The sequence below is a fragment of the Actinomycetospora endophytica genome, from assembly GCF_021026375.1.
GTDB lineage: Bacteria > Actinomycetota > Actinomycetes > Mycobacteriales > Pseudonocardiaceae > Actinomycetospora > Actinomycetospora endophytica.
In genome coordinates, this window is sequence record NZ_JAJNDB010000001.1 from 339026 (window position 1) to 564213 (window position 225188).

Sequence of the window (225188 nt, forward strand, 5' to 3'; positions counted from 1 at the left end):
ACAGCGGGACTGGCTGCTGAGCGAGGACCCGGACCTCGACCACCTCCGGGGGCGCCCGGAGTTCAAGGACTTCGAGGCGACCACGTTCGGCTCGATCGGAGCAGCGGTCGAGCGCGGGCCTGACATCCACATGTGGGAGCAGAGCACGTATGTGGCCCGCTTTATCAGCTCTGCAGCCAATCAGATGGCGGGGCTTTGGAGGGGGCGCCAGGGCCTCACCTCCTTCTCAGGCGACGACTTGAAGACATGGATCGATGAGGAGATGGCGGGCTGGCGTCTCGCCGAGCAACTCGCACAGGACGGACGCGACTCCCGAACGCGCCAAGAAGTGGGCGCGGAAATCCGACGCACGGGCCGACTGCCCGAAATGGATAACCCCTTGGTTGCGCACCCTGACTTCACCGACCGCTTCTTGGACCGCCAACTCACCAGCATGAAGGGAAACGGTGAGTCCAACCTCCTGGCAGTCCGTCGCATCAAGCCCGGAGCCGCTATCAGCGTCGGCGAACGCATCAGTGCCGCGATCAACGAGGCGGACGGTCGACTCGAGCAGCTGATGACGATTCTGCGCGCCAACGATGGGGATACGGAAGAAGTGTGCTGTTTGCTGGCACGTCGATCAGTGATGGAGGAGGAAGAGCGCCACCTTCGGGGCCAGGTTGCCAGGTGGAGCGCCGAACCGTCATCATCGGCGACGTTGGAAAGTGTCGGTCGGTGGGCCAAAATTAGCAAAGATCGGTGGCTCGCCTTAGCGGAATGGTTTGACGATGACTTGCTCGGGCACGGTTCACTGACTGACAGGCAGGCGTGTTTCGCCGAGTCACTTCCGCCCAAGACGAGGGCTGATCTCCTCGTCCAACATAACCGCGTGCCTGGCAAATCCCTGATCTGGCCTGGCCCGCGAACCAAGAACGAAGGCCTTCTCAAACGACTCCGTCAACGTGCTGGGGATTGACTTCGGTGAGGCAACCCAACATAGCAACGCGCACCACAACCACGCGTCGCGGCAATGGGTCGACCGATCGGGGATCGGTCCACAGGCGTGAACAGCCCATAGCCGGACACGCTGGCCGCCGTGGGACCTCCATGAATGCTGGAGTCACTCCCCCGGCGGCTCCGCGGTCTCCTCAGCGTCCGTCGACTCCGAACGAGGCGCCCGCAGACGGACGACGCCGCTCTCGAGGTCGAGCCCCACGACGCGACCACGCTGGCCGTTCTCGTCGCCCTCCTCGGAACCCTCGATCTTGGGACCGCGGAAGATGCCACCGAACGCCGTCATGCCTCCAGGCTAGCCGCGGCATCGGAACCTTCGCCGCTACGGGAAACCCTCAGGACATCGACGCCCTCTCATCACCCGTCCACCTCCGGCAGGGAGGATGGCCAGGTGTCGACGGTCGTCCGCTCGCGAGAACGAGGCGCGTGGTTCCAACGCCTGTGCCACTGGCTGTTCGGTCTGCTGCCTGACCGGCTCGCCGCGGTGACGCCACCGACCCTGATCGGCTTCCTGCTGATCAGCGGGGTCAGTTTCTCGCTCGACCTGGCGCTGCTGACCGTGCTGAAGAGCGGGCTGCAGGTCCCGCTGGGCGTCGCCGTCACGCTCGCCTATGCCGGTGCCCTCACGGTGAACTTCCTGCTGAACCGGCAGCTGACCTTCCGGCCACGCCGGCCGCTCGGCGAGCAGGTCGCGCTGCACGTCGCCGTCGTCGTGCTCAACTACCTCGCGATCGTGCTCGGCGTGACCGTCGGGTTCGCTGCATGGGGTGTTCCGTACCCCGTGGCGCGGGTGGTCGCGGGCGTGCTCGAGGTCGGCTTCGTCTACGCCGCCCAGCGGTGGGTCGTCTTCGCCCACCGCGATCGCGGCGGCGCGGCAACCGACTGACCCGGCCCCGGTAGATCGGGCCGCATCGCGGCCGGCAGCGGCAGCCGCAGCCCCGGCGGGATGTGACCGTGCCCGGCGGCCATCCGCGCGCCGAGCAGCGCCGCCGTCACCGCGCCGAGGGCCGCCAGGAGCAGCGCGGCGACGAGCACCACGACGCCGATCACGGTTGCCGCCTCGGGCGGCGGCGGGAACACGATCACGACCGGACTGAGCATCGCCGCGGCAGCCACGAGGGCGGACAGCAGAGCGTCGGTCCAGATGACCGCCCGCAGACCGGCGTCGTAGCGGAATGCGGGGACGGTGGGTTCGGTCTTCACCGCCCCAGCACACTCCCGCCGGGGAAACGCGTCGATGACCTCGCAGGTCATGACGCCGGATCACATGATGGCGCCGACGTCCGCGGTGATCTCGGGCAGGACGACCCCGTCCTCCATCGCATTCGCCCCCGGCATCTCGACGAGGAAGATCGCCAGACTCTCCTTCGCGTCACCGGTGATCCCGCTCCACGCGTCGGCGATCCCGTGCAACAGCCGGGCCCGGACCTCGGGAGAGCGACCCTCGCGGATGAGCCCGACCATGCGCGGGCTCGTCACGGCCTCGCCGGCCACGAAGATGCTCTCCTCCGCGGTCTCGGTGAACGAGCAGTGCACGTACGCGGTGGGGGCACCGGTGACCTCGGCGTGCACCGTCGTCACGGCCGCGGCGATCTCGGCCTTGTGCTGCAGCGTCTTCCCGCCGCGCGGCGCGGTGAACTGGTAGAAGGGCACGGTCTGCCTCCGAAGAGTGGTCGGACTCGATTCGAGTCCGACCGTAGGACAGCCGTCGGCAACCGCACAACCACGTAGGACTCGAAAAGTGTCCTACTATCAGCGGCATGAAGCACGACGAGCTGGGAGACGTCTACTGCTCGGTCGCCCGCACCTGGTCGGTGATCGGCGAGCGCTGGACGATGATGATCCTGCGCGAGTGCTTCCGCGGCGAACGCCGTTACGACCACTTCCGCGCCAAGCTCGGCCTGGGCAGCAACGTGCTCAACGACCGGCTGCGGCTGCTCACCGAGGCCGGAGTCCTCGAGCGGGTGCCTTACCAGGACAACCCACCCCGCCACGAGTACCGCCTCACCACCAAGGGCGCCGATCTCTACCCGGTGCTCGTCGCCCTCATGAACTGGGGCGACACCTACCAGAACGACGTCCCGCCGGTACGGCTCCTCCACCGCGAGTGCGGCCACGCGGCCGAGCCGCGGATGACGTGCTCGCACTGTGACCAGCCGGTCGCGTGGCGTGCCATGACCGCCGAGCTCCAGCCCGAGGCGTGGTGACCCGGGGGGACAGGTTGCGACGACGGGAGGCTCGCCCCGCGGACAGGCCCGCGCGATAATCGACGCCGGAGTGCGGCCCGTGGGGAGGCCGGCCCGAGCCGGCGGACGGTGGTGGCGGACGTGCACGTGGAGCCCCTGGCCCAGCGGGTCGTCGACCTCATCGAGGGAGCCACCTTCACCCATCTCGACTCGACGTCGGTACTCGGCATGATCGCCCTGCTTCTCGCCGGGGCGGGCCTGGTGACGCTGACGAACTTCCCGCTCGACTCCCGCGATCGGCTGTCGCTGCTCGTCGCCGAGCCGTTCCCGCGGGTCGAGGCGTCGGTCGGGGTCGTGCTGGCCCTGGACGGGGTGACGGATTCCCTGGCGGACCGACTGCGCCGCCACGCCCAGCATCCGGCGGTCGACGGCCTGGTCGTCGCCACGACCGACCCCGACACGCTCTTCCTGCCCCGTGATTTCGACGGGGTGCCGGTGCGGACCGCGCTCCTGCTGGACCTCCCCGCCGCCGACTCCGCGAGTTGAGACGACGGCCCTCGTCGGACCCGAGTCCGACCTCAGCCGTCGCGGACCACGCCGAGGGTCGGCGCCGGCGCCCACGACGGCGCCTCGACGACGTCCGCGGAGTGCACCAACCGCGGACCGACCGGCTCCGCCGGGGCGCCGTCGTCGATGAACTCGAGGGCCTCGATCAGGGAGCGCAGCACCGCGCTCCGAGGGATGGCGCGGGAGATCCACACCTCGCGGGTGCCGGCGTCGGCGACCCACGCCGTCCGACCGTCGAGTGACTGCCAGTAGACGCTGACGCCGGCCTCGGCCAGCAACGGCAGGGCGGCCAGCGGATCCGGGCTGGAGGGTGACGTTGCGGTCATGTCCAGGCATCCGCAGCGGTCACGCGCCCGGATCGAAAGTTCGTACGACTGGCACACCGGGCCCCGCAGGAGGCGCAGCCCACTGGTCGATCAGGCTCAGGGCACCCCGCCGTCGAGGCGCAGGATCGCACCGGTGCAGAACGACGCGTCGCGCGAGGCGAGGTAGCGCACGGCGCCGACGACCTCCTCCGGCTCACCGCAGCGGCCCAGCGCGAGGGTGCGCTCGAACCGGTCGAACGTGTCCGGGCTCCAGGCGGCCGAGATGTCGGTGCGGAACGGCCCGGCCTGCACCGCGTTGACCCGCACCGTCGGTCCGTAGGCGCGCGCGAGCCCCTCGGTGAGCGCGTTGAGCCCGGCCTTGGCGGCGGCGTAGGGCAGCTCCTCCGGCCCTGGACGGATCGCCGCGATCGAGCTGATGTTGACGATCGCCCCGCCGCCGTCGGCGACCATCCGGCTGCCGACCGCGGCCGAGAGCCGGAACGGGCCCTTGAGATTGACCCCGACGACCTTGTCGAACAGCTCCTCCGACACCGCGTCCAACGACGGGTAGAGCGGCGAGAGCCCGGCGTTGTTGACCAGCACGTCGACCCGCCCGAACTCCGCGTAGGCCGCCTCGACCAGCGCGTCGCAGTCGGCCCACCGGGAGACGTTGGCCGCGACCGGCACCGCGCGGACGTCGTGCTCGGCCTCGATCTCGGTGGCCAGCGCGGTACAGGCGTCGAGCTTCCGGCTGGCGATCACGACGTGGTCGCCGTCCGCCGCGAACGCCCGGACCATCTCCCGCCCCATGCCGCGACTGCCGCCTGTCACGACGACGACCCGGCCACCGCCTCGTCCTGCCGCGTCCTCGGACATCTACCGCCTCCGTCGTCGTCGGCCGCCGGCATCCGGACGGCGGTGCGATCTCCTCCGAGCCCACCACCGCCGCTCCGACGGCGCCTCAGCCCTGCGCCGTCGGGCGCACCACGATCTCCCCGACGTCGACACCGGGCGGCTGCTCCAGGGCGAACACGATCGCACGGGCGACGGCGTCGGGCGGCATCGCGATCTCGTCGCGCCGCTGGATCATGCCCTCCCGCACGGCGTCGTCGACGATCCCGCCGACGAACTCGGTGTCGGTGAAGCCCGGGGACACCGCCGTGACGCGCAGCGTCGCGCCGGCCTCCTGACGCAGCCCCTCGCTGAGCGTCCGCACCGCGTTCTTCGTGGCGGCGTAGACGACCTGCCCGGGCACGATGCGCAGGCCCGCCGTCGAGACGACCGTGACGAACTGACCGTGCCCCTGCGCCCGGAACACCGGCAGCGCGGCCGCCACGCCGTGGAGCACCCCGCGCAGGTTGACGTCGATCATCTCGTCCCAGTCGTCGACGCGGAGGTCGTCGATCGGCGCCACCCGGCCCACCCCGGCGTTCCCGACGAGCGCGTCGAGCCGGCCGAACCGCTCCCGGGCGAGGTCGACGAGAGCAGCCAGGTCGGCCCGTCGTCGTACGTCGGTCACGACGGTGGCCGCCTCGCCTCCGGCGGCCCGCACCCGCTCGGCGACCCGCTCGAGCCGGTCCTCACGGCGGGCCCCGAGGACCACCCGGGCGCCGCGCTCCCCGAGCAGCACCGCCGTCGCCTCGCCGATCCCGCCGCTCGCGCCGGTGATCGCGACGACGGCCCCGGCGAGGTCCGTCATGGCATCCGCATCTGTTCCGGTCACGGCCCCTCCAGACAATGTGATTGCACCATCACATCAACGACCGTACGCCTTTCGCCCACGGCGGAGTCGTCTGGATTCCGTCCGCCCGCGCGGGCACGCTCGCCTGCGTGACGGCCGATCCCGGCGGCGCGGCACGGCCGGGCATCTGGCGACATCCGGTCCTGCGCACCGACGAGGACCAGGGCAGGCACCGGACGGTGTCCTGGCTCGAGCTCTTCGTCGACCTCGCCGTCGTCGTGGTGGTCTCGCGGGTCGCCGAGCACCTCGCCGAGGAGGTCGGCGACCACCTCGGGGTCGGCGTGCCGGCGGGCTTCGCGATCCAGTTCCTGGCGTGTTCTGGGTGTGGAACGGGTTCACCTACTACACCGAGCGGTTCGAGTCCGACGGCGTCGAGCAGCGCGGGCCGGCGGTGCCGGTCGTGTACGGCACCGGTGCGCTGCGCGCTCGTGAGCACTGATTGACGCCAGAGCATCAATTACTGCTCACGAGCGCGAAGCGCACCTACCGTTCCAGCATCGCCTCTTCGTGATCGAGCTCCCGGAGCATCTCGACGAAGATGCCGTCCTCGAGCCGCCCCTGGTCGCGGAAGCGCACGAACGTCTCCCGCTCGGCGGCGAGCATCTCGCGGCGCAGCCGGGAGAACGCGACCGTCGGCGCCTCCCCGACCTCCTCGAGTGGACGCCCGAGCCGCTCCCACGCCCCGTTCGCCCGCTGCTCGGCCCAGGAGCGCAGCTGGCTGGTGATGTGCTCCGGGGTGGTGTCCTCGGCGACCTCGTCGAGCCGGTGCATCGCGGCCTCCGCGGCGGCCTGCTTCGCGGCGGCCTCCTCGAGCGCGTCGTGCTGCGCGCCGGTGTCGTACACGCGCAGCTTCCGGATCAGCCAGGGCAGCGTCAGACCGTGGAGCAGCAGCGTTCCCACCGTCACGACGAACGCCAGGAAGATGATCACGTCGCGGCCGGCGACGGTGTCGGGCACCGCGAACGCCGCGGCGAGGGTGACCACGCCCCGCATGCCCGACCACGAGATCACCGCCGGCACCCGCCACGGCAGGCGTTTCTCCCGCTGGCGCACCTTCGGGACCAGCCGCGTCAGGTACGTCGTCGGGAAGACCCAGACGATGCGGGCGAGCACCGTCGCGAGCAGGACGGCGAGCGCCGCCAGGAACACCGTGCCGAGCCCGGAGCGCAGCTCGTTCACGACCACCACGAGCTGCAGCCCGATCAGCGCGAACACGAACGCCTCGAGGACGGTGTCGAGCCCGGCCCACACCGCCTGGTCCTGCAGCCGCGAGGCGAACCCGCTCTCGCTCGACTTGTGCCCCAGATACAACCCCGCCACGACGACGGCGAGCACCCCGGACGCGTGGACGGGGCCGGTGAAGTCCTCGGCCAGCACGTAGGTCGCGAAGGGGATGACGAGCCCGAGCGCGCTCTCCATCACCGCGTCGTTGAGCTTGAGCCGGATGCGGTGCACGAGCCAGCCGATCGCCGCACCGACGACGACCCCGCCCGCCGCGGTCAGGACGAACTCGCCCAGCCCGGTCAGCACGCTCGGCGTCGCCGCCCCGACCCCCGCGGCCGCGAGGAAGATCCGCAGGAGTGTCAGGGCGGTGGCGTCGTTGAGCAGGCTCTCGCCCTCGAGGATCGCCATGACCCGACGCTGCAGGCCGAGGCGCCGGCCGATGGACGCGGCGGCGACGGCGTCGGGCGGGGCGACGATCGCGCCGAGGATCAGCGCGCTCACCAGCGGCAGCCCGGGCAGCAGCCACCACGCGACGATGCCGACGGCGAACGCGGTGAACAGCACCAGCCCGACGGCGAGCAGCCCGATCGGCCGCAGGTTCTCCCGCAGCCGACGCGGTGAGCTCTGCAGACCCGCGGAGTAGAGCAGCGGCGCCAGGACGAGCGGGAGCACCAGGTCGGGATCGAGGCGCACCTCGGGCATCCCCGGGATGAACGAGACGCCGAGGAACACGACGACGAGCGCGAGGGGCGGCGAGACCCCCGCCTTGCGCGCCAGCACGGTCACCGCGAGGGCCCCGACGAGGACAGCCAGGAGGATCCCGAGCGATTCGTTCACGCAGTCCCTTTCCTCCGCACACCGAACCGACGTCCGAGCCTAAGCCCAGTCGGCGCGGGTGCGGGCGATCCAGGTCGGCGCCTGGGCCCGCTCCTCGATCTCCAGCGCGCGCTCCCGATGCGCACGAGCGAGCCCCGCGTCGCCGAGGAGGCCGGCGAGCCGCCCCAGCCGGGAGGCCACCGAGCCGACGCCGAGCCCGACGGCCCACACCGCGATCTGCTCCGGGTACGGGGCCAGCACCCGGGCCAGTTGCTCGGCGCGGCGGCGGTCGCCGAGGTGGACCGCGACGTCGGCGCACAGCACCCAGGTCACCATCGTGCTGGCCTCGACGGTGAGGTCGCCGAGGTCGGGCGGGGCGAGCGCCTCGACGAGGGCGCCCGCCTCGTCGGGTCGGCCGCTCTCGGCGCACAGCACGGCGAGGGCGGCGTGGATGGACGGCAGTTCGGGCGACCCGGCGACGACCTGGCGCACCACCTCCTCCGCGTCGGCGACCCGGCCCTGGTCGCGGCGCAGCTGGAAGAGCTGGATCGCGTGGTAGAGCCGCGCGTCGGGCTGGCCGGTCGCCCGACCGGCCGCGGCCACCCGCTCGAGCAGGACCTCGGCCTCGGGATCGCCGCGCCGCAGCGCCCGGGCCACCCGCTGCAGGCCGGTCATCCACTCCAGCGTCGGCTGGCCGACCTCGGCGAGCAGTTCCTCCTCGGCGTCGAGACAGCGGTCGGCCTCGGCGGCGTCGCCCACCTCGACGGCGACGCGGAACCGCGTCCACCACGCGCGGTGCACCGCCACCGGGTCGCCGAGGCGGCGGGCGAGCTCGACGAGTTCTCCGGTCTCGGACAGCCGGGTCGCGAGGGTGTCCGGCCCGCCGATCGCGAACGGCCGCGCGACGAGGACGTCGGCGAGCACCTCGGGGTCCCCGAGCCGCCGCGCGATCGCCAGCGCCGCGTCGGAGAGGAACAGCCGCCGCGCGCGGTCGCCGGTGTGGAAGAGCTCGAGGGCCAGGACGGCGAGCAGGCGAGCGCGGGTCGGCGAGTCGGTCGGCCCGACGGCGTCCACGGCCGCCTCCAGCACGGCGACCCGTTCCCGGTCGGTGATGCCGAAGACCGAGGGCTTGCTGCCGGGGCTGTTCGCGATCGCGGCCCGCGCCAGGCCCTCGGTGTCCCCGAGCGTGCGCGCGTGCCCGGCCGCGGCCAGCAGCGTCTGACGGTGCGCGACGTCCCCGGCGCGGCGCTGCGCCTCCCCGAGGGCGATGAGCAGCCCGACCCTCGCCGGGTCGTCGCCCGCGTCGAGCAGGTCGACCGCCAGCCGGAGCCACGTGACCGCCTCGTCGTGGGCGAGCTGCGCGGCCGCCCGCTCACCCGCCGCCACCGCGTACGCCCGCGCCTTGCCGCGCTCCGCCGCGCCTCCCCCGGCCCGGGACCAGTGCGCCGCGAGCGCCGCGAGCTGGTCGGTGCCGACGGTCGGCTGCTGCTCCTCGATCGCCGCCGCGATCCGGCGGTGCCAGGACGCCAGGCGGGCCGCGGTGAGCGCGTCGAGCACCGTCGCGCGCACCAGGGCGTGTGCGAACCGGTAGCGGGGCGCCCGGTCCCCGACCTCGACGATCAGCCGGGCCTCACCCGCCTCCTCGAGGGCGTCGAGCACGGTGTCCTCGTCGTGCCCGCCTGCCGCGCGCACCACGGCCGGATCGAACTCCGGCCCGACGACGGCGGCGATGCGCAGCACCTCGACGGTCGCCTCGGCGAGCCGGGAGAGCCGCCGGCCCATCACCTCGCGCACGCCGTCGGGCAGCCCGACCGCCTCGAGGTGCAGCCGCGCGTCCGGGCTGCGCAGCGACCCGGTCTCGGTCAGGTGGCGCAGCACCTCGAGCACGAAGAACGGCACGCCTTCGGTCTCGGCGTGGATCGCCCGCGCCAGGGCCGCGTCGACCGGCGAGTCCTCGGGAGCCGCACCGTGCAGCAGCTCAGCGACGGCGGACTCGCCCAGCCCGTCGAGGTGCATCCGCTCCACCCCGGGCTGGCGGCGCAGGTCGGCGAGCAGCGCGGTCAGCGGGTGGCCCCGGCCGGTCTCGGTGTCGCGGTAGGTCGCGACGACGACGAGCCCGGTCGTCAGCGGGGACCGGGTCACGTGGCGCAGCAGCTGCAGCGTCGGTCGGGCCGCCCAGTGCAGGTCGTCGAGCAGCAGCAGGACCCGGGAGCCCTCCCCCGCCGCCGCCAGCCAGGACGCGACGGCCTCGAACAGCCGGTGCCGCTCGGTCTCGGGGTCGGCCCGCAACGGCGGGTCGAGGTCGCCCAGCAGCTCGGCGATCTCGGGGACGAGCCGGGCGAGCTCGCCGGGCCGGCTGCCGAGCGCGGTGCGCAGCAACTCCGGCGTTCCGCGAGCCACCTGGTCGCGCAGCGCCTCCACGAACGGCTGGTACGGCACGCCGAGGTCCTCGTCGCAGCGCCCCGCGAGCACCGGCGCCTCCCGGGCGGCGCGCTCGGCCAGCTCCGCGGCGAGCCGCGTCTTGCCCACCCCGGGCTCGCCGGCGAGCAGGACCAGCCGGGCCCCGAGCGCCCCGGCCGCGTCCCACACCGACTCGAGCCGCGACAGCTCGCCGCCGCGCCCGACGAAGTCGCCGCCCCGCTCTGCGAGGAGCGCCGCGGCCGGAGCGACGGGGGCGGCCCGGGCCGCTGTCTGGGCCCTGATCGTCACCGGTGCATCCGACGGCAGGCCCGGGTCCAGCGTCGGGTCCTGGCGCAGCACCGCCGCATGCAGCCGGACCAGCGCCGCGCTCGGGTCGATGCCGAGCTCCTCGCCGAGGTGGTGGCGCAGGTCGTCATAGGCGCGCAGTGCGTCGACCTGCCGGCCCGACCGGTAGAGCGCGGTCATCTGCTGCGCCCGCAGCCGCTCGCGCACCGGGTGGGCGCGGACCAGCCCGTCGAGCTCGCCGACCAGCTCACCGTGCCGCCCGCACGCGAGGTCGGCCTCGATCCGCTCCTCGAGTGCGCCGAGCCGGTCCTCCTCGAGCCGGGCCGCCTCGGAGCGGATCACCGGCGAGTCCAGCGCGTCCCCGAGCAGCGGACCGCGCCACAGGTCCAGGGCGGCGCGGAACGTCCGCGCGGCCGTCGCCGGGTCCGACGCCGACTCCGCACGGCCGCGGGCGACGAGCCCGCAGAACCGTCGGGCGTCCACCGCGTCCGCGTCGACGGCCAGCAGGTAGCCGGGGGCCCGGGTCACGAGCAGCCCGTCGGCGTCGGAGGCGCGCAGGGCGCGGCGCAACCGGGACACGTGGACCCGCAGCGCGTGCGGCCAGCCCTCCGGCATCCGCTCGCCCCAGAGCTCGCCCGCCAGCCGCGCCGCGGGCACCACGGCGTCCGGCGCCAGCAGCAGGACGGCGAGCAGCGCGCGCTCGCGCGCGCCCCCCAGCTCCGCCGGACGCCCCTGGTCGTCCACGGCCTCCAGCGGGCCGAGCACCCGGAACTCCATGCGCGGCCCCCCGGTCGCAACCGGCTACCCCACCGGCACGACGAGCCTGCCACGGTTCACCCCTCCGGGGTACGGGTCACATGGGTCGGTGACTCCCTGGTGACCCGGCCCGCTACCCGGTGACGGCACCGTCGTCGTCGCACGGTCCCGACGACGGGGCCACGACGCCCAGGGAGCCACCCCATGACCACCGCCACCGACAACGCCACCACCGTCGCGACCGTCTACCAGGCCTTCGGCTCCGGCGACGTCCCGACGCTCATGGGCCTGATCGCGGAGAACGTCCGCTGGGAGTCCGACTGGGAGGACAACTTCGCCCAGCGCGCCGGCGGCCCGGCCTTCTACAAGCCGTTCCACGGCCGCGACCAGCTCGACGGCTTCTTCGAGGCGATGGGCGCGAACACCTTCCACCAGCTCGAGGTCCGCGACGTCATCGCCGACGGCGACCGCGCCGTCGCCCGCGTGGCGCTCGAGTACACGCTGCCCAGCGGCGGGCGCTACCGCGACGAGCAGCTCCACCTGTGGACGTTCGACGCCGACGGCAAGATCATCGCGATCCGCCACTTCCTCGACACCGCGAAGCTGCTCGCGGCGACCCGGGGCGAGGACACCACGGCGGGACGGTCGTGAGGACCCGCCCCTGGCCGCGGCTGCCCCGGGCGCCCGAGCTCGACCGCGACCTCACCGACGGTAGCTGCCGGCCGTGTGGTTCTCCGGGATGCGAGTCGTGCCGAACAGCTTCTCGCGGAAGGTCCCCGGGGCGTACTCGGTCTTGTAGCGACCCCGCTCCTGGAGGATCGGGATCACCAGGTCGATGAACTTCTCGTAGGTCTCGTGGGCGACGATGCGGGCGATGTTGAACCCGTCCAGGTCGGTCTCGTCCATCCAGCGGATGAGCTCGTCCGCCACGTGGGTCGCGCTGCCGACCAGGGCCATGTTGGTCCCGCACAGCGCCTTCTCCTCGAGCACCTGACGGAGGGTCCACTGGTTGTGGCGGGTGAACATCTCCAGTGCCGACCGGTTGGCGTCGTTCTCCCTCGTAGACGATCGGCTCGTCGAGCGGGTACTGCGAGAGGTCGATGCCCATGATCCCGGACATCGTGGAGAGCAGGCCCTCGAGGCTCGACCAGCGCAGGTAGCCGTCGTAGGTGGCCCGGGCGAGCTCGTCGGTCTCGTCGACGAACACCGAGACGCCGGCGAAGAACTTCACCGAGTCCCGGGAGCGGCCGACGGCCTCGAGCTCCTTGGTCATCGTGGCGATCTTGTCGCGGACGATCTCACCCGCCAGCTGCGCGGGCAGGCCGGGACCCGCCAGGTGCCCGGTGCGGGCCGCGCGCTCGCCGTCAACTCCGGCGGCTGGATGGGCGACGACTACGCGACCTCCGTCGCCACCCTGCTGACCACCGCCGGCTGACCTCTGTCCTCCGGGCGTGCCCCGGCGCAGGATGAGGCTTCCCCACCGACCACGGGAGGCTCCGTGCCGGACATCCCGGTCAGCGACGTCGACCTGTTCGCCGACGACGCCCGCATCGACCCGTACCCGATCTACCGGACGCTGCGGGACCTCGGCCCCGTCGTCGAGATGTCCCGTCACGGGCACTACGCGCTGCCGCGGTACGCGGACGTGCGGGCGGCCCTCATGGACTGGAAGACGTTCTCGTCGGCGAAGAGCGTCTTCGTCGACCCGACGATGAACGCCCAGCTCGAGGGCATCACGCTGTGCAGCGACCCGCCGGACCACACGATGATGCGCTCGGTCCTCGGTCGGCCGCTGCGTCCCGACCGGATGCGCGACGTCGCGCCGACGATCGAGGCCGAGGCCGACCGCGTCGTCGGGAAGCTCGTGGCGCAGGGCCGCTTCGACGTCGCGACCGAACTGGCCGAACACCTGCCGTCGACCGTGGTGTCGAAGCTCGTCGGTCTCGGCGAGTCGCACCGCGGCAAGATGCTCGAGTGGGCGGCCGCGATCTGGGACGTCCAGGGCCCGGCCAACGAGCGGTTCCACGCCGCGATGCCGCGGGTCGAGGAGTTCCTCGGGTTCGCGCAGCACGAGGCCGTCCCGGGCAAGATCGACCCCGACGGCTGGGCCGCGCACCTCTACCAGGCGGCCGACCGTGGCGAGATGCCGCGCGAGAAGTGCCCGGTGATGATGCTCGACTACGTCACGCCGAGCCTCGACACCACGATCCTCGGGATCACCGCGACGATCGCGCTGTTCGCCGCGCACCCCGATCAGTGGGATCTGCTGCGCGCCGACCGCTCGCTCATCCCGCACGCGATCAACGAGTCGCTGCGGATGGAGACCTCGGTCCCGCAGTTCACCCGCGTGCTCACCGAGGACCACGAGATCGACGGCGTGCCGCTGCCCGCGGGCAGCCGGGTCGCGCTGCTCTACGGCTCGGCCAACCGCGACGAGCGCAAGTACCCCGACCCGGACCGGTTCGACATCACCCGCCGTCCCTCGGACCATCTCGCGTTCGGCCGCGGCGAGCACGTGTGCGTGGGCATGCACCTCGCCCGCCTGGAGATGTCGGCGCTGCTCGAGCGGCTGGCCGACCAGGTGGAGCGCTTCGAGGTCGTCGGGTCCCGCCCGCTGCTCAACAACGGCCTGCGCGGTCTGGAGCACCTGGAGGTCGTCGTCCGGTAGTTCCATCTGGCCCGGACGGCGCAGAAAGGTGTAGAAGGACCGGCATGGATGTCCCGTTCGAGGTCCGGCACTTCCTCGACCGCGCCGCCGTCGTCTACGGCGAGCGCGTGGGGATCGTCGACGAGCCCGACCAGCCCGCCGAGCCGTTGGCCGGCCTCACCTACGCCCGGGTGGCCGAGCTCGCCCGCGCGCAGGCCGCGGCCCTGGACGGGATGGGGATCGGGTTCGGCGAGCGCGTCGCGATCGTCTCCCACAACAGCGCCCGGCTGCTGACGTCGTTCTTCGGGGTCTCCGGGTACGGCCGCGTGCTCGTCCCGATCAACTTCCGCCTCTCGGTCGACGAGGTCGCGTTCATCGTCGAGAACTCCGGCGCGCGGCTGCTGCTCGTCGACCCGGCGCTGGCCGAGCAGCTCAAGGGCGTCGAGGTCGAGCGGACGATCGTCCTGGGCGAACCCGGGGACGGCGAGATGTACCGCTTCGGTGTCGAGCCGCAGCGCTGGGAGCCCGACGAGGGCACCGTCGCCACGATCAACTACACCAGCGGCACCACGGCCCGGCCGAAGGGCGTGGAGCTGACCCACCGCAACATCTGGGTCAACGCCACGACGTTCTCGATGCACGCCGGCGTGACCGACCGCGACGTCTACCTGCACACGCTGCCGATGTTCCACGCGAACGGCTGGGGCATGCCGTACGGGATGACCGGGCTCGGGGCGCGGCACATCGTGCTGCGCCAGGTCGACGGGGCGGAGATCCTGCGCCGCGTCGCCGAGCACGGCGTGACGATCATGTGCGCGGCGCCGGCGGTGGTCAGTGCGGTGCTCACCGCGGCCGCCGACTGGGACGGCGAGATTCCCGGACGGGGCCGGGTGCGGATCGTCGTCGCGGGTGCACCGCCGCCCACCCGCACGATCGCGCAGATCGAGACCGTGCTCGGGTGGGAGTTCCTGCAGATCTACGGCCTGACCGAGACCTCGCCGCTGCTGACCGTGAACCGCACGCGTTCCGAGTGGGACGGGTTCTCCGCGGAGGAGCGGGCGGTCAAGCTCGGCCGGGCAGGTGCGCCGGCGCTGGGCGCGACGATCGCGCTGTCCCCGGACGGCGAGGTGCTGGCCCGCTCCAACGTCGTCATGAGGGGCTACCACGACCGCCCCGAGGAGACCGCCGAGCAGCTGCGCGACGGCTGGTTCCACACCGGTGACGGCGGCGTGCTCGACGACGAGGGCTACCTGACGATCAGCGACCGCCGGAAGGACGTGATCATCACCGGCGGCGAGAACGTGTCGTCGATCGAGGTCGAGGACACGATCTTCAGCCATCCCGCCGTGGCCGAGGTGGCGGTGATCGGGGTGCCCGACGAGAAGTGGGGCGAGACGATCAAGGCCCTCGTCGTGCTCGCTCCCGGGGCGCAGGCCGACGAGGCCGAGCTGATCGAGCACTGCAAGTCCCGCCTCGCCCGCTACAAGGCCCCGACCTCGGTCGAGTTCCGGGACACGCTCGCGCGGACCGCGACCGGGAAGCTGCAGAAGTTCAAGCTGCGCGAGGAGTACTGGGTGGGCCGCTCGCGTCAGGTGAACTAGCGCCTCAGGGGCGCCGCCGCATGAGGTCGATCGCGGTCATGTCGCGGCGGGAGAGCTCGAAGTCGGTGGCCCCGAGGTTCTCGGCCAGGCGCGCCGGGTCCGCCGACTTCGGGAACACGACGAGCCCGCGCTGCAGGTGCCAGCGCAGGATCACCTGCGCCGGGGTGCGGCCGACGCGCGCGGCGACCCGCCTCGCCGTCGGGTGCGACGTCAGGCGCCCCTCGCGCAACGGCCCCCACGACTCCGTCGTGATGCCCCGTCGCCGGTGGTAGCGCTGCCTGCCCTGGTGCGGGGTGCGTGGGTTGACCCGGATCTGGTTGACGGCGGGGACGAGTCCGGTGCGGTGGGCCAGCCGCTCGATCCCCCGCCGACCGAAGTTCGACAGCCCGACCGAGCGCACCCGCCCCTCGGCCTGCAGCGCCTCGAACGCGCGCCAGGTCTCGAGGTCGTGCTCGCCCGGGCGGTGGATCAGGAAGAGGTCCACGTACTCGGTTCCCAGCCGGCGCAGGCTCTCGTCCAGCGCCCGGCACGCGGCATCGTAGCCGTGTGAGCCGTCGTCGAGCTTCGTCGTGATCCAGACGTCCTCGCGCGCGACGCCGGCGTCGCGCAGCCCCTGCCCGACGCCCGCCTCGTTGCCGTAGCCCTGCGCGGTGTCGACGTGGCGGTAGCCCAGTTCGAGGGCGGTCCGGACGAGGTTCGCGGTCTCCTCCGGCGGCACGTGGTACACGCCGAGCCCGAACTGCGGGATCGCGTGGCCGTCGTTCAGTGTCACTCGCGGCATGTCATCCATCAGAATCCGATGATGACCGATCTCGACGTGGCCGTGATCGGCGCCGGGTTCGCCGGGCTCGCCGCCCTGCACCTGCTGCGCGAGCGGGGCCTGCGGGTGCGGGCCTACGACGAGGCCGGCAACGTCGGCGGCACGTGGTGGTGGCACGCCTACCCGGGCTCGCACCTCGACACCGACGGCTCGCTCTACCAGTACGGGTTCTCCGAGCAGCTCTACCGCGACTGGGGGTGGAGCGAGCGGTACCCGGCCGGCTACGAGGTCCAGCGGTGGCTGCGCTTCGTCGCCGACCGGCTGGATCTGCGTCGCGACATCTCGCTGTCGACGCGGATCGTGTCGGCCCGTCACGACGGTCTCTGGACGCTGGTGACCGATCGGGGCGGGACGGTGCGCGCCCGGTCGCTGGTCGCGTGCACCGGGCGGCTGCCGGTGGAGGGGGATCTCGATGTCGGCGGGTTCGGTGGCCTGGTGGTGCGCACCGCGGCGTGGCCGGAGGACGGGCACGACCTGTCCGGGCGGCGGGTGGGGATCGTCGGCACGACGACGGCGACGGTGCAGCTCGCGCCGTGGATCGCGGATGCGGTGGCGGAGCTGACGGTGGTGTCGGACGGCCCGCGCGACGTCGTCCGGCGTCGCAACCCGGTGTACGGCTGGCAGGAGCGCGACGCCTACCGGGCGCGCTTCGCCGAGCTCCGGGATCGGGCGCCCGGGGCGGTGGCGGCGGACCGCGAGGCGATGCGGGCGCGCGTCGACGATCCCGCGGTGGCGAAGCTGCTGATCCCCGACGGCGAGGCGGGTCGGGTGGCGCTCGACGACGGCTGGCTCGAGCTCTTCGCCCGGGACGGCGTGGCGCTGGTGCCGCGATCCGACGTCGCGCGGGTGGGGCCGACGGGGCTGGAGCTGGTCGACGGCACCGTCGTCGGGCTGGACGTGCTCGTGGTCCCCGACGAGTTCGACGCCGGCCCGCCCGCAGTGTGGGGGATCGACGGCGTGACCGCGGACGCGCCGGGGCTGCACACCGTGCTGGCTCCGCCGGGCGGGGGCACGGTGTCGTTCGAGCTGATGCGGCGGGTCGAGGCGATCGTGGCGGAGGTGGCCCCGGGATGACGTTCGAGCTGCGGGCGATCGGGCACGTCGAGTCGGCGCTGACCGACCGGGACGGCGCCCCCAAGCAGGCCGACGAGGGCGCGCCCGACGCCTGGCTGGTCCTCGACCCCGCGCTCGCCGACGCCTGCGCCGACCTCGCGGCGGGCGACGAGCTCGTCGTGATCACCTGGCTGCACGAGGCCGACCGGTCGGTGCTCGTCGTGCGCCCGCGCAGCGACCCCGCCCGGCCGCCGACCGGGGTGTTCAGCACCCGCTCGCCCGCCCGCCCCAACCCGCTCGGGCTGCACACCGTGCGGGTGCTCGCCGTCGAGGGCACCCGCATCCACGTCGACGCGCTCGAGGCGGTCGACGGCACCCCCGTCGTCGATCTCAAGCCGACCCTGACGTCCCGGCGGTAGGTGCGCCTCCGTCGCTCGTGAGCACTAATTGATGCTATGACGTCAATTAGTGCTCACGAGCGCGGAGCGCACCTAGGTTGGAGGGCATGCAGGTGTCGACGCTGACCCGGTACCCCGTGAAGTCGATGCTCGGCCAGCAGGTCGACGAGGCGGTCGTCGGGCCGACCGGGCTCGAACGGGACCGGTGGCGGGCGCTCATGGACCCGACGACGGGGTACGTCTGCACCGCCAAGCACCCGCGGCTGTGGCGCCGGCTGCTGAAGTACCGCGCGGCCGCCGAGGACGCCCGGGTCACGGTCACGACACCGGCCGGCGAGACCCTCGACGCCGACGACCCCCGCCTCGTCGAGACCCTGTCCGCCGACCTCGGCCGGGCCGTCGAGATCCGGGCACAGCGCCCGCCGTCGTCGTCGGTGGAACGTCCCGACCCGGAGGCGGTGCTCGCCCAGGGCGTCGAGGCCGAGGTCGAAGCGCCCACGCTGGAGATCTCGCAGGGCACCGCGGGCGACACCTTCGTCGACCACTCGCCGGTCCACCTGATCACGACGGCGACGCTGGACCACCTCGGCGTCGAGGCGTTGCGCTACCGCCCGAACCTGGTGATCGCCGCGGACGTCGAACCCTTCGCCGAGAACGACTGGCTCGGGTGCGAGCTGACGGTCGGCGAAGTCGTGCTGCGACTGACCCTGCCGACACCACGGTGCTCGGTGCCGACGCTCGAGCACGGCGACCTGCCGCGCAACCCCGAAGCGCTGCGGCCACTGCTGACCGGCAACCGCGTCGAGGTGCCCGGCTTCGGCGTGCTGCCCTGCGCGGGCGCCTACGCCGAGGTGGTGCGCCCCGGCACCGTCCACCGGGGCGACCAGGTGTTCGTCACGACTCCGTCGTGACCTGTGCGTGCGTTTCCGTGCCGGAGCACGGAAACGCACGCACGAGGGCTACGCCCGAACGTCGTACCGGTCCAGGTTCATGACCTTGTCCCAGGCGGCCACGAAGTCCCGGACGAACTTCTCGGCCGACCCGTTCTCGGCGTAGATCTCCGAGACCGCGCGCAGCTCGGAGTTCGAGCCGAACACGAGGTCGTTGCGGGTGCCGGTCCAGCGCACGGCGCCGGAGGCGTCCCTGCCCTCGAACGCGTCGGAGTCGTCGCCCACCTGCGACCACGTGGTGCCCATGTCGAGCAGGTTCACGAAGAAGTCGTTCGTGAGCTGCCCGGGCCGGTCGGTCAGCACACCGGCGGTCGAACCACCGGAGTTCGCGCCGAGCACGCGGAGCCCGCCGACGAGCACCGTCATCTGCGGCGCGGTCAGGGTGAGCAGGTTCGCGCGGTCGACCAGCCGGTACTCGGCGGGCAGGCGGTGACCCTTGCCGCCGTAGTTGCGGAATCCGTCGGAGGTCGGCTCCAGGTAGGAGAACGAGTCCGCGTCGGTCCACTCGGCCGTGGCGTCGGTACGGCCCGGAGTGAAGGGCACCTCGATCGGGTGCCCGGCGTCGGCGGCCGCCTTCTCGATCGCGGCACCACCGCCCAGGACGATGAGGTCGGCCAGCGAGACCTGCGTCCCGGAGGCGTTGAAGTCGCGCTGCACGCCCTCGAGCGCCGACAGCACGCGCTGCAGCTCCTGCGGGTCGTTGACCTCCCAGTTCACCTGCGGCTCGAGGCGGATGCGCGCGCCGTTGGCGCCACCCCTCTTGTCGCCGCCGCGGAACGTCGAGGCCGACGCCCACGCCGCCTTGACCAGCGCCGACACCGGCAGTCCGGTGCCGAGGATCGCCTTCTCGAGCTCCTCGATCTCGTCGTGCGTGACCAGCGGCCCCTCGTGCGCGGGCACCGGGTCCTGCCAGATCAGGGTCTCCTGGGGCACCCACGGGCCGATGTACCGCTGGATCGGGCCCATGTCGCGGTGGGTCAGCTTGTACCAGGCCCGCGCGAAGGCGTCCGCGAACTCGGCGGGGTTCTCGTGGAAGCGGCGCGAGATCGGCTCGTAGATCGGGTCGACCTTGAGCGAGACGTCCGTGACCAGCATCGTGGGCTGCCGGTTGAGCTCACCGGTCTCCGGGTCCGGCACCGTGTTCGCGCCGCCGCCGTTCACCGGCCGGTACTGCCACGCGCCGGCCGGCGACTGGTGGAGCTCCCACTCGTAGCCGAACAGGTTGTCGAAGTAGGCGTTGCTCCACTGCGCGGGCGTGGACGTCCAGGTGACCTCGAGGCCCGAGGTGATGGCGTCCCGGCCCTTGCCCTTCCCGAAGCTCTGCTTCCAGCCGAGGCCCATCTGCTCGATGGACGCGCCCTCGGGCTCGGGGCCGACGTTGTTGTCCACGTCGGGGTTGGCCGCGCCGTGGGTCTTGCCGAAGGTGTGGCCACCCGCGATGAGCGCGACGGTCTCCTCGTCGTTCATCGCCATCCGGCCGAAGGTCTCGCGGATGTCGCGCGCCGCGGCCAGCGGGTCGGGGTTCCCGTCCGGACCCTCCGGGTTGACGTAGATGAGGCCCATCTGCGAGGCGCCCAGCGGCTTCTCCAGCTGGCGGTCACCGGTGTAGCGCCCCTCGCCGCCGAGCCACTCGGTCTCCGGGCCCCAGTAGGTGTCGTTGTCGGGCTCGAACACGTCGGGCCGGCCGCCGGCGAAGCCGAAGGTCGTGAAGCCCATCGTCTCGAGCGCCCGGTTCCCGGCGAGGATCAGCAGGTCGGCCCAGGAGACCGACGTGCCGTACTTCTGCTTGACCGGCCAGAGCAGGCGACGGGCCTTGTCGAGGTTGCCGTTGTCCGGCCAGCTGTTCAGCGGCGCGAAGCGCTGCATGCCCATGCCCGCCCCGCCGCGACCGTCGTCCAGGCGGTAGGTGCCCGCCGAGTGCCAGGCCAGCCGGATCATGAGGCCGCCGTAGTGGCCGAAGTCGGCGGGCCACCAGTCCTGCGAGGTCGTGAGGACGGCATCGACGTCGGCCGCGAGGGCGTCGTGGTCGACGGCCGCGAAGGCCTTCGGGTAGTCGAAGTCGGGGTCCATCGGGTTGGACGCCGCGGTGTGCGTGCGCAGCACCTTCAGATTGAGCTGGTGAGGCCACCAGTCGATGTTGCCGCCACCCTCGACCGGATACGCGAGGCGGCCGGCGCCGACGGGGCAACCGCCGGCCTGCTCGGTGTTCATCTCCGACTCGACGGTGGTGTGGTCTTCAGCCACGAGGGTTCCCTCCGGATGGTTGAGAGGTGGTGGAACAGCGGGGACACGAGCCCCAGAACACGACCTCGGCCTCGTCGACGACGAAGCCGTGGTCGACCGAGGCGGTGAGGCACGGCGCGAAGCCGACGACGCAGTCGACGTCGGCGATCTCGCCACAGGACCGGCACACGACGTGGTGATGGTTGTCCCCGACCCGCGCCTCGTAGCGCGCCGCGGAGCCGGTGGGCTCGATGCGCCGCAGCAGACCCGCCCCGGTGAGGGCCCGCAGGACGTCGTAGACGGCCTGGTGGGACACCGCTCCGAGGTCGGCCCGGACGAGACCGATGATCGCGTCCGTGTCGAGATGCGGGTGGTCGTGCACCGCCGACAGCACCGCGAGACGGGGACGCGTCACGCGCAGACCGGCCTCGCGCAGTTGGCGCTCGCGCTCGGTCGTCGTCGGCACGCGGGGCAGTCTGGACCAGTTTCTGGAGTCAATCAAGAATCCGGCGCCATCGGCAGATGACGCACCGGTGACGGCTTCGGGCTGCGTCCTACGACGACGGCGGCCGTGACCCCGTGATGCTGCTGTGGATCCCCGTCGGGCGCCGGGAGGACGAGGTACCCGCGATCACCGTCGAGAAGTCGTAGCCGCTCTCCGCGTGCTCGGCCTCGTCGACGCCCTCGGTCTCGACCTCGGCGTCCACCCGCAGCCCGATCGTCCGCGAGATCACCCAGGCGATGATCCCCGTGACGACGAACGAGTACGCCAGCACCGCGACGACGGCGACGGCCTGGCGCCCGAGCTGGCCGAGCCCGCCGCCGTAGAGCAGCCCGTCGGCGCCGGCCGGGTTGGTCGCGACCGAGGCCAGCAGGCCGATCAGCAGCATCCCGACGAGGCCGCCGATGCCGTGGACCGCAACGACGTCGAGGGAGTCGTCGAACCCGAAGCGGAACTTCAGGCGAACCGCGCAGGCACAGATCGCGCCGGCCGCGAGCCCGATCACCAGCGCCCCGAGCGGCTCCACGTAGGCGCACGCCGGGGTGATCCCGACGAGGCCCGCGACCGCACCCGAGGCCGCCCCGAGCGACGTCGGCTTGCCGTCCCGGATCTGCTCGACGACCAGCCACGACAGCACGGCCGCCGCGCCGGCGGTCATCGTCGACACCAACGCCGTCCCGGCGACCGCGGTCGCACCGAGCGCCGAGCCCGCGTTGAACCCGAACCACCCGAACCACAGCAGCCCGGCGCCGAGGAGCACCGAGGGCAGGTTGTGCGGCCGGACCGGGTCGCGCGGCCAGCCGCGCCGCTTCCCGACGACGAGAGCGAGCGCCAGGGCCGACGCGCCGGAGCTGATCTCGACGGCGGTGCCGCCCGCGAAGTCGAGCGCGTGCAGGCGGTTGGCGATCCAGCCCCCGACCGAGCCGGGCCCGGTGGCCCCGTCGAGCGCGAAGACCCAGTGCGCCTCGGGGATGTAGACCACGGTCGCCCAGACCGCCACGAACAGCACCCAGGGCCAGAAGCGGATCCGCTCGGCGACGGCCCCGGCGAGCAGCGCGACGGTGATGATCGCGAACATCAGTTCGAACATCGCGAAGACGCCGGCCGGGATCGCGGCCGACCCGCTCCCGACGACGGCGGTGTCCAGGTGGCGCATCCCGACGTCGCCGAACCCGCCGATCAGCCCGCCCCACGCGTCGGAGCCGAAGGCGAGCGAGTAGCCGTAGACCACCCAGATCACGCCGACGACGGCGAGGCAGACGAAGCTCGTCATCATCACGTTGAGGACGGCCTTCGTGCGGACCATGCCGCCGTAGAACAGCGCCAGACCCGGGGTCATCAGCATGACCAGCGCCGTACTCGCCAGCACCCACGCGGTACTGCCCGAATCGATCACACCGAGCCCCTCCGAGGGCGGTCACGGACGGCGCAGTGTGACACGGAGATGACACGGACGTCTCCGGAGTGTGACGAGAGCCGGGCCGTTCCGCTGTGCGGTCCGAGGCCGCCGGGATGCTGGTCTCTGCGTGGAAGTCGTGTGACGATCGCCACGACCCGCTGTGAACCGAGTTCATCCGACGTCGCCGTCGGCCCCCGGGAGGATGTCCATGAAGACCAAGGCCGCGGTGGTCTACGAGACCGGCAAGCCGATCGAGATCGTCGAGCTCGACCTCGACGGTCCCCGGGACGGCGAGGTCCTGATCCGCTACACCCACGCGGGTCTGTGCCACTCGGACATCCACATCGCCAACGGCGACCTCGAGGCGCGGCTGCCGATGGTCCTGGGCCACGAGGGCGCCGGGATCATCGAGGAGGTCGGTCCCGGCGTCACGCGGGTCGCGCCGGGCGACCACGTCGTCTGCTCGTTCATCCCGAACTGCGGGGTCTGCCGCTGGTGCGCCACCGGGCAGCAGGCCATCTGCGACATGGGCGCGACGATCCTCGAGGGCTACCTACCGGGCGAGCGCTTCCCCTTCACCGGGCCCGGTCCGGAGAAGAACTACGGCGCCATGTGCATGATCGGCACGTTCAGCCAGTGGGCGACGATCAGCCAGACCTCGGTGATCAAGGTCGACGACGACCTGCCGCTGGAGAAGGCCGTGCTGGTCGGCTGCGGCGTGCCGACCGGGTGGGGCTCCGCGGTCAACGCGGCCGACGTCCAGCCGGGCGAGACGGTGATCGTCTCCGGCGTCGGCGGCATCGGCATCAACGCGGTGCAGGGCGCCCGCTACGCCGGTGCGAAGAACCTCATCGCGGTCGATCCGCTGGAGAACAAGCGCGAGAAGGCCATGGAGCTCGGGGCCACCCACGCCGTCGGGTCCATCGAGGAGGCCGCCGACCTCGCGCGGGCGATGACCAACGGCAACGGCGCCGACAAGGCGGTCGTGACGGCGGGCCTGGTCACCGAGGACATCATCACCGGCGCGTTCGACGCGATCGGCAAGGGCGGCACCGTCGTGCTGACCGGGCTGAACAAGCTCACCGAGCAGAACATCCACATCCCCGGCGCGATCATGACGCTGTTCAAGAAGACGCTGAAGGGCACGCTGTTCGGCGACTGCAACCCGACCACCGACATCCCGAAGATCCTCGGGCTGTACCAGAGCGGGGACATCAAGCTCGACGAGCTGATCACGAGGACGTACACGCTCGAGCAGGTCAACGAGGGCTACCGGGATCTCGAAGAAGGCAAGAACGTCCGCGGCGTCATGATCCACGAGCACTGAGAGCGTGGTCGACACCATCGATGCGGTCGGGCGCGACCGGGAGACCGAACTGCTCCTGGCCGCGCTCGACGGCGGCACCCACATCGTCCTGGAGGGCCCGCCCGGCACCGGCAAGAGCACCCTGCTCCGCGCCGTCGCCCACTCCCGCTCGGTGGGCTTCCACTTCGTCGAGGGCAACGCCGAGCTCACCCCGGCGCGCCTGGTCGGGCACTTCGACCCCGCGCGGGTGCTCGCCGACGGCTACGTCGAGGAGATCTTCGTCGACGGCCCGCTGGTGTCGGCGCTGCGCGAGGGCGGGCTGCTGTACATCGAGGAGCTCAACCGCGTCCCCGAGGAGACGCTCAACGTCCTCATCACGGTGATGAGCGAGGGCGAGCTGCACGTCCCGCGCCTGGGGCGGGTCCCGGCGGAGCCCGGGTTCCGGATGGTCGCGGCGATGAACCCGTACGACGCCGTCGGCACCGCGCGGATCTCCGCGGCGCTGCACGACCGCACCTGCCGGATCGCCATGGGCTACCAGAGCGCGGCCGACGAGGAGACCATCGTCGAGCGGCGGGCCCCGGTGACCCCCGACGGCTGGCGGGGCCGGGCCGTCGAGCTCGTCCGGCGCACGCGGGAGCACGACGACGTCCGGACCGGCTCGTCGGTGCGCGGCGCGATCGACCTCGCCCGGATCGCGGTGTCGCTCGGCGCGGCGCGCGATCGGCCGGTGGACGACTGGCACGTCGGGCTGGATGCGGCGACGGTCTCGCTGTCGGGTCGTATCAAGGTGATCGAGTCGAGCCGGCGCACTCCGGAGCAGGTGGTGCGCGAGCTCTACGAGGCGGTGTTCGGGCCAGAGCCCTCCTCCGACGACGACGGGTCCGGGGACGGTGATGCGTCGGGGGGAGCCAGAGCCCGCCCGGCGCGGGCGGCGCAGGGGTAGACCGGCGGTCGCGGCAGAAAGCACCCCCGACGACGTCGCGCTCGGATCTGTCGCGTCGGCACTCCGACTTCGAGGACGTCTCCCCCGCCGTCGGGCAGCTCGACGTCGAGGCGTTCGACGACGCCATGTCGGCCGACCCCGGACAGGCGCTCGAGATGCTCGTCGACATCACCCGCGCGACCGACGAGACGCTGCGCGAGAAGGCGCGACGGCTCGCCGGGACGATCCTGCTGGAGCGCTCCCGGGTCGGGGCCGCCCAGGCACGCGGGACGTCGCGGCTGCGGCTGCGACCCGCCGACCGCGGCGGGGATCTCGACGTCGACGCGTCGATGGAGGCGCTCGTCGAGGCTCACGGCGCCGGGCTCGTCCCGCACCTGGAGGACCTGCAGGCCGTGGACTGGGCCCAGCCGGGGATCGCGCTGTGCCTGCTCGTGGACACGTCGGGCTCGATGACCGGCGGCCGGCTCGCGGCGGCGGCGCTGACCGCGGCGGCGTGCTCGTGGCGCGCGCCGGAGGAGTTCTCGGTGGTGTCGTTCGAGCGCACGGCGACGGTGCGGCGCGGGCTGCACCAGCCGCAGCCGCCGGAGCTGCTGGTCGATCAGCTGCTCGGGCTGCGGGGGCACGGCGTGACGGGGCTGTCGGCGGCGATGCGCGCGGCGGCGGACCAGCTGGTGGCGGCGCGGTCGTCACGACGGATCACGGTGCTGCTCTCCGACTGCCGCGCCACGGACGACCAGGACCCGGTGGGGCCCGCGTCGGTGCTCGACGAGCTGCTCATCCTCGCCCCGGCCGACGATGCCGACGACGCGTACGCACTGGCGGCCGCGACAGGTGCGCGGGTCGAGACGATGGCCTCCGCGGCCGATGCACCGTCAGCGCTGGGTCGGCTGCTGGACCCGTAGGTGCGCTGGCGCGCTTGTGAGCACAAATTGAGGCTCTGGCGTCAATTACTGCTCACGAGCGCGAAGCGCACCTACGCGGCCTGGGCCCCCACCGAGGCGAGGAAGTCGGCCATCGCGTCGACCGAGCGGAAGTGGTCGACGTCGAAGTCGTCGAGCGGGAGCTGCACGCCGAAGGTCTCCTCGAGCGCGACGATCAGCGTCACCAGCGCCAGCGAGTCGATGAGACCGGCCTCGAGCAGGTCGGTGGACGTGGTGGGCACGTCGATCCCGGCGCGCTCGCTGACCACGTCCGCGACCTGCGCGGACAGCCCGTGGCCGGTGTCGGTCTCCATCACGTGCCTTCCTTCGGTGCGGGCCGGAACCGCTCGCGCAGGGCCGGCCGGTCGATCTTGCCGTTGACGTTCTTGGGGAGGCCGTCGAGGGCTTCCCACCTCGCGGGGAGCATGTACCGCGGGATCAGTGCGGTGACCTGCTTGCGCAGCTCGGCGACCGGGAGCTCGGTGCCCTCGACGACGGAGTAGGCGCAGCAGATCGTGGTGCCCTCGAAGCCGCCGGTGTCCACGCCGACGACGGCGCACTCGCGCACGCCGGGCACCGTGTTCACCGCGGACTCGACCTCACCGAGCTCGATGCGGTAGCCGCGGCTCTTGATCTGGGAGTCGGTGCGGCCGAGGAAGTGCACGACGCCGTCGTCGTCCGCGCGGGCGAGGTCCCCGGTCTTGTAGATGCGCTCGCCGTCCGGTCCGGCGACGAACGCGGCGTCGGTCTTCTCCTGGTCGCGCCAGTAGCCAGGGGAGAGCCCGACGCCCCCGATGTACAGCTCGCCGATCCCGCCCACCGGGGCCGGAACGCCGTCGTCGAGGACCAGCAACGACTCGCCGTCGCACGGCACCCCGATCGGGACCGGGACCGACTCGTCGGCGGGCACCGCGGGCACGTCGTAGTACGACGAGGCGATGGTCGCCTCGGTCGGCCCGTAGAGGTTGGTGAACCGCGCGTGCGGCAGGCGGCGCATCCAGTGCGCGAGCACCGGGGTCGGCAGCACCTCGCCGCACCACAGCAGCCGCTCCAGCGCCGGGAAGTCGTTCTCGGCGACGGCGTCGAACCGCGCGAGGTAGGTCAGCACCGAGGGCACCGAGAACCACTGCGTGAGCTCGTGGTCGCGGATGAAGGCCGCGGTTCGCCGGGCGTCGAGACCCAGCGACGCGGGCACCAGGTGCAGCTGCGCGCCCGCGGCGAGGGTCGCGTAGATGTCGAACGTCGACAGGTCGAAGTGCAGCGGCGGGTGCCCGGAGACACGGTCGGACGCCTTGGTCCCGAAGTGCCGGATCGCCCAGTCCACGAACGCGAGCACGTTCTCGTGGGTGATCATCACGCCCTTGGGCACCCCGGTGGACCCCGAGGTGAAGAGCAGGTGCGCGAGGTCCGGGCTCGACGTCGCCGGCGCCTCGGCCGGCAGCGAGGCCAGGTCGGCCCGGGCGAACGCGGAGGCGAACCGCTCGCCGGACAGCGGCTCGCCCAGCGCGCCGACGGTGAGGTCGAGTCCCTCCCCGGCCAGGCCGTCGACGAGCCCGGTGGCGGTGTCGTCGGCGAGCAGCACCGTCGGCTCCGCGGCCCGGACGATGCGGGCGGCGCGGGCCGCGGGGCTCGCGCTGTCGACCGGGACGTAGGCGCCGCCGGCGCGCAGGACGCCGAGCAGCGCGGCGATCGTCGCGGGGGTCTTCGCGGCGAGCACGCCGACCCGGTCGCCCGGCTTCACGCCGCGGTCGACGAGGGCGTGGGCGAGCCGGTTGCTCGCCGCCTCCAGCTCGCCGTAGGTCATCGTCTCGTCGCCTCCGACGAGCGCCGTCGCCTCGGGGTCACGCTCGACGGACTGCGTGACGAGGTCCTGCAGCCGCTCGGTCACGCGGCGACCCCGGCCCGGCGGAAGACCTCGCCGATGTGCTCGAGCTCCTCGAGCGAGGGCGGGATGTCGAGCACGAACACCCGGGTGCCCTGGGCGAGGTAGTGCGTGATCGCCGCGGCGACGCGGTCGTACGAGCCGACCAGGTACGGGCAGAACGTCTGGTAGTTCTGGAACGGTCCGAGCCAGAACGGGTCGGGCTCGCCGTCGTCGGTGACCTCCTGCGTCTGCGCCGCCGCCGAGAGCTGCTGGTGCCACTGCGAGTCCGACGCCTTCATCGCCATCGAGTGCGCGATCTGGCCCTTGCGGTCGGTCGGGAAGCGCTCCTCGGCGACCTTCCAGGCCTCCGCGGTGTCCTCGCGCGCCACGACGCCGACCCGCACCCCGCCACCGGTCGGCGCGTCGGCGGTCTCCGCGCCGAGCGGCTCCGGGTAGCGGATCGGGACGGCGCCGATGTCGGCCGCGGCGGCGCGCCCGGCCGGCGACGAGCCCGAGATCAGCACCTCGGGCATGAGGTCGGCGGGCAGCGTCGGGGCCAGCTTGAGGTTGTGCACCTGGTGCCAGCGGCCCTCACGGGTGACCGTCTCACCGCGCAGCAGCCCCATGAGGATCTGGCTGTACTCGGTGGTGCGGGCGTAGCGGTCGTCGTGCTCGGTGGGGTCGCCGAGCGCGAGCAGGTCGTTGCGGAAGCCGCCGGCGAGCATGTTCAGGTGCACCGAGCGACCGTGCAGGTAGGCCAGCGAGGACACCATCGACGCCGCGGTGAACGGGTGCATGTACACCGGCTGCACGGCGACGAGCGGGGCGAGCCGCTCGGTCGCGGTGATCACCTGCTGCGACACCAGCCACGGGTCGGCGATGCCGTTGTCGGTGTAGACCAGCATCCCGGTGCACCCGGCCGCCTCGCTCCACCGTGCGGTGTCGGCCACCGCCCGGGCGTACTCGCCGGCCGGGACGTCCTTGGACTGCGGGCAGGTCGAGTAGATCTGGACTGCCGTCACGAGGTAGAGCCCTCCGACCGGGTCGAGCTCTGCTGCGCTGCGTCTCCCTCCACCACGAACCCTTCGATGTAGAGACGGTCCAGCGCGATCCGCGAGAACGTGTCGACCGCGGTGGCCGGATCCATGATCAGCGGCTGGCCCTTGACGTTGAACGAGGTGTTGACGACGCAGCCCGTGCCGGTCCGCTCGCGGACCTGGTCGAGCAGCGTCGCGAACGTCGCGTTCAGCTCCGGGGTGACGGTCTGGATCCGCGCCGAGTCGTCCTCGTGGACGATCCCGGACAGCATCGCCTTCGCCTCGGGGCGCACCGCCGCCGTGCAGAGCATGTACTGGTCCGCGTCGAAGCCGCGGGTGACGAACAGCCGGTCGCGGTCGTCGACGTGCACCGCGGGGGCGAACGGCCGGAACGCCTCGCGGAACTTCACCGCCGAGTTGATGCGGTCCTTGATGTGGTCGCCGTCGGGGCGGGCGAGGATCGAGCGGTTCCCGAGCGCCCGCGGCCCGAACTCCATCCGGCCGTGGAACACCGCGATGATCCGGTCGGCGGCGATGTCCTCCGCCGCGGCGGCCAGGTACTCCTCGCCCGTGCCGACCTCGCGCCAGCGCAGGCCGGGGCGCGCCTCGAGGACCGCCCGGATCTCCTCGCGGGAGTACCGCGGCCCGAGGTAGGGGTCGAACGGCCCGGACACCGTGAACGACTGGCCGTCCTCGGCGGCCGCCGCCCAGGCCGCGCCGGGCGCCGTCCCGTCGTCACCGGAGGCCGGCTGCACGAACATCCGCTCGACGCCGGGCAGGTCGGCGATCGACTGGTTGGACTTGCAGTTGAGGAACGTGCCGCCTGCCAGGCACAACGAGGTCTCGCCGGTCTTCTCCAGCCAGTGCCCGACCAGCGCGACCAGCAGCTCGGTCAGGCACTCCTGCATGGCGGCCGCGAAGTCGGCCTCGTCGCGCTGGATCGACCCGTCGGGGGGCTTCGGGGTGAAGGTCTGCTCCTCGAGCAGCGCCCGCGCGTTCGGGTAGCCGTCCTCGGCGTCGGCGAGCGCGCCGGTCGGCCAGTCGATCACGACCGAGCCACGGTCGGCGTCGAACCGGGTCAGCTTGCGGAAGACCTCGCGGAAGCGCTCCGGGTCGCCGTAGGGCGCGAGGCCCATGACCTTGTACTCGTCGTTGTTGAACTGGAACCCGAGGAATCGCGTCCCGATCGAGTAGAGGATCCCCAACGACGCCGCGATGGGCTGCGAGTGCAGTTTCTCCAGCTCCGAGCGCGGCTCTCCCCCGTCGCTCCGCTCGCCCTGGACGAACCGGTAGATCGACAACGAGTCGACCTCACCCATCCCGTCGGAGACGACGGCGAGCCCGCGGGAGAACCCGCTGGGCACGACCGCCGAGAGCGCGTGCGCCCGGTGGTGCTCGACCGGCCGCAGCCGCTCGGCGAGCACCGGCCAGCCGGCCTCGGTCAGCCCGTCGCGGACGGTCTGCGAGGTCAGGACCTCGTCGAAGTACTCCCGGGAGAGCACGAACGCCCGTTTGTGACGGTCGTAGTCGAATCCGTGGGCGACGACGTCGACGTCCTCGGGCCGCACACCCGCCTCGTCGAGGCAGTAGCGGATCGCATTCCGCGGGAGCGCGCCGGTGCCCTTGTCACCGTCGAACCGCTCCTCGGAGGCGGCCGCGACCAGGGTTCCGTCGACCAGGATCGCCGCCGCGCTGTCCAGACCCTGACAGATCCGCGCGTCCAGCGGATCGATGTCCGGCCGGGTCTCGTGAAGTCGCCGTTGTGAATTCGGGAGACCACTGAGTCCCAGAACGATCATCGATTGCGCCCCTTCAGCCGAATGCCCGTCCCCCTCACTATGACGCGCGAACACGTCCGGGGTTCGCCCGGGGGTGACGAGCGGGATCGGACACCAGGGTATAAACCCCCGGCGGTCCGAACTCAGATGGTGTCGGCCCGTTGGACGGCGCCGGGGAACGAATGACCTAGCACGTGAACGAACGCGCGCTGGTACGCGTCCACCATCGCGGCGTCGGTGTAGAGCGCGAGCGCCCGCTCCCGGCCCACCGCCCCGAGGCGTGCCAGGCCCTCGCGGTCGTCGAGCACCCCGCGCAGCGCCTCGGTCCAGGCCGGCACGCTGACCGGGTCGACGACGACGCCCGCCCGGCCGTGGTCGAGCATCTCCGGCACCGAGCCGCTGGTCGAGGCCATCACCGGCATGCCGCGGGTCATCGCCTCGACCATGACCAGCGGGAACGCCTCGAAGCCGCTCGGCACGCAGAGCACGTCGGTCTCGGCGAACGCGTGGTCCGGGCCCGGCGAGACGCCGCGCCAGTGGACCTGTCCGCGCAGGTAGGCGGGGGTCTGGGCCTCCATCGCGACGCGGTCGGGACCGTCGCCGAAGATGTCGAGGGTCCACTCGTCCGGGCGGGCCAGCGCGTCGAGGGCCCGGATGAGCAGCGTGGTGTTCTTGTACTCCTTGAGCCGGGTGAGCATGCAGAAGCGCACCGGGCCCGTCTTCTCACGTGCGGGCAGCGGCTCGCCCGGGGTCAGCCCGTTCGGCGCGACCATCACGGTGTCGGTGAGCTGCTGGAAGCGGGTCAGGTCGGTGTGGTGCTGCCGGGAGAGCACGAGCAGGGCGTCGGCGGTGCGCAGCGCGCGGGCCTGCAGGTCGCCGTAGGTCGGACGCTCCATCTCGGCGGGGTCGTGCGCGGCCGGGATCCAGTAGCGCCGCTGCCCCGCAGCCCGACCGAGGGCCCGCCACGCCGTCGCGAACCCGATCTCGGTCTTCGTCGCGCCGCCGACGACGATCGCCTCCGGGGTGTCGGCGACGTCCACCACCGGCTGCCACCACGGCTGCATCAGCATGCGCACCCGCGGGTCGAGCTCGGAGATGTACTGGCCGAGGTGCTGCAGGCACACCATCGTCACCGGGTGGCCGCGCTCCACGAGCTGGTTCGCGAGCACCACCCGCTGGCGCTCCGCCCCGCCCGGCTTGAGGCCGTTGGTGACGACGACGACGGCGGGTCGCCCGCCGGCCCGGTCGGCGAGGGCGGTCAGGCGGGCCTGCCGCGGCGCGCGCTTCGAGCGCTGGACGCGCTCGAGCAGGGTCGAGCCGGCCGCGTACAGCGACCCGCGGCCCAGGTTGTGCTCCAGGCCCAGGGCGATCACCTGGGCGGCGCGCAGCAGGTCGTCGCCGCGCACCGAGGCGAGCGGGTCGTCGGACACGGTCCCGCCGCTGGCGTGGCGGACCTGGGGCTCGTCGTCGTCGACCAGCCGCAGCGACCAGCCGGCCTTGCGGGCCGCGGGCTGCCAGGTGGCGTCCTCGCCGTAGACGAAGAACTCCTCGCTGAACGGCCCGAGCGCGTTCCACGCGTCGCGGGAGATGAACAGGCAGCAGCCGGTGAGGTATCCGTCGACCTCGTGCGGCGTCTCGGCGTAGAGGTTGCTCAGCGGGTTGCCGCGCAGGCGCTTGGCGTAGCCGGCCGAGTTGAGCAGGTTCCGCACGACGCCCTGCTCGCGGTGCGCGACGTCCCACGGCTCGTCACGGCCCTCGGGGTCGAGCACCGTCGGGGACACCGCCGCGACACCGGGCTCGGCGAGGGCCGCACGGGCGCGGGTCAGCGGCCCGAGCAGCTCGGCGTCCGGGTTGAGCTGCAGCGCGTCGCAGTCGGGGACCTGCGCCATGAGCTTGTTCATCGCGGCGATGTAGCCGAGGTTGAACTCGGAGAACGTCCACGTGACGTCGGGGCGGGTCTCGGCCAGCTCGCGGACCGCGGGCGAGCCGCTGGAGGCGTTGTCCCACACGTGCACCCGCGCGTCGGGCAGCCACTTCTCGACGCTCGCCAGCGCCCGGTCGAGGAGATCCGCCCGCCGGTACGAGACGATCAGGACCGCCAGCTCACGTGCCGCGCTCGTGCTCACCGGACCGATCGTGGCACGAGCGCCGGGAGCCGCCGTCACCTGGTGTCACTGCCGGGCGCCGTGTGCCACGAGCCACTCGCCGTCGAGGATGCTGCACAGCGACGTCGTGGAGCTCAACAGACCCAGCACGGCGGGGTCGGCCGCGTGCACCAGGGCCCGCGCACCGCGCCGGACGACGACGCCGGGCGCGCCCAGCAGACCCGCCGTCACCGGCGACAACCGTCCCTGGACGGCCGCCGCGCCCTCGTCGTGGGCGGAGCGCACGAGGTGGTCGAGCACCGGCGCGGGGTCGCCGGTGGCGCCGACCTGCACGACCTCGGCCACCCCCGCCGGGGGCAGCAGGTAGAGGAACCACCCGAGCACCCGTCCCGTCGTCCCTCGCACCAGGCGGGCGGTGAGGTGGCCGCGGTCGTTCAACCGGCCCAGCTCGGCGAACACCCAGGTCAGCCAGGCGGGGTCGTAGTCCGGGTGCAGCCGGAGCCGCTTGCCCTGCGCGGCGACCGAGTCGGCGAGCAGCTCCGGGGTGAGGATCTCCGTGCTGCCGGTGGGGTCCGGCGGGGGCGGCGGGCCGAGGCGCCCGAACCGGGCGGCCAGCGCGTCCCACGGTGCACCCGCGAGCCGCGCGCCCCGGCCGAGTGCGGGAGCCCGCCGGCCGGCGAGCGCACCCGCCGTCGCACCCGCCCGCAGGATGCGCCACCACGCCACCGACGACCCGACCATCTCCTGCCCGCCGAGGCCCGCCCAGAGGCCGCGGGAGTCGTCGTTGGCGCGATCGGCGACGGTGAGTTCCTGCGGGCCGGCGAGCAGCTTGCGGTTGAGCAGCACCCCGACCCCGCGCGAGCGCCAGTCCGGGTGCGCGACGAGGTTGCTGCTCACCGCCATCCGCACCGAGCGGCCGTCCAGACGCATCCGCCGGGTGTTGGCGGCGATGAACCCGACGATGCCGCCGTCGGCGTCCTCGTGGACGAGCGAGGGGATCTCCGGGTCGGCCCACGGGTCGTCGACGACCACCCGGGCGAAGTACTCCGCGACCCGCGGGTTCGGCTCGTGCTGCCCCGAGCGCATGACCAGCTCGAACAGTGCGCTGACCTGTGGCAGGTCGGCGCGTTCCAGTGCGCGGATGCCCGTCATCCGGCGGAGGGTAGACCGGTCCCGGATTCTGTCCGTGTGTGCCGGGGCGTCCGGGTGCGGGAGATCGGCGGTACCAGTGGCTGCGGGACGTCTCCCGCTCTTTGGTGATCAGGAGCACTCCACGCACCTGAGCCGGCGCGACAACCTGCCGCCAGTACCCCTCATCGGTGGGTGTGCCGAACAGATATGACCCGCCGGTACTCGCACCGTCGGCCGATGGGCACGGGGCGTGGACGCTCCTACTCTGAGTAGGTGACCCAGCTCGTCGACGACCTGCGCGAGCGGCCGGTGCTCGTGCACGTCGCGCCGGAGCCGGTCCCTACCGGGAGGGGGCGGCCCGGTCTGCTGCGCGGGACGGGCGTCGCGGTGCTCGTCGTCGTGGCCGTCGGTGGCGGGGTGCTGGGCGGTGGCGCGCTCGTCCACGGGCTGCTGGATCTCTCCGGGCCGACCCACGCGGCCGGCCCGCTCTGGTTCGCGCCGCCGCCGTCGTTGCTCGATCTCACCGGGGTCACGCCGGTCCCGGTGGCCGGCGCGCCGATCGTCCCGGTCGACCCGACCCCGCCGGCGAGCGCCGTCGTCGCGGACGGTCGCGGCGGCCCGGGGCCACGGGGCTCCGACGGCGGCGACGGCGGCGGCGGTGCGTCCGGCTCGGGCTCCGGGAACGGCCAGGGCGGGTCGTCCGGTCAGGACTCGTCGGGACAGGGTTCGTCGGGTCAGTCGTACGGGCGGGCTCCGGACGCAGCAGCGGGGGCGACAACGGTGGCGGCGCCGCCAAGAAGAACGGCGACGACGGCGGCAGCGGGCACGGCTCGAGCGGCGGCTCCGGCTCCGGCAGCAACTCCGGATCCGGCAACAGTGGCTCCGGCGGCAGCGGGTCGGGCGGCAGCTCCGGCTCCGGCGGCAGCGGCGGCGGTTCCGGCGGCTCGTCCTACGGCTGACCGAGCACCCGGCAGGACTGAGTGGCGCCGTTCGCTCGTCGGATGACAGCCCTGGGGCCGGACGGAGGCTCACGACCGCGGGAGGACCACCTCGACGCGCGTCCCCTGGCCGGGCGCGGCACGCACCGTCAGCGTCCCGCCCATGTCGGCGATCAGGTCCCCGATCGCGTGCAGCCCGGCATGCCCGTCCCCGGACCGGGCGGCCCGGGCGTGGTCGTCGAACCCGTGCCCGTCGTCGTCGACGACGAGTCGCCAGCGGCCACGCTCGGCGGCCAGGCTCAGGTCGACGTGCTCGGCGCCGCTGTGGCTCACCACGTTGCGCAGCGCCTCCTGGGCCGCCCGGTAGAGCAGGGCGGCCTCGTCGGGCCCGGCACCGCCGACGCCGTCGAGCGAGACCGCGACCCCGATCCCCCGGCGCTGCAGCCCGCCCGCGAGCTCGCGCAGCGCCGGGTCGAGGCCCTCCTCGGTGAGGTCGGGCGGGCAGATGTCGACGAGCAGGGAGCACAGCGCCCCGGCGCTCTCCCGCAGCCGGCTCGCGGCGTCGGCGACGACACCGCGGGCGTCGGGATCGACGGGTCCCTTCATCCGGCTGGCGTCGAGGGCGTAGGTGATGCGGGTGAGCTCTGAGACGACGCCGTCGCGCAACTCCTCCGCGATGCGACGGCGCTCGGCGGTGGAGGCCTCCACGGCGTGGTGCAGCAGGCGGTCGCGCTGTCGCTCGCGGGCCCGCAGCCGGCGGACGAGCATCACCACGAGCGGCACCTGCACCAGCTCGAGCACCACCAGCGCCGCCACCGAGAGCGGCGCGACCGTGCGCCAGGCGTCCCAGCCGGCGTCGGACACCGCGTCGTCACGGAAATCGGTCTCGTAGAGCAGCGGCGTCCCGGAGACCGACCGGATGCCGGTGTAGACCTCCAGCACCTGCCCGAAGGGCGCCTCGGTGGCGTTCTCCGGGCGGCTCGGGTCGCTGATCTCGGTGCCCTGCCCACCGCCGGCGAGAGCGACCCGCTCGCGGTCCTCGAGGTCGAAGGAGCGTCCGACGAGCGCCGGGTCGTCGGAGTAGAGGACCTTCCCGCTCGCGTCCCAGATCATGACGCGGACGAGCGAGCCGGCCAGCACGGAACGGCGCACCGTCGTGTCGAGGGCGGCGAGCGCGGCGGGATCGCCGGCCAGGACGCCGTCGGTGAGCTGCGGCTCGATCGCGCCCTTGGCGGTGACGAACGCGATCTGGGTGACCTGCTGGGTCGCGGCCGCGGTCGCCCGCTCCCGGGCGATCAGCGCGACCGCCAGCGCGAGCCCCACGGTGACCAGCACCCCGGCGGCGATGAACCCCGCGACGAGCCGCACGGCCGAGGTCCGGCCGCGCCGGTCGGACCGGGTGACCCGCGCGCCGACGACCTCCACGGTCGGCGGCGCCGCGGGCTCCTGCAGGTCCCCCGCCGCCATGCGCCGATGTTAGGAGCCCGACGACCCCGCGCCCACTGTTCGCTCCAGGCCGGACCGTCGAGGCGGTCGATCACCCGCGCGGCGAACCGCACCCCGGGCAGAAGTTGCCGTTGCCCATCGGGGTGCCGCAGTGCCGGCACCCCGCGGTGGCCCGCAGCGGACCGCCGCAGTTCCCGCAGTACACGCCGTCGCCGTAGGAGCCGCACCGCCCGCAGCGCCCGGCGATCTCCGGCGCCCGCGGCGGCACGCACTGCACGCAGTAGCCCGCCGCCGGGTTCCAGCACACCTGCTTGCACAGCCACTGCCCGCAGCCCCGGCACTGCACGAACTCGTCAGCGACGTCGTGCGAGGCCTCCTCGAGGCGCTTGTCGTTCGTGGAGCCCCGGGTACTGCTGCGGTTCCAGTTCGCCATCAGGCCGAACTGCTCGATGCGCCCGCCCCACTCCCCGCCCATGAGGCCCCCGGCCAGAGCGGCGATCCGTCCGCCGGTGCCGCTGACCGAGTGCCGGAAGCGGGACCGGAACCCGTTGCCGCAGCGCAGGCAGTGGAACTCGAACTGGTAGCCCTCGTAGGTGCTGACGTCCGAGTGGTTGCTGGTGAAGGGAACGACGGACGTCATCGCGGGCAGGACCTTCCGGCTCAGTGGTGGGGGCCGGACGGATGATCGCGCCGGGGGCGCGGCCGGCGATGCCGTAGCGGCTACTGCATCACCGACCGCGTGCCCACGGTCACGCGCCGCGCTCAGTTCTCGGTGCCCGCCATCCCCGCGTACTCCGGGCCGGCCTGGGCGCGGGTGCCGGGGTCGCTGGACCCGACCCCCTGGATCGCCCGCCACACGGCCTCAGGAGTCAGCGGCATGTCGATGTGCCGCACGCCGAGGTGCGAGACCGCGTCGACGACGGCGTTGTGCACCGCCGGCGTCGAGCCGATCGTCCCGGACTCCCCGATCCCCTTCGCGCCGATCGGGTTGAGGAAGGTCGGCGTCTCGGTGTTCGAGGCCTCGTAGGAGCACAGGTCGGCGGCGCTCGGGATGGTGTACGACGCCAGGTTGCCGGTGGTCGGGTTGCCGTCCTCGTCGAACGTGACCCGCTCGAAGAGCGCCTGCGAGATGCCCTGGGCGATCCCGCCGTGCTGCTGACCGGCGACGAGCAGCGGGTTGAGGATCTTCCCGCAGTCGTCGACGGCGACGTGGCGCTTCGGCATCACCATGCCGGTGTCGAGGTCGACCTCGACGACCGAGATGTGCGACCCGAACGGGAAGCTCGACTGGCCCTGCTTGAAGTCCAGGTCCTCGCGCAGCGCGCGGCCGTTGCCGTCCTCGAGGCCGGTGCCGTCCTCGGAGGCGGCGGCGATCCGGGCCCAGGTCACGGTGTGCCCGGCGACGCCGCGGACCCCGAACCCGTCGTCGGAGTGCTCGATGTCCTCCACCGCCGCCTCGAGCAGGTGGGCGGCGATCTCCCGGGCCCGCGAGACGAGCTCCTGCGAGGCGTTGTGGATCGCGCTGCCGCCGGTCTGCAGCGACCGCGAGCCGAGCGTGCCCGCGCCGCTGCGCACGACCGAGGTGTCGGACTGGACGACCTTGACCTGGGACATCGGCACGCCGAACACCGACGACGCCAGCTGCGCGAACGCGGTCTCGTGACCCTGGCCGTGGGCGCTGGTCCCCGCCATGACGGTGAACGTGCCGTCGGGGTGCGCCTGCGCCGAGCCGTACTCGCCGTCGAGCCCCAGCGGGGCGGTGACCTCGACGTACGAGCCGATGCCGATGCCGAGCGCGACCCGCTCGCCCGCGTCGCGGCGCCGCTTCTGCTCCGCCAGCAGCTCGTCGTACCCGGCGGCGGCCTTGACCGCGTCGAGCGACTTCTCGTGGTCGGCGTTGTCGTACTCGGCGCCGGTCAGCGAGGTCATCGGGTACCGCTCGGGCTGCAGGTAGTTCATGCGCCGCATCTCGAGCGGGTCGACGCCGATCTCGTCGGCGGCCATGTCGATGATGCGCTCGAGCAGCTGGGTCGCCTCGGGGCGTCCGGCGCCGCGGTAGGCGCCGATCGTCGTCGTATTGGTGACGACGGTCTTCCAGGAGAACTCGATCGCCGGGATGTCGTAGACGCCCTGCGCGAGCAGCTGGGTGAGGCTGGGCAGGATCGTGCCGACCGCCGGGTAGGCCCCGCCGTCGCCGATCACCGACGCCCGCAGCCCGACGATCCTGCCGTCGCGCTTCACGCCGAGCTCGACCCACTGGACCTGCGCGCGGCCGTGGACCATCGAGAGCATGTTCTCGGAGCGCGTCTCGTTCCAGCGCACCGGCCGACCGAGCACCAGCGCCGCCTTCGCGGCGATCGTGTACTCCGGGTAGGCGGTGGCCTTGGGGCCGAACCCGCCGCCGACCCGCGGCGCGACGACGCGGACCTGGTCGGCCTCGAGACCGAGGTCGCCGGCGATCGCGTCCCGGGCGCCGTGCGGGGTCTGGGTGGAGAGCCAGAGCGTCAGGCCGCCCTCGGGCGCGCCGGGCTCGATGAGGCAGGCGTTCGGCTCCATCGGCACGCCCGCGAGCTTCTGGTTGTAGAACTTGCCGGTCACGACGACGTCGGCGGTGTCGAAGATCCCGTCGACCTCGCCGGTCCCCGCTCCGGCGACGAGGTTGCTCCCGGTCTCCTCGAACAGCAGCGGGGCGCCGTCGGCGTAGGCCGCCTCGATGTCGGTGACCGCGGGCAGCGGGTCGATGTCGGGGAAGACGGTCTCCGCGGCGTCCAGCGCCTCGCTCGCCGTCTCCCCGATGACGACGGCGACGATGTCACCGACGAAGCGGACCTTGCCCTTCGCCAGGTGCGGGCGGGACATCGCGTCGGGCACGACGCCGGGCAGCCCGGGCCGGTCGGCGACGTCCAGATCGGCGTTGGTGTAGACCGCGACGACGCCCGGCATCCCCTTGGCCTCGTCCACATCGATCTCGCCGAGCGTGCCGTGCGCCATCGGGGAGCGGACGAACACCGCGTGCAGCGAACCCTCGACGGGCAGGTCACCGGTGTAGAGACCGGCCCCGGTGATGAGCTCCTGATCCTCGGTCCGCTTCACCGCGTGACCCAGGATCGAGCCGCCGGTGTGGGTCGTGACGCTCACGCGCGCTCCTCTGTGCCCTCGTCGCGGTCCGGCGCACCGCCCGTGCACGGACCCCTGATATTCGGACACTAGTCATCCGGGTGACAGCGCGCACAGGGTCGTTTCCGCAGGTCAGAAGCGACCTCATCTGCGGGGGGATCGTCGTTAGGGCGCCGCATCTGCGGTGTGCACGAGCAGCGGGACGAGCTGCTCGGCGTCGGAGCGGGAACCGTGCTGCCCGGGCAGGCGCGCCAGGACCGGCTCGCCCTCGGACCGCACGATCGCCGCGTTGCCGCGGGTCGCGGCGACGACGTCGGGCACCCGGGCCCGCACGGCGTCGTCGACCGGGCCGAACCAGCCGTCGCCGGCGGCCTGCTCGCCGGGGAGCACGTCGGCGTCGTCGCCGAGGGTGGCCCGCCAGGCGGCGAGCACGTCGTCGGCGCTGCCGGGGCGGGCGTAGACGAGGCGGGCGCGCGGGTCGCCGCCGACCATCGGCTCGCCGAGGCGCAGGTCGGGGTGGGTGTCGGCGTCGTGGCGGCGGTCGACGGTGACCATCCCGTGGTCCCCGGTGATCGCCAGCAGGGTGCCGGGCGGCAGGTCCTCGGCGAGCAGCGCGACGAGGTGGTCGATCTGGCGCAACTGCCGGCGCCAGGCCAGGGAGCCGGGGCCGCGCAGATGACCGAGCTGGTCGAGATCGGCGTGGTAGGCGTAGACCAGCCCGGGCTCGGCGAGGGCCGTGAGCGTCTCGGCGGCGAGGTCTCCGAGGGCGCCGACACCGCGGTAGGTCGCGCCGCGCAGCGCCGAGCGGGTCAGGCCGGACTCGCGGTAGGCGCGGTCGGAGATGACGGTGCTGCGGACGCCGTGGGCCTTCGCTCGTTCGAACAGGGTGGGTCTCGGCTGGACGGCCTCGGGGGCGAGGCGCTCGCGGAGGTCGATCTTCCCCTCGGTCCAGGTCAGCGCGTCGAGCAGGGTGTCCTCGACCCGGAAGCGGACGCCGAGGGTGCCGTGCGCGCCGGGCGGCAGTCCGGTGCCGAGGCTCGTGACGCTGATGGGGGTGCTCGTCGGGAAGCCCACGGTCAACGGTCCGGCGTCGGCCATCGCGGCGAGGAACGGCGCGTCGGCGGCGTGCTCGGTGAGCAGCTCCCGCCCGAGGCCGTCGACGAGGAACAGGACGGCGGAGCGAGCCGGGGGCAGGCTGATCGCGGGCGGCCCGTCGAGCTCGGTTCCCAGCGAGGCGAGCAGGGCGGGCAGCGCCCCGGCGAGGGCGGGGCCGTCGGCGGAGGTCACGCGCCCACCCTGCCGGGCGCGGGGCGGGCCCGGCATCCCGGTGGCCCGGCTGGTTGCCGCGGCCGCCGATCGCCGGGCCGAGATCGCCGGGCCGAGGGAGCCTGCCCGTCGAACGGATCTCCGATCACCCGCGCATCGACTCCCTGATCACCTGCGTCCGCTGTCGTCACCCGGGCCCGAAACGGGTGACGGGCGACCGGGGCGTGGCTAGAGCGAGAGCAGGCGGTCGAAGAACTCCCGGTAGCGGCGCAACGCCTGACGCAGTTCCTCGGTGCCAGGCTCAGCGTTCCCGCCCCACTCCGCCTCGAGCTCCGAGCGCTGGTCGCGAAAGACGCGGCTGACCTCGTCGAGGACCTCGCCGACCAGCTGGTCAGCCTCGGTCACCGACTGGCGCGGTTCGTCGACGAAGCCCGCCTGGACCTCCTGCCAGCGGCTGCGGAGCCGCTCCGAGGCGGACGGGTCAAGGACGCGGACACGCTCGGCGTCGGAGGCGTCGTGGTCGTGCTGCCCGGCCCGCTCGCCGTGCTGACGGGTGTAGCGGCCGGGCTCCTCGTCGCGCCCTCCCTCGTCGCGGCGGTCGTCGTCGCCGCGGCGATCGTCGCGCCGGTCGTCGTGCGTGGTGTCGGTGGTCTCGGTGCTCACCGTCGGCTCCCGTCGTGGTCGCGTGCCCCGTCCGCCGACGATCCGCCGGCTTCCCGCTCCTCGTGCGCGTCGCCGCGGTCGTGGCGCCCGCCGTCGTCGCGACGCGCATCGTCATCGCGGCGTTCGTCGTCGCGGCGCCTGCCGTCGTCGTCGCGGCGCCCGCCGTCGTCGTGGGGACGGCTCTCGCCGGCCCGGTGTCGGCCGTCCTCCCCCGAGCCGCCGCCGTGCCCGTCGTCGTGGGGGCTCTCGTCGATCAGCGCATCGACCAGACTGCGGTAGGAGGTCACGGCCTCGCGGAGGTCCTCGGTGCCGGCGCGGCTCTCGCGGTGGGCGTCGTGCACCCGACGGGCCTCGCGGTAGTGCTCGACGACCCGCGGGTGCTCGACAGAGATGTCGGCAGCGCGCTGGTCGAAGTCGTCCACGGGATAGCCGCGCTCGCGCATGATCGTCGTGACCAGCGAGTCGGCCTTCTCGACGGCCCCGCCCGGGTCGTCGACGAACTCACCCTGGATGCGCATCCAGTCGCCCCGGAAGCGCTCAGCGGTCTGCGGGTCGAGCGGGAGCAGTTCGAGCTGGTCGTGGCGCTTGCGGCGCTCGGCGAGCTCCTTCTCGGCCTCGCCCTTCGAGTCCGCCTGCTCGACCGCGCGGTCGTACTCCGGCCCGAACTGCTCCTGCAGCTGCTCCGACCGCTTCCGGCGCGCCAGGGCGAGCCCGCCGCCGGCGAGCGCGAGCACGACGACCACCACGATGACGACAATGACCAGGGTCATGACGGTTCCGCCGTCCGACGTGAATTCATGACTCAGAGCGTCGACCCGCATACGGCCGGTATCAATCGACCACGGAGCGGCATGTGCGCTGGGTCACATGGTGGCGGGCCGATTGCGGCAAACGTGGTTTCGCCGAACGGCGGCCCGATCAGGGTCCGGCCCGGCTGGTGTAGGTGTGGCCGGTCGGGGTGGTGGTTCGCACCGTGTGCGGCTGCTCGCCTCGACCGTCATGGATCACGTCGGTCTGCCAGCCGGGCATCTCCTTGACGTAGTTCCCGCGGGCACACACCCCACGACCGTTCGCGAGGCTCGTCGGGCCGTCAGCGCGGCGGGGCCGGATGTGATCCCGGTGCCGGATCGGGGCGTCGCAGTAGGGATCGCGGCAGCGGCCGCCGTCCCGCAGATCGATCAGCCGGGCGATGACCCCCTCGAAACGCTGCCTGCCCTGATCACACCCAACTAGCGTGCCGTGAACGGGGTGGGCGAACAACCGCCGCCACCACAGCCCGCCCTCGCCGCCGGCCAACACATCCCCCACGATCCCGCCGGGCAGTGGCCCGTACCCGGCGCGCCCCCTCACAACGTGACCCGAAACGGACATCCTCAGCCCCGCTCGGCCCGCAGGATCGACGCGGCCCCCGCCATCGCGGCCATCTTCCCCGCCGCGGACTCGAGCGGGAGATACTTCATCCCGCAGTCGGTGGCGATGACGATCTGCTCGACGGGCAACCGGTCGTACGCTCGACGGACACGCCCCGCCACGGTCTCCGCCGTCTCCACCTCCGCCGTCGAGAGGTCGATGACGCCGAGGATGATCGTCTTGTCGGTGAGGTCGGCGAGCACGCCGAGGTCGAGCCCGGACTGCGCGGTCTCGATCGAGATCTGGTCGACCGGGCACCCGGCGAGCTCGGGCAGGAACGAGTAGCCCTCGGGGCGCTCGTGGATGATCGCGGCGTACCCGAAGCACAGGTGCACGGCGGTCGTGCCGGTGACGCCGTCGAGGGCCGCGTTCAGGGCGGCGAGGCCGTACTGCCGGGCCGCGTCGGGCCGGGCCTGCAGGTACGGCTCGTCGATCTGCACGATGTCCGCGCCGGCCGCGTGCAGGTCCTTGACCTCGGCGTTCACGACCGCCGCGTAGGCCATCGCCGCCGCCTCGGCGTCGGGATAGTGGTCGTTCTGCGCCTGCTGGGACATCGTGAACGGCCCGGGCACGGTCATCTTGACGACGTGGTCGGTGGCGGCCCGCAGGAACTCGAGGTCCCGCACCTGGATCGGCTCCGGACGACCGATCGGCCCGACGATGCGCGGGACCGGATTCGGGTGCCCCGAGCGGTCGAGCGCGGTGCCCGGGTTGTCGACGTCGACGCCGTCGAGGGCAGTCGCGAAGTGATTCGAGTAGCTCTCGCGGCGCATCTCGCCGTCGGTGAGGACGTCGAGCCCGGCGTGCTCCTGCGCACGGATCGCGAGCAGCGTCGCGTCGTCCTGGGCCTGCTGGAGGTGCTCCGGCGCGGGGCGCCACAGCTCCTTGGCGCGCACCCGCGGCGGGAACCGGCCGGCGAGGTTGGCGCGGTCGATCAGCCAGTCGGGCTGCGCGTAGCTCCCGACGAGGCTCGTGGGCAGCAGCATGGGAGACCTCCGGTCCCATGTGAACGAATTTGGTCGTCCAGGCGACCACAATCGTTCACATGCGACTACGTCGCGATGTCGGGATAGGGCAGCGAGATGTGTTCCATGGCCCGGGCGTAGGCGAGCTGGTACTCGAGCGGCCCGTGGTCGCGCTCGAACATCGCGATGAACAGCGTCAGCGTGAGGAACGGGTGTGCGCCCATCTCGAAGAGCCGGACGTGGTCGTGCCCGGCCAGCGCCGCCCGCTCGTCGTCGGAGAAAGTGAGCCACGTCGACCGTTCCCCGGAATGACAGTTGAGGAGCTTGTTCGCGTACTCCCGTTCCCAGTCCGCGACGCATCCCGCCGGGTCCGTGCGGTAGCGCTCGACGAGGTCGGGATCGCGGTCGACGGTGTAGAGGAACTTGTCGAGCAGGTACTTGCTCACGCCGGAGACACCCCGTTCGGATACCAGGTGAAATAGGCCTCCATGGTGTGGAAGAGGTCGAGCGAGTCGACGTGGTCGGCCTTCTTCCCCTCCCCCGCCACACCCATCATCAGCATGAAGTCCATGAACCCGTGCGTGGCGTTCCCGGGCGCGTGCAGGGAATCGAGCGTCACCTCGGACAGGCACCCCTCGAGGTCACCGGAGGCGATCCACTCGACGGCCTTGCGGTCGAACTCCGGGTCGGGCCCGTGCGGGCCGAACTGGCGCGGTCCGCCCAGCTCCAGCGACAGGTGCCCGGTCCCGATCACCGCAACCCGTTGATCCGAGGGCCACGACTCGACCAGCTCCCGGATCGTGCGCCCGAGCTGCACGAACCGCTTCGGCTGCGGCAGCGGTGGCGCGAAGATGTTGGTGTAGATCGGGACGATCGGCAGGTCGGCCTCGGGGCGCAGCGTGATGATCGGGCACGTGATCGAGTGGTCGATCCGCAGTTCGTTGGAGAACGCGAGGTCGAACCCGGCGTCGAGACCCTCGCGGAGAATGTACGACGACAGGTCCTCCTGGCCCTGCAACGTCATCCGCGGCAGACCGAACTCGCGCTCCTCGTTGTACCAGTTGGCGTCGAAGACCGGCGCCTTCCCGACGAGGAACTGCGGCATGTTGTCGAGCCACAACTGGTGGAAATGGTCGGAGCCGACCATGACGAGGACGTCGGGACGGGCCCGTGTCAACGTCTCGCGGAACGTCTCGATCTTCGACACCCATTCGTCCGCGAACGGCGGGCGGTCGGCACCCGTCGACGTCGAGGCCCGGTAGTAGAAGGGGTGGTGGGTGGAGGCGATCACCGCGACGAGCTCAGCCATGCGCGTCTCCGTTCAGCGACGGCGGAATGTAGGGGTCCGGTTCGACCGGCTCATTGTTCAGGTCGACGCTCAGGAAGATCTCGTTCGCGACGGGATGGCGCAGTTCCTCCGCCAGCTGCCCGATCAGGCCGGCCGTCCGCGCGAGCAGCGCGAATCCCCGCAGCAGTTCCAGGGGCAGCCCGAGGTCGGCGAGGACCGCGCCGCAGACCCCGGCGCCGTTGAGCGGCAGCGTCTTTCCGAGCACCTGCGGGTGGACCCGGCCGATCGCGGCGAACAGCGCCAGGTGCGGGCCGGTCACGCCCTCCTCGGCGGCCAGGGCCATGAGCTTCGGCGTCCGGGGATCGCCCTGCTTGTGCACGTGATGGCCGAGACCGGGGACGAACCGCTTCGCCGCGCGCTGGGCGGTGACCACCTGCAGCGCGAGCGCGTCCCAGCCCTCGTCGTCGGCGGGAAGGGGCTCGCTCAGCTGCTCGTGCAGGAACCGCCCGCAGTCCTCGGTGACGCCGAGGAAGCGCGACCCGCCCGCCAGCAGCCCGGCCGCGAGCGCCCCCTGCACCGAGTCCGGCGCCGAGAGGTGGGTCAGCCGGGTGACGATCGCCGTGGGCGTGTAGCCGTGGTCGGCGAGCGCGGCCAGGACCGCCTCGAAGACGCGCGTCTCACCCGCCGTCGGACGCCGTTGGGTCGCGAGCCAGAACGCGAGCTCGCCGAACCCGACCTGGCCCATGACGTCGTCGACGAGGTCGTGCCCGAGCAGGGTGATCTTGTCGGGCGAGGACGCGCCCAACGCCGTCGGGTAGACGTGATCGCTCATCGGTCGCCCCCGCCCGAGAGCCATTCCCGCAGTTCGGAGCCGTGCTCGTCCAGCTCGGGCGGCGGCAGCTCGTAGACCGCCGGGGTCTCGGAGAACCGGATCGGGTGCCTCGTCGTCGGGACCGCCCGGTCGCCCTCCCCGACGGAGAGGATCGGCTCCAGCCCGAAGCGCTCGGCCATCGCGAACCCGCCGTCGATCGACTGGATCGGCCCGCACGGGACCCCCGCCTCGACGAGCAGGTCGAACCACTCGACCGCGGTCTTCTCCTTCAGCTTCGCGACGAGGATCGGGCGCAGCACGTCGCGGTTCTCGGTGCGGTCCGCGTTGCGGGCGAACCTGGGATCGTCGGCGACGCCGTCGAGCCCGAGCACCTCGCAGAGCTTGCGGAACTGGCCGTCGTTCGCGGCGGTGACGATCAGGTCGTCGTCGGCGGTCTCCAGCGGCTCGTACGGGAAGACGCTCGGGTGCGCGTTGCCCATCCGATGCGGGACGACGCCGCCCGCGGCCCAAGCGCTCGAATGGTTCACCAGCCCGGTGAGCGCCGACGACAGCAGGTTGACCTCGACGTGCTGGCCGTCGCCGGTCGCGTCGCGGTGGCGCAGTGCGGCGAGGATGCCGATGACGGCGTGGTTGCCGGCCATCACGTCGAACACCGAGATGCCGGCGCGGTAGGGCGGGCCGTCGGGATCGCCGGTCAGGTCCATCAGGCCGGAGATCGCCTGAACCATGAGGTCGTAGCCCGGGACGTGCGCACCGGCGCCGGAGCCGAAGCCGGAGATGCTCGAGTAGACGACGCCGGGGTTCGTCGCGCTGACCGTCTCGTAGTCCAGCCCGTACTTCGCCATGCCGCCCGGGCGGAGGTTCTCGATGACGACGTCGGCGCGCCGCGCGAGCTCCCGGGCGACCCCGACGTCGTCGGGATCGCGGAGGTCCAGGGCGATCGAGCGCTTGCCGCGGTTCACGCCGAGGTAGTACGTCGAGGTCTCGCCGCGGGTCGGCGGCATCCAGGTCCGGGTGTCGTCACCGCGCGGGCCCTCGACCTTGACGACCTCGGCACCCATGTCCGCCAGCAGCATCGTCGCGTAGGGCCCCGCGAGGATGCGCGAGAAGTCGGCCACCAGGACCCCGGCGAGCGGTCCAGCCATGCGCGGTCCTCCTTGCCGGTCCTGTCAGCGATGGTCCGTTGCTGACGTCTGGTGTCAGAACGGCGCCACTCTCACATCCGGCACTGCGAGTTGTGTCCGCTCAGCGGACGTCTGTCCGTCGTTGATCCTGGAACCCTCGACGACGGGCGTCAAGAGTCCGGCGCATCGACCCCCGCGTAGGAGTGCGCGAACCAGCGGGCCATCCCGGCGTCGTCGCGCAGCGCCCGCACCCAGGCCTCCCGGGTGCCGTGCACGAACGCCGCCGCCGACTCGCCGCCGAGCGCGTCGGCGGTCCGCGCCGTGAGGATGCGGAGGAACCAGTCGGAGAACGCCTGGGCGTGCCAGATCGCCGGGACCCGACGGTCGGAGTAGGCCGCCAGCCGGCCGCCGTCGCCGTCGCGGTCGGAGATCAACCCGTGCGCGAGCTCGACCGCATCGGCGATCGCGAGGTTCATCCCCTTGCCCCCGGCGGGGGTGATGAGGTGCGCGGCGTCGCCCGCGAGGAACAGCCGGCCGTGCTGCATCGGGGTGATCACGCGGGTGCGGAGATCGAGGGTGTCGACGCTGTTCAGCCGCACCCCGTCGAGCGCTCCGGGCATCCCGAGGCGGTCGGCGAGCTCGGTGCGCAGCGCGTCGTGGGACTGGTCGTCGGCCGCTTCGTCCGCGGGGACCTCCAGGTAGAAGCGGGTCTCGTTCGGGCCGCGGCGCAGGTGGGCGGCGTAGCCGCGGGGGTGGATGCCGTAGACGGTGCGGTCGACGAGCGGCGGCGTGGCGGTCGCGACGACGAGCCAGCGGGCGGGCACCCGACGATCGAGCGTCGCGACGTGATCGGCCATCGCCCGCGCCACCGGGCTCGCCGCCCCGTCGGCGCCCACGACGACGTCGGGGGTCAACTCGCGCCGCTCGCCGTCGGGACCCTCGACGACGACGGCCGGTGTGTCGCCGTCGACGCTCACGACCTGATGGGAGAACGCGAGCGGCGCGTCGTCGGCGACCAGGGCGGCGGCGAGCTCGGCGACGAGCCGGTGCTGCGGGAAGACGAAGTGCGGCCGGTCGCCGGTGAGGTCGGCGTACTCGAGGGTGTGCGAGGTCTGCGGGGTGCGGAACTCGACGCGGCGGTTCTCGGCGTCGAACGTCAGCGGGGCGCCGGGTGCGTCGGCGAGTCCTTCGCGGCGCAGTGTCTGCACGGTGCGGTACTCGACGATGCCGGCCTTCGGCTGCGTGCCGATCTCGGCCTGCGTGAGCCGCTCGACCAGCACGAACGGCACCCGCGCGCGGTGCAGCAGCCAGGCCAGGACGAGGCCGGCGGGTCCGGCTCCGACGATCACGACGCGTGGGTCGTCCGGCACCGGATCATCTCCTCGTCATCGGGGGCGGGATCATCGTGCGCGCGGGGAGCCGGGTGGCGCGCGACGGTTCCCGGTGGGCGGGAGCCGCCCCGGCCGCGCGGTCCCCGTGGCGGGCCTTGTCGCGGGCTGTCGCGCCGAGCTCCATGTCTCGTCGTTGTGAATCAGAACGACAAGCTGATGGGCCGACCGTGGAAGCCCGCGACAAGGCGCCGCCGCCAGGATCGCGGGGCCGGCGGCCGGGCGATGAGGAGCACACCAGGCAGCCTCAGCGACCCCAGAACCCGCCCCAAGTGCCCTCGTGGCCCCCGGAGCGCGCTGACCCCTCAGGACGCCGGCAACGTCACGTGCGGCAGCGCCTCCCGCCGCGCGAAGTCCGCGCTGATCTCCCCCGCCGTCGCGAGCAGCAGCGGCAGGTGGTGCTCGACGAGCCGCTCCACCGAGGTCTCCGCCGCGTGACAGTTGACATTGACCCCGGCGATCACGCGGCCGGACCCGTCGCGCAGGGGCGCCGCGACCGAGCGAATGCCGAGGGTGAGCTGCTCGTCGGTCAGCGCCCAGCCACGCGCCCGGACCTCCCGCAGCGCGGCGTCCCGCTCCTCGATCGACGGCTGCCACCGCGGCACCAGACCCGAGCGGGTGGGCTCGGCGAGGACCCGGTCGAGCTCGGCCGTCGACAGCGCCGCCAGCTGCACCTTGCCCAGCGAGGTCGGCAGCGCGGGAAAGCGCGTGCCGATCTGCACCGCCAGCGAGACGATCTTCGGCACGCTGGCCCGCGCGACGTAGACGATGTCCGAGCCGTCGAGCTGGGCGATCGAGCACGACTCGTGGGTGCGCGCCGACAACGCCTCGAGATGGGGGCGCGCGACCTCCCACAGGCCCATCGACCCGACGTAGGCCACGCCGAGATCCAGCACCCGCGGCGTGAGCGCGTACCCGCGATCGCCGCTGCGCACGTAGCCGAGCTCGGTGAGGGTCAGGAGGATCCGGCGCGCGGTCGGGCGGGCCAGACCGGTGGCCGTCGCGACCTCGGCCAGCGTCATCTCCGGGCGCGCCGGACCGAACGCCGCGATCACCTCGAGCCCGCGCGCGAGCGCCTCGATGAAGTCCGGTCCGGTCCCCTCGCGTGGCACCCGCGTCACCTCCCCGCTGTTCGGGTGGGCGCAGCGTAACCGCTCACTGACCGCCAGGCGGACGGTCGTCACCCGAACCGACCCCAGGGCCCGACGGACGCCCGACCGTTGACAGCGAAACGATGCCTGAGCAGAGTGACCCGCATCATGTGACCGTCATACGGACATTCGTCCGCGACCGAGGGAGCGTCCGATGCCCGAGTCCACCGGCGAGGCCCGACGGCCGGTCGTCCTGCGCGGCGGCACCGTGCTCACCCTCGACGGCGCCCACACCGTCCTCACCGGCGCCGACGTCCTGGTCGTCGACGACCGCATCGCCGGGATCGGGCCCGACCTCGCCGTGCCCGACGGCACCGAGGAGATCGACGCCCGCGGCGGCATCGTCATGCCCGGGATGATCGACACGCACCGGCACATGTGGCAGACCGCGATGCGCGGGTACGGCGCGGACTGGACGCTCACGCAGTACTTCGTCTGGTACTACCTCGAGCACGGCAAGGCGTTCCGCCCGGAGGACGTGCACGCCGGCAACCTGGTCGGTGCCCTCGAGGCGATCGACGCCGGGGTGACCACCACCGTCGACTGGTCCCACGGCCTGCAGACCCCGCAGCACGCCGACGCCGCCGCCGACGCGCTCGAGTCGGTCCCGGGCCGGTTCGTGCTCGCCTACGGCAACATCCAGGACGCGCCGGCCAACTGGACCACGTCGTCCGGGTTCCGCGACTTCGTCGAGCGCCGCATGAGCGGCAACCGCGACATGCTCGGCTTCCAGCTCGCCTTCGACGTCACCGGCGACCCCTCGTTCCCCGAGAAGCCGGCGTTCGAGGTGGCGCGCGAGCTCGGGGTGCCGGTCACCACCCACGCCGGGGTGTGGGGCGCGACGAACGACGACGGCATCCGGCTGATGCACGACCACGGGTTCGCGACGCCCGAGACCGTCTACGTGCACGCCGCGTCGCTCTCCGCCGACTCGTACCACCGCATCGCCGCGACCGGTGGCGCGATCTCGGTGTCGACCGAGAGCGAGCAGTCGGCGGGCCAGGGCTACCCGCCCACCTGGGCGCTGCGGGCGCACGACCTGCCGGTGTCGCTGTCGATGGACACCACGGTCTGGTGGAGCGGCGACCTGTTCTCCGCGATGCGCACGACGCTGGGCGCCGACCGGTCCCGCGAGCACCTCGAGGCGCACGCCAAGGGCGAGACCGTCACGCACGCGGCACTGCGCGCCGAGCAGGTCGTCGACTGGGCCACCCGCGGCGGCGCACGGGCGCTGGGCCGCGACGACCTGGGCAGCCTCGAGGTCGGGAAGAAGGCCGACGTCGTGCTGATCCGCAACGAGAGCTCACCGGTGATGTTCCCGCTGCTCCACCCCTACGGCCACGTCGCCTTCCAGGCCCAGCGCGGCGACGTCGAGGCGGTGATCGTCGACGGGCGCGTGGTCAAGCGGAACCACCGGCTCGTCGGGGTCGACCTCGCCGCCGCGCGCCGGACCGTCGAGGCCACCGTGGACCACCTGCGCGGCACGCTCGGGGCGGACGCCTGGGGTCAGGGCATGAACCCGGACGTCCCGGCGACGAAGGTCCTCGACAACCCGTACCAGTACACCGACTACCGGTCGGCCTCGACGCACGGCGGGTAGGCGCGCGCCTCACGAGGACGAGGTCCACCTCGTCCAGAACTGCTCGAGATGGGCCCGGTCCATGTCCATCGTGCGCAGCTCGCGCCACCGGCCGTCGGGCCCGGCGACGAACATGTAGATCGCGCGGTTGTCGAACGCGACCCCGTTCGCGGTGCCGTGCTCGTGGATGAGCAGCACGACGCCGTCGTCCCAGCCCCAGCCGCCGAGGACGTCCTGGGCGAACGTGCCCTCGAAGATCCCGACGAAGGAGTAGAAGAACTCCAGGACCGCCTTCTTGCCCCGCAGCTCCCGCCAGGGCCCGGACCCGAGGTCGTTGACCATGACGACCTCGTCGGAGGTCTGCGCCAGGATCGGCTCGAGATCACCGGTCTTCAGGGCCTCGAACGCGTCGCGGGTGCTGACCAACCGCGGGTGCTCGGTGGTCGTGGTCATGGGTCCCCCTCGGGCCGGATGCCGTGGCACGGGCGACGTTAGGGAGGACGCGACCGGAGAACATCTGCCGAGACGCAGAGGTGAATCACCCGGGGTCGCGGCGGGCGGCCAGCGCGGCGAGCTCGGTCCGGCTGGTGACGCCGAGCTTGGCGAACACGCTGCGCAGGTGGGTCCGGACGGTGCCCGCCGAGATGAGCAGCGCCTCGCCGACCGCCGCGTTCGTCCGGCCCGTCCCGACGAGGTCGACGACGTCCCGTTCGGTCGGGGTGAGGCTCTCCCAGCCGCTCGACGGCCGACCGCGAGCGCCCCGGGCGCGCACGGCGTAGGCGACCGCGCGGTCCCGGTCGAGCCGGGCCCCGGCGGCCTCCGCCTCACGGCGGGCGCCGGCCGGCAGGGTGGCGACGACGGCGTCCCGGTCGGCGAGCAGCGCACGTGCCAGCGGGGACCGGACCGCGCCGAGCACCTCGCGCCGTCGATCCGCGGCGGCGTGCAGCCGCGCCGCCGCCACCACCCGGGCGGCGTCGAGCGCGACGCCGGCGACGAGGTCCAGGGCGTCCGGGAGCAGCCCCTCCAGATCACCGACGGCGGCCTCCGCGAGCGCGGTGTGTGCCCGGGCGGCGGCGCTCTCCCGCTCGGCCGACCCCGGCGCCGCCCGCGCCCGGTCCGCCGCCGCCCCGACGAGCAGCGCCGCACAGGCGAGCTCCCGGTGGCCGATCGCGTCGGCCGCCGTCGTCGCGTCGGCCGCCGCGCGGGACGCGATCTCAGGGTCGCCGGCGAGGAGCGCGCACGACGCGGCGAGGACCGCGAACTCGCCGTCGACGGCGGGCAGCCCCGCCGGGACGGACCCGCGCCGCGCCGCCGCCGCGACCGGATCCCGCCCGACGGCGGCCACCGTCGCGGCCAGCTCCACGACGACGGCGGTCCCGACGCCCGGGTGGGTCGTGAAGAACGGCCGGACCTCGGCCACCAGCGCCGCCGCGTCGTCGGCCCGGCCACGGGCGACGAGGCTCCGGACGACCGGCAGCAGCGACGCTCCCGCGCTGACCGGCTCGGCGACCCCGAGGGCCAGCGCGAGCCCGGCCCGGCCGTACGCCTCGGCGTCGTCGTTCCGGGCCGCGCGACCCGCGATCTCGGCGCGGATCGCCGCGTCCCACGCCCGCAGCTGCGGGTGCCCGAGCCGCTCGAGGGCGGGCAGGCCCTCGTCGGCGTGGCACCGGGCCTCGGTGTCCGCGCAGCGCAGCAGGCACGAGTAGGCGCGCATCTGACGGGACTCGACCTCGCCCCAGTCGTCGCCCGCGCCGACCGCGAGCGTCACGGCCTCGGCGAGCAGCGGCTCCGCGCCGGCCGGGTCGACGAACATCTGCACCATCCCGACCAGCGTCAGCGACCGCCCCCGCGTCTGCTCGTCCCCGGCGCCCGCCGCCCGCTCGGCCGCCTCGACCGCCAGCCCCACCCCGACCTCGAGGTCCCCGGCGTAGGCGGTGAGGAACGCCTGCGCCCAGACCAGCCGCGGTGGCGGGTCGGCGAGAGCGGCGCGCACGGCGTCGGCGAGGTCCCGACCCTCGGCGCACCGGCCGCGCAGCGACCAGCCGAAGGCGAGGTCGGCGACGACGTCGGCGGCCCGGTCGAGCCCGGAGCCGCTCGCCGCGGCCCACCGCAGGGCCGCGTGGACGGCGGCGCGGTCGCGGTCGAGCCGGGCGAGCGCGTCGGGCTCGGCGCGCCCCAGACCCGGTGCGAGCTCCGCCGCGAGCGCGCCGACCCAGTCGCCGAGCCGGGCGTGGACCGCGACCCCGGCGCCGCCCAGGAGCTCCGCGGCGTGCTCGCGCGCCGAGTCGAGGAGCCGGTAGCGGCCGTCGGCCGGGTCGAAGGTGACCAGCGAGTGCTCGACGAGGGTGGCGACGGCGGGTGCGTCGTCGCCGGCGACGCCCGTCGCGGCGGCCCGGGTGAAACGGCCGCCGATCACCGAGAGCGCCGCGAGCGCCCGGGCGGCGGACGGCCCCGCCGCCGCGACACCCCAGGCGATGCACGCCCCGAGCGAGCGGTGGCGCGGCGCGAGTCCCGGGTCGTCGGCCGCCGCGAAGCGCAGCCGGTCGGCCATGCCCTCCCGGATGTCGTCCAGCGCCAGCACCCGGGCGTGGCCCGCCGCGAGCTCCACCGCCAGCGGCAGCCCATCGGCGAGCCGGCAGATCGCGCGCACGGATTCATCGTCGATCGGCAGGTCGGGACGCACCGCCCGCGCGCGCTCGGCGAACAGCGCCGACCCGCCGTCGTCGAGCGGCCCGAGCGACTGGACCTCCTCGCCGACGACACCGAGCCGCCGCCGGCTCGTCGCGAGCACCCGCAGCTCCGGGCAGCCGCGCAGGAGCGTCGTGACCAGCACCGCGACCTCGTCGTGCCGGTGCTCGCAGCCGTCGACGACGAGGACGCCGGTCGCCTCGGCCAGGGCGGCGACGAGCCGGTGCGCCGGGGTCAGCTCCGGGTCGTCGCGGACGCCGCAGGCGTGCAGCGCCGCGAGCGTGACGTCGTCGGGCCGGTCGGCCGCGGCGAGCTCGACGAACCCGACGACGTCGCCGCGCTCCCGCACGACCTCGACCGCCAGCCGGCTCTTTCCCGCCCCGCCGGGACCCACGAGCGACACCAGCCGGGCGCGGGCGAGCCGGTCGGTCAGCACCGCGCGCTCGGGCTCGCGGCCCACGAACGAGGACGCGAATGCGGGCAGCCCCGTCACGGTCGCCTCCGGCATGTGCGTGCGTTTCCGTGCTCAGACACGGAAACGCACGCACATGGCGTCAGCCCAACGATCCGTACAGCGCCTCCTCGAAATCGCCGTAGAGCTTCCACGCCTCGTGCTCGGTGATGAACGGCAGCGAATTGGTGTAGATGGAGGCGCAGATCCCGGTGGTGCGGTCGATGAAGAAGTGCGTGTTCAGCAGGCCCGCCCAGGCCCCGGTCCATGCCCGCCGGCGGCCGGGAATGTCCGCGGTGTTGAGCAGCAGCCCGTAACCCCAGGTCCAGCCCGAGCCCAGGTGCAGCGTGTCGGTGATCGGCGGGTCGGCGGTGGTGATCTCGGTCGGGATCGGCAGGCCCTCGAGCTGGTCGGAGAAGGCCGCGTCGACGGTCTCCTGGCTCAGGATGCGGGCACCGTCGAGCTCACCGCCGCGCAGCAGCGCCCGCTCGAAACGGATGTAGTCGCGCGGGGTCGAGTGCAGGCCGTGGCCGCCCGCCCACCACTGCGGATCGTCGGGAAGGATGTTCCCGGCCGAGGCCCAGCGGCCGTCCTCGCCCTTGATGTGGACCGGTGTCTTGTTGCCCTGCCGCGCGTCGTCGAGGGCGAACATCGTGTCGTCCATGCCCAGCGGGCCGGTGATGTTCTCCTTGAGGACGACGTCGAGCGTGGTCCCGGCGACGGCCTCGACGACGCGCCCGAGCCAGTCGGTGTTGATGCCGTACTCGAAGCGCGTGCCGGGGTCGGCGACGAGCGGGGCCTGGAATGCGGCCCGGTCGCCCGGGACGACGTTGGGGATTCCGGTGACCGATTCCCAGCGCACGATGTCCGGGTTCCAGAACCAGTACGACAGCCCCGAGGTGTGGGTGACGAGCTGCTTGACGGTCGCGCGGCTCTTCGGGGCGCGCAGCCGCGGGGTGTCGCCGTCGAATCCGTCGAGCACCTGCAGGTCGGCGAACTCCGGCACGTAGTCCTCGACGGGTGCGGCGAGGTCGAGCCGGCCCTGCTCCACCTGCTGGAGCGCGGCCGCCGTCGCGACCATCTTGGTCATCGACATGATCCGGAAGTGGGTGCCGCCCGAGACCGGATCGCCGCCGCCGACCACGCGCTCGCCGGCCGCCCCCTCGTAGAACACGCCGTCGCGGTCCGCCGCGATGCCGACGACGTGGGGCACGGCCCCGTTGTCGACCGCCGCCTGCAGGACCTTGTCGATTCCGGACCCGTCGAACGTGGGCATCGGGTGGCCTCCGTCGGTCTCGCGCGCCCAGGGGTGGAGCGCGCACCTGACGGCGATCCAACCAAGTGAGCTAGATCACGTCGCCGGGTCGATCGGGCAGTCCTTCTCCCGACAGCGGCGGCGGGCACCTACGCGAAGTCGACGTCGCGGGTCTCCGGGCCCGCGGCCGCGCCGGCTGCGCCGAGCAGACCGCCGACGGCGAGCAGCACGACCGCGGCCGCCGCGTACGGCAGGAACCCGGAGAGCCCGGCCACGAAGAACGCGTAGAAGGACGGGATCACCACCGACACGCTGAACCCGAGGCCGAACCCGGACGCGCGGACGTCGGTGCGGAAGCGCTCGGTGATGTACGGGAGCACGACGCCCCAGGGCGCGGTGACGACCACCGAGAACGCGCACACCACGACGATCACGACGCCGAAAGGCATTCCCCGAACGCCGGCGAGCAGCGCCAACAGCACCGACCCGACGATCGCGATCAGCACCCCGCAGATCACGAAGAACCGCCGCCGGCCGATCCGCTGACCGATCACCCCGGACGCGATGTAGCTCCCGACCAGGCACACGTAGGAGATCAGCAGCACCACGGTGACCTGCGAGTTCGGCAGTCCGACGAGGTCGCGCAGCACCGTCGTCGGGAGGAACAGCGTGACGAGGTTCTGGGTGAGCCAGAACCCGGTCATCATCGCGAACACCTGCCAGAACGCCCGGCCGCTCTCGCCGGTGACGACGGCCAGCAGCGGGCGCAGCGAGCCGCCCTGCGACGTCCCCTCGGCCTTCGCCGCCTCCGCCGCCTCCCACACCTCGGACTCGGACACGCTGCGGACGTAGTAGAGGGCGAGGACCCCGGCGAGCACGGCGCCCAGCACGAACGGGACGCGCCAGCCCCACTCGACGTAGGGCGAGCCCGCCCCGGCCAGCGGGAAGATCGCGAAGCAGGCCATCCCGATCAGCGTGATCACGATGTAGGCCAGCGGGAACGCGGACAGGATGATCCCGCCGAGCAGGCCCCGGCGGTGCTTCGGCGAGTACTCCATCGCCAGCGGCAGCGCCCCGGTGTAGCCGCCGCCCAGGCAGATGCCGTCGAGGAAGCGCAGCGCGATGAGCAGCCAGTACGAGGCGATCCCGATCGTCGCGTGGCCCGGCACCAGCGCGATGAGCAGCGTGATCACCCCGAACCCGGAGACCGACGCGATCGTCGAGCGCCGCCGCCCGATCCGGTCGGCCAGTGCCCCGAAGACCGCCGCCCCGATCGGGCGCCCGATCAGCGTGGTCACGAAGACCAGCGAGGTCAGGATCGCCGCGAGACCCGGGTCGAGGTGGGCCGGTGAGAAGTAGACCAGCGCGGGCGTGAGCACGACCGTCGGCAGGTAGATGTCGAACATGTCGACGAACTCCGCGAAGAACGCGCCGCGCGTCGCGGAGCGCCGCTTGGCCACGCGCTCCGGGGTCTCCGGGACCGACGCGGACGCGGCGGGCACCGCCTGATCGGGACTCGTCATCGAGACCACCTCTTGACTCGCGCGGCGACGATCGCGCCGGATTTCGTCTGGCTGTCAGACAATCTGGAACGTAAGGTGGGTCACCGTCGGCGTCAACCGTCGGCCCGGCGCGAGGGGAGGCCCGCCAGCGATGCAGCTCGACGACGAGCAGATCACCGCGGCCCTGCACGACGACCTCCTGCGCGGCCTGCCGCCCGGTCCCCCGGCGACCCTGCTGCTCGACGTCGCCGGCACCCGCGTGCTCCTCGACGTCGCCGACGGGGGCCTGACCGTCCGGCCCGCACCCGGGATCAACGACACCTGGGACGTCGCGTTCACCCTGACCGCGCAAGACTGGGACGACGTCTGCGCCGACCCGCCGCCGCGCGGCGCCACCACCGCCCAGGCCCTCGTCGCGACCCGGGGAGCCGACCGGGTCGCCGGCCGCCGCGAGGTCTGGGCGCGATCGGCGCCGCTGCTCGACCGGGTCGTCGCCGCCCTGCGGGACGCGGTCCGGAAACCCGTCGACCGCCGGCCCGATCCCGCGCCGCCCGCCCCGGGACTCGGGCCGTCGGTCGGGCGCTACCTGCACCTCGAGGACGGCCGGCGGATCTTCGTGGAGACCGCCGGGGAGGGTGTCCCGCTGCTGTGCCTGCACACCGCGGGCGCCGACTCCCGCCAGTTCCGCGGGCTGCTCGAGGACCCCCGCGTCACCGACCACCACCGCGTCGTCGCCTTCGACATGCCCTGGCACGGCCGCTCGGACCCGCCCGACGACTGGCGGACCCGCCGCTACACGCTCGACACCCGGACCTACGCGAGCACGGTGCTCGCCGTCGCCGACGCCCTGGCGCTCGACCGGCCGGTGCTGATCGGCTGCTCGATGGGCGGCGCGATCGCGCTCTACCTGGCCGCGGAGCACGGCGAGCGCTTCCGCGGGGTGTGCGCGCTCGAGGGTGGCCTCGGCAGCCCCGGCCGGTTCGTCGAGTGGACCCACCGGGCCGACGTCGACCACTCCGCGTTCCTGGCGAGCTGGGTCGGCGGCCTCATCGCGCCCGGCAGCCCCACCGGCCCCCGCGAGCAGACGCTGTGGGGCTACGCGAGCACCGGGCCGGGCGTCTACCAGGGCGACACGCACTTCTACTCGGTCGACTTTCCGACGGTGTCCGCCGGGCTCGGCCGGGCCACGTGCCCGCTGTACGTGTTCAGCGGGGAGTACGACTACTCGGCGACCACCGAGATGAGCCGGGAGGCCGCCGAGCGCCTCGGCGGCGAGCTGGTGACGATGCCCGGACGCGGCCACTTCCCGATGGCCGAGGACCCGGAGGGCATGGCGGAGCACCTGCTGCCGGTGCTGGCGACGCTGCGGGGCGCCCCGTGACCGAGCCGCAGGTCTGGGCGGTCCGCTACGGCACCCGCACCACCACCCACGCCGAGAGCTACCTGAACTGGCACGTCTACGGCGAGCCGGACGCCGCGTTCGCGATGGACTACTTCTTCTGGGTCGTGCGCGACGCCGCGGGCGCGGTGACGCTGCTCGACTGCGGCTTCGACCCCGACGTCGGCCGGCGCCGGAACCGGGAGACGCTCGTCGACCCGATCGAGGCGCTCCGTCACCTCGGGATCGACCCGGGCACCGTCAGTCGGATCGTCGTCAGCCACGCGCACTACGACCACATCGGCAACCTCGACCGCCTGCCCGCCGCCGAGATCGTGATGACCGCGCGGGAGCTCGAGTTCTGGACCGGACCGCACGCCGGGCGCACCCAGTTCGCGCACTCCACCGAGGCGGACGAGCTGGCCACCCTCGCGAAAGCCCGGGACGACGGCCGCATCACCACCTTCTCCGGATCGCTGCGGCTCGGCGAGCTCGAACTGCGCGAGGTCGGCGGCCACACGCCCGGCCAGCTGGTGGCGCTCGCGCCGGTCGCCGGAGGGCGCGCGGTGCTCGCGGCGGACGCCCTGCACTTCTACGACGAGCAGGACCGGGACCGGCCGTTCTTCGTCGTCGCCGACCTGGAAGCGATGTACGCGGGGTTCGACCTGCTCGCCGAGCTCGCCGCGCCCGCCGACCACGTGCTCGTCGCGGGCCACGACGCCGACGTCGGGCGCCGCTTCCCCGGGCGCGCCGACGGCACCGGGATCGACGACCTGGTGATCAGCATCGACGCGCAGGGAGGACCCCGATGAGCGGACCGGTCGGCATGATCGGCCTGGGCAACATGGGCGGGCGGATGGCGCGGCGCCTCGTCGACGCGGGCACCGCCGTCGTCGGGCATGACCCCGTCGTCGTTCCCGACGGGATCGAGCGCGGCACGAGCCCGGCGGACGTCGCCCGCCGCTGCGCCGTCGTCCTGCTCTCGCTGCCCGACAGCACCGTCGTCGAACCCGTCGTCCGCGGACCGGACGGCGTCCTCGCCGGCGCCGCACCCGGGACCGTCGTCGTCGACCTGTCCACCGCGGACCCGTCGTCGACGGCGACCCTCGCGGCCGAGGCCGCCGAGCACGGCGTGACGTTCCTCGACGCCGGGATCTCCGGCGGGGCCGCGGCCGCGGAGAAGGGCACGCTGACGATCACCGCGGGCGGGCGCGCCGAGGACGTCGACGCGATCCGCCCGATCCTGGCGCCGATCGCCGCCGTCGTGCACCACCTCGGGCCGGTGGGCGCCGGGCACACCGCGAAGCTGCTGAACAACTTCCTGAACGCGGTGACGCTCGCCGCGAGCGCCGAGGTGATGGTCGCGGGGCAGCGGGCCGGCCTGGACCTGCGCACTCTGCTCGAGGCGGTGAACGGCGGCAGCGGGCAGTCGTTCGCCACCAGCAACCGGTTCCCGCGCATCGTCGAGGGCGACTACCTCGAGGGCGGCCTGACCAGCCGGCTGATGACCAAGGACGTGACGCTCTACACCGAGTTGCTGGGCCGGCTCGGCGTGCCCTCGCTCAACGCGTCCGGGCCGCTCGCGAGCTTCGGGCTCGCGGCGCACCTCGGCTACGGCGACGTGATCTCCAACCGCGTCGTCGACGCCCTCGGCGACCTCGCCGGGGGCGTCCGGATCCAGCAACCACAGCAACCCAGCAGGGAGGCGTAGACGTGCACATCGTCCACGGACGGGCCGCGGGCGCGACCACCGAGGCGCGCGGGGCCACGTTCACCGGCACCGTGTGGGGCGACCCGGTGCTGCCGACGACGGACGGCACCACGGTCAACTCGGTCACCTTCACCCCCGGCGCGCGGACCTATTGGCACCACCACGAGCGCGGGCAGCTGCTCGTCGTCACCGCCGGGACCGGGTGGGTGTGCACCCACGGGGAGCCGCCGCAGCCGCTGACGGTCGGCGACGTCGTCTGGGTCCCGCCGGGCGAGCGGCACTGGCACGGGGCCGGGCCCGGCTCGATCCTCACGCACACCGCGGTGTCGCTGGGCACGACCACCTGGCTCGACGAGGTCTCCGAGGCCGAGTACGGGGAGGCACGGTGAGCGGGAGCAACGGCACCGACCCCCGGTTCGAGGCCGGGCTCGCGGTGCGCAAGGAGGTCCTCGGGGCCGCGCACGTGGAGCGCTCGATGGCGAACGTCAGCGACTTCTCGCGGCCGGTGCAGGAGTTCGTGACCCGCGCCTGCTGGGGCGACGTGTGGGGCCGCCCGGGCCTCGACCGGCGGACCCGCAGCCTGCTCAACCTCGTCATGCTCACCGCCCTCAACCGGCCCCACGAGCTGGCCGTGCACGTCCGCGGGGCCATCACCAACGGCGCGACGGTCGAGGAGATCCAGGAGACGCTGCTGCACGCGACGGTGTACTGCGGGGCGCCCGCGGGGCTGGAGGCGTTCCGGATCGCGGAGAAGGTGCTGTCGGAACTGGAGACCGAGGCATGACCGCCGACCTGACCGGGCGCACCGTCGGGTTCGTCGGCCTCGGGAACATGGGCACGCCGATGGCGGCGCGGCTCGCGGCGGCGGGCGCATCCGTCCGGGCGTCCGACGCCTCGGCTGACGCGCGGGGGGCGTTCGGGGACGAGGTCCCGACGGCGACGGTGGTCGGCTCCGCGGCCGAGGTCGCCCGGGGCGCGGAGGCGGTGCTGCTGTGCCTGCCGAACTCCGCGGCCGTCGAGGCGGTCGTCGCCGGCGGGCTGATCGACGCGCTCGAGCCCGGCGCGGTGCTCGTCGACATGAGCTCGTCCGAGCCACTGCGCACCCGGGCACTCGCCGCACGGATCGCCCCTCGCGTCCTCGTCGACGCCCCGGTCTCGGGCGGGGTGAGCGGCGCACGGGCCGGGACGCTGGCGGTGATGGTCGGCGGGCCCGACGACGTCGTCGCCGGGCTGATGCCCGTGCTCGAGGCGATCGGCCACCCGCGCCACGTCGGCCCGACCGGCGCCGGGCACGCCCTCAAGGCGCTGAACAACCTCATGAGCGCCGCGCACCTGCTGGCCAGCTCGGAGGCACTGCTGGCCGGCCAGGCGTTCGGGCTCGACCCCGAGGTGATGCTCGACGTCGTCAACGCCTCCAGCGGGCGCAGCGGGTCGACCGAGGTGAAGTGGCCCCGGCACGTGCTGCCCGGCACCTTCGGCTCGGGCTTCGGGCTCGGGCTGATGGTCAAGGACATCCGGATCGCGCTGGACCTGGTGGCGAGCACCGGGACCCCGTCGCGGCACACCGCGAGCACCGTCGCGCTGTGGGCGGAGGCCGCCGAGGCGCTGCCGCCCGACGCCGACCACACCGACATCGTCCGCTGGCTGCAGGGGAAGGACATCCGATGACGACCGCCCAGCTCACCGCCGAGCAGCAGGAGATCAAGGACGAGTTCGTCCGGGTGCGCGGCACGTGGGGCGAGCCCTGGCAGCGGATGCTCGAGCTCGACCCGGCCTTCGTGCGCGCGTACCTGGACTTCTCCGCGGTCCCGCTGCGGCGTAGCCCGGGAGCGCTGTCGCCGAAGGTGCGGGAGCTGTTGTTCGTCGCCGTCGACGCCGCCGCGACCCACCTCTACACGCCCGGCGTCCGGCAGCACGTCGCGGCCGCGCTCGACGCCGGCGCCACCCCGGCCGAGGTGATGGAGGTGCTGGAGCTGACCAGCACCCTCGGCATCCACGCCGCGAACATCGGCATCCCGATCCTGGTCGAGGTCCTCGAGGAGCAGGGACTGCGCGACGGCCCCGCGCCGCTCGACGAGCGCCAGGAGCGGCTCAAGGCCGAGTTCACCGCGACCCGCGGCTACTGGCACACCTTCTGGGACGAGATCCTGGAGCTCGATCCCGACCTGTTCGAGGCCTACGTCGCGTTCTCCTCGGTCCCGTGGCACACCGGCACGCTGGAGCCGAAGGTCAAGGAGCTCGTCTACTGCGCCTTCGACGCCTCGGCCACCCACCTCTACGTCCCCGGCCTCAAGCTGCACCTGCGCAACGCGCTCGGCCACGGCGCGACGGTCGCCGAGATCCTGGAGATGTTCGAGATCGCGAGCGTCGTCGGCATCCACGCCGCGACCGTGGGCGCGCCGATCCTCGCCGAGCTCGCCGGTGGGTAGCGCGCGGGCGTGAACGTCGACCCCCGCGGTGGGATCATGGCGGCCGTGACGTCGTCGGTGTGGGGGTACGAGCCGCTGCCGCGGGTCGCCGCGCCGTTGCGCGAGCAGGCCACCGACCGGGTGCGGGCCGCGATCCTGGACCTGCGCCTGCAGCCCGGCCAGCGGCTCGTCGAGCGGGAGCTCGTGGAGAACCTCGGGGTGTCGCGGGCGACCATCCGGGAGGTCATCCGCCAGCTCGCCGCCGAAGGGCTGGTCACCGTCGTGCCGCAGCGCGGCGCCGAGGTGACCTCGCTGTCGGCCTCCGACGCCGCCGACATCTACGAGATGCGCGCCGCGCTGGAGGCGCTGGCCGTCCGCCGGTTCGTGCAGCGCGCGGACCCCGACCACGTCCGCGCGCTGCGGGCGGCGGTCGAGGAGATCGCGCGGACCGCCTCCGGGTCGGGCTCCGACGGTTCCGACGGCGGGGCGCGTGACCAGCTCGGCGCGAAGGACCGGTTCTACGAGGTGCTCCTGGCCGGGTCGGCCAGCGACCCGCTGCAGCAGACCCTCGCCGGGCTGCAGGCCCGGGTGCGGCTGCTGCGGGCGACGTCGCTGTCGGTCCCGGGCCGCCCGCGACGGGCCGCCGAGGAGCTGACCGCGGTCGTCGACGCCATCGAGGCGGGCGATGCGGACGCGGCGGCCGAGGCGTGCGTGACGCACATCCGCAACGCCGCAGCCACCGCGACGGCAGAGCTCGAGCGGTCCTGATCTGGTCCCGGCCCCGACCGCCGAGCAGGATGCGAGCCGTGACCGACGAGCGCGGCGAGATCCTCCGACCCGTCCCTCCCGACGCGGCCACGGCCTCGCAGATGGGCCGCTTCCTCACCGCCGGGCTCGGCCAGGGCGACTACCGCGCCCTGCACCGCTGGTCGGTCGACGACCCGGAGGCCTTCTGGCGGGCGGTCGTGGCGTTCTTCGACATCGAGGTCTCCGGGTTGACGACGGTGCTCGCGGACGCCGGGATGCCCGGAGCCCGCTGGCTGCCCGGGGCACGGCTGTCCTACTCGGCGCACGCGCTGCGCCCGGAATGGACCGGACCCGCCGTCGTCGGGATCTCCCAGACCCGCGAGCGGGTCGAGCTGTCCTACGACGAGCTGCGCGACCAGGTCGCCCGCGCCCGCGCGGGCCTGGTGCGTCTCGGGGTGGGGCCGGGCGACCGCGTCGCCGGTTACCTGCCACACGTCCCGGAGACGATCGTCGCGTTCCTCGCGACCGCGTCGCTGGGCGCGGTGTGGCTGTCGTGCCCGCCCGAGTTCGGCCCGCGCGCCGTCGTCGACCGGCTCGGGCAGGTGGAGCCGGCGGTGCTGATCGCGGTCGACGGCACCCGCTACGGGGACCGCCCGATCGACCGGACCGCCCAGCTCGCCGAGATCCGCGCGGCTCTGCCGTCGCTGCGGGCGACGGTGCTGCTGCCCTACCTCGACCCGTCCGCCGTCGCGCCCGACGGAGCACTCTCCTGGGCGGACCTGCTCGCCGAACCGGGCCCGCTCGAGCACGCCGCGGTGGCGTTCGACCACCCGCTCTACGTGCTGTTCTCCTCCGGGACGACCGGCCTGCCGAAGCCGATCGTGCACGGGCACGGCGGGATCGTGCTCGAGCACCACAAGACACTCGGGCTGCACAACGACGTCCGCCCCGGCGACCGCTTCTTCTGGTACTCGACCACCGGCTGGATCATGTGGAACTACGGGGTGTCCGCCCTGCTGGTGGGCGCCACCGTCGTCTGCGTCGACGGGAACCCGGCCTGGCCCGACGTGGACGCGCTGTGGGCGATGGCGGAACGCGAGCGGCTCACCCAGTTCGGCACCTCGGCGTCGTTCCTCATGATGTGCCGCGACGCCGGCCTGCGCCCCGGCCACGACCACGACCTCTCGGCGCTGCGCATGCTCGGCTCCACCGGGTCGCCGCTGCCGCCCGAGGGCTTCCGGTGGGCGGCGGAGACGTTCGGGCCGTCGGTGCTGGTGAACTCGACGTCGGGCGGGACGGACGTCGCGAGCGGGTTCGTCGGCGCGGCGCCGCTGCTCCCGGTGCGCGCCGGCGAGATCCCCGGTCCGATGCTCGGCGTCGACGTGCACGCCTTCGACGACGACGGCCGCGACCTGATCGGCGAGCCCGGCGAGCTGGTGATCACCGCGCCGATGCCGTCGATGCCGGTGGCGTTGTGGGGTGACGACGACGGAGCCCGGATGCGGGCGACGTGGTTCGACCGGTTCCCCGGCGTCTGGACGCAGGGCGACTGGATCACGGTGTACGACGACGGCGGGTGCGTCATCAGCGGCCGCTCCGACGCGACGCTGAACCGCGGCGGGGTGCGGCTGGGGACCTCGGACTTCTACTCCGTGGTGGAGGACGTCGACGGGATCTCCGACAGCCTCGTCGTGCACCTGGAGGATTCGGTCGGCGGGGCGGGGACGCTCGTGCTCTTCCTCGTCGGCGGTCCTGATCGCGAGGGGCTCGAGGCGGAGATCGTGCGCCGGCTGCGCTCGGAGATGTCGCCGCGGCACGTGCCGGACGAGGTCGCGTGGGTGGCCGCGCTGCCGCGGACGCTGTCCGGGAAGAAGCTCGAGACGCCGGTCAAGCGGCTGCTCGTCGGGGCGGCGCCGGAGTCGGTGGCCAGCCGCGACTCGCTGGCCGATCCGGCGGCGCTGGACGAGATCGTCGAGTGGGTGCGCCTCCGGCGCTCCTGAGCAGTGATCCGTGCTCCGGCACGGATTACTGCTCACCGGCGCGTCAGCGCACCTACGCGATCTCCAGCGACGCGCGCGGCTGGGGGCACTGCTGCTCGGCCTCGGCGGTCTCCGGCCGGATGAGCAGGAGCCCGCAGTCGGGGCTGTGCAGGACGACGGTGCCCAGGCAGCTCCGGCCGTCGTCGTCGACCATCGTGACCTGGTCTCCCGCGCGTGCCGTCCCGACGATGACGTGGCCGTGGTCGTCGGTCCGCGAGAAGTCGACGCGGTACGTCGGGTGCGCCATGAGGACTCCTCGGCGGCGGGCGGCCGTCGGAGTCACGGCGGCTGATGGGCGGAGTGCGCCAGAGGAAAGCACGCCGATCACGTGTCCACCAATGGTCGACCAGGCACGGAACGGACACGATCCGGACTCTGCCGGGCGCCGGGCCGCTCAGGACGCCGCGACGAGCTCCACCTGCGGTCAGTAGGTGCGCTCCGCGCTTGTGAGCACTAAGTGACGCTATAGCGTCACTTAGTGCTCACGAGCGCGCAGCGCACCTACAGGGACTCGATGATCGTCGCGTTCGACTGACCGCCGCCCTCACACATCGTCTGCAGCCCGCGGGTGCTCCCGGTGCGCCGGAGTTCGTGGACGAGCTTGGTCGCGAGCACCGCGCCGGTCGCGCCGAGCGGGTGCCCCATCGCGATCGCGCCGCCGTTGACGTTGGTGCGCTCCAGCGACGCACCGGTCTCCTTCGCCCACGCGAGCACCACGGGCGCGAACGCCTCGTTGCACTCGAACAGGTCGATGTCGTCGATCGTCAGGCCGGCCCGCTTCAGCGCCATCGCCGTCGCGGGGATCGGGCCGGTGAGCATGAGGACCGGGTCCTCCCCGACGACGGCGAGGGTGGTCACCTTCGCGATCGGGGTGAGTCCGTGGGTGCGCACCGCCGCCTCGGAGGCCACCAGCAGCGCGGCCGACCCCACGCTGACCTGCGAGGACACCGCCGCCGTGATCGTGTAGCCCTCGCGCACCGGCGGCAGCGACGCCATCTTCTCCCGGTCGACGTTCGGGCGGATGCCCTCGTCGCGGTCCAGGCCGTTCAGCGGGGCGAGCTGCGCGGCGAACCGGCCCTCATCGGTGGCGGCCGCGGCGCGGCGGTGGCTCTCGACCGCGAACTCCTCGAGGTCGTCCCGGCCGAAGCCCCACTTCTCGGTGATCAGCTGCGCGCCGCGGAACTGGCTGATCTCCTGCTCGCCGTAGCGCTCGATCCACCCGGCACCCTCGCGGCGCGTGCCCATCTTCTCGAGCACCGAGGCGTTGGCATCGATCGGCACGATCGCCATGTTCTCGACGCCCGCCGCGACGACGAGGTCCTGCGTGCCCGAGAGCACGGCCTGCGCCGCGAAGTGCAGCGCCTGCTGCGAGGACCCGCAGGCGCGGTTGATCGTGGTGCCCGGGACGTGCTCGGGCAGGCCGGCGGAGAGCCACGCGGTGCGGCCGATGACACCGGCCTGCGGGCCGAGCTGGGTCACGCAGCCCATGAGCACGTCGTCGACGGCGCCCGGGTCGACGCCGGTGCGCTCCATCAGCGCGGACAGCGCGTGCGCCCCGAGGTCGGCCGGATGAATCTCCGCGAGCGCTCCCTTGCGGGTCCCGACCGGCGAGCGGACGGCGTCGACGATGTATGCCTCGGCCACGGTGCCTCCCGACGAGCGTGTGGACTTCCTGACGTCCAGTGTCGGTCGTGCCGCATCGCTGACGCCAGGCGAACCCGGTCACGCCGCGACGAGCGCTCCCCGCAGGGTCGCCGCGAGCTCGTCGCGATCCGGTCCCTCGGCCCGCGGCGGACGCCACCCGCTGCGATAGACCGCCGCCGCGAGCGGCTCCACGTCGTCGAGGCACTCCGGCCCGGCGAGCATCGCGAGATACGGCGGGAGCGCGCGGCCGATCGTCGGGTCCACCTGGGCGGCCGCCATGACGAGATCGGACGGGAGCCGCCGGGTGAGGTCGACGTCGAGCCCGTCCCACCGGTCGAGCATCGCGGCGTCCATGCGGACGTGATCGGTGACCCACGGCCGCATCTGCGCCTCGCACCACGCGTCGAACGGCTCCCCGACGGACGAGGGATCGACGCCGTCGTCGAGCAGCCGCAGCACCTCGCGGGCCTGCAGCAGCGAGGTCGTGATGCCGCGGCCGAACATCGGCGTCGTCGTGGCGACGGCGTCACCGACGGCCACGAACCCGCGGCGGACGCCGCCGTCCGGGGCCGCCTGACCGCGGTAGTGGTTGAGCAGCGCGCCGCCGGCGAAGACCGGGGTGATCGGCTCGGAGCGGTCCGGGTCGGTCCAGGCGTCGAGGCCGGGGACGGCGCGGCACGCGGCCTCGAAGGCCGCCTCGTGGCGGAGCAGGGCGAGGTCGGGGTCGGCGGTCGGGCGCACGACCAGCACCGAGAACACGCCGCGCTCGTGGCGGAAGACGATCACCTGGTAGCCGCCGAGGTCGGCCTGCCAGGCCAGCGGGTTCGTCATCGGGCCCGGGTCGGCGCCGGGCCGGAGCCGGTACTGCCGGTCGACGTAGGCGATGCCGGTCCGCCCGGTGAGCGTGGGCGCGGCCCGCAGCGCACGGGTCGCCCGGCCGGCGCGGCCGGAGGCGTCGATGACGAGGTCGGCGGGCAGGTCGTCGCCGTCGACGCGCAGCCCCGTCGCGGCACCGGTCTCGTCCAGGGTCACCGCGTCGACGTGGCCGCGGCGCAGCGTGAACCCCGGGGTCCCGACGACCGCGGCCCGCAGCGCCCGTTCGAAGGTCTCCCGCCGGGAGCGCATGCCGCCGGGCATGCGCCCGCCGTCGGGCAGCGTGAAGGTGATCGGTTCGGCCCCGGCCGCGAGCCACCCGTCGTAGGCCTCCGGGATCTCGGCCTGCAGCGCCTCGCCGATCTGCGGGCGGAAGCCGTGGGCGTGGTGGAACTGCATGACGCCGCGGCGCTCCCACCCGCCGTCGGGACCGGGCCCGGCGTCGCGGTCGACCGCGGCGACCCGGTGCCCCCGATGGGCCAGCGCCGCGCCGAGGAAGAGTCCCGTCGGGCCGGCCCCGACGATCGCGACGTGCATGCCGACCTCCGGTGCTATTTTGATTGCACCGAGAGTGCAGTCGATTCACGGGCCCGTCAAGACACGGGGAGGTCACCGATGCACGAGACACCACAGCGTCGCCCGTACCGCTCCGACCTGCGCGCCCGGCAGGCCCGCGAGACCCGCCGAGCCGTCGTCGATGCGGCGACCCGGCTCTTCGTCGCCCGGGGCTACGCGGACACCACGCTCGACGCGGTCGCGAGCGCCGCCGGGGTGAGCCGGCGGACCGTCGTGAACGCCGTCGGCGGCAAGGCGGCGCTGCTCTCGGCGGCCTGGGACGTCTCGCTCGTCGGCGACGACGAGCCGGTGGCGATGGCCGACCGGCCGGCCGTGCACGCGATCCTGGCGAGTACCGATCCCGCCGAGTCGTTCCGGCTCTGGGCGGAGATGACCGTCGACGTCCTGGCCCGCGCGGCACCGATCGGCCGGGCACTGGAGGCCGCGGCGGACGTCGACGGTGACGCGGCGGCGCTGCTCGCGAAGGCCGACGCCGGCCGCCTCGAGGGGGCGCGCGCGTTCGCACGGCACCTCGCCTCGATCGGCGGACTGGGTGCGACGGTCGACGAGGCCGGCGACGCCTTCTGGGCCCTCGGCGACGGCCGGCTCCACCGGCGGCTCGTCATCGAGCGCGGCTGGTCGACGACGGCGTTCGCGCGCTGGCTGGCGGCGCAGGCCACGGCCGCCGCGGGGCTCAGCCCGGATGCAGCCACAGCTCGACGGCCAGGGCGACGCTGAGCGCGACGAGGGTCCAGCGCAGGACGGTGACGGGGACCCGCCGGGCGACCAGCGGCCCGAGCGTGCTCCCGCCCAGGGCGCCGATCGCGAGCGGGACGACGGCCCACCACTCGACCGGGGCGGTGAGCACGAGGACGCCGGCGGCGGCGATCGCGGTGGCCCCGACCAGGATGTTCTTGAGCGCGTTCGCCTGGGGCAGCCGCGCGTCGACGAAGATCAGGGCCGCCGTGAGCAGCAGGATCCCGGAGCCCGCCCCGAAGTAGCCGGCGTAGATCCCGACCGCGCCGATCGAGGGCCAGGTGAGGCGCGCGAGGCGCGGGTGACGGTCCCGGTGCCCGGTCAGCCACGGTTGCAGAGCCAGCCCCGCGCCCGCCGCGAGCACGAGGAACGGGGCCACGTGGCCGAAGGCCCCGGGCGGGGTGACGACGAGCAGGAACGCCCCGACGACGGCGCCGCCCGCGGCGACCGGCACGCCGCGGCGCAGCGCGGTGCCCATGGTCCGGAGCTCGCGGCGCGAGGTCAGCGAGGACCCGGGACCGCAGACGACGAACGCGATGAGGTTCGCGACGTCGGCGGGCAGCGGCGGCAGGCCGGCCAGCAGCAGGGCCGGGTAGGACACCAGCGACGCGATCCCGCCGGCGGTGGCGACGGTGCCGGCGACCAGGCCGGCGACGACGAGGAGCCCGATCCGTTCCACGCCCCCGATCCTCGGTGGGTTCGGGACTCAACGAAAACGATTCTTCCTGCCGGCCTGCGTTAGTGTGGCTGATGCAGCTCGATCCCCACCGCCTGCTGGTCCTGCGCGCGGTCCGCCGCACCGGCAGCATCCAGGCGGCCGCGACGGCCCTGCGCCTGACGCCGTCCGGGCTCTCCACCCACCTGACCCGGCTGGAGTCCGAGACCGGGCTGCGCCTGGTCGACCGCACCCGGCGGGGCGGCGGCCGGGCGGCCCGCCTCACCGACGCCGGGCTCGCGCTCGCCGGGCGGGCGGACTCGGTCGCCGGCGCGCTCGCCGAGGCCGAGCGGGAGGTCGACCGGCTGCGCGAGAGCGCCCACGGGGCGGTGCGCATCGGCGGGTTCGCGACCGCGCTCACCCGGCTCGCCGTGCCGGTGACCGTCGAGCTGTCGGTCAGCGATCCGGCGATCCGCGCCGAGATCGTGGAGATCGACGAGCCCGAGGGACTCGACCGGCTCCGGCTCGGCGAGCTCGACCTGCTCCTGAGCCCACGGGAGGACGACGGCCCCGGCGCGCCCGCCGGCCTCGTCGAGGAGGACCTCTGCCGCGACCACTACCGGATCGTCGTGCCGGAACTGTGGGAGCGAGCGGGCGACCTCGACGACCTGCTCGCCGGGCCCTGGGTGACCTCGCCGCCCGACCACCCGACGAGCCGCATCCTCCAGCGCCTCCGCCTCGAGCGCGGGATCGCGCCCGGTCTCGCGCACGTCTGCACCGAGTCGCGCACCCGGCTCGCGCTGGTCGCGGCCGGCCTGGGCGCGGCCATCGTCCCGGACCTCACCCTCGCCGCGCTCCCGGTGGCCGGGGTGGCCGTGCACCCGGGGCCCGCCGGGATCGGCTCGCGGGTGATCACGGTGCTCGGTCCCGCCGACGGGCCGGCGTCGGCCGCCGCGGAGCGCTTCGCCCGGCACCTGCGTCACGTCGCCGCGAGCGTGGCGCCCGGCGAGCGTCATCGATGAGGATCGGGGCATGACCACACGCGCCGAGGACGACGCCCTGCTCGCCACCAGCCGGCTCGGGGTGCTGGCCACCATCAAGGCGAGCGGGCTCCCGCAGCTCTCCCCGATCACGCCCTTCTACGACGCCGACGCGGGCACGCTGATGATCTCGATGACCGAGGGCCGGGCCAAGACCGCGAACCTGCGCCGCGATCCCCGCGCGGCGGTGGAGGTCACCTCGTCCGACGGCCGGGCCTGGGCCACCGCCGAGGGACCGGTGACGCTCACCGGCCCGGGCACCGACCCGCAGGGCCCGGAGGTCGAGGCGCTCGTGGCCTACTACCGCGCCGCCGCGGGCGAGCACCCGGACTGGGACGAGTACCGCGCGACGATGGTCGCCGACCGCCGCGTGCTCATGACGATGACCGTCCAGCGGGTCTACGGCGAGCGCATCTGAGCACGACGGCGCGGCCGCGGCGGGATCCGCCGCGACCGCGCCCGCAGCTCGTCAGCTCACCACGGTGTCGATCGCCTCGTGGTGCTTCTCGAACTTGACGTAGTCGTCCTCCATGATCGCCCGCGGGTTGAACATCGGGTCGGCCAGGAGCCCGTGCACCCGACGGCGCTGCATGCCCATGTTGCCGCCGTCGTAGATCGGCAGGACCGCGGCCTCGCGCAGGATCTTCCCGAAGCCGTTCTTGGTCTCCAGGCTGTTCACGCCGACGATCTGCATGCACTTGTACACGCAGTCGAACATCATCTCGGTGACCTGGATCTTGTTCATCGCGCCGACCAGTTCGGCGTGCTGGTCGTGCTTGTCGAGGTAGTCCGCGGCCCGCCAGGAGAAGTAGCGGCCCATCTCGATCTTGGACGCGACGTCGCCGAGGACGTAGCCGACGTTCTGGAACCCGATGATCGGCTTGACCGCGCCCGCGGTGTTGCCGCGGGCGAAGTCGAGCGCCATCTCGTAGGCCGCGCGGGCCATGCCGACCGCGGCGATCGCGGCCACCGGCCCCGACCAGGCGAAGTTGCGGTTGATGACGAGGTCGCCGTTGGCCTCGGCGCCGGGCAGCAGGTTCGCCGCCGGGATGCGGGCGTTCTCGAAGACGATCTCCGCGTTCGAGGCGAGCCGGTGACCGACCTTGTCCAGGTGGCGGTAGGTGACGCCCGGGGTGCCGCGTTCGAGCACGAGCGCCGAGAGCCCCTCGGTGCCGCCCTTCTCCGAGTCGGTCCGGACGATCAGCGTCCCGGCGTTGACGCCCTGCTCGTCCCAGCCCGCCGAGGACGGCCAGTACTTGCGGCCGTTGACGACGAAGTGGTCGCCGTCGCGGACAGCGGTCAGCCCGACGCCCGCCGGCCGCGGGAGCGGGATGTCGAAGTTCGCGGTCCCGGACGGGTTGCCCGGCGGCTCGCTCGCGGTCCAGCCGCCCAGGTACTCGCCGGTCGGGTCGGACGTCGCGGCGCCGAGGAAGCGCTGCTTCTGCTCCTCGGAGCCGTACCAGGCGACCGGCATGAGGCCGAGGCCGTTGCAGAGGACCGTGCAGGCGAACCCGGGGTCGACGACGCAGATCTCCTCGGCGGCGATCACCAGGTCCACGCACGAGACGCCCCCGCCGCCGTACGCGGCCGGGAGCATGCACATCGCGATGCCCGCCTTGTAGGACTCGATGTACGCGGGCTTGGTCAGCTGGAACCCCATGAGCGGGTCCGGCTCGGCGTCCGCCACGGCCACCACGGGCTTGAGCACGTTCTCGGCGAACGCCCGGACCTCGTACTGGAGCTTCTTCTGCTCGTCGGACATCGTGAAGTTGATGGTCATGGACGACCTCCCGATACCTCGGTGCGAAATCCCGCCACGGCCGCGGAGCGAGATCAGTGGTATCTGGCATGCAGGTTCTGCGAGCCGCATCGGCCAGGGCTCCGGAGCCTGCTGGAGCGTCGGCCCGCTCGTGAAGCACCCGGGCACGAGCGGTACGAGATGCGTCACGACCGGCGCGAACCCCGCCGCGACCCCCGCGGTGGAGCCTTGCCGTGCCCCGTCGTCGTAACTAGCATCTGCCGTACTCATTTGGCCGCCGGGAGCTGGGTGGTGACTCGGATGCACCCTCGGGCCCCACCGCGTGCGGACCTTCCCGTCGTCACCGGCAGACAGCGTCCGGCCCGGCCCCGAATCGAGACGAGCCGACCATGAGGCACACCGCCCACGCCGACTACGCGCTGCGCGTGCTGCTGTACCTGCGGGTGGCCCCGGGGCGGCAGGGATCCGTCGCGGAGATCGCCGAGGCCCACCACATCTCCCGCAACCACCTCGTCAAGGTCGTCCAACGGCTGGCCGGCGCCGGCATCGTGACGACCGCGCGGGGCCGCGGCGGGGGCGTCCGGCTCGAGCGGGATCCCGCCGGCATCACGGTGGGCGACGTGATGCGGACGATGGAGAACGACTTCGCCGTCGTCGAGTGCCTCGGTCCGGCCCGCTTCTGCCGGGTCGCCGGGGTGTGCGGCGGCCGGGACGTCTTCGCCCGGGCGCTCGACGCGTACTTCGCCGTCCTCGACGAGGCCACCCTCGAGGACATCGCCGCCAACGACCAGGGCCTGCGTGGCGCGCTGCGACTGATCAACGGCCCGGGCGGGCGCTGACGGGGAGCGGCCCCGTCGACCCGCACCATCCATCGGCCAACGGGGGCCGGCGCTGACGTTCCCCAGCCGCGTCGGGCGGCTGCGGAGGAGGAAGCATCGTGCCCATCGACTTCGATCTGACGCCCGAGCAGCACAAGCTCAAGGACGTCGCCCGGGAGTTCGCGCTGGAGGTGCTCCGGCCGGCGGCCGAGTACGCGGACCGGCTCCCGGATGCGCAGGACGCCTTCCGCGCGATGCGCCCGGTCTACGCCGAGGCCGCCGCCCTCGGGTACCCGGCGATGTTCCTGCCGCGCGATTACGGCGGCGGGGGCGCCTCCAACGTCGACTTCCTCCTCGCGATCGAGGAGCTCTGCGCCGTGGACCCGGGATTCCCGACCGTGCTGCTGGTCAACGGGCTCGCGCTGCTCCCGCTGCTGTGGTTCGGCAGCGACGACCAGCGCGACACCTGGCTCCCGCGGGCCGCGGCGGACACCACGGGCGACTTCCTCGCCGGATGGGTGGTCAGCGAGCGCGGCGGGACGGCCAACTTCGACCACCCCAGCCCGCAGGCCGGGATCCAACTGGTCGCCGACCGGCGTCCGGGCGGCGACTACGTGCTCAACGGCGAGAAGCACTGGCCCTGCAACGCCGGTGGCTGGGACCTGCAGGGAGCCGACGTCAACGTGTGCGTCGTGCGCACCGACCGCGCGAAGGGCGGCAAGGAGGCGCTCAGCGCGGTGGTCGTGGAGCGCGGGACGCCGGGGGTGAGCTACGAGGTCATCGACAAGATGGCCCACCGGACCTGCCAGAACGTCACCATGACCTTCCGCAACGTGCGGGTGCCGGAGGACGCCCTGCTCGCGCGCGGCGACGGGGACCTGCTCGTCAACCGGAACTTCACCTGGTCGGCGCCGATCGCGAGCATCGCGGCCGTCGCGGTCGCCCGGGGCGCCTACGAGTTCGCGCTCAAGTGGGCGCGGACCTACACCGGCGCCGGCTCGGGGCCGATCATCAACCACCAGGCCGTCGGGAATTTGCTCACCGAGGTGGCCGCGAAGATCGAGGCCGGCCGCTATCTCTGCTGGAAGGCCGCCCACTACCTGGACCGGCACCCCGGCGAGGGGCACGCGCTGGGCGGCATGAACAAGACCTTCTGCGGCGACCTGATGCAGAGCGTCGTCTTCGACTGCATGCGCATCGTCGGGGTCAACGCCCTGGACCGGAAGTTCCCGATGGAGAAGGCCTACCGGGAGTCGATGGTCTTCCCCCTCTACGACGCCGGGAACCTGGCGATGCAGCGCCGACGGTCCTGGGGCGTGATGGCCGACCCGTCGTTCACCCCGGACGTGTTCGCCGACGGCCGGCCGCTCGCCTTCACCCGGGCCATGGAGGGCTACGGGACCGTCTCGGACGTCGACGGGCGATGACCGGCCGCGCACCGTGGCCGGGGTCCCTGGCCCGGACCTACGCCGCCTGGGAACGGTTCGTCGCGGGCGAGGAGCGCCCCGAGGACGTCCCGCTGGGGATCGCGACGTCCTGGTACCGCTGCCGCGACGTCTACCGCATCGACCCCCGCCACTCCCCGACCGGGACTCCGGAGGACGGCGCGCTCTACGGCCCGGTGCACGCGACGCTGTTCGCGGAGCTGGGCGGGCTCGCCGCGGCGCTGGCGGTCCGTCACGACGACTGCCTCACCGTCGTGACGGACGGACGGGGCCGGCTCGTCAGCTCCCACGGGTCGGGCGCCACGGGACGGCGGGCCCGCGACGTCGGGGACACCCCGATCTGGGCCGAGACGGTCGCCGGGACGAACGCCGTCGGGACCGCGCTGGTGCACCGGCAGGCGACCGGCGTCCGCGGCCCCGAGCACTGGAACTCGTCGCTGCACGACTGGAGCTGCAGCTCGGTCGCGCTCTGCGACGCCGTCACCGGGACCCCGCTGGCGAGCCTCGCGATGTCCGCCTGGCAGGGACCGGTGCCGCTGCGGCCCGTCGACCTCGTCGTCGAGACCCGGCCGTTGGGCTGTGTGCTCCGGCGTGCGGCGGCCCGCGACCGGGCCCGGCTGGTCGCGGCGTTCGGGCGGCTCGAGCTCGGTCCCGGGACCTCGGGGGCGGCCCTCGACGCGTCCGGGCGCGTGGTCGTCGCCAACGCGGCCTTCCGGGCGCGTCACCGGTGGGGCGCTGACAGCCCCGCGGATCCCGCCGACCCCGACGCGCCCGGCGATCCCGATGTCGCCGGTCTCGCCCGCCTCGCGGAGCGGGTCCGCGCCGGTGTGCGGGGCGACCCCGACTGGCGCGGCACCGTGCTCGGCGACGAGCGGGACGACGACGGCGAGCCGTACCACCTGGTCCCGGTGATGGCCGGGCCGGAGGCCGTCGGGTTCCTGGCCGCCGCCGATCCCGGTCTGGGTCGCGGAGAGCCGGTGTCCCCGGGCGAACCGGCCCGTCCGGGCCGACCAGCGTGTCCGGGCGAGCCGGTGCCGCCCAGGGAACCGTCCGGCCCCGGAGCACCGGTCCGTCCCGGCGCGGAGCCGGACACCGTCGCGGCCGGGCCGGGACGGCGGGACCGGGTCCCGGCCCTGACCGGGTCCGGGCAGCTCGTGCTGCTGCCCGTCGCCGGGATCCGGCACGCCCGCGCGGACGGCCACACCGTCTGGCTGACGACCGACGACGGCGTCCTGCGCGCCGCCCGCCGGGGCATCGACCACCTCGAGCGCGACCTGCGCGGTGAGGGGTTCCTGCGTGTGCACCGCAGCTACCTGGTCAACCTGGCCCGCGTTCGGGAGCTGAGCTCCGAACGCGGCGGCCTGACGCTGAGCACCGCGCCCCGCCGGCACGAACGGATCCCGGTGTCCCGGCGGTTCGCGCCGACGGTGCGGCGGCGTCTGGGCCTCTAGCGGTCGACCGCGTCCGGGATCACGTCGGTGATCTCGACGTGCCGGGCGCCGAGCCGGCGCAGCCGGGTGCGCAGCCGGCGGTCCGGGGCGACGACGGTCAGCGGGATCCCGCACCGCGCGGCGTCGCCGGCGACCGCCGGCACGACCCACAGACCGAGCTCGTCGTCGGCGACGACGGCCGTCAGGTCGAGCACCACGGCGGCGGGTCGGGCGCCCAGCGCGCCTTCCACCGCCTCCCGCAGCGTCGCTGCCGTCGCGGAGCGCAGACTGCCCCGCAATCGGAGCACCGCCGTCGGTGCGCCCCGCTCGAGCCAGGCGTCGAGATCGCCCTCCGACGATCCCGCCTGCCCTCTCGATGGCACGGCGCACTGCAACGAAGGTGCCCCGACCCGTCTGATCACCATCGACCTGCCCCCTGGTCTTCGGCTCGCGGCTCCTCCCGGTGATCCGGGGGTGCCAGGGCATCGGGGTCCGGGACGCCCGCGACCGCAGCCTGTCCTCGCGTGGCGGACCGCATCTGCGGCGCGGCGGAGTGAGAGCGGTCGGCGTTCCACGGACCGTAGGCCGATCCACGACCCGCCGGAAGCCTCCGTTCGCGGGCGGCTGTCGCGGCCGTCCGGCCGGTCCGCCACCGTTCGCCGGTCCTGGCTGGGCCGTCCGTGGGAGCAGGAACCCAGTCGGGTGCAGCGGGGCTCACCCGGGTGCGGCAACCGCTCGGCGGTGCACATGTGCACACGTGCGGCAGTGCTTGTGAGCACAGCCGCACGGGTGCCACTGTGCACGTTCGGCGATAGGACGCCAGCTGACACGCCGGCGCGCGGGTCGGGGGTGCTGGCATGCGGGTTGCAGTCGCCAACAACAAGGGCGGGGCGGGCAAGACGACCGCGATCGTCCACCTCGCCGAGGCCCTCGCCGCCCGCGGCCGCCGGGTGCTCGCCGTCGACCTCGACCCGCAGGCCAACCTGTCGCGCCGGCTGGGCTACGGCGAGGCCGAGCTGGCCTCGATGGTCACCGCCGCGGAGGTCGTGGCCGCCCACCAGAAGGGCTGCGCCGCCGACGCGATCGTCGGGTGCCGCTGGATCACGGCCGGTGCCGAGCGCATCGACCTCCTGCCGGCCCGCTACGACCTCGAGGCCCGGGTCGCCGAGGCCGGTCAGCTGGGCTCGCACGAGCGCCTCGAGGTGGCGCTGGTCGGCGTCGCCGAGGACTACGACGTCGTGCTCCTGGACTGCCCGCCCTCCCTCGGGCACCTGACGCAGCTCGGACTCGCCGCCGCCGACACCGTCGTCCTGGTGCTGCGCCCCGAGTACGACCACCTGCAGGGCGCGATCCGGGTCCGCGACTTCGTCACCACCTACCGCCGCCACCTCGGGCGGCCGCGCCTCGACGTCGCCGGCGTGATCATCAACGAGCACGACCGGCGCCGCGGGCTCCACGCCTGGCACACCGACTCCGTCACCGAGACCTTCGGGCCCCTGGTGTGGTCCCCACCGATCCCGTCCCGGGCGGTCCTGGCCGAGGCCATCGACGCCGCGCAGCCCCTGCGGGCCCGCGGCGCTCCCGCCCGTGCCCTGATCGCGACCTTCTCCACCCTCGCCGACCAGTTGGAGGCAGCGACCGATGCCCTCGCCTGACCCTCGACAACCCTCCCGCTCGTCGGGTGGGCGCCTGCGCCCCGAACCGACGTCCGCGCTGGCCCCCTCGCCCAGTCCGCTGATGTCCGTGCCCGACGCCGTCCCGGGCCCCGGACCGAAGGGGCGGCGCCAGCACCATCGGGGCCCCGTCGTCGGGGGCGCGGCGGAGGAGCTGGTCTACCTGTCCGGCCGGGTCCCCCGGGCGCTGCGCGACGAGCTCCACATCCGCGCGATCCAGGAGGGTCGCCCGGTCGTCGACCTGCTGCGTCAGGCGATCCGCGCCTATCTCGACCGGGCGTAGGTGCGCTGCGCGCTCGTGAGCAGTAATTGATGCCCTGGCGTCAATTACTGCTCACAGGCGCGAAGCGCACCTACGCCGGCGGCACCCAGATCTCCCGGTCGTGCATCAACCGGATCTGGGTCTCGAGGATCTCGCGCCGGTACTCGTCGTGGTGCGGCGGCTTGCGGTCGAGGTAGAGGTTCTTCGGGTAGATCGGGCGCTCGTAGACCAGCTGCGCGAGCTCGGTGCGGATGTCCTTGGCCCAGTTGCTGATCTGCGCGGTGGCCCGGTGGTGGCGCAGCGCCTCGATGTCCACGACGCCGCTGACGAACGTGGAGCCGTTGGTGTCGAACTGCTTGCCGACGAGCTGGCCCCGGTGGTTGACGATCATCGAGCGGCCGCCGCCGGCGTCGATCGCGTGCGGGCTGTCCGGGTAGAGGTGGTAGCCGCCGATGTTCGGGGCGACGACGTAGAAGTTGTTCTCGATCGCCCGCGCCCGGTTGGAGATCTCGAAGACGTCGTTCTCGGTGAACGGCACCGGCAGCGACGCCCGGTAGACCACCTCGGCGCCGTTGAGGGCGAGACCGCGGCCGTTCTCCGGGTACATCCCCTCCATCGCCATCATCACGCCGAGCCGGCCGATCGGGGTGTCGGCGACCGGCCAGAACGCGTCGAGCGTCCGGCCGTAGCGCTCGATCCACCAGTCGAACAGGTCGTGCGGCGACACCGACCGCTCCACCGGGAGCAGCGCGTCGAGCTTGTGGTGGACGAGGACGATCTCCTCCTCGGGGGAGATCACGAACCCGGCGTTGAAGAACAGGTCCGGCCAGTCCGGGTGGCGGACCTTGGCCTGTGCCATCACGTAGACGCCCCAGCGACGGGCGAGCGCGCCGAGCCGGTCGGTCTCCGGGCCGGGCACGTCGATGGCGCAGTGGTGGGCGAACTCGGTGTGGTCGACGTCGAGGATCTCGTCGTTGAACCCCTGGAGCGCTCCCTCGGGGATGACCAGCAGCTTCACCGGGATGTCGAGGTTCGACAGCCAGAACGCGGCGTGCGTGAGGCTCTCGAGGTGCTCGAGGTTGTGGGCGATGTCGGCGCGTTCGCGGATACCCCAGAACGTCGGGATGAGCCCGACGGCGTTGTACGGCTCGACCATGGGTGGCCTCCGGCCTCGTGAGCAGAAATCCGTCCTCTGACACGGAATAGTGCTCATGAGCGCGCAGCGCACCTAGTGTGGCGGCGTGACCAGCGACGAACCCCGTACCGACGCCGAGATCGCCGAGCGCATCGACGCGAACGCCGCGGAGGAGCACGAGATCCGCAACCGCAGCCACGGCGGCATGAGCGACGAGGACGTCGCGCGCCTGCGCACGCTGGAGGTCGAGCGGGACCGGCTCTACGACCTCAAGCGGCTGCGTCAGGGTCGCCGGGACGCCGGCGAGGACCCGGGCGAGGCGCACGAGCGCTCCGCGAACGTCGTGGAGGGGTACCGCCAGTAGCTCAGGCGCGGTCGGTCTCCTCGAGCAGCGAGGACCAGAACCGCAGCGCCGCGTGCTCCATCTCCAGACCCAGCCGTAGCGTGATCATCCGCTTGGCGACCGCGTCGAGCGATGCGTAGCGCTTCTGCATGTCCTCGTACACCGCGATCCGCTCGCGGTGCGCCGCCACCTGCTCGCGTGCCAGGCGCTCGACGTCCCCGGGCTCGCCGACCTCGTTGAAGAAGAGCTTGAGCTCCGCGATGTCGCGCATCTGGAAGTGCTCGGGTGTCGGCTCCGCGAGCCACGCCCGGAGTTCTTCGCGCCCGGGGTCGGTGAGCCGGAACGTCCGCCGCCGGCGCCCGCCCTCCTCGGTCTCCGCCTCGAGCAGCCCGAGGTCGACCAGCCGCTGCGGCTCCGAGTACAGCTGCGCGTGCGGGAAGTGCCAGAAGTAGCCGATGGAGCGGCCGACGGCCCGCTTGAGGTCGTAGGACGTGGACGGCCCCCGCAACGCGATCGTCCCGAGGACGACGTACGAGGTCGGGGAGAGCCGGTCGGCCACGGGCGGAGCCTACCGACCCTTGCCGACTCGCCATCCGCTCCATACAGTCCGAAACAGACGGTATGCGCCGGATCATGATCGGGAGGCGGGGCAGTGGATCTCGCGACGGCGTGGGCCTGGACCGTGGAGCGCTACCCCCGCCGCCGCGCCGTCGGCGGCCCGGAGCCGATGACGTGGGCCGAGTGGGACGCCCGCACGGCCGGCCTCGCGCACGCCCTGGCCGAGCTCGGGGTGCGCCGCGGCGATCGGGTGGCGCTCGTCCTCACCGGCGGTGAGCCGGCCGCGTCGCTGCACCTCGCCGCCCAACGGCTGGCGGCCGTCGCGGTGCCGCTGTCCACCCGCATCGGCCACGAGGAGCTGGTCCACTGTCTCGCCGACGCCGCGCCCGCCGTCATCGTGTCCGACGAGGCGACTGCCGAGCGGGTCGACGCCGCCGCGGGCGACGAGCACGTGCGGCCCCACACCCACCGGCTGGTCGACGACCTCGAGCGCGCTGCGGCCGACGCACCCGACACCCCGCCGCCGACCGGCGCTCCGAAGCCGGACGACATCAGCGTCATGCTCTACACCTCCGGCACGACCGGGCGCCCCAAGGGCGTGCCGCGCACCCACGCCGCCGAGCACGCGGCCGCCGTCGCGCACCTCATCCAGACCGGCGGGCGGCCCGGCGAGGTGGCGCTCGGCGTCATGCCGCTCTTCCACACCATGGGCGTGCGGACGCTGATCGCGACGGTCCTCGCCGCCGGGACCTGGGTGCCCCAGGCGCGGTTCGACGCCGCCGAGGCTGCCGAGCTGGTGGTGGCGGATGGGATCACGTCGCTCTACCTGGTCCCGACGATGTTCTGGTCGCTGCTGCGCGAGGACCCGACGCTGGCCCGGTTCCGCTCGGTCCGACGCCTCGCCTACGCGGGAGCCGCGATGGCGCCGGCGCTGGCCGAGCGGCTGGTCCAGGCGCTGGCGCCGGAGTCGTTCGTCAACCACTTCGGCTCGACCGAGATCTACACGTTCTCGATCGGCCCGGACGTCGCGGCGAAGCCCGGCTGCGCGGGTCGCGCCGGGGTGTTCGGTCGGCTGCGCCTCGTCGAGCCGGCCCCGGACGCGTCACCCGAGGCGATCGTCGGGCCCGGCGAGCAGGGGCAGGTCGCGGTCTCGATGGCGAGTCCCGAGGCGTTCGCCGGCTACTGGCGTCGCCCGGACGCCACCGCACGGACCGTGCGCGACGGGTGGTACTTCCCCGGCGACCTGGCGGTGACCGATGACGACGGCGATCTCTGGGTGGCCGGGCGCATCGACGACATGATCAACTCGGGCGGGGAGAACGTCTACCCCGACGAGATCGAGGCGGCGCTGGTGCGCTGCCCGGAGCTCGCCGACGTCGTCGTGGCCGGACTCCCCGACGAGCGCTGGGGCCAGGCCGTGACGGCGTTCGTCGTGCCGGCACCCGGTGTGGAGCCGGGCGTGGCGGTGGCGGCGACCGACCGGTGGGGACGCGTGGAGCTCCCGTCGCTGCAGCGTCCGAAGCGGGTCGTGGCGCTGACCGCGGTGCCTCGTTCGGCGGTCGGGAAGACGCTGCGCCGGGTGCTCGTCGCGGGCGAGTTCTCCCCGCTGGCGGATTCCGGCGCAGGCCCCGCTCCCGATGTGGGCGAAGGGCACCTTCGGTCGAATACATCGAGCGAAGGGCACCCTCGCTCAGAACCGGGGGCCCACCGGTGAACGCCGAGCCACGACGCTGGACCCCGGCCCGAGACGAGGACGCCGCCCTCGTCAGCGGCACCGGCGCGTTCCTCGACGACCTCGACCCGCTGCCCGGCACCCTCGTCGCCGCCGTCGTGCGCAGCCCCCACCCGCACGCCCGCATCCGCTCCGCCGACCTGGACCGGGCGCGGGCGTACCCGGGCGTCGCCGCCGTGATCGGCCCGGACGAGGTGCACGCCGCGGTCCGGCCGTTCCCCCTGTCGACCGCGACCCCGATGCCGTACCTGCCCAGTGCCGTCGACCGCGCCCGCTACGTCGGCGAGCCGGTGGCCGTCGTCGTCGCGACCGACCGTTACGTCGCCGAGGACGCCGCCGAGCTCGTCACCGTCGACTACGAGCCGCTCGACGTCGTCGTCGACACCCGCCGTGCGCTCGAACCGGACGCGCCCCTGCTGCACGACGAGGCCGGCACCAACGTCGCCACCGACCGCACGTTCTGCTTCGGCGACGTCGACGGCGCCTTCGACGCCGCCACGCACACCGTCCGCGGCGACTACACGTTCCCGCGGTACTCCTCGGTGCCGATGGAGACCTACGGCGTGATCGCGCGGTGGAGCGAGGACGCCGAGGGCCCGGCGGTCGAGGTGTGGGCGAACTTCCACGGGCCGTTCACGATGGTGCCGGTGGCCGCCGGGGCGCTCGGCCTGCCCCCGAGCCGGTTCCGGTTGCACGTCCCGGCCGACATCGGCGGCAGCTTCGGCATCAAGTCCGGCATCTACCCCTACGTCGTGCTGATGGCACTCGCGTCGAAGCACGCCGGACGGCCGGTGCGCTGGACCGAGGACCGCATCGAGCACCTGCTCGCCAGCTCGTCCGGCGCCGGACGGGTCATGAGGTTCGAGGCCGCGGTCGACGACGACGGCGGCGTGACGGCACTGCGCATCGACCTCGCCGACGACGTCGGCGCCTACCTGCGCCCGCCCGAGCCGTCCACGCTCTACCGCTGCTTCGGCAACATCACCGGCGCCTACGACGTGCCCGCGGTCGCCATCCGCGCCCGCGCGGTCGTCACCAACCGCGCTCCGACCGGGCTCAACCGCGGTTTCGGAGGGCAGCAGCTCTACTTCGGCCTCGAGCGGCTGATGGACGCGGTCGCGACGACGACGGGTCTCGACGTCGCCGAGGTCCGCCGCCGCAACCTGGTCCGCGCCTTCCCCCACCGCACCCCGACCGGCGGGCTCTACGACTCCGGCGACTACACCCGCGCGCTCGAGCTGCTGGTGACGAAGGGCGGGTACGACGAGCTGCGGGCCCGACAGGTCGCCGCGCGCGAGGCCGGCGAGCACTACGGCGTCGGGCTCGCGCTCGTCGTCGACCCCTCCGGCACCAACATCGGCTACGTCGGGCTCGCGACACCGGCGGCCGACCGCAAGCCGGGCCGGGACAAGTCCGGGTCGACGGAGATCGTGCGCGCGTCGGTGGACGTGCAGGGCGTGGTCACGGTGCTGCTCGGATCGGTCCCGCAGGGCCAGGGGCACGCGACGGTGGCCCGACGGGTGGCCGCGCGACGGCTCGGCCTGCCGCCGGAGCAGGTCCGCGCCCGGATCGAGATGGACACCGCCGCGACGCCGTGGACGGTGACCTCGGGCAGCTACTCGTCGCGGTTCGCCCCGCTGGTGACCAGCGCGGTGATCGCGGCCGTCGATCGCCTCGCGGAGTCGGTCCGCGGGGCCGCGACGGTGCTGCTGGGTCTGCCACCCGAGGCCGCCGACGGGCTGGACCTCGCGGACGGCGAGATCCGCGACCCGTCGTCGGGGACCTCCTGTCGGTTCCGGCACGCGGCCGGACTGCTGCACTGGGATCCGGGCGCGCTGCCGGCCGACCTCCCGGCGCGCACCACCGCCGACGGCGAGTTCCGCCCGCCCGAGGCGGTCGCGGCCACCGCGGAGGACAGGATCAACTCGTCGCTCTGCTACGGATTCGTCGCCGAGATGGTCGGCGTGCGGATCGACCCGGACACGCTCGAGATCACCCTGGACCGGGTCGCGAGCGTCCACGACGCGGGCACGGTGCTCGACCCGGTGCTGCTCGAGGGCCAGGTGCTCGGCGCCCTGGTTCACGGGCTCGGTGGCGCGCTGTTCGAGGAGTTCCGGTACTCCGACGCCGGACAACCGCAGTCGGCGACGTTCCTCGACTATCTCTGCCCGACGACCGCGGAAACGGGCTTCGAGCTGGTCTCCGACCACCTCGCGTCGCCCTCGCCGCTCACCCCGCTCGGCGCGAAGGGCTGCGGCGAGGGCAGCTCCATGAGCCTGCCGGTGGCGATCGCCAACGCCGTCGCGGACGCGCTGGGCCCGGCGGGCGTCGCGATCGACTCCCTGCCCCTGCACGGCGAGGCGCTGTTCCGGCTGCTCGACAGGAAGGACCACTGATGGCACTGCACGGCGGAGAGGTCCGGCTCGAGCGCTCGCATGACGGGCGCGTCGCGAACCTCGTCCTGGCCCACGGCCCGTACACCGTGATCACGTGGGAGATGCGGTCGGCGGTAGCCGCGCGGTTCGCCGAGATCGACCGCGACGACGACGTCCGTGTGGTCGTGGTCCGTTCCGACGGCGAGCACTTCTCCTCGGGCGGGGACATCGCCGGGTTCATGGAGGTCGAGCCGGTCGACCTGACCGACCTCGGCCACGAGGTGACCGCTGCGTCGCGCTCCCCCAAGCCGGTCGTCGTCGCCGTCGACGGCTACTGCTTCGGCGTGGGGCTGGAGCTCGTGCTCTCCTGCGACATCCGACTGGCGAGCGAGCGCAGCCGTTTCGCCCTGCCGGAGATGAATCTCGGGATGATCCCCGGGTCAGGCGGCACCCAACGGCTCGCGCGGCTCATCGGCCTCTCCCGCGCCAAGCACCACGTCATGACCGCGAAGCGCATCACCGGCGCCGAGGCGGCCGACTGGGGCCTGCTCGCCGAGCTGCACCCCGACCGTGAAGCCCTCGACAAGGCCACCGACGCGATGATCGACAAGCTCCTCGGCTTCTCCCCCATGGCGCTGCGCACCGCGAAGGAGGTGCTCGACCGCGGCGTCGACGCGCCGCTGTACTCGGGCATCGAACTGGAGCGCAAGGCCTACGCGATGCTGCGCGCGAGCCACGACTTCGCCGAGGGCGTCGCCGCGTTCACCGAGAAGCGCACGCCGAACTTCACGGGGCGCTGAGTGAAGTCCGCGCCGTTCGCCTACCACCGCCCGGGCAGCGTCGCCGACGCCGTCGAGGTCCTGGCCGCCGGGGACGCCAAGGTGCTCGCCGGCGGGCAGTCGCTCGTCCCCGTCCTCGCGATGCGACTCGGTCGTCCGGGCACGCTCGTCGACGTCACGGCGCTGCCGGAGCTGGGCGGGCTCGGGATCGCCGACGACGAACTGCGCGTCGGCGCCGCGGTACGCCAGCGTCGCGTCGAGCGGGACCCGACGACGGCGCGGGTGCCCCTGATCGGGCGGGCGATGCCGTTCGTCGGGCACCGCGAGCTGCGCAGCCGGGGCACGGTCTGCGGCAGCCTCGCCCACGCCGACCCGGCCGCCGAGCTGCCCGCCGTCGCCGCGTGCGTCGGCGCGATCGTCGAGGTCACCGGCCCGCGCGGGGACCGCGAGGTGGCGGCCGCGGAACTGGTCACGGGCGCGATGACCACGGTCGTCGGCGCCGACGAGCTGATCACGGCCGTCCGGTTCCCGACGGCGGGCCGGGGCGAGGGGTTCGGGTTCGCCGAGATCGCCCGCCGGCACGGGGACTTCGCGCTCGCCGGGGTGGCGATCCGCGTCCGGGCGGTCGCGGGAGCGGTGAAGGACGCGACGCTGGCCGCGTTCGGGGTCTCGGACCGGCCCGTGGTCCGGGACGTCACCGACCTGTTGGCCCACGCCGTCACCGAGCCGGACCTGCGGCCCGCCACGGACGCGCTCGCCGCCGACGTCGTCGACACCGCCGGGGACGCCCACGGCTCCACCGCCTACCGCGCCCACCTGCTCGGGGTGCTCGCCGCCCGCGAGCTCGCCCGGGCCCACCGTCAGGCCCTCCCGGGAGACCCGTCGTGAAGCCCGTCCACGTCGCGGCCGACGCCACCGCCGACGTCACCCTCGGCGTCAACGGCCGCGAGACCACCCTCGCCGTCACCCCCCGCACGACCCTCTCCGACGTGCTGCGCGACCGCCTCGGGCTCACCGGCACGCACGTCGGCTGCGAGCACGGCGTCTGCGGGATGTGCACCGTCCTGGTCGACGGCGAGGCGGCACGGGCGTGCCTGCTGTTCGCCGTGCAGTGCGAGGGCTCCGAGGTGACGACGGTGGAGGGGCTCGGCAGCGCGGCCGAACAGCATCCGCTGCAGCAGGCGTTCTCCCACCACCACGGTCTGCAGTGCGGGTTCTGCACGCCGGGCATGCTCATGAGCTCCTACGACCTGCTCGCCGGCGGCACCTACGACGAGGTCACGCTCGCCGAGGACATGTCCGGCGTGCTGTGCCGCTGCACCGGCTACCGCGGGATCCTCGCGGCGGTCGCGGACGTCGCGGCGACGCATCCCGACGGCGTGCCGGCGCCCCGGGCGGCGGCACCGCCGATGCTCGTCGGGCGGTCAGGGGCGGGCACCCCCACGACGACGGTGCCGGAGCCCGCGGCGTCGGCGGTCTCGGCTTCCGACGACGGAGAGGTCACCGTCCCCTCCGGCCCGCCCACGGTCACCGTCGACGTCGAGGCTCCACTCACCTCCCCGATCGACGCGGTGTGGGCGGTACTCGCCGACTTCGAGCGGCTCGCCGCCTGCCTGCCCGGCGCCCGGTTGACCGCCGACCTCGGCGACGGCCGCTACCGGGGCACCGCGACGGTGGCCCTCGGCCCGGTGTCGCTCGCCTTCGCGGGGCTTGCGCAGGTGGTCGAACACGACCGCGATGCGCACGTCATGCGGGTGCTCGCTCAGGGCTCCGACCGCGGCGGGTCGAGCACGCAGGCGGTCATCCGGCTCGCGGCGCGGGCCCGTGACGACGGCGGCACGACGCTGCGGGCGGGTGCCGACGTGCACCTGTCCGGCCGGATCGCGCAGTTCGGACGGGCGCTCGCCGGCGACGTGTCCCGGCGGATGTTCGAGCAGTTCGCCGGCGCCGTCGACTCCTCGGCGCGGACGGGCGCGGCCCCGCACCCGTCGTCGGGACCCGGCGCGGCGCGGCTGGTGCTCGACGCGCTGCGTGCCCGGCTGCGCGAGCTCGTCCGGCGGGGAGGCCGACGGCTCCGGCGGTGGTGAACGGGACCGCGATGCCCCGTCGTCAGGTCAGCGGCGACGCCCACGCCAACTGCGCGGCGAGCTCGCGCTCGTCGAGAGCACGTCCGGGCGGCATGTCCGGCACCGGATCGCCGCCCGCGGTGTGCCGTGCGCTCGCGACGACGTTGGCCTGGGTGCGCCCGGCGCGGCAGCGGGTGAACAGCGCGACGGCGGCGTCGACATCCCCGGTGTCGCGCAGCGCCTTGCCGAGCACCACCCCGTCCTCGAGCGCCGTGGAGCCCCCCTGCCCCGACGCGGGCGAGGCGGCGTGCGCGGCGTCGCCGACCAGGAGGACCCGGTCGCGCTCCCAGCGGGACACGAACGGGAGGTCGCGGGCCTCGACCCCGACGACGACCCCGGTGGCCGTCACGAGCCGCGCGGCGATCCCGTCGACGTGGTCGAGGACGTCCGCGCGGTGGTCGCCGACGGTCGCTCCCGGTGCCAGCGGCGGTGCGGTGACCCGGCAGAACCACCAGGTCTCGGAGCCGGTCGGGATGTGGCCGAACGCCGCGCCGCCGTTCACGGAGTGGAAGCCGTGGACCCGCCCGACGTCGGTCACCGGGGACCGGCCGTAGTAGACGCGCTGGCCGGCGTAGCGCGGGGGCGGCCCGTCCGGATCCACCTCGGCCCGCCGTCGTGACCCGAGCCCGTCGGCGGCGATCAGGAGGTCCGCCTCGATCCGCCCGCCGTCGTCGAGCAGCGCCGCCACCCCGCCGTCGTGCCGTTCGGTGCCGACGACGCGCGCTCCGCGCCGCAGGTCGATCCCGAGCTCCTCGACGCGGCGCTGCAGCGCCTCGCACAGGGCGGCCCGGCGGACGTAGCGGTAGTCCGGCCCGCCGGAGCCCAGGGGTCGCTCGACGGTGACGGTGCCGTCGGATGTCTGGGCGACGAAGCCGTCGAGCCGCCCGGCGACGGCGTCGACCTCGGCGAGGGCCCCGAGCTCGTCGAGGGCGCGCACCCCGCTGCTGGCGAGGACGAGGAAGGCCCCGACGTCGGCCGCGCCGCCGGGACGGGCCTCGAGCACGACCGCGCGGTGCCCGGCGCGGTGCACCGCGACGGCCACCGCACATCCCGCGATGCCGGCTCCCGCGACCACGACCGTCAACACGTCCCGATGGTCGCATCGTTGCCTGTGGGTGATTTCCGAGAGCACTGCTCTTGCATTCCTCGGTCGCCCGAAGCATGCTGAGAGAGCAGTGCTCTCACAAGAGAGCGGCGATCTCGGGGGAGGAGACAATGACCACGGTGCTCGTGAGCGGGGCGACCGGGACGATCGGCCGGGAGCTCGTCGGACTGCTCGCCGGCCAGGGAGTCTGCGTCCGCGCGATGGTCCGCCGCCCCGCCGACGCCGACGCTCTCCGCGCTCCGGGGGTCGAGCCGGTGATCGCCGATCTCGACGATCCGAGCTCGCTCGCCCGCGCCCTCGACGGTGTCGATGCGCTCTTCCTCAACACCCCGTCGTCGGCCGAGGCCCGGGACCGCCAGATCCGGTGTGCGGACCTCGCCGTCGCCGTGGGGGTGCGTCGCCTGGTGCTGCTCTCGCAGTACGCGGCGCGCGCCGACTCGCCGGTGCGCTTCCTGCGCTGGCACGCCGAGGTGGAGGACCACGTCGGCGCGCTCGACCTGGAGGTCACGGTGCTGCGGCCGAACCTGTTCCTGCAGGGGATGCTCACGATGGCGGGCGCCGTCCGGGAGCACGGGACGCTCGGCGCCCCGATCGGGTCGGCGCGGGTGAGCATGGTCGACACCCGGGACATCGCGGCCGTCGCCGCCGTCGCGCTCACGCAGCCGGGCCACGCGGGCGCGGTCTACACGCTGACCGGCCCGGCGGCGGTCAGCCACCACGAGGTGGCCGAGGCGATCTCCGCGGCGACGGGGCGCGACGTGCAGTTCGCCGACCTGCCCGACGAGACCTTCGCGACGATGCTCGACGGTGTCCTGCCCGCGTGGCAGCGCGACGGCCTGCTCGAGGACTACGCGCACTACCGCCGGGGTGAGGCCGCCGTCGTGGACCCCGCCGTCCCGACGGTGCTCGGACGCCCGGCCCGCGATCTCGCCGCGTTCGCCCGGGATCACGCCGGTGCGTTCGCGGCGTAGCGGTTCGGGGCCGCGCGCGAAAGGCCCGCGCGAAAGGCACGAACGGGTCGTTCGTCACCTGAGAAGGTGACGAACGACCCGTTCGTGCGGTTCGCGCGGGGCGCGTGCGGTCGGGGCGGGGGCGGTCCGGGCGCCCGAGATCATTCCCCTCGTGGTGTCGGCCTACGGGCTCACCGGGCGCGAGCGCGACGTCGTCACCCTGGTCCTGCAGGGCGTCGACACCGCCGACATCGCGCGGTCGCTGCACCTCTCGGCGTACACCGTCCAGGACCACCTCAAGAAGGTGTTCGCGAAGGTCGGTGTCCGCAGCCGCCGGGAGCTGATCGGGCGCATCGTCAACGACCTCTACGCGCCGCGCATCGACGACGCCCTCGCGCCGTCCGGCTGGTTCGCGCCGGTCGCCTGACCGGTCAGGACGTCCCCCCGACGACGACCTGCTGCCCCTCGGCGAGCCCACCGGTGATCTGGGTGCGGTCCGGGCCGGCGATCCCGGTGGTCACCGGGGTGACGACCTGCCGGCCGTCGGAGGTCACGACGGTGACCGTGGTGGCGTTCCCCTGCCGGTGCAGCGCCCGGTTCGGGACGCTGATCGTCGGCCCCGAGTCGGCGGTGATCACCGTGGCCCGGGCGGACTGCCCGTCGTGGATCCGCGGGTCGGGCGGCAGCGCGACGGTCACGTAGTACTCGATGCTCCCGGAGATCGCGGTCGCGGACGGCGCGACGGAGAGCACCGTCCCGTCGAGGGGACCGTCGGGGACGGCGTCCAGCGAGACGTCGACGTGCTGCTGCGGGGCGATCTGCTCGGCGTCGACCTCCTGGAACGGCACGACGACGGCGAACCGGGTCAGGTCCTGCAGCACCATGAACTGCGTCCCGCCCGGGCGCGACGGCGAGGCGCCGCCGGCCGCCGCGGCAGCGGCCGCGGCGCCGTTCGCGGCCTGCGCGGCGCCCGGGATCGCGGCGTCGGTCCCGGGCGCGATGGGCGTGGTGGCCGCGCTGGCCGCGACGAACTCGCCCACCGCGCCGTTGAGGGCGGTGATCGTCCCGTCCGAGGGCGCGCGCAGCGTGGTGTTCGCCAGGTTCTGCTGGGCGGTGGCGACCTGGGCGCGGGCGCCGTCGACGGCGGCGCGGGCGGCGGCGAGATCGTTCGGCCGGTTCGCGCCGGCCGAGTCGAGGCCGTTCTGGGCGGTGACCTGCCCCTGGCGCGCGTCGGCGATCTGGACGTCGCCCGCCGCGGCGTCGGCCTGCCGCTTGGCCCGGGCCTGGGCGACCGACTGCGCCGTCGAGGCGGCCGAGGTCGCGGCGGAGGTCGCGGCGCCCATGGCACCGGTCGCTGGACCCGCCGCACCGGCGGCCGCACCCGTGGCGCCGTCCTCGGACCCGCCGGAGGTGTCTCCCCCGGCCGCCGCGGCTCCGGCTCCGGCCGGCGCGGTCTGGGCGGCGGATATCGCGGCGTCGTCCGCGGCGAGGGTCGCGTCGACCTGCCGCTTCGTCGCGGACACGACCGAGGCGGCCGCGTTCACCGAGTTCTGCGCGCCCTCGACGGAGGTGCCGTCGGCGACCTTGTCGTACTGCGCCTGCTGGCCGGCGAGCTGCGCCCGAGCCTGTTGGAGCGCCCGGCGGGCGGCGAAGTCGTCGACGGTCGCGAGCACCTGACCCGCGGTGACCCGGTCCCCGACCTTCACCCTCACCGAGGTCAGCTGCCCGGCGGTCGGGAACCCGAGGTTGGACGAGCCGAGGGAGGACACCGACCCGGTCGAGTCCACGCCGGTGCTGACAGCCGTCCGGTCGACGCGCACGGTCGGCGGGGGCGACGGGGCCTGCGAACCACAGGCTCCGACACTCAGCGCAACCGCTACGACTGAAGTCCCGAGGATCGCTGTCCTGATGGAGCAGTGGGATCGAGGTGGCAGGAGCCGGGGTCGCATGCGTTCTCCGTCCGGGTCGCAGTGACACGTCGACCCGGGAAGATCCCTCGATCCACCTGCGACGACGTGGTTCACGACGAGGGCCCCGACGGCGCCGTCACCGGCTCCGACCCCACGACCGGGGAAGGCTAACCGCAACACGCAGCGTTGTTGGCACCGACTGTCATCAACACTCAGCGTGAGAGTTACTCGCCGGACTCTCCCGAACGGCCCAACGACCCGGAGTCGCCCGATCGGCCAGGTGCGCCGAGGTGCGCTCCGCGCTCGTGAGCACTCATTGACGTCAGGGCGTCAATTAGTGCTCACAGGCGCGGAGCGCACCTACTCGATCCCGGCCTGACGCAGGCACCCGTCGACCACCGCGGCGAGCCCGAGCTCGAACAGCGCGTCGTCGGACTCCCCACCGTCGGACTCCCCGCCGTCACGGTCCCCGCCGCCGCGCGCCCCGTCGTCGGACGGCAACAGGCCGATCAGGCGCGGGAGCTCGTCCGCGCGCCCCGCGCCGCGGACCTCGGCGGCCGTCGGCGCGCGGTCCCTGATCGGCACCGACGCCCCCCGCACGTAGGCGTTGACCACGTGCAGCAGCCCGATCGCGCGCTCGGCCGGCACCCCCGCCGCGTCGTCGAGCAGCGCGAGGAACGCCTCGGCCCAGCCGCACTCCGCCGGACCCATGCGCTGCGGGCCGGTGACCAGCGGCAGCGTCCACGGGTGCGTCGCGAAGACGCCGCGGTTGGCCCGGGCCCAGCGCTGCATCCCCTCGCGGACCGTCGCCGCGGACAGGTCCGGCGCCGGCCCGACCGCGGCGTCGACCACAGGGCGTGGATGCTGCGCAGCGTCGCGCTGACGTTCTCGATCGTCGTCAACCGCGCCTGGATCGTCGTCTACCTGGCGCTGTTCACGCTCCTCGGTTCCTCGATCGACGACCCGGCGACGATCACCGCGGCGGCGGGTGCGTCGGTGTGGACGAGCTGGATCGTCAACCTGCTCGTCGTGGAGTGGTTCGTGATCCGCCGGACCTCACCGAGTGGACCGTCACGGCTCCCGGTGCAGTCATAGCGGTCCACTCGACGGACCGGAGCCGCCGACCTCGAGGCGCGACGGGTGGGCCGCGTCGTGGTGCACGGTGTGCCGGGGGACGACGGCCTCGTCGAGGGTGCCGAGCTCGGGCACGGTCGTCGTGTGCAGGTTCCGGCTGCGGCGCGGCCAGCTCGCGCCGGCGATCTGCACCCGCACCCGGTGCCCGGTGCGGAAGGTGTGGGCGGTGTCGTGCAGCGCGACGGTGACCTCGACCGGCTCACCGCGGACGAGCCAGTCGGCCGTGCCGCCGTGCCGGTACCGCGTCCGGACCGCGCCCTCGGCCACCGCCACCGCGAACCCGTCGGGCTCGACGTCGGCGAGGGTCACGCACACGTCGGCGTCGGGGGCGGTGCTCTCCAGGTGCACGACGACCCGCGGCACGCCGGCGACCGTGACCGGCGCCGCGAGCGGTTCGCCGGTGTAGATCAGCACGTCGTCGCGGCCCTCGAGGACCCGCTGGTCCTGGATGCCGTCGGGACCCAGCGGCGGGGCGGTCATCACGCCGCCGACGGTGGGCGCCGGGTCGCGCGGGTCGGCGCCGAAGGAGTCGGCCGGGCCGTCGGGGACCGTCGCGACGAGACGCCCGCCGCCGGCGGCCGCGTCCCCGTCGGAGTCGAGCCACCAGGTCGACGTGTCGGTCGGCGGCGGCCACGACGACGTCGTCGCCCACCGGTTCTCGCCGCCGACGTAGTAGTGGACCGGCTCCCCCGCGAGCCACCGCGCCCCGGCGGGGAAGGCGGACCCGTCGCCGCCGCGCAGGTGGACGTCGAACCACGCCGCGATCAGCGGGCCCCACGCGCCGACCCCGCCGGGCGTCCCGGGCAGCACCCGCGCGCCGGTGTGGCCGGTGTAGACGCCGCCGTGCGCCCACGGCCCGGCGACCAGGCGATGCCCGGCGGCACTGCCGGACAGCGCCTCCGCCAGCCGGAACATCGACGGCGACAGGAAGTCCCGGTAGGCCGCGACCTGCAGCAGCGGCACCCGGACCCGCGACGGGTCGGCGTGCACGTGCCGTCGGTCCCAGCCGTCGGACACCGGCCCGCGGGCGAGGCGTTCCTGCCAGGCACGGCCCAGGACGGGGTCGTCGAGGACGTCGACGCCGGTCAGGGGCAGCGTCGCGACGGTCGCCGCCGGGTCCGACGCGGCCGCCACCACCCGTCGTCGCAGGTCGGCCTTCACCACCTCGTCGACGTCGAGGCGGGCGATGGTGTCGATCGTCTGCCCGAGTGAGTACAGCGCGAGGAACCCCAGCTCGAAGGTCCCGCCGGGCCACGACGTCGCCGCCATGTCCGCGCCGCCGATCATCGCGAGCGCGGCGGCCAGGTGCGGCGGTCCGGCCGCGACCGCGTTCAACGTCGAGATCGCGTGGTACGACGAGCCGTAGATCCCGACCCGCCCGTCGCTCCACGGCTGCGCGGCGGCCCACTCGACGGCGTCGTACCCGTCGTCGTACTCCTGGACGGCGAAGTCGAGCTCGCCGCCGGAGGCGAACCGACCGCGGACGTCCTGCACCACCACCGCGAAGCCCTGGCGCGCGAGCCAGAGCGGGTCGGCGACGATCGCGGACACCAGCGTCGGGTCGGTGCGGTCGTAGGGGGTGCGGTGCAGCAGCGTCGGCCACCGACCGGTGCCCGCGGGCCGGTGGACGTCCGCGACGAGGGTGACCCCGTCGCGCGTGGTCATCTCGACGGCCGCGTCGACGACGGGGTGGTGGGGCACGGTGCGCAGGCTAGGCGTCGGCGCCGCGCTGGATCGGGCCGAGATAGGTGCCGGGGTGGGTCGCGCCGTCCTGCCGGACCACCGCGCCGCCGGGCCAGTCGAGGACGGCGGAGTGGGTCTCGTCGGGCGGGGTGATGAGGATCTTCGTGGGCGTCCAGCGCGTCGTTCCGCTGGGCGACCACGTGATCACGGTATGAGCCTCGTCGCCGGGAGCGAGGCGGACGGGCGCGGGCTGCTCGGAGGTCTGGCGCGGCAGCGAATAGGTGTCGGTCTGCGGGTCGGGCGGGCCCTTCAGGTCGACACCGCCGTACCCGAACATCGTGCAGGTCGACGACGAGGCGTTGGTCCAGACGATCGTGGTGTGCCGCTGCCCGGCCTCGCCGGTGGTGCGTCCGACGGCGGGGCGCAGGTCGGTGAGCCGGCACTTGCCCTTGTCCGGGGCGGCCTGTGCGGAGGAGGCGGTCGTCGTCGGGGAGGCCGAGGTCGAGGCGCTGGTCGGGGCGGGGGCGGCGCTGGGGACGGCGGCCGTCGGGGTCGGGTTCGTCGAGCAGCCCGCGAGGACACCGACGGCGAGCAGGAGTCCGACGGTGACCAGCCGGGGTGTCGACATGATCGAGAGACTGCTCCGTTGGGCCGATCGGCGCAGCGCGAGCTCGGTAGGTGCGCTGCGCGCCCGTGAGCACTAATTGATGCCAGGGCGTCAATTACTGCTCACGAGCCCGGAGGGCACCTACGGCGCCAGGACGACGAACGCCTCCCCGCCGGTCTCCGCCGCGAGCTCCAGCGCCCCGGCGGGATCGTCGAGCCCGACGGTCCGGACCGCCACCGAGCCCAGGTCGAGCGCCCCGCCCAGCACCGTCCGCCAGACCCGCAGCAGCGTCGCGGGCGGGAACATCCAGGACCCGCGCAGGGTGAGGCGGCGGTGCATGAGATCGCCGTAGGGCAGTGCGAGGTCCTGGCGCACCCCGCCGATCAGCACCATCGTCCCGCCCGGACGCAGCGCGTCGTAGCCGGCGAGCGTGGGGTCGGGCGAGGAGACCGCCCCGAGCGCGTCGAGCACCACGTCGACCTCCCCGCCCGCGGTGATCCCGGCCGCCGTCCCGGCCCGGTCGGTCAGCGGCACCGGATGCACCCGCGGGTCGAGCGCCGCCAGCCGGTCCAGCACGGCCTCGTTGCGCCCCACCGCGACGACCCGCGACGCGCACCCGGCCAGCGCGAGCCGCACTCCAGCGCCGCCGAGCTGCCCGGTGGCGCCGAGGACGGCGACCGCGTCGCCCGCCGTCGTGCCCGAACGCCCCAGCCCCTCCGCGGCGATCGCGAACCAGCCCAGCAGCGCCAACCGCTCCGGGGGCACCCCCTCCGCGCCGGGCAGGCGGACCAGCGTCTCCTTCGGCGCCACCACCCGCTCAGCGAAGGTCCCGTCGCGCCAGCGGTCCTGCATCGCGGTCACGGTCGGGGTGACCTCACCGCGCCCGCCGATCCCGGTCCAGCCGACCAGCACCTCCTGCGGATCGGCCACGTCCCCGGACGACAGCAGCACGGTGTGCGCGACGACGTCACCCTTGGCCAGCCCCAGGACGTCGTCGGCGACGGCCAGCACCCGGCCCACGCCGCCCGCCCCGAGCACGAGCGGGGTCGGGACCCGACCGCGAGGGCCGGCGGCGACGACGTCGGTGTAGGCGGGCACGTGCGCCGCGAGGATCTCCAGCAGCACGCCGCCGGGGCGGACCGTCGGCTCGTCGAGCTCGGAGAGTCGCAGACCGTCGCCGGGGCGTTCGAGTGTCCATGCACGCATGGCACCCACTCTCGAAGGCGCTCAGCCTGGTATCCAGAGCGCGCTCATCCTGGTATTGGTGGTACTCGTGACGACCGCCGAGCTGGGCGCCTTCCTGCGGAGCCGCCGCGAGCGGATCTCCCCGTCCGAGGTCGGCCTCCCGCCCGGCGGACGCCGCCGCACGCCCGGGCTGCGTCGCGAGGAGCTCGCGCTCATCTCCGGGGTGAGCACGAGCTGGTACACGTTCCTCGAGCAGGGCCGCGACGTCCGACCGTCGGCGCAGGTCCTCGACGCGCTCGCCGGCGCACTGTCCCTCACCGGCGACGAGCGCGACCACCTGCTGCGCCTCGGCGGCCTCGAGCCCGCGGCCCCGGAACCCGGCCCGGAGACCGTCGACCCGGGTCTCGCGGACCTCGTCGACGCTCTCGGCGACCGGCCCGCCTACGTCACGGCCGCGAGCTTCGACGTGCTCGCGATCAACGACGCCGCCCGCAAGCTCTTCGCGGGCATGACGGGGACGCCCGGCAACGTCGCGCTGTGGGTGTTCACCGACCCCCGCGCCGACGAGGTGCTCGTGGATCGCGAGGAGGTCGCCCGCGGGGTGCTCGCCCGGCTGCGCGCGGCGACCGCCCGCCATCCCGACGACGCCCGGGTCGCCGCCGTCGTCGAGACCCTGCGGCGGGACTCGCCGGACGCGGCCGCGTGGTGGTCACGGCAGGACGTCCGCGACGACCGCTCGGGTCGCAAGCGGATCCGTCACCCGGAGCTCGGGGAGGTCACGCTCACGCACACCGTCCTGCACCCCGCGGAACGCCCCGATCTCACGCTGGTGGTGTACGGCCATAGGTGCGCTCCGCGCTTGTGAGCACAAATTGATGCCCTGGCGTCAATTAGTGCTCACAAGCGCGGGAGCGCACCTAGATCAGGAACAGCATCGCCGCCATCGCCAGGCTCATCCCCGCCTGACCGATGAGCTGCACCGGGCCGTGCGCGAGCACCGCCACCGCCCGCGGCACCGCCGGAGCTGCCACCGCGACACCGCCGCCCTCGGACGGCTCCGGGGTCCCGACGGCCGGTGCGTCCGCGGCTTCCGGCGCCCCACCATGCGACCGCCGCACGACGACGGCGATCGTCGCGACGGCGTGGACCACCAGGTAGAGCGCCAGCACCGCCGCGGCGATCAGCAGCGTCGGCGAGGTCGTCGCGTGCCCCGCGTGCTCCCCGCCCGGCCCGCTCGACATGTCCATCCCCGGCATGTCCATCCCCGGCATGCCCGCCATCGACGGCGCCGCGCTCGGGGCCGCCGCCGGCACCATCGCCAGGTACATCACGAGCATCGCCGCGTCGACCAGGAGCAGGTGCGCCGGGTGTGCGGTGCAGCGGTCGAGCCCCACGGCCGACCCGAGCGGCTCGGAGCGCACCCGGGCGGCGACCAGCGTCACGAGCCACCCGACCCCCGCGGCGCCGAAGAGGACAGCGCCGGCCACCGGCGGGACCAGACCCGCCGTCGCGGGCGTCGCCATGAGGATCATGGCCACGCCCATGACGACGTGGTTCGCCTCCGCCGCCGCGACCCGGCGACCGCGCCGTGGGCCGTGCGTGGCCAGCGAGACCGCACAGAGGGCGGTCGTGAGGACGAAGACGGTCACGACCGTCATGCCGAACCAGCCGTCGACCATGGTCAAGGCCTCCAGGAAGCGTCGGGGAGCGCTAGAGCCTCCGACGACCGTACGAGGGCCGGCCCACGAAACGGCGCGACCTGAGGTGTCCCCCCATTTCTCTCATCTTCGGGAACCGCGGGGAAGCCCGTGACGACGACCACCCGGGGCCGCTCGCCCCGGGGCGGGGTCCCCGGGGAGACTGTTCGACGGCGGGTCGTCGGTCGACGATCCCCGGGAGCGGAGGACCAGCCAGCCGATGGACGACGCCGTCATCACCGACGCCGCGCTGGCCGCGCGCGACGGTGACCGGGCGGCCGCGGCACGCTTCGTCGAGCTCACCCAGCAGCAGGTGTGGCGGCTGCTGGTCCACCTCGCCGACCACGGGGTCGCCGCCGACCTCGCCCAGGAGACCTACGAGCGGGCCTTCGGCTCGCTGCGCCGGTTCCGCGCCGAGGCGCCGGCGCGTACCTGGCTGCTGGCCATCGCGCGGCGCGTGGCGGCCGACCACCTGCGCCGTCGCGCCCGCCGCCCCGTCGACCCCGCCCCGATCCAGGACGGCGACGAGCCGCTGACCGGAACCCGGCCCGGGGACGTCGCGGAGGGGATCGCGCTGCGCCTGGCCGTGGACGCCCTCCCGCCCGACCGGCGTGAAGCGTTCGTCCTGACGCAGATGCTCGGCCTCGGGTACGCCGAGGCGGCGGTGGTCGCGGGCTGCCCGATCGGCACCGTGCGCTCCCGGGTGGCCCGGGCGCGGGCCGACCTCGTCGAGGCCCTGGGGGCGGGCGCCGAGAACCCGGAGGCGGTGAGCCGTGAGCCGTGACGCGGACCGACGGCGGCTCGGGGTCGTCGGGAACTCCGACGACCCCGCGCGCGACCTGACCAGCATGGGGACCCTGGACTGCGCCGCCTGCCGCGAGGAGCTCTCGGCGGAGCTCGACGGTGAGGCCGATCCCGCGCGTCGCCCGGCCGTCCTCACCCACCTCGGAGCCTGCCCGGCCTGCACCCACTGGCGGGAGCAGGCCGCCGTCGTCACCCGCCTGACCCGCACCGCCCCCGCCGAGGCCGGCCCGGACCTCGTCGCCCGGGTCCTGCCCGCGGCCCCGCGACCGCGGCGCCGGCGGCTCGCGGCGCGGGTGGCGCTCGTCGCCGTCGGTGTCGCGCAGATCGTCCTCGGGGCGCTGTCGCTGATCGGCGTCGCCGGGCACGGCGGCACGATGCTCGGCGGCGCGGACATGGCCCACATGAGCCACGAGACGGCCGCCTGGAACCTGGCGCTCGGTGCGGCCTTCGTCGCCGGCGCGTACTGGACCCGCCACCTCGCCGGGCTGCTCCCGGCGCTGGGGGCGTTCATCGTCGTGCTCGGGGTGCTGTCCGGGCTCGACCTCGCGGCCGGCCGGGTGGAGCCCGACCGGGTCGCGACGCACGCCGTGCTGCTCCTGGGCTTCGCGCTCGCCCTGGTCGTGTCGCGCACCGGGCCGGCCCGGGGGCCGAGCCCGGCACCCCGCGCCCTCGCCGAGCCGGAGGCCGGCCCCGAGCCGGGCCCGGCCACGGCCCCGCCCGCGCCGGCCTCGCGCGACCACCTGGGCCCCGTGGCCCGTGACCGTCCCGCCCGCCGAGAGGCTGCATGAGCACCGCCGCACCCCCGGCCGAACACCCCGCTCCCCCCGAACCCGCCCGGCCCCGCACCGCGCTCCGCCTGGTCGTGGCCACCGCCGCGACCGTGGTCGCCGTCGTCGCGGTGGTGCTCGTCGTCGGGGCGTGGGGCGACGCGCCCTACCGCGCGCTGGGCGTGAGCCCGCCGTCGGAGGGACTGCGCGTCGCGGTGCCGCTGGTGCGGGCGGTCGTGCTGCTCGCCGCCGGCCTGACCGTCGGGAGCCTGGTGGCCGCGGCGGTCGTGCTGCCGGGGCGCACCGCGGCCCGCGGGCTCTCCGCCGACGGGTACGCGGCGGTCCGGCGGGCCGGGACGGCGGCCGCCCTGTGGGCGCTCGCCGCGTCGGTCGTCGTGCCGTTGACGGTCATCGTCGGGACCGGCGGCGACGCGCGGGTGCTCAGCAGCCCGGCGGACTTCCTCGCCTCGGTCGGGGCGCTCGAGGAACCGGCGGGCTTCCTGGTCGCGGCGGTCGCGGCCGCCGTCGTCGCGGTGATGTGCCGGGTGACGTTCTCCTGGCGCACCGCGGTGGGGGCGCTGGTCCCGGCCCTGCTGGCGGTCGTCGCACCCGTCGCGACGGGGCACGTCGCGAGCGTCGGCGGCGGGCACGACATCGCCACCGACGCGGCCGTCCTCGCCGCCGTCGCGCTCGCCGGCTGGCTCGGCACGACGGTGGCCCTCGACCGTCACCGGGCGTTGCGACGTCCCGACGGCGACGTCGTGGCGGCCCGGGCACGACGGGTCGGCCTGGTGGCCGCGCCGGCCGCCGTCGCCGGCCTGGCGACGGTGGACCTCTGGCTGGTCCGCGACGGCTGGACGACGCTCTACGGCGGTCTCGCGGCCGTGATGCTTCTCCTGGTGCTGCTCGCCGCGGCGCCGCTCCTCACCTCACGGCTGCCCGCGGGGTGGACGCTCACCGCGCTCGGTCTCGCCGCGGTCGTCGCGGGCCTGACGGCGAGCGGGCTGCCGCCGGGGCTGCTGCGCCCGTCGTCGGCGCAGGAGACGCTCGTCGGGTTCGACCTGCCCGGGCCACCGACCGTCCTGACGATGCTCGGCCCCGGGCGGGTGAACGTGCTGGCCGACCTGGTGTGCGTAGCGCTCGCCGGGCTCTACCTGGCCGGGGTGCTGCGGCTGCGCGCCCGCGGGGACTCGTGGCCGGCGGGGCGCACCGTCGCGTGGCTCGCCGGCTGCGTGCTGCTCGCCTGGACCACCACGAGCGGCTTCGGCGAGTACGCGATGGCGATGTTCAGCGTGCACATGGGCAGCCACATGCTGCTCTCGATGCTGGTGCCGATCCTGCTCGTGCTCGGCGGCCCGATCACGCTCGCCCTGCGCGCGCTCCGGCCGGCGAGCGGCGGGCTCGACGGCCCCCGCGAGTGGCTGCTCTCGCTGATCGGGTCGCCGGTGTCGCGGGTGCTGACCCACCCGGTGGTCGCGCTCGTGCTCTTCGTCGGCTCGTTCTACGCGCTCTACTTCTCGCCGATCTACGCCGCGGCGCAGCCGTACCACTGGGCGCACCAGCTGATGAACCTGCACTTCGTCGTCGTCGGCTACCTGTTCTTCTGGCCGATCATCGGGGTCGACCGGTCGCCGCGGCCGCTGCCGCACGTCGCGCGACTCGCGCTGCTGCTCGCGTCGATGCCGTTCCACGCGTTCTTCGGCATCGCGGTGATGGGCGCGGACACCGTGATCGGGCAGCGCTTCTTCGGCGACCTCGCGCTGCCGTGGGTGCCGAACCTGCTCGCCGACCAGAGCCTGGGCGGCGGGATCGCGTGGTCGGCGGGCGAGGCGCCGCTGCTCCTCGTCGTGATCGTGCTGCTCGTGCAGTGGTCCCGGCACGACGACCGCGAGGGCGCCCGTCACGACCGCCACGCGGACCGCGACGGCGACGCGGATCTCGCGGCCTACAACGCGATGCTCGCGGACCTGGCCCGCCGCCGGCCCTGAGCCACCCGCGTCCCCGGCCCTGAGCAGGGGAACTGCCGCTGGTCACCCGTTCGGGGCCGGACGGCTCACCGGCGTGCCGCTGGGCGACACGCGGCGACCGCACCCCGCAGGACACGCTCCCGTCCACCGCCCCGGCGCGTTGAACCCACAGAGGTCACCACCGCCGTCGGGGAGGCACCCATGGGCAAGCGCTCGGCCGTGAAGTCCAGCCGCAGTATCGGCTCCCGGACGCCCCTGGTCGTCGGCATCCTCGTGGTCGGCGTGCTGGCGATCGTCATCGGCAGCACGCTCTTCAGCAAGGGCGACGACGCGGACGCCTCCGGCGGGTCCTCGACCACCGGCCCGATCCCGATCACCCGGGCCGCGGTGCAGTTCCCGGCCAAGGTCGACGGCGGCGTCGTCACCGTGGGGCCGGCGGGCAAGAAGGCCCCGCCGCACACACTGGACGTCTACGAGGACGCCCTGTGCCCGGCGTGCCAGGCCCTCGAGTCGCGCGGCGGCGCCCGGCTGGCCAAGGCGGCCGCGGACGGCTCCATGCGGATCCGCTACCACCTGCTCAACATGCTCGACCAGCGCTCCCAGCCCGCCGGCTACTCGACGCTGGGCGGCAACGCGATGATGTGCGCCGCCGAGAACGGGATCTTCCCCGACATGCACGTGAGCCTCTACACCGCGCAGCCCGACGAGGGCGGCACCGCCTGGACCGCCGACCAGATCGTCGACCTCGGCAAGCGCCTCGGCGCGGGGCCCGGCTTCGAGCCCTGCGTGCGCAGCGGGGCCCACGCGAAGGACATCGCCGCGAACTTCGGGCAGGCCGCCCACGACCCGAAGCTGGTGCGCCAGGGCTCGAGCGGCTTCGGCACCCCGACCCTGGTCCTCGACGGTGCGCTGCTCCAGCCCGGCGACACCCGCCTCGACAAGCTGGTGTCCGACACCCCCTGACCGCTCGCGCGACGGCGTCGCAGCCACGAGACTCGTCGGCGCCCGACCCGAGGGGAGTGCTGAGTCGATGCTGTCCGCCGAGCACATGGAGTCGCTGATCCGTCGCTACTTCGACGGGTGCAACGACGCCGACATCGCGGGCATGGTCGCCTGCTTCACCCCGGACGCGGTGCACTACTTCCCGCCCGGGATGTACGGCGGGGCCTGGCGCGGGGCGGACACCATCGCCGCGAACTGGGCGCACCGGGTCGCGACGCTCGGCTCGGCGTGGACGATCGACCGGGTCCTCACCGATCCGGCGAGCGGCCAGGCGGTCATCGAGTGGAGCCACTTCAAGACCGCGGGCGGCACGCTCCTGCGCGGCGACGAGTGGTACGTGTTCGACCGCGACTCCGGCCTGATCTCGGAGATCCGCGCGTACTACGCCTCGCCGGTCGACCCGGACCGCCCGGAGCTCGCCCTCGACGGGTTCGACTACGAGGGCCGCGGCTACCCGATGACCTGCTCGGTCCCCCGCCCGCACCCGTCGCAGACCGGGACCTGAGAACCCGTCCCGGATCTTGATTCGGGACCTCCCCCGCGGACTACTGTGGTCCGCGAGGGAGGTCGCCGTGCGGGACGAGGAGCTGATCGTCGAGTTCGCCCTGACGCGCCTGGACCACCCGGGCCTCGATCTGGAGGAGATCGCGGCGCTGCTGGTCCGACGGGTCGGGCCGGAGCGGACGCTCGAGTTCGCCGCGCAGAATCTGGCCGACCGGGGCGAGCTCCGCGGGGCCGTGTTCGACGCGGCGGTCGAGCGCGTGATGCGCGTCGTGCTGGCCCTGCGGGACGCGCAGGACTGAGCCGCACCTACGTCTGCGGCTGGAACCGCCGCAGGCGCAGGCTGTTCCCGACGACGAAGATGCTCGAGATCCCCATGACGGCGCCGGCGAGCATCGGGTTGAGGAGCCCGAACGCGGCCAGCGGCAGCATGGCCACGTTGTAGACGAACGCCCAGAACAGGTTCCCGCGGATCGTCGAGAGCGTCCGCCGGGCCAGGCGCAGGGCGTCGGTGACGCCGCGCAGGTCGTCGCCGACCAGCGTCAGGTCCCCGGCGTCGACAGCGAGCGCGGAGCCGCCGCCCATCGCGAGGCCGAGGTCGGCGCGGGCCAGCGCGGCCGCGTCGTTGACGCCGTCGCCGACCATCGCGACGACCTTGCCCTCACGGCTCAGCCGGTCGATGACATCGGCCTTCTCGGTGGGCAGCACCTCGGCGACGACGTCCTCCGGGGCGATCCCGACCTCGGCGGCCACCGCGTGCGCCGCGGCCGCGTTGTCGCCGGTCAGCAGCATCGGGCGCAGGCCCATCTGCTTCATCCGGGCGACCGCCTCGGCCGAGGTCGGACGGACGGTGTCGCCGACGGCGAGCACGGCGCGGGCGGCGAGGACGCCGTCGTCGTCGGCCCAGGCCAGCACGACGGCGGTGGCGCCCGCGGCCTCGGCGTCGCGGTGGGCGCGGTCGAGGTCGGCGGGCAGCTCGACGCCCTCGTCCTCCACCAGACGACGCCGCCCGAGGACGGCCGTGGTCCCGTCGACGACGCCGCGGACGCCGAGCCCGTCGACGACCTCGACGTCGGTGGCGGTGGCCGACCCGGCCGAGGTCACCCCGGCCGCCGCCGTGGCCGCCTCGACGAGCGCCCGCGCGACCGGGTGGTCCACATCGGTCTCCAGCGCCACGACCCGGCGCCACACGGCCTCGTCCGCGACGCCCTCGGCGTGGGCCACCGAGCGCAGCCCCATCCGGCCCGTCGTCACGGTCCCGGTCTTGTCGAGCACGACGGTGCTGACCTTCTTCGAGGTCTCGAGCACCTGCGGGCCACGCAGCAGGATCCCCAGCTTGCGGCCGCGGCCGGCGGCCACCGCGAGCGCCGTCGGGGTCGCGAGGCCGAGCGCGCACGGGCAGGCCACGACGAGCACGGCCATGGCGGCGGCGATCGCGAAGCCCGCGTCGGCGTCGGCGAACCACCAGAAGCCGAACGTGTAGGCGGCGAGCACGAGCACGACCGGGACGAAGCGCCCGGCGATCCGGTCGGCGAGCCGCTGGACCGAGGCCTTGCCGAGCTGGGCGTCCTGCACCCGCTTGGTCAGGCGCGCCCACTGGGTGTCGGCGCCGACCTCCGTCGCGCGGACCACGACCCGGCCGGTGGCGCAGCGCGTCCCGGCGAGCACGCGGGTGCCCGCGGCGACCTCGACGGGCACCGACTCGCCGGTCATGGCGGCGACATCGAGCGCGGCGGCGCCGTCGGTGATCACGCCGTCGACGGGCACGGTGTCGCCGGCGCCGACGATCACGTGGTCGCCCACCCGGACGTTCCCGACGGCCACGCGCAGCGCGCGGTCGGCGACGATCAGGACGGCGTCGGGGGTGGCCCGCTCGTCGGCACCCGCTCCGCCCGCGGTCATCGCCCGGCGCCGGCCCCGGAGCTCGATGTAGCGCCCGATGAGGACGGCGGTGACGATCGCGCACGCCGCCTCGAGGTAGATCGTCCGGGTGCCGCCCCACTCGTCGGGGGCGGGGATCAGCGAGAGCCCGTGCCGCACCCCGCCGAGCCCGGCCTCGCCGAAGAACAGCGTCCCGACCGACCAACCGAACGCGGAGAGCACCCCGACCGACACCAGGGTGTCCATCGTCAGCGACCGGTGCCGCAGGTGGTTCCACGCGGCCCGGTGGAACCGCCAGCCACCCCAGAAGACCACCGGCGCGGCCAGCGCCAGCGAGGCCCACTGCCAGTAGCGGAACTGCCAGAGCGAGTTCATCGCGACGACGATCACCGGCAGGCTCAGCGCGAGGCAGACCATGGCGCGGTAGCGCAGGTCGGAGACCTCGGGGTCGTGGTCGGGGTTCGGCTCGTCGTCGCCCTTCCCCGCACGAGGGGAACCCTCATGAGCCTCTAGCGACGGGAGCTTCCCCTCGTGCGGGGAGCGCGGCGCCGGGATGTCGGCACCAGGGGAACCCTCGGCATGTTCTAGCGGCCGAGGGTTCCCCTCGTGCGGAACGGCCGGGGCCGCGGTCGGAACCGCCGGCGACGCGCTCGAGACCGACCCGGCGGCACCCGTCGTCACCACCGACGCTCCGAAGCCGAGCTTCTCGACGACGCGGACGATCGCGTCGGGGTCGCCGTCGTGGGTGACGCGGGCGCGGCCGGTCGCGAGGTTCACCTCGGCGGTGACGCCCTCGAGCTTGCCGAGCCGGCGCTCGATCCGTGACGTGCAGGCGCCGCACGTCATGCCGGTGACCGCGAGCTCGGTGACGCGGGCCGCCGACGGGGACGACAGGGAGGAGGTGGCCGTCATCGGCGCGGGCTCCTGGGGAGACGGGGTCCGGGGCGCGCTGACGGTAGGCAGTGCCGGGCACCGCACCCGTCGGAGCTGAGGACCGCCCCGTGCCCACCCGTCGACCGGTGCCACGCGCCCGACGAGCGGTCGGCGCACTGGCCCGATCGGAGCAGGCTCCCCCTGAGAGCTCTCAGGCCGCCGGAGACGACCTCAGGCCAGGCCGACCATCGCGCCGAAGTAGGACGGGAACGAGGCGACGATCGCCACGATCACCAGCAGGTACCAGGCGCCGAGACCCCACCCGTGGCGGCGGGCGAGCGTGTCGCCCGCGGGCTCGCCGCCGAGGTTGCCCTCGCGCAGGTTGTGCATCGTCGTGAACCAGAAGATCGCGATCACGGCGACCCACGCGACCATGCAGTACGGGCACAGCGCATGGATCGTGACGAGGCTCTGCACGATCAGCCAGTGGATGAACAGCACGCCCACGAACGAGCCGGCCTCCAGCGCCCACCACACCCACCGCGGCAGCTCGGCGCCCGACAGGACGAACGCGCCGCACGCCGCGACCACCGGGAACGTCAGCAGCCCGATCACCGGGTTCGGGAAGCCGAGCACGGACGCCTGCGCGGTCTTCATGATCGTCCCGCAGGAGAGCACCGGGTCGATCGAGCAGCTCGGGATGTAGTCCGGGTTGGCGAGCAGGTCGAGCTTCTCGATGAGCAGGACCAGCGCGACGACCGCGCCGACCAGACCGCCGATGAGCAGCACCCAGCCGGTGCCGCGGACCGGGGCGCCCAGGTCGTCGACGTCGTCCGGGGCCTCGTCGTCCTCGGGGGTCCCGACGGCGGACGTGGTGACGGTCGGTTCCGGGGTCCCGACGACGGGTCGGGTCGACCTGGACCGTGCTCCGGTGCCGGGAATCGGCGCGGTCGGCGGGGCGGCGGCGGTGTCGGGCGAGGCGGCTCCGGGAGCGGCGGTGCCCGGCGAGGCGGCTGCGGGTGCGGCGGCGCCCAGCGAGGCGCTGCCGGCGAGGCCCGGTCCGGCCGGGGCGGTGCCGGGCCGGACGGTGCCCGTCGGGGCCGCGCCGCTCGGGGTTCCCACCGTCGCCGTCGTGCCGGGCGCCTGCCGAGGCTCTCCGGGCGCCGCGTGCCGTCCGCCCGCTGCCCTGCCGTGCTCGGCCATGGTCGTCGTCTCCTCGTCGTCGCGCGACGCTCTCGTCCGGTCGCCCTGCACGTCGCCGCCGGGCCGCGGCCGGTTCCCGACCGTGGCGCGGACCCCACCATCGTGACGCCTCACCCGGACGTGGTGGTGAACGGCCCACCTGTGCCACCCGCTGCCCCAGGGCGGGCGGGGCGGGATCCCCCGCTGATGGCACCCTCACCGACGTGGCCGACATCGAGGTGGTCCGGGCCGGCGCGGACGACACGGAGGAGGCCCGCGACGTCCGCCTCCGCGCGCTCGCCGACGCCCCGGAGGCCTTCGCCGCCTCCCGCGAGCAGGAGGAGGCGTTCGACGACGCCGAGTGGAAGCGCCGCGTCACGACGAACGCCTGGTTCCTCGCCCGCGCCGACGGCCACGCGGTCGGCCTCGCCTGTGGCATCCCCGAGCCGCAGGACGACGACGGGCGCCACCTGGTGGGCATGTGGGTCGAACCCGACTTCCGCGGCCGGGGGCTCTCGGATCTCCTGGTGGCCGCGGTCATGGCCTGGGCCCGGCGCGAGGGCGCGCAGACGCTGGCGCTCTGGGTCGTCGACGGCAACCACCGCGCCCTCGGGCTCTACGACCGGCTCGGCTTCGAGTCCACCGGCGAGCAGCAACCGGTCCCGGGTCGCTCCGAGGTCATGGAGTCCCGGATGCGGCTGATCCTCTGAGCGCCGTCACGCCGCCGCGGCCGCATCCCGCCGGACGAGGGCCAGGTCGAGCGCCGCACCGCCGTCGACCGGCACCCGGTGGGCGCGCGGATGGTGCTCCGGCGCGCTGACCAGCACGATCACGTGCTCACCCGGCCCCACCCGCGCCGGGTCCAGGGCGGCCTCGAACCCGCCGTCGGCGTCGGTCCGGGCGCGGCCCAGCTGGGCGCCGGCCGCGTCGATGAGGGTCGCGACGGCGCCCGGGACGGCGAGTCCGCCCGCGTCGCGCACCACCCCGCGGACGACGGCGGCCCGGACGTCGCGCTCGACCTCGACCACCACCTCGTCGTCGTCAGCGCCCGTCAGGTCCTCGACGACCGCGCCGCGCCCCCTCCGCCGGCGCTCGACCACCGAGAGCCCCAGCGCGATCACCGCCGCGACGAGGGCCGCCCCGGCCAGCAGCTCCCACCCGGCCCGGACCGAGCCGAACTCCGAGGGCAGGCCGGTGGTGTGCGCGCCGATCACCGAGACCAGTAGGGCCACGCCGAGCACCGACCCGACCTGCCGCGCGGTGTTGATCAGCGACGAGCCCGGCCCCCAGCTCGCCGCGGGCAGCGCGGACCCGACCACCGAGGACAGCGTCGGCAGGATCAGCCCCACCCCGAGCCCGGTCAGCAGCTGGCCGGGCAGCATGCCGCCGAGGTAGTCGGGCGTGAGGCCGAGGTGGGTCAGCCACCACGTCGGGCCCGCCGCGAACGCGAGCGTGCCGACGAACGCGACCGGCCCGATCCCGAACCGCCCCGACAGGTGCCCGGCCAGCCGTGACACCACCACGACGACGAGCGGCCCCGCCGCCAGCCCGAGCCCCGCGAGCTGCGGCGACCAGCCCCAGGTGCCGGTCAGGTAGAGGACGTTGACGACGAGCATCCCGGCGAACCCGGTGGTGAACGCGACCATGACCAGCGCCGCGAGCGCGACGACCGGCACACGCAGCACGGCGAGGTCGAGTGCGGGGACCGGGTGGCGGCGCGAACGCAGCACCACGAGGACGAGCCCGACGACGGCGACCGCGAACCCGACGAGCACCTCAGGCCCGCCCCAGCCGGAGTCCGGCGTGCGCACCAGCGCGAACGCGAGCGCCCCCACCCCGACGACGATCCCGAGCGCACCGAGGAGGTCCGGCATGCCGGTCCGGGCGACGTCCGGGTCACGCAGCACCCGCAGCCCGGCGACGAACGCGACGATCCCGACGGGCACGTTGACCAGGAACACCCAGTGCCAGGAGATCTCGACGAGCAGCCCGCCCAGCGGCGGGCCGAGCGCGGCGGCGACCGCCCCGATCGACGCCCAGGCCCCGACCGCCCGGGTGCGCCGCTCGGCGGGATAGGCCGCGAGCAGCAACGACAGCGACGTCGGCATCACCAGCGCCGCGCCGACCGCCTGCACCGCCCGCGCCGCGACGAGCAGCCAGACACCCGGTGCGGCGGCACACGCGGCCGAGGCCAGCGCGAACACCGCGAGCCCGGTGAGGAACACCTGCTTGTGCCCGAAGCGGTCCGCGAGCCGGCCCGCCAGCGCCAGGAACGCCGCGAACACCACGGTGTAGCCGTTGAGGATCCACGACATCTGGCCGAGGTCGGTGCCCGGGAAGTCGGCGCGGATGTCGGGGAACGCGATGTTGACGATGAACAGGTCGAGGCTCGACAGGAACGCCGCGGCCGAGGTGACGAGCAGGACGGCGCCGGGGCGGGCGGTGCTCATGGGGCTCCTTCGCTGAGGCGGACCGATCGGTCCCGTTGTACGCGCGAGAACGAGGAGGGCACCGGGATCAGGCGCCCACGAGACGGCGGGCGAGATCGACCGCGGCGTCGGCGGCGGGGTCGAGACGGTCGTCGAGGCGGTCGCGGTAGGCCGCCTGCAGGTAGAGCCCGTCGACGATCAGCCAGAGCTGCTCGACCAGCCGGTCGGGGTCGGCGACGTCGAGGCGCGCGACCCGCTCCGCGATCGCGGCCCGGGTCTCGGCGAGCTGGGCGTGCGCGACGGCGGCCGGCGCCGTCCCGTCGTCGGAACCCGGCTCCCCGGAGTCCTCCGGGAACTCCGCGAGGTAGTTGCGGAACGCGCATCCGCGGAACCGGGGATGCCGCACCGTCGTGGCGACCTCGGCGACCATCGCCACGAGCTGCTCCCGCGGGTCGTCCCCGGCGTCCTCGAGCACGCGACGCGCCGCCTCGGCCCGGCGCTCGCGAGCACCCTCGAGGTAGGCGGCGACGAGGTCCGACTTGGCGGGAAAGTGCTGGTAGAGCAGGTTCTTGCCGGTCCCGGCCTCGGTGATGATCCGGTTCATCCCGACCGCGCGGACCCCGTGGTCGTAGAACAGCCGGGACGCGACACCGAGGATCCGCTCGCGCGTTCCCGGTGCGGGCGTGCGTGCCATGGCGATCGACCTCCTCGTCGACCACCGTAGCGGACCGATCGGTCCAGCACCAGCACGCGGTCAGCGTCGACCCGCCACTCGGCAACCTCCCGGGGCGCCACCGCTCCCCGACGATGCAGCCGCCGACCGCTCCCGACGACGGCTGCCGGTCCCGTCTCCGCCCGTCACCAGTTCCCCGAGCACCGTCATCCCGACGCCCCGGCCCCGCGCCGCCCGCACGAGCCACACCCCGGCCTCGAGGGTCGCCGTCCCGTGCCCGCCCAACCACGCGAGCCCGACGATCGCCCCGCCGCCCACGGTCCCCTCCACGACGAGCCAGGCGCACTCGTCCGCCGGCCGTGCCCGCAGGTAGCGCGCGTGGGCGCGCTCGCGGGCCAGGGTCCAGTCGTCCGGGTCGGGCGCGCCGTCGGGCGGCATCACCTCCCCCGGCAGCGCCCCGGTGACGGCGGCCGCGACGACCGCGGCGACGTCGTCCGCGTCGCCGGGGTCGAGGCGCCGCAAGGTGATCGCGGGCCGCAGCGGTGTCGTCATCGCCGGAGCGTGCGCCCCTCGTCAGGCGCCGACCAGCGGATTTCCCGGCGACGGCGTCCGTGGCCGGGCGTCGAGGCGTACGCCGTGACAGCGGGCCGTCTCGTCCGCCGGGGTCGTCGGCCGGCCGGGGTGGACGTGGAACTCGTGCGGTCTCCGTCGGTCCTGCTAGGCAGTCGATCTTCTCGAGCGCGGCACCGACCAGGGCTCGACCCGGTTCACCCCCGACTCGCCAGGCAGTCGAGAAGCGCTAGGGATCGCCGAGCGCGACACCCGCGAACTGCCGCCGGCGCTCCCTCATCGGAGATCACGAGTTCGGGAGCGTGTCGCGGCACATCTTGCGCGTGTCGCTCCCGACGTCGTGATCATGCCCGGGCGATCCGCGCCAGTGCCGCGCTCGGCGTGATCAACTGCCTCGTCACCCGGCGACGCACTCCCGGACCCTGTGACCGGCACCACACTCGACCCCGTCGAAGCGCACCGCTCCAGATCGACGCGGACACAACGAACCCCGCACCCGATCCGAGGAGCACCCCGTGGACTGGACCCTGGAAGTCGTCGTCCTGCCCGTCAGCGATCTCGACCGCGCGGTCGCCTTCTACCGCGACCAGGTCGGCTTCACCCTCGACCACCGCACGACCAACGAGCACATGGACGTCGCCCAGCTGACCCCGCGCGGCTCCGGCGCCTCGATCGTCGTCGGGACCCTGCCGTCGCAGAACGAGATGGCGCCGGGCTCGATGCGCGGACTGCAGCTCTGCGTCGCCGATGCCGCGGCCGCCCACGCGGAGCTCGCCGGGCGCGGGGTGCCGGTCAGTGACGTGCAGATCCTCGACCCGCGCGACGGCGGCACGTTCTTCGGCTTCGCCGACCCGGACGGCAACACCTGGGCGATCCAGGAGCTCCGGGCGCGGGGCGGGCGACCCCTCATCCCTCGGGCGGATACCGAGGCCGCCCGATCGTGGAGCCAACACCCTTCGTAACAGGCGCGAACGCGCAGCGTGTCGCGTCAATGGATCTAGCAGTGTGATTCACGTCTCACTGATGTGGGTGTCTGTCGGGCGGTGCGGCGCCGCGAGAGTCGCAATCGACTCGGCTGTGAAGACTCACGCGGCGCTGTCCGGTCACCCGATTCCGGGGACCCTGTCACCAAGGGTGTTGATACGTACTCGTGACTCGATCGTGATCGTTCACGACACCCTTTCCCGCGTACAGCGCGTAGCACTTACCCTGCGTGCGTCATTGTCAGGATGCCGAACGATGTCGGGGTCGGGACGCGTCCGGAGCTCGGCCGGGGGGCCCGGCCGCCGGATCCGAGGGGGATGATCTTCGTGGACGATTTCCGATTGCCGCACCACGACGACTCCGACATGCCTGACGGGGGCGCGCCCGCCGACCTCGCCCCGCCGGGCCTGCGTCATCTCGTGGACGCCGTCCTCGACGACGCGGAGTCGATCGAGGACCAGCTGGACGCCTGCGACGCCTACGTGGTCCTGGTCTTCGACCCCGCGACCGGGGCGATCGACTCGTACGGCCCCTTCGACGGCACCACGGCCCTGCTCGACGCCGCGCGTCGTCGGCGGGGCCTCGACGAGGGCGACCTCACCGACGTCGCCGTGACGGTGGTGCGCCACCACATGCCCGAGGCCGGGGAGAACGGCGCGCACGCGATCGCCTCCTGAACCCCGCACGACCCTCGCGACTACCCTGGACACGGTGACGACCCGCGCCGGGAGCCCTCTCGCCGTCGCCCCCGGTTTCGCCCGGGACGTCCTCGGCGAGGTTGCGGCCACGTTCGGCCGCCGTCGCACGCGGCTGCTCGGGGTCATCGGGAACCTCGTGCTCGCCCTCGGCTATGTGGGCTGGTCGCACTGGCACCCGAACCGGCCCGAGGCGTTCGCCGCGGCGCACATCGGGGTCGCGGTCGTCGTGTGGATCATGGCGGACGTCGTGAACACCAACCAGCTCGGCGCCGACGGCGAGGAGGTCGCCGAGCTGCTCTCGAGCGGGCACGGGATCGCCCGCATCCTCGCCACCAAGAACCTCGCGCTCGCGACGGTGATCGTGCCGCTCGCGGTCGGGGTCACCCTCGGGGCGCAGCTGCTCGCCCGGCACGCCCCGGACCTCGGCCGCGCCTCGCTCGCCGACGTGGGCGCGGTGTTCTGCTGGCTCGGCGTCGGGAGCGTGCTCTCGGTGCTGCTGCCCTACCGGCCGATGCCGTGGCGCGCCCGCCTCGCCGCGCGCCACACCTGGCTGCGCTGGGCGCTGTGCCTGGGAACGCCGTGGGTCGTCGTGCTCGGTCTCGAGCCCGCGCTGAACGCGGCCGACCGTGCGGTGGGGTCGGCCGGACGAGCCGGTGCGCTCGTGGTCGGCGTGATGTGCTGGGCCGGCGGACTCGCGCTGGCCGCGCGCCTCGCCCGTCGTCGGAACCTCTCATTGCGACAGGAACTGCGCGCCTACGTCGATTCCGTATGACGAGTCGATCATCGGATTCGCAACGATCCGATCACCGCGGTTTGGCCGAAATCGCTCCGAATGATCGGCGGGCCGGGTGGGGAACCGATCATCGGAGAGTGGATCCCCCACACGTGAGGAGCTGATTCAGCCGTGACCGGTGACGACCCCCGCCTGGTCCCCACCCACGCGCAGCGCTGGGTCATGCGACTCGGAGCCGCCGGCGCCGCCTGCGCGGCGACGCTCGCCCTCGGCCTGGGCACGGCCTCGGCGGCTCCGCCGGCCGCCCCGCCGCCCGGTCCGGCGGCCGCACCGGCACCGGCGACGACCGGCGGGACACCGTGCGCCGCGACGGCGAAGGCGTGCCTCGATCTGTCGCACCGGAAGGCGTGGCTCACCGACGGGGCGGGTCACGTCGTCGCGGGCCCGTTCGCGGCCCGCGGCGGGACGTCGAAGGCGCCGACCCCGGTGGGCACCTTCGCCGTCGAGGAGAAGGTCAAGCACTACTGGAGCACCGAGTTCGACGCCCCGATGCCGAACGCGGTCTTCTTCCAGCCGGGCATCGCCTTCCACGAGGACAGCACCAGCATTCCGTCGAACGGGTGCGTGCACCTCTCCTGGGCCGCCTCCCAGCTGTTCTACAGCACCCTGAAGCCGGGCGACCGCGTCCAGGTCGTGGCCTGAGTGGCCTGACTTCGGATCACATCGTGTCGTGGCCGTACATCCGGCCCAGCGGGTCGTGGATGAACTCGATGCGCGTCCCGTCCGGGTCGCTGGTGTAGATCGAGGTGCCCGACTCGAGCATGTAGTCGGCGCCGCGTTCGTCGAGCCGGTTCTTGATCTGGTGCCAGTGCTGCTCGGAGACCGAGATGCACAGGTGGTGCAGGCCGCCGAGAACTTCCTGGTACGGCCCCGGGTCGACGCCCGGCAGGTCGAAGAAGGCCAGATGGTTGCCGGCCCCGACGTCGAAGAAGAAGTGCGTCGAGCCGGCCAGGTCGCGGTTCTCGAAGAGCACCGTGACGGGGAAGCCCGCCAGGTTCTGGTACCAGTCGACGGTCGTGCGTACGTCGGCACAGATGAGGGCGCAGTGGTGGATGCCGCGGCCGGTGGACGGCGGCCGGTTCTCGCGGGAGAACAGGAACTCCGCCCGGATCCGGTCGCGGGTCTCGGTGAGCGTCCGGCGCTCGTCGGCGGTGATCAGGCTCGACTTGTCGCCGCCCTCGTGCTCGTCCGCCCGGGTCGGTTCCGGGGTCACGGTCGCTTCGGTGGTCACGATGGTTCTCCTTCTCGATGGGCGCCGGTGGCGGCGTCGGACTCGTCAGTCGCCGAGGCCCTCGTGCATCTCCCAGACGAGGACCTCGGCGTCGGTCGTGGCAGTGAGCGCGGGTCGTCCGGCGGCCCGCAGCCGTGCGGCGTCCCCGGCGGCGAGGGCGACGGGGGCGTCCCCGGCCGAGAGCGTCGCGGTGCCGCGGGCGACGTGGACGTGCAGGTACTCGGCGTCGGGGAGCTCGAGGGCGCGCCCGGCGGCGGGCCGCGCGACGTGCAGCGCGGCCGACGCGACCCCGAGCCGCACCCCGGGCCCGTCGTCGTCGCGCGCCATCCCGGAGGCGACCGTCACGAGGTCGCCGCCGGCGAGGGCGGCCGAGAGGTCGCGCTGCTCGTGGTCGGGCGCGGCGCCGGGTGAGTCGGGGAGCAGCCACATCTGCACGAGGTGCAGCCCCTCGGCCCCGGCCCCGGGCCCGGTGGCCGCGTGGCGCTCGGAGTGCTCGATGCCCCGGCCCGCGCTCACCCGCTGCACGGAGCCGGGCCGCAGTTCGCCCGCGTGCCCCTCGGAGTCGGCGTGGGCGAGGGCGCCGGTCAGTACCCAGGTGACGATCTCGGTGTCGCGGTGCGCATGGGTGTCGTACCCGGCGCCGGGGTCGATGCGGTCCTCGTTGTGCGCCAGCAGCAGCCCGTGGTGGGTGTTGCCCGGTTCGTGGTGCGCGCCGAAGGAGAACGCGTGCCGGGTCTCGATGCCCGGGTGCGTCGTCACGGCACGGTCGGCCCCGCGGCGGACGTCGACACTCCCGGACACGGCCTCCGACCCCCTAGGGGTTGGTTGAATATTCACCTACTGGGGTGCGAACACCCCGTTCCCCGAACACTATTCCGCCCGTCACCACACGTCGTCGACGAGAACGGTGACATCGACCGGCTCGAGCCCCGTCGCCTCGCGGACCCCCCGGGCGACGACGGAGCGGATCCGCTCCCCCAGCGCCTGGAGATCCTGACCGTACGCGGCGGCGAGGGTGATCTGTACCGCCGTCGAGCCGCCGGAGACCCCGGCCTGGACGTCGGGCACGACCTCCCCGACCACACCGTGGCCCTCCGCGGCGAGCCCGCTGAGCGCCACCTCGACCCCGGGGACCTGGCCGGCCAGGTGCCGGGCGAGGGCGACGACGACGCGCGACGCCACCCGGGTGTGCCCGAGCGGGGAATCGAGCCGCCCGTACTCCGCCTCCCGCGACCCCGTGCGCACGCGGCGCAGCGCCGCCTCGACGACGGACACGGGAGCGCGCGGTCGGTCGGCGGCGACGGCGCGCACCGGCCCCCACAGGCGCTCGAACTCGCCGAGGGCCGCGCGGCAGTGCGGACAGGTGCGCTGGTGCTCGTCGAGCTCCCGGGCCCGCCCCTCGGCGACCTGCTCGACGAGCGGCCCCGTCCAGCGCCCGCAGGCCAGGCGTTCCTCGGGTGCGGGCAGCGCGGTCGGCCCCGTCATGCGGACCAGCTCCTCATCTCGGCGAGCAGGGTGGTTCGGGCACGGGCGAGGCGCCCGCGCACCGTGGCCTCGGAGGTCTTCGTGACCGCGGCCGCCTGGGCGTAGCTCAGGCCCTCGATCTGACACAGCACGAACGGCACCCGCTGGGCGTCGGGGAGCCGGGCGATCGCCTCGAGCCCGGCCCGCAGCTCCTCGCCCGCGACCACCGTGCGCTCCGGCCCGGCGACCGGGACGAGGTCGCCCTCGGTGGGCTCGTCGGACGCGGTGCGCCGTGCCCGACGCTGGTGGTCGAGGCTGCGGTTGACGACGACGCGGTAGAGCCAGGTGGTGAAAGCGGAGCTGCCGGCGAACCCCGACAGCGCCGTCCAGAGCTGGATGACGACCTCCTGGGTGACGTCGTCGGCGTCCGCGGCGTCCCCGGTGATCCGCAGCGCGATGCGATAGATCCGGTCGCGGTGGCGGCGGATCAGCTCCTCGTAGGCGCCCAGCTCCCCGTCGCGCGCCTTCCTGACCAGCCACCGGTCGATCTGCGACCCACGCTCGTCCGTCACCGTGCCGCCGTCGTGGGCGACGCCGCCGTCGGACGTCACGGTCCGCCTCCACCCCGCTCCCCGGTGCCCGGAACCCGCTGGTGCGACGACCGTACGGGGTGGCACGGTGCGCTGGTGAGCAGCGTCGTCGACCCCGGACTGTCCCTGCGCTTCCCCGCGACGCCGACGACGCCCACGCCCGACGAGGCACGGGCGTCGCTGCTCGTCGACCCGGGCTTCGGGCGGGTGTTCTCCGACCACATGACGGTGGCGTCGTGGACCGCGGAGCGGGGATGGCACGACGACGGAGTGCGCGGGCTCGAGCCGATGACGCTCCACCCCGCGGCGGCCGTCCTGCACTACGCGCAGGAGATCTTCGAGGGCCTCAAGGCGTACCGGCAGCCCGACGGGTCGGTGGCCCTGTTCCGGCCCGACCGCAACGCGGCGCGGTTCGAGCACTCGGCGCGGCGGCTCTCGCTGCCGGTGCTGCCGGCCTCGGCGTTCGTCACCGCCGTCACCGAGCTGGTCCGGCTGGACGCGGCGTGGGTGCCGGACCCGCCCGCGACGCTCTACCTCCGGCCGTTCATGGTCGCGACGGAGGCGTTCCTCGGCGTGCGCGCGGCGGACGAGGCGCGCTTCGGGGTCCTGGCCTCGCCGGCCGGGCCCTACTTCTCCGGACGCGAGGTCGGGGTGACCCTCTGGATCGACCCGGAGCTCTCGCGCGCGGCCCCGGGCGGTACCGGCGACGCGAAGTGCGGGGGCAACTACGCGGCCGGCCTGGCGGCGCAGGGTGTGGCGCGGGAGCACGCCTGCGACCAGGTGCTGTTCCTCGACGCCGTCGAGCACCGGTGGCTCGAGGAGTCCGGGACGATGAACGTGCTGCTGGTGACGGCCGCCGGCGAGCTCGTGACCCCGCCGCTCGGGACGATCCTCGACGGGGTCACCCGGCGCAGCGTCCTGGAACTGGCCGCCGGACACGGGCTGCGCCCCGTCGAGCGGCCGGTGTCGGTGGACGAGCTGCGCGAGGGCGCGCGGTCGGGCGCGATCACCGAGGTGTTCGCGGCGGGGACGGCGGCGGTGATCAGCCCGATCGTGCGCTTCCGGGAGCCGGGCGGGGAGTTCACCGTGGGCGACGGGACGCCGGGGCCGCGGACGCTGGCGCTGCGGTCGGAGCTCGTCGACGTGCAGTTCGGTCGTGCCGCCGATCCGCGGGGCTGGCGGGTGCCGGTCGGCTGAGCGGGGCGGGGTGCTGACACCCGCGCCCCGACGAGAGGCACGCCAGGCAGGTTCGGCGCGCTGCTGCGCTGCCTCATGTACCCCTGATCAACGACAGGCGGGACGCCGACGCCCCCATGACCTGCGCCGTTACGACGAACAGCCTATCGGGTGAGGCTACTTGACGTAACGAGGTGAGCACCCAGAGCGACACACGGTCACGAACACCCGACCTCGAGGAGGCCGACCGTGACGATCGCCCGTACGTCCTGCCTGACCTCGTCCCCCGGCGAGCCCGCCGACGCGCTGCCCGCCGCCGACGCTGACGCCCTCGCCGGCTCCCTCGACGACGCCGCCGGCCACCGCGCGCACGCGCCGCTCGCCTGGTGCGCCGCCCTCGCCGTCGTCGTCGGCACCGCCCTGGTCGCCGGGATCGCCCCCGCCGTCGTCGTCGCACTGCTGGCGCTGCCGACGCTTGCCGTCGTGGGCCAGATCGACCGCGCCCGTCGCACCGTCGTCGCCACCTACCTGCGTCCGGGGTCCACGCCCTCGTCGCGCCACGAGCGACTGGTCGGGGTCTGGGAGCGGCACCGGATGACCGCGACGAGCTGGGAGCCCGCGGTCTGGGAGGTCGCGCCGCACGGGGGTCACCAGGCCGTCGCGCGCCGGGTCGACGGGCCGCGCCACCTGCGGGCTGATCTCGCGGTGCCGACCTTCGCGGCCGCGCGCCGCGACGTCGCCTTCCTGCCCGACCGGGTCGTCGTCCGCGAGGGACGCGCGCACCGGGTCGCCGGGTACGACGAGCTCGAGGTCTCGGCGACGGTGTGCGAACGCGCCGGGGGCGGGCGGCTCGGGCGGCTGACACTGCGGGTGGCCGGCGCGACGGTGGTCTACGACCTCACCTCGATCGCGGCCACCCAGGACCTCGCGGCCGCACTGCGGGGGATGACCGGGACGCGGGCGCAGCGGACCACCGCTGCCGACCGCGCCACCGGATCCCTGCCGGTGCCGAGCCCGCGGGACGGCGGGGCCGACGGCGCCTGGGACGTCGTCGGCCCCGCCGCGGCTCGGGAACCGCGTCAGAGCGACGTGACCGGCAGCCCGTGGGCCTCGCCGACGGTGGCGCTGTAGAGCTCCCCCGCGTGCGTCGCCAGCCCGGCCGCGAGGCCCGGGTCGGCGGCCAGGGCGTCGCGCCAGCCGCGGTCGGCCAGCGCGGTCGCGAACGGCAGCGTCGCGTGGGTGAGCGCGTGGGTGGACGTGTTCGGCACCGCGCCGGGCATGTTCGCCACGCAGTAGAAGAGCGTGTCGTGCACCGCGAACGTGGGCTCCGAGTGCGTGGTGGGGTGCGAGTCGGCGAAGCAGCCGCCCTGGTCGATGGCGATGTCGACGAGCACGGCGCCCGGCTTCATCCGCGCGACCAGCTCGTTGGTCACCAGCTTCGGGGCCTTCGCGCCCGGGATCAGGACCGCGCCGACGACGAGGTCGGCGTCGAGCACCGCGCGCTCGAGGTTCTCGACGTTCGAGTACAGCGTCTGGACCCGGCCCGCGTAGTGGGCGTCGAGCTCGCGCAGCGTGTCGAGGTTGGTGTCGAGCACCGTGACCCGCGCGTGCATCCCGACCGCCATCTGGATGGCCGCCCGGCCGGAGACCCCGCCGCCGAGGACGACGACGTTGCCCGCCGGGGCACCGGGGACGCCGCCGAGCAGCAGCCCGCGCCCGCCGTTGGACCGCATCAGGTGGTACGCGCCGACCTGGGGCGCGAGCCGGCCCGCGACCTCGCTCATCGGCGCCAGCAGCGGCAGCCGCCCGGCGCGTGTCACGGTCTCGTACGCGATCGCGGTGGTGCCCGCGTCGAGGAGGGCCTGGGTGCACTCGCGGCTCGCGGCCAGGTGCAGGTAGGTGAAGAGCGTCTGGTCGGCGCGCAGGCGGTGGTACTCGGACGCGACCGGCTCCTTGACCTTGACGACCATCTCGGCCTCGCCCCAGACCGCGTCGGGGTCGGCGACGATCCGGGCGCCCGCGTCCTTGTACTCGTCGTCGCCGAACGCGGAGCCGACCCCCGCGCCCTGCTCGACGGTGACCTCGTGGCCGTGGGCGATCAGCTCGCGCACGCCACCGGGCGTGAGCGCCACCCGGAACTCGTTGTTCTTGACCTCGGCAGGCACCGCGACCTTCATGGCCTTCTCCTCCGTTCACCGTGCGCCGTCACCTCCATGGTGAACGATCTGCGTGACAGCGGGAATATCGCTGAAGAAGGTTCTGTAACCTGCTCTTGTGAGTGAATTTCACGACGACGTGGAGATCGACCGGGCGGGTCCGCCGAATCATCTGCGGGCCGGCGAGCCGGAGCCGGCGGCACTGGACGACGTCGACCGCGCCCTGCTGCGCCATCTGGCGGCCGACGCGCGGATCACCAACGCCGCGCTGGCCGAGTCGGTGGGGATCGCGCCGTCCACCTGCCTCGCGCGGGTGCGTTCGCTGCGCGAGCGCGGGGTCGTCCGCGGGTACCACGCGGACGTCGACCCGGCCGCCGTCGGACTGCCGCTGCAGGCCATGATCTCGGTCCGGCTGCAGAGCGACGCCCGCGACCGGCTCGGCGAGTTCCTCGGCCTCGTCCGGCGCCTGCCCGCCGTGCGCGACGTGTACTTCGTCGCCGGCGAGGACGACTACCTGCTCCACGTCGCGACGGCGGGCACGGTCGGGCTGCGCGACCTCGTCGCCACCCTCAACGGTCACCGCGACGTCGCGGGCACCGTCACCAGCCTGATCTTCGAGCACATCCGGCCGGCGCACGGCGTCTGAGCGCGCTCACGGCAGCACGAGCCGCGTGGCCGCCGTCGTCGCCGCCCACTGCTCGTCCCCGCCGCCGATCGCCGCTTCGGCGCCCTCGACGTCGAGCGCCTCGGCCATCGCCGATGTCCGCTCGGCGTTCTCGATCGCGAGCCGCTGGTCGTCGAGCACGACCGGGCGCAGCGTCGACTCCCACCGCCTGAACGCCTCGTCGAGCGCCGACGCCGAGGGCACGGCACCGAGCGGGCCGAGCTCGTGGGCCAGCAGGTGCGCGCCGATCATCGCGAGCGAGGTCCCCTGCCCGGACATCGGCGTGGTGCACCAGGCGGCGTCCCCGAGAAGCACGACGCGACCGGCCGACCACCGGGGCAGCACGACCTGGGACATCGGCGCCAGGTAGAAGTCGGGCGCGTCGGCGAGCCCGGCCAGCATCCGCGGCACCCACCAGCCGCGGCCCTCGAACGCCTCGGTGACCAGCCGGCGCTGGGTGGTGAGGTCGCGGTGGTCGTAGGACAGGCCCGGCGCCTCCCAGCCCAGGTTCACGCGGACCTCGGCGTTCTCGCGGGCGGTGTAGAGCCCGGCCATCGCGTCCGGGAACCGGCAGAACACCTGCCAGCGGTCCAGCCCGAACTCGTTGGGCATCGTGTAGACGGCGAGGTGGCTGCCGAGGTGGCGCAGGACGCCGTCGGTCGGGAACCCGGCGAGGGCGCGCACCGTCGAGTGCAGCCCGTCGGCGCCGACGACGACGTCCGCGCGCTCGGTCCGGCCGCTCGCGAGGGTGACGTCCACCCCGTCGTCGTGCTCGGCGAGAGCGGTGACGCGGTCACCGAAGACGTACTCCGCCCCGGGGGCCGCGGCGAGCAGCAGCGTCGCGAGGTCGTCGCGCAGGATCTCGACGTCCGGGCCGCCGACCGGGCCGCCGGTCAGCGTCGTCGACGTGGTGCTCATCAGCTCGCGCCCGTCGGCCGCGACGATCGACATCCCGCGCATGTCGGTGCGGGCGGCCCGGATGTCGGCGCTGATCCCGAGGCGGTCGGCGACCTCGAGCGCGGGTCCGCGGACGTCGATCGCCTGGCCGCCCGGGCGGGGTGCGGGCGAGGACTCGACGACGGTGACGCGGTGCCCGGCCCGCAGCAGGCCGTGGGCGAAGGTTGGGCCGGCGATCCCGGCGCCGGAGACGAGGACGTGCACGAGGTTCTCCCGGAAGCAGTCTGGACGGTGTACGAACGACGGTGACCGTGCCTCGTCGTGGCCAGGGAGGACAGCGTGTGGCAGGACAGCGGAGGTCCCGGCGACGGCGAGGGCGGTCCCGACGACGACGTCCCGTTCCGTCGCGTCGCCGCGGCGCTGCGCGAGCGGATCGCGGCCGGGATGAGCCCCGGGGACCGGGTGCCGTCGGTCCGGGCCCTGGTCGGCGAGTTCGGCGTCGCGTCGGCGACCGCCTCGCGCGCGGTGGCCCTGCTGCGCGACGAGGGGCTCGTCGAGACCCTGCCGCGGGTCGGCACGGTCGTCGCCGCCCGGCCGGTCCGACGCCGGCCCGCCCGGCGCGCGGCCGGGGCCGCCCCGGACCGTGAGGCCGTCGTCGCGCTCGCCGTCGACCTGGCCGACGCCGACGGGCTGGCCGGGGTGTCGATGCGCCGGATCGCGGGCGAGCTCGGGCTGGCGACGATGAGTCTGTACGGCGCCGTCCGGGGCAAGGACGACCTGGTCGGTGCGATGCTCGACCACGTCTTCGCGGCCGAGCCGGAGCCCGACCTCGGACCCGCGGCCGGGTGGCGGGAGCGGCTCCGGGCGGGCGCGCGGCGCCAGTGGGCCGTGTACGGCAGGCACCCGTGGGCGGCGCGGGCGATCTCGCTGCACCGCCCGCAGCCGCTGCCCGCGCTGTTCGCGCTCGCGGAGTGGGACCTGTCGGCACTGGAGCTGGTCGAGCCCGACCCCGAGCGGCGCCTCGACCTGCACATCGTGCTCGTCGGCTACGTCCGCGGCATGGCGATCACCCTGGCCGCCGAGCGCGAGGCCGAGGCCGACACCGGGCTGGACGCCGACTCCTGGACCGACCGCGACCCCGGCGTGAACCGGGCCCTCGCGCGCCACGCCGGACCGGCGCTGCATCGCGTCGGCCCCTACGCCTACGACCTCGAGCGGGTCTTCGCGACCGGCCTCGACCGTCTGCTCGACGGTATCGGCAGCGCCGGACTGACCTAGCACAGCGTCCCGCCACGGGGCACGATCGCCGACGTGGACGTGCTGACGCGGATCGGTCTGGTGGAGCTGGCGCTCGGGGCGGTGCTCGGCTGGGCGGTCGCGGCGTCGATGATCAAGCCGGCCTGGGTGGAGCGGGCCGGCGTGCGCAAGCCGCGGCGCATCCTCCAGGCGCACCTCGACTACGTGATCATGGGCATCATCCTGATCGCGGTCGGTCTCGCCGTACCGGGGCTGCCGACCTGGCTGGCCGTCGTGATCGTCGTCGGAACCTGGGTCAACCCGACGCTGTTCGTCCCGCTGGCGTTCTCGCCCCGCGCCGCGACCCGGGCGTGGTTCCAGATCACGAGCCTGGTCTCGTTCACCGCGACCAGCGGCGGCCTGGTGGGCGCCGCCGTCGTCGGGCTGATGCGCTGACCTAGCCGGCGGCGGCCTCGGCCGCCTTCTTCGCGGCGCGCTGGCGGCGCTCCTCGGCCTTCTCCTGGCCCTCGTCCCAGCTCGCCTTGTTCATGATCAGGCGCCGGTACTGCATCACCTCGGCGCGCTTGTCGACCGCGAGCGCGCCGACGAGCCGGTCACCGAAGCGGTAGAGCGCGACGAAGGGACCGCCCTCGTCGCCCATCACGACCTCCTCCTCGACGTCGGCGAGGCCCTCGCCGGAGCGGGAGACGCCGACGAACTGGATGCGGCTGTCGTACCAGTCGGACCAGAAGTAGGGCACCGTCGTGTAGGGCTGCGCCGACGACGGGTCCACCGCGTTGCGGGCCGCCCGCGCCCCCTGCTCGGAGGCCGACGTCCAGTGCTCGAGGCGCATCGACGAGCCCAGGACGTCGTCGAACAGCGCATTCGGCCAGCGGGCGACGTCGCCCGCCACGTAGACCCCCGGCGCCGCGGCCAGTGTCTCGTCGGCGACCACGCCGTCGGAGAGGGTGAGCCCCGAGGACTCCAGCCAGCCGGTGTTGGGGGCCGCGCCGATCCCGACGACGAGCACGTCGGTGTCGATCACGGTGCCGTCGGCGAGCACCACTGCCTCGACCGCGTCGGTGCCCCGGACCTCGGCGACCGAGACGCCGGTGAGCACGCGGGTGCCGTGCCGCTCGTGGATGTCGGTGAGCGCCCGGCCCATCCGCTCCCCCACGCCGCGCACCAGCGGGACCGGGAGCGCCTCGACGATCGTCACCTCGTGCCCGCGCTTGCGCGCGACCGCGGCGATCTCGGAGCCGATGAACCCGGCGCCCACCACGGTCACCCGCGGGTTGCCGTCCGCGCGGAGCAGCCGGTGCAGGTGGGCCGAGTCGTCCCGGGTCCGCAGCGTGACGACCCCGGCCAGGTCCGGCGCGCACACCGAGGCGGGCAGCGCGCGGGCGTCGGCGCCGGTCGCGATGACGAGCCCGCCGTAGCCGATCTGCTGATCGCCGACGGTGACGGTGCGGGCGTCCAGGTCGAGGGCGGTCGCGGGGGCACCGAGCACCAGCTCCACGCCGAGCTCGTCGAGCTTCTCCTGCTCGCGGTAGGTGGAGTCGCCCGGCTCGTCGTTCGCGAGGTGCTCCTTCGACAGCGGCGGCCGGTCGTAGGGCAGGTGCTCCTCCGCGCCGATCAGCGCGACCGAGCCCTCGAACCCGTCACCCCGCACCGCCTCGGCTGCCTTCAGCCCGGCCAACGATGCTCCGACCACCACCAAGTCCGCCACGACGCGAGACCTTATCCGCGCCGGACCACCCCGACCCACCCTCCTGTGACGGCGTCCGGGTCACCCCTTCGGGGTAGCCGGATAACGCGACCGGCCCATCGCAGCGATGGCTACTACACAGCGGTCCCCTGGCGGGGCCGCACCAGGGGTCGGGGGTCGGCATGCGGGTGAGGACGACGATCGCGGGCTCGGCCGTGGCGCTGGTCGGCGCACTGGGGATCACGGCGGGCCTGGGGCTCTCCGGCGCATCCGGGTCGACGGGGCCCGAGGCCGCGGTGGCCGCCGCGGCACCGGTCGCGCTCCCGGTCGCGAGCGTCGCGCCGACGACGACGGTGACCGCGCCGGCGAGGACCGTCGCACCCGCCGTCGCCGTCTCGTTGCCGGCTTCGACCACGACGACGCGCACCGCCTCGTCGTCGTCCTCGTCCTCCCTGCCCTGCGGGCTCACCGACGGGGCCTGCGTCTCGATCTCGCAGAAGCGCGCCTGGCTGGTGCGCGGCGGACACGTGGTCCTCTCCGCGCCGATCACCACCGGCCGGCCCGGCGAGCGGACGCCGCCCGGCACGTTCCACGTCACCTGGAAGGACGCGGACCACCGCTCGTCCGAGTTCGATGACGCCCCGATGCCCTGGTCGGTGTTCTTCAACGGCGGCATCGCGTTCCACACCGGGAGCCTGTCGCGGCAGTCCGCGGGCTGCGTGCACCTGTCCGACTCGGCGGCGCGGACGTTCTTCCGCACGCTGCACGTCGGTGACACCGTCGTCGTGCAGCGATGAGGTCGGTGGGACACTGACGATCCGGCGCCCCGCGCGGGTCGCGGGGCGCCGGCCGTCATGGCGTCGGGACCGTTCGGGGCAGTCCCGTCGGACCGTGCGCGACCCAGCTGGGGAACGAAAGTCGCACGATGATCGGTCCGTCACGCTCCGTGGGTTGAAGCGACGCCCCGTCCAACGCGTCCACCGGCGACCCGTGACGCGTCACGGCCGGTGACCACACGGTGGAGTGGGATCTCCAGATCCAGGTGTGAACCGCCCGGGGCTCGTCTCGTTAGGGTGCGCCGGTGAGTTCCCAACGCCCGCTCGCGCTGGTCACGGGCGCCTCCCGCGGCATCGGAGAGGCGGTCGCGACGGCCCTCGCCCCGACCCACGACCTGCTGCTCGGCGGTCGTGACGCACCGGCCCTGTCCGCCGCCGCCGGCCGTCTCGGGGACCGCGCCCTGCCGTGGCCGGTGGACCTGACCGACCCCGCCGCGCTCGCCGCCGCGACGGAGCGGATCGACGAGGTCGACGTGCTGGTGCACTCGGCCGGGGTCGGCCTGCTCGGGACCGTCGAGGAACTCTCCGCGGAGGTCTGGCGGCAGCAGTTCGAGGTGAACGTCGTGGCGGTCGCGGAGCTGACGCGGCTGCTGCTCCCGGCGCTGCGGGCAGCCGAGGGCACCGTCGTGTGCGTGAACTCGGGGGCGGGGCTGGCCGCGCGACCGGGTTGGGGGTCGTACGCGGCGTCGAAGTTCGCGCTGCGGGCGTTCGCGGACTCGTTGCGGGCCGAGGAACCGTCGTTGCGGGTGTGCTCGGTGCACCCGGGCCGGGTCGACACCGACATGCAGCGCGCGGTCGTGGCCCACGAGGGCGGGACCTACGACGCGGCCTCCTACCTGCGGCCGGACTCGGTGGCGGCGGCGGTCCTGACCGCGGTGACGGCGTCGCCGGACGCGCACATCACCGATCTCGTCGTCCGGCCGAACGGCTGAGCCCGCGCGAGGATGGCGGGAAGTGTCAGACCCCGATCCCCGAGAGGACATCCGTGGACCCCTCCGACTTCGCCGACGTGCTGGCGTCGGTGCGCGAGTTCGTGCGCGAGCAGGTCGTCCCGCGTGAGGACGAGATCGAGGAGGCCGATGAGGTCCCGGAGTCGCTGCGCGCGGCGTGCAAGGCGATGGGGCTCTACGGGTTCGCCATCCCGGAGTCCTACGGCGGCATCGGGCTGTCGATGAGCGAGGAGGTCGAGCTGGCGATGGAGCTGGGCTGGACCACGCCGTCGCTGCGTTCGCTGTTCGGCACCAACAACGGGATCGCCGGGCAGGTGCTGCTGACCGGGGGCACCGAGTCCCAGCGCGCCGGGTGGCTGCCGCGGCTGGCGTCCGGTGAGGTGGTCGCCTCGTTCGCGCTGACCGAGCCCGACGCCGGGTCGGATCCGTCGTCGCTGACGACGACGGCGGTGCGCGACGGGGAGGGGTTCGTGCTCTCGGGCACCAAGCGCTGGATCACCAACGCCCCGCTCGCCGACGTGCTCATGGTGTTCGCCCGCACCGACCCGGACGCGTCCCCGGCCCGGGGCATCTCGACGTTCCTGGTGCCGACCGACGCACCCGGGGTCTCGTTCAGCCAGCACGACGCGAAGATGGGCCAGCGCGGCTCCTGGACCTGCGAGGTCTACCTCGACGACGTCCGGGTGCCGGCGGAGAACCTCGTCGGCGGCGATGAGGGCCTGCACCGCGGGTATGTCACGGCGCTGAAGTGCCTGGCCCACGGCCGGCTGCACATCGCGGCGCTGTGCATGGGGATGGCCGCGCGGCTGGTGCACGAGACGACCGCGTTCGCCTCCGAGCGCGAGCAGGGCGGGCACCCGATCGCGACGTATCAGCTGGTGCAGGGCCTGGTCGCCGACTCGGTGACCGACTGGCACGCCGGGCGTGCCCTGGTCCGCGAGGCGGCGAAGGCCTACGACGACGGCTCGGACAAGGTCACCGGGCCGTCGACGGCGAAGTACTTCTGCTCCGAGGCGGTCGGGCGGATCGCCGACCGGGCGGTCCAGGTGCACGGCGGCTCGGGCTACATGCGCGGGGTGCCGGTGGAGCGCATCTACCGCGACGTGCGGCTGTTCCGCATCTACGAGGGGACCAGCCAGATCCAGCAGGTGATCATCGCGCGCGGGGCGCTCGGGAAGGCCGCCCGCGGCTGAGCTCGTCGGCAGCCTTCCGCTGCCGCCCGCACGAGGGGAACCCTCGAGCGCATGGAGCGACCGGATCCTCCCCTCGGGAACCCGCTCGCCTGCCGCACGACCGCTCCTTGACGCCAAGCGCTTTGCGCCGCAAACTTGTTTGCACCGAACGAGGAGCGCACTCATGGACACGAGCACCCACGACGGCCCGGCCGAGCACCCGACCGCGGCCGACGCCCTGGCCGCCATCGACGCGCAGCAGCAGCGCACCACGACGGCGCTGCGCCCCAGCCCGCTCGGCATGTTCCTGCCGTGGGGCCTCGGCTACCTGGTCGGCTTCGGCGGCGTCTGGCTGGCGATCCGCGGTGTCCTGCCCGACGCCGTCGTCACCGTCCTGCTGGTCGTCGCCGCGATCGTGCCGCTGGCGAGCACCGGGATCACCGTCGCCCGCAGCACCCACGGCCTCGCGGGCCCGACGAAGCGTATCGGCGCCCTGTACGGCTGGGCCTGGCTGCTCGGGTTCGCCGCGCTCTTCGCGATCAACATCCGGGTCGGGTTCCTCGGGGTGCCGGGTCCGACGCTCAGCCTGATCTGGTCGGGCTCCGCGCTGCTCGTCGTCGGGCTGCTCTACCTCGCGGGCGGCGCGCTGTGGAACCACGTGCCGCAGTACGTCCTGGGGGTGTGGACGCTCGCGACCGGCGTGCTCAGCGTCTTCGTCGGCTATCCCGCGAACTTCGCCGTGCTGGCGCTGGCCGGCGGGGGCGGGTTCATCGTCCTGGGCCTGTGGCTGCACGCGAAGAGCCGCCGGTGAGCACCGACCAGACCCCGGTCGGGCTCGACCCGGTCATCCACGCCCAGGCCCGGCTCCGGGTGACGGCGACGCTGGCCGCATTGAGCCCGGACGACCGGCTGACGTTCCCGCGCCTGCAGCAGCTGCTGGACATGACCGCGGGGAACCTCTCGACCCACCTGCGCAAGCTCGAGGACGCCGGGTACGTCGAGGTGACGAAGGCCCACGAGCGCCGGACCTCGGTCACCTACGCGGCCCTGACCCCGGCCGGCCGGCGGGCGTTCGAGCAGTACCGGGAGTCGTTGCGCGGCCTGTTGGGCTGACGCCATGTGCGTGCGTTTTCGTGTCAGGGCACGACAGAGTTACAGCACGCCGATAGGGCACGCACATGCGCGTCAGCGCGAAGCAAGCCGCTCCCGCAACATCCCCGGCTCCGGGGACGCCGGCATCCGGCCCCGCCGCCGCAGCTCGGGCACCACGTGCTCCGCCACCTGCGCGAACGTCCCCGGAGTCACCGCGTAGGCGAGGTTGAACCCGTCGGCGCCGGTCTCGTCGATCCAGGTCTCCATCTCGTCGGCGACCTCGGTCCCCGAGCCCACCGCCACCGGCCCGCGCCCGCCCACCGCGAGGTGCCGGGCGACCTCGTCGACGGTCCACTCGCGCGACGGGTCGTCGGTGGTGAACGACGCGAGCGCCGATCGTCCGGCGTCGGACTCCACGTAGCGCAGCGGCTCGGCGGGGTCGATGCCGGTGAGGTCCAGCCCCGTCCAACCCGCGAACAGCGCGAGCGCCCCCTCCCGGGAGTACGACGACACGTACGCCGAGTACAGGTCGGCAGCCTCCGCCGACGTCGACGCCACCACCGGTGCCAGCTGTACGAACACCGTCACCGAGGCGGGGTCGCGCCCGGCGTCGGACACGGCGTCCCGCAGCCGGGAGACCTGCCCGCCCACCACCGCCGTCGACGGCCCCGACACGAACACCGCCTCGGCGTGCCGCCCCGCGAACGCCAGCCCCCGCGCCGACGCCCCGGCCTGGAAGATCACCGGGGAGCGCTGCGGGGACGGCTCGCACAGGAACGGGCCGGGCACGTCGTAGTACCGGCCGTGGAACGCGACGTCGTGCACCTTCGCCGGGTCGGTGTAGGTGCCACCGGAGGCATCCAGCACCACCGCGTCGTCCTCCCACGACTCCCGCCACAGCCGCGAGCACACCTCGAGGTACTCGTCGGCCTGCGCGTAGCGCTCGTCGTGCGGCAGCTGCGCGCCCAGACCCAGGTTCGCCGCCGCCGACTCCAGGTAGCCGGTGACGACGTTCCAGCCGACCCGTCCCCTGGTCAGGTGGTCCAGCGTCGCGAACCGGCGGGCGAGCGCGTAGGGGTGCTCGTAGGACGTCGACACCGTGACGCCGAAACCCAACGAGGAGGTCACCGCCGCCATCGCCGACACCGGCATCATCGGGTCGCCGAGCGGGACCTGGATGCCGGCGCGGACGGCGGCGTCACGCGAGCCGCCGGCCACGTCGTAGACGCCCAGGACGTCGGCCAGGAACAGCGCGTCGAACCCGGCGTCGTCGAGCAGGCGCGCGAGCGACGTCCAGTGGTCCAGGTCGGTGTAGCGGAAGCCCTGGTCGTCGGGGTGGCGCCAGAGGCCCGGCGACTGGTGCCCGGCGCACATCATGGCGAACGCGTTGAGGTGTATCCGGCGGCTCACGGGAACCCTCTCTGCACCGTCGTCAGAAGTACGTGCGCGTGACCCAGTCCGCGACGACGGCCGGCTTGTCCTCGCCCTCGATCTCGACTGTGACCCGCTGGACGACCTGCACGCCGTCGCCCTCGAGGTCGGTGGCGTCCGCGATCGTGACGCGGGCCCGCACGCGGGCGCCGACCGCGACCGGCCGCGGGAAGCGGACCTTGTTGAGGCCGTAGTTGACGCCCATCGACACGCCCTCGAACCTCCGCGCCGAGTTCGCCAGGTGCGGCAGCAGCGAGAGCGTGAGGAACCCGTGCGCGATCGTCGTGCCGAAGGGCCCCGACTTCGCCCGCTCCGGGTCGACGTGGATCCACTGGTGGTCCTCGGTGACGTCGGCGAAGCCGTCGACCGAGCGCTGGTCGATCGTGAACCACTCGCCGGGGCCGAGCTCGCGCCCGATCGCCTGGTGCACCGCGTCCCGTCCGGCCAGGACCTCCACGTCCATCACTCCGTCCTCGTCGACCGCCCCGAGCGTGATCACCGGGGCCGCTCGCGACCCTAGCCCCGGGAGCGGACCTCGGCGCCACGGGCGAGTGCCACGCGGGCGTCGGGCTCGTCGCGCGCGGCGGCCGCGAGCAGGCCGAGCGAGATCATGCTGACGATCACCGAGCTGCCGCCCGCGGAGATCAACGGCAGCGTGATCCCGGTGACCGGTAGCAGGCCCAGCACGTATCCGATGTTGATCACGGCCTGCGCGACGAGCCAGATCGTGAGGGTGGCGACGACGACCCGGTTCCACGGGTCGACGGTGCGCGCGGCGATCCGCAGCCCCACCCAGCCCAGCAGGGCGAACAGCCCGAGCACGGCGAGCGAGCCGACCAGCCCGAGCTCCTCGCCGAGGATGGCGAACACGAAGTCGTTGGACGCGTTCGGCAGGTAGCTCCACTGCGCCGCGCCCTGCCCGAGCCCGTCGCCGAGCAGGCCGCCGTCGGCGAGCGAGAACAGTGCCTGCTGGGACTGGTAGCCGGCGCCGAGGGAGTCGTCCCCGCCGCCGCCCAGGAACGAGGTGAGCCGGGCCAGCCGGTAGCTCGCGGTCACCGCCAGCACCGCGACCCCCGCGAGGGCCCCCGCGGAGAGCAGCCCGAGCAGCCGCCCGGGCACACCGGCGAACCACAGCAGGGCGAACAGCACGACGACGATGCCGAGGGCCGATCCGAGGTCGGGCTCGAGGACGATGAGGCCCGCGGTGAGGAGGGCGACCGGCACGACGGGCAGCAGCGACTGCCAGCTCCAGCCGCGCCGCCCGGCGCCGGGCCCGCGCCGCGCCAGCAGCACGTGCGCGCCCCAGAGCACCAGCGCCAGCTTCGCGGGCTCGCTGGGCTGCAGCGAGAGCCCGGCGACGACGAACCACTTCTGCGCGCCGGCCACCGAGGATCCCAGGCCCGGGACCATCACCGCGACGAGGGCGAGCAGCGAGAGCCCGAGCAGCCACGGGCTCGTGACCCGCCAGCGCCGCACCGGCACCCGGCCGACCAGCAGGAACGCCACCCCGCCCACCGCGCAGTAGACGATCTGGTGGGCGAAGGTGCCGTAGGGGCTCCCGGTCCGGGTGAGCGAGTCGATCGACGACGCCGAGAGCACCATGACCAGCCCGAGGCCGGCGAGGACCACGGTGAGCCCGACGACGATGTAGTAGGACGCCAGCGGCCGCTGCAGCGTCGCCGCGATCGCGCGGCGGCCCGCGATCACGTGGCGGGCGATCGGGCTCGTCCGGCGGACACCCGTTGCCTCGCGCACCGTCGTCATGATCGTCGAGCGTGACAGGGTCGGACCGGCTCGTGGCGGACCCGCGGACCTGCGTGCCCCGGCACGAGCCCGCCGGAACGGGACGAACCGAGCCGGCCTGAGGAGATCCGCTAAGAGCGGCGGAACCGGTCCGCGAAGCGCGGGTCGTCCTCCCACCAGAGCCGCGGGCGCTCGCCGTCGTCGTCCTCACGGCTCTGTTCCGCGGCCGCCTCCCGCTCGGCCGCGTCCAGCTCCGCGTCGATGCGGCGGGCCTCGCGGGCGTCGGACGCCGCGAAGCGCACCGCGATCGCCCCGAGGAACGGCAGGCCGGCGAGGTCCCCGCCGATCCACCAGACCCCGGCGCCGATGGCCTGGTCGGTGCGCTGGTCGGGGCCCCAGTCGCGGTCGAGCGCGGCGTAGTGCGAGACGGCGAGCAGCGGGCCCATCCAGAGCACGAGCCCGAGCACGCCGTCGGCGACCATCTCGGCGATCGCGACGCCGAGGGTCAGCCCGTGGTGGGTCGGGCGCGGGACCGGGTCGATCTGCAGCCGGCTGACGACGTAGAGCAGTCCCGCGGCGAGCAGCGCGACCGCGACCAGCCCGCTGACGACGCCGCTGCGCAGCTCGAGCGGGTAGAGCCCGGTCAGGTAGAGCACGAACGGCGGCGCGATGAGCGCGATCGTGGCCATCCCCGGCGACGAGACCGCCCGCGCCGCCCGGGAGCGGCGCACCGTCCCCAGGCGCCCGACGACGGCGGTGGGGAGCGTGTCGCGCGCGAGGGTCAGCGGTGCCCCGCCGGCGAGCAGCATCGGTGCCACCAGGAGCAGGACCACGCCCTGCAGCGCCCGCGTCCAGAACAGCGTGTCGTCGTACACCGCGATCGCGCTCGCCCCGACCAGCACCAGCGCCGCGACCCCGACGAGGAACGACACCAGCCGGCGGGTGGGCCAGGCGCCCCCGTCGCGGCGCACCCGACGGACGCCGGCCAGGTAGCCGCCCCCGAGGAGGGCCACGCCGGCGAGCACGGCGGGACGGGCGGTCCAGGCGGTGAAGGCCCGGGCGAGGGTCAGCGGCGGCAGCCCGGCGCCCGGGACGCCGGTGGTTGCGAGCGCGAGGACGGCCGGCACCGCGCCACCCCAGCGTCCGGTCCGTGAAGTGCGGGTCAGGACGGCCGGTGGAGGTGGCCGTAGAGCGTCGTGCGCGGCACCGAGAGCCGCTCCGCGATCTCGGTCACCGAGTGGCCCTGGTCGTAGAGCCGCCGCGCCTCGGCGGCGGCCTCCCGGTCGAGCCGGGGCGGACGTCCGCCACGCCGGCCGCGGGACCGGGCGGCGTCGAGCCCGGCGCGGGTGCTGCTCGACACCAGGGTGCGCTGCAGGCCGCCGAGCATGGCCAGCGCGGCGAGCAGTCCCTGACCCGACGGCGTCCTGGTGTCCACGGACTCGTCGAGGGCGCACAGCTCGGCGTCGGCGGCGTGCAGCCGCTGCCCGATGGCCACCATGTGCAGTACCGACGACGCGAGCCGCTCCAGGCCGGTCACCACGAGGACGTCACCCGCGGTCAGGTCCGCGAGGAGCGCGTCGAGCTCCGGACGGGCTCCCCGCGCACCCCCCGAGTGGTCGGTGCGGATCCGGGCGGGGTCCACGCCGGCGGCACGCAGCCGTCCCGCCTGGTCCGTCGGGTCCTCGCCCTGCGGCGCGACCCTCGCGTATCCCCGGAACACCAACGCTTCCCCCCTGGTCCGATGCTCTCCTGCTGTCCCTCGCTCGGAGACCATCGACACCCGCTGTGTCCACGTAACCGCTCAACCAGGTGGCGTGGGCAACTCCCGAAAACGATCCGACCCGTCCTGAAATCGTGTGCCGAGTCAACCTCCCCACCCGATCCGGTGGTCGTCGCGCCACCGTCGGTGCTGGTGGGAGGCCTCAGCGGTGATCCCCGGGACCCGCCCTGGCGCCCCGCGAAGATCCGGGAGTGCTCTCTCACTGATCTCACACATCGTGATGCAACCGTGACATGCTTTGCCGTCCGATGGGGTGACCCGAACGTCCGAAACGGTGGAGCCTCCCGGACCGACACTCCACGGGCCGAGCACTGACTGCGTCTGACAGCCGGTGGAGACTCAACCGATCAGAGCAGGGCCGAGAGGCCCGGAGAGAGGAGAAGGTCGACGTGCGCAAGACCGTCGCCATGGTTGCGGCCGTCGTGGTCGCCGTGCTGGCCGTGGTGTCCGCGGATGGCCTCACCAGTCCGGTCGCGTGGGCGACCGCGGCCGTGCTCGTCGTCGTGACCGCGGCCGCCGTCGCCACCGTCAACCTGACCCCCACGCCGCAGCGCGTGGTGATCGGCCTGGGGGCGCTGCTGGCCGTCGTCGGGATCGCCGTGGCGATCGGCGAGCTCGCCGTCCGGGGGTACCGCACGGCCTCGAGCGCCCCGCTGCTCGGCCTGGTCGTCGGGATCGCCGGCCTGCTGATCGTCATCGGCGTCGCGGCCGCGCGCTCCGCGCCCAGCCCGACCGCGCTCTGGAGCGGCGCCGCGGCCCTCGCCGTGATCGCCCTGGCGGCGGGCGTGGTCGTGGGGACGACCGTCCCCTACCTGCCGCTGTCACGGTCCATCTCCTACACGAGCGCCGACACCGCGACGACGCTGACGCTCGACGCGCCCGGGGGCGCCGTGGCCGGCGACATGCTGGTCGCGCAGGTCTTCCGGTCCGGCGCCGGTGAGGTGCGGCCCCCGCAGGGCTGGACGACGCTGCGGACGACCCCGCTGCCCGGCGGCACCGGGTCGGTCACACTGTTCACGACGCGGGCCACCGACGCCACCGGCCCGTCGACGTTCACCACCGACACCCCGGCGACCCTGCTCGGCGGGGTCGGCGCCTGGTCCCACGTCGCGACGGCCACCGCGCCGGGCGAGGCGACCGGCAACGGCGGGGCCGTCACCGCGTCCCCGGGCCCGGACGAGAAGGGCATCCAGGTCCTCTACTTCGTCGCCGGCACCGGCGTCGCCGACCTGACCACGCCCGACCCGCTGTCGTCCGCCTGGGTGGTCAAGGCCGACAACGTCGTCAAGGCCACCACGGCGCTGGTCACCCGGCCGGCGCTCTCCGCCGACCCTGCCGCCCCGGTGTCCCTGACGCCGAGTGCGCCGCTCACGCCGTGGGCGGTCCAGACGGTGGTGCTGCAGGCCGACTGACCTCCCGCCCGGATGGCCACGCCCCCGTCACCGATGGCACGGTGACGGGGTGCGTGGTGACCCGGAGGCCTACCGGAGACGCTACGAGTCGCGGGTCGACGAGCAGATTCGCAAGGCCATGGAAGCCGGCCAGTTCGACGACCTGCCCGGGGCGGGGAAACCGCTGAAGCTGCCGTCCCAGCACGACGAGAACTGGTGGATCCGGTCGAAGCTGCGCACCGAGGGCGTGTCCACCGACGCCCTGCTCCCGCCGTCGTTGCGGCTGCGCAAGGAGATCGAGGGGCTCGACGACGCCGTCCGCGACCTGCGTGACGAGGAGGCGGTGCGGGAGGTCGTGGCCGATCTGGACCGTCGGGTCGTCGACCACCTGCGGGCACCGTCGGGTCCGGCCGTGCCGATCCGGCGGCCGTCCGCGGACGCGGTCGTGGCGCGGTGGCGGGAGGCCCGCGCCGCGTCCCGGCCGGCGCCACGGCCCGCGGCGCCGCCCCCGGTCGAGCGCCGTCGGTGGTGGCGGCGTCGGCGACCCGCCGGCTGAGCGGCGACAGGCACCGGGACCACACGCGGACCACAGGTCGGTCACACCGGTCATCCAGAACCCGCCCGGAAGCTTCGTCCCATGACCGCTTCCACGCCCCCGAGCGCAGCCGACCCGTACGACACCCCGGCCTGGTACGACGACGCCGACGCCGCCCGGCACCGCCCGGTCGAGGCCGCGACTTCAGCAGCTCCCGCCCCCGCCGCCGCGAAGACCCGGCGCACCGTCAGCGCCCGGGTGGCCGCGGTGATCGGCGTCGTCGCGTTCCTGCTCGGGACGGGGGTCTCGATGCTCACCGGACCGCTGCTCGGCGGCGGACCGGGCGGCCCCGGCGGGCCCGGTGGTGGGCCGGGCGGCGCGCCCGGCACCAGCCAGCAGCAGTCCGGCACCGGAACCTCGTCGCCGGGCACCGCGACGTCGGGAACCACCAATTTGTCGACCAGCGGGACCTGATCCACACCGGGGTCTTCTCATCGACGGGGCGGGCGGGTCAGACTCCTCCCGCCCGCCCCGCTCGAGGACGCTGCGGGGCCGACCCGGGAGACGCCTGATGCCGACGGAGCCCACCCGCATCGACCTGCCGTCCGAGGGCGGCCAGACCGTCGCGGCCTTCCGGTGGCTCCCCTCCGGCGATCCCCGCGGGGTCGTGCAGCTGACCCACGGGATGGGCGAGCACGTCCGCCGCTACGACCACCTCGCCGGGGTGCTGACCCGGGCGGGCTTCCTCGTCCAGGGTCAGGACCACCGCGGCCACGGCGCCACCGCGCAGGCCAACGGCACGCAGCCGGGCTCGCTCGGCCAAGGCGGGTGGCCCGCGCTGGTGGACGACGTCGGCCGGCTCGTCGAGCTGGGCCGCCAGGACTTCCCGGGCGTGCCGCTGATCCTGCTCGGGCACAGCATGGGGTCGTTCGCCGTGCAGCAGTACCTGCTCGACCACTCCGAGGACGTCGACGCCGCGGTGCTGACCGGGACCACGCTGCTCGACATGATCGAGGCGGGCCTCGACACCTCGGCGGAGATCGACCTCTCCGGCTTCAACGCCCCGTTCGCCCCCGCGCGCACCGACTTCGACTGGCTCTCCCGGGACGAGGCCCAGGTCGACGCCTATGTCGCCGACCCGTGGTGCGGTTTCGGCCTCGACTCGACGGCGGGCACCGAGATGCTCACGGGCGGTCGCGCCGTCGCCGACGCCCAGCGGCTGGCCGCGATGCGGCAGGACCTGCCGGTCTACATCGCGGTCGGGGAGCACGACCCGGTCGGCGGGCCGGTCGTCGTCGCGCAGGCCCTGGCCGAGCGCTACCGCGGGACCGGGCTCAAGGACGTCACGTTCCGGGTGTGGCCCGGCGGACGGCACGAGATCCTCAACGAGACCAACCGCGACGAGGTCGAGGGCGAACTGCTGAGCTGGATCGAGGGCGCCGTCAGGGCGTGAGCGGCTACCAGGCGGGGCGCATGCGGCCCAGCATCAGCCCCACCATCGGCGGGACGATCACCGGGACGAAGGCGATCCCGATCGCGCCGAAGGTCAGCAGGACCGTGATCTGGGTCTGGACGCCGAGCGCCAGCGGCACCACGCCGAGCAGCAGGGTCGCGAGGAACCCCACGAGCATCATGATCTGGCCGCTGCGGAGGCGACGGGCCTCCGAGACGCGGCGCGCGAAGCGGGGGTCCTCGGTGCGCAGGGCACCGATGATGGCCGCGAACCGACGATCCACGGGGCCGCGTCCGGGCCGCGTGTCCTTCTCCGACGTCGGTTCCTCGTCGGCCTGGTCACCTGGGTGCACGTCCCTAGGGTGACCCGCGGGCCGGGTCACGCACACCGTGGGGTCGGACACTCCGGGTGAATCCCTTTCGGCCGCGGTACCGCCACACTGGGGACATGAACCTCGCGCCGCTGCTCACGAGCGGTTCTCTCGATGATCCGGAGGTGCTGGCGGCGGTCGCCGCGGCCCCCGAGGAACGCCTGCTGCCCGATGTGACCGTCGTCAAAGTGGGCGGTCAGAGCCTGGTCGACCGGGGCCGGGCCGCCGTCTTCCCGCTGCTGGAGGAGATCGTCGCCGCCACGGCGGACCACCGGCTGCTGATCGGGACCGGGGGCGGGACCCGCGCCCGGCACGCCTACGCCCTGGCCGCCGGGCTCGGCCTCCCGACGGGCGTACTGTCCGACATCGGGTCCTCCGTGGCCGGACAGAACGCCGCGATGCTGGGGTACCTGCTCGCGAAGCACGGAATCCCGGTGGTCGAGCCGCACGCGCTCGCCTCGCTGCCGCTGCACCTGGCCGAGGTCCGGGCCGCCGTCTTCGCCGGGATGCCGCCCTACGACATGTGGCAGCGCGTCCCGGACGCCGGCGTCATCCCCCCGTACCGGACCGACGCGGGCTGCTACCTCGTCGCCGAGACCTACGGCTGCGCCGGGATGATCTATGTCAAGGACGAGGACGGCCTGTACACGGCCAACCCCAAGAACGACCCGTCGGCCGAGCTGATCCCCGAGATCTCCGTGGACGAGCTGCTCGCGCGCGACCTGCCCGACCTCGTCGTCGAGCCCGGCGTCCTCGAGCTCATGCGCTCGGCGCGCCACGTCCGCCACGTCCAGGTCGTCAACGGGCTACGGCCCGGCGCCCTGACCCGCGCCCTCGCCGGCGAGCACGTCGGCACCCTGATCACCGCGTAGGTGCGCTGCGCGCATGTGAGCAGAAATTGACGCCATAGCCGCACTTTGTGCTCACGAGCGCGCAGCGCGCCAGAAAAGGAGGTGGCCGTCGTGACGGCTCCCGATACCAAGGACGTGCCCTCGGCGCTGATGCGCCAGACCCTGCTCGACCAGGAACGCCTCGCCGCCGCCGAGCCCGGCCGCGAGCGGCCCCCGCGGCGCCTGCTGCCGTGGCTCGACGTCGTCGTGCTCGGCGGCTCGACGATCGTCGACCGCGGCGGCGACGTGCTGCTCGGCGTCGTCGAGGAGCTGCGATCGACCTTCACCGGGCCCCCGCCGGCCGAGGGCGGCACCCGACTGCTGATCCTCACCGGCGCGGGCGTCCGGGCGCGCCACGTGCTCGGCGTCGGCCTCGACCTGGGACTGCCCGCGGGGGCGCTCGCCGGGCTCGCCGCGACCGAGGCCGAGCAGAACGGCCATCTCGTCGCGGCGCTGCTGGCCGCCGACGGGGTCTCCTACCTGCCGCACGGCAGCGTCGCGCGCCAGCTGCCGGTGCACCTGGCCGCCGCGCCGGCCGCGGTGTCGACCGGCTACCCGCCCTACGGCGTCCACGAGTTCCCGACCGGCGGCGGCCGGCTCCCGGTCCACCGCACCGACGCCGGCGCGCTGCTGCTCGCGGACGCCTTCGGTGCCCGATCACTGACCTACGTGCGCGACACCGAGTCGCTCGCCGGGTTCGAGGGCGCGTCGCTGACGACGTCCGGCGCGGCCGGGCACGACGGCCCGCTCCCGGTCGACCGCGTGGTGCTCGACCTGCTGCCGCGCGCGAAGCACGTCCGCTCCTTCGCGGTCGTCGACGGCACCGAGCGCGGGCGCATCAGCGAGGCCCGGGCGGGCCGACCGACCGGGTTCACCCTGCGGGCGGACTGAGCCGGGAGGGACCTCGCCGGCGTCAGCGATGGTCCCCTGTCGGCGTGCTCAATTGGATCCTGACATCAGACGTCAGGATGAACCCTTCCTGACATGCCGGCCCGGCGCTCAGGCGAGCAACGGCGGGCGCCGGGCGGCGTGATCGGTCGCGGCCTCGTGGGTGAGCGCCACCTCGAGGACGCGCCGATCCCCACCCGGCGGCGCGATGAGCTGCACACCGACCGGCAGCCCGTCGGCGGTGAACCCGGCCGGCATCCCGAGCGCAGGGACGCCGGCCATCGACCACGGCATGACCGTCTCCATCCAGCGGTGGTAGGTGTCCATCGGCCGGCCGTCGATCTCGGCCGGCCAGTGGATCTCCGCCGCGAACGGGTGCACCTGGGTGGCCGGGGCGATCAGCACGTCGAACCGCTCGAAGAGCTCGACGACCGCCGCGTACCACTCCGCCCGCACGGTGGCCGCCTGCGCGATCTCCCACGCGGACAGCGCCGTCCCGTGCTCGATCTCCCAGCGCAGTTCGGGCTTCAACTGCGCGGCCAGGGCGGGGTCGTCGAGCAGCGGCGCCATCTCGACCGCGTTCCACCACCGCCAGCGCAGGAACGCCTCCCACAGCCCGTCGAGGTCGAAGGACGGGACGACGTCCTCGACGACCGCACCGAGCCCGGCCAGCACCTCGACGGGTCCGCGGGCGAGCTCGAGCAGCCCGGGCTCGGTCGCCAACCGGCCGTCGAGATCGCCCAGCCAGCCGACCCGCAGGCCCGCCGGGTCGGCCGGGCGCAGGTCGGTGAGGTCCGGCGGGTCGGCGCGGTCGAGCGGCCCGACCGCCCCACCTGCCGTCATCACCCCGAACAGCGCGGCGAGATCGGTCACGGTGCGGGCCATCGGCCCGGCTTCGCCGAGTTGCGCGACGAAGCCCGGCCCGCCCGGCACCCGCCCCCGCGAGGGCCGCAGGCCGTACACGTTCGCCCAGGCCGCGGGGTTGCGCAGCGACCCCATGTAGTCGCTGCCGTCGGCGGCCGGGAGCATCCGGGTCGCGAGCGCCGCCGCCGCGCCGCCCGAGGAGCCGCCGACGGTGCGCGTGAGGTCGTAGGGATTGCGGGTGGTGCCCCAGACCGGGTTGTAGGTCTGCGACCCGAACGCCAGCTCCGGGGTGTTCGTCCGCGCCACGAACAGCGCTCCCGCCGCCCGCATCCGCGCCACGTGCGGCGCGTCGACGACCCCCACCCGGGAGGCGAAGATCGGCGAGCCCGCCGTGAACGACTGACCCGCCGCCTCCGTCACGTCCTTGATCGCCTGCGGGACGCCGTGCAGCACCCCGCGCCGCTCGCCGCGACCCAGCTCGACGTCGCGCTCGGCCGCCTCGGCGAGCACGGCCACCGGGTCACGGCGCGCGACGAGGCCGTTGACCTGCGGGTTCACCGCGTCGGCGTGCTCCAGGTGGACGCGCGCCACCTCCACGCACGACACCTCGCGCGCGGCGATCGCGGCCGCCAGGCCGACGAGCCCGAGCTCGCAGACCTCGGGGACCGCGGTGACCTCGCTCAGCGGGGCTTCACCTCGCCCATCTCGCCCCAGCCGTCACCGTCGACGCCCTGGACGCTGATGATCCGCGGCGTGGTGTCCACGTAGTCCGGGGCCTCGGCGACGAACTTCTTGAAGTGGTCCGAGGTCACGTGCGCCTCGGCGGCGCCGTCCTGGAAGGCCTCGACGAGGGTGTAGGTGTTCTCCTCGTCGAGGGACTTGTTCCACTCGAAGAAGATGTTGCCGGGCTCGGAGCGGGTGCCCGCCGTGAACTCCTTCGTGAGCTCGGGGAAGCGGTCGGCGTACTCCGGCTTGACGGTCCACTTGACCGCGATGAAGATCATGCCCCGATCCTGGCACGCGAGTGGTGCGCAGCACACCGTCCGGGCGGCGGACGCCCGCGGCACCTGGCGGACCGGACGGGACATCGCCGACACTGACCGCATGACCCGGGCGGGGGAGGTCGTCGCGTCGGCCTCGCGTGCGCCCGCCCCGGCCCTGCGCGGCCTGGTCTCGTATCACGGCTACGACCTGCGCGACGTGGTTCCCGGCCGCCACCGCGGACTGCCCTCGCCATACCTGACGGCCGTCGTCACGTTCGGCCCGCAGCTCGAGCTGGAACGTCCCGACGGCGTCCGTGGCCGGTTCGCGGCCTGCGTCGGCGGGCTGCACGACGTGCCGGAGCGCATCGTCCACGACGGCCGCCAGTCCGGGATCTACCTGAGCGTGCACCCGCTCGCGGCGCGGACGCTGTTCGGTGTCCCGGCGGCGGCGCTCGCCGCCATCACGGTCGAGGCGGACGACGTCCTGGGCCGGCTGGGGCAGGAGCTCGCACGCCGGGTCGCGGACGCCGAGGACGACGGGTGGGACGCCCGCTTCGCCGCGCTGGACGACGTCCTGCTGCGCCTGCTCGGTCGGCACGACGCGGCACCCTCGGCGTCCGACGAGGTCCGGCACGCGTGGCGGGCCCTGACCGCACCGGACCCGGGCGGGGTCGGTGATCTCGCCCGCGAGCTGGGCTGGAGCGGCGACCATCTGAGCCGCCGGTTCCGCGCGGAGTTCGGCGTCGGCCCGAAGCTGGCGGCGCGGCTGGCCCGCTTCGACCGGGCCCGGCGCGACGTGGCTCGTCGGGCCGGCGAGGGGGTGCTCGCGCTGGCCGACGTCGCCGTCACGCACGGGTACGCGGACCAGGCCCACCTCGCCCGCGAGTTCCGGTCGCTCGCCGGCTGCACGGCGACGCAGTGGGTCGACGAGGAGGTCCACGGCGGTCTGGTGAGCGGCTCGGCGGGTGGGGTCGTCATCCCCGACGACGAGGGAGTCGCTACGGGTCGATCGGATCTCCGTTCACCCGTGCACTGACTCCCTGATCACCGACCGGCCGGGGATCGGATTCGTCCAAGACCCCCGGCCCGGGCGCGCGCCATTCTCATCGGCATGACCGAGACGACGACCTCCACCGCGACCACCTCGACGCCCCCGGCGCAGATCTGGCCGACCCTGCGGGCCCGCGACGCCCGAGCGCTGATCGACTTCTACGTCGCGGCGTTCGGGTTCACCGAGACCGTGGCCTACACCGACGACGCCGGGACGATCATGCACGCCGAGCTGGCCTGGCCGCTCGGCGGCGGGCTGATGATGGGCCAGGAGCGCGAGACGAACGACGACCGCTGGAGCATCCGCGCCGGGTCGTTCGGCGCCTACGTGGTCACCCGCGACGCCGCGCACACCGACGAGATCTTCGCCCGGGCTGCCGCAGCCGGCGCCACGGTGATCGCCGAGCCCTACGACACCGACTACGGCTCGCACGACTGCACGCTGCTCGACCCGGACGGCAACCACTGGCAGTTCGGGACCTACCCGGGAAGCCCGCGTCCGTACGAGGCCTGAAGCCCGCCCGCGACGACGGAGCCGCCGTCGTCACGGCGGGCAGGTCAGAGACGCAGCCGCGGCAGCCGGCGCCGCGGACCGCCACCGGCGAGCGAGGCGATGAGCAGGACCGAGACCTGCACCATCCAGATCATCGCGACGACCGTCATCCGCATCATCACGAACATCAGACGGAACATCATGAAGCAGAGCGAGATCAGCGCACCCACACGAACCCCCGAGGTCACCACCACCGGATCTCCGGCGACACCGACTGATCGAGCCCGGCGAACGGTCCGTTACCGGCTGGCCTGCGAAGGCACCCGCTCGCGCGTACGGTCCAGGACCAGCACGTGGTTGCGCCTAGGGTTCCGCCTGCCGCCCGCCTCCCAGCCCACAACCAGGGTGGCCAGGGTCTGGACCGAGCGGCGCCACGGCCGTCCCGGCCAGGACCGGGGCCGGCCGCACACCTGACGGGATAGAAGCCCCGAGGGCTCCAGTCCGACGTGCCCATCTCCGCGATGGGACCGATCGCCAAGGAGCCTCCCCGGTGGCCAGCAGTCTCGTTGCCCTCTCCCCCGCGACGGCGAACCTCTCGTCCGGCGTCGTCGCCATCACCCTGATCGCAGCGGTGCTGCACGCCACCTGGAACGCGGTCGCGCACGGCATCCCGGACCGCCTCGTCGGCTTCGCGCTGATCGGGGTCGCGTACACCGTGGTCGGCGGCATCACCGCGGCGTTCGTGGGACTCCCACCCGCGGCGGCGTGGCCGTTCGTGCTGGGCTCGGCGCTGCTGCACGTGATCTACACGCTGCTGCTGTGGGCGAGCTACCAGCTCGGCGAGTTCAGCCAGGTCTACCCGGTGGCCCGGGGGACGGCGCCGTGGGTGGTGGCGGTGATCGAGGTCGTGCTGGGGCACCACCTGCCGGTGCTCCAGCTGATCGGGGTGGTGGTGATCTCGCTCGGGCTGTTCAGCCTGGCCCTCGACGGCGGGCGACCGTCCCGTGCCACGCTGCCGGCCCTCGCCGCCGCAGGGGCCACGGGGCTCGCCATCGCCGGATACACCGTCGTCGACGCGACCGCGGTGAGCACCACCCCGGTGCTCGTCTACGCGACCTGGATGTTCCTGGTCCAGGGACCGGTCCTGCCGGTGATCGCGATCGTCCGACGGGGCCGGCGGCTGCGGACCCAGACCCTCCCGGTCCTGCTCGCGGGGCTCGCCGGCGGCGTGGTGTCGCTCGCGGCCTACGGGCTCGTGCTGGTCGCGCAGACGAGCGGGGCGACCGCCGCGGTCGCCGCGCTGCGGGAGACCAGCATCGTCATCGGCGCGATCATCGGGACGGTGTTCCTCGGGGAGCGGTTCGGGCGGGGACGCGTGATCGCGGCCGCCGTCGTCGCGATCGGCATCATCCTGGTCGATCTCTGACTATCGTTCCCGCGTCGAGGAGGGGACGCCGGTGGGAGAGTGGACGGACTTCGCGGTCGTCGTCGGCGGGGCCAGCGCGGCGCTCACCGGGCTGCTCTTCGTCGCGATCTCGATCAACGTCGAGCGGATCGGGCGCTCGATCAGCCTGCGCTCGCGCGGGGCCCAGACGCTCGTGCTGTTCGCCGTGACGCTCGTGGTCTCGATCGTCCTGGCGGTCCCGGACCAGACGCCGGCGGCTCTCGGGATCGAGCTCGTGGTCGTCGTCGCCATCGCCGGTGCCGGCCTGCTCACCCTCGACCGCCGGGCGAAGCGGGAGCAGGATTCCCCGCACCTCGCACGCACCCTCGACCACGTCAGCCCGAACGTCCTGACCCTCGCACTCACGGCGGCGGCGGGCGTCCTGCTCATCACCGGCCACGAGTGGGGCCTCTACCTCCTGGTGCCCTCGACGGTGATCGGCGTGGTCGGCGGGATCGCGAACGCCTGGCTCTTCCTCACCAAGATCGACGATCCGGAGGCTCCATGATCACCGGCGCGCACACGATCATCTACAGCGCGGACGCCGCCGCCGACCGGGCGCTGCTGCGCGAACTGCTGCCCGACGGCCGCGCGGTCGACGCCGGCGGCGGCTGGACCATCATCGGGCTGCCGCCCGGCGAGGTCGCCGTGCACCCGACCGACGGCGCGCCGCAGCACGAGCTGTACCTGATGTGCGACGACGTCGAGGCCACCGTCGCCGACCTGACCTCGCGTGGCGTGGTGTTCGAGGGCGGCATCACCGACCAGGGCTGGGGCCTGCTCACCACCATCCGGCTGCCGGGGGACGGGTCGCTGGGGCTCTACCAGCCCCGGCACCCGGTCGCGGCCGGCTGAGCGGCTGAGCGACCGCCTGAGCAGTCGGCCGAGCTCACGCCGCCGCGGCGAGGTGCGCGGCCAGCGGAAGCATCGCCGGGTCCGCGGCCGGCCAGGCCGCCGGGCCGTCACCGAGCGCCACGAGCTCGGCGACCTGCGCCACGCACCACGGCGAGAGCTCCGGCCGGCCACCTCCGCGCGCCGCCGCCACGAGATCGGCCCAGGTCACGCGGCGCACGTCGTCGACCTCGGCCGGGTCGGGCGTCGGGGTGCCGGAGACCGGGGCGACGAACACCGGGCATATCTCGTGCTCGACCACGCCGTCCTGCTCGGCGCGGTAGCGGAACGCGGGCAGCACGAGCCGGGGCATCCCGACGTCGACCCCCAGCTCCTGGCGCCCGCGGCGACGGACCGCGTCGTCGAGGGCCTCCCCCGGACCGGGGTGGCCGCAGAAACTGTTCGTCCAGACGCCGGGGAACGTCCGCTTCGTCGCGGCCCGGCGTGTCAGGAGCAGGCGCCCGTCGTCGTCGACGAGGTAGCAGGAGAACGCCAGGTGCAGCGGGGTCCGAGCGTGGTGGACCTCGGCCTTCGGCGCGGTGCCGACCGCGGCGCCGTCCGGGCCGAGCAGCACGACCAGTTCCGGACCGATCACCACGGCCGCCAGTATGGGTCCGGTCGCCGGGTCCTGCGCGGCGCTCAGAGCAGGCAGGGGCCCGCCGACGTGGTCAGGACCGGGCTCCACGCCCCGGTCCAGGCGCCCGCGGCGGCCCGGACCCGCAGGTAGACGCTCGTCTTCACGAGGGCGCGCACGGTCACGTTGTTCGAGAGGACGGACGTCGTCCCGGACGTCACCGGGGCCGCGAAGTCCGTCGTCGTCGAGGCCTGGAACTGGTAGGACGTCGCGCTCGTCACGGCGGTCCAGCTCAGCGTCGACGCGAGCGACCCGACCCCGGTGGCCCCGCCCGTCGTCGTGCTCGTCGGGGTGGCGATGGTGGTGCTCGTCATCGGGGCCGCCGCCGTCGCGGTCGTCGGGGCGGGAGTGGTCGCCGTCGTCACCGGGGAACTGCTCGACGTCGTCGGCGCGGCCGGGCTGGTGGTGGTCGACGACGACGCGAGCGGGGTGGCGGTCGACGTGGTCGCCTGCGGCAGCGCCGCGGCCCGGGGCAGGGCCTCGACGGCGCCGCCGTTCGTGAACTTCGAGGTCGAGGTGCCGAGGAGCCCGGTGCACACCCAGGCCGTCGCGGACGCGGTGGGCGTGCCCAGGCTGCCGGCCCGGGCGGTCACGCTCCCCGGCCCGCTGCTCGACCACGCCGCCAACGCCACCCCGCCCCCGGCGAGCAGCGCCACCGTGGCGATCAGGGCGACGAGCGGCAGCCGGCCCCTCACGGCGTGCTCGCGACGCCGACCGTGACCGGCACGGTGAACGTCGCCCCCTGGCACCCGGTCTCCGAGGCGGTCGACATCGCGACCGCGCCCGCGAGGGTGAGCGTCGTGGACGCCTTCGCGGCGAGCGTCACACCGGGCTGCTGGGCGGTGAACGACACGCCCGTCGTCGCGCAGGTCCCGGCGCCGCCGCTCGCCGTGGCCGCGCCGTTCGGGGAGATCGTCAGCACCTTCACCGAGTAGGGGTTCGGGTTGGTGACGGTGACGATCGCGGTGCCGCTGGTGCCGGGCGTGAGCAGACCCGTGGTGACCGCGCTGCCGGCCACCGCCGTCGCCGTCGGCGCGAGAGCGGTACCCGCGGAGACGCCCGGCCTGCCGGTTCCGGAGCTCAGCCAGGCCGCGACCGCGATGCCCGCCGCACCGAGCGCGGCCGCGAGCGCGGCCAGCGCGATGAGCACCGTCGCGCGCGAGGCCCGCCCGTGCCGACCGGTCCCGGACGCCCCGCCGGGATGGCCGGTCACCGCCGCGGGACGGGTTCGACGACGCAGCGGCCACCACCGGGGGCGACCCGCGACGGGGGCCGGGCCGGACGACGCGACGACGGCGGGCACCTCGGGAGCGCGGCGGGGCGCCCCGGGCCGCGCCGGTCGGCCGCGGGACAGCGTGGGCGAGGGGATGCCGACCGGCGGCGTCGGGCGCGGGTCCCGGGTGCGCGGCAGCGCGGGCTCCCCGGTGGGTGACGGACCGGCGGTGACGGCGAACGGCGCGGTGGCCTCGTCCAGGTCGACGCCGGGGGCAGGCGCGGTGACCGTGAGCGGGACGCGCCGACCCGCGGAGTGCCGCGGGCGCCGACCCGGCAGCGGGATCGGGCCGGTCCGCTCGACCGGCCCGCGCCCCTCCCGCTGCAGGAGGGACTCGACCTTCACCCGGCCGCGGAGGCCAGCTGGGCGGTCAGCGGCATCGTGAACGACTGGCCCTGGCAGGTGTTGTCGGGGTCGGTCACCATCGTCGCCGTCAGGGGGTAGTTGCTGGAGGCGTTCGGGGCGATCGTCCCGGTCGGGTTCGCGACGGCGGGGCTGGTCACCGTGGCCGCGGGGCAGCCACCGGCGGTGGCCTGGGAGGCGCTCGCGCCGATGTTCACCACCTTCACCGGGTACGTGTTCGGGTTGTTGATCGTCACCGTGTACGTGCTGGTGGAACCGGGGTAGAGCTGCGCGCCCGAGGAGTTCGAGCTGATCGTCGAGCTCACCGCGACGCTGGACGTGGTCGTGCCGGTTCCGGAACCGCTCGACAGGTAGGCGGCGAAGGCGACCCCCGCGCCGGCCAGGACGAGCAGGACCCCGCCGAGAACGGCGAGCCGCTTGCGGTTACGCGTCATGACTTCCTCGACCTCCTGGTCGTCGAGGAACGTGACCATCACGCCCCCCGACGACGGGACCGGGCGCCCTGTCCGTTCTGACGCTGCGTCACCAGAAGGTGTGGCGGTGTCACCTCGACGGTTTCGAGCGGGAGGGACGCCCGAAACGGGGACTCTCGCCCGGTTCGTTACGATCATCGATCGATGGACGTCGAAGTCACCCGCCTGCCCGGGATCGGCACCAAGCAGGAGTTCACGACGGCGGACGGTCGCCGGCTGGGGGTGCTCACCCACCGCGACGGGCACCGCGAGCTGATGCTGTCGTCCGCGGCCGACCCCGATGCCACCGGGATCTCGTTCGGGCTCACCGAACCGGAGTGCAACGCCCTCGGGACGCTGCTCGGCGCGCCGAACCTCGTCGCCAAGCTGCAGGACCAGCAGCGCGAGGTCGAGGGCATCAGCACCGCGCAGTTCCCGATCACGGCGGGCTCGCCCTACGTCGGCCGGTCCCTCGGCGAGACCGAGATGCGCACCCGGACGGCCACCTCGATCGTCGCGGTCGTCCGGGACTCCGTCGTCTCGCCCTCGCCGCGGCCCGACTTCGTCTTCGCCTCCGGTGACCTCGTCGTCATCGTCGGCACCGGCGACGGCCTCAAGGCGGCGGCCCAGATTCTCGAGGAGGGCTGAAGGCCTGCATTCCACCGCCGCCGCCCTCATCGAGCTCGGGGCGCTGCTGTTCGGCCTCGGCGTCCTCGGACGGCTCGCCGGACGGATCGGCGTCTCGCCGGTCCCGCTCTACCTGCTCGGCGGGCTCGCGTTCGGCCAGGGCGGGCTGCTGCCGCTGGAGGGGATCGAGGGGTTCACCGAGCTCGCCAGCGAGGTCGGCGTCGTCCTGCTGCTGCTCCTGCTCGGGCTGGAGTACTCGGCGAGCGACCTGGTCACCGGGCTGCGCCGCTCGTGGCTCGGCGGGATCGTCGACATGGTCCTCAACGCGGCACCGGGGGCGATCGCCGCGCTGATCCTCGGCTGGGGCCCGCTCGGGGCGCTCGCGATGGCCGGGGTGACATGGGTGTCGTCGTCGGGCATCGCGGCGAAGCTGCTCGAGGAGCTGGGCCGCCTCGGTAACCGGGAGACGCCCGCGGTGCTGTCGGTGCTGGTCATGGAGGACCTCGCCATGGCCGTCTACCTGCCGGTGACGACGGCGGCGCTGGCCGGGCTCTCGTTCGCCGCCGGGGCCCGCACCGTCGGGATCGCGCTGGCGCTGCTCGTCGTCGTGCTGGTGATCGCGCTGCGCTACGGGCGGTTCGTGTCGGCGATCGTCGAGTCGCCGTCGTCGGAGGTGTTCCTGCTCCGCGTGTTCGGGGTGGCGCTGCTGGTCGCAGGTGTGGCCTCGGAACTGCAGGTCTCGGCCGGGGTGGGCGCGTTCCTGCTCGGTATCGCGATCTCGGAGGACACCGCGGAGAACGCCACCCGGGTGCTGTCGCCGTTGCGAGACCTGTTCGCGGCGGTGTTCTTCGTGGTCTTCGGGCTCAACACCGATCCCGCGCTCATCCCGGGCGTGCTGCCCGCGGCGATCGTGCTCGCGCTGGTGTCGACGGCGACGAAGATCGGGGCGGGTGCGTTCGCCGCGTCCCAGATCGGGGTGGGGACGCTGGGCCGGTTGCGGGCCGGGGCGGCGCTGGTGGCGCGCGGCGAGTTCTCGATCGTCATCGCGGGGCTGGCGCTGACCTCGGGGGCGGTCGCGCCCGGGCTCGCTCCGCTGGCGACGACGTACGTGCTGATCATGGCGGTGCTGGGGCCGGTGTGCGCGCGGCTGGTGGAGCCGACGTACCGGCGGGTGGTGGCGCGGGCGACGTAGCGGGTGTTGTCAGCGATGGTCCGTTGCTGACACGTGACGTCAGGAAGGGTTCATCCTCACATCGGCCAGAGGTCGGCTCGACGAGGAGCACATCCGGCGGGTCCCGGGGCACACCCGAGTGCCTGGTGTGCCTCTCGTCAGCCGGCCGCGCCGGCGTGCTTGGGGTCCTCCTCGTCAGCGGCCGGCCGGGCACCAGTTCTCCGGAACCGCCACCGCGGCGGCCGGGCGCCGGGCAGCATCCGGGCTCGTGGCGAGCAGGCGGGAGCTCATCGAGTCCGAGGACTTCGCGCGCCGGCGGGGCGTCGCCGCCCTCGTGCGCGGTGACGCCCTGGCGATCGAGGACGTCCCCCGCCGGCCGAACGCGGGCCTGCTCGTCGGGCTCGTCGTCGTGGTGCTCGCCGCTGCCGTCTCGGCCGGCTCGGCGTTCCTCACCGGCCGGGCGCCGGACGGCTGGCGCGACGACGGCACCCTCGTCGTCGATCGCGAGACCGGCGCCCGCTACCTCGCCACGGGTGGGCTGCTGCGCCCGGCGCCGACGCTGACCGCGGCCCTGCTCGCCGGCGCCCGCCGCGACCCGGTGCTGGTGCCGCACGGGCAGGTGCTCGGGGTGCCGGTCGGGACCGCGCTGCCCGACGCCGGCGCGCCCGAGATCCCGCCCGCCCTGCCCGCCCGACCTCCACCCCTCGCCGCGTGCGCGTCCGCCGCCGGCCAGGTCGCCGTGTTCACCGGGACGCCGGCCGGAGACGCCCGCCCCGAGACCGGGTTCCTCGCCCGGCCCGCGGGCGGCACCGAGATCGTGCTGCTCACCGGAGGGCGGGCCCACCACGTCGAGCCCGCGGCGCTGCCCGCGCTCGGGTACGCGCCCGCCCAGGTCCGCGACGTCCCCGCCGCGTGGCTCGCACTCCTGCCCCGCGGCGGCGACCTGGCGCCCACCCCCGCACCCGGACCCGTCGTCGAGACCTCCGCCGGCTCCCGCTACGTACTCGACCGCGGGAGAGCACGGCAGATCGCCGACGGCACGAGCGCGCGCCTGTTCCCGACCCCGGCCCGCACGGTCGACCCGGAGGAGGTCCTCGCGCTGCCCGCCGGGCCGCCGATCGGGGTGCCGGACGTCCCGAGCGAGCCGCCCGCCGTGCCCGCGCGGGAGTCGGCCGCGGTGGCGTGCGTCGTCGGCGGCGGCGAGAGCCCGCGCCTGCTCGTCCTGTCCGCCGCGGTGGACACGACGACGAGGCCCGCCCCCGAGCGCGTGCTCGGCGGCGGCGCGCGCCCGTTGCGGGTGACCTGGCACGTGCCGCCGGGCGGGGGCGCGCTGCTGGCGCCGCCGGAGTTCGACCACGAGCGCCCGCCGTCGGGGGACCGTGACGATCCGATGGTGCTGGTCGACGGCGGGCTCGGCTTCCCGGTCGCCGACGACGAGGCCCTGCGCGCGCTGGGGTACGACCGCGGCCGGGTGCTGCCGATCGGGCGGCCGTGGTTCGCCCTGCTCGGCGCCGGACCGCGGCTCGCTGTCCCGGGCTGAGTCCCCGGACGAGCAGTTTTCCCGAACCGCACCCACGCGACGTCGGGCTTTGTCACCGTGAGGCCGACCCAGTTCCCCCGGGGGAGGAGATCTCATGGCGGGGCAGTACGACGTCTCGACCGACACCATGGCCCAGTCGCAGTCGCGGATGGCGTCCAACGTGGCCGACATCCGGTCCGAGCTGACGCAGCTGCGCGGCAAGCTCGGTGCGCTCGAGGGGCAGTGGATGGGCGACGGGAACACCGCCTTCACCGGTGCCCACGCGCGCTACGAGGCCGCGAACCAGAAGCTCAACCAGGCGCTCGACACCATCAGCTCGCTCGTCGCCCGGGCGCGCGACGGCTACCAGACCAGCGATGCCGCGGCGGGTCAGCGGCTCACGCAGTCGGGCGCGGGCATGGACGACGTCACGGTTCCCGGGTTCTAGAGGAGAGGACAGCCACCATGGCCGATCGGATCAAGGTCTCCTTCGGGGCGCTCGACACCGCCGTCGCGGACCTCAACGGCGGGGTGCAGCAGATGGGCCAGCGCATGCAGCAACTGCGCTCGGACATCGCGCCGATGCTCTCCACGTGGGACGGCGCGGCGCGTGAGTCGTACGCCGCGGCCCAGCAGCAGTGGGACTCGGGGTGGAGCGACCTGCAGACCGCGCTCGGTCAGCTGCAGCGGGCCACCGCGGGGTCGAACGAGGAGTACAACGCCACCGAGCGGGCGGCGATGCAGTCGTTCCAGGCCTGAGCCCCGCCGGGGCCGGCGGGTGGGGATCACCCGTCGGCCTCCGGCACCCACGCGATCTGCACGAGCTCCGGCTCGGTGCGACGGGTGACGTACTGCGCGCGTCCCGCCGGCAGGTTCTTCCCGCGGACCCCGTGCAGCAGGGCGCCCTCGTCGCGCGGGCCGGAGAGCAGCAGCCCCGGCCCGCCGAGCTCCCGGAGCCGCCGCAGCACCGGTTGCATCAGCCCCGACCCCGCTCCCGACGCCGACCGTGCGAGCACCACGTGCAGCCCGATGTCCCGCCCCTGGGCGAGCAGGTCGAGCAGCGGGCTCAGGGGATCACTGCTTCCGGTGGCGACGAGGTCGTGGTCGTCGACCACCACGAGCATGTGCGGCCCGTCCCACCAGCTCCGCGCCCGGAGCTGCGCGGGCGTCACCTCGGGCCCGGGCAGGCGCTCGGTCATCTTCTCCGCGGCGAGGGCGAGTGTCCGCTCGGCGGCCGGGGCCGACCCGAGGTAGGTCGACAGGTGCTCGGCGGGCACCGCGTCGAGCAGCGTGCGCCGGTAGTCCACGACGACGACCCGCAGCTGCTCCGGCGGGTAGGCCGCGCACAGCGCCGTGACCACCGTCCGCAGCGTCGCCGTCCGCCCGGACCCGGCTTCGCCGAACACCAGCAGGTGCGGGTCCCGCCCGGCCAGAAGGTCGAGCTCGAGCGGCGCGAGGTCCTGCTCGCGGACCCCGATCGGCACGCCCCGTCCGGTCTCGGCCGGACCGCCCCCGCCGTCGGGAACGGGGAGCAGGCCCGCGGCCGGGACCAGCGCCGGCAGCATCCGGATCGGGGGCGCTCCGGCCGTGCCCCAGGCCGCCGTCGCCCGTGCCGCGGTGGTGGTCGAGTCCTCGGTGCGCCCGTCCTCGTCGGTGATCACGGGCAGCGCGATCTGGGCCTTGAACCCGGCTCCCACGAGCGCCCGGCCCGGTGTCGTCGGCACGCTGCGGGCGGCGCGGCGGTCGATCAGTGAGTCCGCGGAGTCCCCGAGACGCAGCTCGATGCGGGTGCCGAGCGCGTCGCGCAGCGCCGGCCGCAGGTCCCACCAGCGGGCGGCGCTGATCACCAGGTGCACGCCGTGCCCGAGGCCGCGCGCCGCGAGTGCGGTGAGCCGGGGCTCGAGGTCCTCGAACTCCCCGCGCAGGGCGCCCCAGTCGTCGACGACCAGCAGGACGTCCCGGCCGTACCCGCCGTCGTCGGCGATCGTGCTGATCGCGGTCGACGGCGCCCCGGCCGGAGCCGTCGTCGCACGTTCCCGCTGCGCGACGAGCCCCTCGAGCTGGGCGACCAGCCGCCGGACCGTGTCCGGCCGGTGCCGGCCGGCGAGTCCCCCGACGTGCGGCCACGCCTCCAGCGACGCCAGCGCCCCGCCCCCGAGGTCGATGGCGTACACCGTGAGCTCGTCCGGGGTGTGGGTGAGCGCCGCGGCCGTCACCAGTGCGCGCAGGGCGGTGCTCTTGCCGGTGCGCGGCGCTCCGACGAGGCCGAGGTGCCCGCCCGTGCCGGAGAGGTCGACGACCAGCGGCTCCTGCGCCTGGCGGTCGGGCCGGTCGACGACGCCGAGCGGCAGCGCGAGGGTCCCGGGACGCGCCGTGAGCAGACCCTGACCGGGCACGACCGAGGGCCGGGCGAGCACCGCGGTCAGCGGCAACGCCGGCGGGAGCGGGGCGAGCCACACCTGGTGCACCGGCGGGGCGACCGCGCGGAGGCGGGCGACGACGACGTCGAGGGTGGAGCGCTGTTCGGGGTCGGAGAGTGCGGGGCCGAGCGCGGGCAGCTCGTCGGCGAGCTCGCCGCGCCCGTCGAACGCGCGGAACGGCCGTGAGCGCGGGTGCGTGACCCGACCGCGGACGGGCTCGGTGTACGGCGCGGACACCGTCGCGACCCGCAGGCGGCGGTAGACGCTGGTGTCGACCTTCAGGTACGCCGAGCCCGGCACCGGCGGCAGCTCGAACGCGTCGGTGTTGCCGATGACGGTGCGGCTCTCCGCGGCGGAGAACGTGCGCAGCGCGAGCCGGTAGGACAGGTGCGAGTCGAGTCCGCGCAGGCGTCCCTCCTCCAAGCGTTGCGTGGCGAGCAGCAGGTGCACCCCGAGCGAGCGCCCGACCCGCCCGATCTGCACGAACAGGTCGATGAAGTCGGGCTGGGCGGTCAGCAGCTCGGAGAACTCGTCGACGACGACCAGCAGGTGCGGCATCGCGCGGGGACGGTCGCGTTCCTCGCCGCCTGCCAGCCGCAGCCGGCGGTGTTCGCGGATCCCGGTGAGGTTCCCGGCGTCGCGGAGCAGCTGTTCCCGGCGCCGCAGTTCGCTGCGCAGGGCGTCGGCGAACCGCTCGACGGTCTCCGGGTCGTCCTCCAGGTCCGTGATCGACCCGGCGACGTGCGGCAGGTCGGCCATCCCCGCGAACGTCGCGCCGCCCTTGTAGTCGACGAGGACGAAGGCGAGGTCGTCCGGCGGGTGGGTCGCGGCGAGCCCGGTGACCAGGGTGCGCAGGAGCTCGGACTTCCCCGACCCGGTCGCGCCGACGACGAGCCCGTGCGGGCCCATCCCTGAGAGCGCGGACTCCTTGAGGTCCAGCTCCACCGGAACGCCGTCCGCGTCGACCCCGAGCGGCACCCGCAGCAGGTCCGGCTCGGCGCGCCGCGCCCAGGTCCGGCGGGGGTCGAGCACGGCCACGTCGTCCACGCCGAGCAGGTCGGGCAGCCCGCTGACCTCGGACAGCGCGACCTGCCCCGCCCGTCGCGACAACCGGCACGGGGCGAGACGGCGGGCGAGGGTCTCGACCTCGGCGACCCCGAGGGCGTCCGGGACCAGGCGGTCGGTGGCCGCGAGCCCGACGAGGTCGTCGGGTGCCGCACCGTCGCGGCCGCGGCGGACCTCGACGGCGGCGCGGGCCTGGTCGACGTGCACGGTCACGTCCACCCCCGCGGGACGCCGGGTGGGGTCGTCGAGGACGTGCAGCAGGGCGACGCCGAGCTCGGGCAGCTCCGCCAGCGGGTCCGGCGCGGCGAGTGCCCCGTCGACCACGACGACGAGTGCCGGCCCCCGCTCCGCCCGGTGGTGCTCGACGGTCCGCTGCCGTTGCCGGCGGCGGTCCAGCTCGGCGGACAGCAGCCGCAGCAGGCCCGCGGCGTCCTCGGCGACCATCAGCCCGGTCCCGTCCGGCCCGCCCCCCGAGGGGTGGCGGGCGTGCGGGAGCCACTTCACCCAGTCCCAGGCGGCCCGGGCGGCGGGGTCGGGGCAGCACACGGCGACCCGGACGTCGTCGGGGGCGTGCAGCGTGACCAGCTGCGCGAGCATCGCCCGCGCGAGCTCCCGGCCGCGCGCCGGGTCGCCGACGACCGCGACGCCGCTGCGCACCGGCACCGCGACCGGCACGTCGGGCACCGGGCCGAGGCGTTCGACGAGTCGGCGCGCGGCCGCCTCGGTGCCGGGATCCCGGGGCGAGGTGGGGTCGGCGTCGGGCAGCTCCGGGGCGGCGATCCCGGGCACGCGTCCGCGGCCGAGGCGCAGCCGGAGGAAGTCCGGGTCCTCGGGACGGCGCTCCCACAGCTTCCCGGCGCGGTCCGGGACGCCGGCGAGCACCGGCGGGTCGGGGTGGGTCTCCTCGGCCATCCGCCGCTGGTCGTCGGCGGCCGCGCGCAGCGCCGTGCGGACCTCGGCGAGGTGGGCCAGGTAGCGCAGCCGGGCGTCGGTGCCCTGCTCCTTCGACCGGCCGCGGGTCGCCAGGATCATCATCACGCCCATCCCGAGCGCGCCGAGGACGAAGACCCCGCCCGCCAGGAAGTAGACGGGGTTGCGGTTCACCAGGGCGAACCCGAGCATCCCGGCGCTGCCGAGCAGCGGGAACAGCGCGTAGGTCCACGGGGTGGGCGGGCCTCCCCCTCTCGAGGCGGGCGGATCGGCCAGACGGACCGGGGAGGGAGTCGGTCGAATCGGCCCACTCCGCGGCGGTCGGTGGATCAGGATGTCGTTCATGGCCATCCGTCACCCCTCCGCCGGGTTCCGCGCCGCCGCGGCGCTCGACGTCGGCCCGCGCAGTGCGGCGGAGCCCGGCCCGTCGGGTCGGGAGCTCGCGCCGGGGTCCGACGGCGGATGGTGCACGGTGCGCGTCCGGGGGCCGGAGGGCACCGTCGACGCGGCGCTCCCGGCGACCGCGACGGTCGCCGAGGTCGTCGAGGAGCTGGCCGGGCGGCTGCTGCCCGGTGCCCCGCTGGTGCGCGGCGCGGACGGGCGGCCCTGGTACCTGCACCGCACCGGCGCCGGCCCGCTCCCGCCCGGCATCTCGCTGCAGGCCGCCGGCGTGCGCGACGGCGACGTGCTGCACCTCGGCCCGTGGCCGATGCCGCGTCCCGCCCAGGCAGTGGACGACGGCCTCGTCGCGCTCGCCGACGGGTCGTCGCGGGTGCCGCGGTGGACCCCGCACCGGGCGGGGGTGCTGGTGACGACGCTGCTCGTCGCGCTCGCCACGCTCGCCGCCGCGCTCTCGCTCGCGCTCCCCGCCGGTCCGCTGGTGGCGGTCGTGCTCGCCGGGACGCTGCTCGGCCTCGCCGCGCTGCAGCGCCGGTCCCGCCCGGGCGGGCTCGCGCTCCCGGCCGGCGAGGACTTGGCGGCCGTGGCATCGCGGGCCGATGACCTGCCACCGGGTCGCGCCCCGGGTGACCTGCCGGCGCTCGGGGCGGGGCTGTCCTCCCTGCCGGCGTGGGTCGCGGCCGGCGTCGCGACCGGGCTGCTCGGCCGCGCGGACCTCGCCGTCGTGCTGACCCTGGGCGGCGCGGCGCTCGCCGTCGGGGCCGGGCTCGCGTGGCTGGTGGTCGGCGAGCGGGGGCCCTGGTGGGCGGGGGCGGGGACGGCCGGCGTCGCGGTCGCGCTGCCCGCCGCGCTCGTGGCCGGTGGGCTGCTGATCCCGGCGCGGGCGGTCGCGGTGGTGCTCACGCTGTGGCTGGCCGTCTCGCTGGCGCTGCCGTGGTTCGTGACGCGCAGCCGGACGTGGACCGACCCGCGCCAGGACGCCGCCGACCTCGTCGCCCACGCCGAGGCCACCCGCCGGACGCTGGACGTCGGCGCGCTCGCCGGGGCGACCGCGGCCGCCGTCGGGATGGTGCTGCTCGCCGCATCGGCGGTCGGGGGCGCGGGGGTGGACGGGTCCGGCGGGGTCATGGTCCTCGGCTTCGTCGTCGCGGTGTCGCTCGCGGCGCTGCTGCGGGCGAGACGGTCGATGTTCGTGGTGGAGTCGGCCGCCCTGGTCGGGGCGGGGACGGTGGGGCTCGCCGCGGTCGGGTGGGCGGAGGCCCTGATCGGCGGGCCGGCCGCGCGGGGTCTGGTGGTGGCTGCCATCGTCGTGGCGGTCGGCGTGCTGGTCGCGCTGGGTGGGGCGCTGCGGGCGGGCTCCTCGGGGGACGACCGGGTGGTCGCCTGGTGGCACCGGCCCCGCACCCAGCGCCTGCTCGGGTGGCTGGAGACGGCGGCCGCCGTCGCGGTGCTCCCGTTGCTGGCCGGCGTGCTCGGCGTCTACCTGGCGGCGGCCGATGCGGGGGCGCGGCTCTGACGGCAGGTCCTGGGCCTACGCGGTGTGTCCTAGGCGCCGGGCACGGTGCTCTCGATCCGTCTGCTCGCCGCGGCGTCGCTGGACTGGTAGTTGCCGGCCACCGTCGTGACGGCCGCCGAGGTGGTCTGCACCGCCTCGGCCAACGCCTGGGCCCGCTGCGCGAGCTCCGCACCGAGCGCGCCGAGAGCACCCGCCAGCGCGCCGCCGTTCACCCCGCCGGCCGCGGACGACGCGGCTCCCGACGCCTGTCCGCCCAGCCCACCGAGCCGTCCCCCGGCCGCCGCGAGGGCCGACGCCCCGCCCTCCATGGCGCCCGTACTGGCCTCGAACCCGTCCGCCATCCGACGTCCTCCGATTTCTCCCGAACCGCCCCTACCGGCCGATCGACGTCCTTAACGTAAGGACGGCCCCGGCACGGCGGGGGCGGTTTCGCGGAACTCGTGGGGTCGAGATCGACAGGGGGTGGTCGGCGTGCCGATGCCGGGGAATCCGGGCGCCGTCCAGGCCGGGGCGACGCAGCTCATGGCGATGGCGGAGCCCGTGTGCACGACCACACCGACCTGGTGGACCCGGCCAGGACGGGAGCGCTGCGAAGTCGCAAGGGCACGCTTCCCACGACCTGGGGCGAGGGAGTCGAAAACAGAATGGCGAAACAGAGCGGCGCGTGGCGAGCCGCTCACCCCACGGGCGGGTCGATCATCGGCTGGAGCGGCAATTGACGGGACTGGAGCTCCTACCCCCCGAGTACTGGCCGGCAGGGTGTCGAGCCGGTCCTCGCGGGTGGGTTTCGGCGGCCGCGAGGGAGTCACTGCAGGTCGAGCGGATCTCCGTTGCGCCGTGCCGTGACTCCCTGATCTCCGCCGGCCCGAAAATCCCGCGCTCCATCCGCTCCACGCGGCCTACAGTTCCGCCCGACCCAGCGCACCCGCGTCCCGAGGAAGGGAGTGGCCACCCCATGGAGAAGATCAGCAAGCAACTCGTCAACTGGGCGTCCATCCTGGACCGGGCGACGCGCGAGCAGGCCGAGCGGGCCTCGACGATGCCGTTCGTGTTCCCGCACATCGCGCTCATGCCCGACGCGCACCTCGGCAAGGGCGCGACCGTCGGCTCGGTCATCCCGACCCAGCGGGCGATCATCCCGGCGGCGGTGGGCGTGGACATCGGCTGCGGGATGGCGGCGGTGCGGACGCAGTTCACCCGCGAGCAGTTCGTCGCGAAGGACTCACTGGCCCCGCTGCGGGAGGCGATCGAGCGCGCGATCCCGCTCTCGGCCGGGCGCTACAACAAGAAGGTCGTCGCGACCGCCGAGCCGCGGATCGAGGAGCTCACGAAGCTCGCCGAGGAGGCCCGGTTCGAGCCGGCGGGCTACGCGAGGAACTGGGACGTCCAGCTCGGCAGCCTCGGGAGCGGCAACCACTTCATCGAGGTCACCGTCGACGAGCTCGACCGCGTCTGGCTGTTCCTGCACTCGGGCTCGCGGGGCGTGGGCAACAAGATCGCGCAGCGGCACATCGCGGTCGCGCAGGAGGCGATGACCTGCTGGTGGATCCAGCTGCCCGACCCGGACCTCGCCTACCTCGTCGAGGGCACCGACGAGTTCTGGACCTACATCCGCGAGCTGCGGTGGGCCCAGCACTTCGCGCTGCTCAACCGCGAGGAGATGATGGACCGGGTGGTGCGCCAGGTGGGCGAGTTCGTCGGCGAGCCCGTCGACGAGCAGGAGCGGATCAACTGCCACCACAACTACACCGAGCAGGAGACCCACTTCGGCCGGACGGTCTGGGTCTCCCGCAAGGGCGCCATCAATGCCGAGCAGGGCCGGCCCGGCCTGATCCCCGGCTCGATGGGAACGGCCTCGTACGTGGTCGCGGGCAAGGGATTCGCACCCAGCCTGAACAGCTCCCCGCACGGGGCGGGCCGGGCGTTCTCGCGCTCGAAGGCGCGCAGGACGTTCACCGTCGAGCAGCTCCGGGAGGCGATGGCGGGGATCGAGTACCGGGACACCGCGGCGTTCCTGGACGAGATCCCGGCGGCGTACAAGGACGTCGACGTCGTGATGGCCGACGCGGCCGAGCTCGTCGAGGTCCGGCACACGCTGCGCCAGATCGTCAACGTCAAGGGCGAGTGACCCGGCTCTTCCCGCCGAGGGAGCCCGAGCTCTCGAACCCCGGGACGACTCACCGCGACAGGAACTCCGGAGGGATCGACGGCGCCAGCCAGGTGTCGTCGTTCCCCCGCCGGAACACCACCCCGGCCCGGGCCGCCCCGGCCGCGTCGACGGTGAACACCACGAGCTCCGACCCTCGCCGGGCTCCCACCCGCCGCGCCGTCTCCGCCGCCGGCGAGAGGTGCACGTACTGACGACCCATCGGGCGCAGCCCCTGCTCCTCGATCACCGCGGCGGCCCGGACCGTCGTGCCGTGGAAGAGCACCCGCGGGAGGCACGGCGACCGGGAGATCGACGGCCCCCTCGACCGAGTGCCCGTACCTCGCCCGGATCCACGACCCGGAGAGCTCGTGCCGCTGCTCGGACCCGGACGCGACCACCTCCCGCACCGCGTCCTCGGTCGCCGCGAGCCCCGCTCCCTGCAGCCCCGCGACCAGCGCGGACACCGGCGTCCAGCCCTCGGCGTCGAGTGAGAGCCCGTAGGCCGCCGGGTCGTGGCGCAGGGCGTGCGACATCGCGCGGGAGAGCTGCACCGAGGACGCCACGCCGGAGAGCATGCCCGCCCGGCGCGCCGGGTTCCCCGCGTTTCGCGGAACCGGTTGGGCGATCCGACACCCGACGCTCGGCCGGATGTCGACCCCCGGCCACCCGATCGGGGTGCGGGCCCGCCATGATCGACGCGCCGTCCACCCCGGAGGAGTGCGCGTGCCGACGTCGTCGTCCGCCGTCAGTCGTCGCGCGGTCCTCCTCGGAGGCGCTGCGGGACTCGCGGCCGCCACCGTCAGCAGTGCCGCGGCCGCCTCCCCCGGGACCGCCACCGCCGCCACGACGTCCAGCACCGCAACACCACGCCCCGACGTCTTCACCCTCGGCGTCGCGTCCGGCGACCCGGTCCCCGACGGTGTCGTCCTCTGGACCCGCCTGGCCCGTGACGCGACGAAGCCGAACGGCGGGATGACCGAGCAGGCCGTGGACGTCGACTGGCAGGTCGCCGACGACGAGCGCTTCGCCCGGGTCCGGGCGTCCGGACGGACCCGCACCGGGCCGCAGGACGGGTACGCCGTCCACGTCGAGGTCCGCGACCTCCCGGCGGGCGGGACGTTCTTCTACCGCTTCGGCGCGCTGGGCCGGGTCTCGCGGGCCGGGACGACGCGGACCGCCCCGCCCCCGAACGCGCTGGCCCCGCTCGATATCGCGGTCGCCTCGTGCGCGAACTACGAGCACGGCTATTTCACGGCCTACCGGCACATGGCGCGGGAGCGGCCCGACCTCGTCCTCTTCCTCGGCGACTACTTCTACGAGGAGGCGGCCGGCACGTACCGCGCGAAGTCCGGCAACCCCCGCAGCTACGGGGCCCCGGAGGCGACCACCCTCGAGGGGTACCGGCACCGCTATGCCCTGCACCACGCGGACGCCGACCTGCAGGCCGCCCACGCGGTGGCCCCGTGGGTGAGCGTGTTCGACGACCACGAGGTGCAGAACAACTGGGCCGGCGCCCACCCCGAGAGCCCGCAGCCGGACTTCCTCGGCCGCCGCGCCGCGGCGTTCCGCGCCTGGTACGAGAACATGCCGGTCCGGCTCCCGCAGCGACCCCGGGGCTCGACGATCCAGTGCTTCCGGCGCCTGACCTGGGGCGCGACGGCCAATCTCCACATGCTCGACACCCGCCAGTACCGCGACGTCCAGGTCAGCGGCGCGGCCGCCTCCCGGCAGCGCACCGATCCGCGCCGCACCATCACCGGCGGCCCGCAGGAGCAGTGGCTGGTCGACGGCTTCCGCCGCTCGCGCGCCCGCTGGGACGTCCTGGGCCAGCAGGTGTTCTTCTCCCAGCTCGACCTCACGCCCGGCCCGCCGCGCGGGTTCAACGGGGACGCCTGGGACGGCTACCCGGTGGAGCGCGACCGCATCGTGGCGAGCTGGCGGCAGGCCCGCGTGCGCAACGCCGTCGTTCTCTCCGGGGACATCCACACCCACTACGTCGCCGACATCCGGGCCGATCACGAGGACCCGACGTCGCCGGTGGTCGGGACGGAGCTGGTCTCCAGCTCGATCACCTCCGAGGGCGACGGCTCCGCGAACTCGGCCGAGGTCGCCGGGGCGCTCGCCCGCAACCCGCACCTGCGCTACGGCATCGCCCGCCGCGGCTACGTCACGGCGCGCTTCTCGGCGGATCGGCTGGACGCGGCGGTGCGGGTCGTCGACCGGGTCTCGACTCCGGGGGCGCCGGTCCGGACCGCGGCGAGGTTCAGCGTCGCCGACCGCGCGCCGGGGCTGCGGGAGGCCTGACGGGGCACGCCACGACCGCCGGGCGGCCTGGACACTCCGGGGTACGATGACGAGGACGGCGCCGGGCTCGTCCCTCGAGCCCGGCGCCCTCCTCTTGCGCCACCACCACGGGCGCCACCACAACACCCGCGCGGCAGGACCGCGGCGAGATGACCCTCGTCGATCTCGCGATGAGGTGAGCCTAGCCTAACTCTGCGGGCGCGCCAACCCTGCCCCCGGAAGTCCCGTTCGCGGCCTTCCGGCAGCGGGTCGCGAGGGCCCGCAGCGCCTCGCCGAGCTCGTCCGGGGACTCGACGACGAACTCCAGCCCGAGCCCGACGAGCATGATCACGGCGCCGTCCACGTGGTCGGCCGCGAGGTGTAGCCGGCTGGTGCCGTCGCCGAGGTCGTCGACGCGGGCCTGGTCGGTCCAGAGGCGCTCGCGCACGACGTCGGGCGGGGCCGCCACGCGGACGCGGCAGCGGAACGCCGCCCGCACGTCGGCGACCTTGGAGGCGACGTAGGCCGCCGGGTCGCCCCCGGGCACCTCGCGCGCGACGAACCGGGGCCCCGTCGCGAGGCCGTCCGGCCCGACCCGGGGGCGCAGCCGGTCGAGGCGCAGGGTGCGCCAGTCGTCGCGGCCGAGGTCGTGCGCGAGCAGGTACCACCGCCTGCCCCACGAGACGAGATGATGCGGCTCCACGCGCCGTCGGGTCACGGTGCCGTCGTGGGCGGTGTAGTCGAGGTCGAGCACCCGACGGTCGCGGCACGCCGCGCCGACCGCGACGAGCGCCGTCGGGTCGACCGTGGGCATCGCGCGCAGCGGCATCACGGTCGAGACCGGCACCGCCGCGACCCGACGTCGCAACCGGCTCGGCAGGATGCGCTCGAGCTTGACCAGGGCCCGGACCGCCGCCTCTCCCAGGCCCGCCACCCCGACGCCGCCGGACCCGGCCGCGGTCTGCAGGGTCACCGCGACGGCGACGGCCTCCTCGTCGTCGAGCAGCAGCGGCGGGAGCGCGGCACCGGCGCCGAGGCGATAGCCGCCGGTCGGGCCGAGGTCCACCTCGACGGGGTAGTCGAGGCCGCGCAGCTTGTCGACGTCCCGGCGCACCGTGCGCACCGACACGTCGAGACGTTCCGCGAGCTCCGGACCCGACCACTCGGGCCGGGTCTGCAGGAGCGAGAGCAGGCGCAGCAGGCGGGCGGAGGTCTCGAGCACCCCGTCATCCTCGCGCGGGAGGCGGACGGATCCTGTCCTCCGACCGAGTCAGCGATGCTCCGTTGCTGTCACCTGCACGTCGACGGCGTCGGCCGCCCGGCGAACCGCGCGTCGAGGAACGCCAGCGCCCCGGGGAACGCCGCCACCGCACCCCCGACGTGGGTCGGCACCGGCACCGGCGCGAACTGGACCTTCGCGCCCTCCGAGCACCAGCTGCGGACCATGGCGGCGTCCTGGTCGAACGGGACGATGTCGTCGGCGACGGAGTGGGCGACGTACATCGGCACCTGTGGCGCGCGCAGCCCGATCCGCTGCTCCTCGACCCTGCTCCGGAACGGCTCGGTGCCGAGGATCTGCGCGAGCGAGCGCCCGTCGCTGGTCAGCGTCTCCGAGCGGGTGCCCTGGTAGCGCAGCGCGGTGTCGGCGACGCACTGGTCGCGGGTCTCGGCGAGGAACCGCTTGCCCGCGGCGTTGAGCACGTCGGGGACGTGCAGGTCCGGGTAGGCGGCGTCGAACCCGTTGAGGGCGTACCCGATCAGGCCGGCCGAGGGCTTGCCGTCGAGGAAGACCCCGGTCGCCGCGAGGTCGGCGGGCACCGCCCCCGCGTAGGCGCCGACCAGGGTGCGCTCGACGTCCGGCGCGTAGGACGGGGCCAGCTCGGCGGCGGCCGCGGACGCCCCGCCGCCCTGGGAGTAGCCGGAGATCGCGCTCGGCCCGTCCTCGGGCACGCTCCCCAGATCGCGGGCGGCGCGCACGGCGTCGAGGACGGCATGGCCCTCGGCGGCGCGGTTGACGTAGGTGTGGGGCCCCGGGGTGCCCAGGCCCTGGTAGTCGGTCACGACGACCGCGTAGCCGCGGGCGAGCAGCTGCGAGACGAAGGCCGACTCGTACTCGGTGCCCGCGGCGAACTGCCGGGACGGGGCGCAGCGGTCGGCGAGTCCCTGGGTGCCGACGGCGTAGGAGATCAGCTTGCGAGGGCCCGGCGCGGGCAGGGTCGGGACGAGGACCGTGCCGGAGACCGCGATCGCCCGACCGGCGGTGTCGGTGCTGCGGTAGAGGATGCGCGTGGCGGTGGCCGGGAGCGCCACCGCGAACGGCTCCGACCGGATCACCTCGCCGTCGTGGGCGGGCAGCGTGGCCGGCGGCTGGTAGAACGCGTCGCCGGACGCGGCAGGGGCCGCGGCCGCCGCCGTGGCGCCGACGGTGAGCACGGTCAACGCGGTGAACAGCGTCACCAGGAGTCGGCGCACGGGCGAACCCTAGCCGCACGATCGTGACCGGCCAGTCACCGCCCGTGATTCGTCAGTGAACGTACGATCAACGGTGATGACCGCAAAGACCCGGCCCGCTCCCCGGTACAGCTTCGAGCGCGACAACCGCTACCTCGTCACCGTCGTCGACGACGACGGCGGGCGCCACGACCATCGACTCGACGCCTACCAGGGCTGGCTCGCCGGGCCGGAAGGCATCCGTCACCGCTTCGGTCAGCACCGTCGGACGCGCACCGAGATCCCCGACGACCGCATCGCGGCCACCGTCGGTCCGATGTAGGCCGGTGCGGGTCCCGACGTGGCACGGGCCCCCGCCGTCACACGGAGGCGTGGCCCCGCGGGGACACGACCGACCTTCCCCGGCCGGTCGTGCCCCGCGCCGCTGCCCGCGGCCCGGGCCCACACCGTCCGCACCGTCCACCGGACCCTCGTCCGACGCCGCCGCCTCCGACTCGGCGGGTCGTCCCGGATCCGGTCCCCGGTCCGCGCGGGCTCAGCTGACGAGACCGCAGCGGAAGCCCTGGGCCACCGCCTGGGCGCGGTCCGACGCCGAGAGCTTGCGGAACAGGCGACGCGCGTGCGTCTTGACGGTGTCCTCGGACAGGTAGAGCTCGCGGCCGATCTGGCCGTTGCTCTTGCCCTGGCTCATCCCGCGCAGGACCTGCATCTCGCGCTCGGTGAGGTTGATGCCCGCCCCCGGCTCCGAGGCGGAGCGCTGGGCCGGGAAGACGTCCCCCATGGTGGTGCTGGCGAGCGCGGCCACGAGCTCGGGCCGCGAGGCGTCCCAGCGCAGGTAGCCGCGGGCCCCGCCCGCGATGGCCGAGGCGATGCTGCCGGCGTCGTCGGGGGCCCCGAAGACGATGACGTTCGCCTGGTGGTGGGCTGCGACGAGACGCCGGGTGGCCTCCGCGCCCGAGCTGACCGCGCGCTGCGTGCCGACGAAGACCACGTCGACCGGCTGGCGGGCGTAGCGGGCGAGCAGGTCCTCGGCGGTGGCCACGCAGTCGATGCGCTGCACGCCGGGCACGGCCGACATGACGCGGGTCAGGCCCTCCCGGACACTGCGTCGGTCGTCGCAGATCAGAACCGTCCTCATTCAGACTCCACTTCCCCGGGTGGCGGTCCCGATCGGGGTCGGGACCGACGGCATTGTCAGGCGGCCCACGGTGGGCGCTGTCCTTCCATCGGCGTCCCCGGGCGAGACCTTGACCCTCGAATAACACCCCTGTTGTTATCGCTACGTGATGGAGCGGAGAGCCCATGTCGCAAAATCGTGACGCTGAACGGCCGGGTCGGGTACTCCTGCTGCACGGACCCAACCTCAACCTGCTCGGGCGACGCGAACCGGGGGTCTACGGCACCACGACGCTCGCCGACGTGAACGCCCGCTGCCGGGATCTGGGCGCTGAGCTGGGGCTGGAGGTCGACGCGCGGCAGAGCAACCACGAGGGTGTGCTCATCGACGCGGTCCAGGAGGCGATGGCCGACTTCGACGCCGTCGTCATCAATCCGGGCGGATACACCCACACCTCGGTGGCCCTGCGGGACGCGCTCGCGGCCCTTCCGGTCCCGGTGGTCGAGGTCCACATCTCGAACGTGCACGCCCGCGAGCCGTTCAGACACCACTCGTACGTGTCACCGATCGCCACCGCGGTCATCGCCGGCGCGGGGGTGCTCGGCTACGAACTCGCCCTGCGATACTGCGCTGCGCGCATGTGAACGAATTCGGTCGCCAGGACGACCACATCCGTTCACCTGGCGCGCAGCGCCTCCAGCTCCGCCTGCAGCACCTCGGGGAACTGTAGCGGGAGGAAGTGGGTGCCGGGCAGCCGGACCAGGCGCGCACCCCGGACGTGGTCGGCCAGCGCCACCATGTCCTCGATCGGCGCCATGGTGTCGAACTCGCCGGCCACCACCGTGACCGGCACCCGGATCTCGTCGACCGGGATCGGCGGCTCCTCCCCCACCGCGAGCACCATCCGCGAGAACCACGTCCAGTCGTGGTGGGAGAACTCCCGCGCGACCTCCGCGAGCGTCTGCAGCGGGCCGGGCGCCCAGGCCGCCACGCCGGACGCGTCGAGCCCGCGGGGCAGCAGCGAGATCAGCCCGGCCACCGGCGGACCGACCACCCGCAGCGACCACGCGCTGGCCCGGGCCACCCCGCGCGAGAGCACCTCGGGCGTCCAGGCCGGGCCGCCCCGGAACCCGCCGCCCGCCACGCCGCCGAGCACGAGCAACGCCGCCACCCGCTGCGGGGCCCGCCGCGCGGCCTCGAAGGCGACCGCCACGCCGACCGACCAGCCGACGACGACGGCCCGCTCGATGCCGGCCGCGTCCATGACGGCGAACATGTCGTCCACGTGATCGCTGATGCGGATGCGTGACGGGTCGGCCGGCCGCTCGGAGCCGCCGAGGCCCCGGTGGTGCCAGGTCACCGCCCGCGGCGTCCCCCGGACCGGACGCCCGTCGCCGCCCAGGAACGGCCAGGCCGCGGGGCTCGCGCCGAGCCCGTTCGAGATCACCACGGGCAGCCCGGCGTCGTCGGCGCACCCGTTGTCCCACCAGCGGATCCGGGTGCCGTCGGGCGCGACGACGTCGTCGAGGCGGGGCATCCCGCCAGGCTAACGACGGGGCGCGGTGCCCGACGTCTGCGCGCGGTCGCGGACCTCGTCGGCCGACAGGTAGGCGTCGGCGCTCTCGAACTCCTCGACGGTGCCCTTGGCCCCGGACAGGAACCCGATCCGGATGAACTCGTCCCCGCCGAACAGGTGCAGCACCCAGTTCGCGATCACCCGCAGCCGCGTGCGCGTCAGCGGGAGCGCGAACACGTGGTAGCCGCGGGTCACGGCCTGCGCGACCGCGCCGGTGAGCTGCACCCCGAGCGGATGGGCGACGGCCTGGGTCCCCCCGAGGTCGACGACGAGCCCCAGGTCGTGGTGCTTGTAGCGGCGCAGCGCCTCGCCGCGCAGCGAGGCCACCACGTTGTCGGCGGCGGTCGTCGCCATCCGGGAGGCGTGCTGGGCGGTCGGCGGGCAGATCGCCTCGGGGTCGTCCTGGGTGAGGTCCGGGACCGCGGCGCAGTCGCCGAGCGCGAACACCCGCTCGTGGGAGGGCAGGCGCAGGTCCGCGCCCACCTTCAGCCGCCCGCGGACGAGGTCGACGCCGAGGTTCTTGACCAGCGGGCTCGACGTCACGCCGGCTGTCCACACCAGCGTGCGGGTCGGCAGGACGGTGCCGTCGGTGAGGGTCACCTCCTCGTCGGTGACCTCCTCGACCCCGGTCTCCAGCTTGATCTCGATCCCGCGGCGGCGGAGCAGGTCGAGGGCCTGCTCGCCGAGCCGCACCCCGAGCTCCGGCATGAGCCGCGGGGCGATGTCGACGAGCGTCCAGCGGACCAGGCCGGGGTCGAGCCGGGGAAAGCGCTTGAGCGCCGACTCGGTGAGCAGCTGCAGGCAGGCCGCCGTCTCCGTCCCGGCGTAGCCCCCGCCGACCACCACGAACTGGCACCGCGCGGCGCGCTCGGCGTCGTCGGTCGAGGCGTTCGCGAGCTCGAGCTGGGAGATGACGTGGTCGCGCAGGTACGCGGCCTCGGCGAGGTTCTTCATCCCGAGCGCGTGCTCGTCGAGCCCGGGGATGTCGAACTTGCGGGTGACGCTGCCGGGCGCCAGGACGAGCCGGTCGTAGGGCAGGTCGACGACGTCGCCGGAGATCTTGCGGACGACGCAGGTGGAGCGCTCCAGGTCGACCCCGATGACGGAGCCCGGCAGCCGGTGCGCGCGCTTGACCGCCCGGGGCAGCGACACCGTGACGGCCTGGGTGGTGATCACGCCGGAGGCGACCTGGGGCAGCAGCGGGAGGTAGAGCATGTAGTCGTGCGGGCTGACGACGACGACCTCGATCTCGCCCCGGTCGATCTCGGACCGCAGCTTGTGCTCGAGGCGCTTCACGCACTCCAGGCCGGCGAACCCCGCACCGACCACGACGATCCGTTCCGCAGCCATTCCCCGACCTCCCGTCACCCCCGTCGCGTCCCGCGACACGGACACCCACGACAGCAGGGGTACTCGCCGTCGTTCCTGCGGCGCAAGATGCCCCGCGACGTCCGGGATGACACCCTCTGGGCGCCTCCGGCCGTGCTGTGCCGCTGCTCACGGGGCTCAGGGCCCCACCGTCCGAGACCTTCCGCGAAGGAGACGCGTTCGTGAGTGCCGTGCTGTTCACCGGGTTCCCGGGCTTCCTGGGCTCGTCGCTGCTGCCGCGGACGCTGCGCCGCGAGCCGGACGCCCGGGCCGTGGCGCTGGTGCAGCAGCGCTGGCTGGGACGGGCCCGCGAGGCGCTCAACGCGATCGAGCGGGACGACCCGTCGATCGCGGGACGCACCGACCTCGTCGTCGGGGACATCACGACGCCGGGTCTCGGGCTCGACGACGCCGTCCGCGCCCGCCTGCTCGACGGGCCGTTGGAGATCTTCCACCTCGCGGCCGTCTACGACCTGTCGGTGGCCCCGGAGATCGCCTGGCGGGTCAACGTGGAGGGCACACGCCACGTCGTCGACCTCGCCCGGGCGGCCGCCGACGGCGCCGGCCTGCGACGACTGCAGTACGTCAGCACCTGCTACGTCTCCGGGCGCTACGACGGCCTGTTCTTCGAGGACGACCTCGAGATCGGCCAGCGGTTCGCGAACCACTACGACCACACCAAGCACGAGGCCGAGCGGGTCGTCGCGAAGGCCCGCGACGCCGGGCTCCCGGTGACGATCTACCGGCCGTCGGTGGTGGTGGGCGACTCGGTCACCGGGCGGACCCAGAAGTTCGACGGCCCCTACTACGTGCTGCAGCTGCTCCTGCGCCAGCGCGGCACGGCCCTGATGCCGCTGCCGCGCGGCGCGGCGCGGGTCGCGTTCAACCTGGTCCCCTCGGACTTCGTCGTCGACGGGATCGCGGCGCTCGCCGGGTACGACGGTGCCCGGGGCCGGACGGTCGCGCTCGCCCAGCCCGACCCGCCGTCGGTCACGCGGATGTGCGAGGCCTTCGCCGAGCAGGCCGGCCTGCGGCTGCGGACCGTGCCGATGGCCACCGGCCTCGCCGCCTTCGGCATCGACCACGTGCCCGGCGTCGGGCGGCTGTTCAAGGTCCCGTCGAGCACGCTGGAGTACCTCACCCACCCGACGCTCTACGACACGACGGCGACGACGACGCTGCTGGCCGAGGTCGGCGTGCGCTGCCCGTCCTTCGCCGAGCACGTCGGCCCGATGGTCGAGTTCTTCCGCGCCCACCCGGACATCGGCAGCGCCGCGATGGTCTGACCGGGGCCGCGGGTATCCTCACGGCCGTGCCTGCGAGCGGGACACGGATCGCGCTGATCGACTCCGGGCTCGGCATGCTGCCGACCGCGGGCTGGCTGCGGCACCTGCGCCCGGACGCCCACCTCGACCTGCTCATGGACCCGGCCGGGATGCCGTGGGGCGGCCGTCCGGGCGAGTGGATCGTCGAGCGGGTGCTGGGGGCCGCCCGGCTCGCGGTGGCGCGGGGCGCCGACGTCGTCGTGGTCCCCTGCAACACCGCCAGCGTCACCGCGCTGGTGCCGCTGCGGGCCGAGCTGGAGCCGGCGCGGCCCGTCGTCGGGACCGTTCCCGCCGTCAAGCCGGCCGCGGCCTCCGGCGAGCCGTTCGGCATCTGGGCCACCGAGGGCACCAGCGCCAGCGCCTACCAGGCCGACCTCGTCGCGCTCTTCGCGACGCCCGGCCAGGCCACCGCGGTGCCGTGCCCCGGGCTGGCCGACGCGGTCGAGGCCGCCGAGCCGGGCGCGGTCGCGGCCGCCGTGGCCTTCGGCGCGTCCCGCACCCCGGGCGACGTCCACGGCATCGTCCTGGGCTGCACCCACTACCCGCTCGTGTCCGACGCCATCGCGGCCGCCCTGCCCAACGTCCGGCTCTACGACAGCTCGCGGGCGGTCGCCGGCCAGGCCCTGCGCCGCCTCGGGCTCGACCCCGCCCCGGACGCCGAGCCTGCGGGCGTGTCGGTGCTGCTCTCCGGTGACGAGGGCGACCTGCCGACCACGGCCCGCAGCTACCCCGTCGGGGCGGCGCTCGCGGGCGCGGGGCCGGTCGGGTGCGACCTGTTGCCGCCTCCGGTGCGCGACGACGCGCTCGCAGACGCGGGCGCATCTGTCCCTCGGTTGTGAACTCTCCGACGACTGCTGGTCCACGCTGCGTCGAGGTCGTTGAATAAGCTCATGACCCTGGGCTCGACCACCACCGCCGCCCCCGACGACGTCACGCTCCGCACCGAGACCGAGGAGCGGCTGGTCGCGCGCTACGTCGAGCACGGCGTCGAGGCCGACACCGTCCGGGGCGCCGTGGCGGAGGCCTGGGACCGGCTCGGCGGTGCCCGCATCCGGACCTTCCTGCCGATCCTGGTCGAGCGCTCGGTGCGCCTGCGCCTCTTCGGTACGGCCTGACCCCTCCCGACCGAGGAGGGTCTTCACCGCCGGTCTCCGTAGTCTCGATCAGGTGATGGTCCGATCCCGGACGCCCCGGGTGCTCGTCGCGGTCCTGGCCGTCGTCGCCGCCCTGCTGCTCGGCGCGTGCTCGGTGCGGGGCGGCTCGTCGTCGGGAGGGTCGTCGTCGGGACCCACCGGTGACGGGGTCCTGTGGCGTTCCGGCACCGACGCCGCGACGGTGCTCGACACGTACCGCCGCACGCCGTGGAACACCGACGACGCCGACGACCCGAAGGCGGTGCCGAGCCCAGACGTGCCCGGCCGGACCGCGGTCGCCTACACGGTCCCGGGCGGCGGCACCCGCTCGGAGCTCGAACCGGCCTACCGGAGCTTCCGCGAGGGCGACGAGAACTGGTTCGGGTTCGCGCTGTACCTGCCGAAGGACTTCCCGGTCGGCACCTCGGACTGGCAGGTCGTCGCACAGTGGAAGAACTCGGGCGACGGCAGCCCGCCGCTGTCGATCCAGGTCCACGGCGGTCGCTTCGTGCTCGAGGGCGGCGAGGCCATCGGCGAGCACTGGCAGCGCGACATCGGGCCGGCGAAGGCCGGGGCCCGCACCGACCTGGTGCTGCGCGTGCACTTCTCGTCCGACCCCGGCGACGGCGCGGTCGACGTCTCGATGGACGGCAAGCAGGTGGTCTCCGACTACCACCCGAAGGGCGGGACGCTCTATCCCGACGAGAGCTCCTACCTCAAGACCGGGCTCTACCGGTCCTCGGACATCGGCGACGACGGCACCGTCTACTACGACGACGTCGTCATCGCCTCCGACGAGACCGCGGCGTCGAACCTGGCGAGCTCCTCATAGGTGCGCTGACGCGCCCGTGAGCACTCATTGACGTCCTGGCGTCAATTACTGCTCACGAGCCGAAGGCACCTAGCGCCTCGATCGCCAGCCAGGCGCCGAAGACGAAGAAGAGCACCGCGGCCCCGATCCGGATCAGCTTCTCGGGCAGGTTCCGGCCGAGCAGCCGGCCGACCACGATCGCGAGGGCGTCGGCGACGACCATGCCGACCGTCGACCCCGCCCAGACCCCGATGACGCCGCCCCACCCCTGGTACTGGGTGGCGAGGGTGATCGTCGCGAGCATCGTCTTGTCGCCGAGCTCGGCGAGGAAGAACGCGACCGACGCCGCGAGGACCGCCGAGCCGCCGGAGCGTCGTGCCTTCTCCTGTTCGTCGGAGGTCAGCTCGTCGCCGCGCAGGGTCCAGAGCCCGAAGCCGACGAAGGCCACCGCGGCCGCGATGTTGATCCAGAACGTGGGGAGCGAGGCCCCGAGCAGGTAGCCGACCCCGACGGAGACGGCGTGCACCACGGCGGTGGCGACCGTGATGCCGATGAGCACCGGGAGCGCCCGGTAGCGGGTGGCGAAGGTGAGGGCCATCAGCTGCGACTTGTCGCCGAGCTCCGCCACGAAGATCACGGCGAAGCTGACGGCCAGGGCGGCCAGGAAGATGCCCACGAAGGTCCTCTCGGTCCTGCGGGCGGGCCGGCGGGAGCGGGGCGCTTCTCCGGCCCGACCCGCGCGTACTCGCCGCGGATCGGCACCGAAGGTCTCGCCCGCCACCGGCGACCGGTGGCCGCCGCGACCGGATGCCGGTGAAGGCCATCAGTGTGTCGATCGCGGCGTTGGGAGCTACTCCCCTTCGCTGGCACCGAGGCTAGCAGTCCACAGAACGGACGAACCGCCCGCCGCGGCGTAGATCACGACCGCGTCCCGCTCGCCGTACGGTCACGGCGTGTCCTCCCGCCGACATGCCGCCACCCTCTCGGGCGAACGGACATCGGCGACCGATCACCGAGCGCCCACGATCGTGCGACGGCGAGCCGCTCGCTTTCGTGAGCCGCGCCACGTCATGATCCGTACTGCGGCCACGATCGGACCAATGGCACCCCGGTCGACCGCCGAACGAGGCAGCCGAGGATGGTCTCGGTCGGATAACGAGCGAACGGATGTCCGAGAGGAGGCGTGATGCCGGAACCGACGATGCCGCCGGCGGCACGCACCGCCGCGCCCCAGCTCGACGGCCCCCCGGCGGGGCCGCTCGAGATCGACGTCCGCACGCGCCTCTTCAGTTGGATCACCGATCGCGCCGGCCTCATCGCGATCAGCCGCATGAGCGCCGAGGACCTCGCCCGCGCCCGGGGTCGGCGGATGACCCACAACAAGGTCACCTCCAAGGTGTTCGGGCCGATGCCGCCCGACGTCTCGCTCACCGACCTGCGCATCACCACCGACGGCGGCCCGCTGACGCTGCGGCTCTACCGCCCGCACGGCCCGCTGCCGGCCGGACGCTCCGAGGACCGGTTGCCGATCGTCGTGAACTACCACGGCGGTGGCGGGTCGCTGGGCAACCTCGACCAGTCGGACTGGCTCTGCGCGCACGTCGCGGCCAACGTCGGGGCCCTCGTCGTCTCGGTCGACTACCGGCTCGCCCCCGAGCACCCCTACCCGGCGGGACGCGACGACGGGTACGCCGCGCTGTGCTGGGTGGTGCGCCACGCCGACGCCCTCGGCGGCCGGGCCGACCGCGTCGCCGTCATGGGCGACAGCGCCGGCGGCAACCTCGCCGCCGTGGTGTGCCTGCTCGCCCGTGAGGCCGGTCCCGCGATCGACGCGCAGGTGCTGCTCTACCCCGTCGTCGACCTCAGCCTGGACGCCCCGTCGACCTCCGCGTTCGAGCGCGGACCGATGCTCACCCGCGCCGACATGGACGTCTTCCGGGCGAACTACCTCGGCGAGGACGGCGACGCGAGCGACCCGTTCTGCTCCCCGCTGCACGCCCCGGACCACCGCGACCTGCCCCCGGCGCTCGTCATCACCGCCAAGGTCGACCCGCTGCACGACGACGGCGTGGCCTACGCCGACCGCCTCCGCGACTCCGGCGTGCCCACCCGGCACACCGACCACGCCCGCGCGGTGCACGGCTTCATCTGCTTCCCGGGGATGTGCCGGGCGGCCGGCGAGGCCCTCGTCGAGATCTGCGACGAGCTGACGACGCGGTTCGCCTGACGGCATGTGCGTGTGTTTCCGTGCTGGAGCACGGAAACACACGCACATGGCCGCAGGCCGAATCACATGTAGAGCCCGCCGTTGACCGAGTAGACCTGGCCGGTGATGTAGGCGGAGTCCGGGTCGGCCAGGAACTCGACGACGCGCGCCACCTCGTCCGGCTGGCCGAGCCGACCGACCGGGACCTGCCCGACGATCTTCTCCAGTGCCGCCTCCGGCACGCCGGCGACCATGTCGGTCTCGATGTAGCCCGGCGCGACGCAGTTGGCCGTGATGCCCTTCTTCGCGCCCTCCATCGCCAGCGACATCGTCAGGCCGAACAGGCCGGACTTGGTCGCGGCGTAGTTCGCCTGCCCGGCGTTGCCGCGTTCGCCGATGACCGAGGAGATCGAGACGATGCGCCCGCTCTGGCGCTCGCGCATGTGGTTGAAGACCAGGTGGGACATGTAGAAGGTGCCGGAGAGGTTGACCTGGATGACCTTGTCCCAGTCCTCGACCTGCATCTTGTGCAGCATCTTGTCGGCCGTGATGCCGGCGTTGTTGACGAGGATGTCGATCCGGCCGTGCTGGTCGTAGACCTCCTGGACCACGCGCTCGCAGTCCTCGCGCGAGCCGATGTTGCCCTGGTGGATCGTCATCGTGTCGTACTTCTCGGCGAGTTCGGCGGCGGCGTCGCGGCCGCTGGCGTACCCGACGGCGACCTTCGCGCCCCGGTTCGCGAGCCGTTCCGAGATCGCCTTCCCGATCCCGCGGGCCCCGCCCGTCACCACTGCCACCTGTCCGGTCATGTCGGCCATCGACTGCTCCCGTCGCTCGCGTCTGCCCCTGATCGGCGGCGTCGTCCGGAACCGAACGTGCCCGCTCGGTGGCCGGGGTCACACCCGATCCAGGGATCCGCGACACATCCGTGACCCGATCCCCTCCGGACGGCCCGGTGGGGCCCCTCCGTCCGGAGTCGTCGGGGCCGTTGCGAACCATGCCAAGCACACCTACGGTCGATCACGCAGCCGGCGGCGTCGCCGGGGCCCGCGCCCGGGCTCCCGGGGCCCGCAGCTTCCCAGGCTGCGCGAGGAGGGACCCCATGACGACGGCCCACGCTCCCGACGAAGCCCCCGAGCACGACCTGCCGGTGGCACCGGACGCGCCGACCCTGGACCCGGTGGACCCGGCGGCGTACCTGCGCTCCTTCCGCGGCGAGACGCTGCGCAAGGCGACGACGGCCCTGACGGAGGGCAGCGCCTACGTCACCACCCGCGCGCTCGCCCAGGCCGCCACCCCGCACCGCAACGTCTGGGACGCCGCCCGCTGGTGGCGCCACGTCCTCGGCCGGCGGCGCCCGACGTGGTCGACCGAGCACGAGATCGTGTGGGAGTCGCCGATCGCGCGGCTGCGCGACTTCAGCGCGGGCGCGACGGACGACGTGGTGCCCACCCTCGTCCTGCCGCCGCAGGCCGGGCACGACTCGTGCATCGTCGACTTCGCGCCCACGCAGTCGCAGATGCAGGTGATCCGCCAGGCCGGCCTGACCCGGGCGTTCACCCTCGACTGGGTCGGTGCCACGCAGCAGACCAAGGGCACGACGGTCGAGGACTACGTCGCGATCGTCGACCGCGCGGTGGACTCCGCGGTCGCCGGCACCGGGCACACCTCGGTGAACCTGGTCGGCGACTGCCAGGGCGGCTGGCTCTCGGCGATCTACGCGGCGCTGCACCCGGACCGGGTCAACACCCTCACCCTGGCCGGGGCGCCGATCGACTTCCACGCCGGCGACACCGCCATCGGCGCGTCGTCCCGGGTGCTGTCCCGCCGGTTCGGGACGCTGCCCTACCGCGCGATGGTGGCGATGGGTCGCGGCAACATGCCCGGCCAGTTCGTGCTGAACGGGTTCATCGCGATGAGCCCGGACTCCGAGATCGCCAAGCACGTCGACCTGCTGCGCCACCTGGACGACCCGGCGGCGATCGCGCGCTACCAGACCTTCGAGGACTGGTTCAAACACACGCAGGACGTGCCCGGCACGTTCTACCTGTGGCTCGTCGAGCACCTCTTCGCCGGCAACGAGCTGATCACCGGCGACCTGGTGGTCGGAGGGAAGCGCGTCGACCTCGCCGCGCTGGACTGCCCGCTGTTCCTGCTCGGCGGCGCCACCGACCACATCACGCCGCCGGTCCAGGTGTTCCGCGCGGCGGACGGGGTGTCGACGCCCCCGGAGAAGGTCTGGCGGCGCACCGCCCCGGGCGGCCACCTCGGCCTGTTCATGGGCAACCAGGCCCTCCGCGAGGAGTGGCCGCCGATCATGACCGAGGTCGCCCGCTTCTCCGGGGTCACGGCCGCCTCGACGGCCTGAGGAGCGCGGTACTGAACCGATCCTCGTGACCCGTCCTGCAGGAGGGGCCCCGCGCGAGCCCTTCGGCGGGCGCGGTCCCGCAGGTAGGTTCGGGAGCCTGGGGTGCGTCCCAGCAGACGCGCAGTGGGGCCGAAGCTGCGGCCTCCGCCACCCGCCGAGCACGGCCCGCCGTCGTGCCACGTTCGAGAACCCGTACCGCCCAGGAGGAAGTCATGCCCGGCTCCGTCATCGTCTCCGGCGCCCGCACGCCGATCGGCAAGCTCTCCGGAGCCTTCGCCGGGATCTCCGCGCAGCAGCTCGGCACCACCGCGATCGCCAAGGCCCTCGAACAGGCCGGCCTGGCCGGCGACCAGGTCGAGTACCTGATCATGGGGCAGGTCATCCAGGCCGGCGCCGGCCAGAACCCGGCCCGCAAGGCGGGCACCGACGCCGGGATCCCGATGTCGGTGCCGTCGTTCACGCTCAACAAGGTCTGTCTCTCGGGCCTCGACGCGATCGCGATCGCCGACCAGATGATTCAGGCCGGCGACTACGACGTCGTCGTCGCGGGCGGCATGGAGTCCATGACCGAGGCGCCGTACCTGCTGCCGAAGGCGCGCCGGGGCTACAAGTACGGCGGCGGGCAGATCCTCGACGCCACCGAGTACGACGCCCTCACCGACGTCTACGACCGTGAGTCGATGGGCGCCTCGACCGAGCGCTTCTCGAAGGCGATCGGACTGAACCGCCAGGCGATGGACGAGTTCTCCGCCTCCTCGCACCAGCGCGCGGCCGACGCGGCCAAGAACGGCCGGTTCGACGCCGAGCTCGCGCCGGTGTCGGTGCCGCAGCGCAAGGGCGACCCGCTGGTCGTCACCGAGGACGAGGGCGTCCGCGGCGACACCACCGCCGAGGGCCTCGGCAAGCTCCGCCCGGCCTTCGACAAGGAGGGCGCCATCACGGCGGGCTCCTCCTCGCAGATCTCCGACGGTGCCGCGGCCGCGGTCGTCATGTCGGAGAAGAAGGCCAAGGAGCTCGGGCTCGAGGTCCTCGCCCGGATCGGCCACCACGGCTGGGTCGCCGGCCCGGACAACTCGCTGCTCTCGCAGCCGTCGAACGCGATCCTCAAGGCGCTGGGCCGGGAGGGCCTCGAGGCGAAGCAGCTCGAGATGCTCGAGCTCAACGAGGCGTTCGCGGCGGTCGCGCTGCAGTCGACCACCGAGCTGGGCGTCGACCCGGAGCGCGTGAACCCCGACGGCGGCGCCATCTCGCTGGGCCACCCGGTCGGCATGTCCGGCGCCCGGATCGCGATCCACCTGGCGCACGAGCTGCGGCGCCGCGGCGGCGGCGTCGGTGCGGCCGGCCTGTGCGGCGGCGGCGGCCAGGGCTCGGGCCTGATCCTGCACGTCTGATCCCACCCCCGTTTCGAGCGAAGGGCCCCTTCGGTCGATAGAGCCGGCCAGGGGCGCCCCTCGCCGAATCACGGCAGCAAGCCGTGGTTCTGGCGGAGGGCGCCCTCGGCCCGTCTATCCGACTGACGGGGCCCTTCGCTCGTCCCGGAGCGGTCCTGACCCGGACGGCCGAGCGGCCACCCCGCGCATGAGACCCGCCTCACGTGGCACCCTGCGCATGAGCGCATGAGCGAAGCGACACGGGAGGGCGAAGATGCCGCAGGAGGTCCGGGGCGTGGTGTCCCGGGAGAAGGGCAAGCCGGTCACCGTCGAGACGATCGTGATCCCCGATCCCGGGCCCGGTGAAGCCGTGGTGGCGATCCAGGCCTGCGGGGTGTGCCACACCGATCTGCACTACCGCGAAGGGAACATCAACGACGAGTACCCGTTCCTGCTCGGCCACGAGGCCGCGGGGAAGGTCGAGGCACTCGGCCAGGGCGTCGAGAGTCTCGAGGTCGGCGACTTCGTCATCCTCAACTGGCGGGCCGTCTGCGGGGTGTGTCGTGCCTGCCGCAAGGGCAAGCACCACCTCTGCTTCGACACCCACAACGCCGCCCAGCCGATGACGCTCAAGGACACCGGCGAGGCTCTCTCGCCGGCCCTGGGCATCGGGGCGTTCGCGGAGAAGACGCTGGTGCACTCCGGGCAGTGCACCAAGGTCAACCCGGACATCGACCCCGCGCAGGCCGGGCTCATCGGCTGCGGTGTCATGGCCGGGACCGGTGCGGCGATCAACACCGGCAAGGTCGCGCGGGGTGAGACCGTCGCGGTGATCGGGTGCGGCGGCGTCGGGGACGCGGCGATCGCGGGCGCGGCGCTGGCGGGCGCCACGACGATCATCGCGGTCGACACCGAGGACCGGAAGCTGGAGTGGGCGAAGGGCTTCGGCGCCACCCACACCATCAACGCCAAGAACACCGACCCGGTGCAGGGCATCCGCGACCTCACCGGCGGCTTCGGCGCCGACGTGGTCGTCGACGCCGTCGGCATCCCGGCCACCTGGAAGCAGGCCTTCGAGGCACGCGACCTCGCGGGCCGGCTCGTGCTCGTCGGCGTGCCGTCGCCGGACATGAAGCTCGAGGCCGACTTCCAGCCGTTCTTCTCGCACGGCGGGTCGCTGAGCTCGTCCTGGTACGGCGACTGCCTGCCCAGCCGCGACTTCCCGATGCTGGTCGACCTGGCGCTGCAGGGCCGCTTCCCGCTCGACAAGTTCGTCACCGAGCGGATCTCGCTGGACGAGGTCGAGCAGTCCTTCGACAAGATGCACCACGGTGACGTGCTGCGTTCGGTGGTGATCCTGTGAGCGCCGAGCGCGTCGGCGAGGGCGTCGAGCACCTGACGACGTCCGGGCAGTTCCAGATCGACGGCAAGTCGTTCGACGTCGACAACAACGTCTGGATCGTCGGTGACGGTTCCGAGGTCGTGCTGATCGACGCCCCGCACGACGCGGCCGCCATCAAGTCCGCGGTCGGCGACCGCGACGTCACGGCGATCCTGTGCACGCACTCGCACAACGACCACGTGAACGCCGCCCCGGAGATCGCGCGGACGTACGAGGCACCGATCCTGCTCAACCCGGACGACAAGGTCATCTGGAACCTGACCTACCCCGACAGCGAGCCCGACGGGACGCTGTCCGACGGCGAGACGTTCACCGTCGGCGGGATCCGGCTGCAGGCGATCGCGACGCCGGGCCACTCGCCCGGGTCGACGTGCTTCTATGCCCCCGACCTGGGCACGCTGTTCTCCGGGGACACCCTGTTCAACGGGGGCCCGGGGGCCACCGGCCCGTCGTACTCCGACTTCGGAGTGATCATCGAGACGTTGGCCGGGAAGATCTTCACGTTGCCCGCCGACACCATCGTGCGGACCGGGCACGGCGACGTCACGAAGATCGGTGACGAGGCACCGCGCCTCGAGGAGTACCGCGAGCGGGGCTACTGAGCCTGCCCGGGGGACATGCAGCACGCCGATTGGGAGTACCCGGCCGACCCCTATCCCGGGGTCGCGCCGGGTTTCTCGTTCGTGCACCTCGACGGGCTCACCCACCGCATCGAGCCCGCGGTCGAGGCGCGCGGCGGGTGGGCGGTCTCCGGGACCGCGATCGACACCTGGCTGGCGGAGCACGGCGCGCCACCGCTGGCCGAGCGGGTGCCGGTACTCGCGTTCGGGTCGAACCGCTGCCCGTCGAAGATCACCTGGCTGCGCCGCGAGCTGGGCCTGGTCGGGCCGGTGGTGGCGCTGCGGGTCGAGGTGTCCGGGGTCGCGGCGGTGTGGGCGGCCGGGTGGCGTGCCCGCGACGGTGCCCGGCCCGCCACGCTCGCCGTCGTCCCGGGTACCGAGATCCACCACCTCTGGCTCGCGACCCCGGACCAGGTCGGCGTGCTCGACCGCTGCGAGGGCCGCGGACAGCGCTACGCCCTCGCCCGGGTGCACGCCGCCCGGGTCACCGACGAGCGCGGCGCCCGGCTCGATCCCGTCCTCGCCTACTGGCCCGCCGACCCCGTCCGGGCGCCGTTGCTCGTCGACGGGGCTCCCGTCCGCTGCCGTGACGTCTCCCAGGACGACGCGCGGGCGCTCGAGGGCGTCCCGGGCGAGGTCGGGGCCGACGCGGCCACGGTCGTCGCGGAGGGTGTCCCGGACCCGCGGGGCTGGCCGGACCGGGTGTTCGTCTACGGCACGCTGCAGCCCGGCGCGTCCGCGTGGTGGCGCCTCGCTCCGGCCGCCCGGTCGTCGTGGCCCGCCGTGACCGCGGGGCGGGTGTACGACACCGGACGGGGCTACCCCGCGCTCGTCCGGGACGCCGGCGCACTCGCGCCCGGGCACGTGGTGGAGCTCGCCGACCCGGTCGCGGCCCTCCCCGCGCTCGACGCCTACGAGGGCCCGGGCTACCGGCGCGAGCGGGTCGCGGTGTACCGGGCGGCGAACGCGGCCGAGCGCGCCGAGATCGCCTCCTCGACGGATCCGTCGTCCGCCCGGATCTGCTGGGCGTGGGTCTGGGACGGCCCGCCCGGCGACTGGCCCGTCGTGTCGTCCTGGTCGGACTGACCGGCGGCGACCGCCTCGTCGAGGAGGGCGTGGCGCGGGCCGGTGTCCGACGCGCCGATCGACACCGCGATGCGGCCGGCGACGGGGACGAGGGCGATGCGCTCCGGTCGACGGCGGGGCTCGGTCTCGGCGTCGTCACCCGCGGGCTGGTCGGCCCCGGAGCGCTGCGCGGGCACGACCCGCGCGCGGAGGGGCTCGCGCCGCGGCCCCATCGCGAACGGCGCCCCCGACGGCCCGGCCCACGCCGGGCCGGACGATCCCGGGGCGAACAATCCCGGGCCCAGCGACCCCGAGCCCAGCGACCCCGAGCCCAGCGACCCCGAACCGACCGACCCCGCGCCCACCACCGGACCACCGACCGCACCGGCCGGACGCGTCCGACGGCGCAGCACCGTCGCCCGGAGCAGCAGCGCGAGCCCGGCGACCAGCGCGATCACCGCGACGCCGAAGGCCACCAGCGCGAGCAGCGGCGAATGCAATCGGGGGGCCTGGGTCAGGGCGATCGGCGCCGCCGCGACGAGCAGCGCCGTGGTGACCACGACGACGACGAGCAGTCGCACCGCACCGCCACCCCCTGCGCGCCCCTCCGGCGCTCGGTCGGACCGGGCCGTCGGGCTCCGGCGATCACCGGCACATGCTGCTCCGGACGGAGGGCCCGGCGGAGCACCCGATCGGGGTCGGTCTGATCACGATCGGGTGGCCTCGCCCGAGATCCCACGCTGCGTCATCCGGCGGCGACCATCGGTGGACATCGCGGCCGAAAGTAGGTCAAGCTGACGCCCCCAGATCCAGATCGGTGGTCGACGGCAGCGTGCTGGAGATCGACGGCGTGTCCAAGCGCTACGGCGACGTGCGCGCGCTCGTCGACATGGGGTTCTCCGTCCGACCCGGCGAGCTGTTCGGGTTCGTGGGCGCCAACGGCGCGGGCAAGACGACGACGATGCGCATCGTGCTCGGGGTGCTGGCCGCCGACAGCGGGGAGGTCCGCCTCGACGGCCGTCCGGTCGACGCCGAGCGCCGCCGGCGGATCGGCTACATGCCCGAGGAGCGGGGCCTCTACCCGCGGATGGCCGTCGGCGAGCAGCTGCGCTACCTCGCGGAGCTGCACGGCCTCTCGGCCGGCGACGCGCGCCGGTCGACCGAGCGCTGGACCGAGCGCCTCGGGGTCGCCGGTCGCCTGGGCGACGAGGTGCAGAAGCTCAGCCTCGGCAACCAGCAGCGGGTGCAGCTCGCCGCCGCGCTCGTGCACGAACCCGACGTCCTGGTGCTCGACGAGCCGTTCTCCGGGCTCGACCCGGTCGCCGTCGACGTCATGAGCGAGGTGCTCCGGGAGCGCTGCGCGGCCGGCGCGCCCGCGGTGTTCTCGTCCCACCAGCTCGACCTCGTGGAACGCCTCTGCGACCGCGTGGGGATCGTCCGCGACGGCGCGCTCGTCGCCGAGGGCACCGTCGACGGGCTGCGCGCCGGGGCGGGCACCGACGTCGTCGTCGACGCCCCGCAGGCCCGGCCGGGCTGGGCCGACGCGGTGCCCGGAGTGGTCACGTCGCGGACCGAGGGCGAGCGCACCGTCGTGACCCTCGAGCCGGGCGCCGACGACCAGCCGCTGCTGCACGCCGCGCTGGCCACCGGGCCGGTGCACGGGTTCAGCCGCCGCCGCACCACCCTCACCGAGCTCTTCCGCCACACCGTGGCGGATCACCCCGAGGCGGCGCCGGAGAGCCCGGAGGAGGCCGCGTGAGCGTCCCGCGGCCACTGCGCACCGTCGCGCTCATCGCCCGTCGCGAGTTCCTCTCCCGGGTGCGGGGGCGGGCGTTCGTCATCAGCACCGTCGTGATCCTCGTGGTGCTCGTCGGCTACGCGCTGTTCGTCGGCTCGCTGGGGGCGGGGTCGTCGGGCGGGAGGGCGGTCGCGGTGGCCCCGGAGACCGCCGCGCTCGTCCCCGCGCTCCAGGCGGTCGCCGCGGACCAGGGGCGGACGGTCACCGTCGTCCCGGTCCCGGATGACGCGCAGGGGCGCCAGCGCCTCGCCGCCGGCGACGTGGACGCCGCGCTGTCCGGGTCGCCGGCCCGGCCGCGGGTGGACGTGGACCAGTCCCTCTCCGACGACCTGCAGGCCATCCTGACCCCGGCCACGGCCCGCGCCGCCCAGGAACAGGCCCTGACCGCGCGCGGCGTCGACCCGGCGGTGCTCACGACGGCGGCCGCGGGCTCGGCACCCGTCGTCGTCGCGGCCCGGCCCGAGGATCCGGCGCAGGGGCTGCGGATCGGGCTCGGCGCCGTCGGGGCGTTCCTGCTGTTCTTCTCCATCCAGACCTACGGCGCGATGGTGGCGCAGGGGGTGGTGGAGGAGAAGTCGAGCCGCGTCGTGGAGCTGGTGCTGGCCACCGTCCGGCCGTGGCAGCTCCTCCTGGGCAAGGTGCTCGGCCTCGGCGCCGTGGGGCTGTTGCAGCTCGTGATCCTCGGCGCCGTCGGTCTCGCGGTGGCCGGGAGCGCCGGCCTGCTGGTCGCCGGGGTCGGGCTCGTCGGGACGCTGATCTCGGTGCTCGTCTGGTACCTGCTCGGGTTCGCGATGTACGCGACGATCTACGCCGCGCTCGGCTCGCTGGTCTCCCGCCAGGAGGACACCCAGAGCGTGCTGACGCCGGTGTCCATCGTCGTGCTCATCGGCTGGGTCGTCGGGTTCAACCTGGTGCTGTCCGCGCCGCGCTCGCCGGCGCTGACCGTGCTCTCGCTGATCCCGCCGTGGTCGCCGCTGACGATGCCCGCCCGGGTGGCGCTGGGCGGGGTGCCGGTGTGGCAGGTGGCGCTGGCGTTCGTGCTGACGCTCGCGTTCACCGCGGGCGTGCTGCTGCTCGGCGGCCGGATCTACGCGCGGTCGGTGCTGCGGACCGGAGCGAGGGTGTCGCTCCGGTCCGCCCTGCGTGACTAGCTCTCCGTCGCGAGCCGCGCCTTCACGTCGGTCTTGAGCACCTTCCCGACGGTCGAGCGGGGCAGGTCGTCCCAGAACAGCACCTGCTTCGGGGCCTTGACGCTGCCGATGCGCTCCTTGGTGAAGGTGATGAGCTCGTCGGGCGAGACCTCGGCGCCGGGCCGGACCTGGACCGCCGCCACCACCCGCTCGCCCCACTTCTCGTCGGGCAGCCCCACCACGGCGCAGTCGGCGACCGCGTCGTGCGCCATGAGGGCCTGCTCGACCTCCGCGGAGTACACGTTGAACCCGCCGGTGATCACCATGTCCTTGGCGCGGTCGACGATGAACAGCCAGCCCTCGTCGTCGAGGTACCCGACGTCGCCGGTGTGGTGCCAGCCGTGCGCCGACACCTCGGCGGTGGCCTCCGGGTTGTGGTGGTACCCCGCCATGACGAGCGAGCTGCGCACCACGATCTCGCCGCGCTCGCCCGGCCCCACCAGGGAGCCGTCCTCGGCCATGATCGCCACGGTGACGAGCGGGGACGGGCGTCCCGCCGAGGCGAACCGTTCGACGGCGAGCGTGCCGTCCGGGTGCCGATGGTCGGCCGGGCTCATCGTCGAGACCATCATCGGCGCCTCGGACTGGCCGAAGAGCTGGGCCATCGGCCCGATCCGCTCGCAGGCCTCGGCGAGCCGGGTGGTCGACATCGGCGCCGCGCCGTACCAGAAGCACTGCAGCGAGCTCAGGTCCGTGGCGTCGAGGTCGTGGTGGTCGAGCACCATGTAGATCAGCGTCGGCGGCAGGAACGTGTGCGTCACGCGGTGCCGCTGCACGAGGGTGAGGAACCCGCCGACGTCGGGCGCCGCCATCACGACGATCTCCCCGCCCTGCGTGAGGATCGGGAAGCAGAGCACGCCCGCGGCGTGGGTCAGCGGGGCGAGCGCGAGGTAGACCGGCCGGTGGTCGAGCGGATACGCCATCAGCGTGATCGCCGACATCGTCTCGAGGTTCCGGTCGGTGAGCTCGACACCCTTCGGCCGGCCCGTGGTGCCGCCCGTCCCGACGAGCGCGACGAGCCCGTCGCCGCCCTCGTCGACCACCGGGTCGTCCGCGGCGGCCGCCAGCCACGCCTCGAACCCGACGGCGCCCTCGACGGCCGGATCGGGGTCGTCGAGGCACACCAGCGTGGTCAGGGCCGGGAGCCGCGGGGCGATCTCGGCGACCAGCGGCGCGAACTTCGCCTGGAACAGCAGCGCGGCACACCCGAAGAGGTCGAGCAGCTCCTGGTTCTCCCCGGCGGCGTTGCGCGGGTTGATCGGGCACCACACGGCGCCGGCCCGCGCGATCCCGAAGACGCACGTGAACGACGTCGGGTGGTTCGCCGACAGGATGCCGACCGGGTCGCCCGGGCCGACCCCGGAGCGCCGCAGCGCCCGGGACACGTCGTGGGACAGGGCGACGACCTGCGCGTAGGTGCGGGTCTCGCCGTCGAGGGTCAGGCAGGGGGCGTCGCCACCGAGCGACGCCCCCTTGTCCAGGTAGGACGCCAGGGACATCGGCTCACATTCCCATGCCGCCGTCGACCGGCAGGCCCGCGCCGTTGACGAAACGGGACGCGTCGGAGGCGAGGAAGACGACGGCGTCGGCGATGTCGGTGACCTCGCCCAGCCGGCCCGACGGGGTCAGCTCGACGACGGCGCCGACGGCCTCCTCGGGGCTGCCGAACAGCCCGAGGCCCGCGGTCTCGACGGCGAGCTTCTGGCCCATCGCCGTCGGGATGAGGCCGGGGTAGACGCAGTTCACGCGGACGCCGTAGCCGAGCTTGCCCGACTCCATCGCGGCGACCCGGGTGAGCCGGTCGACGCCCGACTTCGACGCCGAGTACGCGCCGATGGACGGGAACGCGATGTTCGCCGCGACCGAGGAGACGTTGACGACCGCACCGCCGGCACCGGCCGGGCCGCCCGGGCGCATCGCGCGGAACGCGTGCTTGATGCCCAGCATCGTGCCGATCAGGTTGACCTCGAGGAGCCGGCGGATGTCGTCGGGCTCGGTGTCGACGAGCAGCTGCGTGACCTCGAGCCCGGCGTTGTTGATCACGACGTCCAGGCCGCCGAGCTCGCTGACCGTGTGCGTGATGGCCGCTTCCCACGCGGCGTCGTCGGTGACGTCGAGGGGCACGAAGCCCGCACCGATGTCCGCCGCGGTGCGCTCGCCGAGATCCTTCGCGACGTCGGCGATCATCACCGCCGCACCGGCCCCCGTCAGCGCGCGGGCCATCCCCTCGCCGAGTCCCTGGGCTCCACCGGTCACCAGCACCCGGCGTCCGGTCAGATCGAACACAGCCACCCTCGCTCCTCCCTGCCGGCCCCGCGGGAGGCGCGGCACCACGTCGTGCGACGTGGATCACAGTAGGGTGGTTCCTGGACACTCGTCAAGATTTTCGACGGCGGACCGCCCGCTCCGGTGAGCTAGGCTCATCGGTGCCCGGACCTCGGTGGGGAGGTGACCACGTGACCAGCATCGACGCCGCCGACCGGACCGGTCGGCGGCCCCCCGACAAGTTCGAGGACCGGCGCCGCCAGCTCGCGGACGCCGCGCTCCAGACCCTGGCCTCCCTCGGCTACGCCCGCACCAGCCTGCGGGAGATCGCGCAGAACTCGGAGTTCAGCCACGGGGTCCTGCACTACTACTTCCGCGACAAGGTCGAGCTGATCACCTACTGCGTCCAGCGGTTCAAGACGCAGTGCGTCGAGCGCTACGACGCGATCGCCACCCACGCCACCGACGCCGGCGCGCTCGCCCGCGACGCCGGGGACGGCCTCGCGGCGACCCTCGAGGGCGACGCCGAGATGCACCGGATGTGGTACGACCTGCGCTCGCAGTCGATGTTCGACGAGTCCTTCCGGCTCGACGTCGCGGACATCGACACGAGCCTCGAGCGCATGATCTGGCGCATCGTCACCACCTACGCCCGGCTCGTCGGCCGCGAACCGACGACGACGAGCGGCATCGCCTACGCCGCGTTCGACGGTCTCTTCCAGCGGGCGCTGATCCGCCACCTCGCCGGGGACGCCGAGGCGCTCGACGACCTCCGCGCCGGCACCCGGTCGTTCCTCGAGGCCTTCGTGTAGGTGCGCTCGGTCTTGTGGTCGACCATCGGCCCCGGGTAGCTCTCGGGCGGGTTCGACAGCTTCCAGGGCTGGTGGATCTTCTTGCCGGCGAGCCCCTCGACGTCCGCGAGCTCGGGCACCCACCGGCGCACGTACTCGCCCTGCGGGTCGAACCGCTCCCCCTGGGTCACCGGGTTGAAGACGCGGAAGTACGGCGCGGCGTCGGTCCCCGACCCGGCCGCCCACTGCCAGCCGTGCTGGTTCGACGGCAGGTCGCCGTCGACGAGCAGCGTCATGAAGTGCTTCGCGCCCCACCACCACGGCAGGTGCAGGTCCTTGACCAGGAACGACGCGACGGCCATCCGCATCCGGTTGTGCATCCACCCCTCGCCGCGCAGCTGGCGCATCGCGGCGTCGATCGCGGGATAGCCCGTCCGGCCCTCCTGCCAGCGCTCGAACTTCTCGTACGCCTGCTTGCCGGTGTCGAGGGTGATCCGGTCGAACTTGGTGTCGAAGTTCTTCCGGGCGCTCTCCGGGAAGAACCAGAGCACCTGGGCGTAGAAGTCGCGGAAGCAGAGCTCGTTGCGGTACGACGTGGGCCCGGTGCCGGTCCCGGTGAGGTCGGCGAGCAGCGTCCGCGGGTGGACGGTGCCGTACTTCAGGTGCACCGACATCCGCGAGGTCGCCGGCCGGTCGGGGCGGTTGCGCAGCTCGTCGTAGTCGGCGAGGTGCTCGTCGACGAAGGCCTCCCACTGCTCTCGGGCGGCCTGCTCCCCGGCGGCCGGGAGCTCGGCGTCGACGGGCTCGTCGTCGGGGATCCGCACCGCCTGCGGTCCACTGGGCCCGCTGCCCGACGACTTCTCGGCCGGGTCGATCCAGGTCAGGGTCGAGGCGTCGGTGTCGGCCGGGGCCCGCCAGCCGTGCTGGGTCCACTGCCGGCTGAAGGGGGTGAAGACCTTGTACGGGTCGCCGTCGGACTTCGTGATCCGCCCGGGCGCGACCGCGTACGGCGAGCCGGTGCGCACCAGCTGCACGTCACCCAGCGCCTTCTCGACGGCCTCGTCGCGGCCCCGGCCGTACGGGCCGAAGTCGGCGGCGACGTGCACCGAGCCGGCGCCCACCGCCGTCGCGACCCGCGGCACGACGTCGGCCGGGTCGCCCCGCACCACGAGCAGCCGGCCGCCGAGCGCCTCGTCGAGCGCCCGCAGGCACCGGTAGAGGAACGTGCGGCGGGCCGGGCCGGACGGGTCGAGCAGCGCCGGGTCCAGCACGAACAGCGCGAGGGCGCGGGAGGAGTGCTCGGCGGCCTCGAGGAGGGTCGGCTGGTCGTGCACCCGGAGGTCCCGGCGGAACCAGACGATCGCCGGGGAGTCGGACGCTGAGGAATCGGACGCTGAGGAATCGGACCGAGCCATGTCCAGCAGGTACCCGCACCCGCCGTCGGGAAGCCCCCCGTACCGCGCGAAGGGGCCCTTCGGTCGATCTACTCGACCGAAGGGCCCCTTCGTTCAGATCACGGGCACGCCGCGGGTTCTGGCGGTGGGCGCCCCTCACCGATCTGTTCGACCGGAGGTGCCCTTCGCTCAGAAGGGGGGGCGGGCGGGGCGGGGCAGGGTCAGCCGCGCTTCTCCATCGGGACGAAGTCGCGCTCCGCCGGGCCGGTGTAGACCTGCCGCGGGCGGCCGATGCGGGTGTCCGGGTCCTCGATCATCTCGCGCCAGTGGGCGATCCAGCCGGGGAGGCGCCCGATCGCGAACAGGACGGTGAACATCTCCGTCGGGAAGCCCATCGCCTGGTAGATCAGGCCGGTGTAGAAGTCGACGTTCGGGTAGAGCTTGCGCTCCACGAAGTACTCGTCGTTGAGGGCGTAGTCCTCGAGCTTCATGGCGATGTCGAGCAGCTCGTCGCCGCCGCCGAGCTTCTCGATGATGCCGCGGGCGGTGTCCCGCACGATCGCCGCGCGCGGGTCGTAGTTCTTGTAGACCCGGTGCCCGAAGCCCATGAGGCGGACGCCGGGCTCCTTGTTCTTGACCTTCGCGACGAAGTCGTCGGCGTTGCCGTGGTTGTCCCGGATGCCCTCGAGCATCGAGAGCACCGCGGCGTTGGCGCCGCCGTGCAGCGGGCCGAACAGGGCGTTGATGCCCGCGGAGATCGACGCGAAGAGGTTGGCCTGCGAGGAGCCGACCATGCGCACCGTCGACGTCGAGCAGTTCTGCTCGTGGTCGGCGTGCAGGATGAACAGCATGTCCAGCGCGCGGGCGATCTCGGGGTCGACCTGGTAGGGCTCGGCCGGCAGGCCGAACGTCATGCGCAGGAAGTTCTCCACCAGGTTCAGGTTGTTGTCCGGGTAGAGGAACGGCTGCCCGATGGAGTTCTTGTAGGCGTAGGCCGCGATCGTCGGGACCTTGGCGAGCAGGCGGACCGTCGAGAGGTCGACGTTCGGCTCGTCGAAGGGGTCCAACGACCGCTGGTAGAACGTCGACAGCGCGGATACCGCGGAGGAGAGCACCGGCATCGGATGCGCGTCCACGGGGAAGCCGTCGAAGAACTTCTTGAGGTCCTCGTGCAGCATCGTGTGCCGCTGGATCTGCTGCGTGAAGTCGGCGAGCTGCGACTCGGTGGGCAGCTCGTCGTGGATCAGCAGGTAGCTGGTCTCGACGAACGTGGAATTCTTCGCGAGCTGCTCGATGGGGTAGCCGCGGTAGCGCAGGATGCCGGCGTCGCCGTCGATGTAGGTGATGTCGGAGCGACAGGACCCGGTGTTCACGAAGCCCGGGTCGAGCGTGATCAGACCGGTGTCGCCGAGCATCTTGCCGAGCTGGACACCGGAGGCACCCTCGGTGGCCTCGACGATCTCCATGGTGTGCTCGCCACCCGGGTAGGACAGGGTGGCGGTGCGCTTCTCGCCGTCGTCGGCCATCTCGTGGATCCCTCTTCACGCGTGTCGTTGCGGGAGGGCTTCTCGAGGCCGGGGGACGGCGCCGGCCCGGACCCGGGTGGACGGTCGGTCACCCCGGGGAACGGGAGCGGCGTCACCCCGAGGCGAACTCCCGCGGGTGTGGGGCGTCGTACGCTGGCCGAACCGTAGCGCTCGCCGCTCGATCACCGCAGCACGGAGGCCGGTCCCGCCCCGAGTGGTACCGGTCACGATTCAGTCGACCGGTCGACCCCCGCCGTCGAGCTCCGCGCGGGTGGGGGGCTCCGCGCCGGCCCGGGAGCAGGTCCACCCGGCGACGCGGGCCGCGAAGCCCAGGGCGTCGCGCCAACCGTCGGGGTCCAGCGCGGCGAGGTGGGCCCGGTCGAGGAGGTCGGCCGCGTGCAGGTGGGCGAGCAGCGCCGAGTGCACCGAGTCGCCGGCCCCGATGGTGTCGACCACCGGCCGCGAGACGTCCGCCCCGACCGCGACCTCGCCGTCGCGGGTGTGCACCACGAGCCCGTCGGCGCCGCGGGTCACGACGACGGCGCCCGCCCCCGCCGCGAGCAGGTCCGCGGGGGTCCGGCCCCACCAGCGGGCGTCCTCGTCGGAGAGCTTCACCAGCCCGGCGACGGCGGCGATCGCGTCGAGGCGGGCGCGGACCCGGTCGGGGTCGGTCACCAGCGCCTCGCGGATGTTCGGGTCCAGGCTGACGAACACCCCCGCCTCGGCGGCCCGCCGGGCGAGGTCGGCGTAGACCGACGCGCCGGGCTCCAGCACCAGCGACAGGGTCCCGACGGCGAGGGCGGCGGTGTCCGCGGGCAGGTCACCGGGGTCGGTGACGAGCCGGTCGGCGGCCCCGGAGACGTGGAACGAGTACCGCGCGGCGCCGGTCTCGTCGATGGTGACCACCGCCAGCGTCGAGGGCTCCTCGCCCCGCTGGACCAGGGCCTCGTCGACGCCGGAGTCCTGCAGCCGGGCGAGCAGCGCGTCCCCGAACGAGTCCGTCGAGAGCCGCGTGAGCATCGTCGTCGGGGTCTCGAGGCGGCCGAGCCCGACCGCCACGTTGTACGGGCCGCCGCCCAGGCGCGGTGCCAGGGGCGCCAGCGGCTGCCGCTCGAGCGGCACGAGGTCGACCAGTGCCTCGCCGCCGACCACCACGCGTCCGTTCGAGCTCATCGTCTCCGCGCCGATCCGTGTCTCGTGCTCACCCGCCGTCATCATCGCGCGGACGTCCTCGGGATCTCCCCCGTCATCGGAGCGCCTCCAGCCCCCAGCGCACCGTCCAGGTGGCTCCGGGCTGGAGCACGACGAGGTCGGTGCCGGAGTTCAGGGCGTCCGGCGGGCAGGTCATCGGCTCGACGGCGACCGCCTGGCCCGGCCGCCCGAACGGGCTCTCCGGGGTGAAGGCCTGCACCCAGGCGATGTTGCGGTCGCCCCAGAGGCGCGTGCCGGTGCCGTCGGGCGCGCGGAGCTCGGCGAGCACCCCGGCGACCCCGCCGATCACCCCGAAGCAGGTGTCCAGGTCGAGGTCGGCGACCCGTCGTCCCCGGCGCAGCGACTCCCCCGGCGCGAGCTCCCGGGCGGGGCCGGTGGGCACGAGGGCGTCGTCGACGTCGAGGACGGTGCCGGTCGCGACCGACAGCGTGCACTCGCCGGAGGGGTGGTCGCCGGCGCGCAGGTAGGGGTGCGTGCCGACCCCGGCGGGCACGTCGGCGTTCCCGGTGTTCGTCAGCGAGTGGGAGACCGTGAGCGAGCCGGCCTCCCCGTCGACGGCGTAGGTGGTCTCGACGTGCAGCGGCTGCGGCCAGCCGTGCGCCTCGGGGTCGGTCCCGCCGGGCACGTCGACGGCGAGGGTGATCGCGGCGTCGTCGTGCGCCGTGACCTGCCACGGGCGGCGGCGGACGAGGCCGTGGATCGCGTGGCCGCGCTCGGGCTCGGTGGCCTCGAGCTCGTGGGTCTCGCCGCGCCAGGTGAAGCGGGCGCCCGCCGTGCGGTTGGGCCACGGGATGAGCACGCACCCGGCACCCATGGGCGGGGTGGCGTCCTCGGCGAAGGTCTCCACGTGGTCGGTGCCGTCGACGGTGAACGCGCGCAGACCGGCCCCGACCTCGGTGACGACGGCGTGCGCAGCCCCCGAGCGGACCTCGTACTGCTCACCCGTCGCCGCCATGAGCGCAGACCGTAGTCGTCGGCGGTTCCGGAGGTGGCCTGCGGCCTCGTGAGCAGTACGTGCGGCTCTGGCGTCAAGTACTGCTCACGGGCGCGTCAGCGCACCTACGCCGCCAGCGCCGCGTACCGGCCGTCGGTCTCCAGGAGATCGGAGTGCGTCCCGGACTCGACGACGCGGCCGTGGTCGAGGACCGCGATCCGGTCGGCGTCGCGGACGGTGGAGAGCCGGTGGGCGATGGTCAGCGTGGTGCGGCCGTCGGCCAGCCGGTCGAAGGCCTCCTGGACGGCCCGCTCGGTGGCGGTGTCCAGCGCGCTGGTGGCCTCGTCGAGCACGAGGATCCGGGGGTCGCGCAGCAACGTCCGCGCGATCGCCAGGCGCTGGCGCTCGCCGCCGGAGAACCGGTGCCCGCGCGGGCCGACGACGGTGTCGTAGCCCTCGGGCAGGTCCGCGATGACGTGGTGGATCTGCGCCCCGCGGGCCGCCGCCTCGATCTCCTCGTCGGTCGCGTCGGGCCGGGCGTAGCGCAGGTTGTCGCGCACCGAGGCGTGCAGCAGGTAGGTCTCCTGGCTGACGACGCCGACGATCCCGGCGAGGTCGGCCAGGCGGAGATCCCGCAGGTCCACGCCGTCGACGGTGATCCGCCCGGCGTCGGGGTCGTGCAGCCGGGCCACGAGCGCGCCGAGCGTGGACTTGCCCGACCCGGTCTCGCCGACGATCGCGAGCGTCGACCCGGCGGGGACGCACAGGTCGACGTCGTCGAGCGCCTTCCGGTCCGCCCCGGGGTAGGCGAACGAGACGTGGGAGATCCGCAGCTCGCCGCGCGGTGCCGGCAGGTCGACCGGGTCGGTCGGCTCGTCGACGTCGATCGCGGTGTCCTGGTACTCGAAGATCCGCTGGAAGAGGGCCAGCGACGCGGAGATCGACACCCCGACGTCGAGCAGCGACGACAGCGGCCGGAACACCCCGGCCTGCAGCGACGTGAAGGCGACCAGCGTCCCGATCGACAGCGCGCCCACCGTCCACGGCAGCCCGGCCCCCAGGTAGATCAGCGCGGGGATGGCGGCGAAGACGATGCTCATGGTCGCCATCCACCAGCGGCCGGCGAGCTGACTGCGCAGTTCGAGGTCGGTCAGGCGCAGCGAGGAGTCGGTGAACCGGGAGACGAGCGCGTCGCCGGTCCCGAGGGTGCGCGACAGCGTGACGCCGTCGATCGACAGGCCCTCCTCGATGGTGACGTTGAGGTCGGCCAGTTCGCGCTGGCGCTGGGCGGTGAGCGTGCGGCGCAGCCGCGCCACCCGGCGGGAGAGCAGCACCGAGGGCGGCAGCACCAGCAGCGTGACCAGCGAGAGCTGCCAGGACAGCGCGACCATCGCGACGCCGCTCGCGACGACCGTCGTGAGGTTCGAGGCGATCGAGGTCGCCGTCGAGGTGACGACGGTCTGCATGCCGCCGATGTCGTTGGTGATCCGCGACTGCACCTCGCCGGTGCGGGTGCGGGTGAAGAACCCCAGGGAGAGGCGCTGGAGGTGGGCGAACACGTCGGTGCGCAGCCGGTGCATGACGAGCTGGCCGACGCGGGTGGAGATCCAGGTCTGGACGACGCCGAACGCGGCGGTCACGGCGGCGACGGCGACCATGCCCGCGGCCAGCCAGACGAGCAGCCGGACGTCGCGGTGCGGCAGCGCGTCGTCGATGACGGCGCGCAGCAGGAAGGGCGAGGCCATCCCGACGACGGACGACGCCACGATCACGGCGATGACGACGACGAGGGAGGAGCGGTGGGGGGCGAACAGGCGCGCGATCCGGCGCAGCGAGACCTGCTTGGCCTGCTCGCGGTCGCGGGCGCGCTGCTCGCGGCTGATCTCGGGAGGGCGGGGCAAGGGGCGCCTCCTGGGCGGTGGTGGGGAGAAGGAGGTTACTGAGGCAACCTCATGATGAGGCTACAACACGGGTTCGCGCTAGAGTGTTCCCCGTGGAGCACGACGAGCCGGCCTCGGTGAGCGACCTGTTCTGGGCCGTCGCCCGGCGGATGCGCCGCGCCTCGCGGGAGTCGCTGGCGCCGTGGGAGGTCACCCCCTCCCAGCTGCGCGCGCTCGGCACCCTGATGCGCCACGGGCCGGTCCGGCCGGGCACGCTCGCCGGCCACCTGGGGATCGCCCCGCGCTCGGCCACCGAGGTCGTCGACGCGCTGGAGGAACGGGGCCTCGTGCGCCGCGAGACCGATCCCGACGACCGGCGCGCCACCCTCGTCGTCGTCACCGACCCCGGTCGCGACCTGGCCGCGGCCGTCCGCTCCGCCCGGGCCAGCGAGGCGGACCGGCTCTTCGCCGGGCTCGACGAGGCCGACCGCGCTGAGCTCGAGCGCCTGCTGCGGCTCCTGCTCGACCGGACCGGGCCCGCCGAGAGGACGCTCATGCCCGTGGATCCGGGCCCGCCGGGTTGATGAGCGTCTCCTCGGTGCGGGCGCGGGCCCGCCGGGCTCAGGACTGGCCGACCGGGGCGTCCACGTCCTGACCGGCCACCGGCGCCCGGTAGCGCCAGAACGCCGGGAACGCGAGCACCACCGCGATCATCCCGACGACGACGGCCACGCCCCCGATCGTCGTCGCCAGCCCCGTGCCCACCGCGTCGGCGGCCCAGCCGTGCCACAGGTCGGCCACCCGGGGACCGCCCGCGACGACCACCACGAACACCCCCTGCATGCGGCCACGCATCTCGTCGGTCGCGACCGTCTGCAGCATCGTCGAACGGAACACCGAGCTGACCAGGTCCGCCGCCCCGGCCGCTGCCAGCAGGAGGACGGCCAGCCACAGGATCGAGGTCAGCCCGGACAGCGCCACCCCGACGCCCCAGAGGCAGACCGCGATCGTCACCGCGACCCCCTGGCGGGCGATCCCGTGCAGCCGCCCCGAGAGCAGCCCGCCGAGCGCCGCCCCGCCCGCGATCGCGGCGGAGAGCAGGCCGTAGGCCGGGCCACCTCCGTAGGTCTCGACCGCGGCCTGCGGGAACACCGCGCGCGGCATGCCGAAGCCCATCGCCACGAGGTCGGCGAGGAAGCTGACGAGCAGGACCTTCGACATCGCGGCGTAGCGGAAGCCGTCGACCACCGACCGGAGCCCGGCGCTCTGCCGGATCGCGTGCACCACCCCGCGGAACCCGCCCTCGGCGTCGTCACCGACCGGCAGCCGGGGCAGCCGGTAGGCGGCCCAGATCGAGGCGAAGAGGCAGACGGTGTCGACGAAGTAGAGGACGCCGACGTCGATGAACGCCAGCGCGACCCCGCCGACCAGCGGACCGGCGAACGCGCCGAGCTGCTGGACGGTGAACCACAGCGTGTTCGCCGCGGGCAGCTGCTCGAGCGGGAGGATCCGCGGCAGGACGGCGGAGCGGGTCGGCTGGTTGACGGCCAGGCAGGCGGTCTGCACCGCGAAGATCACCAGCACCGTCCACGGCCCGCCGATGTGCGTCACCGCGGTGATCCCGAGCAGTGCCGAGGTCACCGCGATCCCGATCCCGGAGACCACCAGCAGCATCCGACGGTCGACGGCGTCGGCGATCGCGCCGCCCCAGAGCCCGAACACGATCAGCGGGACCAGCCCGAACAGCCCGGTCAGGCCCACCCACGCCGACGACCCGGTGAGTGCGAAGAGCTGGAACGGCACCGCGACGACGGTCAGCTGTGCCCCGACCACCGTGACCACCCCGGCGGTCCAGAGCCGCCGGAAAGACGGGGTGCGCAGGGGCGTGGTGTCGGCGAAGAGGCCTCGTCGTCGCGGGGTCGGCTCCCCGTCGCCGGGTTCGCCCCCTGATCGTTCGCTCACCCAAGGATCGTAGGCACGGCCCCGGCGTCACCTCAGCGTGAGCCCGGCCTCGCACCGGTGATCAGGGAGCGAGCCGCTCCAGCACCCAGGCGCCGGTCCGGGGCTCGAACCGGAAGCGCAGCCGGTCGTGCAGGCGCGAGGTGCGGCCCTGCCAGAACTCGACGTGCGTGGGCCGGACGCGCCAGCCACCCCAGTGCGGCGGGGCCGGGATCTCCTCGTCGTCGGCGAAGCGGGCCTCGGTCGCGGCGTAGAGGTCGTCGAGGGCGGCGCGGTCCCGCACCGTCGCGGACTGCGGCGACGCCCACGCCCCGAGCTGCGAGGTCCGGGGGCGGGTGCGCCAGTACTCGGCGGTCGCCTCCTTGCCGAGCAGCTCGACGGATCCGATGACGGTGGCCTGACGCTGCAGCGCGTACCAGGGGAACGTCAGCGACGCCTGCCGCGTCTGGCGCAGCTGGTGGGACTTCTCCGAGGTGTAGTTGGTGAAGAAGGTGACCCCGCGCTCGTCGACGTCCTTGGCCAGCACGGTGCGGGTGGTGACCCGGTGCTCGTCGTCGGAGGTCGCCAGCACCATCGCGTTGGGGTCGGCGAGCTCGGCCTCCCGGGCCTGCTCCAGCCACCCGAGCAGCTGCTCGTGCCAGGTCGGGGCGAGGTCGGCCGCGTCGAGCTCACCCGCCCGGTAGTCGACGCGCATACCGGGCAGATCGGCACCCGGGACCGTCGCTGAGTTCACCCGCTGTTCCCCTCCCGTCGACACCGGCTTCGGCGCGTCCGGCCACGGTAGGGACTGCGATCCGGAATCGGACACCCCGTGATCGAGGACACAGATCAGGGGCCGTGGCGTGACCTGGGCGACAGCAGCCGGGTGGGGGCCTTGGGAGGATGGGGCCCGTGACGACGAGCAGCGCTGAATCAGTGACGATCCCGGCCGACCTCCTCCCCGCCGACGGACGCTTCGGCTGCGGACCATCCAAGGTCCGCCCCGAGCAGCTGCGCGCCGTGGCCGACGCGGCCGACGTCATGGGCACCTCGCACCGCCAGAAGCCGGTGAAGTCCCTGGTCGGACGGGTGCGGGAGGGCCTCTCGCAGCTGTTCTCGCTGCCCGAGGGCTACGAGGTCGTCCTCGGCAACGGCGGCACCACGGCGTTCTGGGACGCCGCCGCGGTCGGTCTGATCCGCGAGCGCTCGCTGCACCTGACCTTCGGTGAGTTCTCCTCGAAGTTCGCCTCGGTCACGAAGGGCGCGCCCTTCCTCGCGGACCCGGTGGTCGTGTCCTCGGACCCGGGCAGCGCCCCGGAGCCGCGCTCCGACGACTCGGTCGACCTCATCGGCTGGGCCCACAACGAGACATCGACCGGGGTCGCGCTCCCGGTGGCCCGCCCGGCGGGCAGCGACGGGAGGCTGGTGGCGATCGATGCGACGTCGGGGGCCGGCGGGCTGCCGGTCGACGTCGCGCAGTCCGACGTCTACTACTTCGCCCCGCAGAAGTGCTTCGCCTCCGACGGCGGGCTGTGGATCGCGATCATGTCGCCGGCGGCGCTCGAGCGCGTCGACGAGATCGCCGCCACCGACCGCTGGATCCCGGAGTTCCTCTCGCTGCCGACGGCGATCGACAACTCGCGCAAGGACCAGACCTACAACACGCCCGCCGTCGCGACGCTGATCATGCTCGCCGACCAGATCGAGTGGATGAACGCCCAGGGCGGGCTGTCGTGGACGACGGCGCGCACCAAGGACTCGTCCGACCGGCTCTACGGCTGGGCCGAGAAGTCGCCCTACGCGACGCCGTTCGTGACCGAGCCCGCGCACCGCTCGCAGGTCGTCGGGACGATCGACTTCACCGACGACGTGGACGCCGCCGCGATCGCGAAGATCCTGCGTGCGCACGGCGTCGTGGACACCGAGCCCTACCGCAAGCTCGGCCGCAACCAGCTGCGGATCGGGATGTTCCCGGCGATCGACCCGGACGACGTCACCAAGCTCACGGAGTGCATCGACCACGTGGTCGGTGCGTTGTAGGCGATCTTCGGCCGGGTGAGCGGCAATCCCTCTCCAGGCAAGGATTTCTGCTCACCTGCCGTCAGAGCGCTCCCCGGTGGTGTCTCCCGACACCCGGCGCGCCTCCCCCGGACGGGGTGGGTGCTCGCCTAGCGTCGTCGTGCGAGTCGGTGCGCCCGGGACAGGGGCGCGCCGGCGAGCAGGCACGGGCAACGGGGAGGCCGACCATGCGCGAGCTCCGGGTGGTGGGCCTCGGCGAGGACACCTCGACGGTGATCCTCGAGGACCCGATCCGACACGAACGCTTCGTCGTCCCCTCCGACGAGCGGCTCCGGGCCGCCGCGCGCGGTGACGTGCGCCGGTTGGGGCAGATGGAGATCGAGACGACGAGCCCCCTGCGGCCGCGCGACATCCAGGCGCGCATCCGCGGCGGGGAGTCGGTCGCCGACGTGGCCGCCGGGGCGGGGGTTCCGGCGGCCCACGTCGAGCGGTTCGCCTACCCGGTGCTGCTCGAGCGCTCCCGGGTCGCCGAGATGGCCGGCCGGGGGCATCCCCTCGCCGAGGGCGGCACGCCCGACCCGCGCTCGCTGCTCGACATCCTCACCGCGACCTTCAGCGGGCGCGGCCAGGACCTCGCCGACGGCTCCTGGGACGCCTGGAAGGGCGAGGACGGCGGCTGGATCGTCGCGATGTCCTGGCAGACGGGCCACTCCGACCACCTCGCGCACTGGACGTTCACGCCGGGCAGCGGCGGCGGGCTCGTCGCGCCCCGGGACGAGCCGGCCCGCGACCTCATGGGCCTCGCGCCCGCCTCCGGACCGCGGCGCGCGGACGGCACCGCGGCGCGCGGGGCGGAGGTCGAGGACGCCGGGCCCGCCCCGGCGGGTGACGACGGCATCGAGCACGCCGAGCAGGCGGACGAGCACGAGGGCGCGCTGGCCGTGGGTGGCGGCGTCACGCCGTCGCGCGCCACCGGGAAGGCCCGCCCGTCCGGCTCCGGAGCACCGTCACGCGGACGCGGCTCGCGCGCCGTCCCGGACCAGCGCGGACCCGATCAGCGGGCCGCCGACCAGCGCCCGGCCGAGGCGCGCGGCACCGACCAGCGGGGCACCGAGCGCCGCTCCCGCGACGGCGGGCGGGGCAGCGGCTCCGCGCGGCACCGCGGCGGTGAGGGCACCCGCCCGGAGCCGTCCCGCCCCGAGCCCTCCCGCCCCGAGTCCCGCCCGGATCCCGGTCGTGACGACGGCGGTGGGGACGACCCGGAGCGCGGCCGGTCCCGGGCGCGCGGCCGCAACCACCCGATCGTCCCCTCGTGGGAGGACGTCCTGCTCGGGGTGCGCTCGCCGCGCTCGTAGGTGCGCTGACGCGCTCGTGAGCAGTAATTGACGCCCTGGCATCAATTACTGCTCACAGGCGCGAAGCGCACCTAGGCAGGAACCCCCCGCACCGCCACCACGAGCAGCGGCAGCACCGCCACCCCCATCCCCGCGAAGGCCCCCCACACCGCCCAGCGCCACGTCGGGACGCGGCGGTTGAGCCACAGGGCGGGGACCAGCCCGGCGGCCACGACGAGGTCGATGAGCAGCCCGACGAGCCCGAGCCCGGCGACCATCGGCAGCGCCAGAGTGAGGTTGACCAGGAGCACCAGGCCGGCGACGAGGGCCGTCAGCGTCAGGCCGGTCGCCCACGGGGTGGGCTCCCCGAAGACCGTGGACGCCCGCCCACGGCCACGGCGACCCCGCCGGGGCAGCGGGACCACCGGTACCCGCGTCACGGCGCTCACGGCCCGCAGGGGGACCCGGACGCCGGTCACGGGGTCGAGGTAGTCCACCGACTGCTTCAGCGCCACCGAGACGCGGGCGGCGAGGTGGCGGCCCGTGCGGCTCACCCGGACCGCCTCCGCCGACCGCGCGGTCACCCCGGAGCGCGCGACGGCGTCCGCGGCGCCCGCCCAGTCCTCCAGCAGCTCGGTCAGCTCCGCGGAGAGATCCGAACCGGGGGCGTAGGCACCCCACCCGACGACCGCCCCGTCGTCGACCCCGAGCGGCTGTCCGCCCACCAGCGCCCGTCCCCGCCGGGCGGCGACCTCCAGGACCGTCACGAGACCCCTGCCGGGCGGGCCGCGTGGAAGGCCACCGCCGCGGCGGTGGCGACGTTGAGCGAGTCGACACCGGCCGCCATCGGGATGCCCACCCGGTGGTCGGCGAGCGCGAGCGCCTCCACCGAGAGGCCGGGCCCCTCGGCGCCGAGCATCAGGGCCACCCGGTCGGTCCCGGCGAGGCTCTCCGGCGTCACGTCACCGGACGGGGTCAGGGCGCCCAGCACGAACCCCGCCCGGCGCAGAGCCGCGACCAGCGTGGGCCAGTCCGCGCCGCGGAACGGCACCCGCAGCACGTGGCCCATCGACACCCGGACGCTGCGCCGGTACAGCGGATCGGCGCAGCCGGGCGCGAGGAGCACCGCGTCGACGTCGAGCGCGGCCGCGTTGCGGAAGAGCGAGCCGAGGTTCTCGTGGTCGTTGACGGCCTCGGCGACCGCGACCCGGCGGGCACCGGCGAGGAGCCCGTCCAGGTCGGGGGCGTCGGCCCGGTCGGCGCTGGCGAGCACGCCGCGGTTGAGGTGGAAGCCCACGACGGAGGCCATGGTGTCGGCGTCGGTGACGAACGCGGGCACGTCGAGGCCCGCCAGCTCGGCCTCGAGCTCCGAGATCCGGCGCGACACGCCCAACAGGGCCCGCGGCGGGTACGGCGAATCCAGCAGCCGCCGCACCACCACCGTCCCCTCCGCCAGGACGAGGCCGCGCCCGCCCGGGCGGTCCGGTCGGCGGTCGGCGCGGGAGAGGTCGCGGAAGTCCTCGAGCCGGGCCAGATCCGGTGACCCGCCGTCGTCGGGAACCGGTCCCGCCAGCTCCACGATCCGCACCACGTCCCGCATCGTTCCAGATCCGATCTCCCAGCCCGGGGACCATCGGAGGGGGACGGTTCGGAGACGGCGGGTGTGCCGGGGCGCCCCGGGGGGCATGCCCTTCGCGCGGGTGTCGGCGGGGATCGTCGGCGCGACGTGGCCCGGCAAGATCGCACCCGGCACGGCTGGGCCCTGACGACACGGGCGCCGACTGCCAGGATGGGGAGACGACCCCGGGAAGAGGACGCGCAGCGGAGTCCGATCCGTCCGGGCGGGAGACGAGGCGCAGCGGAGCTCGACCGGACGGGCTGGTTCCGTCCGGCGGGCACGGGAGGCGAAGACGTGAGCGAGATGCGGGTGGTCGGCGTGCTGGCCGTCGACGACGCGGCACAACAACCGGCGTCGGAGACGAACCGGCACCCCGTGGTGCTCCTCCAGGAGACCGAGGGGAAGCGCTGCCTGCAGATCTGGATCGGCCTGGCCGAGGCCGAGGCGATCGCCCTCGAGCAGCAGGGCAGGCTCCCCGAACGACCGCTGACCCACGTGCTCATCGCTGACGTGGTGTCCGCGCTCGGTCGCACCCTCGAGCGGATCGAGATCACCGAGGTGCGGGGCGGCACGTTCTACGCCGACCTGGTGTTCGACCGGGGCCTGCGGGTGTCCGCCCGGCCCAGCGACTCGATCGCGATCGCGCTGCACGTCGACGTGCCGATCCACGCCACCGAGGCGGTGCTCGTCGAGGCGGGCGTGCTGGTCGACGACGACGAGCCGGGCGAGGAGGGCAGCTCTCCGGTGCCGGACGAGGAGGAGGTCGACCGGTTCCGCGCCTTCCTCGACAACGTGTCCCCGGAGGACTTCGGCCGGGGCGCCTGACGCCGGGCCCGCCCTCGTGTGCGACCACCGCGTCTGCACATGCGTCCAGCGGTCGAGCATGATCGACAAGCTCCGCTGAACGGACGCTATGACGAGGCGAACGGTCGTTTGCCCTGGTGTGTGACACACGGCTGTGTCACCGTGACTCTGGTCGTCAGGGGAAAGCGAGCGCGTCCCGGCTCTGCGGTGGTCCTGCCGCCGAGGTGCGGGTCGAGAGTGGGAGCCGGGCACTGATGGGGCCGATCGCCGTACCGACCAGCTCGGCACAGGTTCCCGACGATCCGTCGGAGACACAGCCGATCCGCGGCGCCATCGTCCTCGTCGGGAGCCCACCCTGTGCCCGCCGGCAGCCAGGAGGCGGGAACCGGCTCTGATGGGTCGGGTCGTCTCCCGCACGGTTCTCTCCGATCGCGAGCAGTACCGCACCAAGGTCCGTCGCTGCCTCGAGGCCCTGCGCCGCATGGTGGCCGAGGGGCGCTTCGCCGCGGACGAGCTGCGTACGGGCGTGGAGCTGGAGCTCGCCCTGGTCGACGCGGGGATGGAACCGGCGATGCTCAACCACGCCGTGCTCGACCGGTCCGCCTCCGAGCTGCTCACCACCGAGCTCGGGCGCTGGAACCTCGAGATCAACCTGCCGCCGCGCACGCTGCCCGGGATGGCGGCCTGTCGGCTCGAGGACGACGTCGTGTCCTCCATCGGCTGCGCCCGCCGCTCCGCCGCCGTCGTCGGGGCCACCCCGGTGACGATCGGCATCCTGCCGACCCTGGGCGCGGAGCACCTCGACTCCGACCAGCTCACCGACGACCCGCGCTACGATCTGCTGAACCGGCAGATGGTCGACGCCCGCGGCGAGCCGTTCCGGTTGGACATCACGGCGCCGCGCCGGGCCGGGTCGGGTGCGTGTGACGAGCGCCTCGTCCTCGACGTCGACTCGATCGCCCCCGAGGCCGCGTGCACCTCGCTGCAGCTGCACCTGCAGCTCACCCCGGAGACCTTCCCGGCGCACTGGAACGCCGCGCAGGCCGTCGCCGGCGTGCAGGTCGCCCTCGCCGCGAACTCGCCGTTCCTGCTCGGCCACCGGCTCTGGGCCGAGACCCGGGTGCCGCTGTTCGAGCAGGCGGTCGACGTCCGCCCCGTCGAGCTCCGCAACCAGGGGGTCCGCCCGCGGGTCTGGTTCGGCGACCGCTGGGCGTCCTCGGTGACCGACCTGTTCGAGGAGAACGTGCGCTACTTCCCGGCGCTGCTCCCCATGGTCGACGACGAGGACCCGGTCGACTCCCTCGACGAGGGCCACGCCCCGCAGCTGCACGAGCTGCGCCTGCACTCCGGCACCGTGTGGCGCTGGAACCGGCCGGTGTACGACGTGGCGGACGGGGTCGCGCACCTGCGGCTGGAGAACCGGGTGCTGCCCGCCGGACCGACCGCGATCGACGCGGTGGCCAACGCGATGTTCTTCTACGGGCTCGTCAAGGCGCTCGTCGACTCGGAGCACCCGCCGTGGCGCTCGATGACCTTCGACGCCGCGCACGACAACTTCGTCGCCGGGGCCCAGCACGGCATGGACGCCGAGCTGTTCTGGCCGGGCGTGGGGACGGTCGGCGTCGACCGGCTCGTGCTCGACCGGCTGCTCCCGCTCGCGCGTCAGGGTCTGCTGTCCTGGGACGTCGAGCCCTCGGTGGCCGAGCGCTACCTCGCCGTCATCGAGGCCCGGTGCCGCACCGGGTGCACGGGCGCGTCCTGGCAGACCCAGATGGTGGCCGCGCTGGAGAAGAACGGGTGCCCGCGCCCGGTCGCCATGCGCCGGATGCTGGAGCGGTACGTGACGCACATGAGCGCCAACATCCCGGTGCACGCCTGGCCGGTGATGTAGCGCTGCAGGCGCTCAGGCCTGGGCGAGCGGGCGCCGCGCGACCCGGCGGGCCTGGGCGGCCAGCAGCGCCGCGGCGATCACCACCGTGGCGGCGGTCGCCACGCCGCCGATCACGAGCGGCGCGCGCCCGCCGAGGACCTCGGCCAGCCAGCCCAGCACCGGGCCGCCCAGCGGGGTGCCGCCGAGCAGCACGAGCATGTAGATGCCCATGACGCGCCCGCGCATGGACTCGGTGACCCCGAGCTGGACCGCCGCGTTGGCCGCCGTCGTGAACACCAGCTGGCCCAGGCCGGTCGGGATCAGCAGCAGGGCGGTCAGGGCGTAGGTCGGCATGACGCCGGTGAACAGCTCGGCGATCCCGAAGAACAGGCCCGCGAGCAGCACCGTCCGCAGCCGGGGGCGCCCGACCCGGCGCGCGGCGACGAACGTGCCGGCCAGGCACCCCACCGCCAGCGCCGAGGTCAGCAGCCCGTAGGACTCCGCGCCGCGGCCGAACACGCTGCGCGCGGTGATCGCGAGCGTCATGAAGAAGTTGATGCCGAAGGTGGACACGAAGAACACCACGGTCAGCAGCACGATGAGGTCGGGGCGCTGCTGCACCTCGCGCAGGCCCTCGAGCACCGCGCCGAGCGCCCGCCCGGGCCGCTTCTCGTAGGCGAACATGTCGGCCGGGCGCATCAGGAGCAGGCCGGTCACGACGGCGACGAAGGTCGCGGCGTTGACCAGGAACACCCAGCCGGTGCCGATCGCCGCGATCATCAGACCGGCGACGGCGGGCCCGACGATGCGGGCGGTGTTGAACGTCATCGAGTTCAGCGCGACGGCGTTGGTGATCGCCGAGGGGCCGACCATCTCGCCGGCGAAGGACTGCCGCACCGGGGCGTCGACGGCGGAGAAGCAGCCGTTCAGGAAGCAGAGCACGTAGACGATCGACAGCGTCGCGGTGCCGGACACGTCGAGGATGCCGAGCGTGAGGGCGCAGAGCCCCATGCCGACCTGCAGGACGACGAGCAGCTTGCGCTTGTCGTAGCGGTCGGCGAACGCACCCCCGAACAGCGAGAGCAGCAGCGTGGGCCCGAACTGCAGGGCCGCGGCGACGCCGAGGGCGACCGGGCTGCCGCCGGAGAGGTTGAGGACCAGCCAGTCCTGGGCGACGCGCTGCATCCACGTGCCGACGAGCGAGACGACCTGGCCGGAGGCGAAGAGCCGGTAGTTGCGGATCCGCAGCGACGCGAACATCGTCGCGCCACCTGGCGTGGACGACTCCGGTTGCTCCGTTCCCGCCGTCACCGTTGCCTCACATGAACTGAGCTTACCTAACATTCCCGGACGTCGGCCGGGTTGAGCACGGGGTCACGCGCCGCTCCCGGCCCGACGTCCGGACGTTCTTCCTACTTGGTGTCCTCGAGCGCGAACCCGACCTTCAGCGTCACCTGGTAGTGGTGCACCTTGCCGTCCTCGACGTGGCCACGGATCTCGCTGACCTCGAACCACCCGATCTCGCGCAGCGTCTCGGAGGCGCGCTTGATGGCGCCCTGGATCGCGTCGTCGACACCCTTCTCGGACGTCCCGACGATCTCGGTCTTCGAGTAGATGTTGTCGGCCACTGGGAACTCCTTCGTCTCGGGGACCAGCCCGGTCGGGTTGCCCCGACCCGGCGCGGTGAACCGGTACCCGTTCTCCGCCGGACACCCACGTGGACGGTCGTCACGCCCCGCGCTCGTAGCGGGGTGAGCCGTCCGACGAGGAGGGACGGAGTACACCGAGATGGAGCAGTGCCGCGTCCAGGGCGATCTCGAGCGGAGCGACGTCGCGGGCCAGCCGCGCGAGCATCAGACCGCCCTGCAGGGCTGCGAGCAGCGCCCCGGCGAGCACCACGGTGTCGCCGGCGGCGGTGACCGCCCCCGCCCGACGGCCCCGGGCCACGAGGCCGGCCAGGGCGTCACGCCAGCGCGCGAAGGCCGCGGCCTGGTGCTCGCGCAGGACCGGGTCGTCGTCGACCTGGCCGCTCAGCACCCCGAGGGGACAGCTCAGCGGGCCGTCGCCGCCGCGGTGCAGGACGAGGAGGTCGTCCGCCCAGGCGGCGACGTCGCCGTCGGCATCCGGAGCGAGCCGGGGCTGGGCGGCGAGCACCCGGGCCAACTGGTGGTCGATGACGGCGAGGACGAGACCCCGCTTGTCCCCGAAGTGGTGGTAGAGCTGCGACTTCCCCGTACCGGTGGCGGACAGGACGTCACTCACCCCGGTGGCGGCGATCCCGCGCGCCTGCATGAGCTCGGCCGCGGCCTCGACCATCTGGTCCCGGGTCCGGCGGCCACGCGCCGTCGGCGGTCGACCGTCCTGGGGAACGTCCTCGGCTGCCACCCCCAAATTGTACCGATAGGTACATTCTCCGCTAGGGTCCCGGCATGACGACGGTGGGGCGCGCCGGTGCGGGCGAGGCCGGGGACACCGCTGCCGAGCCCGCCGCGGTCGTCGTCGACCCCGTGGTGGACCCCGGCGAGGACGGGGCCGTGGTCGAGGAGCCCGAGGCCGGAGGAACCGGGAGCGGCGAGCCGGCGTCGTCGGAACGGGTCGCCCCCGAGCCCGAGTACGGCTTCCCCCGGGCGCTGTGGCGCGGCCTCGCCCGCATCCCGGTGCCGCCGCCCGCCGACCCGAGGACGTGGCGCAGCCCGCTGCGCGGGACGTGGCTGACCTCGGTGTTCGGCGCGGTGCTCCTCGTCGGGCTCCCGATCGTCATCCTCACCGGGCTGCTGTCCTTCATCGCCTACGGGCCGCAGTTCGGCCAGGCGCTCCCGGCCGACGTCGGGTACCTGCACCTGCCGTTCTTCGACTGGCCGTCGAACCCGTCGTGGCTCTACCGGCTCACCCAGGGCAGCCACGTGGTCGGCGGGATGATCCTCGCGCCGGTGGTGCTGGCCAAGCTGTGGTCGGTCGTGCCCAAGCTGTTCGCCTGGCCACCCGTGCGGAGCGCCGCCCAGCTGCTCGAGCGCCTCTCGCTGCTCGCGCTGGTCGGCGGGATCCTCTTCGAGTTCATCACCGGCCTGATGAACTCGCAGTACGACTACGGGTGGGGCTTCAGCTTCTACACCGCGCACTACTACGGGGCCTGGGTCTTCATCGGCGGCTTCGTGACCCACGTGGCGGTCAAGCTCCCGACGATGCTGCGCGCGCTGCGCGCCGGGCCCGGCGGCACCGGGGCTCTCGGACGGTGGCTGCACGACTCCCCCGCCGAGACCGAGCCCGAACCGATGGACCACACCGGGCTCGCGGCGCTGGCGCCGAACAAGCCGTCGCTGTCCCGGCGCGGACTGCTCGGCATGATCGGGGGCGGCAGCCTGCTGGTCGGCCTCCTGAGCGTCGGCCAGACCTGGGACGCGCTGCGGCCGCTGGCGCTGCTCTCGCCGCGCGGCCAGTCCTACGGGAACGGTCCCAACGACTTCCAGATCAACCGCACGCTCGCCGGCTCCGGGATCAACCCGACGGCGCTCGACGACGGGTGGCGGCTGCGGCTGACCGGCGGGTCGAGCGAGGTGTCGCTGTCCCGCCGCGCACTGTTGGACATGGCCCAGCACACCGCGACGCTGCCGATCGCGTGCGTCGAGGGCTGGTCGGTGACGCGGACCTGGACCGGGGTGCGGCTGCGCGACCTCGCGGCGCTGGCCGGGGTGCCGAACCCGGACACCGCGTTCGTCCAGTCGATCGAGACGTCCGGGGCCTACGCCCGCGCGACCCTGCAGTCCAACCAGGTCCTGAACCCCGACGCACTGCTGGCGCTGAAGGTCGGGAACCCGGGTGAGGAGACGGTCGACCTCGCCCCGAACCACGGCTACCCGGCGCGGATCATCGTCCCGGCGCTCCCGGGGGTCCACAACACCAAGTGGGTCGCGGCCGTCGACTTCAGGCCGGCGTGATGCGGGCGACCCTGCGCTTCTGGCGCCACCTCTACGGCGAGAACCCGCTGCACCTGCTGGCGATGGTGGGCTGCTTCGCCCTCGTCGGGTACGCCGTCACGTTCGTCTTCCCCGGTCCGAGCGCGCTCGCCCTGGGGATCTGGTTCGCGGGCGCCGTGATCGGGCACGATCTGATCCTCTACCCGCTCTACGCCTTCGCCGATCAGCCGCTGGTGGTCCTCCGGTGGGCGCGACGACGGGTGCTGCCCCGTCGGCCGGCGCTGGTGCCGGCGATCAACCACGTGCGGGCGCCGGTGCTCGGCGCGGCGGTGCTGGGACTGATCTACTTCCCGACCATCAGCCAGCGGGGCGACGCGGCCTTCACGTTCGCCTCGGGCCACTCGATGGTCGGCGAGTACGCGAACTGGCTGCTGATCACCGGGGTGCTGTTCCTCGGGAGCGCGGTGATCTACGCGATCCGGCTCGGGGTGGCCCTCCGGCGCCCGCGGCCCCCGGTCACCGCGCCCGAGGAGCCCGACGAGGTCACCGAGGCCCGGAGCGGGGCCACGTAGGTGCGCTGACGCGCATGTGAGCACTAATTGACGCCGGGGCGTCAATTAGTGCTCACGAGCCGCAGGCACCTACGCCTGCGCCAGCTCCCGCTCCGGCAGCGCCGCCTCCATCTCGCGGACCAGCGGCAGCACCTGCTCGCCGAACTGCTCGATGTCCTCCTTGACGTGCAGGAAGCAGAGCAGGGACAGGTCGACGCCGAGCTTCTTGTACTCGATCAGCCGCTCGGCGATCTGCTCGGGCGTGCCGATCAGGCCGGTCCGGAAGCCGTCGTTGTACTGGACCAGGTCGGCCCAGGACGACTCCGCCCACATGCCCTTGCCGTCGGGGGACGAGGCGCCGCCCTGCTGCACGGCCTGGCGGAAGCCCTCGACCTGCTCCACGTTCGCCTTGTCGACGATCTCCTGCAGCACGCCCCGGGCCTCCTTCTCGGAGTCCCGGATGATCATGAAGCCGTTGAGGCCGAAGTTCACCGAGCGGTTGTTCTCCTTGGCCGAGGCGTTGACGTCGTTCAGCTGCTCGATGACGCCGTCGTAGTCCTTGCCGTTGGAGAAGTAGAAGTCCGACACCCGGCCGGCCATCTGGCGCGCGGCCGTCGAGTTGCCGCCCTGGAAGATCTCCGGGTGCGGGCGCTCGGGGGTGTTCAGCGGCTTGGGCTTCAGCGAGTAGTCGTGGAAGCGGTAGAAGTCGCCGAGGAACGTGAAGTCGTCCTCTTCCCAGATGCCCTTGAGGCAGCGGATGAACTCCTCGGTGCGCCGGTAGCGCTCGTCGTGCTCGAGCCACGGCTCACCGAAGGCCTGGAACTCGCCCTTGAACCAGCCGGACACCACGTTCGTCGCGAACCGGCCGTTGGTCAGGTGGTCCGCCGTGGCCCCGAAGTTCGCGAAGACGCCCGGGTGCCACATGCCCGGGTGCACCGCGGCCATGACCTTGAGGCGCTCGGTCGCCATCATGATCGCGAGCGAGAGCGACGTGGACTCGTGCTGGTACTCCGCCGAGTAGCTCGCCATGTAGCGGACCTGGGAGAGCGCGTACTCGAAGCCGTTGTTCTCGGCCGCGATCGCGGTGTCGCGGTTGTACTCCCAGCTCCAGTCGGTGCGCTGCTCGATGCTGCTGGTCACCAGGCCGCCGGAGACGTTCGGGACCCAGTAGGCGAACTTCAGGGGGTCTGACGGGGTGCCGACGGACACGGGGGCCTCCTCGAGGCATGCGGTGGACGGCCCCGGAAGCGGTCCCGGGGCTCAGAGGGATCGAGTGATCGTGGGCGTGGGTCTAGAGCCGACACGCCTGGGTCGCGAGGAGGCCGAAATCGACGTGCCTGCGGCGCGTCAGCGGCACTCCTGCGTCACCCATCGGGCACAACCGTTCCGGCCGTTCACCACCCTGTCAACCGGAGGCCCACCCGGGAGCGACCCCGCTCACACCGGGGTTTCGATCAGCCGCCGAACGCCGCCCGCAGCGGCCCGACCGCGAAGTAGGCGACGAACGCGGCCGCCACGACCCACATCAGCGGGTGGATGGTGCGCGCCCGCCCGGTCGCCGCGTGCAGCACCACCCAGGTCACGAAGCCCGCCCCGATACCGTTGGCGATCGAGTACGTGAACGGCATGACGACGATCGTGAGGAACACCGGCAGCGCGGTCGCGAAGTCGTCCCACGCGATCTCCCGGACGCCGCCCATCATCAGGGCACCCACGACGACGAGGGCCGGCGCCGCCGCCTCGACGGGCACGATCTCGTAGAGCGGCGTGAAGAACATCGCGGCGAGGAAGAGCAGGCCGGTGACGACGTTGGCGAGCCCGGTGCGCGCGCCCGACGCGATGCCCGAGGCCGACTCCACGAAGACCGTGTTCGAGCTCGACGAGGCCGCACCGCCCGCCACGGCGCCGACGCCCTCCACCACCAGCGCCCGCCCGATCCCCGGCAGCTGCCCCTGCTCGTCGAGCAGATCGGCCTGCCGACCGAGCCCGGTCATCGTGCCCATCGCATCGAAGAAGTTCGCCAGGACCAGGGTGAACACGAGCAGCGTCACCGCGATCGCCGGGAGCCGGGTGAACGCCCCGAAGGACACGTCGCCGACGAGCGAGAGGTCCGGCAGGGACACGATCGACGACGGCAGGCCCGGGTAGCCGAGGTTCCAGCCGTGCGGGTTCGTGCCGTTCGAGGGCCCGGCGTGCACGATCGCCTCGACGACGATCGCGATCACCGTCGTGGCGACGACCCCGATGAGGATCCCGGCCCGGGTGCCCCGCGCGACCAGCACGCCGGTGATCAGCAGCCCGGCGCAGAACACCGCGGTCGGCCAGCTGGCGATCGAGCCGTCGATCCCGAGCCCGACCGGCACCGTCGTGTTCGCGGCGTCCGGGATGCGGCGGACGAACCCGGCGTCGACGAGCCCGATCAGCGCGATGAACGCCCCGATCCCCGCCGAGATCGCGATCTTGAGCGGGTTCGGGATGGCCGCGAACACCGCGGTGCGGAACCCGGTGAGGCCGAGGATCACGATGATCACGCCCTCGACGACGACGAGGCCCATCGCCTCGGGCCACGTCATCTGCGGGGCGATCGTCACCGCGACCAGGGTGTTGATCCCCAGCCCGGTGGCCAGCGCGAACGGGAAGTTCGCGACCAGCCCGAACAGGATCGTCATCACCCCGGCCACGAGCGCGGTCACCGCGGCGACCTGGGGCACCGCGAGCGTCGCGCCGAGCACGTCGCGCTTCGCGCCCGCCGACGTCGGATCGACGCTGCCGAGGATCAGGGGGTTGAGGACGACGATGTACGCCATCGTCACGAAGGTGACGATCCCGCCGCGCACCTCGCCGCCGACGGTCGCACCGCGCTCGTACGTTCGGAACAGTCGCCGGAGCACGGCGCGGAGAGTAGGGACACCGCGTGCGCGGTGCCAGGCGAACAGCCCCGCCGTGGTGACGCCGTTAGGGTCGCGTCGTGTCGTCCCCCGATCCCGACGACGGGTGGCAGCCGCCCCCGCTGCCCCGTCGGCTGACCGACCCGGTGCCCGTGGTGCTGCTCGGGTCGGCGGTGTGGCTCGTCGCCTTCGTGGTGCTCGGGGTGCTGGCGCTCAGCGGTGCCCGGCCGGCCGACGCCTGGCTGTGGGCGTGCGCGGTCGGGGTCGGGCTCGGCGCGCTCGGGCTCGGTGTCCTCGCCCTGCAGCGCCGCGCGGGCGCCCGCGGTTCACGGGGCGCCCAGAAACTCTGAGGTCGGTCAGGACGGGCCGAGGGCCCAGGCGGCGAGCAGCCCCCGCACCGGGTCGTCGGTGTGCACGACGGCGCCGTCCACCCACACCCCGGGGAAGACCTCGCGCGGCGGGCCGGTGCGGTCGTCGTCGGCCACCGCGACCCGCAGGCGTTCGTGGAGCACGACCCCGCCCGCGGGCAGCGCCCGTCCCACGGCCGCGGCCCACGCCGTCGCGACGGGCAGGTCGGTCCACGCGGTCCCGACGCCGGGCGAGCGGATCTCGCCGTGGTGGTCGGCGGCGGCGGTGGGCAGGTCGAGCAGGTCGGCGAGGGTCGGCGCGCCGCCCGGCGCCACCGGGACCACGCCGTCCGGGTCCAGCGCCGCGAGCAGCCACGGCCGGTCGAGGACGGTCGGCGCGGCGCCGGTGTCCGGGTCCGCGTCGACCACCCGCCCCGCGGCGGTGCGCACCTGCGCGGGCGGCTCGACGTCGGCGACGGCCAGCCGCCGGGCGTCGGCGGCCTCGGCGAGCGCGGTGTGCGCGGCGAGCACGCCCCCGGCCGGGACCGGCCGCGCGGGGTCCGCGAGCCGCGCGAGCAGGTCGGTCGCGTCGTCCGCGCCGTCGATCCGCAGCTCGGTCCGGACGCCCACGGCCGCGAGGAACCCGGCGTCGAGGGACGCGGTGCCGGGCACCGGGTCGTAGAGCGCGGCGAGCGCGGCGTCCCGCCCGGGATCGTCGCCGGCGGACTTGCCGGCGCCGGGGGCCTCGTCGGGCAGGCGCCAGTGCCCCGGCGGGTGCCCGGCGAGCCGGCCGTGTCGCGCGAGCCACCACGACGTGTACGGCACCGGCTCCCCCGGCAGCGCCACCAGCGCGGAGCGCACCGAGCGGTCGGAGGCCAGCAGCGACCACGCGGCGTCCCACCGGTCGTCGGCGACGAGGTCGAGGTCGCGGACGGCGACCATCGCGCCCGGAGGGCCCGCCGGCAGCTCCTCACCGGGGCCGTCCCAGCCGGCGGCCGGGTCGACCTCCTCGGCCCACCACGTCTCCTCGTCGTCGAGGTCGTGGTCCGGACCGGCCGGGGCGTCGTCGCGGACGACGCCGAACCCGTCCAGCACCCCGGCCGCGAGCAGCGCGGCGCGCCCGTGCTCGGCGACCGCGGCCTCGGCGAGCACCCCGATGGGCGAGTCGTCCCCGAGCACGCCGCGCAGGTCCCCGTCGGGCAGCACCAGTTCGTCGGCCCGCCGGTGGGAGCCCTCGACGTCGGGCAGGGCCAGCGCTCCCCACGCCGTGTCCGCCGCACCCTCACCGGCGTCGGCGAGCAGGCGCAGCACGACCCGGGCGAGGCCGTCGACGTCCAGCCCGACGTCGGCGTCGTCGACCGAGCGCGCCACCGCCTTGCGCAGCTCCGGCTCGGCGAGCAGGGATCCGGCGTCGGCCCGACGGGCGCCCAACGACTCCAGCAGCGGGTGGACGGCCGCCGGGTCGACCAGGCGCAGCCCCGGCAGGCCGTCCCCGGCGAGCGCCGCCGCGAGGCCGTCCGCGAGGTCGTCCCCGGGCAGCAGGGTGCCGCGCGCGCCGGGGACCAGTCGGCCGTCGACCAGCGGGACCGGCAGCGCCGCGAGCTCCTCGCGCGCGGCGGCAACCACGGGCGTGGCGGCCAGCGCGTCGTAGAGGGCGTGCCACCACGACGGCGGGCGGCGCAGCCCCGCGAGCCGCTCGGCGAGATCGGCCGGTCCGAGCCGGGTGACGCCGAGGGGCGCGAGGGCCCGGAGGTCGGCCGACCCGCCGACGACCGCGCTCACGAGGTCGCCGATCGCGCCGGTCAGCGCCGCGACCAGCCGATCGGCCGGCTCGGCGCCGGTGTCGACGACGACCGCCCGCGCCGGGGCGAGGTCCGGCCCCTCGGCGGCGGGCAGCCACGGCTCGCGGCGCAGCGACTCGACGACCCCGTCGCGCAGCACGGCGTCGACCCCCGAGGCGGGCAGCGCCGCGGCCGGCACGAGCGCGGTGCGCCGTTCCGGGGGTAGCGCGGCGACCAGCGCCGGGTAGGCCGCCGCGGCCGCGCCCAGCACGTGGGTGGTGACCGGCCCGGCGCGGACCCGGCGGCGGTCCGGGTCCAGCGGGACGGTGACGACGAGCCGCGCGGGCAGCGTCGTCGTCTCGGCCGTCGGGGTGGGGGCGTGCAGGACGTCGGTGCCGGCCGGGTCGTCGGCCACCGCCCAGAGGCCCTCCCACCGGGTGCGGTCGCGGTCCTCGACGGCGAGGTCGGCGTCGTCGACGAGCGCGATGGGCAGCTCGCCGGCCACCGGCAGCGTCGTCCACGCGGTCGCCGCGGCACCCGGTCCGTGGATGGTGACGCGACGGATGCCGGCCTCGTCGGGTTCGGTGGACTCCCGGCGCACGACCTCGCCGCCCGCCTCGACGCCGGCCAGCCACGGCAGCGCGAGGAGCAGGTCGGGGGCGTCGTCGACCGCCCGCGCGAGCAGCGCGGCGCCGTCGGACCCGGCGAGCGCGACGCGGACCTCGGTGTCGGCGCCGTCCGGCAGGTCCTCGGCGAGGTCGGCGGGGTCCGCGGGCCACACCAGGCGCAGCGCCGGGACGTCGCCGTCGCGGGCCTCGAGCTCCGCCGCGAGCGGGCCGCCGCGCTCCGCGACCGCATCGCGGGTCCGGGCCCGCGAGAAGGCCACACCGCGCAGCGTGCCCTCCGCACCCCGGGTGACGACCCGCGGCGCGTCACCCAGGGCGAGCACCGCGGCGAAGCCCACCCCGAAGCGCCCGACGGTGCCGCCGTCGCGCTTGGCGGAGGCGCGCAGCGACGCGAGCGCGGCGACCCCGTCGGCGTCGAGCGGTGCGCCGGCGTTGCCGACCCGGAGCTCGGGCGCGCCGTCGGCGGACGTCACCAGCCGGACGAGCAGCGTCGTGGGGGTCCCGCGACGCGCGGCCGCGTCGGCGGCGTTCTGGGCCAGCTCGACGAGCCAACGGTCGCGGTAGCCGCCGCGACTCAGGTCCTCCTCGGCGTTCGCGTCCTCGCGGAAGCGCGCGGGCGAGGCCGACCAGGCGTCCAGGACGGCGCCGCGGAGGGCGGCGGTGCGGAACGGGTCGGTGGCGATGATCGGCTCCGCTGAGATCTCGCCACCGCGCGGATCAGGCGCCGTCGGCGTCCGACGTCGCCGCGACCGGCTCCGGGGTCTCCATGTCCACGCCGTCGTCGTAGACCAGCTCGGAGACCATGACGACCGATCCGGTGTCGATCTGCAGCTCGGAGTGACCGCCGCAGCCGTGCTCGGCGTGCACCACGTGCCCGTCGGCCGGGACGTTGCCGTTGCCGCAGACACCGAACGCGCCGCGCATCGAGCCGGCGAGCGCGAGGTAGAAGCCGCAGGTGCCGCAGTGCGCGGACGCGGCGCGCGCCATCTCGGCGGCCGGGCCGAAGTCGCCGCCGGACCAGCGCGCGGCGGCGTCGAGCCGGCCCTCCGGGCTCATCACCCGCGGGCGGCCGAAGCCCAGCTCGTCGGCGACCGCGCGGACCTGCTCGGCGTCCTCCTCCGACTCGCCGGCCGGGTCGACGTCGTCGTCCAGGCTCGCGTGGGCCGGGACCAGACGGTCGTCGTCGTGGTCGACGGGCAGCAGGTCGCCGGGCGAGAGGTCCTCGGCGCGCACCCGCTCGTTCCACGGCACCCACACCGGCGCGACGACGGCGCCGCCGCCGGGCAGCAGCGCGACCTCGCCGACCGTGACCGGGGCCTCCGGGTCGTCCGGGGCCATGACGGTGACCGCCCAGGTCCAGCCGCGGTAGCCGGGCTTGTCGGCGACGAGGTAGTGGGTCGCCGCCGAGACCGGCGCGTCGTCCGTGGCGTCCTCGGCGTGCACCCCGACGGCGTCGCCGACCTGCTCGGCCTCGCCGTCGGCCGCCTCGACCGCGGCGGCGCGCGCGAGGTCGACGGCGGCGGCCAGGCGCGGGGGGACCGGGCGCTCGGCCGGGTCGTCACGCTGGTCAGGACCGGTGGTGGTCTCGGCGAGGTCGTGCACGTCGTCGATTGTGCCGGACGAGGAGGACCTGTCCCGGGCGCGGGCGCGCAGGGGTCGATGGGGCGCGCCGAGCGGTGACGTCCCGCCCACCTCTCCCGTGGGAACCTTCGCCGCGTGCGGGCGAGGGAGCGGCGGCAGGCGACCGTGCTGCTGACGGTGCTGCTGGTGTCGGCCTGCTCGTGGTCACCCTCCGCGAGCCCGGCACCCCCGACGGACGCGCTGGCGGACCCACCGCCCGGCGTCGCCCGGCTGCACGTCCAGGTGCTCGGGACCGTCCCCCACGACCCCGCCGCCTACACCGAGGGCTTCGAGCTCTCGGCCGACGGGCGCACGCTCTGGGAGGGCACCGGGGAGACCGGGGCGTCCCAGCTGCGCGCGACCGACCCCGCCACCGGCGCCGTCCGGCGGGCGGTCGACCTGCCGTCGTCCCAGTTCGGCGAGGGGATCACGATCCTTCCTGACAGGATCTGGCAGCTGACCTGGCAGGACCACGTCGTGTACGAGCGCGACCCGGTGACGCTCGCCGTGCGCCGCACGCTCCCGGACGACCGCGAGGGCTGGGGCATGTGCCACACGCCCTCGTCAGACGTGATCACCAGCGACGGCGGCGCCGACCTCGTCGTCCGGGACCCGACGACGTTCGCGGCCCGCCGGACCGTCCCGGTGACGCTCGGGGGCGCGCCGCTGGACCAGCTCAACGAGCTCGACTGCACGGACGGGCGGACGGTCTGGGCGAACGTCTGGCGCACCGACGACATCGTCGGGATCGACCTCGCGAGCGGGCACGTGACCGCGGTCGTCGACGCGGCGGGACTCCGGCCGGCCTCGACGACGAGCGACCCGGACGCCGTGCTCAACGGCATCGCCGCGATCCCGGGCGCGCCCGGCCAGTACCTGATCACCGGCAAGCGGTGGCCGACGACGTTCCGCGTGAGGTGGGGTTAGGCCCGCTCCGCCAGCAGCTCCAGCACGTGCCGGTAGGTCTGCCCCGTCGCCCGGGACATCCCCATCTCGCAGGTGCGGTTGCAGCTCGCGTACTGCTCCGTCGGGTGGGCCGCCACGTCCGCGGCCTCCTCGCGGGTGGCCCCGTCGGTCAGCTCCGGGTGCAGCATCCCGCGGTCGCCGGCGAATCCGCAGCAGGCCCACGCCGTCGGGACGACCACCTGGTCCGCGACCGCCTCGGCGAGCGTGCGCAGGTCGTCACCGATGCCGAGGTGGGTGGTCGAGCAGGTGGGGTGCAGCGTCAGCGACGCGACCTTCGACGCGACCGACACCGACGGCAGGATCTCCCGGACGGTGAACGCGACCGCGTCCTCGATCCGCAGGCCCGCGACCCGGGGATCGTCGGGCAGCACGTGGGAGAGCCCCTCGAGCCCGTGGGTGCACGACGAGGCGTCGACGACGACCGGCAGCGCCCCGCGCTGCGTCGAGGTCCACAGTGCGTCGAGGACGCGCCGGGCCATCGCGGCGCTGCCCTCGGTGAACCCCTTGGACTCCCACGGCGTGCCGCAGCAGAGCCCCTCGATCCCCTCGGGCACCGCGACCGCGATCCCGGCGCGCTCCGCCAGTCGCAGGAACGCGTGCCCCGAGCCCGAGCCCGAGGCGGGCGCGAACACCTGGTGCAGGCAGGTCGGGAAGAACACCACGGACGGGTCCGGCGGGTAGACCGCTGCCGGCCGAGTGTCGCCGCCGCCCGGCACGTCGCGGGCGTAGAGCGGCACGAGGTCGGCGGGCAGCACCCGCCGGGCCGCCGCCGACGCCGCCGCGGCCAGACCGGGCACCGTCCGCGCCGCCCGCAGCGCCACGCGCGCCGTCCCCGACACCCCGCCCCAGTGCTCCGCGACCGCCTTCCCGGCCTGCTGCGCCCGCTCGGAATGGCGCTCCGCCCGCAGCCGCTTCATGAGGTCGCCGGTGTTGATCCGGACCGGGCACGCGGTCGCGCACATGCCGTCGGCGGCGCAGGTGTCGACGGCGTCGTAGGCGTAGTCGGCGGCGATCGCCTCCGCCACGGCCGGGTCCTTCGCCGCGGCCCGGCGCAGGACGATGCGCTGGCGCGGCGTCGTCGTGACGTGCCGCGAGGGGCAGACCGGCTCGCAGTAGCCGCACTCCACGCAGGCGTCGACCTCGGGATCCACGGTCGGCACGGTCTTGAGGTCGGTCAGGTGCGCGTCGGGCCGGTCGGACAGGATGATCCCGGGGTTGAGCAGCCCCGTCGGGTCGGCGAGTGCCTTGAGCTCGCCCATCACGTCGTAGAGCTCGTCGCCGTACTGCCGGCGCACGAACGGCGTCATGATCCGGCCGGTGCCGTGCTCGGCCTTGAGCGTCCCGTCCTGGCCGAGCACCAGGTCGACCATGTCGTCGGTGAAGCGCCGGTAGCGCTCCAACGCGGTGTCGTCGTCGAAGCGCTCGTTGACCAGGAAGTGGACGTTGCCGTCCTTGGCGTGGCCGAAGATCACCGAGCCCTCGTAGCCGTGCCGGTCGAACAGCTCGGTCAGCCCGTCGCAGGTCGACGGCAGCGTCGTGACCGGCACCGAGACGTCCTCGAGCAGCGCGGTCGTCCCGGACGGCCGCGCGGCGGCGACCGCGGTGTAGAGCCCGGAGCGCAGCGCCCACAGCGACGCGCGGGCCGTGGGCTCGCGGGTGAGGCCGGCGTCACGGGTGAGCGGGAGCCCGGCGAGCACCGGCTCCGCCCCGGCCTGGACGTGGTCGAGCTCCTCGGCGGTCGCGGTCTGGAACTCGACGAGCAGCCCCGCGTGGCCGTCGACCTCGACCGAGCGCACCGACTCCGGCGCCCGCGGATCGGACTGCGCGACGACGAGGGCCCGCGCGTCCAGCAGCTCGAGGGTCTTCGCGCCCGCCTCGAGCAGCCCCGGCAGCACGTCGGTGGCGTCGGCGGTGCCGGAGAACAGCAGCATCGCCGTCGCGGCGTGCGGGAGGATCGGCAGCGTGGAGAAGGTCGCCTCCGCGACGAACCCGAGCGTCCCCTCGGACCCCACGAGCAGGTGCGTGAGCAGGTCGATCGGGCGCGTGTGGTCGAGGAAGGCGTTCAGCCCGTAGCCCATGGTGTTCTTCATCGAGAACAGGTGCCGCAGGCGCTCGACCGATCCCGGGTTGCCGCGGACGCGCTCGCGGAGCCGGTCGAGTCCCTCGTACAGCGCGGGCTCGCGATGGCGCAGCTCGTCGTCGGCGTCGGGCCGGGCGGAGTCGATGACGGTGCCGGAGGCCAGCACGAACGTCATCGAGCGCAGCGTCGCGTAGGTGTTGAACTCCGTGCCGCAGGCCATGCCCGAGGAGTTGTTGGCGACGACGCCGCCGATCGTGCAGGCCTTCGACGACGCCGGGTCGGGCCCGATCTTGCGGCCGTACGGCGCGAGGCGGGCGTTCACCTCGGCGACCGTGAGTCCCGGCTGGACCCGCACCGCGCGGCCGTCGTCGAGGACCTCGCACGAGCGGAAGTGCCGGCGGGTGTCGACCAGGACCCCGTCGGTGACGCCCTGCCCGGACAGCGACGTCCCACCGGAGCGGAAGGTCAGCGCGAGCCCGTCCCGGACGCCGAGCCGCAGCAGGTTCGCGACCTCCCGGGCGTCGGCGGGCAGGACGACGGCCTGCGGCTGCAGCAGGTAGTGCGAGGCGTCGTTGGCGTGCGCGGCCAGGTCGATCGGGCGGTCGCGCACGCGGTCCGGGTCGGCGACGGCACCGCGCAGCGCGGCGACGAGGTCGGGGGCGGGGCCGCCGCTCGGGGACGCCTCGGGGGTGGTGGGGCGGGGCGTGGTGGCCGTCACCGCACCAGTCTGACCCCGCCGCGCCGCCCGCACGAGGCGACGACGGCCGGCCGTCGCGTCCCCGGCATTCCGCCTGTACCGGACGCCCACGCCGAAAGAGGCATGATCCCCTCGTGCGTGTCACTCCTCCGGTCGTGTCGCTCGCCCTGTCGCTCGTCGTGCTGACCGCGTGCGGGGCGGCCTCCACCGCACCGTCGCCCGCGGCGCCCGGCACGCCGTCGTCGGCCTCGCCCTCGACGTCGGGCACGCCCGGCGCGGGCGCCCCCGCACTGCGCGTCGAGACGGTCGCGGGCGGGCTCGACCACCCCTGGGACGCGGCGTTCCCCGGCGGCGACCGGATGCTCGTGACCCAGCGAGACGGCACGCTCGCCGTCGTCGGCGGCCTGCGTCCGGGCGCCGCGGTCACGCCGGTGCGCGCGGACCTGTCCGACGTCTACGCCCGCGGCGAGGGCGGGCTCATGGGGATCGCGGCGTTCCCGGACGGCTCCGGACGCTTCGTGACCTGCCAGACCCACGCCGAGGGCGGCCGCCCGGTCGACGTGCGCGTCGTCGCCTGGCAGCTCTCCGCCGACGGCACCGCCGCGACCCGGACCGCGGATCCGCTGGTCGGGGGCCTGCCCCTGAACCCGTCCGGTCGCCACAGCGGCTGCCGGCCGACGTTCGCGCCGGACGGCATGCTCCTCGTCGGCACCGGCGACACCGCCCGGGCGACCATCGCGCAGGACCGCACCGCGCTCGGCGGGAAGGTGCTGCGCGTCGACCCCGCGACCGGCGGGCCCGCCCCCGGCAACCCCTTCGCGACCTCGGGCAGCGCGGCGGAACGGCTGATCTCCGGCTACGGCCACCGCAACGTGCAGTCGGTCGCGGTCCAGCCGGGCACCGGGACCGCGTGGTCGGTCGAGCACGGACCCGACGTCGACGACGAGGTGAACGTCCTCGTCCCCGGCGCGAACTACGGCTGGGACCCGTCCCGGGGCGGCGAGACCCCGGGCGGGTACGACGAGTCGGTGCCGATGACCGACACCGCCCGCTTCCCGGGGGCCGTCGGCGCGGCGTGGAGCTCCGGCGACCCGACCGTCGCCACGAGCGGCAGCGACTTCCTGTCCGGCCCCGCGTGGGGCGATCTCGAGGGCACCCTGGCGGTGAGCGCCCTCAAGGGTGAGAAACTGCTGCTCATGCGGCCCGGAACCGGTCCCGACGCGCAGCGGATCGTCGCGGTGTCCACCCCGACCGAGCTCGACGGCGCGTTCGGACGGCTGCGCGGGGCCCGGCTCGGACCCGACGGTGCCCTGTTCGTGACCACCGACGACGGCAACGACGACGTGGTCCTGCGCGTCACCCGGGCGTGAGCACGCCGCCGACCCGGCGCTTCGGCCCGGACGGCCCCGAGGGGCGCCGCTGGTGGGAGGACGGTCCCGACGGCGGGTCCGGCCGACCGGGACCGCCGGGTCGCCAGGCGCCGCCGGGACCACCCGGGCCGCCGCGCCCACCGCAGGCGCCACGAACCGCCCGCTACGGCCCGCCGGGGTGGCAGGTACCGCCGCAGGGCCCGTCCGGGCCACCGGCGGGCGGCCCGCCGCGGCGCCCGCGGCCGCCCCGCCGGCTGCGACTGCCCGGGCCGGGCGGCCTGATCGGTGCGCTGGTGGTCGTGGCCGTCGCCGTCGTCGTGCTCTTCCCGGAGGTGCTCGACCTCGACGGCCGGTCGCCGTTCGCGCAGATCGTCGCGTTCCGGCCGCAGCTCGCGGTGGCCGTCGTCGCGGTCGCCGCGCTGGGCGCCCTCGGGGCCTGGACCCGCCGGTCCGGGCCGGACGGGCTGATGGTCGCGCTCGCGCTCGGGCTCGTCGGGGTGATCGCCCTCGTCGACGTGGGGGGCCGGGCGGCCGGGTCGGCCCCGGCGGTCGGCGACGGCGGCACCGGGGACGGCCTGGTCGTGCTGTCGCTGAACACGTACAAGGGGCAGGCCGATCCCGACTCGCTGGCCGACCTGGTCCGCACCCGCTCCCCGGACCTCGTCGCCCTGCCCGAGGCCCGTGGCGACCTGCGCCGGCGGCTCGCGTCGCGCCTCGACGACGACCAGGGCGGGTCGGGCTACCGCTCGTACTCCGCCGACGACGCGGACGACGCCAGCGGCATGACCGTGTTCGTCAAGTCCTCGCTCGGCCGCCCGACGGTGACCCAGGACCGGTCCGGGACGTATCCCTCCGTCGTCGTCGATCTCCCGAAGTCCGCGCCGGGGGTCGCGTCCGGCCTGCGGTTCGTGGCGGTGCACCCACGCTCGCCGCGGCCGGGCGGGACCGGCAGCTGGGCCCGCGACGTGTCCGGACTGTCGCGGTGGTGCGACGCGGGCCGTCCCACGGTCGTCGCGGGGGACATGAACTCCACCGAGGACCACCGGATCTTCGGGGACGCGACCGCGAGCTGCTCCGACGCCGGGTCGGACACCGGGGACGGCCTCACCGGGACCTGGCCGTCCTGGCTGCCGGGGTTCCTCGGCGCGCAGATCGACCACGTGCTCACCGCGGACGGGCCGCACCCCACCGCGTTCGAGGTGGTGCCCGCCGCCGGGACCGATCACCGCGCGGTCCTCGCCCGCATCGGCGAGGGCTGAGGGGATTACCGACGGGTCCGCGCGCTCGGCACGACCGGGTGCGCGACACCGGCCTCGGTGTCCCCGACGGACGCGGTGCGTCCCGGGCCGCCGGGCAGGCGGGGCGGACGGCCGCCGTCGGGTGACCGCTGCGTCGGCACCGGTCCGTTCGGGGGGCGGCGGGTCACGCGGGGCACGCGGGGCTCGGCCGCGGGCTCCCGCGCCCGGCGGGAGCTCTCCTCGACCGCGTCGCGGGCGCCCGCCCGCACCTGGCCCAGGAGATCGTGCATGGCGAGCGACATCGCGCGGGGCAGCAGCGGTGAGCCGGCCACCCGGGCGAGCGGCTCGAGGCCGGGCGCGGCGTCGCGCAGCAGCGCGGTCACGGCGACCTCGTCGACCGGGGGCGCGGCGACGATGCGCTCCCCCACGACGCTCTGCCACTGGCGGACGCGCTCGCTGAACGCCGCGGAGAGCCGCTCGAGCAGCCGTGCCTCGACGTAGGAGCCCATGCCGCCGTCGATCGAGGGCAGCCCCGTGGTGTCGCGATCCTCGCCGCGGCGGAACGCCTCGATCCACGCGACCCACATCGCGTATCCGCCCTGGGCCACCCCCGCGGGCCCTCGAATCCCGGGACCACCGTTCGGGTCCCACCGTTCGGAGTTCACAACCGACCTCCTGCACCGGCGCTCGCCGGCATCGACCAGATGACGGAGAGGCCACGGCGCGCTCTCGCTGTCCGAGACGTCGCTCGGCCGCCGGTCGCCGTTTCCCACGAGTCGAGTACGCGCGCCGTCATCCCCCCAACGGCCGAGCAGCCGCCCGGCCGGCCCCGTCCGACCCGGCAGGTCGGGACGGGGATGGTGCGCGGGCGATGGAGTGGCCACACCGCCCGCGCACCCTCGTCAGGCGCGCACCACGAGGGTGTGCGCCGCCATGTCACCCAGACGCTGCTTGCGCTGCGACGTGGACATGATGATCAGACCGACGATGCCGAGGAACGCAGCGTCGATGATCAGCAGCACCCAGCGCAGCGCGTGCTGACCCAGCGTGGGCTCGCCGCCGTCCTCCTCGCGGACGACCTTCAGCCCCAGCCACCCCATGCCGGGCGTCTGGCCACCGTGCGTGGACGGCCACCAGGCGTAGACCGCGAACCCCGCCGCGATCGCGGCGAGGTAGCCGAAGCCGTAGAGCAGCCCGCCGATCACGGCGAGCCCGCCCCCGTTCGACACCGCGACGAGGATCCCGCTGAGGACGAACAGCACGATCATCGGGACGGCCGCGCAGAGCGCGTCGACGATGTACTGCCCGACCCGGGTCCCGACGACGTCGACCGACCCCGGCTGGTCCGAGGGCAGGGCGTAAGCAGGGGCGGCGCCGTAGCCCGGGCCGGGCCCGTAGCCGGGAGCCCCGTAGCCCGGGGCCCCGCCGTAGCCCTGACCGGGGCCGTAACCGGGCGCCCCGTAGCCGGGGGGCGACCCGTACGCGGGCCCGGCGCCGTAGCCGGGCGGCGGGCCGTAGGCGGCGCCGCCACCGGGCAGGGGCCCGTAGCCACCTGCCGCGGTCGCGGGGCCGCCGGCCACCGGACCGGCGGCCGTCGATGACTGCGCGGAGTAGTCGCCGGGTCCACTCAAGGGGGGCGACGCTCCCTGTCCGTCCGACGGCCCGGGGCCGTACGGCGCGTTCTGTCCACTCATGGGCGGAAGCATGCCAGCAGAGAGTGACACTAGGGAGTGTTCTATCCAGAACAGGGCTCATCGGTCACCCGATTGGCCTCACACTGTGAGCGCATCGCAATGTGGACAACACGTCCACTCGGTTGCCACGCTCTACTCCCCCGACCGGAGCATGACACTGCGCGCTCCTGACCGTTTGAGTGGACGATGGACGCACAGCGCGCGAGCCGGCCCGGGAGCGGGTCCGGCACGCCGTCCGCGGAGGGAGGGCCGCCCGTGCACCCGTCCCTGCCCCGGGGCCAGACGGCGGTTCCCCATGCCGCGTCCCGGGTCCCCGTGACGCTGCCCCTGCCAGCACCACGCGTGTCGACCGACGGGTCCGGCGACGTCGGGTGCATCGGTCCGGCCTGGATCGTCCGGGAGATCACGCACGTGCCAGGGGTGCTCCGGCTCGCCGACGGCCGACTCTGCTTCACCTCGAGCCGGGGGACGGTCTTCGACCTGGAGCACGCCGGCCTGGTCGACCCGGCCGGCGCCGACCTCACCTTCGACCGGCGGGGCCGTGGTGGGTTCCGCATCACGGTGGGCGGCGAGCGGCTGCGCGTCGCCGTCATCCGCCCGCCGGGCGCCGTCGATCCCGGGGCCGCCTTCGTCGACGCGGTGGCCGAGGCGTGCGAGCTCCCCGTCACCCGCGGTGACGCGGCCGCGGCCGAGACGTGGCGTGCGGCGCTGCTCAGCGGGACGGGCGAGGGTCCGCGTCGGCCGGCGGGACGACTCGCTGGCCGAGCTCGGCGAGGATCCGCAAGGTCAGGGCCGCGCCCATGACGACGTCGGCGGTCTCGGCCGCCCGCTCCTGACCGGCCGCCCCCGCCGAGCAGGAGACCCGCCACGCCGCCTCGCCGACGCCCGCGGTGAGCTCGACCGCCCGGCGCAGGCACCCGGCCACGTCCGGGGAGTCCGGCTGCTCGGCACCGACGGCGGCGGCGAGCGTCGCCACGCCGGCGACCAGCGCGTCGATCGCCTCCGCGCGGGGTGGCTCCCCGGCCCGGGGCGAGCGGGCGCCGGGGGCCCGGCGCGCGCTGCACTCCCGGGCGAGGACCTCGAGGGCACGGGCCGGCAGTGTCTCCCACGACGTCCTGTCGAGGTCGACCCGTCGTTCGCCCACAGGGCCTCCTCCGGTCGGTGCGCCACGGCGGTCGCCGTGCCCACCGGTCATCGCCCCGGAGTACGTCGATGTTGCACGCTCGCCCGGACGGACCTGTCCGAACGGGTCACCCGGCGGAGCGTCAGGCTCCCGAGCCGCCGGGGGTGGACGTCAGGGCGTCGCGGGACGGGCCGCGGTCCTCCTCGGCGAGGTCCGTGTGGGCGCCGTCGGCGGGGTCCGCGTGACCGCCGCCGGCGGGGTCGTCCTCACTGCGCGGCGCCGGCGGCCCGCCTGACGGGCCGACCAGCGGCGTGCCCACCGGCGGCGACGACGGCCGGGCCGCCTCCGGCCCCGGTCGCGGCGCCTCGGGCCCCGGTCGCGGCGCCTCGGGCCCCGGTCGCGGCGCCTCGGGCCCCGGCCGCGGCGGCGCGGGGCGGGCTGGTCCCGCCGCGGCGGGCGGGCCGGGCGGGAGCGGCGGCGGGACGAGCAGGTCGAGGAACGTCCGGACGCAGCCGTCGATGACGCGGGCCGCCTCGCGGTGGGCGTCCGGGCCGCCGGAGACCGGGTCGGGGACGGCGTCCTCCTCGGCCGGAACCGCGGGCACGGTGCCGCGGGTCGCGCGGGCCAGCGCCACCAGCGCCCCGGCGCGCTCGACGGGGTGGCGCGGCAGCGCGGCGACCTCCGAGGGCGGGGCCGAGCGCAGGAGGCGCGCGAACTCCCGCAGCGTGAACGTGGTCGGCAGGGCCTTCGGGACGTCACCGAGCACCGTCGAGCGCTGCTCGCGGGTCATGGTCAGGACGAGGTCCGCGAGCAGGACGTCGCGGTCGGGCAGCTGGCGGGCCGCGAACTCGGCGACGTCCGGGTGGTCGCGCCTGCTCATGAGCTGGGCGCGCGAGCCCTCGTGCATGCCGTGTCCGCGTACCGCGGAGACCCCGGCGCTGTGCACGGCGAAGGCGTGGGCCCACGGACCGAGGCGCGCGCCGAGCAGGAAACGGGTGTGGAACTGCGCGAACGGTGACCGGCAGATGTTCCCGGTGCAGACGTAGAGCAGCCGGAACACCTCCGTGGACCCGCCCGCGCCTGCGCTCATACCTCGATCGTCCCAGCTCCGTGGACCGGATGCGAGTCCGAAGTGATCACGAAGCGCCGTGGGCCACGGCCCGCGTCAGTGGCGGGCGCGCTCGAAGACCTCCAGATCGGCCACCACACCGACCACCTGCAGCGTCGTCGCGACGGATCCGACGTCCGCCGCCGGACCGTGCCGCTTCTCGGCGTCGAGGCGATCGAGCAGCGTCGTGGCCTTGCCGTGCAGACCGCGGGCCGCCTCCGACGTGGCCTGCAGGGCCTCGACGTCGATCTCCTCCGCCGCCGACCAGCCGGCTTCGGGCACGCCATCACCGACGAGGGCCGCGATGCGGCACAGCGTCCGGTGGGTCCGGTCGTCCTGGTCGCTCTCGACGGCCGCCAGCTCCTCGGCGAGCTCGTCCACCGCCGCCAGCAGGTCCTTCGGTGGCGCGTCCGGGTCGGTCCGCAGGTTCGGCGCGGGCACGACGCCCTCCGAGCTGCGCGGGGCGGGCACGGTCACCGTCGGCGGGTCGAGCCGTGCGCGCGCCTCCCGGATCCGGTCCGCGAGGGCAGGACGCGTGGCGGATTCGCTCTCGGGCCCACGGGTGGCCACGTTGCCGGTCAAGGACACTCCTCGTCGACGCGGTCGGTGCGAGACGGACGCTGGACATCGGCCGGTTCACCCGGCCCGGAGCACGCGAACGCCGACGGGACCCCCGCATCGACCGGAAGCCCGTCAGACGAAAGGGTAATCGGCGTCGTCGACCTCAGCAGTCACGGCACAGCGCAACGCGTTGCTCCACCGGCACTATTACCGGTCAGTTCTAGCGGCGGCTTGCGGGTCGGACGGGCGCCGGGACGCCCACCGGGGGCGACATCGGCGCGGGGTGGCGGTACCCGGCCGGACGCGGTGCGTGCGCCGCCGGGACGAGCCCTTCACGGGGCGCGGGCCCGCCCTGGGCCGGGACGGCGCCGGGCGGCGGGACCTGCG

General features: G+C 74.1%; 223 protein-coding genes and 1 pseudogene (2 of these 224 running past the window's edge). 110 read left to right on the forward strand and 114 right to left on the reverse strand.

Annotated elements, in window-relative coordinates; all coding sequences use genetic code 11:
* Positions 1-955 carry the 3' portion of a hypothetical protein gene (locus LQ327_RS01665; protein ID WP_230729790.1) on the forward strand. The gene continues 50 nt to the left of window position 1, outside the view, so 955 of the gene's 1005 nt are visible here — the last part of the coding sequence; the start codon falls outside the window, past its left edge; it ends in the stop codon at positions 953-955.
* 144 nt (positions 956-1099) lie between these two features.
* On the opposite strand, the gene LQ327_RS01670 is transcribed toward LQ327_RS01665, so the two are convergent.
* Positions 1100-1279, reverse strand: a complete 180-nt coding sequence (locus LQ327_RS01670; protein ID WP_230729791.1) for a hypothetical protein — start codon at positions 1277-1279, stop codon at positions 1100-1102.
* 105 nt (positions 1280-1384) lie between these two features.
* On the opposite strand from LQ327_RS01670, the gene LQ327_RS01675 reads away from it, so the two are divergent.
* Positions 1385-1879, forward strand: a complete 495-nt coding sequence (locus tag LQ327_RS01675; RefSeq protein ID WP_230729792.1) for a GtrA family protein — start codon at positions 1385-1387, stop codon at positions 1877-1879.
* Here the strand turns inward: LQ327_RS01675 and LQ327_RS01680 are convergent.
* Positions 1816-2196 carry a hypothetical protein gene (locus tag LQ327_RS01680; protein WP_230729793.1) on the reverse strand — a complete coding sequence of 127 codons (381 nt, stop codon included), beginning with the start codon at positions 2194-2196 and terminating at the stop codon, positions 1816-1818. The genes LQ327_RS01675 and LQ327_RS01680 overlap by 64 nt on opposite strands.
* A gap of 60 nt (positions 2197-2256) precedes the next feature.
* On the reverse strand, positions 2257-2646 hold the full coding sequence (locus LQ327_RS01685; protein WP_230729794.1) for a tautomerase family protein: 390 nt from the start codon (positions 2644-2646) through the stop codon (positions 2257-2259).
* Positions 2647-2753: 107 nt separating this feature from the next.
* Between LQ327_RS01685 and LQ327_RS01690 the strand changes: the two genes are divergently transcribed.
* Both LQ327_RS01690 and LQ327_RS01695 read left to right on the forward strand, forming a co-directional pair.
* Entirely contained in the window at positions 2754-3200 is a 447-nt protein-coding gene (locus LQ327_RS01690; protein ID WP_230729795.1) for a winged helix-turn-helix transcriptional regulator, read from the forward strand.
* Between the two features lie 120 nt (positions 3201-3320).
* A complete protein-coding gene (locus LQ327_RS01695) occupies positions 3321-3725 on the forward strand; it encodes a hypothetical protein (protein WP_230729796.1) in 405 nt (134 codons plus the stop codon).
* 32 nt (positions 3726-3757) lie between these two features.
* Here LQ327_RS01695 and LQ327_RS01700 read toward each other — a convergent pair whose 3' ends face one another.
* From LQ327_RS01700 to LQ327_RS01715, 4 genes are all read right to left on the reverse strand, one after another.
* Positions 3758-4072: a hypothetical protein gene (locus LQ327_RS01700; protein WP_230729797.1), complete on the reverse strand. Its 315-nt coding sequence runs from the start codon at positions 4070-4072 to the stop codon at positions 3758-3760.
* Between the two features lie 96 nt (positions 4073-4168).
* Positions 4169-4927, reverse strand: coding sequence for an SDR family NAD(P)-dependent oxidoreductase (locus tag LQ327_RS01705; protein WP_230729798.1), 759 nt, complete (start codon positions 4925-4927; stop codon positions 4169-4171).
* An 85-nt stretch (positions 4928-5012) separates the two neighbouring features.
* Positions 5013-5750 (reverse strand): SDR family oxidoreductase, encoded by a 738-nt coding sequence (locus LQ327_RS01710; protein ID WP_230729799.1) that lies wholly within the window; start codon positions 5748-5750, stop codon positions 5013-5015.
* 20 nt (positions 5751-5770) lie between these two features.
* Positions 5771-6061, reverse strand: coding sequence for a hypothetical protein (locus LQ327_RS01715; protein ID WP_230729800.1), 291 nt, complete (start codon positions 6059-6061; stop codon positions 5771-5773).
* A gap of 44 nt (positions 6062-6105) precedes the next feature.
* Between LQ327_RS01715 and LQ327_RS33515 the strand changes: the two genes are divergently transcribed.
* Positions 6106-6231 carry a hypothetical protein gene (locus tag LQ327_RS33515; RefSeq protein WP_269069119.1) on the forward strand — a complete coding sequence of 42 codons (126 nt, stop codon included), beginning with the start codon at positions 6106-6108 and terminating at the stop codon, positions 6229-6231.
* A 44-nt stretch (positions 6232-6275) separates the two neighbouring features.
* On the opposite strand, the gene LQ327_RS01720 is transcribed toward LQ327_RS33515, so the two are convergent.
* Together LQ327_RS01720 and LQ327_RS01725 are read right to left on the reverse strand one after the other, a co-directional pair.
* Positions 6276-7853 carry a Na+/H+ antiporter gene (locus tag LQ327_RS01720; RefSeq protein ID WP_230729801.1) on the reverse strand — a complete coding sequence of 526 codons (1578 nt, stop codon included), beginning with the start codon at positions 7851-7853 and terminating at the stop codon, positions 6276-6278.
* A 39-nt stretch (positions 7854-7892) separates the two neighbouring features.
* On the reverse strand, positions 7893-11315 hold the full coding sequence (locus LQ327_RS01725; protein ID WP_230729802.1) for an ATP-binding protein: 3423 nt from the start codon (positions 11313-11315) through the stop codon (positions 7893-7895).
* Positions 11316-11498: 183 nt separating this feature from the next.
* On the opposite strand from LQ327_RS01725, the gene LQ327_RS01730 reads away from it, so the two are divergent.
* Entirely contained in the window at positions 11499-11945 is a 447-nt protein-coding gene (locus LQ327_RS01730) for a nuclear transport factor 2 family protein (protein WP_230729803.1), read from the forward strand.
* 51 nt (positions 11946-11996) lie between these two features.
* Here LQ327_RS01730 and LQ327_RS01735 read toward each other — a convergent pair whose 3' ends face one another.
* A complete protein-coding gene (locus LQ327_RS01735) occupies positions 11997-12284 on the reverse strand; it encodes a hypothetical protein (protein WP_230729804.1) in 288 nt (95 codons plus the stop codon).
* A 28-nt stretch (positions 12285-12312) separates the two neighbouring features.
* Between LQ327_RS01735 and LQ327_RS01740 the strand changes: the two genes are divergently transcribed.
* The 3 genes from LQ327_RS01740 (at position 12313) to LQ327_RS01750 (ending at position 15542) form a co-directional block, all read left to right on the forward strand.
* Positions 12313-12729 carry a hypothetical protein gene (locus tag LQ327_RS01740; protein ID WP_230729805.1) on the forward strand — a complete coding sequence of 139 codons (417 nt, stop codon included), beginning with the start codon at positions 12313-12315 and terminating at the stop codon, positions 12727-12729.
* 63 nt (positions 12730-12792) lie between these two features.
* Positions 12793-13962, forward strand: coding sequence for a cytochrome P450 (locus tag LQ327_RS01745; protein WP_230729806.1), 1170 nt, complete (start codon positions 12793-12795; stop codon positions 13960-13962).
* A gap of 44 nt (positions 13963-14006) precedes the next feature.
* The gene (locus LQ327_RS01750) at positions 14007-15542 is read left to right on the forward strand and encodes an AMP-binding protein (RefSeq protein WP_230729807.1); all 1536 of its coding nucleotides are present in this window, start codon (positions 14007-14009) and stop codon (positions 15540-15542) included.
* 4 nt (positions 15543-15546) lie between these two features.
* Here the strand turns inward: LQ327_RS01750 and LQ327_RS01755 are convergent, their stop codons facing one another.
* Positions 15547-16323: an aldo/keto reductase gene (locus LQ327_RS01755; RefSeq protein ID WP_230729808.1), complete on the reverse strand. Its 777-nt coding sequence runs from the start codon at positions 16321-16323 to the stop codon at positions 15547-15549.
* Positions 16324-16344: 21 nt separating this feature from the next.
* Between LQ327_RS01755 and LQ327_RS01760 the strand changes: the two genes are divergently transcribed.
* The 3 genes from LQ327_RS01760 to LQ327_RS01770 all read left to right on the forward strand — a co-directional run bounded on the left by LQ327_RS01760 (position 16345) and on the right by LQ327_RS01770 (position 18724).
* Entirely contained in the window at positions 16345-17436 is a 1092-nt protein-coding gene (locus LQ327_RS01760) for a flavin-containing monooxygenase (RefSeq protein ID WP_230729809.1), read from the forward strand.
* The gene (tsaA, locus tag LQ327_RS01765; protein ID WP_230729810.1) at positions 17433-17834 is read left to right on the forward strand and encodes a tRNA (N6-threonylcarbamoyladenosine(37)-N6)-methyltransferase TrmO; all 402 of its coding nucleotides are present in this window, start codon (positions 17433-17435) and stop codon (positions 17832-17834) included. Before LQ327_RS01760 ends, tsaA begins: the two co-directional genes overlap by 4 nt.
* A gap of 86 nt (positions 17835-17920) precedes the next feature.
* The gene (locus tag LQ327_RS01770) at positions 17921-18724 is read left to right on the forward strand and encodes an MOSC domain-containing protein (protein ID WP_230729811.1); all 804 of its coding nucleotides are present in this window, start codon (positions 17921-17923) and stop codon (positions 18722-18724) included.
* Positions 18725-18772: 48 nt separating this feature from the next.
* Here the strand turns inward: LQ327_RS01770 and katG are convergent, their stop codons facing one another.
* The 3 genes from katG to LQ327_RS01785 form a co-directional block, all read right to left on the reverse strand.
* Positions 18773-20974, reverse strand: a complete 2202-nt coding sequence (katG, locus tag LQ327_RS01775; protein WP_230732908.1) for a catalase/peroxidase HPI — start codon at positions 20972-20974, stop codon at positions 18773-18775.
* A 25-nt stretch (positions 20975-20999) separates the two neighbouring features.
* The gene (locus LQ327_RS01780) at positions 21000-21452 is read right to left on the reverse strand and encodes a Fur family transcriptional regulator (RefSeq protein ID WP_230729812.1); all 453 of its coding nucleotides are present in this window, start codon (positions 21450-21452) and stop codon (positions 21000-21002) included.
* Between the two features lie 88 nt (positions 21453-21540).
* Entirely contained in the window at positions 21541-22884 is a 1344-nt protein-coding gene (locus LQ327_RS01785) for an ammonium transporter (RefSeq protein WP_230729813.1), read from the reverse strand.
* A 211-nt stretch (positions 22885-23095) separates the two neighbouring features.
* On the opposite strand from LQ327_RS01785, the gene LQ327_RS01790 reads away from it, so the two are divergent.
* The 3 genes from LQ327_RS01790 to LQ327_RS01800 all read left to right on the forward strand — a co-directional run bounded on the left by LQ327_RS01790 (position 23096) and on the right by LQ327_RS01800 (position 26041).
* Complete coding sequence (locus tag LQ327_RS01790) at positions 23096-24214, forward strand: NDMA-dependent alcohol dehydrogenase (protein ID WP_230729814.1); 1119 nt, start codon at positions 23096-23098, stop codon at positions 24212-24214.
* 4 nt (positions 24215-24218) lie between these two features.
* Positions 24219-25139: an AAA family ATPase gene (locus LQ327_RS01795; protein WP_230729815.1), complete on the forward strand. Its 921-nt coding sequence runs from the start codon at positions 24219-24221 to the stop codon at positions 25137-25139.
* A 125-nt stretch (positions 25140-25264) separates the two neighbouring features.
* Entirely contained in the window at positions 25265-26041 is a 777-nt protein-coding gene (locus LQ327_RS01800; protein ID WP_230729816.1) for a vWA domain-containing protein, read from the forward strand.
* 71 nt (positions 26042-26112) lie between these two features.
* Here LQ327_RS01800 and LQ327_RS01805 read toward each other — a convergent pair whose 3' ends face one another.
* From LQ327_RS01805 to LQ327_RS01830, 6 genes are all read right to left on the reverse strand, one after another.
* Positions 26113-26373, reverse strand: coding sequence for an acyl carrier protein (locus LQ327_RS01805; RefSeq protein WP_230732910.1), 261 nt, complete (start codon positions 26371-26373; stop codon positions 26113-26115).
* Positions 26373-27947, reverse strand: coding sequence for an amino acid adenylation domain-containing protein (locus tag LQ327_RS01810; RefSeq protein ID WP_230729817.1), 1575 nt, complete (start codon positions 27945-27947; stop codon positions 26373-26375). The genes LQ327_RS01805 and LQ327_RS01810 overlap by 1 nt, the downstream gene beginning before the upstream one ends.
* Positions 27944-28945, reverse strand: coding sequence for an LLM class flavin-dependent oxidoreductase (locus tag LQ327_RS01815; protein WP_230729818.1), 1002 nt, complete (start codon positions 28943-28945; stop codon positions 27944-27946). Before LQ327_RS01815 ends, LQ327_RS01810 begins: the two co-directional genes overlap by 4 nt.
* Positions 28942-30759, reverse strand: a complete 1818-nt coding sequence (locus tag LQ327_RS01820; protein WP_230729819.1) for a carbamoyltransferase family protein — start codon at positions 30757-30759, stop codon at positions 28942-28944. Before LQ327_RS01820 ends, LQ327_RS01815 begins: the two co-directional genes overlap by 4 nt.
* Before the next feature lie 122 nt (positions 30760-30881).
* Complete coding sequence (locus tag LQ327_RS01825) at positions 30882-32864, reverse strand: glycosyltransferase (RefSeq protein ID WP_230729820.1); 1983 nt, start codon at positions 32862-32864, stop codon at positions 30882-30884.
* A gap of 45 nt (positions 32865-32909) precedes the next feature.
* Positions 32910-33995 carry a GNAT family protein gene (locus tag LQ327_RS01830; RefSeq protein ID WP_230729821.1) on the reverse strand — a complete coding sequence of 362 codons (1086 nt, stop codon included), beginning with the start codon at positions 33993-33995 and terminating at the stop codon, positions 32910-32912.
* 252 nt (positions 33996-34247) lie between these two features.
* Here LQ327_RS01830 and LQ327_RS01835 point away from each other — a divergent pair, with 252 nt between their 5' ends.
* Positions 34248-34979: a hypothetical protein gene (locus tag LQ327_RS01835; protein WP_230729822.1), complete on the forward strand. Its 732-nt coding sequence runs from the start codon at positions 34248-34250 to the stop codon at positions 34977-34979.
* 23 nt (positions 34980-35002) lie between these two features.
* On the opposite strand, the gene LQ327_RS01840 is transcribed toward LQ327_RS01835, so the two are convergent.
* From LQ327_RS01840 to LQ327_RS01905, 14 genes are all read right to left on the reverse strand, one after another.
* Positions 35003-36379: a sensor histidine kinase gene (locus LQ327_RS01840; RefSeq protein ID WP_230729823.1), complete on the reverse strand. Its 1377-nt coding sequence runs from the start codon at positions 36377-36379 to the stop codon at positions 35003-35005.
* Positions 36380-36449: 70 nt separating this feature from the next.
* Complete coding sequence (locus tag LQ327_RS01845) at positions 36450-36998, reverse strand: hypothetical protein (RefSeq protein ID WP_230729824.1); 549 nt, start codon at positions 36996-36998, stop codon at positions 36450-36452.
* 122 nt (positions 36999-37120) lie between these two features.
* Positions 37121-39496: a xanthine dehydrogenase family protein molybdopterin-binding subunit gene (locus LQ327_RS01850; RefSeq protein WP_230729825.1), complete on the reverse strand. Its 2376-nt coding sequence runs from the start codon at positions 39494-39496 to the stop codon at positions 37121-37123.
* Positions 39497-39640: 144 nt separating this feature from the next.
* Positions 39641-40762: an alkaline phosphatase family protein gene (locus tag LQ327_RS01855; RefSeq protein WP_230729826.1), complete on the reverse strand. Its 1122-nt coding sequence runs from the start codon at positions 40760-40762 to the stop codon at positions 39641-39643.
* A 207-nt stretch (positions 40763-40969) separates the two neighbouring features.
* Entirely contained in the window at positions 40970-41404 is a 435-nt protein-coding gene (locus tag LQ327_RS01860; protein ID WP_230729827.1) for a hypothetical protein, read from the reverse strand.
* Positions 41401-42174, reverse strand: coding sequence for a hypothetical protein (locus LQ327_RS01865; RefSeq protein WP_230729828.1), 774 nt, complete (start codon positions 42172-42174; stop codon positions 41401-41403). Before LQ327_RS01865 ends, LQ327_RS01860 begins: the two co-directional genes overlap by 4 nt.
* Positions 42175-42322: 148 nt before the next feature.
* Positions 42323-42703 carry a hypothetical protein gene (locus LQ327_RS01870; protein WP_230729829.1) on the reverse strand — a complete coding sequence of 127 codons (381 nt, stop codon included), beginning with the start codon at positions 42701-42703 and terminating at the stop codon, positions 42323-42325.
* A gap of 74 nt (positions 42704-42777) precedes the next feature.
* Positions 42778-43800 carry a 5-methyltetrahydropteroyltriglutamate--homocysteine methyltransferase gene (locus LQ327_RS01875; RefSeq protein ID WP_230729830.1) on the reverse strand — a complete coding sequence of 341 codons (1023 nt, stop codon included), beginning with the start codon at positions 43798-43800 and terminating at the stop codon, positions 42778-42780.
* A 65-nt stretch (positions 43801-43865) separates the two neighbouring features.
* Entirely contained in the window at positions 43866-44225 is a 360-nt protein-coding gene (locus tag LQ327_RS01880; protein WP_230729831.1) for a hypothetical protein, read from the reverse strand.
* Positions 44222-45088 (reverse strand): DODA-type extradiol aromatic ring-opening family dioxygenase, encoded by an 867-nt coding sequence (locus LQ327_RS01885; RefSeq protein ID WP_230729832.1) that lies wholly within the window; start codon positions 45086-45088, stop codon positions 44222-44224. Before LQ327_RS01885 ends, LQ327_RS01880 begins: the two co-directional genes overlap by 4 nt.
* Entirely contained in the window at positions 45081-45899 is an 819-nt protein-coding gene (locus LQ327_RS01890; protein ID WP_230729833.1) for a citryl-CoA lyase, read from the reverse strand. The genes LQ327_RS01885 and LQ327_RS01890 overlap by 8 nt, the downstream gene beginning before the upstream one ends.
* Positions 45896-47044, reverse strand: coding sequence for a CaiB/BaiF CoA transferase family protein (locus LQ327_RS01895; protein WP_230729834.1), 1149 nt, complete (start codon positions 47042-47044; stop codon positions 45896-45898). Before LQ327_RS01895 ends, LQ327_RS01890 begins: the two co-directional genes overlap by 4 nt.
* Positions 47045-47193: 149 nt before the next feature.
* Positions 47194-48393 (reverse strand): FAD-dependent monooxygenase, encoded by a 1200-nt coding sequence (locus LQ327_RS01900; RefSeq protein WP_230729835.1) that lies wholly within the window; start codon positions 48391-48393, stop codon positions 47194-47196.
* A 323-nt stretch (positions 48394-48716) separates the two neighbouring features.
* Positions 48717-49523: an IclR family transcriptional regulator domain-containing protein gene (locus LQ327_RS01905; RefSeq protein ID WP_230729836.1), complete on the reverse strand. Its 807-nt coding sequence runs from the start codon at positions 49521-49523 to the stop codon at positions 48717-48719.
* Between the two features lie 193 nt (positions 49524-49716).
* Between LQ327_RS01905 and LQ327_RS01910 the strand changes: the two genes are divergently transcribed.
* Positions 49717-51162 carry an amidohydrolase family protein gene (locus tag LQ327_RS01910; RefSeq protein WP_230729837.1) on the forward strand — a complete coding sequence of 482 codons (1446 nt, stop codon included), beginning with the start codon at positions 49717-49719 and terminating at the stop codon, positions 51160-51162.
* 9 nt (positions 51163-51171) lie between these two features.
* Here the strand turns inward: LQ327_RS01910 and LQ327_RS01915 are convergent, their stop codons facing one another.
* From LQ327_RS01915 to LQ327_RS01930, 4 genes are all read right to left on the reverse strand, one after another.
* Complete coding sequence (locus LQ327_RS01915) at positions 51172-51594, reverse strand: nuclear transport factor 2 family protein (RefSeq protein WP_230729838.1); 423 nt, start codon at positions 51592-51594, stop codon at positions 51172-51174.
* Between the two features lie 85 nt (positions 51595-51679).
* Entirely contained in the window at positions 51680-54337 is a 2658-nt protein-coding gene (locus LQ327_RS01920; RefSeq protein WP_230729839.1) for a helix-turn-helix transcriptional regulator, read from the reverse strand.
* Positions 54338-54383: 46 nt separating this feature from the next.
* Positions 54384-55556 carry a serine hydrolase domain-containing protein gene (locus tag LQ327_RS01925; protein ID WP_230729840.1) on the reverse strand — a complete coding sequence of 391 codons (1173 nt, stop codon included), beginning with the start codon at positions 55554-55556 and terminating at the stop codon, positions 54384-54386.
* Positions 55557-55684: 128 nt separating this feature from the next.
* Positions 55685-57058, reverse strand: a complete 1374-nt coding sequence (locus tag LQ327_RS01930; protein WP_230729841.1) for an MFS transporter — start codon at positions 57056-57058, stop codon at positions 55685-55687.
* 130 nt (positions 57059-57188) lie between these two features.
* Between LQ327_RS01930 and LQ327_RS01935 the strand changes: the two genes are divergently transcribed.
* From LQ327_RS01935 to LQ327_RS01975, 9 genes are read left to right on the forward strand one after another with little or no spacing between them, the layout of a single operon-like run.
* Positions 57189-58418, forward strand: a complete 1230-nt coding sequence (locus LQ327_RS01935; protein WP_230729842.1) for an alpha/beta fold hydrolase — start codon at positions 57189-57191, stop codon at positions 58416-58418.
* Entirely contained in the window at positions 58415-59227 is an 813-nt protein-coding gene (locus LQ327_RS01940; RefSeq protein WP_230729843.1) for an N-acyl homoserine lactonase family protein, read from the forward strand. Before LQ327_RS01935 ends, LQ327_RS01940 begins: the two co-directional genes overlap by 4 nt.
* Positions 59224-60126 (forward strand): NAD(P)-dependent oxidoreductase, encoded by a 903-nt coding sequence (locus tag LQ327_RS01945; protein ID WP_230729844.1) that lies wholly within the window; start codon positions 59224-59226, stop codon positions 60124-60126. The genes LQ327_RS01940 and LQ327_RS01945 overlap by 4 nt, the downstream gene beginning before the upstream one ends.
* A 2-nt stretch (positions 60127-60128) precedes the next feature.
* The gene (locus LQ327_RS01950) at positions 60129-60515 is read left to right on the forward strand and encodes a cupin domain-containing protein (RefSeq protein WP_230729845.1); all 387 of its coding nucleotides are present in this window, start codon (positions 60129-60131) and stop codon (positions 60513-60515) included.
* Positions 60512-60910, forward strand: a complete 399-nt coding sequence (locus LQ327_RS01955; protein ID WP_230729846.1) for a carboxymuconolactone decarboxylase family protein — start codon at positions 60512-60514, stop codon at positions 60908-60910. The genes LQ327_RS01950 and LQ327_RS01955 overlap by 4 nt, the downstream gene beginning before the upstream one ends.
* Complete coding sequence (locus LQ327_RS01960) at positions 60907-61794, forward strand: NAD(P)-dependent oxidoreductase (RefSeq protein WP_230729847.1); 888 nt, start codon at positions 60907-60909, stop codon at positions 61792-61794. The genes LQ327_RS01955 and LQ327_RS01960 overlap by 4 nt, the downstream gene beginning before the upstream one ends.
* On the forward strand, positions 61791-62555 hold the full coding sequence (locus LQ327_RS01965) for a carboxymuconolactone decarboxylase family protein (protein WP_230729848.1): 765 nt from the start codon (positions 61791-61793) through the stop codon (positions 62553-62555). The genes LQ327_RS01960 and LQ327_RS01965 overlap by 4 nt, the downstream gene beginning before the upstream one ends.
* Positions 62556-62564: 9 nt before the next feature.
* Positions 62565-63302 carry a GntR family transcriptional regulator gene (locus LQ327_RS01970; RefSeq protein ID WP_230729849.1) on the forward strand — a complete coding sequence of 246 codons (738 nt, stop codon included), beginning with the start codon at positions 62565-62567 and terminating at the stop codon, positions 63300-63302.
* 29 nt (positions 63303-63331) lie between these two features.
* Positions 63332-65281 (forward strand): acetoacetate--CoA ligase, encoded by a 1950-nt coding sequence (locus LQ327_RS01975; RefSeq protein WP_372460589.1) that lies wholly within the window; start codon positions 63332-63334, stop codon positions 65279-65281.
* Between the two features lie 52 nt (positions 65282-65333).
* Here the strand turns inward: LQ327_RS01975 and LQ327_RS01980 are convergent, their stop codons facing one another.
* From LQ327_RS01980 to LQ327_RS01990, 3 genes are all read right to left on the reverse strand, one after another.
* A complete protein-coding gene (locus LQ327_RS01980; protein ID WP_230729851.1) occupies positions 65334-65567 on the reverse strand; it encodes a hypothetical protein in 234 nt (77 codons plus the stop codon).
* Positions 65568-65821: 254 nt separating this feature from the next.
* Positions 65822-66964 carry an acetyl-CoA C-acyltransferase gene (locus tag LQ327_RS01985; protein ID WP_230729852.1) on the reverse strand — a complete coding sequence of 381 codons (1143 nt, stop codon included), beginning with the start codon at positions 66962-66964 and terminating at the stop codon, positions 65822-65824.
* Positions 66965-67042: 78 nt separating this feature from the next.
* Positions 67043-68374 carry a tryptophan 7-halogenase gene (locus LQ327_RS01990; protein ID WP_230729853.1) on the reverse strand — a complete coding sequence of 444 codons (1332 nt, stop codon included), beginning with the start codon at positions 68372-68374 and terminating at the stop codon, positions 67043-67045.
* Between the two features lie 78 nt (positions 68375-68452).
* Between LQ327_RS01990 and LQ327_RS01995 the strand changes: the two genes are divergently transcribed.
* Positions 68453-69130, forward strand: a complete 678-nt coding sequence (locus tag LQ327_RS01995) for a TetR/AcrR family transcriptional regulator (RefSeq protein ID WP_230729854.1) — start codon at positions 68453-68455, stop codon at positions 69128-69130.
* Here the strand turns inward: LQ327_RS01995 and LQ327_RS02000 are convergent.
* Positions 69087-69827, reverse strand: coding sequence for a sulfite exporter TauE/SafE family protein (locus LQ327_RS02000; RefSeq protein WP_230729855.1), 741 nt, complete (start codon positions 69825-69827; stop codon positions 69087-69089). The genes LQ327_RS01995 and LQ327_RS02000 overlap by 44 nt on opposite strands.
* Positions 69828-69898: 71 nt before the next feature.
* On the opposite strand from LQ327_RS02000, the gene LQ327_RS02005 reads away from it, so the two are divergent.
* Together LQ327_RS02005 and LQ327_RS02010 are read left to right on the forward strand one after the other, a co-directional pair.
* Positions 69899-70825 (forward strand): LysR family transcriptional regulator, encoded by a 927-nt coding sequence (locus tag LQ327_RS02005; RefSeq protein ID WP_230729856.1) that lies wholly within the window; start codon positions 69899-69901, stop codon positions 70823-70825.
* A gap of 10 nt (positions 70826-70835) precedes the next feature.
* Complete coding sequence (locus tag LQ327_RS02010; RefSeq protein WP_230729857.1) at positions 70836-71261, forward strand: PPOX class F420-dependent oxidoreductase; 426 nt, start codon at positions 70836-70838, stop codon at positions 71259-71261.
* 51 nt (positions 71262-71312) lie between these two features.
* Here LQ327_RS02010 and LQ327_RS02015 read toward each other — a convergent pair whose 3' ends face one another.
* Positions 71313-72623 carry an acyl-CoA dehydrogenase family protein gene (locus LQ327_RS02015; RefSeq protein ID WP_230729858.1) on the reverse strand — a complete coding sequence of 437 codons (1311 nt, stop codon included), beginning with the start codon at positions 72621-72623 and terminating at the stop codon, positions 71313-71315.
* Positions 72624-72991: 368 nt separating this feature from the next.
* Between LQ327_RS02015 and LQ327_RS02020 the strand changes: the two genes are divergently transcribed.
* The 3 genes from LQ327_RS02020 to LQ327_RS02030 all read left to right on the forward strand — a co-directional run bounded on the left by LQ327_RS02020 (position 72992) and on the right by LQ327_RS02030 (position 76316).
* Positions 72992-73441 (forward strand): RrF2 family transcriptional regulator, encoded by a 450-nt coding sequence (locus LQ327_RS02020; protein ID WP_230729859.1) that lies wholly within the window; start codon positions 72992-72994, stop codon positions 73439-73441.
* 98 nt (positions 73442-73539) lie between these two features.
* Complete coding sequence (locus tag LQ327_RS02025; RefSeq protein WP_230729860.1) at positions 73540-74847, forward strand: acyl-CoA dehydrogenase family protein; 1308 nt, start codon at positions 73540-73542, stop codon at positions 74845-74847.
* Positions 74844-76316 carry a DNA-binding protein gene (locus tag LQ327_RS02030; RefSeq protein WP_230729861.1) on the forward strand — a complete coding sequence of 491 codons (1473 nt, stop codon included), beginning with the start codon at positions 74844-74846 and terminating at the stop codon, positions 76314-76316. The genes LQ327_RS02025 and LQ327_RS02030 overlap by 4 nt, the downstream gene beginning before the upstream one ends.
* Here LQ327_RS02030 and LQ327_RS02035 read toward each other — a convergent pair.
* Positions 76313-76594, reverse strand: a complete 282-nt coding sequence (locus LQ327_RS02035; protein ID WP_230729862.1) for an STAS domain-containing protein — start codon at positions 76592-76594, stop codon at positions 76313-76315. The two genes, LQ327_RS02030 and LQ327_RS02035, sit on opposite strands and share 4 nt — an antisense overlap.
* 558 nt (positions 76595-77152) lie before the next feature.
* Between LQ327_RS02035 and LQ327_RS02040 the strand changes: the two genes are divergently transcribed.
* Entirely contained in the window at positions 77153-77950 is a 798-nt protein-coding gene (locus tag LQ327_RS02040; protein WP_230729863.1) for a ParA family protein, read from the forward strand.
* An 82-nt stretch (positions 77951-78032) separates the two neighbouring features.
* A complete protein-coding gene (locus tag LQ327_RS02045) occupies positions 78033-78251 on the forward strand; it encodes a hypothetical protein (protein ID WP_230729864.1) in 219 nt (72 codons plus the stop codon).
* A gap of 70 nt (positions 78252-78321) precedes the next feature.
* On the opposite strand, the gene LQ327_RS02050 is transcribed toward LQ327_RS02045, so the two are convergent.
* Positions 78322-79386, reverse strand: coding sequence for a nitrilase-related carbon-nitrogen hydrolase (locus LQ327_RS02050; RefSeq protein WP_230729865.1), 1065 nt, complete (start codon positions 79384-79386; stop codon positions 78322-78324).
* 85 nt (positions 79387-79471) lie between these two features.
* Between LQ327_RS02050 and LQ327_RS02055 the strand changes: the two genes are divergently transcribed.
* Entirely contained in the window at positions 79472-79729 is a 258-nt protein-coding gene (locus tag LQ327_RS02055; protein ID WP_230729866.1) for a DUF2630 family protein, read from the forward strand.
* Position 79730: 1 nt separating this feature from the next.
* Here the strand turns inward: LQ327_RS02055 and LQ327_RS02060 are convergent, their stop codons facing one another.
* A complete protein-coding gene (locus LQ327_RS02060) occupies positions 79731-80267 on the reverse strand; it encodes a PadR family transcriptional regulator (protein ID WP_230729867.1) in 537 nt (178 codons plus the stop codon).
* 93 nt (positions 80268-80360) lie between these two features.
* On the opposite strand from LQ327_RS02060, the gene LQ327_RS02065 reads away from it, so the two are divergent.
* Genes LQ327_RS02065 through LQ327_RS34485 form a run of 5 tightly spaced genes read left to right on the forward strand, consistent with a single transcriptional unit; the run spans position 80361 to position 87239 of the window.
* Positions 80361-81980, forward strand: coding sequence for a class I adenylate-forming enzyme family protein (locus LQ327_RS02065; protein WP_230729868.1), 1620 nt, complete (start codon positions 80361-80363; stop codon positions 81978-81980).
* On the forward strand, positions 81977-84394 hold the full coding sequence (locus LQ327_RS02070; RefSeq protein WP_230729869.1) for a xanthine dehydrogenase family protein molybdopterin-binding subunit: 2418 nt from the start codon (positions 81977-81979) through the stop codon (positions 84392-84394). The genes LQ327_RS02065 and LQ327_RS02070 overlap by 4 nt, the downstream gene beginning before the upstream one ends.
* Positions 84394-85173: an enoyl-CoA hydratase/isomerase family protein gene (locus tag LQ327_RS02075; RefSeq protein WP_230729870.1), complete on the forward strand. Its 780-nt coding sequence runs from the start codon at positions 84394-84396 to the stop codon at positions 85171-85173. The genes LQ327_RS02070 and LQ327_RS02075 overlap by 1 nt, the downstream gene beginning before the upstream one ends.
* Entirely contained in the window at positions 85174-86040 is an 867-nt protein-coding gene (locus LQ327_RS34480; RefSeq protein WP_230729871.1) for an FAD binding domain-containing protein, read from the forward strand.
* On the forward strand, positions 86037-87239 hold the full coding sequence (locus tag LQ327_RS34485; protein ID WP_230729872.1) for a xanthine dehydrogenase family Fe-S subunit: 1203 nt from the start codon (positions 86037-86039) through the stop codon (positions 87237-87239). The genes LQ327_RS34480 and LQ327_RS34485 overlap by 4 nt, the downstream gene beginning before the upstream one ends.
* Positions 87240-87261: 22 nt before the next feature.
* Here the strand turns inward: LQ327_RS34485 and LQ327_RS02090 are convergent, their stop codons facing one another.
* Positions 87262-88365, reverse strand: a complete 1104-nt coding sequence (locus LQ327_RS02090) for an FAD-dependent oxidoreductase (protein WP_230729873.1) — start codon at positions 88363-88365, stop codon at positions 87262-87264.
* A 128-nt stretch (positions 88366-88493) separates the two neighbouring features.
* Between LQ327_RS02090 and LQ327_RS02095 the strand changes: the two genes are divergently transcribed.
* Positions 88494-89354 (forward strand): SDR family oxidoreductase, encoded by an 861-nt coding sequence (locus tag LQ327_RS02095; RefSeq protein WP_230729874.1) that lies wholly within the window; start codon positions 88494-88496, stop codon positions 89352-89354.
* Positions 89355-89505: 151 nt separating this feature from the next.
* A complete protein-coding gene (locus LQ327_RS02100) occupies positions 89506-89760 on the forward strand; it encodes a helix-turn-helix domain-containing protein (RefSeq protein WP_230729875.1) in 255 nt (84 codons plus the stop codon).
* A 4-nt stretch (positions 89761-89764) separates the two neighbouring features.
* Here LQ327_RS02100 and LQ327_RS02105 read toward each other — a convergent pair whose 3' ends face one another.
* Both LQ327_RS02105 and LQ327_RS02110 read right to left on the reverse strand, forming a co-directional pair.
* On the reverse strand, positions 89765-91120 hold the full coding sequence (locus LQ327_RS02105; protein WP_230729876.1) for an efflux RND transporter periplasmic adaptor subunit: 1356 nt from the start codon (positions 91118-91120) through the stop codon (positions 89765-89767).
* Between the two features lie 483 nt (positions 91121-91603).
* A complete protein-coding gene (locus tag LQ327_RS02110) occupies positions 91604-92095 on the reverse strand; it encodes a TetR/AcrR family transcriptional regulator C-terminal domain-containing protein (protein ID WP_230729877.1) in 492 nt (163 codons plus the stop codon).
* Between the two features lie 9 nt (positions 92096-92104).
* On the opposite strand from LQ327_RS02110, the gene LQ327_RS02115 reads away from it, so the two are divergent.
* Positions 92105-92338 carry a hypothetical protein gene (locus LQ327_RS02115; RefSeq protein WP_230729878.1) on the forward strand — a complete coding sequence of 78 codons (234 nt, stop codon included), beginning with the start codon at positions 92105-92107 and terminating at the stop codon, positions 92336-92338.
* On the opposite strand, the gene LQ327_RS02120 is transcribed toward LQ327_RS02115, so the two are convergent.
* From LQ327_RS02120 to LQ327_RS02130, 3 genes are all read right to left on the reverse strand, one after another.
* On the reverse strand, positions 92333-94078 hold the full coding sequence (locus tag LQ327_RS02120) for a CocE/NonD family hydrolase (protein WP_230729879.1): 1746 nt from the start codon (positions 94076-94078) through the stop codon (positions 92333-92335). The two genes, LQ327_RS02115 and LQ327_RS02120, sit on opposite strands and share 6 nt — an antisense overlap.
* Before the next feature lie 10 nt (positions 94079-94088).
* Positions 94089-94688, reverse strand: coding sequence for a DUF4232 domain-containing protein (locus tag LQ327_RS02125; RefSeq protein WP_230729880.1), 600 nt, complete (start codon positions 94686-94688; stop codon positions 94089-94091).
* A gap of 120 nt (positions 94689-94808) precedes the next feature.
* Positions 94809-95873 (reverse strand): zinc-binding dehydrogenase, encoded by a 1065-nt coding sequence (locus LQ327_RS02130; RefSeq protein ID WP_230729881.1) that lies wholly within the window; start codon positions 95871-95873, stop codon positions 94809-94811.
* A 58-nt stretch (positions 95874-95931) separates the two neighbouring features.
* Between LQ327_RS02130 and LQ327_RS02135 the strand changes: the two genes are divergently transcribed.
* A complete protein-coding gene (locus tag LQ327_RS02135; RefSeq protein WP_230729882.1) occupies positions 95932-96717 on the forward strand; it encodes a helix-turn-helix transcriptional regulator in 786 nt (261 codons plus the stop codon).
* Positions 96718-96769: 52 nt separating this feature from the next.
* Here the strand turns inward: LQ327_RS02135 and LQ327_RS02140 are convergent, their stop codons facing one another.
* Positions 96770-97531, reverse strand: a complete 762-nt coding sequence (locus LQ327_RS02140; protein ID WP_230732912.1) for a DUF5134 domain-containing protein — start codon at positions 97529-97531, stop codon at positions 96770-96772.
* A gap of 238 nt (positions 97532-97769) precedes the next feature.
* On the opposite strand from LQ327_RS02140, the gene LQ327_RS02145 reads away from it, so the two are divergent.
* From LQ327_RS02145 to LQ327_RS02170, 6 genes are all read left to right on the forward strand, one after another.
* Positions 97770-98333, forward strand: a complete 564-nt coding sequence (locus tag LQ327_RS02145) for a sigma-70 family RNA polymerase sigma factor (RefSeq protein WP_230729883.1) — start codon at positions 97770-97772, stop codon at positions 98331-98333.
* Entirely contained in the window at positions 98323-99141 is an 819-nt protein-coding gene (locus LQ327_RS02150) for a zf-HC2 domain-containing protein (RefSeq protein ID WP_230729884.1), read from the forward strand. Before LQ327_RS02145 ends, LQ327_RS02150 begins: the two co-directional genes overlap by 11 nt.
* Positions 99138-101108 carry a cytochrome c oxidase assembly protein gene (locus LQ327_RS02155; protein WP_230729885.1) on the forward strand — a complete coding sequence of 657 codons (1971 nt, stop codon included), beginning with the start codon at positions 99138-99140 and terminating at the stop codon, positions 101106-101108. The genes LQ327_RS02150 and LQ327_RS02155 overlap by 4 nt, the downstream gene beginning before the upstream one ends.
* 180 nt (positions 101109-101288) lie before the next feature.
* Positions 101289-102050 (forward strand): DsbA family protein, encoded by a 762-nt coding sequence (locus LQ327_RS02160; RefSeq protein ID WP_230729886.1) that lies wholly within the window; start codon positions 101289-101291, stop codon positions 102048-102050.
* Positions 102051-102117: 67 nt separating this feature from the next.
* Positions 102118-102594 carry a nuclear transport factor 2 family protein gene (locus tag LQ327_RS02165; protein ID WP_230729887.1) on the forward strand — a complete coding sequence of 159 codons (477 nt, stop codon included), beginning with the start codon at positions 102118-102120 and terminating at the stop codon, positions 102592-102594.
* A 67-nt stretch (positions 102595-102661) separates the two neighbouring features.
* Positions 102662-102892, forward strand: a complete 231-nt coding sequence (locus tag LQ327_RS02170; protein ID WP_230729888.1) for a hypothetical protein — start codon at positions 102662-102664, stop codon at positions 102890-102892.
* A gap of 7 nt (positions 102893-102899) precedes the next feature.
* Here the strand turns inward: LQ327_RS02170 and LQ327_RS02175 are convergent, their stop codons facing one another.
* Positions 102900-105383 (reverse strand): heavy metal translocating P-type ATPase, encoded by a 2484-nt coding sequence (locus tag LQ327_RS02175; protein ID WP_230729889.1) that lies wholly within the window; start codon positions 105381-105383, stop codon positions 102900-102902.
* A 192-nt stretch (positions 105384-105575) separates the two neighbouring features.
* Positions 105576-106661, reverse strand: coding sequence for a vitamin K epoxide reductase family protein (locus LQ327_RS02180; RefSeq protein WP_230729890.1), 1086 nt, complete (start codon positions 106659-106661; stop codon positions 105576-105578).
* Positions 106662-106750: 89 nt separating this feature from the next.
* On the opposite strand from LQ327_RS02180, the gene LQ327_RS02185 reads away from it, so the two are divergent.
* Entirely contained in the window at positions 106751-107236 is a 486-nt protein-coding gene (locus tag LQ327_RS02185; RefSeq protein WP_230729891.1) for a GNAT family N-acetyltransferase, read from the forward strand.
* Positions 107237-107242: 6 nt separating this feature from the next.
* Here the strand turns inward: LQ327_RS02185 and LQ327_RS02190 are convergent, their stop codons facing one another.
* The 3 genes from LQ327_RS02190 to LQ327_RS02200 all read right to left on the reverse strand — a co-directional run bounded on the left by LQ327_RS02190 (position 107243) and on the right by LQ327_RS02200 (position 110180).
* Positions 107243-108976 (reverse strand): DHA2 family efflux MFS transporter permease subunit, encoded by a 1734-nt coding sequence (locus LQ327_RS02190; RefSeq protein WP_230729892.1) that lies wholly within the window; start codon positions 108974-108976, stop codon positions 107243-107245.
* A gap of 67 nt (positions 108977-109043) precedes the next feature.
* Entirely contained in the window at positions 109044-109649 is a 606-nt protein-coding gene (locus LQ327_RS02195; RefSeq protein WP_230729893.1) for a TetR/AcrR family transcriptional regulator, read from the reverse strand.
* Positions 109650-109709: 60 nt separating this feature from the next.
* Complete coding sequence (locus LQ327_RS02200; protein ID WP_230729894.1) at positions 109710-110180, reverse strand: GNAT family N-acetyltransferase; 471 nt, start codon at positions 110178-110180, stop codon at positions 109710-109712.
* 533 nt (positions 110181-110713) lie between these two features.
* Here LQ327_RS02200 and LQ327_RS02205 point away from each other — a divergent pair.
* The 4 genes from LQ327_RS02205 to LQ327_RS02220 all read left to right on the forward strand — a co-directional run bounded on the left by LQ327_RS02205 (position 110714) and on the right by LQ327_RS02220 (position 113315).
* Entirely contained in the window at positions 110714-111160 is a 447-nt protein-coding gene (locus tag LQ327_RS02205) for a VOC family protein (RefSeq protein ID WP_230729895.1), read from the forward strand.
* Positions 111161-111508: 348 nt separating this feature from the next.
* Positions 111509-111859, forward strand: coding sequence for a hypothetical protein (locus LQ327_RS02210; protein WP_230729896.1), 351 nt, complete (start codon positions 111509-111511; stop codon positions 111857-111859).
* A 34-nt stretch (positions 111860-111893) separates the two neighbouring features.
* Positions 111894-112652, forward strand: a complete 759-nt coding sequence (locus tag LQ327_RS02215) for a hypothetical protein (RefSeq protein ID WP_230729897.1) — start codon at positions 111894-111896, stop codon at positions 112650-112652.
* A 132-nt stretch (positions 112653-112784) separates the two neighbouring features.
* Positions 112785-113315 carry a L,D-transpeptidase gene (locus LQ327_RS02220; RefSeq protein WP_230729898.1) on the forward strand — a complete coding sequence of 177 codons (531 nt, stop codon included), beginning with the start codon at positions 112785-112787 and terminating at the stop codon, positions 113313-113315.
* A 16-nt stretch (positions 113316-113331) separates the two neighbouring features.
* On the opposite strand, the gene LQ327_RS02225 is transcribed toward LQ327_RS02220, so the two are convergent.
* From LQ327_RS02225 to LQ327_RS02240, 4 genes are all read right to left on the reverse strand, one after another.
* A complete protein-coding gene (locus tag LQ327_RS02225; RefSeq protein ID WP_372460635.1) occupies positions 113332-113829 on the reverse strand; it encodes a VOC family protein in 498 nt (165 codons plus the stop codon).
* Positions 113830-113949: 120 nt separating this feature from the next.
* Positions 113950-114705, reverse strand: a complete 756-nt coding sequence (locus tag LQ327_RS34490) for a pirin family protein (protein WP_230729899.1) — start codon at positions 114703-114705, stop codon at positions 113950-113952.
* A gap of 81 nt (positions 114706-114786) precedes the next feature.
* A complete protein-coding gene (locus LQ327_RS02235; protein ID WP_230729900.1) occupies positions 114787-115389 on the reverse strand; it encodes an Asp23/Gls24 family envelope stress response protein in 603 nt (200 codons plus the stop codon).
* A complete protein-coding gene (locus LQ327_RS02240; protein WP_230729901.1) occupies positions 115386-115979 on the reverse strand; it encodes an RNA polymerase sigma factor in 594 nt (197 codons plus the stop codon). The genes LQ327_RS02235 and LQ327_RS02240 overlap by 4 nt, the downstream gene beginning before the upstream one ends.
* Positions 115980-116054: 75 nt before the next feature.
* Here LQ327_RS02240 and LQ327_RS02245 point away from each other — a divergent pair, with 75 nt between their 5' ends.
* Together LQ327_RS02245 and LQ327_RS02250 are read left to right on the forward strand one after the other, a co-directional pair.
* The gene (locus LQ327_RS02245) at positions 116055-117155 is read left to right on the forward strand and encodes a branched-chain amino acid aminotransferase (RefSeq protein WP_308286233.1); all 1101 of its coding nucleotides are present in this window, start codon (positions 116055-116057) and stop codon (positions 117153-117155) included.
* Positions 117156-117383: 228 nt separating this feature from the next.
* Positions 117384-118265, forward strand: a complete 882-nt coding sequence (locus tag LQ327_RS02250) for a hypothetical protein (protein WP_230729902.1) — start codon at positions 117384-117386, stop codon at positions 118263-118265.
* On the opposite strand, the gene ald is transcribed toward LQ327_RS02250, so the two are convergent.
* Positions 118214-119311, reverse strand: coding sequence for an alanine dehydrogenase (gene ald / locus LQ327_RS02255; protein WP_230729903.1), 1098 nt, complete (start codon positions 119309-119311; stop codon positions 118214-118216). The two genes, LQ327_RS02250 and ald, sit on opposite strands and share 52 nt — an antisense overlap.
* A gap of 97 nt (positions 119312-119408) precedes the next feature.
* Between ald and LQ327_RS02260 the strand changes: the two genes are divergently transcribed.
* Positions 119409-119936: an Lrp/AsnC family transcriptional regulator gene (locus LQ327_RS02260; protein ID WP_230729904.1), complete on the forward strand. Its 528-nt coding sequence runs from the start codon at positions 119409-119411 to the stop codon at positions 119934-119936.
* A 6-nt stretch (positions 119937-119942) separates the two neighbouring features.
* Here LQ327_RS02260 and LQ327_RS02265 read toward each other — a convergent pair whose 3' ends face one another.
* A complete protein-coding gene (locus tag LQ327_RS02265) occupies positions 119943-121115 on the reverse strand; it encodes an FAD-dependent monooxygenase (protein ID WP_230729905.1) in 1173 nt (390 codons plus the stop codon).
* 57 nt (positions 121116-121172) lie between these two features.
* On the opposite strand from LQ327_RS02265, the gene LQ327_RS34495 reads away from it, so the two are divergent.
* The gene (locus tag LQ327_RS34495; protein WP_230729906.1) at positions 121173-122129 is read left to right on the forward strand and encodes a GntR family transcriptional regulator; all 957 of its coding nucleotides are present in this window, start codon (positions 121173-121175) and stop codon (positions 122127-122129) included.
* Between the two features lie 33 nt (positions 122130-122162).
* The gene (locus LQ327_RS02275) at positions 122163-122543 is read left to right on the forward strand and encodes a hypothetical protein (protein ID WP_230729907.1); all 381 of its coding nucleotides are present in this window, start codon (positions 122163-122165) and stop codon (positions 122541-122543) included.
* A gap of 1 nt (position 122544) precedes the next feature.
* On the opposite strand, the gene LQ327_RS02280 is transcribed toward LQ327_RS02275, so the two are convergent.
* Complete coding sequence (locus LQ327_RS02280; protein WP_230729908.1) at positions 122545-123816, reverse strand: NAD(P)/FAD-dependent oxidoreductase; 1272 nt, start codon at positions 123814-123816, stop codon at positions 122545-122547.
* 167 nt (positions 123817-123983) lie between these two features.
* On the opposite strand from LQ327_RS02280, the gene LQ327_RS02285 reads away from it, so the two are divergent.
* From LQ327_RS02285 to LQ327_RS02305, 5 genes are all read left to right on the forward strand, one after another.
* Positions 123984-124592 carry a L,D-transpeptidase gene (locus LQ327_RS02285; RefSeq protein ID WP_372460590.1) on the forward strand — a complete coding sequence of 203 codons (609 nt, stop codon included), beginning with the start codon at positions 123984-123986 and terminating at the stop codon, positions 124590-124592.
* A 284-nt stretch (positions 124593-124876) separates the two neighbouring features.
* Positions 124877-125563 (forward strand): SDR family oxidoreductase, encoded by a 687-nt coding sequence (locus LQ327_RS02290; protein WP_230729910.1) that lies wholly within the window; start codon positions 124877-124879, stop codon positions 125561-125563.
* A 53-nt stretch (positions 125564-125616) separates the two neighbouring features.
* Complete coding sequence (locus tag LQ327_RS02295) at positions 125617-126774, forward strand: acyl-CoA dehydrogenase family protein (protein ID WP_230729911.1); 1158 nt, start codon at positions 125617-125619, stop codon at positions 126772-126774.
* 163 nt (positions 126775-126937) lie between these two features.
* Complete coding sequence (locus LQ327_RS02300; protein WP_230729912.1) at positions 126938-127564, forward strand: hypothetical protein; 627 nt, start codon at positions 126938-126940, stop codon at positions 127562-127564.
* A complete protein-coding gene (locus tag LQ327_RS02305) occupies positions 127561-127866 on the forward strand; it encodes a transcriptional regulator (protein WP_230729913.1) in 306 nt (101 codons plus the stop codon). Before LQ327_RS02300 ends, LQ327_RS02305 begins: the two co-directional genes overlap by 4 nt.
* Before the next feature lie 72 nt (positions 127867-127938).
* Here the strand turns inward: LQ327_RS02305 and LQ327_RS02310 are convergent, their stop codons facing one another.
* The 5 genes from LQ327_RS02310 to LQ327_RS02330 form a co-directional block, all read right to left on the reverse strand.
* Positions 127939-129255 (reverse strand): LLM class flavin-dependent oxidoreductase, encoded by a 1317-nt coding sequence (locus LQ327_RS02310; protein WP_230729914.1) that lies wholly within the window; start codon positions 129253-129255, stop codon positions 127939-127941.
* A gap of 22 nt (positions 129256-129277) precedes the next feature.
* Complete coding sequence (locus LQ327_RS02315) at positions 129278-129733, reverse strand: MaoC family dehydratase (RefSeq protein WP_372460636.1); 456 nt, start codon at positions 129731-129733, stop codon at positions 129278-129280.
* Positions 129734-129792: 59 nt separating this feature from the next.
* A complete protein-coding gene (gene ftsW, locus LQ327_RS02320) occupies positions 129793-131040 on the reverse strand; it encodes a putative lipid II flippase FtsW (protein ID WP_230729916.1) in 1248 nt (415 codons plus the stop codon).
* Between the two features lie 110 nt (positions 131041-131150).
* A complete protein-coding gene (locus LQ327_RS02325; protein WP_230729917.1) occupies positions 131151-132146 on the reverse strand; it encodes a cytochrome c oxidase assembly protein in 996 nt (331 codons plus the stop codon).
* Positions 132147-132181: 35 nt separating this feature from the next.
* Positions 132182-132739 (reverse strand): recombinase family protein, encoded by a 558-nt coding sequence (locus tag LQ327_RS02330; RefSeq protein WP_230729918.1) that lies wholly within the window; start codon positions 132737-132739, stop codon positions 132182-132184.
* A 449-nt stretch (positions 132740-133188) separates the two neighbouring features.
* Between LQ327_RS02330 and LQ327_RS02335 the strand changes: the two genes are divergently transcribed.
* The 4 genes from LQ327_RS02335 to LQ327_RS02350 all read left to right on the forward strand — a co-directional run bounded on the left by LQ327_RS02335 (position 133189) and on the right by LQ327_RS02350 (position 136178).
* Positions 133189-134211 (forward strand): hypothetical protein, encoded by a 1023-nt coding sequence (locus tag LQ327_RS02335; RefSeq protein WP_230729919.1) that lies wholly within the window; start codon positions 133189-133191, stop codon positions 134209-134211.
* A gap of 49 nt (positions 134212-134260) precedes the next feature.
* Positions 134261-134746 (forward strand): DnaJ family domain-containing protein, encoded by a 486-nt coding sequence (locus tag LQ327_RS02340; RefSeq protein ID WP_230729920.1) that lies wholly within the window; start codon positions 134261-134263, stop codon positions 134744-134746.
* A gap of 81 nt (positions 134747-134827) precedes the next feature.
* Entirely contained in the window at positions 134828-135199 is a 372-nt protein-coding gene (locus LQ327_RS02345; RefSeq protein WP_230729921.1) for a hypothetical protein, read from the forward strand.
* 97 nt (positions 135200-135296) lie between these two features.
* The gene (locus tag LQ327_RS02350) at positions 135297-136178 is read left to right on the forward strand and encodes an alpha/beta hydrolase (protein WP_230729922.1); all 882 of its coding nucleotides are present in this window, start codon (positions 135297-135299) and stop codon (positions 136176-136178) included.
* A 4-nt stretch (positions 136179-136182) separates the two neighbouring features.
* Here LQ327_RS02350 and LQ327_RS02355 read toward each other — a convergent pair whose 3' ends face one another.
* A complete protein-coding gene (locus LQ327_RS02355; RefSeq protein WP_230729923.1) occupies positions 136183-136530 on the reverse strand; it encodes a DUF3040 domain-containing protein in 348 nt (115 codons plus the stop codon).
* A 95-nt stretch (positions 136531-136625) separates the two neighbouring features.
* On the opposite strand from LQ327_RS02355, the gene LQ327_RS02360 reads away from it, so the two are divergent.
* Positions 136626-137420, forward strand: coding sequence for an amino acid kinase family protein (locus LQ327_RS02360; protein ID WP_230729924.1), 795 nt, complete (start codon positions 136626-136628; stop codon positions 137418-137420).
* Between the two features lie 90 nt (positions 137421-137510).
* A complete protein-coding gene (locus LQ327_RS02365) occupies positions 137511-138329 on the forward strand; it encodes an amino acid kinase family protein (RefSeq protein WP_230729925.1) in 819 nt (272 codons plus the stop codon).
* Between the two features lie 108 nt (positions 138330-138437).
* Here LQ327_RS02365 and LQ327_RS02370 read toward each other — a convergent pair whose 3' ends face one another.
* Together LQ327_RS02370 and LQ327_RS02375 are read right to left on the reverse strand one after the other, a co-directional pair.
* Positions 138438-139904, reverse strand: coding sequence for an amidase (locus LQ327_RS02370; RefSeq protein ID WP_308286285.1), 1467 nt, complete (start codon positions 139902-139904; stop codon positions 138438-138440).
* Positions 139871-140194: a putative quinol monooxygenase gene (locus tag LQ327_RS02375; protein ID WP_230729926.1), complete on the reverse strand. Its 324-nt coding sequence runs from the start codon at positions 140192-140194 to the stop codon at positions 139871-139873. Before LQ327_RS02375 ends, LQ327_RS02370 begins: the two co-directional genes overlap by 34 nt.
* Before the next feature lie 100 nt (positions 140195-140294).
* Here LQ327_RS02375 and LQ327_RS02380 point away from each other — a divergent pair, with 100 nt between their 5' ends.
* Together LQ327_RS02380 and LQ327_RS02385 are read left to right on the forward strand one after the other, a co-directional pair.
* Positions 140295-141209, forward strand: coding sequence for a helix-turn-helix transcriptional regulator (locus LQ327_RS02380; RefSeq protein ID WP_230729927.1), 915 nt, complete (start codon positions 140295-140297; stop codon positions 141207-141209).
* 75 nt (positions 141210-141284) lie between these two features.
* Entirely contained in the window at positions 141285-141737 is a 453-nt protein-coding gene (locus LQ327_RS02385; RefSeq protein WP_230729928.1) for a VOC family protein, read from the forward strand.
* A 44-nt stretch (positions 141738-141781) separates the two neighbouring features.
* On the opposite strand, the gene LQ327_RS02390 is transcribed toward LQ327_RS02385, so the two are convergent.
* Positions 141782-141919 carry a hypothetical protein gene (locus LQ327_RS02390; RefSeq protein WP_230729929.1) on the reverse strand — a complete coding sequence of 46 codons (138 nt, stop codon included), beginning with the start codon at positions 141917-141919 and terminating at the stop codon, positions 141782-141784.
* 347 nt (positions 141920-142266) lie between these two features.
* Here LQ327_RS02390 and LQ327_RS02395 point away from each other — a divergent pair, with 347 nt between their 5' ends.
* The 3 genes from LQ327_RS02395 to LQ327_RS02405 are packed head-to-tail and all read left to right on the forward strand — an operon-like array spanning position 142267 to position 144015.
* Entirely contained in the window at positions 142267-143142 is an 876-nt protein-coding gene (locus LQ327_RS02395; RefSeq protein WP_230729930.1) for an EamA family transporter, read from the forward strand.
* 31 nt (positions 143143-143173) lie between these two features.
* On the forward strand, positions 143174-143668 hold the full coding sequence (locus LQ327_RS02400; RefSeq protein WP_230729931.1) for a hypothetical protein: 495 nt from the start codon (positions 143174-143176) through the stop codon (positions 143666-143668).
* The gene (locus tag LQ327_RS02405) at positions 143665-144015 is read left to right on the forward strand and encodes a VOC family protein (protein ID WP_230729932.1); all 351 of its coding nucleotides are present in this window, start codon (positions 143665-143667) and stop codon (positions 144013-144015) included. Before LQ327_RS02400 ends, LQ327_RS02405 begins: the two co-directional genes overlap by 4 nt.
* 34 nt (positions 144016-144049) lie before the next feature.
* On the opposite strand, the gene idi is transcribed toward LQ327_RS02405, so the two are convergent.
* Genes idi through LQ327_RS02425 form a run of 4 tightly spaced genes read right to left on the reverse strand, consistent with a single transcriptional unit; the run spans position 144050 to position 146794 of the window.
* Entirely contained in the window at positions 144050-144649 is a 600-nt protein-coding gene (gene idi, locus LQ327_RS02410; protein ID WP_230729933.1) for an isopentenyl-diphosphate Delta-isomerase, read from the reverse strand.
* Positions 144650-144690: 41 nt separating this feature from the next.
* Positions 144691-145380, reverse strand: coding sequence for a hypothetical protein (locus LQ327_RS02415; protein ID WP_230729934.1), 690 nt, complete (start codon positions 145378-145380; stop codon positions 144691-144693).
* A complete protein-coding gene (locus tag LQ327_RS02420) occupies positions 145377-146303 on the reverse strand; it encodes a hypothetical protein (protein ID WP_230729935.1) in 927 nt (308 codons plus the stop codon). Before LQ327_RS02420 ends, LQ327_RS02415 begins: the two co-directional genes overlap by 4 nt.
* Positions 146300-146794, reverse strand: coding sequence for a hypothetical protein (locus LQ327_RS02425; RefSeq protein WP_230732919.1), 495 nt, complete (start codon positions 146792-146794; stop codon positions 146300-146302). Before LQ327_RS02425 ends, LQ327_RS02420 begins: the two co-directional genes overlap by 4 nt.
* A gap of 144 nt (positions 146795-146938) precedes the next feature.
* Here LQ327_RS02425 and LQ327_RS02430 point away from each other — a divergent pair, with 144 nt between their 5' ends.
* The 5 genes from LQ327_RS02430 to LQ327_RS02450 all read left to right on the forward strand — a co-directional run bounded on the left by LQ327_RS02430 (position 146939) and on the right by LQ327_RS02450 (position 150849).
* The gene (locus tag LQ327_RS02430) at positions 146939-147421 is read left to right on the forward strand and encodes a cation:proton antiporter regulatory subunit (RefSeq protein WP_230729936.1); all 483 of its coding nucleotides are present in this window, start codon (positions 146939-146941) and stop codon (positions 147419-147421) included.
* 4 nt (positions 147422-147425) lie between these two features.
* On the forward strand, positions 147426-148592 hold the full coding sequence (locus tag LQ327_RS02435; RefSeq protein ID WP_230732921.1) for a cation:proton antiporter: 1167 nt from the start codon (positions 147426-147428) through the stop codon (positions 148590-148592).
* A 247-nt stretch (positions 148593-148839) separates the two neighbouring features.
* The gene (locus tag LQ327_RS34500; protein WP_230729937.1) at positions 148840-150111 is read left to right on the forward strand and encodes a type VII secretion protein EccB; all 1272 of its coding nucleotides are present in this window, start codon (positions 148840-148842) and stop codon (positions 150109-150111) included.
* Between the two features lie 94 nt (positions 150112-150205).
* On the forward strand, positions 150206-150538 hold the full coding sequence (locus LQ327_RS02445) for a WXG100 family type VII secretion target (RefSeq protein WP_230729938.1): 333 nt from the start codon (positions 150206-150208) through the stop codon (positions 150536-150538).
* Positions 150539-150555: 17 nt separating this feature from the next.
* The gene (locus LQ327_RS02450) at positions 150556-150849 is read left to right on the forward strand and encodes a WXG100 family type VII secretion target (protein ID WP_230729939.1); all 294 of its coding nucleotides are present in this window, start codon (positions 150556-150558) and stop codon (positions 150847-150849) included.
* A 26-nt stretch (positions 150850-150875) separates the two neighbouring features.
* On the opposite strand, the gene eccCa is transcribed toward LQ327_RS02450, so the two are convergent.
* Positions 150876-154850 carry a type VII secretion protein EccCa gene (gene eccCa / locus LQ327_RS02455; RefSeq protein ID WP_230729940.1) on the reverse strand — a complete coding sequence of 1325 codons (3975 nt, stop codon included), beginning with the start codon at positions 154848-154850 and terminating at the stop codon, positions 150876-150878.
* On the opposite strand from eccCa, the gene LQ327_RS02460 reads away from it, so the two are divergent.
* Positions 154849-156420 carry an EsaB/YukD family protein gene (locus LQ327_RS02460; RefSeq protein WP_230729941.1) on the forward strand — a complete coding sequence of 524 codons (1572 nt, stop codon included), beginning with the start codon at positions 154849-154851 and terminating at the stop codon, positions 156418-156420. The two genes, eccCa and LQ327_RS02460, sit on opposite strands and share 2 nt — an antisense overlap.
* 29 nt (positions 156421-156449) lie before the next feature.
* Here the strand turns inward: LQ327_RS02460 and LQ327_RS02465 are convergent, their stop codons facing one another.
* Positions 156450-156761 carry a hypothetical protein gene (locus tag LQ327_RS02465; RefSeq protein WP_230729942.1) on the reverse strand — a complete coding sequence of 104 codons (312 nt, stop codon included), beginning with the start codon at positions 156759-156761 and terminating at the stop codon, positions 156450-156452.
* Between the two features lie 614 nt (positions 156762-157375).
* Between LQ327_RS02465 and LQ327_RS02470 the strand changes: the two genes are divergently transcribed.
* On the forward strand, positions 157376-158548 hold the full coding sequence (locus LQ327_RS02470; protein ID WP_230729943.1) for an RtcB family protein: 1173 nt from the start codon (positions 157376-157378) through the stop codon (positions 158546-158548).
* Between the two features lie 49 nt (positions 158549-158597).
* Here the strand turns inward: LQ327_RS02470 and LQ327_RS33580 are convergent, their stop codons facing one another.
* Positions 158598-158852, reverse strand: coding sequence for an RNA 2'-phosphotransferase (locus LQ327_RS33580; RefSeq protein WP_308286234.1), 255 nt, complete (start codon positions 158850-158852; stop codon positions 158598-158600).
* A gap of 97 nt (positions 158853-158949) precedes the next feature.
* Positions 158950-159144: pseudogene (locus LQ327_RS35190) on the reverse strand (RNA 2'-phosphotransferase); the annotation flags it as partial.
* 73 nt (positions 159145-159217) lie between these two features.
* Between LQ327_RS35190 and LQ327_RS02480 the strand changes: the two are divergent.
* Positions 159218-160873, forward strand: a complete 1656-nt coding sequence (locus LQ327_RS02480; RefSeq protein ID WP_230729944.1) for an alkaline phosphatase D family protein — start codon at positions 159218-159220, stop codon at positions 160871-160873.
* A gap of 181 nt (positions 160874-161054) precedes the next feature.
* Here the strand turns inward: LQ327_RS02480 and LQ327_RS02485 are convergent, their stop codons facing one another.
* The gene (locus tag LQ327_RS02485; RefSeq protein ID WP_230729945.1) at positions 161055-162074 is read right to left on the reverse strand and encodes a helix-turn-helix transcriptional regulator; all 1020 of its coding nucleotides are present in this window, start codon (positions 162072-162074) and stop codon (positions 161055-161057) included.
* A 68-nt stretch (positions 162075-162142) separates the two neighbouring features.
* Positions 162143-163324, reverse strand: a complete 1182-nt coding sequence (locus LQ327_RS02490) for a lipase family protein (protein ID WP_230729946.1) — start codon at positions 163322-163324, stop codon at positions 162143-162145.
* A gap of 76 nt (positions 163325-163400) precedes the next feature.
* Here LQ327_RS02490 and LQ327_RS02495 point away from each other — a divergent pair, with 76 nt between their 5' ends.
* Positions 163401-163625, forward strand: a complete 225-nt coding sequence (locus LQ327_RS02495; protein WP_230729947.1) for a hypothetical protein — start codon at positions 163401-163403, stop codon at positions 163623-163625.
* A 213-nt stretch (positions 163626-163838) separates the two neighbouring features.
* Here LQ327_RS02495 and LQ327_RS02500 read toward each other — a convergent pair whose 3' ends face one another.
* A complete protein-coding gene (locus LQ327_RS02500) occupies positions 163839-164441 on the reverse strand; it encodes a response regulator transcription factor (RefSeq protein WP_230729948.1) in 603 nt (200 codons plus the stop codon).
* A 164-nt stretch (positions 164442-164605) separates the two neighbouring features.
* On the opposite strand from LQ327_RS02500, the gene aroQ reads away from it, so the two are divergent.
* Positions 164606-165064: a type II 3-dehydroquinate dehydratase gene (gene aroQ / locus LQ327_RS02505; RefSeq protein ID WP_230729949.1), complete on the forward strand. Its 459-nt coding sequence runs from the start codon at positions 164606-164608 to the stop codon at positions 165062-165064.
* Between the two features lie 32 nt (positions 165065-165096).
* Here the strand turns inward: aroQ and LQ327_RS02510 are convergent, their stop codons facing one another.
* Together LQ327_RS02510 and LQ327_RS02515 are read right to left on the reverse strand one after the other, a co-directional pair.
* Positions 165097-165957 carry an alpha/beta fold hydrolase gene (locus tag LQ327_RS02510; protein WP_230729950.1) on the reverse strand — a complete coding sequence of 287 codons (861 nt, stop codon included), beginning with the start codon at positions 165955-165957 and terminating at the stop codon, positions 165097-165099.
* A 9-nt stretch (positions 165958-165966) separates the two neighbouring features.
* Entirely contained in the window at positions 165967-167346 is a 1380-nt protein-coding gene (locus LQ327_RS02515; protein ID WP_230729951.1) for an NAD(P)/FAD-dependent oxidoreductase, read from the reverse strand.
* A 200-nt stretch (positions 167347-167546) separates the two neighbouring features.
* Between LQ327_RS02515 and LQ327_RS02520 the strand changes: the two genes are divergently transcribed.
* The 4 genes from LQ327_RS02520 to LQ327_RS02535 are packed head-to-tail and all read left to right on the forward strand — an operon-like array spanning position 167547 to position 170654.
* Positions 167547-168650: an SDR family oxidoreductase gene (locus tag LQ327_RS02520; RefSeq protein WP_230729952.1), complete on the forward strand. Its 1104-nt coding sequence runs from the start codon at positions 167547-167549 to the stop codon at positions 168648-168650.
* A 26-nt stretch (positions 168651-168676) separates the two neighbouring features.
* Positions 168677-169528, forward strand: a complete 852-nt coding sequence (locus tag LQ327_RS02525) for a glutamate racemase (RefSeq protein WP_230729953.1) — start codon at positions 168677-168679, stop codon at positions 169526-169528.
* A gap of 51 nt (positions 169529-169579) precedes the next feature.
* Complete coding sequence (locus LQ327_RS02530; protein ID WP_230729954.1) at positions 169580-169804, forward strand: three-helix bundle dimerization domain-containing protein; 225 nt, start codon at positions 169580-169582, stop codon at positions 169802-169804.
* Between the two features lie 55 nt (positions 169805-169859).
* The gene (locus tag LQ327_RS02535) at positions 169860-170654 is read left to right on the forward strand and encodes a polysaccharide lyase family 20 protein (protein ID WP_230732923.1); all 795 of its coding nucleotides are present in this window, start codon (positions 169860-169862) and stop codon (positions 170652-170654) included.
* Positions 170655-170706: 52 nt separating this feature from the next.
* Here LQ327_RS02535 and LQ327_RS02540 read toward each other — a convergent pair whose 3' ends face one another.
* Positions 170707-171309 (reverse strand): TMEM165/GDT1 family protein, encoded by a 603-nt coding sequence (locus LQ327_RS02540; protein WP_230729955.1) that lies wholly within the window; start codon positions 171307-171309, stop codon positions 170707-170709.
* 510 nt (positions 171310-171819) lie between these two features.
* Here LQ327_RS02540 and LQ327_RS02545 point away from each other — a divergent pair.
* Positions 171820-172860, forward strand: a complete 1041-nt coding sequence (locus LQ327_RS02545) for an alpha/beta hydrolase (RefSeq protein WP_230729956.1) — start codon at positions 171820-171822, stop codon at positions 172858-172860.
* A gap of 62 nt (positions 172861-172922) precedes the next feature.
* Here the strand turns inward: LQ327_RS02545 and LQ327_RS02550 are convergent, their stop codons facing one another.
* Entirely contained in the window at positions 172923-173657 is a 735-nt protein-coding gene (locus tag LQ327_RS02550) for a beta-ketoacyl-ACP reductase (protein ID WP_230729957.1), read from the reverse strand.
* Positions 173658-173941: 284 nt separating this feature from the next.
* Here LQ327_RS02550 and LQ327_RS02555 point away from each other — a divergent pair, with 284 nt between their 5' ends.
* The 7 genes from LQ327_RS02555 to LQ327_RS02585 all read left to right on the forward strand — a co-directional run bounded on the left by LQ327_RS02555 (position 173942) and on the right by LQ327_RS02585 (position 182613).
* Positions 173942-175207 (forward strand): alpha/beta fold hydrolase, encoded by a 1266-nt coding sequence (locus tag LQ327_RS02555; protein WP_230729958.1) that lies wholly within the window; start codon positions 173942-173944, stop codon positions 175205-175207.
* A gap of 212 nt (positions 175208-175419) precedes the next feature.
* Positions 175420-176598: an acetyl-CoA C-acetyltransferase gene (locus tag LQ327_RS02560; protein ID WP_230729959.1), complete on the forward strand. Its 1179-nt coding sequence runs from the start codon at positions 175420-175422 to the stop codon at positions 176596-176598.
* 253 nt (positions 176599-176851) lie between these two features.
* Positions 176852-177940, forward strand: a complete 1089-nt coding sequence (locus LQ327_RS02565) for an S-(hydroxymethyl)mycothiol dehydrogenase (protein WP_230729960.1) — start codon at positions 176852-176854, stop codon at positions 177938-177940.
* Complete coding sequence (locus LQ327_RS02570; RefSeq protein WP_230729961.1) at positions 177937-178581, forward strand: MBL fold metallo-hydrolase; 645 nt, start codon at positions 177937-177939, stop codon at positions 178579-178581. The genes LQ327_RS02565 and LQ327_RS02570 overlap by 4 nt, the downstream gene beginning before the upstream one ends.
* Before the next feature lie 15 nt (positions 178582-178596).
* On the forward strand, positions 178597-179685 hold the full coding sequence (locus LQ327_RS02575) for a gamma-glutamylcyclotransferase family protein (RefSeq protein ID WP_230729962.1): 1089 nt from the start codon (positions 178597-178599) through the stop codon (positions 179683-179685).
* A gap of 868 nt (positions 179686-180553) precedes the next feature.
* The gene (locus LQ327_RS02580) at positions 180554-181423 is read left to right on the forward strand and encodes an ABC transporter ATP-binding protein (RefSeq protein ID WP_230732930.1); all 870 of its coding nucleotides are present in this window, start codon (positions 180554-180556) and stop codon (positions 181421-181423) included.
* Positions 181420-182613, forward strand: a complete 1194-nt coding sequence (locus LQ327_RS02585; protein WP_230729963.1) for an ABC transporter permease — start codon at positions 181420-181422, stop codon at positions 182611-182613. Before LQ327_RS02580 ends, LQ327_RS02585 begins: the two co-directional genes overlap by 4 nt.
* Here the strand turns inward: LQ327_RS02585 and LQ327_RS02590 are convergent.
* Both LQ327_RS02590 and LQ327_RS02595 read right to left on the reverse strand, forming a co-directional pair.
* Positions 182610-184151 carry an acyl-CoA synthetase gene (locus LQ327_RS02590; RefSeq protein ID WP_230729964.1) on the reverse strand — a complete coding sequence of 514 codons (1542 nt, stop codon included), beginning with the start codon at positions 184149-184151 and terminating at the stop codon, positions 182610-182612. The genes LQ327_RS02585 and LQ327_RS02590 overlap by 4 nt on opposite strands.
* A gap of 4 nt (positions 184152-184155) precedes the next feature.
* Positions 184156-184944 (reverse strand): SDR family NAD(P)-dependent oxidoreductase, encoded by a 789-nt coding sequence (locus LQ327_RS02595; protein ID WP_230729965.1) that lies wholly within the window; start codon positions 184942-184944, stop codon positions 184156-184158.
* Positions 184945-185108: 164 nt separating this feature from the next.
* Between LQ327_RS02595 and LQ327_RS02600 the strand changes: the two genes are divergently transcribed.
* Complete coding sequence (locus LQ327_RS02600) at positions 185109-185729, forward strand: TetR/AcrR family transcriptional regulator (RefSeq protein WP_230729966.1); 621 nt, start codon at positions 185109-185111, stop codon at positions 185727-185729.
* Here LQ327_RS02600 and LQ327_RS02605 read toward each other — a convergent pair.
* The 5 genes from LQ327_RS02605 to LQ327_RS02625 form a co-directional block, all read right to left on the reverse strand.
* Positions 185612-187123 (reverse strand): cryptochrome/photolyase family protein, encoded by a 1512-nt coding sequence (locus LQ327_RS02605; RefSeq protein ID WP_230729967.1) that lies wholly within the window; start codon positions 187121-187123, stop codon positions 185612-185614. The two genes, LQ327_RS02600 and LQ327_RS02605, sit on opposite strands and share 118 nt — an antisense overlap.
* A 200-nt stretch (positions 187124-187323) precedes the next feature.
* Complete coding sequence (locus tag LQ327_RS02610) at positions 187324-188628, reverse strand: citrate synthase (protein WP_230729968.1); 1305 nt, start codon at positions 188626-188628, stop codon at positions 187324-187326.
* Between the two features lie 231 nt (positions 188629-188859).
* A complete protein-coding gene (locus tag LQ327_RS02615; RefSeq protein WP_230732932.1) occupies positions 188860-189843 on the reverse strand; it encodes a carbohydrate kinase family protein in 984 nt (327 codons plus the stop codon).
* A gap of 31 nt (positions 189844-189874) precedes the next feature.
* Complete coding sequence (locus tag LQ327_RS02620; RefSeq protein WP_230729969.1) at positions 189875-190795, reverse strand: aldose 1-epimerase family protein; 921 nt, start codon at positions 190793-190795, stop codon at positions 189875-189877.
* Between the two features lie 104 nt (positions 190796-190899).
* The gene (locus LQ327_RS02625) at positions 190900-192675 is read right to left on the reverse strand and encodes an ABC transporter ATP-binding protein (RefSeq protein ID WP_230729970.1); all 1776 of its coding nucleotides are present in this window, start codon (positions 192673-192675) and stop codon (positions 190900-190902) included.
* A gap of 92 nt (positions 192676-192767) precedes the next feature.
* Here LQ327_RS02625 and LQ327_RS02630 point away from each other — a divergent pair, with 92 nt between their 5' ends.
* Complete coding sequence (locus LQ327_RS02630) at positions 192768-193238, forward strand: MarR family winged helix-turn-helix transcriptional regulator (protein WP_230729971.1); 471 nt, start codon at positions 192768-192770, stop codon at positions 193236-193238.
* A 37-nt stretch (positions 193239-193275) separates the two neighbouring features.
* Here LQ327_RS02630 and LQ327_RS02635 read toward each other — a convergent pair whose 3' ends face one another.
* Both LQ327_RS02635 and pdxH read right to left on the reverse strand, forming a co-directional pair.
* A complete protein-coding gene (locus LQ327_RS02635; protein WP_230729972.1) occupies positions 193276-194616 on the reverse strand; it encodes an MFS transporter in 1341 nt (446 codons plus the stop codon).
* A 61-nt stretch (positions 194617-194677) separates the two neighbouring features.
* A complete protein-coding gene (pdxH, locus tag LQ327_RS02640) occupies positions 194678-195307 on the reverse strand; it encodes a pyridoxamine 5'-phosphate oxidase (protein ID WP_230732935.1) in 630 nt (209 codons plus the stop codon).
* A gap of 197 nt (positions 195308-195504) precedes the next feature.
* Between pdxH and serC the strand changes: the two genes are divergently transcribed.
* Positions 195505-196632, forward strand: coding sequence for a phosphoserine transaminase (gene serC / locus LQ327_RS02645; protein WP_230729973.1), 1128 nt, complete (start codon positions 195505-195507; stop codon positions 196630-196632).
* 206 nt (positions 196633-196838) lie between these two features.
* Complete coding sequence (gene sepH / locus LQ327_RS02650; protein WP_230729974.1) at positions 196839-197966, forward strand: septation protein SepH; 1128 nt, start codon at positions 196839-196841, stop codon at positions 197964-197966.
* 71 nt (positions 197967-198037) lie between these two features.
* Here the strand turns inward: sepH and LQ327_RS02655 are convergent, their stop codons facing one another.
* Together LQ327_RS02655 and LQ327_RS02660 are read right to left on the reverse strand one after the other, a co-directional pair.
* Positions 198038-198712: a DUF2537 domain-containing protein gene (locus tag LQ327_RS02655; protein WP_230729975.1), complete on the reverse strand. Its 675-nt coding sequence runs from the start codon at positions 198710-198712 to the stop codon at positions 198038-198040.
* Positions 198709-199536: a TrmH family RNA methyltransferase gene (locus LQ327_RS02660; RefSeq protein WP_372460591.1), complete on the reverse strand. Its 828-nt coding sequence runs from the start codon at positions 199534-199536 to the stop codon at positions 198709-198711. Before LQ327_RS02660 ends, LQ327_RS02655 begins: the two co-directional genes overlap by 4 nt.
* A 321-nt stretch (positions 199537-199857) precedes the next feature.
* Between LQ327_RS02660 and LQ327_RS02665 the strand changes: the two genes are divergently transcribed.
* Both LQ327_RS02665 and LQ327_RS02670 read left to right on the forward strand, forming a co-directional pair.
* A complete protein-coding gene (locus tag LQ327_RS02665) occupies positions 199858-200388 on the forward strand; it encodes a bifunctional nuclease family protein (RefSeq protein ID WP_230729977.1) in 531 nt (176 codons plus the stop codon).
* A 373-nt stretch (positions 200389-200761) separates the two neighbouring features.
* The gene (locus LQ327_RS02670; RefSeq protein ID WP_230729978.1) at positions 200762-202258 is read left to right on the forward strand and encodes a glutamate-cysteine ligase family protein; all 1497 of its coding nucleotides are present in this window, start codon (positions 200762-200764) and stop codon (positions 202256-202258) included.
* Positions 202259-202270: 12 nt separating this feature from the next.
* On the opposite strand, the gene LQ327_RS02675 is transcribed toward LQ327_RS02670, so the two are convergent.
* The 3 genes from LQ327_RS02675 to LQ327_RS02685 form a co-directional block, all read right to left on the reverse strand.
* Entirely contained in the window at positions 202271-203548 is a 1278-nt protein-coding gene (locus LQ327_RS02675; RefSeq protein WP_230729979.1) for an MFS transporter, read from the reverse strand.
* A 101-nt stretch (positions 203549-203649) separates the two neighbouring features.
* Positions 203650-203865, reverse strand: coding sequence for a dodecin (locus LQ327_RS02680; RefSeq protein ID WP_230729980.1), 216 nt, complete (start codon positions 203863-203865; stop codon positions 203650-203652).
* A 100-nt stretch (positions 203866-203965) separates the two neighbouring features.
* A complete protein-coding gene (locus LQ327_RS02685) occupies positions 203966-204622 on the reverse strand; it encodes a TetR/AcrR family transcriptional regulator (protein ID WP_230729981.1) in 657 nt (218 codons plus the stop codon).
* Between the two features lie 44 nt (positions 204623-204666).
* Between LQ327_RS02685 and LQ327_RS02690 the strand changes: the two genes are divergently transcribed.
* Entirely contained in the window at positions 204667-206172 is a 1506-nt protein-coding gene (locus tag LQ327_RS02690; RefSeq protein ID WP_230729982.1) for a molybdopterin-dependent oxidoreductase, read from the forward strand.
* On the forward strand, positions 206172-206723 hold the full coding sequence (locus LQ327_RS02695; RefSeq protein WP_230729983.1) for a hypothetical protein: 552 nt from the start codon (positions 206172-206174) through the stop codon (positions 206721-206723). The genes LQ327_RS02690 and LQ327_RS02695 overlap by 1 nt, the downstream gene beginning before the upstream one ends.
* 69 nt (positions 206724-206792) lie before the next feature.
* Here LQ327_RS02695 and sfnG read toward each other — a convergent pair whose 3' ends face one another.
* Together sfnG and LQ327_RS02705 are read right to left on the reverse strand one after the other, a co-directional pair.
* The gene (gene sfnG / locus LQ327_RS02700) at positions 206793-207911 is read right to left on the reverse strand and encodes a dimethylsulfone monooxygenase SfnG (protein ID WP_230729984.1); all 1119 of its coding nucleotides are present in this window, start codon (positions 207909-207911) and stop codon (positions 206793-206795) included.
* A 245-nt stretch (positions 207912-208156) separates the two neighbouring features.
* Positions 208157-209593 carry an NCS2 family permease gene (locus LQ327_RS02705; RefSeq protein ID WP_230729985.1) on the reverse strand — a complete coding sequence of 479 codons (1437 nt, stop codon included), beginning with the start codon at positions 209591-209593 and terminating at the stop codon, positions 208157-208159.
* Between the two features lie 77 nt (positions 209594-209670).
* Between LQ327_RS02705 and LQ327_RS02710 the strand changes: the two genes are divergently transcribed.
* Positions 209671-209940, forward strand: a complete 270-nt coding sequence (locus LQ327_RS02710) for a DUF2530 domain-containing protein (RefSeq protein WP_230729986.1) — start codon at positions 209671-209673, stop codon at positions 209938-209940.
* A gap of 6 nt (positions 209941-209946) precedes the next feature.
* Here the strand turns inward: LQ327_RS02710 and LQ327_RS02715 are convergent, their stop codons facing one another.
* Together LQ327_RS02715 and LQ327_RS02720 are read right to left on the reverse strand one after the other, a co-directional pair.
* Entirely contained in the window at positions 209947-213045 is a 3099-nt protein-coding gene (locus LQ327_RS02715; protein WP_372460637.1) for a sacsin N-terminal ATP-binding-like domain-containing protein, read from the reverse strand.
* Between the two features lie 16 nt (positions 213046-213061).
* Positions 213062-213946: a DUF3027 domain-containing protein gene (locus LQ327_RS02720; RefSeq protein ID WP_372460592.1), complete on the reverse strand. Its 885-nt coding sequence runs from the start codon at positions 213944-213946 to the stop codon at positions 213062-213064.
* 114 nt (positions 213947-214060) lie between these two features.
* Between LQ327_RS02720 and LQ327_RS02725 the strand changes: the two genes are divergently transcribed.
* On the forward strand, positions 214061-214891 hold the full coding sequence (locus tag LQ327_RS02725) for a glutaminyl-peptide cyclotransferase (RefSeq protein WP_230729988.1): 831 nt from the start codon (positions 214061-214063) through the stop codon (positions 214889-214891).
* On the opposite strand, the gene LQ327_RS02730 is transcribed toward LQ327_RS02725, so the two are convergent.
* Complete coding sequence (locus LQ327_RS02730) at positions 214888-217728, reverse strand: FAD-binding and (Fe-S)-binding domain-containing protein (protein ID WP_230729989.1); 2841 nt, start codon at positions 217726-217728, stop codon at positions 214888-214890. The genes LQ327_RS02725 and LQ327_RS02730 overlap by 4 nt on opposite strands.
* A gap of 113 nt (positions 217729-217841) precedes the next feature.
* Here LQ327_RS02730 and LQ327_RS02735 point away from each other — a divergent pair, with 113 nt between their 5' ends.
* Together LQ327_RS02735 and LQ327_RS34505 are read left to right on the forward strand one after the other, a co-directional pair.
* Positions 217842-219077, forward strand: a complete 1236-nt coding sequence (locus tag LQ327_RS02735) for a PQQ-dependent sugar dehydrogenase (RefSeq protein ID WP_230729990.1) — start codon at positions 217842-217844, stop codon at positions 219075-219077.
* Entirely contained in the window at positions 219074-220336 is a 1263-nt protein-coding gene (locus tag LQ327_RS34505; RefSeq protein WP_230729991.1) for an endonuclease/exonuclease/phosphatase family protein, read from the forward strand. Before LQ327_RS02735 ends, LQ327_RS34505 begins: the two co-directional genes overlap by 4 nt.
* 5 nt (positions 220337-220341) lie before the next feature.
* Here the strand turns inward: LQ327_RS34505 and LQ327_RS02745 are convergent, their stop codons facing one another.
* From LQ327_RS02745 to LQ327_RS02770, 6 genes are all read right to left on the reverse strand, one after another.
* Entirely contained in the window at positions 220342-220980 is a 639-nt protein-coding gene (locus LQ327_RS02745; protein WP_230729992.1) for a hypothetical protein, read from the reverse strand.
* Between the two features lie 237 nt (positions 220981-221217).
* Positions 221218-221946: an RDD family protein gene (locus LQ327_RS02750; protein WP_230729993.1), complete on the reverse strand. Its 729-nt coding sequence runs from the start codon at positions 221944-221946 to the stop codon at positions 221218-221220.
* Positions 221947-222721: 775 nt separating this feature from the next.
* The gene (locus LQ327_RS02755) at positions 222722-223153 is read right to left on the reverse strand and encodes a hypothetical protein (RefSeq protein WP_230729994.1); all 432 of its coding nucleotides are present in this window, start codon (positions 223151-223153) and stop codon (positions 222722-222724) included.
* Positions 223154-223274: 121 nt separating this feature from the next.
* On the reverse strand, positions 223275-224222 hold the full coding sequence (locus LQ327_RS02760) for an arsenate reductase/protein-tyrosine-phosphatase family protein (protein ID WP_230729995.1): 948 nt from the start codon (positions 224220-224222) through the stop codon (positions 223275-223277).
* A 75-nt stretch (positions 224223-224297) separates the two neighbouring features.
* Positions 224298-224822, reverse strand: a complete 525-nt coding sequence (locus LQ327_RS02765) for a hypothetical protein (protein ID WP_230729996.1) — start codon at positions 224820-224822, stop codon at positions 224298-224300.
* 199 nt (positions 224823-225021) lie between these two features.
* Positions 225022-225188, reverse strand: partial view of a hypothetical protein gene (locus tag LQ327_RS02770; RefSeq protein WP_230729997.1) — the final stretch only. Its footprint extends 490 nt past the window's final position; only the last 167 of its 657 coding nucleotides appear in the window; its start codon lies beyond the right edge, outside the window — the gene reads right to left on this strand; the stop codon is at positions 225022-225024.

What these genes read in the sequence shown, in the direction of transcription:
- LQ327_RS01670 (WP_230729791.1), bottom strand. Translation starts at nt 1,279, where the DNA reads ATGACGGCGTTCGGTGGCATCTTCCGCGGTCCCAAGATCGAGGGTTCC.
- LQ327_RS01690 (WP_230729795.1), top strand. Translation starts at nt 2,754, where the DNA reads ATGAAGCACGACGAGCTGGGAGACGTCTACTGCTCGGTCGCCCGCACC.
- LQ327_RS01700 (WP_230729797.1), bottom strand. Translation starts at nt 4,072, where the DNA reads ATGACCGCAACGTCACCCTCCAGCCCGGATCCGCTGGCCGCCCTGCCG.
- LQ327_RS01705 (WP_230729798.1), bottom strand. Translation starts at nt 4,927, where the DNA reads ATGTCCGAGGACGCGGCAGGACGAGGCGGTGGCCGGGTCGTCGTCGTG.
- LQ327_RS01710 (WP_230729799.1), bottom strand. Translation starts at nt 5,750, where the DNA reads ATGACGGACCTCGCCGGGGCCGTCGTCGCGATCACCGGCGCGAGCGGC.
- LQ327_RS01725 (WP_230729802.1), bottom strand. Translation starts at nt 11,315, where the DNA reads ATGGAGTTCCGGGTGCTCGGCCCGCTGGAGGCCGTGGACGACCAGGGG.
- LQ327_RS01730 (WP_230729803.1), top strand. Translation starts at nt 11,499, where the DNA reads ATGACCACCGCCACCGACAACGCCACCACCGTCGCGACCGTCTACCAG.
- LQ327_RS01750 (WP_230729807.1), top strand. Translation starts at nt 14,007, where the DNA reads ATGGATGTCCCGTTCGAGGTCCGGCACTTCCTCGACCGCGCCGCCGTC.
- LQ327_RS01755 (WP_230729808.1), bottom strand. Translation starts at nt 16,323, where the DNA reads ATGCCGCGAGTGACACTGAACGACGGCCACGCGATCCCGCAGTTCGGG.
- LQ327_RS01760 (WP_230729809.1), top strand. Translation starts at nt 16,345, where the DNA reads ATGACCGATCTCGACGTGGCCGTGATCGGCGCCGGGTTCGCCGGGCTC.
- tsaA (WP_230729810.1), top strand. Translation starts at nt 17,433, where the DNA reads ATGACGTTCGAGCTGCGGGCGATCGGGCACGTCGAGTCGGCGCTGACC.
- LQ327_RS01770 (WP_230729811.1), top strand. Translation starts at nt 17,921, where the DNA reads ATGCAGGTGTCGACGCTGACCCGGTACCCCGTGAAGTCGATGCTCGGC.
- katG (WP_230732908.1), bottom strand. Translation starts at nt 20,974, where the DNA reads ATGAACACCGAGCAGGCCGGCGGTTGCCCCGTCGGCGCCGGCCGCCTC.
- LQ327_RS01790 (WP_230729814.1), top strand. Translation starts at nt 23,096, where the DNA reads ATGAAGACCAAGGCCGCGGTGGTCTACGAGACCGGCAAGCCGATCGAG.
- LQ327_RS01800 (WP_230729816.1), top strand. Translation starts at nt 25,265, where the DNA reads ATGTCGGCCGACCCCGGACAGGCGCTCGAGATGCTCGTCGACATCACC.
- LQ327_RS01805 (WP_230732910.1), bottom strand. Translation starts at nt 26,373, where the DNA reads ATGGAGACCGACACCGGCCACGGGCTGTCCGCGCAGGTCGCGGACGTG.
- LQ327_RS01820 (WP_230729819.1), bottom strand. Translation starts at nt 30,759, where the DNA reads ATGATCGTTCTGGGACTCAGTGGTCTCCCGAATTCACAACGGCGACTT.
- LQ327_RS01830 (WP_230729821.1), bottom strand. Translation starts at nt 33,995, where the DNA reads ATGACGGGCATCCGCGCACTGGAACGCGCCGACCTGCCACAGGTCAGC.
- LQ327_RS01840 (WP_230729823.1), bottom strand. Translation starts at nt 36,379, where the DNA reads ATGGCGGCGGGGGACCTGCAGGAGCCCGCGGCGCCGCCGACCGTGGAG.
- LQ327_RS01845 (WP_230729824.1), bottom strand. Translation starts at nt 36,998, where the DNA reads ATGACGTCCGTCGTTCCCTTCACCAGCAACCACTCGGACGTCAGCACC.
- LQ327_RS01865 (WP_230729828.1), bottom strand. Translation starts at nt 42,174, where the DNA reads ATGACCCTGGTCATTGTCGTCATCGTGGTGGTCGTCGTGCTCGCGCTC.
- LQ327_RS01875 (WP_230729830.1), bottom strand. Translation starts at nt 43,800, where the DNA reads ATGCTGCTGCCCACGAGCCTCGTCGGGAGCTACGCGCAGCCCGACTGG.
- LQ327_RS01885 (WP_230729832.1), bottom strand. Translation starts at nt 45,088, where the DNA reads ATGGCTGAGCTCGTCGCGGTGATCGCCTCCACCCACCACCCCTTCTAC.
- LQ327_RS01890 (WP_230729833.1), bottom strand. Translation starts at nt 45,899, where the DNA reads ATGAGCGATCACGTCTACCCGACGGCGTTGGGCGCGTCCTCGCCCGAC.
- LQ327_RS01895 (WP_230729834.1), bottom strand. Translation starts at nt 47,044, where the DNA reads ATGGCTGGACCGCTCGCCGGGGTCCTGGTGGCCGACTTCTCGCGCATC.
- LQ327_RS01910 (WP_230729837.1), top strand. Translation starts at nt 49,717, where the DNA reads ATGCCCGAGTCCACCGGCGAGGCCCGACGGCCGGTCGTCCTGCGCGGC.
- LQ327_RS01915 (WP_230729838.1), bottom strand. Translation starts at nt 51,594, where the DNA reads ATGACCACGACCACCGAGCACCCGCGGTTGGTCAGCACCCGCGACGCG.
- LQ327_RS01920 (WP_230729839.1), bottom strand. Translation starts at nt 54,337, where the DNA reads ATGCCGGAGGCGACCGTGACGGGGCTGCCCGCATTCGCGTCCTCGTTC.
- LQ327_RS01925 (WP_230729840.1), bottom strand. Translation starts at nt 55,556, where the DNA reads ATGCCCACGTTCGACGGGTCCGGAATCGACAAGGTCCTGCAGGCGGCG.
- LQ327_RS01930 (WP_230729841.1), bottom strand. Translation starts at nt 57,058, where the DNA reads ATGACGAGTCCCGATCAGGCGGTGCCCGCCGCGTCCGCGTCGGTCCCG.
- LQ327_RS01935 (WP_230729842.1), top strand. Translation starts at nt 57,189, where the DNA reads ATGCAGCTCGACGACGAGCAGATCACCGCGGCCCTGCACGACGACCTC.
- LQ327_RS01945 (WP_230729844.1), top strand. Translation starts at nt 59,224, where the DNA reads ATGAGCGGACCGGTCGGCATGATCGGCCTGGGCAACATGGGCGGGCGG.
- LQ327_RS01960 (WP_230729847.1), top strand. Translation starts at nt 60,907, where the DNA reads ATGACCGCCGACCTGACCGGGCGCACCGTCGGGTTCGTCGGCCTCGGG.
- LQ327_RS01965 (WP_230729848.1), top strand. Translation starts at nt 61,791, where the DNA reads ATGACGACCGCCCAGCTCACCGCCGAGCAGCAGGAGATCAAGGACGAG.
- LQ327_RS01975 (WP_372460589.1), top strand. Translation starts at nt 63,332, where the DNA reads ATGCGAGCCGTGACCGACGAGCGCGGCGAGATCCTCCGACCCGTCCCT.
- LQ327_RS01980 (WP_230729851.1), bottom strand. Translation starts at nt 65,567, where the DNA reads ATGGCGCACCCGACGTACCGCGTCGACTTCTCGCGGACCGACGACCAC.
- LQ327_RS01990 (WP_230729853.1), bottom strand. Translation starts at nt 68,374, where the DNA reads ATGCACGTCGCGATCGTCGGGGCCGGCCCGACGGGACTCTTCCTCGGC.
- LQ327_RS01995 (WP_230729854.1), top strand. Translation starts at nt 68,453, where the DNA reads ATGCACGAGACACCACAGCGTCGCCCGTACCGCTCCGACCTGCGCGCC.
- LQ327_RS02005 (WP_230729856.1), top strand. Translation starts at nt 69,899, where the DNA reads ATGCAGCTCGATCCCCACCGCCTGCTGGTCCTGCGCGCGGTCCGCCGC.
- LQ327_RS02010 (WP_230729857.1), top strand. Translation starts at nt 70,836, where the DNA reads ATGACCACACGCGCCGAGGACGACGCCCTGCTCGCCACCAGCCGGCTC.
- LQ327_RS02015 (WP_230729858.1), bottom strand. Translation starts at nt 72,623, where the DNA reads ATGACCATCAACTTCACGATGTCCGACGAGCAGAAGAAGCTCCAGTAC.
- LQ327_RS02020 (WP_230729859.1), top strand. Translation starts at nt 72,992, where the DNA reads ATGAGGCACACCGCCCACGCCGACTACGCGCTGCGCGTGCTGCTGTAC.
- LQ327_RS02030 (WP_230729861.1), top strand. Translation starts at nt 74,844, where the DNA reads ATGACCGGCCGCGCACCGTGGCCGGGGTCCCTGGCCCGGACCTACGCC.
- LQ327_RS02040 (WP_230729863.1), top strand. Translation starts at nt 77,153, where the DNA reads ATGCGGGTTGCAGTCGCCAACAACAAGGGCGGGGCGGGCAAGACGACC.
- LQ327_RS02045 (WP_230729864.1), top strand. Translation starts at nt 78,033, where the DNA reads ATGTCCGTGCCCGACGCCGTCCCGGGCCCCGGACCGAAGGGGCGGCGC.
- LQ327_RS02050 (WP_230729865.1), bottom strand. Translation starts at nt 79,386, where the DNA reads ATGGTCGAGCCGTACAACGCCGTCGGGCTCATCCCGACGTTCTGGGGT.
- LQ327_RS02075 (WP_230729870.1), top strand. Translation starts at nt 84,394, where the DNA reads ATGGCACTGCACGGCGGAGAGGTCCGGCTCGAGCGCTCGCATGACGGG.
- LQ327_RS02095 (WP_230729874.1), top strand. Translation starts at nt 88,494, where the DNA reads ATGACCACGGTGCTCGTGAGCGGGGCGACCGGGACGATCGGCCGGGAG.
- LQ327_RS02115 (WP_230729878.1), top strand. Translation starts at nt 92,105, where the DNA reads ATGCTGCGCAGCGTCGCGCTGACGTTCTCGATCGTCGTCAACCGCGCC.
- LQ327_RS02125 (WP_230729880.1), bottom strand. Translation starts at nt 94,688, where the DNA reads ATGTCGACACCCCGGCTGGTCACCGTCGGACTCCTGCTCGCCGTCGGT.
- LQ327_RS02130 (WP_230729881.1), bottom strand. Translation starts at nt 95,873, where the DNA reads ATGCGTGCATGGACACTCGAACGCCCCGGCGACGGTCTGCGACTCTCC.
- LQ327_RS02140 (WP_230732912.1), bottom strand. Translation starts at nt 97,531, where the DNA reads ATGGTCGACGGCTGGTTCGGCATGACGGTCGTGACCGTCTTCGTCCTC.
- LQ327_RS02145 (WP_230729883.1), top strand. Translation starts at nt 97,770, where the DNA reads ATGGACGACGCCGTCATCACCGACGCCGCGCTGGCCGCGCGCGACGGT.
- LQ327_RS02155 (WP_230729885.1), top strand. Translation starts at nt 99,138, where the DNA reads ATGAGCACCGCCGCACCCCCGGCCGAACACCCCGCTCCCCCCGAACCC.
- LQ327_RS02160 (WP_230729886.1), top strand. Translation starts at nt 101,289, where the DNA reads ATGGGCAAGCGCTCGGCCGTGAAGTCCAGCCGCAGTATCGGCTCCCGG.
- LQ327_RS02165 (WP_230729887.1), top strand. Translation starts at nt 102,118, where the DNA reads ATGCTGTCCGCCGAGCACATGGAGTCGCTGATCCGTCGCTACTTCGAC.
- LQ327_RS02175 (WP_230729889.1), bottom strand. Translation starts at nt 105,383, where the DNA reads ATGACGGCCACCTCCTCCCTGTCGTCCCCGTCGGCGGCCCGCGTCACC.
- LQ327_RS02190 (WP_230729892.1), bottom strand. Translation starts at nt 108,976, where the DNA reads ATGAGCACCGCCCGCCCCGGCGCCGTCCTGCTCGTCACCTCGGCCGCG.
- LQ327_RS02195 (WP_230729893.1), bottom strand. Translation starts at nt 109,649, where the DNA reads ATGGCACGCACGCCCGCACCGGGAACGCGCGAGCGGATCCTCGGTGTC.
- LQ327_RS02200 (WP_230729894.1), bottom strand. Translation starts at nt 110,180, where the DNA reads ATGACGACACCGCTGCGGCCCGCGATCACCTTGCGGCGCCTCGACCCC.
- LQ327_RS02235 (WP_230729900.1), bottom strand. Translation starts at nt 115,389, where the DNA reads ATGACGGGGCCGACCGCGCTGCCCGCACCCGAGGAACGCCTGGCCTGC.
- ald (WP_230729903.1), bottom strand. Translation starts at nt 119,311, where the DNA reads ATGAAGGTCGCGGTGCCTGCCGAGGTCAAGAACAACGAGTTCCGGGTG.
- LQ327_RS02300 (WP_230729912.1), top strand. Translation starts at nt 126,938, where the DNA reads ATGGACACGAGCACCCACGACGGCCCGGCCGAGCACCCGACCGCGGCC.
- ftsW (WP_230729916.1), bottom strand. Translation starts at nt 131,040, where the DNA reads ATGACGACGGTGCGCGAGGCAACGGGTGTCCGCCGGACGAGCCCGATC.
- LQ327_RS02345 (WP_230729921.1), top strand. Translation starts at nt 134,828, where the DNA reads ATGACCGCTTCCACGCCCCCGAGCGCAGCCGACCCGTACGACACCCCG.
- LQ327_RS02350 (WP_230729922.1), top strand. Translation starts at nt 135,297, where the DNA reads ATGCCGACGGAGCCCACCCGCATCGACCTGCCGTCCGAGGGCGGCCAG.
- LQ327_RS02360 (WP_230729924.1), top strand. Translation starts at nt 136,626, where the DNA reads ATGAACCTCGCGCCGCTGCTCACGAGCGGTTCTCTCGATGATCCGGAG.
- LQ327_RS02375 (WP_230729926.1), bottom strand. Translation starts at nt 140,194, where the DNA reads ATGATCTTCATCGCGGTCAAGTGGACCGTCAAGCCGGAGTACGCCGAC.
- LQ327_RS02380 (WP_230729927.1), top strand. Translation starts at nt 140,295, where the DNA reads ATGACCCGGGCGGGGGAGGTCGTCGCGTCGGCCTCGCGTGCGCCCGCC.
- LQ327_RS02385 (WP_230729928.1), top strand. Translation starts at nt 141,285, where the DNA reads ATGACCGAGACGACGACCTCCACCGCGACCACCTCGACGCCCCCGGCG.
- LQ327_RS02390 (WP_230729929.1), bottom strand. Translation starts at nt 141,919, where the DNA reads ATGATGTTCCGTCTGATGTTCGTGATGATGCGGATGACGGTCGTCGCG.
- LQ327_RS02405 (WP_230729932.1), top strand. Translation starts at nt 143,665, where the DNA reads ATGATCACCGGCGCGCACACGATCATCTACAGCGCGGACGCCGCCGCC.
- LQ327_RS02425 (WP_230732919.1), bottom strand. Translation starts at nt 146,794, where the DNA reads ATGGTCACGTTCCTCGACGACCAGGAGGTCGAGGAAGTCATGACGCGT.
- LQ327_RS02430 (WP_230729936.1), top strand. Translation starts at nt 146,939, where the DNA reads ATGGACGTCGAAGTCACCCGCCTGCCCGGGATCGGCACCAAGCAGGAG.
- LQ327_RS02445 (WP_230729938.1), top strand. Translation starts at nt 150,206, where the DNA reads ATGGCGGGGCAGTACGACGTCTCGACCGACACCATGGCCCAGTCGCAG.
- LQ327_RS02450 (WP_230729939.1), top strand. Translation starts at nt 150,556, where the DNA reads ATGGCCGATCGGATCAAGGTCTCCTTCGGGGCGCTCGACACCGCCGTC.
- LQ327_RS02460 (WP_230729941.1), top strand. Translation starts at nt 154,849, where the DNA reads ATGGCCATCCGTCACCCCTCCGCCGGGTTCCGCGCCGCCGCGGCGCTC.
- eccCa (WP_230729940.1), bottom strand. Translation starts at nt 154,850, where the DNA reads ATGAACGACATCCTGATCCACCGACCGCCGCGGAGTGGGCCGATTCGA.
- LQ327_RS02465 (WP_230729942.1), bottom strand. Translation starts at nt 156,761, where the DNA reads ATGGCGGACGGGTTCGAGGCCAGTACGGGCGCCATGGAGGGCGGGGCG.
- LQ327_RS02470 (WP_230729943.1), top strand. Translation starts at nt 157,376, where the DNA reads ATGGAGAAGATCAGCAAGCAACTCGTCAACTGGGCGTCCATCCTGGAC.
- LQ327_RS02480 (WP_230729944.1), top strand. Translation starts at nt 159,218, where the DNA reads ATGTCGACCCCCGGCCACCCGATCGGGGTGCGGGCCCGCCATGATCGA.
- LQ327_RS02495 (WP_230729947.1), top strand. Translation starts at nt 163,401, where the DNA reads ATGACCGCAAAGACCCGGCCCGCTCCCCGGTACAGCTTCGAGCGCGAC.
- LQ327_RS02500 (WP_230729948.1), bottom strand. Translation starts at nt 164,441, where the DNA reads ATGAGGACGGTTCTGATCTGCGACGACCGACGCAGTGTCCGGGAGGGC.
- aroQ (WP_230729949.1), top strand. Translation starts at nt 164,606, where the DNA reads ATGTCGCAAAATCGTGACGCTGAACGGCCGGGTCGGGTACTCCTGCTG.
- LQ327_RS02510 (WP_230729950.1), bottom strand. Translation starts at nt 165,957, where the DNA reads ATGCCCCGCCTCGACGACGTCGTCGCGCCCGACGGCACCCGGATCCGC.
- LQ327_RS02515 (WP_230729951.1), bottom strand. Translation starts at nt 167,346, where the DNA reads ATGGCTGCGGAACGGATCGTCGTGGTCGGTGCGGGGTTCGCCGGCCTG.
- LQ327_RS02530 (WP_230729954.1), top strand. Translation starts at nt 169,580, where the DNA reads ATGACCCTGGGCTCGACCACCACCGCCGCCCCCGACGACGTCACGCTC.
- LQ327_RS02535 (WP_230732923.1), top strand. Translation starts at nt 169,860, where the DNA reads ATGGTCCGATCCCGGACGCCCCGGGTGCTCGTCGCGGTCCTGGCCGTC.
- LQ327_RS02545 (WP_230729956.1), top strand. Translation starts at nt 171,820, where the DNA reads ATGCCGGAACCGACGATGCCGCCGGCGGCACGCACCGCCGCGCCCCAG.
- LQ327_RS02550 (WP_230729957.1), bottom strand. Translation starts at nt 173,657, where the DNA reads ATGGCCGACATGACCGGACAGGTGGCAGTGGTGACGGGCGGGGCCCGC.
- LQ327_RS02555 (WP_230729958.1), top strand. Translation starts at nt 173,942, where the DNA reads ATGACGACGGCCCACGCTCCCGACGAAGCCCCCGAGCACGACCTGCCG.
- LQ327_RS02560 (WP_230729959.1), top strand. Translation starts at nt 175,420, where the DNA reads ATGCCCGGCTCCGTCATCGTCTCCGGCGCCCGCACGCCGATCGGCAAG.
- LQ327_RS02565 (WP_230729960.1), top strand. Translation starts at nt 176,852, where the DNA reads ATGCCGCAGGAGGTCCGGGGCGTGGTGTCCCGGGAGAAGGGCAAGCCG.
- LQ327_RS02575 (WP_230729962.1), top strand. Translation starts at nt 178,597, where the DNA reads ATGCAGCACGCCGATTGGGAGTACCCGGCCGACCCCTATCCCGGGGTC.
- LQ327_RS02580 (WP_230732930.1), top strand. Translation starts at nt 180,554, where the DNA reads ATGGGGTTCTCCGTCCGACCCGGCGAGCTGTTCGGGTTCGTGGGCGCC.
- LQ327_RS02590 (WP_230729964.1), bottom strand. Translation starts at nt 184,151, where the DNA reads ATGTCCCTGGCGTCCTACCTGGACAAGGGGGCGTCGCTCGGTGGCGAC.
- LQ327_RS02605 (WP_230729967.1), bottom strand. Translation starts at nt 187,123, where the DNA reads ATGGCTCGGTCCGATTCCTCAGCGTCCGATTCCTCAGCGTCCGACTCC.
- LQ327_RS02610 (WP_230729968.1), bottom strand. Translation starts at nt 188,628, where the DNA reads ATGGCCGACGACGGCGAGAAGCGCACCGCCACCCTGTCCTACCCGGGT.
- LQ327_RS02615 (WP_230732932.1), bottom strand. Translation starts at nt 189,843, where the DNA reads ATGACGGCGGGTGAGCACGAGACACGGATCGGCGCGGAGACGATGAGC.
- LQ327_RS02620 (WP_230729969.1), bottom strand. Translation starts at nt 190,795, where the DNA reads ATGGCGGCGACGGGTGAGCAGTACGAGGTCCGCTCGGGGGCTGCGCAC.
- pdxH (WP_230732935.1), bottom strand. Translation starts at nt 195,307, where the DNA reads ATGCGCGTCGACTACCGGGCGGGTGAGCTCGACGCGGCCGACCTCGCC.
- sepH (WP_230729974.1), top strand. Translation starts at nt 196,839, where the DNA reads ATGCGCGAGCTCCGGGTGGTGGGCCTCGGCGAGGACACCTCGACGGTG.
- LQ327_RS02670 (WP_230729978.1), top strand. Translation starts at nt 200,762, where the DNA reads ATGGGTCGGGTCGTCTCCCGCACGGTTCTCTCCGATCGCGAGCAGTAC.
- LQ327_RS02690 (WP_230729982.1), top strand. Translation starts at nt 204,667, where the DNA reads ATGACGACGGTGGGGCGCGCCGGTGCGGGCGAGGCCGGGGACACCGCT.
- LQ327_RS02695 (WP_230729983.1), top strand. Translation starts at nt 206,172, where the DNA reads ATGCGGGCGACCCTGCGCTTCTGGCGCCACCTCTACGGCGAGAACCCG.
- LQ327_RS02760 (WP_230729995.1), bottom strand. Translation starts at nt 224,222, where the DNA reads ATGAGCGCAGGCGCGGGCGGGTCCACGGAGGTGTTCCGGCTGCTCTAC.